Source organism: Ferrimonas sp. SCSIO 43195, from assembly GCF_023716685.1.
In the GTDB taxonomy this organism is placed as follows: domain Bacteria; phylum Pseudomonadota; class Gammaproteobacteria; order Enterobacterales; family Shewanellaceae; genus Ferrimonas; species Ferrimonas kyonanensis.
The window spans coordinates 2,283,107-2,513,792 of record NZ_CP072679.1; the positions used below are offsets into that span (position 1 = coordinate 2,283,107).

The 230,686-nt window shown below is 57.2% G+C and carries 196 protein-coding genes, 5 tRNA genes and 2 pseudogenes (1 of these 203 only partly in view); 122 read left to right on the top strand and 81 right to left on the bottom strand.

Annotated elements, in window-relative coordinates; translation table 11 throughout:
- Window positions 1-33: 33 nt before the first annotated feature.
- The gene (locus J8Z22_RS10835; protein ID WP_252010368.1) at window positions 34-540 is read right to left on the bottom strand and encodes a hypothetical protein; all 507 of its coding nucleotides are present in this window, start codon (window positions 538-540) and stop codon (window positions 34-36) included.
- A 197-nt stretch (window positions 541-737) separates the two neighbouring features.
- Here J8Z22_RS10835 and J8Z22_RS10840 point away from each other — a divergent pair, with 197 nt between their 5' ends.
- On the top strand, window positions 738-1,106 hold the full coding sequence (locus J8Z22_RS10840) for a hypothetical protein (RefSeq protein WP_028112728.1): 369 nt from the start codon (window positions 738-740) through the stop codon (window positions 1,104-1,106).
- Here the strand turns inward: J8Z22_RS10840 and yfaE are convergent.
- The 5 genes from yfaE to ubiG all read right to left on the bottom strand — a co-directional run bounded on the left by yfaE (window position 1,093) and on the right by ubiG (window position 6,569).
- Window positions 1,093-1,347 carry a class I ribonucleotide reductase maintenance protein YfaE gene (yfaE, locus tag J8Z22_RS10845; protein WP_252010369.1) on the bottom strand — a complete coding sequence of 85 codons (255 nt, stop codon included), beginning with the start codon at window positions 1,345-1,347 and terminating at the stop codon, window positions 1,093-1,095. The genes J8Z22_RS10840 and yfaE overlap by 14 nt on opposite strands.
- Before the next feature lie 12 nt (window positions 1,348-1,359).
- A complete protein-coding gene (gene nrdB, locus J8Z22_RS10850; RefSeq protein ID WP_028112730.1) occupies window positions 1,360-2,496 on the bottom strand; it encodes a class Ia ribonucleoside-diphosphate reductase subunit beta in 1,137 nt (378 codons plus the stop codon).
- Window positions 2,497-2,545: 49 nt separating this feature from the next.
- Complete coding sequence (gene nrdA, locus J8Z22_RS10855; protein WP_252010370.1) at window positions 2,546-4,822, bottom strand: class 1a ribonucleoside-diphosphate reductase subunit alpha; 2,277 nt, start codon at window positions 4,820-4,822, stop codon at window positions 2,546-2,548.
- Window positions 4,823-5,185: 363 nt separating this feature from the next.
- Window positions 5,186-5,866 carry an HAD family hydrolase gene (locus J8Z22_RS10860; RefSeq protein WP_028112732.1) on the bottom strand — a complete coding sequence of 227 codons (681 nt, stop codon included), beginning with the start codon at window positions 5,864-5,866 and terminating at the stop codon, window positions 5,186-5,188.
- Window positions 5,832-6,569, bottom strand: a complete 738-nt coding sequence (gene ubiG, locus J8Z22_RS10865) for a bifunctional 2-polyprenyl-6-hydroxyphenol methylase/3-demethylubiquinol 3-O-methyltransferase UbiG (protein WP_252010371.1) — start codon at window positions 6,567-6,569, stop codon at window positions 5,832-5,834. Before ubiG ends, J8Z22_RS10860 begins: the two co-directional genes overlap by 35 nt.
- 357 nt (window positions 6,570-6,926) lie before the next feature.
- On the opposite strand from ubiG, the gene gyrA reads away from it, so the two are divergent.
- The 14 genes from gyrA (at window position 6,927) to J8Z22_RS10935 (ending at window position 25,038) form a co-directional block, all read left to right on the top strand.
- Complete coding sequence (gyrA, locus tag J8Z22_RS10870) at window positions 6,927-9,575, top strand: DNA gyrase subunit A (protein ID WP_252010372.1); 2,649 nt, start codon at window positions 6,927-6,929, stop codon at window positions 9,573-9,575.
- A gap of 176 nt (window positions 9,576-9,751) precedes the next feature.
- Window positions 9,752-10,816, top strand: coding sequence for a 3-phosphoserine/phosphohydroxythreonine transaminase (gene serC, locus J8Z22_RS10875; protein ID WP_252010373.1), 1,065 nt, complete (start codon window positions 9,752-9,754; stop codon window positions 10,814-10,816).
- 38 nt (window positions 10,817-10,854) lie between these two features.
- Window positions 10,855-11,931: a histidinol-phosphate transaminase gene (gene hisC / locus J8Z22_RS10880; RefSeq protein WP_211227281.1), complete on the top strand. Its 1,077-nt coding sequence runs from the start codon at window positions 10,855-10,857 to the stop codon at window positions 11,929-11,931.
- A 61-nt stretch (window positions 11,932-11,992) separates the two neighbouring features.
- Window positions 11,993-13,273 (top strand): 3-phosphoshikimate 1-carboxyvinyltransferase, encoded by a 1,281-nt coding sequence (aroA, locus tag J8Z22_RS10885; RefSeq protein ID WP_252010374.1) that lies wholly within the window; start codon window positions 11,993-11,995, stop codon window positions 13,271-13,273.
- A gap of 248 nt (window positions 13,274-13,521) precedes the next feature.
- Window positions 13,522-14,205, top strand: a complete 684-nt coding sequence (gene cmk, locus J8Z22_RS10890; protein ID WP_028112738.1) for a (d)CMP kinase — start codon at window positions 13,522-13,524, stop codon at window positions 14,203-14,205.
- Between the two features lie 120 nt (window positions 14,206-14,325).
- On the top strand, window positions 14,326-15,993 hold the full coding sequence (gene rpsA / locus J8Z22_RS10895; RefSeq protein ID WP_035415754.1) for a 30S ribosomal protein S1: 1,668 nt from the start codon (window positions 14,326-14,328) through the stop codon (window positions 15,991-15,993).
- A 66-nt stretch (window positions 15,994-16,059) separates the two neighbouring features.
- The gene (ihfB, locus tag J8Z22_RS10900) at window positions 16,060-16,347 is read left to right on the top strand and encodes an integration host factor subunit beta (protein WP_028112740.1); all 288 of its coding nucleotides are present in this window, start codon (window positions 16,060-16,062) and stop codon (window positions 16,345-16,347) included.
- 142 nt (window positions 16,348-16,489) lie between these two features.
- On the top strand, window positions 16,490-16,777 hold the full coding sequence (locus tag J8Z22_RS10905; RefSeq protein WP_028112741.1) for a LapA family protein: 288 nt from the start codon (window positions 16,490-16,492) through the stop codon (window positions 16,775-16,777).
- Window positions 16,770-17,927, top strand: a complete 1,158-nt coding sequence (gene lapB, locus J8Z22_RS10910) for a lipopolysaccharide assembly protein LapB (RefSeq protein WP_028112742.1) — start codon at window positions 16,770-16,772, stop codon at window positions 17,925-17,927. Before J8Z22_RS10905 ends, lapB begins: the two co-directional genes overlap by 8 nt.
- 532 nt (window positions 17,928-18,459) lie before the next feature.
- Complete coding sequence (pyrF, locus tag J8Z22_RS10915) at window positions 18,460-19,158, top strand: orotidine-5'-phosphate decarboxylase (protein WP_028112743.1); 699 nt, start codon at window positions 18,460-18,462, stop codon at window positions 19,156-19,158.
- A 241-nt stretch (window positions 19,159-19,399) separates the two neighbouring features.
- A complete protein-coding gene (locus J8Z22_RS10920) occupies window positions 19,400-20,254 on the top strand; it encodes a 3-keto-5-aminohexanoate cleavage protein (RefSeq protein ID WP_252010375.1) in 855 nt (284 codons plus the stop codon).
- 231 nt (window positions 20,255-20,485) lie between these two features.
- Window positions 20,486-22,048: a long-chain-fatty-acid--CoA ligase gene (locus J8Z22_RS10925; protein ID WP_252010376.1), complete on the top strand. Its 1,563-nt coding sequence runs from the start codon at window positions 20,486-20,488 to the stop codon at window positions 22,046-22,048.
- 322 nt (window positions 22,049-22,370) lie between these two features.
- A complete protein-coding gene (locus tag J8Z22_RS10930) occupies window positions 22,371-24,182 on the top strand; it encodes a long-chain fatty acid--CoA ligase (RefSeq protein WP_252010377.1) in 1,812 nt (603 codons plus the stop codon).
- Window positions 24,183-24,351: 169 nt separating this feature from the next.
- The gene (locus J8Z22_RS10935) at window positions 24,352-25,038 is read left to right on the top strand and encodes a hypothetical protein (protein WP_252010378.1); all 687 of its coding nucleotides are present in this window, start codon (window positions 24,352-24,354) and stop codon (window positions 25,036-25,038) included.
- Here J8Z22_RS10935 and metG read toward each other — a convergent pair.
- A complete protein-coding gene (gene metG / locus J8Z22_RS10940; RefSeq protein WP_028112747.1) occupies window positions 25,031-27,085 on the bottom strand; it encodes a methionine--tRNA ligase in 2,055 nt (684 codons plus the stop codon). The two genes, J8Z22_RS10935 and metG, sit on opposite strands and share 8 nt — an antisense overlap.
- Before the next feature lie 157 nt (window positions 27,086-27,242).
- Between metG and apbC the strand changes: the two genes are divergently transcribed.
- From apbC to J8Z22_RS10985, 9 genes are all read left to right on the top strand, one after another.
- On the top strand, window positions 27,243-28,355 hold the full coding sequence (gene apbC, locus J8Z22_RS10945; protein ID WP_028112748.1) for an iron-sulfur cluster carrier protein ApbC: 1,113 nt from the start codon (window positions 27,243-27,245) through the stop codon (window positions 28,353-28,355).
- Window positions 28,356-28,419: 64 nt separating this feature from the next.
- Window positions 28,420-29,058 carry a uridine kinase gene (gene udk / locus J8Z22_RS10950; protein WP_028112749.1) on the top strand — a complete coding sequence of 213 codons (639 nt, stop codon included), beginning with the start codon at window positions 28,420-28,422 and terminating at the stop codon, window positions 29,056-29,058.
- Between the two features lie 52 nt (window positions 29,059-29,110).
- Window positions 29,111-29,695 (top strand): dCTP deaminase, encoded by a 585-nt coding sequence (gene dcd / locus J8Z22_RS10955; RefSeq protein ID WP_028112750.1) that lies wholly within the window; start codon window positions 29,111-29,113, stop codon window positions 29,693-29,695.
- Complete coding sequence (gene pabC, locus J8Z22_RS10960) at window positions 29,695-30,507, top strand: aminodeoxychorismate lyase (RefSeq protein ID WP_252010380.1); 813 nt, start codon at window positions 29,695-29,697, stop codon at window positions 30,505-30,507. Before dcd ends, pabC begins: the two co-directional genes overlap by 1 nt.
- Window positions 30,501-31,511: an endolytic transglycosylase MltG gene (gene mltG, locus J8Z22_RS10965; protein ID WP_252010381.1), complete on the top strand. Its 1,011-nt coding sequence runs from the start codon at window positions 30,501-30,503 to the stop codon at window positions 31,509-31,511. The genes pabC and mltG overlap by 7 nt, the downstream gene beginning before the upstream one ends.
- Window positions 31,511-32,143, top strand: a complete 633-nt coding sequence (tmk, locus tag J8Z22_RS10970; RefSeq protein WP_028112752.1) for a dTMP kinase — start codon at window positions 31,511-31,513, stop codon at window positions 32,141-32,143. The genes mltG and tmk overlap by 1 nt, the downstream gene beginning before the upstream one ends.
- Complete coding sequence (gene holB, locus J8Z22_RS10975) at window positions 32,140-33,045, top strand: DNA polymerase III subunit delta' (protein ID WP_252010382.1); 906 nt, start codon at window positions 32,140-32,142, stop codon at window positions 33,043-33,045. Before tmk ends, holB begins: the two co-directional genes overlap by 4 nt.
- 21 nt (window positions 33,046-33,066) lie before the next feature.
- Window positions 33,067-33,390, top strand: a complete 324-nt coding sequence (locus tag J8Z22_RS10980; protein WP_028112753.1) for a PilZ domain-containing protein — start codon at window positions 33,067-33,069, stop codon at window positions 33,388-33,390.
- A 42-nt stretch (window positions 33,391-33,432) separates the two neighbouring features.
- The gene (locus tag J8Z22_RS10985) at window positions 33,433-34,197 is read left to right on the top strand and encodes a TatD family hydrolase (protein ID WP_252010383.1); all 765 of its coding nucleotides are present in this window, start codon (window positions 33,433-33,435) and stop codon (window positions 34,195-34,197) included.
- Window positions 34,198-34,465: 268 nt separating this feature from the next.
- On the opposite strand, the gene rsmF is transcribed toward J8Z22_RS10985, so the two are convergent.
- Window positions 34,466-35,881: a 16S rRNA (cytosine(1407)-C(5))-methyltransferase RsmF gene (gene rsmF, locus J8Z22_RS10990; RefSeq protein WP_252010384.1), complete on the bottom strand. Its 1,416-nt coding sequence runs from the start codon at window positions 35,879-35,881 to the stop codon at window positions 34,466-34,468.
- A gap of 69 nt (window positions 35,882-35,950) precedes the next feature.
- Here rsmF and J8Z22_RS10995 point away from each other — a divergent pair, with 69 nt between their 5' ends.
- On the top strand, window positions 35,951-37,180 hold the full coding sequence (locus J8Z22_RS10995; RefSeq protein WP_028112756.1) for a spore maturation protein: 1,230 nt from the start codon (window positions 35,951-35,953) through the stop codon (window positions 37,178-37,180).
- 45 nt (window positions 37,181-37,225) lie between these two features.
- Here the strand turns inward: J8Z22_RS10995 and J8Z22_RS11000 are convergent, their stop codons facing one another.
- The 3 genes from J8Z22_RS11000 to J8Z22_RS11010 are packed head-to-tail and all read right to left on the bottom strand — an operon-like array spanning window position 37,226 to window position 40,953.
- The gene (locus J8Z22_RS11000) at window positions 37,226-39,820 is read right to left on the bottom strand and encodes an MlaD family protein (protein WP_252010385.1); all 2,595 of its coding nucleotides are present in this window, start codon (window positions 39,818-39,820) and stop codon (window positions 37,226-37,228) included.
- Window positions 39,810-40,433 carry a paraquat-inducible protein A gene (locus J8Z22_RS11005; protein ID WP_252010386.1) on the bottom strand — a complete coding sequence of 208 codons (624 nt, stop codon included), beginning with the start codon at window positions 40,431-40,433 and terminating at the stop codon, window positions 39,810-39,812. The genes J8Z22_RS11000 and J8Z22_RS11005 overlap by 11 nt, the downstream gene beginning before the upstream one ends.
- Window positions 40,411-40,953 (bottom strand): paraquat-inducible protein A, encoded by a 543-nt coding sequence (locus J8Z22_RS11010; RefSeq protein WP_245595580.1) that lies wholly within the window; start codon window positions 40,951-40,953, stop codon window positions 40,411-40,413. Before J8Z22_RS11010 ends, J8Z22_RS11005 begins: the two co-directional genes overlap by 23 nt.
- Window positions 40,954-41,188: 235 nt before the next feature.
- Between J8Z22_RS11010 and J8Z22_RS11015 the strand changes: the two genes are divergently transcribed.
- The 20 genes from J8Z22_RS11015 to J8Z22_RS11110 all read left to right on the top strand — a co-directional run bounded on the left by J8Z22_RS11015 (window position 41,189) and on the right by J8Z22_RS11110 (window position 71,051).
- Window positions 41,189-41,674, top strand: coding sequence for a GAF domain-containing protein (locus tag J8Z22_RS11015; protein ID WP_371878122.1), 486 nt, complete (start codon window positions 41,189-41,191; stop codon window positions 41,672-41,674).
- On the top strand, window positions 41,675-41,974 hold the full coding sequence (locus J8Z22_RS11020; RefSeq protein WP_051252621.1) for a hypothetical protein: 300 nt from the start codon (window positions 41,675-41,677) through the stop codon (window positions 41,972-41,974). It begins immediately after the preceding gene.
- The gene (proQ, locus tag J8Z22_RS11025; RefSeq protein WP_028112761.1) at window positions 41,964-42,608 is read left to right on the top strand and encodes an RNA chaperone ProQ; all 645 of its coding nucleotides are present in this window, start codon (window positions 41,964-41,966) and stop codon (window positions 42,606-42,608) included. The genes J8Z22_RS11020 and proQ overlap by 11 nt, the downstream gene beginning before the upstream one ends.
- Before the next feature lie 51 nt (window positions 42,609-42,659).
- Window positions 42,660-44,717, top strand: a complete 2,058-nt coding sequence (gene prc / locus J8Z22_RS11030) for a carboxy terminal-processing peptidase (RefSeq protein WP_252010387.1) — start codon at window positions 42,660-42,662, stop codon at window positions 44,715-44,717.
- A 361-nt stretch (window positions 44,718-45,078) separates the two neighbouring features.
- Window positions 45,079-46,446 carry a sodium-dependent transporter gene (locus J8Z22_RS11035; RefSeq protein WP_252010388.1) on the top strand — a complete coding sequence of 456 codons (1,368 nt, stop codon included), beginning with the start codon at window positions 45,079-45,081 and terminating at the stop codon, window positions 46,444-46,446.
- A gap of 247 nt (window positions 46,447-46,693) precedes the next feature.
- Window positions 46,694-49,291, top strand: coding sequence for an aminopeptidase N (gene pepN / locus J8Z22_RS11040; RefSeq protein WP_252010389.1), 2,598 nt, complete (start codon window positions 46,694-46,696; stop codon window positions 49,289-49,291).
- A 36-nt stretch (window positions 49,292-49,327) separates the two neighbouring features.
- Complete coding sequence (locus tag J8Z22_RS11045; RefSeq protein ID WP_028112765.1) at window positions 49,328-49,549, top strand: DUF2835 family protein; 222 nt, start codon at window positions 49,328-49,330, stop codon at window positions 49,547-49,549.
- A gap of 309 nt (window positions 49,550-49,858) precedes the next feature.
- Window positions 49,859-51,934: a DUF1302 domain-containing protein gene (locus J8Z22_RS11050; RefSeq protein ID WP_252010390.1), complete on the top strand. Its 2,076-nt coding sequence runs from the start codon at window positions 49,859-49,861 to the stop codon at window positions 51,932-51,934.
- A gap of 15 nt (window positions 51,935-51,949) precedes the next feature.
- A complete protein-coding gene (locus J8Z22_RS11055; RefSeq protein ID WP_252010391.1) occupies window positions 51,950-53,314 on the top strand; it encodes a DUF1329 domain-containing protein in 1,365 nt (454 codons plus the stop codon).
- Between the two features lie 67 nt (window positions 53,315-53,381).
- Window positions 53,382-54,392: a YCF48-related protein gene (locus J8Z22_RS11060; protein ID WP_252010392.1), complete on the top strand. Its 1,011-nt coding sequence runs from the start codon at window positions 53,382-53,384 to the stop codon at window positions 54,390-54,392.
- Window positions 54,393-54,401: 9 nt separating this feature from the next.
- Complete coding sequence (locus J8Z22_RS11065) at window positions 54,402-56,765, top strand: RND family transporter (protein WP_028112769.1); 2,364 nt, start codon at window positions 54,402-54,404, stop codon at window positions 56,763-56,765.
- A gap of 255 nt (window positions 56,766-57,020) precedes the next feature.
- Window positions 57,021-61,847, top strand: a complete 4,827-nt coding sequence (locus J8Z22_RS11070; protein WP_252010393.1) for an NAD-glutamate dehydrogenase — start codon at window positions 57,021-57,023, stop codon at window positions 61,845-61,847.
- A gap of 59 nt (window positions 61,848-61,906) precedes the next feature.
- The gene (pyrD, locus tag J8Z22_RS11075) at window positions 61,907-62,929 is read left to right on the top strand and encodes a quinone-dependent dihydroorotate dehydrogenase (protein ID WP_252010394.1); all 1,023 of its coding nucleotides are present in this window, start codon (window positions 61,907-61,909) and stop codon (window positions 62,927-62,929) included.
- Window positions 62,930-63,131: 202 nt separating this feature from the next.
- A complete protein-coding gene (locus J8Z22_RS11080; RefSeq protein ID WP_028112772.1) occupies window positions 63,132-63,671 on the top strand; it encodes a cell division protein ZapC in 540 nt (179 codons plus the stop codon).
- Between the two features lie 166 nt (window positions 63,672-63,837).
- Window positions 63,838-65,958 carry a bifunctional 23S rRNA (guanine(2069)-N(7))-methyltransferase RlmK/23S rRNA (guanine(2445)-N(2))-methyltransferase RlmL gene (gene rlmKL, locus J8Z22_RS11085; protein ID WP_252010395.1) on the top strand — a complete coding sequence of 707 codons (2,121 nt, stop codon included), beginning with the start codon at window positions 63,838-63,840 and terminating at the stop codon, window positions 65,956-65,958.
- Entirely contained in the window at window positions 65,951-66,184 is a 234-nt protein-coding gene (locus J8Z22_RS11090) for a glutaredoxin family protein (protein WP_252010396.1), read from the top strand. The genes rlmKL and J8Z22_RS11090 overlap by 8 nt, the downstream gene beginning before the upstream one ends.
- Window positions 66,181-68,094 carry an ABC transporter ATP-binding protein gene (locus J8Z22_RS11095; RefSeq protein WP_252010397.1) on the top strand — a complete coding sequence of 638 codons (1,914 nt, stop codon included), beginning with the start codon at window positions 66,181-66,183 and terminating at the stop codon, window positions 68,092-68,094. Before J8Z22_RS11090 ends, J8Z22_RS11095 begins: the two co-directional genes overlap by 4 nt.
- A gap of 9 nt (window positions 68,095-68,103) precedes the next feature.
- A complete protein-coding gene (locus tag J8Z22_RS11100) occupies window positions 68,104-70,038 on the top strand; it encodes a DUF3466 family protein (protein WP_252010398.1) in 1,935 nt (644 codons plus the stop codon).
- 206 nt (window positions 70,039-70,244) lie between these two features.
- The gene (rmf, locus tag J8Z22_RS11105) at window positions 70,245-70,421 is read left to right on the top strand and encodes a ribosome modulation factor (protein ID WP_084144401.1); all 177 of its coding nucleotides are present in this window, start codon (window positions 70,245-70,247) and stop codon (window positions 70,419-70,421) included.
- A 147-nt stretch (window positions 70,422-70,568) separates the two neighbouring features.
- Window positions 70,569-71,051, top strand: coding sequence for a glutathione peroxidase (locus tag J8Z22_RS11110; protein WP_028112777.1), 483 nt, complete (start codon window positions 70,569-70,571; stop codon window positions 71,049-71,051).
- Here the strand turns inward: J8Z22_RS11110 and fabA are convergent.
- Both fabA and J8Z22_RS11120 read right to left on the bottom strand, forming a co-directional pair.
- Complete coding sequence (gene fabA / locus J8Z22_RS11115; RefSeq protein ID WP_028112778.1) at window positions 71,048-71,587, bottom strand: bifunctional 3-hydroxydecanoyl-ACP dehydratase/trans-2-decenoyl-ACP isomerase; 540 nt, start codon at window positions 71,585-71,587, stop codon at window positions 71,048-71,050. The two genes, J8Z22_RS11110 and fabA, sit on opposite strands and share 4 nt — an antisense overlap.
- A gap of 65 nt (window positions 71,588-71,652) precedes the next feature.
- The gene (locus J8Z22_RS11120; protein ID WP_252010399.1) at window positions 71,653-73,350 is read right to left on the bottom strand and encodes a S16 family serine protease; all 1,698 of its coding nucleotides are present in this window, start codon (window positions 73,348-73,350) and stop codon (window positions 71,653-71,655) included.
- Between the two features lie 128 nt (window positions 73,351-73,478).
- Here J8Z22_RS11120 and J8Z22_RS11125 point away from each other — a divergent pair, with 128 nt between their 5' ends.
- Window positions 73,479-74,750, top strand: a complete 1,272-nt coding sequence (locus tag J8Z22_RS11125; RefSeq protein WP_252010473.1) for a site-specific integrase — start codon at window positions 73,479-73,481, stop codon at window positions 74,748-74,750.
- A 246-nt stretch (window positions 74,751-74,996) separates the two neighbouring features.
- On the opposite strand, the gene J8Z22_RS11130 is transcribed toward J8Z22_RS11125, so the two are convergent.
- The 7 genes from J8Z22_RS11130 to J8Z22_RS11160 all read right to left on the bottom strand — a co-directional run bounded on the left by J8Z22_RS11130 (window position 74,997) and on the right by J8Z22_RS11160 (window position 80,122).
- On the bottom strand, window positions 74,997-75,302 hold the full coding sequence (locus J8Z22_RS11130) for a hypothetical protein (protein WP_252010400.1): 306 nt from the start codon (window positions 75,300-75,302) through the stop codon (window positions 74,997-74,999).
- Between the two features lie 337 nt (window positions 75,303-75,639).
- A complete protein-coding gene (locus J8Z22_RS11135; protein ID WP_252010401.1) occupies window positions 75,640-76,032 on the bottom strand; it encodes a hypothetical protein in 393 nt (130 codons plus the stop codon).
- A gap of 74 nt (window positions 76,033-76,106) precedes the next feature.
- Window positions 76,107-76,655 (bottom strand): hypothetical protein, encoded by a 549-nt coding sequence (locus tag J8Z22_RS11140; protein WP_252010402.1) that lies wholly within the window; start codon window positions 76,653-76,655, stop codon window positions 76,107-76,109.
- A 711-nt stretch (window positions 76,656-77,366) separates the two neighbouring features.
- On the bottom strand, window positions 77,367-78,410 hold the full coding sequence (locus tag J8Z22_RS11145; protein WP_252010403.1) for a hypothetical protein: 1,044 nt from the start codon (window positions 78,408-78,410) through the stop codon (window positions 77,367-77,369).
- Between the two features lie 398 nt (window positions 78,411-78,808).
- On the bottom strand, window positions 78,809-79,294 hold the full coding sequence (locus J8Z22_RS11150) for a hypothetical protein (RefSeq protein WP_252010404.1): 486 nt from the start codon (window positions 79,292-79,294) through the stop codon (window positions 78,809-78,811).
- An 89-nt stretch (window positions 79,295-79,383) separates the two neighbouring features.
- Complete coding sequence (locus tag J8Z22_RS11155) at window positions 79,384-79,746, bottom strand: hypothetical protein (RefSeq protein WP_252010405.1); 363 nt, start codon at window positions 79,744-79,746, stop codon at window positions 79,384-79,386.
- A gap of 163 nt (window positions 79,747-79,909) precedes the next feature.
- Window positions 79,910-80,122 carry a hypothetical protein gene (locus tag J8Z22_RS11160; protein ID WP_252010406.1) on the bottom strand — a complete coding sequence of 71 codons (213 nt, stop codon included), beginning with the start codon at window positions 80,120-80,122 and terminating at the stop codon, window positions 79,910-79,912.
- 189 nt (window positions 80,123-80,311) lie between these two features.
- Between J8Z22_RS11160 and J8Z22_RS11165 the strand changes: the two genes are divergently transcribed.
- Window positions 80,312-81,292 (top strand): transposase, encoded by a 981-nt coding sequence (locus J8Z22_RS11165; protein WP_252010407.1) that lies wholly within the window; start codon window positions 80,312-80,314, stop codon window positions 81,290-81,292.
- A 189-nt stretch (window positions 81,293-81,481) separates the two neighbouring features.
- Complete coding sequence (locus J8Z22_RS11170; protein WP_252010408.1) at window positions 81,482-81,787, top strand: hypothetical protein; 306 nt, start codon at window positions 81,482-81,484, stop codon at window positions 81,785-81,787.
- Window positions 81,788-82,163: 376 nt separating this feature from the next.
- Here the strand turns inward: J8Z22_RS11170 and J8Z22_RS11175 are convergent.
- The 3 genes from J8Z22_RS11175 to J8Z22_RS11185 all read right to left on the bottom strand — a co-directional run bounded on the left by J8Z22_RS11175 (window position 82,164) and on the right by J8Z22_RS11185 (window position 84,440).
- A protein-coding gene (locus J8Z22_RS11175) for an IS3 family transposase (protein WP_252010409.1) occupies window positions 82,164-83,338 on the bottom strand; the annotation gives its coding sequence in 2 pieces (ribosomal slippage) (window positions 82,164-83,059 and window positions 83,059-83,338; 1,176 coding nt in all).
- Window positions 83,339-83,418: 80 nt separating this feature from the next.
- Window positions 83,419-83,850, bottom strand: coding sequence for a hypothetical protein (locus tag J8Z22_RS11180; RefSeq protein WP_252010410.1), 432 nt, complete (start codon window positions 83,848-83,850; stop codon window positions 83,419-83,421).
- Window positions 83,851-84,008: 158 nt separating this feature from the next.
- Window positions 84,009-84,440, bottom strand: a complete 432-nt coding sequence (locus tag J8Z22_RS11185) for a hypothetical protein (RefSeq protein ID WP_252010411.1) — start codon at window positions 84,438-84,440, stop codon at window positions 84,009-84,011.
- Window positions 84,441-84,947: 507 nt separating this feature from the next.
- On the opposite strand from J8Z22_RS11185, the gene J8Z22_RS11190 reads away from it, so the two are divergent.
- On the top strand, window positions 84,948-85,484 hold the full coding sequence (locus J8Z22_RS11190; RefSeq protein WP_028112955.1) for a mechanosensitive ion channel domain-containing protein: 537 nt from the start codon (window positions 84,948-84,950) through the stop codon (window positions 85,482-85,484).
- Here the strand turns inward: J8Z22_RS11190 and J8Z22_RS11195 are convergent.
- The 5 genes from J8Z22_RS11195 to J8Z22_RS11215 form a co-directional block, all read right to left on the bottom strand.
- Entirely contained in the window at window positions 85,481-87,529 is a 2,049-nt protein-coding gene (locus tag J8Z22_RS11195; protein ID WP_252010412.1) for an OPT family oligopeptide transporter, read from the bottom strand. The two genes, J8Z22_RS11190 and J8Z22_RS11195, sit on opposite strands and share 4 nt — an antisense overlap.
- A gap of 57 nt (window positions 87,530-87,586) precedes the next feature.
- Entirely contained in the window at window positions 87,587-88,789 is a 1,203-nt protein-coding gene (locus J8Z22_RS11200; RefSeq protein ID WP_252010413.1) for a sodium:proton antiporter, read from the bottom strand.
- Window positions 88,790-88,961: 172 nt separating this feature from the next.
- A complete protein-coding gene (locus J8Z22_RS11205) occupies window positions 88,962-90,164 on the bottom strand; it encodes a DEAD/DEAH box helicase (protein ID WP_252010414.1) in 1,203 nt (400 codons plus the stop codon).
- A gap of 115 nt (window positions 90,165-90,279) precedes the next feature.
- Window positions 90,280-91,260 (bottom strand): DUF2955 domain-containing protein, encoded by a 981-nt coding sequence (locus J8Z22_RS11210; RefSeq protein WP_252010415.1) that lies wholly within the window; start codon window positions 91,258-91,260, stop codon window positions 90,280-90,282.
- Window positions 91,261-91,288: 28 nt separating this feature from the next.
- The gene (locus tag J8Z22_RS11215; RefSeq protein WP_252010416.1) at window positions 91,289-92,443 is read right to left on the bottom strand and encodes an HlyD family secretion protein; all 1,155 of its coding nucleotides are present in this window, start codon (window positions 92,441-92,443) and stop codon (window positions 91,289-91,291) included.
- A 226-nt stretch (window positions 92,444-92,669) separates the two neighbouring features.
- Between J8Z22_RS11215 and J8Z22_RS11220 the strand changes: the two genes are divergently transcribed.
- Together J8Z22_RS11220 and J8Z22_RS11225 are read left to right on the top strand one after the other, a co-directional pair.
- Window positions 92,670-92,957 carry a hypothetical protein gene (locus J8Z22_RS11220; protein WP_051252653.1) on the top strand — a complete coding sequence of 96 codons (288 nt, stop codon included), beginning with the start codon at window positions 92,670-92,672 and terminating at the stop codon, window positions 92,955-92,957.
- A 75-nt stretch (window positions 92,958-93,032) separates the two neighbouring features.
- Window positions 93,033-94,037: an AraC family transcriptional regulator gene (locus tag J8Z22_RS11225; RefSeq protein WP_252010417.1), complete on the top strand. Its 1,005-nt coding sequence runs from the start codon at window positions 93,033-93,035 to the stop codon at window positions 94,035-94,037.
- Between the two features lie 58 nt (window positions 94,038-94,095).
- On the opposite strand, the gene J8Z22_RS11230 is transcribed toward J8Z22_RS11225, so the two are convergent.
- The gene (locus J8Z22_RS11230) at window positions 94,096-95,370 is read right to left on the bottom strand and encodes an amidohydrolase family protein (protein WP_252010418.1); all 1,275 of its coding nucleotides are present in this window, start codon (window positions 95,368-95,370) and stop codon (window positions 94,096-94,098) included.
- Complete coding sequence (locus J8Z22_RS11235) at window positions 95,354-96,838, bottom strand: pyridoxal-dependent decarboxylase (protein WP_252010419.1); 1,485 nt, start codon at window positions 96,836-96,838, stop codon at window positions 95,354-95,356. Before J8Z22_RS11235 ends, J8Z22_RS11230 begins: the two co-directional genes overlap by 17 nt.
- 273 nt (window positions 96,839-97,111) lie before the next feature.
- On the opposite strand from J8Z22_RS11235, the gene J8Z22_RS11240 reads away from it, so the two are divergent.
- The gene (locus J8Z22_RS11240; RefSeq protein ID WP_252010420.1) at window positions 97,112-97,744 is read left to right on the top strand and encodes a trimeric intracellular cation channel family protein; all 633 of its coding nucleotides are present in this window, start codon (window positions 97,112-97,114) and stop codon (window positions 97,742-97,744) included.
- Between the two features lie 68 nt (window positions 97,745-97,812).
- Window positions 97,813-98,436, top strand: a complete 624-nt coding sequence (locus tag J8Z22_RS11245; protein ID WP_252010421.1) for a hypothetical protein — start codon at window positions 97,813-97,815, stop codon at window positions 98,434-98,436.
- A gap of 5 nt (window positions 98,437-98,441) precedes the next feature.
- Here J8Z22_RS11245 and J8Z22_RS11250 read toward each other — a convergent pair whose 3' ends face one another.
- The gene (locus J8Z22_RS11250) at window positions 98,442-99,494 is read right to left on the bottom strand and encodes a ChaN family lipoprotein (protein ID WP_252010422.1); all 1,053 of its coding nucleotides are present in this window, start codon (window positions 99,492-99,494) and stop codon (window positions 98,442-98,444) included.
- Window positions 99,495-99,610: 116 nt separating this feature from the next.
- Complete coding sequence (gene trpB, locus J8Z22_RS11255; protein ID WP_035415794.1) at window positions 99,611-100,807, bottom strand: tryptophan synthase subunit beta; 1,197 nt, start codon at window positions 100,805-100,807, stop codon at window positions 99,611-99,613.
- A gap of 368 nt (window positions 100,808-101,175) precedes the next feature.
- Between trpB and J8Z22_RS11260 the strand changes: the two genes are divergently transcribed.
- The 5 genes from J8Z22_RS11260 to J8Z22_RS11280 all read left to right on the top strand — a co-directional run bounded on the left by J8Z22_RS11260 (window position 101,176) and on the right by J8Z22_RS11280 (window position 105,571).
- Window positions 101,176-102,099: a triacylglycerol lipase gene (locus tag J8Z22_RS11260; RefSeq protein WP_252010423.1), complete on the top strand. Its 924-nt coding sequence runs from the start codon at window positions 101,176-101,178 to the stop codon at window positions 102,097-102,099.
- A 3-nt stretch (window positions 102,100-102,102) separates the two neighbouring features.
- The gene (locus J8Z22_RS11265) at window positions 102,103-102,960 is read left to right on the top strand and encodes a lipase chaperone (RefSeq protein ID WP_252010424.1); all 858 of its coding nucleotides are present in this window, start codon (window positions 102,103-102,105) and stop codon (window positions 102,958-102,960) included.
- 164 nt (window positions 102,961-103,124) lie between these two features.
- Entirely contained in the window at window positions 103,125-103,844 is a 720-nt protein-coding gene (locus J8Z22_RS11270) for a YebC/PmpR family DNA-binding transcriptional regulator (protein ID WP_028112942.1), read from the top strand.
- Window positions 103,845-103,973: 129 nt separating this feature from the next.
- Window positions 103,974-104,948, top strand: a complete 975-nt coding sequence (locus tag J8Z22_RS11275) for an ecdysteroid 22-kinase family protein (RefSeq protein WP_252010425.1) — start codon at window positions 103,974-103,976, stop codon at window positions 104,946-104,948.
- 101 nt (window positions 104,949-105,049) lie between these two features.
- Window positions 105,050-105,571, top strand: coding sequence for a cysteine hydrolase family protein (locus tag J8Z22_RS11280; protein WP_252010426.1), 522 nt, complete (start codon window positions 105,050-105,052; stop codon window positions 105,569-105,571).
- A gap of 40 nt (window positions 105,572-105,611) precedes the next feature.
- Here the strand turns inward: J8Z22_RS11280 and J8Z22_RS11285 are convergent, their stop codons facing one another.
- Together J8Z22_RS11285 and J8Z22_RS11290 are read right to left on the bottom strand one after the other, a co-directional pair.
- Window positions 105,612-107,483, bottom strand: coding sequence for a methyl-accepting chemotaxis protein (locus J8Z22_RS11285; protein WP_028112939.1), 1,872 nt, complete (start codon window positions 107,481-107,483; stop codon window positions 105,612-105,614).
- 433 nt (window positions 107,484-107,916) lie between these two features.
- The gene (locus J8Z22_RS11290) at window positions 107,917-109,788 is read right to left on the bottom strand and encodes a methyl-accepting chemotaxis protein (protein WP_252010427.1); all 1,872 of its coding nucleotides are present in this window, start codon (window positions 109,786-109,788) and stop codon (window positions 107,917-107,919) included.
- Between the two features lie 603 nt (window positions 109,789-110,391).
- Between J8Z22_RS11290 and J8Z22_RS11295 the strand changes: the two genes are divergently transcribed.
- Window positions 110,392-111,012 carry a hypothetical protein gene (locus J8Z22_RS11295; protein WP_252010428.1) on the top strand — a complete coding sequence of 207 codons (621 nt, stop codon included), beginning with the start codon at window positions 110,392-110,394 and terminating at the stop codon, window positions 111,010-111,012.
- A gap of 7 nt (window positions 111,013-111,019) precedes the next feature.
- On the opposite strand, the gene J8Z22_RS11300 is transcribed toward J8Z22_RS11295, so the two are convergent.
- Complete coding sequence (locus J8Z22_RS11300) at window positions 111,020-111,997, bottom strand: tyrosine-type recombinase/integrase (protein WP_252010429.1); 978 nt, start codon at window positions 111,995-111,997, stop codon at window positions 111,020-111,022.
- Between the two features lie 208 nt (window positions 111,998-112,205).
- Window positions 112,206-112,622, bottom strand: a complete 417-nt coding sequence (locus tag J8Z22_RS11305; protein WP_252010430.1) for a hypothetical protein — start codon at window positions 112,620-112,622, stop codon at window positions 112,206-112,208.
- A gap of 249 nt (window positions 112,623-112,871) precedes the next feature.
- Here J8Z22_RS11305 and ccoN point away from each other — a divergent pair, with 249 nt between their 5' ends.
- The 12 genes from ccoN to ttcA all read left to right on the top strand — a co-directional run bounded on the left by ccoN (window position 112,872) and on the right by ttcA (window position 124,139).
- Window positions 112,872-114,329: a cytochrome-c oxidase, cbb3-type subunit I gene (gene ccoN, locus J8Z22_RS11310; RefSeq protein ID WP_028112934.1), complete on the top strand. Its 1,458-nt coding sequence runs from the start codon at window positions 112,872-112,874 to the stop codon at window positions 114,327-114,329.
- 11 nt (window positions 114,330-114,340) lie between these two features.
- Window positions 114,341-114,952 carry a cytochrome-c oxidase, cbb3-type subunit II gene (gene ccoO / locus J8Z22_RS11315; protein WP_028112933.1) on the top strand — a complete coding sequence of 204 codons (612 nt, stop codon included), beginning with the start codon at window positions 114,341-114,343 and terminating at the stop codon, window positions 114,950-114,952.
- A 10-nt stretch (window positions 114,953-114,962) separates the two neighbouring features.
- A complete protein-coding gene (locus tag J8Z22_RS11320; protein ID WP_028112932.1) occupies window positions 114,963-115,124 on the top strand; it encodes a CcoQ/FixQ family Cbb3-type cytochrome c oxidase assembly chaperone in 162 nt (53 codons plus the stop codon).
- A 6-nt stretch (window positions 115,125-115,130) separates the two neighbouring features.
- Window positions 115,131-116,093 carry a cytochrome-c oxidase, cbb3-type subunit III gene (ccoP, locus tag J8Z22_RS11325; protein ID WP_028112931.1) on the top strand — a complete coding sequence of 321 codons (963 nt, stop codon included), beginning with the start codon at window positions 115,131-115,133 and terminating at the stop codon, window positions 116,091-116,093.
- Between the two features lie 164 nt (window positions 116,094-116,257).
- Window positions 116,258-116,734 carry a FixH family protein gene (locus tag J8Z22_RS11330; protein WP_028112930.1) on the top strand — a complete coding sequence of 159 codons (477 nt, stop codon included), beginning with the start codon at window positions 116,258-116,260 and terminating at the stop codon, window positions 116,732-116,734.
- A gap of 11 nt (window positions 116,735-116,745) precedes the next feature.
- On the top strand, window positions 116,746-119,112 hold the full coding sequence (locus tag J8Z22_RS11335) for a heavy metal translocating P-type ATPase (protein ID WP_252006458.1): 2,367 nt from the start codon (window positions 116,746-116,748) through the stop codon (window positions 119,110-119,112).
- Window positions 119,109-119,267, top strand: a complete 159-nt coding sequence (ccoS, locus tag J8Z22_RS11340) for a cbb3-type cytochrome oxidase assembly protein CcoS (RefSeq protein WP_028112928.1) — start codon at window positions 119,109-119,111, stop codon at window positions 119,265-119,267. The genes J8Z22_RS11335 and ccoS overlap by 4 nt, the downstream gene beginning before the upstream one ends.
- Window positions 119,260-119,949, top strand: a complete 690-nt coding sequence (locus J8Z22_RS11345) for a sulfite exporter TauE/SafE family protein (protein WP_252006460.1) — start codon at window positions 119,260-119,262, stop codon at window positions 119,947-119,949. The genes ccoS and J8Z22_RS11345 overlap by 8 nt, the downstream gene beginning before the upstream one ends.
- A gap of 61 nt (window positions 119,950-120,010) precedes the next feature.
- Window positions 120,011-120,757 carry an electron transport transcriptional regulator EtrA gene (gene etrA / locus J8Z22_RS11350; RefSeq protein WP_176819262.1) on the top strand — a complete coding sequence of 249 codons (747 nt, stop codon included), beginning with the start codon at window positions 120,011-120,013 and terminating at the stop codon, window positions 120,755-120,757.
- A gap of 156 nt (window positions 120,758-120,913) precedes the next feature.
- Entirely contained in the window at window positions 120,914-121,837 is a 924-nt protein-coding gene (uspE, locus tag J8Z22_RS11355) for a universal stress protein UspE (protein WP_252006463.1), read from the top strand.
- Between the two features lie 299 nt (window positions 121,838-122,136).
- A complete protein-coding gene (gene uspE, locus J8Z22_RS11360; protein WP_028112924.1) occupies window positions 122,137-123,066 on the top strand; it encodes a universal stress protein UspE in 930 nt (309 codons plus the stop codon).
- Between the two features lie 146 nt (window positions 123,067-123,212).
- On the top strand, window positions 123,213-124,139 hold the full coding sequence (ttcA, locus tag J8Z22_RS11365) for a tRNA 2-thiocytidine(32) synthetase TtcA (protein ID WP_252006464.1): 927 nt from the start codon (window positions 123,213-123,215) through the stop codon (window positions 124,137-124,139).
- 63 nt (window positions 124,140-124,202) lie between these two features.
- Here the strand turns inward: ttcA and J8Z22_RS11370 are convergent, their stop codons facing one another.
- Entirely contained in the window at window positions 124,203-124,958 is a 756-nt protein-coding gene (locus J8Z22_RS11370) for a Nif3-like dinuclear metal center hexameric protein (RefSeq protein ID WP_252006466.1), read from the bottom strand.
- A gap of 297 nt (window positions 124,959-125,255) precedes the next feature.
- Here J8Z22_RS11370 and J8Z22_RS11375 point away from each other — a divergent pair, with 297 nt between their 5' ends.
- Entirely contained in the window at window positions 125,256-125,615 is a 360-nt protein-coding gene (locus tag J8Z22_RS11375; RefSeq protein WP_028112921.1) for a hypothetical protein, read from the top strand.
- A gap of 126 nt (window positions 125,616-125,741) precedes the next feature.
- On the opposite strand, the gene rplT is transcribed toward J8Z22_RS11375, so the two are convergent.
- The 4 genes from rplT to thrS form a co-directional block, all read right to left on the bottom strand.
- Entirely contained in the window at window positions 125,742-126,101 is a 360-nt protein-coding gene (rplT, locus tag J8Z22_RS11380; RefSeq protein WP_028108504.1) for a 50S ribosomal protein L20, read from the bottom strand.
- Between the two features lie 20 nt (window positions 126,102-126,121).
- On the bottom strand, window positions 126,122-126,319 hold the full coding sequence (rpmI, locus tag J8Z22_RS11385) for a 50S ribosomal protein L35 (protein ID WP_028112920.1): 198 nt from the start codon (window positions 126,317-126,319) through the stop codon (window positions 126,122-126,124).
- Window positions 126,320-126,412: 93 nt separating this feature from the next.
- Entirely contained in the window at window positions 126,413-126,955 is a 543-nt protein-coding gene (infC, locus tag J8Z22_RS11390; RefSeq protein WP_084144414.1) for a translation initiation factor IF-3, read from the bottom strand.
- 3 nt (window positions 126,956-126,958) lie between these two features.
- Entirely contained in the window at window positions 126,959-128,887 is a 1,929-nt protein-coding gene (gene thrS / locus J8Z22_RS11395; RefSeq protein WP_252006469.1) for a threonine--tRNA ligase, read from the bottom strand.
- A gap of 322 nt (window positions 128,888-129,209) precedes the next feature.
- On the opposite strand from thrS, the gene J8Z22_RS11400 reads away from it, so the two are divergent.
- Window positions 129,210-129,416: a CPXCG motif-containing cysteine-rich protein gene (locus J8Z22_RS11400; RefSeq protein ID WP_028112917.1), complete on the top strand. Its 207-nt coding sequence runs from the start codon at window positions 129,210-129,212 to the stop codon at window positions 129,414-129,416.
- 6 nt (window positions 129,417-129,422) lie between these two features.
- On the opposite strand, the gene J8Z22_RS11405 is transcribed toward J8Z22_RS11400, so the two are convergent.
- Window positions 129,423-130,037 (bottom strand): riboflavin synthase, encoded by a 615-nt coding sequence (locus J8Z22_RS11405; protein WP_028112916.1) that lies wholly within the window; start codon window positions 130,035-130,037, stop codon window positions 129,423-129,425.
- Between the two features lie 37 nt (window positions 130,038-130,074).
- Here J8Z22_RS11405 and J8Z22_RS11410 point away from each other — a divergent pair, with 37 nt between their 5' ends.
- From J8Z22_RS11410 to J8Z22_RS11420, 3 genes are all read left to right on the top strand, one after another.
- Window positions 130,075-131,439, top strand: coding sequence for an MATE family efflux transporter (locus J8Z22_RS11410; RefSeq protein WP_028112915.1), 1,365 nt, complete (start codon window positions 130,075-130,077; stop codon window positions 131,437-131,439).
- 112 nt (window positions 131,440-131,551) lie between these two features.
- A tRNA-Val gene (locus tag J8Z22_RS11415) sits at window positions 131,552-131,628 on the top strand.
- 5 nt (window positions 131,629-131,633) lie between these two features.
- Window positions 131,634-131,710, top strand: a tRNA-Val gene (locus J8Z22_RS11420).
- Window positions 131,711-131,756: 46 nt separating this feature from the next.
- Here the strand turns inward: J8Z22_RS11420 and ccoG are convergent.
- Entirely contained in the window at window positions 131,757-133,118 is a 1,362-nt protein-coding gene (gene ccoG, locus J8Z22_RS11425) for a cytochrome c oxidase accessory protein CcoG (RefSeq protein ID WP_252006483.1), read from the bottom strand.
- Window positions 133,119-133,231: 113 nt separating this feature from the next.
- Between ccoG and J8Z22_RS11430 the strand changes: the two genes are divergently transcribed.
- The 4 genes from J8Z22_RS11430 (at window position 133,232) to J8Z22_RS11445 (ending at window position 137,234) form a co-directional block, all read left to right on the top strand.
- Window positions 133,232-134,641, top strand: coding sequence for a PLP-dependent aminotransferase family protein (locus J8Z22_RS11430; RefSeq protein ID WP_252006484.1), 1,410 nt, complete (start codon window positions 133,232-133,234; stop codon window positions 134,639-134,641).
- A 150-nt stretch (window positions 134,642-134,791) separates the two neighbouring features.
- Complete coding sequence (locus J8Z22_RS11435; protein ID WP_252006490.1) at window positions 134,792-135,208, top strand: Hsp20/alpha crystallin family protein; 417 nt, start codon at window positions 134,792-134,794, stop codon at window positions 135,206-135,208.
- A gap of 146 nt (window positions 135,209-135,354) precedes the next feature.
- Window positions 135,355-135,909, top strand: a complete 555-nt coding sequence (locus tag J8Z22_RS22145) for a prepilin-type N-terminal cleavage/methylation domain-containing protein (RefSeq protein WP_305881797.1) — start codon at window positions 135,355-135,357, stop codon at window positions 135,907-135,909.
- An 80-nt stretch (window positions 135,910-135,989) separates the two neighbouring features.
- Window positions 135,990-137,234, top strand: a complete 1,245-nt coding sequence (locus J8Z22_RS11445) for a multiheme c-type cytochrome (protein ID WP_252006492.1) — start codon at window positions 135,990-135,992, stop codon at window positions 137,232-137,234.
- Window positions 137,235-137,288: 54 nt separating this feature from the next.
- On the opposite strand, the gene J8Z22_RS11450 is transcribed toward J8Z22_RS11445, so the two are convergent.
- Complete coding sequence (locus J8Z22_RS11450) at window positions 137,289-138,788, bottom strand: NAD(P)/FAD-dependent oxidoreductase (protein ID WP_252006493.1); 1,500 nt, start codon at window positions 138,786-138,788, stop codon at window positions 137,289-137,291.
- A gap of 145 nt (window positions 138,789-138,933) precedes the next feature.
- Between J8Z22_RS11450 and J8Z22_RS11455 the strand changes: the two genes are divergently transcribed.
- Entirely contained in the window at window positions 138,934-139,950 is a 1,017-nt protein-coding gene (locus tag J8Z22_RS11455) for an AraC family transcriptional regulator (RefSeq protein ID WP_028112909.1), read from the top strand.
- A 97-nt stretch (window positions 139,951-140,047) separates the two neighbouring features.
- On the opposite strand, the gene J8Z22_RS11460 is transcribed toward J8Z22_RS11455, so the two are convergent.
- Entirely contained in the window at window positions 140,048-141,046 is a 999-nt protein-coding gene (locus J8Z22_RS11460; protein WP_252006494.1) for a 2-hydroxyacid dehydrogenase, read from the bottom strand.
- 170 nt (window positions 141,047-141,216) lie between these two features.
- Here J8Z22_RS11460 and J8Z22_RS11465 point away from each other — a divergent pair.
- From J8Z22_RS11465 to J8Z22_RS11500, 8 genes are all read left to right on the top strand, one after another.
- Window positions 141,217-141,293, top strand: a tRNA-Val gene (locus tag J8Z22_RS11465).
- A 5-nt stretch (window positions 141,294-141,298) separates the two neighbouring features.
- Window positions 141,299-141,375 (top strand) — tRNA-Val (locus J8Z22_RS11470).
- Window positions 141,376-141,571: 196 nt separating this feature from the next.
- Window positions 141,572-143,677, top strand: a complete 2,106-nt coding sequence (gene ovoA / locus J8Z22_RS11475) for a 5-histidylcysteine sulfoxide synthase (RefSeq protein ID WP_371877963.1) — start codon at window positions 141,572-141,574, stop codon at window positions 143,675-143,677.
- Window positions 143,678-143,771: 94 nt separating this feature from the next.
- Window positions 143,772-145,850 carry a UvrD-helicase domain-containing protein gene (locus J8Z22_RS11480; protein WP_252006496.1) on the top strand — a complete coding sequence of 693 codons (2,079 nt, stop codon included), beginning with the start codon at window positions 143,772-143,774 and terminating at the stop codon, window positions 145,848-145,850.
- Window positions 145,851-145,920: 70 nt separating this feature from the next.
- Window positions 145,921-146,595 carry an allophanate hydrolase subunit 1 gene (locus tag J8Z22_RS11485; RefSeq protein ID WP_252006497.1) on the top strand — a complete coding sequence of 225 codons (675 nt, stop codon included), beginning with the start codon at window positions 145,921-145,923 and terminating at the stop codon, window positions 146,593-146,595.
- Entirely contained in the window at window positions 146,588-147,508 is a 921-nt protein-coding gene (locus tag J8Z22_RS11490; protein ID WP_252006499.1) for a biotin-dependent carboxyltransferase family protein, read from the top strand. The genes J8Z22_RS11485 and J8Z22_RS11490 overlap by 8 nt, the downstream gene beginning before the upstream one ends.
- A complete protein-coding gene (gene pxpA / locus J8Z22_RS11495; RefSeq protein ID WP_252006500.1) occupies window positions 147,498-148,235 on the top strand; it encodes a 5-oxoprolinase subunit PxpA in 738 nt (245 codons plus the stop codon). The genes J8Z22_RS11490 and pxpA overlap by 11 nt, the downstream gene beginning before the upstream one ends.
- A 60-nt stretch (window positions 148,236-148,295) precedes the next feature.
- Complete coding sequence (locus tag J8Z22_RS11500; protein WP_035415788.1) at window positions 148,296-149,156, top strand: WYL domain-containing protein; 861 nt, start codon at window positions 148,296-148,298, stop codon at window positions 149,154-149,156.
- A gap of 1 nt (window position 149,157) precedes the next feature.
- Here the strand turns inward: J8Z22_RS11500 and dauA are convergent, their stop codons facing one another.
- The 3 genes from dauA to J8Z22_RS11515 form a co-directional block, all read right to left on the bottom strand.
- Window positions 149,158-150,879, bottom strand: a complete 1,722-nt coding sequence (gene dauA / locus J8Z22_RS11505) for a C4-dicarboxylic acid transporter DauA (protein WP_252006502.1) — start codon at window positions 150,877-150,879, stop codon at window positions 149,158-149,160.
- 230 nt (window positions 150,880-151,109) lie between these two features.
- Entirely contained in the window at window positions 151,110-154,448 is a 3,339-nt protein-coding gene (locus tag J8Z22_RS11510) for an EAL domain-containing protein (protein ID WP_252006503.1), read from the bottom strand.
- A gap of 205 nt (window positions 154,449-154,653) precedes the next feature.
- Window positions 154,654-155,049 (bottom strand): SWIM zinc finger domain-containing protein, encoded by a 396-nt coding sequence (locus J8Z22_RS11515; protein WP_252006505.1) that lies wholly within the window; start codon window positions 155,047-155,049, stop codon window positions 154,654-154,656.
- A 297-nt stretch (window positions 155,050-155,346) separates the two neighbouring features.
- Here J8Z22_RS11515 and J8Z22_RS11520 point away from each other — a divergent pair, with 297 nt between their 5' ends.
- The 5 genes from J8Z22_RS11520 (at window position 155,347) to J8Z22_RS11540 (ending at window position 161,874) form a co-directional block, all read left to right on the top strand.
- Window positions 155,347-156,948, top strand: coding sequence for an AAA family ATPase (locus J8Z22_RS11520; protein WP_252006507.1), 1,602 nt, complete (start codon window positions 155,347-155,349; stop codon window positions 156,946-156,948).
- A 1-nt stretch (window position 156,949) separates the two neighbouring features.
- Window positions 156,950-158,434 carry a VWA domain-containing protein gene (locus J8Z22_RS11525; protein WP_051252643.1) on the top strand — a complete coding sequence of 495 codons (1,485 nt, stop codon included), beginning with the start codon at window positions 156,950-156,952 and terminating at the stop codon, window positions 158,432-158,434.
- 343 nt (window positions 158,435-158,777) lie between these two features.
- Complete coding sequence (locus J8Z22_RS11530) at window positions 158,778-161,012, top strand: ammonia-forming cytochrome c nitrite reductase subunit c552 (protein WP_252006509.1); 2,235 nt, start codon at window positions 158,778-158,780, stop codon at window positions 161,010-161,012.
- A gap of 116 nt (window positions 161,013-161,128) precedes the next feature.
- Window positions 161,129-161,515 (top strand): DUF3069 domain-containing protein, encoded by a 387-nt coding sequence (locus J8Z22_RS11535; RefSeq protein WP_035415784.1) that lies wholly within the window; start codon window positions 161,129-161,131, stop codon window positions 161,513-161,515.
- A gap of 8 nt (window positions 161,516-161,523) precedes the next feature.
- The gene (locus J8Z22_RS11540) at window positions 161,524-161,874 is read left to right on the top strand and encodes a DUF2750 domain-containing protein (protein WP_051252642.1); all 351 of its coding nucleotides are present in this window, start codon (window positions 161,524-161,526) and stop codon (window positions 161,872-161,874) included.
- Between the two features lie 48 nt (window positions 161,875-161,922).
- On the opposite strand, the gene J8Z22_RS11545 is transcribed toward J8Z22_RS11540, so the two are convergent.
- Complete coding sequence (locus tag J8Z22_RS11545) at window positions 161,923-162,903, bottom strand: cytochrome-c peroxidase (protein ID WP_028112899.1); 981 nt, start codon at window positions 162,901-162,903, stop codon at window positions 161,923-161,925.
- A gap of 525 nt (window positions 162,904-163,428) precedes the next feature.
- Between J8Z22_RS11545 and J8Z22_RS11550 the strand changes: the two genes are divergently transcribed.
- The 5 genes from J8Z22_RS11550 (at window position 163,429) to J8Z22_RS11570 (ending at window position 170,472) form a co-directional block, all read left to right on the top strand.
- Window positions 163,429-165,330: a methyl-accepting chemotaxis protein gene (locus J8Z22_RS11550; RefSeq protein ID WP_252006510.1), complete on the top strand. Its 1,902-nt coding sequence runs from the start codon at window positions 163,429-163,431 to the stop codon at window positions 165,328-165,330.
- 365 nt (window positions 165,331-165,695) lie between these two features.
- Window positions 165,696-167,330: a phosphoethanolamine transferase gene (locus tag J8Z22_RS11555; protein WP_252006511.1), complete on the top strand. Its 1,635-nt coding sequence runs from the start codon at window positions 165,696-165,698 to the stop codon at window positions 167,328-167,330.
- A 119-nt stretch (window positions 167,331-167,449) separates the two neighbouring features.
- Window positions 167,450-168,061, top strand: a complete 612-nt coding sequence (locus tag J8Z22_RS11560; protein WP_028112896.1) for a LysE family translocator — start codon at window positions 167,450-167,452, stop codon at window positions 168,059-168,061.
- A 266-nt stretch (window positions 168,062-168,327) separates the two neighbouring features.
- The gene (locus J8Z22_RS11565) at window positions 168,328-169,176 is read left to right on the top strand and encodes a hypothetical protein (RefSeq protein ID WP_028112895.1); all 849 of its coding nucleotides are present in this window, start codon (window positions 168,328-168,330) and stop codon (window positions 169,174-169,176) included.
- A 9-nt stretch (window positions 169,177-169,185) separates the two neighbouring features.
- Entirely contained in the window at window positions 169,186-170,472 is a 1,287-nt protein-coding gene (locus tag J8Z22_RS11570) for a DUF4785 domain-containing protein (protein WP_252006512.1), read from the top strand.
- A 30-nt stretch (window positions 170,473-170,502) separates the two neighbouring features.
- Here the strand turns inward: J8Z22_RS11570 and J8Z22_RS11575 are convergent, their stop codons facing one another.
- The 4 genes and pseudogenes from J8Z22_RS11575 to J8Z22_RS22205 form a co-directional block, all read right to left on the bottom strand.
- Window positions 170,503-171,165, bottom strand: coding sequence for a LysE family translocator (locus tag J8Z22_RS11575; protein WP_252006513.1), 663 nt, complete (start codon window positions 171,163-171,165; stop codon window positions 170,503-170,505).
- Window positions 171,166-171,204: 39 nt separating this feature from the next.
- Window positions 171,205-172,002 (bottom strand): AraC family transcriptional regulator, encoded by a 798-nt coding sequence (locus J8Z22_RS11580; RefSeq protein WP_252006514.1) that lies wholly within the window; start codon window positions 172,000-172,002, stop codon window positions 171,205-171,207.
- A gap of 88 nt (window positions 172,003-172,090) precedes the next feature.
- Window positions 172,091-172,204 (bottom strand): annotated as a pseudogene (locus J8Z22_RS22200) (sugar O-acetyltransferase); the annotation flags it as partial.
- A gap of 333 nt (window positions 172,205-172,537) precedes the next feature.
- Window positions 172,538-172,627, bottom strand: a pseudogene (locus J8Z22_RS22205) (maltose acetyltransferase domain-containing protein); the annotation flags it as partial.
- Between the two features lie 462 nt (window positions 172,628-173,089).
- Between J8Z22_RS22205 and J8Z22_RS11595 the strand changes: the two are divergent.
- The 5 genes from J8Z22_RS11595 to J8Z22_RS11615 all read left to right on the top strand — a co-directional run bounded on the left by J8Z22_RS11595 (window position 173,090) and on the right by J8Z22_RS11615 (window position 179,943).
- Window positions 173,090-174,022, top strand: coding sequence for a DmsE family decaheme c-type cytochrome (locus J8Z22_RS11595; protein ID WP_252006515.1), 933 nt, complete (start codon window positions 173,090-173,092; stop codon window positions 174,020-174,022).
- A gap of 12 nt (window positions 174,023-174,034) precedes the next feature.
- Window positions 174,035-176,032, top strand: a complete 1,998-nt coding sequence (locus J8Z22_RS11600; RefSeq protein ID WP_252006516.1) for an MtrB/PioB family decaheme-associated outer membrane protein — start codon at window positions 174,035-174,037, stop codon at window positions 176,030-176,032.
- A 56-nt stretch (window positions 176,033-176,088) separates the two neighbouring features.
- Window positions 176,089-178,575, top strand: coding sequence for a DMSO/selenate family reductase complex A subunit (locus J8Z22_RS11605; protein WP_252006517.1), 2,487 nt, complete (start codon window positions 176,089-176,091; stop codon window positions 178,573-178,575).
- Window positions 178,576-178,587: 12 nt separating this feature from the next.
- Window positions 178,588-179,223, top strand: a complete 636-nt coding sequence (locus tag J8Z22_RS11610) for a DMSO/selenate family reductase complex B subunit (RefSeq protein ID WP_028114819.1) — start codon at window positions 178,588-178,590, stop codon at window positions 179,221-179,223.
- A gap of 69 nt (window positions 179,224-179,292) precedes the next feature.
- Entirely contained in the window at window positions 179,293-179,943 is a 651-nt protein-coding gene (locus J8Z22_RS11615; protein ID WP_252010475.1) for a molecular chaperone, read from the top strand.
- A 72-nt stretch (window positions 179,944-180,015) separates the two neighbouring features.
- On the opposite strand, the gene torS is transcribed toward J8Z22_RS11615, so the two are convergent.
- On the bottom strand, window positions 180,016-182,832 hold the full coding sequence (gene torS / locus J8Z22_RS11620; protein WP_252006518.1) for a TMAO reductase system sensor histidine kinase/response regulator TorS: 2,817 nt from the start codon (window positions 182,830-182,832) through the stop codon (window positions 180,016-180,018).
- 77 nt (window positions 182,833-182,909) lie between these two features.
- Here torS and torT point away from each other — a divergent pair, with 77 nt between their 5' ends.
- Window positions 182,910-183,884 (top strand): TMAO reductase system periplasmic protein TorT, encoded by a 975-nt coding sequence (gene torT, locus J8Z22_RS11625; protein WP_252006519.1) that lies wholly within the window; start codon window positions 182,910-182,912, stop codon window positions 183,882-183,884.
- On the opposite strand, the gene torR is transcribed toward torT, so the two are convergent.
- The 3 genes from torR to J8Z22_RS11640 form a co-directional block, all read right to left on the bottom strand.
- Window positions 183,854-184,582, bottom strand: a complete 729-nt coding sequence (gene torR / locus J8Z22_RS11630) for a two-component system response regulator TorR (RefSeq protein ID WP_252006520.1) — start codon at window positions 184,580-184,582, stop codon at window positions 183,854-183,856. The two genes, torT and torR, sit on opposite strands and share 31 nt — an antisense overlap.
- A gap of 159 nt (window positions 184,583-184,741) precedes the next feature.
- Complete coding sequence (locus tag J8Z22_RS11635; protein WP_252006521.1) at window positions 184,742-185,242, bottom strand: hypothetical protein; 501 nt, start codon at window positions 185,240-185,242, stop codon at window positions 184,742-184,744.
- Window positions 185,243-185,271: 29 nt separating this feature from the next.
- A complete protein-coding gene (locus J8Z22_RS11640) occupies window positions 185,272-186,069 on the bottom strand; it encodes a cytochrome c family protein (protein WP_245595635.1) in 798 nt (265 codons plus the stop codon).
- Window positions 186,070-186,497: 428 nt separating this feature from the next.
- Here J8Z22_RS11640 and J8Z22_RS11645 point away from each other — a divergent pair, with 428 nt between their 5' ends.
- Complete coding sequence (locus J8Z22_RS11645; protein WP_028114824.1) at window positions 186,498-187,253, top strand: helix-turn-helix domain-containing protein; 756 nt, start codon at window positions 186,498-186,500, stop codon at window positions 187,251-187,253.
- A complete protein-coding gene (locus J8Z22_RS11650; RefSeq protein WP_028114825.1) occupies window positions 187,246-187,761 on the top strand; it encodes a hypothetical protein in 516 nt (171 codons plus the stop codon). The genes J8Z22_RS11645 and J8Z22_RS11650 overlap by 8 nt, the downstream gene beginning before the upstream one ends.
- A 914-nt stretch (window positions 187,762-188,675) precedes the next feature.
- Here J8Z22_RS11650 and J8Z22_RS11655 read toward each other — a convergent pair.
- A tRNA-Cys gene (locus J8Z22_RS11655) sits at window positions 188,676-188,749 on the bottom strand.
- A 150-nt stretch (window positions 188,750-188,899) separates the two neighbouring features.
- On the opposite strand from J8Z22_RS11655, the gene yvcK reads away from it, so the two are divergent.
- Window positions 188,900-189,757, top strand: a complete 858-nt coding sequence (yvcK, locus tag J8Z22_RS11660) for a uridine diphosphate-N-acetylglucosamine-binding protein YvcK (RefSeq protein ID WP_252006522.1) — start codon at window positions 188,900-188,902, stop codon at window positions 189,755-189,757.
- A gap of 1 nt (window position 189,758) precedes the next feature.
- Here yvcK and J8Z22_RS11665 read toward each other — a convergent pair whose 3' ends face one another.
- On the bottom strand, window positions 189,759-190,097 hold the full coding sequence (locus J8Z22_RS11665; protein ID WP_028114827.1) for an Hpt domain-containing protein: 339 nt from the start codon (window positions 190,095-190,097) through the stop codon (window positions 189,759-189,761).
- A gap of 116 nt (window positions 190,098-190,213) precedes the next feature.
- Here J8Z22_RS11665 and J8Z22_RS11670 point away from each other — a divergent pair, with 116 nt between their 5' ends.
- Window positions 190,214-191,272, top strand: a complete 1,059-nt coding sequence (locus tag J8Z22_RS11670) for a glycosyltransferase family 4 protein (RefSeq protein WP_252006523.1) — start codon at window positions 190,214-190,216, stop codon at window positions 191,270-191,272.
- Here J8Z22_RS11670 and J8Z22_RS11675 read toward each other — a convergent pair.
- The 15 genes from J8Z22_RS11675 to J8Z22_RS11745 all read right to left on the bottom strand — a co-directional run bounded on the left by J8Z22_RS11675 (window position 191,223) and on the right by J8Z22_RS11745 (window position 208,564).
- Window positions 191,223-192,647, bottom strand: coding sequence for a sigma-54 dependent transcriptional regulator (locus tag J8Z22_RS11675; RefSeq protein WP_252006524.1), 1,425 nt, complete (start codon window positions 192,645-192,647; stop codon window positions 191,223-191,225). The genes J8Z22_RS11670 and J8Z22_RS11675 overlap by 50 nt on opposite strands.
- Window positions 192,613-194,127, bottom strand: coding sequence for a SpoIIE family protein phosphatase (locus tag J8Z22_RS11680; protein ID WP_252006525.1), 1,515 nt, complete (start codon window positions 194,125-194,127; stop codon window positions 192,613-192,615). Before J8Z22_RS11680 ends, J8Z22_RS11675 begins: the two co-directional genes overlap by 35 nt.
- Window positions 194,124-194,783: a hypothetical protein gene (locus J8Z22_RS11685; protein ID WP_252006526.1), complete on the bottom strand. Its 660-nt coding sequence runs from the start codon at window positions 194,781-194,783 to the stop codon at window positions 194,124-194,126. Before J8Z22_RS11685 ends, J8Z22_RS11680 begins: the two co-directional genes overlap by 4 nt.
- Window positions 194,780-196,876: an SLBB domain-containing protein gene (locus J8Z22_RS11690; RefSeq protein WP_252006527.1), complete on the bottom strand. Its 2,097-nt coding sequence runs from the start codon at window positions 196,874-196,876 to the stop codon at window positions 194,780-194,782. The genes J8Z22_RS11685 and J8Z22_RS11690 overlap by 4 nt, the downstream gene beginning before the upstream one ends.
- Window positions 196,876-197,721: an OmpA family protein gene (locus J8Z22_RS11695; RefSeq protein ID WP_252006528.1), complete on the bottom strand. Its 846-nt coding sequence runs from the start codon at window positions 197,719-197,721 to the stop codon at window positions 196,876-196,878. Before J8Z22_RS11695 ends, J8Z22_RS11690 begins: the two co-directional genes overlap by 1 nt.
- Entirely contained in the window at window positions 197,718-198,032 is a 315-nt protein-coding gene (locus tag J8Z22_RS11700; RefSeq protein WP_051252936.1) for an STAS domain-containing protein, read from the bottom strand. Before J8Z22_RS11700 ends, J8Z22_RS11695 begins: the two co-directional genes overlap by 4 nt.
- A gap of 174 nt (window positions 198,033-198,206) precedes the next feature.
- Window positions 198,207-199,973, bottom strand: coding sequence for a sugar transferase (locus J8Z22_RS11705; protein WP_252006529.1), 1,767 nt, complete (start codon window positions 199,971-199,973; stop codon window positions 198,207-198,209).
- Window positions 199,964-201,055 carry a glycosyltransferase gene (locus J8Z22_RS11710; RefSeq protein ID WP_252006530.1) on the bottom strand — a complete coding sequence of 364 codons (1,092 nt, stop codon included), beginning with the start codon at window positions 201,053-201,055 and terminating at the stop codon, window positions 199,964-199,966. Before J8Z22_RS11710 ends, J8Z22_RS11705 begins: the two co-directional genes overlap by 10 nt.
- A complete protein-coding gene (locus J8Z22_RS11715) occupies window positions 201,052-202,494 on the bottom strand; it encodes a hypothetical protein (RefSeq protein ID WP_252006531.1) in 1,443 nt (480 codons plus the stop codon). The genes J8Z22_RS11710 and J8Z22_RS11715 overlap by 4 nt, the downstream gene beginning before the upstream one ends.
- On the bottom strand, window positions 202,484-202,864 hold the full coding sequence (locus tag J8Z22_RS11720; RefSeq protein ID WP_156897143.1) for a hypothetical protein: 381 nt from the start codon (window positions 202,862-202,864) through the stop codon (window positions 202,484-202,486). The genes J8Z22_RS11715 and J8Z22_RS11720 overlap by 11 nt, the downstream gene beginning before the upstream one ends.
- Before the next feature lie 104 nt (window positions 202,865-202,968).
- Complete coding sequence (locus tag J8Z22_RS11725) at window positions 202,969-204,084, bottom strand: glycosyltransferase (protein WP_252006532.1); 1,116 nt, start codon at window positions 204,082-204,084, stop codon at window positions 202,969-202,971.
- Window positions 204,074-204,745, bottom strand: a complete 672-nt coding sequence (locus J8Z22_RS11730) for an acyltransferase (protein ID WP_252006533.1) — start codon at window positions 204,743-204,745, stop codon at window positions 204,074-204,076. The genes J8Z22_RS11725 and J8Z22_RS11730 overlap by 11 nt, the downstream gene beginning before the upstream one ends.
- Window positions 204,742-206,070: an O-antigen ligase gene (locus J8Z22_RS11735; RefSeq protein WP_252010476.1), complete on the bottom strand. Its 1,329-nt coding sequence runs from the start codon at window positions 206,068-206,070 to the stop codon at window positions 204,742-204,744. Before J8Z22_RS11735 ends, J8Z22_RS11730 begins: the two co-directional genes overlap by 4 nt.
- Entirely contained in the window at window positions 206,067-207,422 is a 1,356-nt protein-coding gene (locus J8Z22_RS11740; RefSeq protein WP_252006534.1) for an oligosaccharide flippase family protein, read from the bottom strand. Before J8Z22_RS11740 ends, J8Z22_RS11735 begins: the two co-directional genes overlap by 4 nt.
- On the bottom strand, window positions 207,419-208,564 hold the full coding sequence (locus tag J8Z22_RS11745; RefSeq protein WP_252006535.1) for a glycosyltransferase family 4 protein: 1,146 nt from the start codon (window positions 208,562-208,564) through the stop codon (window positions 207,419-207,421). Before J8Z22_RS11745 ends, J8Z22_RS11740 begins: the two co-directional genes overlap by 4 nt.
- A gap of 253 nt (window positions 208,565-208,817) precedes the next feature.
- On the opposite strand from J8Z22_RS11745, the gene J8Z22_RS11750 reads away from it, so the two are divergent.
- Window positions 208,818-209,738, top strand: a complete 921-nt coding sequence (locus J8Z22_RS11750) for a glycosyltransferase family A protein (protein WP_252006536.1) — start codon at window positions 208,818-208,820, stop codon at window positions 209,736-209,738.
- 17 nt (window positions 209,739-209,755) lie between these two features.
- On the opposite strand, the gene J8Z22_RS11755 is transcribed toward J8Z22_RS11750, so the two are convergent.
- Complete coding sequence (locus J8Z22_RS11755; RefSeq protein WP_252006537.1) at window positions 209,756-210,946, bottom strand: amino acid aminotransferase; 1,191 nt, start codon at window positions 210,944-210,946, stop codon at window positions 209,756-209,758.
- 178 nt (window positions 210,947-211,124) lie between these two features.
- Window positions 211,125-212,465 (bottom strand): CDP-diacylglycerol--serine O-phosphatidyltransferase, encoded by a 1,341-nt coding sequence (gene pssA, locus J8Z22_RS11760; protein WP_028114844.1) that lies wholly within the window; start codon window positions 212,463-212,465, stop codon window positions 211,125-211,127.
- A gap of 521 nt (window positions 212,466-212,986) precedes the next feature.
- Here pssA and J8Z22_RS11765 point away from each other — a divergent pair.
- Entirely contained in the window at window positions 212,987-214,285 is a 1,299-nt protein-coding gene (locus tag J8Z22_RS11765; protein WP_252006538.1) for a hypothetical protein, read from the top strand.
- 36 nt (window positions 214,286-214,321) lie between these two features.
- The gene (locus J8Z22_RS11770; RefSeq protein ID WP_028114846.1) at window positions 214,322-214,630 is read left to right on the top strand and encodes a hypothetical protein; all 309 of its coding nucleotides are present in this window, start codon (window positions 214,322-214,324) and stop codon (window positions 214,628-214,630) included.
- 58 nt (window positions 214,631-214,688) lie between these two features.
- Here J8Z22_RS11770 and J8Z22_RS11775 read toward each other — a convergent pair whose 3' ends face one another.
- Both J8Z22_RS11775 and J8Z22_RS11780 read right to left on the bottom strand, forming a co-directional pair.
- Window positions 214,689-216,452, bottom strand: a complete 1,764-nt coding sequence (locus J8Z22_RS11775) for an acyl-CoA dehydrogenase C-terminal domain-containing protein (protein WP_252006539.1) — start codon at window positions 216,450-216,452, stop codon at window positions 214,689-214,691.
- A 164-nt stretch (window positions 216,453-216,616) separates the two neighbouring features.
- A complete protein-coding gene (locus J8Z22_RS11780; protein ID WP_035416425.1) occupies window positions 216,617-217,225 on the bottom strand; it encodes a TetR/AcrR family transcriptional regulator in 609 nt (202 codons plus the stop codon).
- Window positions 217,226-217,428: 203 nt separating this feature from the next.
- Here J8Z22_RS11780 and J8Z22_RS11785 point away from each other — a divergent pair, with 203 nt between their 5' ends.
- Genes J8Z22_RS11785 through J8Z22_RS11815 form a run of 7 tightly spaced genes read left to right on the top strand, consistent with a single transcriptional unit; the run spans window position 217,429 to window position 225,846 of the window.
- Complete coding sequence (locus tag J8Z22_RS11785) at window positions 217,429-218,304, top strand: SDR family oxidoreductase (RefSeq protein WP_028114849.1); 876 nt, start codon at window positions 217,429-217,431, stop codon at window positions 218,302-218,304.
- 2 nt (window positions 218,305-218,306) lie between these two features.
- The gene (locus J8Z22_RS11790; RefSeq protein ID WP_252006540.1) at window positions 218,307-219,908 is read left to right on the top strand and encodes an acyl-CoA carboxylase subunit beta; all 1,602 of its coding nucleotides are present in this window, start codon (window positions 218,307-218,309) and stop codon (window positions 219,906-219,908) included.
- A 14-nt stretch (window positions 219,909-219,922) separates the two neighbouring features.
- Entirely contained in the window at window positions 219,923-221,077 is a 1,155-nt protein-coding gene (locus tag J8Z22_RS11795; RefSeq protein ID WP_252010477.1) for an acyl-CoA dehydrogenase family protein, read from the top strand.
- A gap of 7 nt (window positions 221,078-221,084) precedes the next feature.
- A complete protein-coding gene (locus J8Z22_RS11800) occupies window positions 221,085-221,906 on the top strand; it encodes an enoyl-CoA hydratase/isomerase family protein (RefSeq protein WP_252006541.1) in 822 nt (273 codons plus the stop codon).
- Window positions 221,906-223,858, top strand: coding sequence for an acetyl-CoA carboxylase biotin carboxylase subunit (locus J8Z22_RS11805; RefSeq protein WP_305881799.1), 1,953 nt, complete (start codon window positions 221,906-221,908; stop codon window positions 223,856-223,858). Before J8Z22_RS11800 ends, J8Z22_RS11805 begins: the two co-directional genes overlap by 1 nt.
- Before the next feature lie 9 nt (window positions 223,859-223,867).
- Window positions 223,868-224,698: an NAD(P)-dependent oxidoreductase gene (locus J8Z22_RS11810; RefSeq protein WP_252006543.1), complete on the top strand. Its 831-nt coding sequence runs from the start codon at window positions 223,868-223,870 to the stop codon at window positions 224,696-224,698.
- A gap of 2 nt (window positions 224,699-224,700) precedes the next feature.
- Entirely contained in the window at window positions 224,701-225,846 is a 1,146-nt protein-coding gene (locus tag J8Z22_RS11815) for an acyl-CoA dehydrogenase family protein (RefSeq protein WP_252006544.1), read from the top strand.
- A gap of 62 nt (window positions 225,847-225,908) precedes the next feature.
- Here J8Z22_RS11815 and J8Z22_RS11820 read toward each other — a convergent pair whose 3' ends face one another.
- Genes J8Z22_RS11820 through J8Z22_RS11830 form a run of 3 tightly spaced genes read right to left on the bottom strand, consistent with a single transcriptional unit; the run spans window position 225,909 to window position 228,139 of the window.
- Window positions 225,909-226,547, bottom strand: a complete 639-nt coding sequence (locus J8Z22_RS11820) for a DUF2987 domain-containing protein (protein ID WP_252006545.1) — start codon at window positions 226,545-226,547, stop codon at window positions 225,909-225,911.
- Window positions 226,548-227,330, bottom strand: coding sequence for a glucosaminidase domain-containing protein (locus tag J8Z22_RS11825; protein WP_035416426.1), 783 nt, complete (start codon window positions 227,328-227,330; stop codon window positions 226,548-226,550).
- A 17-nt stretch (window positions 227,331-227,347) separates the two neighbouring features.
- Window positions 227,348-228,139: a hypothetical protein gene (locus J8Z22_RS11830; RefSeq protein WP_156897145.1), complete on the bottom strand. Its 792-nt coding sequence runs from the start codon at window positions 228,137-228,139 to the stop codon at window positions 227,348-227,350.
- 361 nt (window positions 228,140-228,500) lie between these two features.
- Between J8Z22_RS11830 and potA the strand changes: the two genes are divergently transcribed.
- The 3 genes in view from potA to potC are tightly spaced (each overlapping or abutting the next) and all read left to right on the top strand, a layout consistent with a single transcriptional unit that may run on beyond the window.
- Window positions 228,501-229,610 (top strand): spermidine/putrescine ABC transporter ATP-binding protein PotA, encoded by a 1,110-nt coding sequence (gene potA, locus J8Z22_RS11835; protein ID WP_028114859.1) that lies wholly within the window; start codon window positions 228,501-228,503, stop codon window positions 229,608-229,610.
- Complete coding sequence (gene potB, locus J8Z22_RS11840; protein ID WP_028114860.1) at window positions 229,597-230,457, top strand: spermidine/putrescine ABC transporter permease PotB; 861 nt, start codon at window positions 229,597-229,599, stop codon at window positions 230,455-230,457. Before potA ends, potB begins: the two co-directional genes overlap by 14 nt.
- A protein-coding gene (gene potC / locus J8Z22_RS11845) for a spermidine/putrescine ABC transporter permease PotC (RefSeq protein ID WP_028114861.1) crosses the window boundary here: on the top strand, window positions 230,450-230,686 show its 5' portion. It continues 534 nt past the right edge of the window; 237 of the gene's 771 nt are visible here — the first part of the coding sequence; it begins with the start codon at window positions 230,450-230,452; its stop codon lies off the right edge, out of view. The genes potB and potC overlap by 8 nt, the downstream gene beginning before the upstream one ends.

The window sequence follows — 230,686 nt, forward strand, 5'->3', positions numbered from 1 at the left end:
CAGGGGGCCCGTTTTACGTGCGCCTGGGCGGGCTTACAGGGCCGCCAGTTCCCGCTGCTGCACCAGCTGCAAAAACTCACCCATCTCAATCTTATACAGCTCGGACAACTGGCCGATGAACTCTTGATGGCTCCAGTCGTGGCTGCGCTGATCCGCCACCGCGTCCATCAGAACCTGGGTGTTGTCGGCGTGCAGGGCCACCTCGGTGGTCTCCAGCAGGGTACCGTTCTCGGCATCGAACACCTGCAGGGTCAGCGGCAACTGGCCGTCGTCATTCAGTGTCGGGGCAACGAAGTGCTCACCCAGTCCCTTGGCTTCAAAGGGGCAATCCATCACCAGGCCGTTGCCGAAGTCAAAGGAGAGCAGGATGGCGGGGGCACGATAGACCACACCGGCCTTGATGCGGTGTTGGCCTTTGCCCAGTACCTGCTCCACCTCGGGGTGACTCGGTGCTGGAATGGCGATCATAATGCGGTTGATGTCACCGTTGAACAGCTCGGCGGAAGCGCCTTCGGGTGGAATCTTGTTTGGCTCGGTCATTATCGGTCTCGTTGCCCGGTTATCAATGCCGCAAGTGTACCAAAGCCTGAATCCGATAACAGGGAAAATGGTGGCCGGGCGGTGAAGGTTTCTGCTTCTGGATCAACGAATGTGTGATCCCGGCGAAGAAATGACCGCCTCGACGCCCATCTTGAGTGAGTGGACTATGCTTAGTGCTATTCGACGGAGGGCAGGTCATGCATCAACCTATGAAGTGGTTAAAGGTACTGGTGGTGATGGGGTCGGTCGGATGGCTTAGTGGCTGCAGTGAAGCCAATCAGGAGAGGGTAGACAGAGCCATGGACAACGCTCAGGCGGCGGCTCGGGTCATTCTGGACAGCACCATCGAGGTGGCGCAGGTTTTGTGGCTGGAAGCGCAGCACCTGGGAGAGGATTCGTTGCAGCAGAGCCAGGCGATGACCGGTGAAGCGCAGTTGGCTCTGGAGCGGTGGCGGCCGCCACAGTCGCCGGTGGACAAATACGCCGAGCGGGAAGTGGCGATGGCCAAGGCCCGGCCGGCGACGCCGTTAACCGGGGAAGCCGAGCCTGACGCTAGCCAAGATTAAGCTCGAGATCCGTTTCCGGGGCACAGCAGCAGGGCAGAATCTCACCGGGTTTGAGGAAGGCCATGGGGGTGGTCAGGTAGCGGACGCTGCCGCTCACCAATGTGGCCTTGCAGGCGCCGCAGTAGCCACTGCGGCACTCACTGTAGTGGCCGACGGATTCCAGGGCCTGAAGCAGGGTGGTGTGGTGACCGCCATGCTCCAGTTCCCGGCCGCCATTGAGGCGGATTTTCCACAGTTTCAATCGTTGCAACCGTTACAGTTCGAACGAGGAGAACTCGTCCTGGTGGACTTCGTTCTTAATCTGGTTGGTTAGGTAGCTGCTGACCTCGACCTCCTGCGGCGCCACCTGAACGGCGTCACTCTCCAGCCACTTGCTCATCCACGGCAGCGGGTTGGAGCGCTTGTCAAAGATCGGGGCAAGCCCCAGAGCGCTCATGCGCTGGTTGGTGATGAATTCGACGTAATCTTCGATGATCTTCTTATTCAGGCCCAGCATCGAGCCGTCTTTAAACAGGTAGGAGGCCCAGTCTTTCTCCTGCTCGGCGGCACGGCGGAAGATCTCCACCGCTTCGCTGTGACACTCGATGGCGATTTCGGCCATCTCGTTGTCGTCCTGGTTGGTGGCCATCAGGTTGAGCATGTGTTGGGTGCCCACCAGGTGCAACTGTTCATCACGGGCGATAAAGCGAATGATCTTGGCATTGCCCTCCATCACTTCCCGCTCGGCAAAGGCAAAGGAGCAGGCGAAGCTGACGTAGAAGCGCACCGCTTCCAGGACGTTGATGGACATCAGGCACAGGTACAGCTTCTTCTTCAACTCGCGACGACTGAGGGTGAACTGCTCGCTGCCCACCTGATGCTGGCCTTCGCCAAACTGCTGATAGCGCTGGGTGTAGTCGATCAGGGCATCGTAGTACTTGGAGATGTCGTTGGCGCGTTTCTGAATTTCGCTGTTGGCGACGATGTCGTCGAACACCACCCCGGGATCATTGACGATGTTGCGAATGATGTGGGTGTAAGAGCGCGAGTGGATGGTCTCATAGAAAGACCAGGTCTCAATCCAGGTTTCCAACTCCGGCAGTGATACCAGCGGCAGCAGTGCCACGTTTGGGCTGCGGCCCTGAATGGAGTCCAGCAGGGTCTGGTATTTCAGGTTCGACAGGAAGATGTGCTTTTCGTGTTCCGGCAGATCATTGAAGTCGATGCGATCCTGAGTGACGTCTACCTCTTCCGGGCGCCAGAAGAACGACAGCTGCTTTTCGATCAGCTCTTCGAAGATCGGGTGTTTCTGTTGGTCGTAGCGGGCCACGTTCACCGGGTTGCCGAGGAACATCGGCTCTTTCAGGGCGTTGTTGGCTTCCCGTGAAAATGTGCTGTATCTGTGGGTCATAATCTTGTCCTATCCGTGGCAGCGCCCCGCCTGAGCGGGGCCCTGGCGGTTAAATCTTACAGGCGCCACCGGCGCAATCGTCGTCGCTGTCCGCTTTGCTCTGGGCGTCGGACTGGCCGTCACGGGTGTTCTGGTAGTACAGCGTCTTCAAGCCGTACTTGTACGCCAGCATCAGATCCTTGAGCAGCATGCCCATGGGCATCTTATTGTCCTCATAGCGGGACGGATCGTAGTTGGTGTTGGCAGAGATGGCCTGGTCGACGAACTTCTGCATGATCCCCACCAGTTGCAGGTAACCGGTGTTGCTGGGAATGTCCCACAGCAGCTCGTAGTTGCTCTTGAGGGTGTCGATGCCCGGCACCACCTGCTTCATGATGCCATCTTTGGAGCCTTTGACACTCACCAGTCCCCGAGGGGGCTCGATGCCGTTGGTGGCATTGGAGATCTGCGAGCTGGTCTCCGACGGCATCAGCGCCGACAGGGTGGAGTTGCGCAGGCCGTGCTCGACGATGCTGGCGCGCAGGCCGTCCCAATCCAGATGCAGTGGCTCGTCGCAGATCTCATCGATGGCGTCTTTGTAGCTGTCGATGGGCAGGATTCCCTGCGAGTAGGTGGTCTCATTGAACCCCGGGCAGGCCCCTTGCTCGATGGCCAGCTCGTTGGAGGCCTTGAGCAGGTAGTACTGAATCGCTTCAAAGGTTTTGTGGGTCAGGTTGTTGCCGCTGCCATCGGAGTAGCGGGCGCCATTTTTGGCCAGGTAGTAGGCGTAGTTGATGACGCCAATCCCCAGGGTGCGGCGCTTCATGGAGCCAAGCTCGGCCGCCGGTACCGGGTAGTCCTGATAGTCCAGCAGGCTGTCCAGTGCCCGCACCGCCAGGGCCGCCAGCTCTTCGAGTTCGTCGAGGCTGTCGATGGCACCCAGGTTGAACGCCGACAGGGTGCACAGGGCAATCTCACCGTCGGTGTCGTTGAGGTGCTTGAGTGGCTTGGTGGGCAGGGCGATCTCCAGGCACAGGTTGGATTGCTTCACCGGGGCCACTTTCGGGTCGAACGGGCTGTGGGTGTTGCAGTGATCCACGTGCTGAATGTAGATGCGGCCGGTGGAGGCACGTTCCTGCATCAGCAGGCTGAACAGGGCCACCGCCTTAACGGTCTTACGGCGAATGCTGCTGTCGGCTTCGTACTGGCAGTACAGGCGCTCAAACTCTTGCTGGTCGGCAAAGAAGGCGTCGTACAGGCCGGGCACGTCCGAAGGGGAAAACAGGCTGATGTCGCCGCCGTCCAGCAGGCGCTGATACAGGGTGCGGTTGATCTGTACCCCGTAATCCAGGTGACGGATGCGGTTGGCGTCGGTGCCGCGGTTGTTCTTCAGTACCAGCAGCTCTTCCGCTTCCAGGTGCCACAAGGGGTAGAACAGGGTCGCCGCGCCGCCGCGAACGCCGCCTTGAGAGCAGGATTTGACCGCGGTCTGGAAATGCTTATAGAACGGCAGGCAGCCGGTGTGGAAGGCTTCGCCGCCGCGAATCGGGCTGCCCAGGGCGCGAATGTTGCCGCCGTTGATGCCAATGCCGGCCCGCTGGCTGACATAATTGACGATGGCCGCCGAGGTGGCGTTGATGGAGTCGAGGCTGTCGCCACACTCGATCAGCACACAGGAGCTGAACTGCCGGGTCGGGGTGCGCACACCGGACATGATCGGCGTGGGCAGCGAGATCTTGAACTTGGAGGTGGCGTCGTAGAACCGCTTGACGTAGTCCAGGCGGTTGGCCTTCGGGTAGTTGGCAAACAGACAGGCGGCCACCAGCATGTACAGGAACTGGGCGCTCTCGAACACTTCGCCGGTGACCCGGTTCTGCACCAGGTATTTGCCTTCCAGTTGCTTGACCGCCGCGTAGGAGAAGTCCATGTCGCGCCAGTGATCGATGTGCTCGTTCAGCTCATTGAGTTCGTCGCGGCTGTAATCCTGAAGAATGTGCTGGTCGTAACGGCCCAGCTCCACCATCTTACTGACGTGGTCGTACAGGTGCGGCGGCTCGAATTGACCGTAGGCCTTCTTACGCAGGTGGAACACCGCCAGGCGCGCGGCCAGGTACTGGTAGTCCGGGGTCTCTTCACTGATGAGGTCGGCAGCGGCTTTGATGATGGTTTCGTGAATCGCTTCGGTCTCGATGCCATCGAAGAAGTGGATGTGGCTGGCCAGCTCTACCTGAGAGACCGAGACGTTATCCAGATCCTGGGCTGCCCAATAGATCACCCGATGGATCTTATCGAGATCGAGGGGCTCCTTTTTGCCGCTGCGTTTGGTAATGAGCAGATTTTTATTCATCGTTGAGTATCGACGTGCGGACAACACAGTCGCAATGGACTGAAGGCACGTCTCATGTCCTTAATGTAAGTACTTGAGATGATAATCACCGGTCAGACCGGCGATCCCCGACGTTAGTGTTCTTTTTTATTATCGGACACTACATGTAGTAGCGCCAATGGGATGTTCTACAAGATAAGCCGGTTTTGGGGATTGCGCAAGGCCCTCGAATGTGAGCAAATTGTGGGTAACTGTGTGAATAAGCGTACCCGAAAAAAGGTCAGCTTCGTGGAACCTGCACCAGCATTGCGCTGACAGAAAAGCAACCCCTTTTTCGACAAAAAAAAGGCACCGGAAAAAAATTTCCAGCGCCGGTTTGTGTGGCTATTTTTGAGCCAGATCACGGACCAGATCAAACAGATCGTCGGGTCGATCGCAACGATGGCTGGCGGGCCATTCGTGGGCCCGGTCTTCGGGACTGATGTAGCCCCACAGGGCGGCGACGCTGATCATGCCGGCGTGGTTGGCGGCCACCATGTCCCGTTCGGCGTCGCCCACATACAGGATCTGCTCCGGGGCTACCCCCATCTCGTCCGCCGCCTTCAGCAGCGGCGCCGGGTGCGGCTTGGATACCGGCAGGGTGTCACCGCCCACCAGGCTGACGCTGGCGGCCATGCTCGGCTGCTGTTGCAGCAACTGCCTGGCCAGGCCTTCCGGCTTGTTGGTGACAATGCCCCAGGGCAACTGCAACTGCGCCAGCAGACTCAGCATCCGTTCGATGCCGTCGTAGGGGCGAGTGTGCTCGCTGATGTTGTCGGCGTAGGCGGCCAGCAAGACCTCACGCAACGGCGTGATATCGGTGCGCTCGAAGGTGTCCTCTCCCAAGGCTGCCTTCAGCAGCCCGCGGCTGCCATGGCTGGTGTACAGGTAGGCCTGCTCCCGGCTGAGGCCGGGGTAACCAAACTGGGCCAGGGCCACATTGGCGGCCTGGCCAAGATCCAAAGCGGTATCCAGCAGGGTGCCGTCGAGATCAAAGAGTAGGGCTTTCACTTCCTTGGTTTTCATCTGGTTTCACCGCGTGAATCATGTAGTTGATGTCCATCCGGTTGGACAATTTAAAGGTTTCGGTCAGGGGGTTGTAGAGCACGCCGTCGGCGTGAGTGACCCGCAGTCCCGCTTGTTCGCACCAGCGGATCAGCTGTGACGGTCGCAGGAACTTTTTATAATCGTGGGTGCCCTTGGGCAGGATCTTAACGATGTGCTCGGCGCCAACGATGGTGGTCAGGTAAGCCAGTGGTGTCTTGTTGATGGTGGACAGATACAGGTGGCCGCCGGGTTTGACCATGGCGGCACAGGCGCGAATCACCGACTCCGGATCAGGAACGTGTTCCAGCATCTCCATGCAGGTCACCACCTCGTAGTGACCGGCTTTATGCTCGGCATGGGCTTCGGCGGTGCATAACTGGTAGTTGATATCCAGTTCGCTTTCCAGCGCGTGCAGGCGCGCCACCTCTACCGGCTCCTCACCCATGTCCAAACCGGTGGCCTGGGCACCGGCCTTGGCCATGGCCTCGGTCAGCAGACCGCCACCACAGCCCACATCCAGCACCTGTTTGCCGTACAAGCCGTCGGCGTGTCGCTCGATGTAACCGGCGCGCAGGGGGTTGAGTTGATGCAGGGGTTTGGAATGACCTTGCGGATCCCACCAGGTGGTCGCCAGTTTTTCAAATTTGCCGACTTCAACGGGATCAACGTTCGACTGCTGCATTCTCTGTCCTTTTTATCTTGCCTGCAGGGGTTCTGGTGAGATTGTGTGCCGAAGCACCTCGCTGCTACCACAGAACCGATTGAGTGGGTCCAGTATACGCCGACAGGGGTTGAAGAGAAAACCACTAAAGCGGCCAGAAAATGTCAAAACTCCTGGTTAAAATTGCGTCATTCACTCTTTGGAGACCGCCAGTTTGAGTGAAAAATGGCCACTTATAAGTTGTTGTTTATCAGGATAAGAAACGCCACTTTCCAATCGCTTTGACTGTGTTAAAATGTTCAATCACCGTTTTTACCGGCTTGGCCGGGGCGACTGGAACCGAGGTTTCAGGGCGCTATTTAGGGACAACATCTGTCTATGACTGATCTGGCTAACGAAATCACGCCGATTAATATCGAAGAGGAACTGAAAAGCTCCTACCTCGATTATGCCATGAGCGTGATCGTCGGGCGTGCCTTGCCCGACGTCCGGGATGGTCTTAAGCCTGTACACCGTCGCACCCTGTTTGCGATGAACGGTTTGAGCAACGACTGGAACAAACCCTATAAAAAATCCGCCCGTATCGTGGGCGACGTGATCGGTAAGTACCACCCTCATGGTGACAGTGCCGTGTACGACACCATCGTACGTATGGCGCAACCGTTCTCGTTACGTTATACCCTTGTCGATGGTCAGGGTAACTTCGGTTCCGTCGATGGCGACTCCGCCGCGGCGATGCGTTATACCGAAATCCGCATGGCCAAAGTGGCCCATGAACTGCTGGCGGACCTGGATAAGGAAACCGTCGACTACGTGCCTAACTACGATGGCACCGAGCAGATTCCTGAAGTGATGCCGACCCGGGTGCCGAACCTGCTGGTTAACGGCTCCAGTGGTATTGCCGTGGGCATGGCCACCAACATTCCGCCTCACAACCTGACCGAAGTGATCAACGGCTGTCTGGCGTACATCGACAACAGCGATGTCACCTTTGAAGAGTTGCTGGAGTTGATTCCCGGTCCGGATTTCCCCACCGGCGGCATCATTAACGGTCGTAAGGGCATCATCGATGCTTATAAGACCGGTCGCGGTAAGATCTACGTTCGTGCCAAGACCAATGTCGAGACCAGCAGCACCGGTAAAGAGTCCATCATCGTCGATGAACTGCCGTACCAGGTGAACAAAGCGCGGTTGATCGAGAAGATCGCCGAGCTGGTGAAAGATAAGAAGCTGGAAGGGATCAGCGGCCTGCGTGATGAGTCCGATAAAGACGGCATGCGGGTGGTGATCGAGCTGAAGCGCGGTGAAGTACCGGAAGTGGTGCTGAACAACCTGTACGCTCAGACTCAGATGCAGACGGTGTTCGGCATCAACATGGTGGCACTGGGCAACAACCAGCCTAAGGTGTTCAACCTGAAAGAGACGCTGGAAGCCTTCGTGACTCACCGTCGCGAAGTGGTGACCCGTCGCACCGTGTTCGAACTGCGCAAAGCTCGCGAGCGGGCCCACATCCTCGAAGGCCTGGCCATCTCTCTGGCCAACATCGATCCGGTCATCGAACTGATTCGTAACTCGCCGACACCGGCAGAAGCTCGCGAAGCATTGCTGTCCCGCGGTTGGGATCTCGGTAACGTGGCGTCGATGCTGGAGAAGGCCGGCGATGACGCCGCCCGTCCGGATTGGCTGACCCCCGAGTTTGGTATCCGCGATGGCCAGTACTACCTGACCGAGCAGCAGGCGAGGGCGATTCTGGATCTGCGTCTGCAGAAGCTGACCGGCCTGGAGCACGAGAACATTCTCGACGAGTACCGCCAGCTGCTGGAAGAGATTGCCGAGCTGATGCTGATCCTGGCCAGCCCAGAGCGTCTGATGGAAGTGATTCGTGAAGAGCTGGAGGCGATCAAGGCCGAGTACGGCGACGAGCGTCGCACCGAGATCTCCGCCGCTTCTGCCGACATCTCTCTGGAAGACCTGATCACCGAAGAAGACGTGGTGGTGACCCTGTCTCACGCCGGTTACGTTAAGTACCAGCCGCTGAGCGAATACGAAGCCCAGCGTCGTGGCGGTAAAGGCAAGGCGGCGGCGAAGATGAAGGATGAAGACTTCATCGAGCGTCTGCTGGTAGCCAACACGCACGACACCATCTTGTGCTTCTCCAACGCCGGTAAGGTGTACTGGATGCGGGTGTTCCAGTTGCCGCTGGCCAGCCGCACCGCCCGTGGCAAGCCGATCGTCAACCTGCTGCCGCTGGATGACGGCGAAGTGATTCAGGCGATTCTGCCGGTTCGTGAATACGATCCGACCAAGTTCATCGCCTTTGCCACCGCCAAGGGCATCATCAAGAAGACCGCCCTGGACGCCTACAGCCGTCCGCTGTCTTCCGGTATTCGTGCCATCAACCTCAACGACGGCGACGAGCTGATTGGCGTTGATATCACTAACGGTGACGACGAGATCATGCTGTTCTCCGACGCCGGTAAGGTGGTGCGTTTCAATGAGACCAACGTGCGTTCTGTCGGTCGCAACTCCATCGGGGTTCGGGGCATCAGCCTGGATGACGTCGATCGGGTGGTGTCGATGATCGTGCCTCGTGGCGACGGTGCCATCCTGACCGTGACTCAGAACGGCTACGGTAAGCGTACCGACGAAGTCGAGTATCCGGTTAAGGGCCGCGCCACCAAGGGCGTGATCTCCATTAAGGTCAGTGAGCGCAACGGCCCGGTAGTGGGCGCGGTTCAGGTGACTGAAAACGACGAGATCATGCTGATCACCGACGGTGGCACCCTGGTGCGCACCCGGGTGCATGAGGTGTCTCAGGTTGGCCGCAACACCCAAGGCGTGACCATTATCCGCACCCAGGAGGGAGAGCAGGTAGTGGGTCTGCAGCGCATCGACGAGATCGAAGAAGAAGAGACTCTGGTCGACGACACCGCCGTCGAAGGCGAGGGCGCCGAGGTGGCTGCCGACGCCGAGGCCCAGCCTCAGGCTGACGCCGGTGAAGCGGACGAGGACGCCGGCGAGGAGTAACTTCCTGCTGGGGTTTTCGACCTGATAACGGACGCTTCGGCGTCCGTTTTTTTATGCCCGCGGCACCCAAAAGGTGGCGCTGTGGCTGGCGGTTATGGGGTTATCGATTATTTTTCATCGCGCTGGCGTCCATGTTGGTGTTAAATGGCTGTTTTAGCAGTTAGGGATTGAGAACAATGACCGTATACAACTTCTGCGCCGGTCCGGCGATGTTACCCACTGATGTGATGGCCAAGGCTCAGGCCGAGTTGCTGGATTTTCAGGGGTTGGGGGTATCGGTTATGGAGCTCAGTCACCGTTCGTCCTCCTTTATGGCGGTGGCCGAAGCCGCCGAGGCCAACCTGCGCCAGTTGATGAACATCGGCGACGACTACGCGGTGTTGTTTACCCATGGCGGTGCCCGGGCTCATTTCTCTGCCATTCCCCAGAACCTGGTGGCTGCCGGTGCCAAGGTGGATTACCTCATCAGTGGCCAGTGGTCTGCCGGGGCGGCCAAAGAAGCGGCCAAGTACGCCAGCGTCAACGCCATTGACCTGCGCGACGGCACTGGCCTGGATCTGAGCCGTCTCAGCCAGGCCGGCGAGGGCGAGTACCTGCATTATTGCCCCAATGAAACCGTAGACGGGGTGGCGATGTTCGAAGAGCCGGTCACCGATAAGCCGCTGATCGCCGATTACTCCTCCTGCATTCTCGGGCGCCACATCGACGTCAATAAATACGGCCTGATCTACGCCGGCGCCCAGAAAAACATCGGTCCGGCGGGGCTGGCGATCGTGATCGTGCGCCGGGACTTGCTCGGTGAGGGGCAGCCGCAGTTGCCGTCGATCCTCAACTACCGGTTGCTGGATAACAACGGTTCTATGTACAACACCCCGCCAACGTTTGCCTGGTACCTGGCCGGAGAGGTGTTCAAGTGGCTGCAGCACCAGGGCGGTGTCGACGCCATGGCCGAGGTGAACCGGGCCAAGGCAGCCCTGCTGTATGATTTTATTGACAGCAGCGGCTTCTACCAAAACCGGGTTCAGCCGAGCCATCGCAGTGAGATGAATGTACCTTTCCAATTGACCGATGCCAGCCTGGACGGCGCGTTTCTTGCCCAGGCGGAGCAGGCCGGATTGATGGCGTTGAAAGGGCACCGCAGTGTGGGCGGTATGCGGGCCAGCATCTACAATGCCATGCCACTGGAGGGCGTCCAGGCCCTGGTCGACTTTATGAAGCAGTTTGAAAGCGACAACCGATAACTACAAGGGAGAACGTTTTGTCACTTGATCTATTATCTATGGCCAACCCCGGTGTGGATGGCCTGATGCCCTATCAGCCAGGCAAGCCCACCGAGGAGCTGGAGCGGGAACTGGGGATTGGCGACATCGTCAAGCTGGCGTCCAATGAGAACCCGTTGGGCCTGAGCCCCAAGGCGCGTCAGGCCATCGAGGCCGCCACCGCCGAGTTGTGCCGTTACCCGGATGCCAATGGGTTCTACCTGAAACAGAAGCTGGCGCAAAAACTTCACTGCAGCAGTGACCAGATCACCCTGGGCAACGGTTCCAATGAGGTGCTGGAGATTCTGTTCCGCACCTTCGTCGGCGCCGAAGATGAGGTGATCTTCGATGCCCATGCCTTTATCGTCTATCAGTTGCTGACCCAGTCCTGCGGCGCCACCGCCGTCAAGACCGCGGCCAAAGAGTGGGGCCACGATCTGGAGGCGATGCTGGCGGCGATTACCGAGCGCACCAAGCTGATTTGCATCGCCAACCCCAACAATCCGACCGGGACCTTCCTGGCGCCGCAGCAGCTGGCTGAGTTTATGGCCCGAGTGCCGGAGCGGGTGCTGGTGGTGTTGGATGAGGCCTATTACGAGTATCTGAAGGCCGACCAGCGCGCCGACAGCATCGGTTGGCTGGCCCAGTATCCTAACCTGATGGTCAGTCGTACCTTCTCTAAGGCCTACGGTCTGGCCGGACTGCGGGTCGGCTACCTGGTGGCGTCCAGCGCCATCACCGATCTGTTGAACCGGGTGCGGGAGCCGTTCAATAACAACTCGCTGGCCCTGGCGGCGGCCGAGGCGGTGCTGGATGACGGCGAATACCTGGCCGCAGGCATCGCCCTCAATGAGCGTGAGATGGCTCGGTTGCAAGGTTATTTTGACCAGCGCGGCATTCGTTACATTCCCAGTGTCGCCAACTTCATTACCATCGAAGTGGGCGCCGCCGGCGAGATTTATGAGGCTCTGCTGAAAAAAGGGGTGATAGTGCGCCCCATTGCGGGGTATGGTATGCCTTCTCACCTGCGTGTCAGCATCGGTCTGGAGTCTGAAAACTCCCGATTTATGGACGCGTTGGATGAGATACTGGCCTAAATGAATTGAACGTTTGAAAAGGGGCCGCTGCGGCCCCTTTTTATTGTGGGGAAGAAGAGTCATGGAGCAGTTACGCCTAGAGCCAATTTCACGTGTCGGGGGAGTGATTCAGCTGCCCGGGTCCAAGAGCATTTCAAACCGCGCCTTGCTGTTGGCCACCATTGCCAGCGGCCGCACCCGGTTAACCAACCTGCTGGACTCCGACGATATCCGTCATATGTTGACCGCCCTGGATCAACTGGGCGTGAGCTATGACTATTGCAAACAGCAGGCCACCATCGAAGTCGAGGGCCTGGGAGGCCGATTGGCACGGGGACAGGTGGCGGAGCTGTATCTGGGTAACGCCGGTACCGCCATGAGGCCGTTGGCGGCGGCGCTGGCCATCGGCAGCGGCGAATTCGTGCTGACCGGCGAACCGCGGATGAAGGAGCGGCCCATCGGTCACCTGATTGAGGCGCTGCAGCCCCTGGGCGCCAACATCGAGTACCTGGAAAACCCCGGCTATCCACCGCTGAAGATCAGCGCCGGCGACCTGAGCGGTGGCCGGGTTAGCATCGATGGCTCCATCTCGTCGCAGTTTTTAACCGCGCTGTTGATGGTGGCTCCGCTGCTCGGCAGTGATCTGACCATCGAGGTTAAGGGCGAGCTGGTGTCTAAGCCCTACATCGACATCACCCTGGGGATGATGGCCCGCTTTGGGGTGACGGTGGAAAACCGTGACTATCGTGAGTTTGTGATCGCCGCCGACCAGCACTACGTCAGTCCGGGGGATTACCTGGTCGAAGGCGATGCCAGCTCGGCATCCTACTTCCTGGCAGCGGCGGCCATCGGCGGCGGCAGCATCGAGGTGCGAGGCGTCGGTACCGACAGCCTGCAGGGGGACAAGCATTTTGCCGACGTACTGAAAGCCATGGGCGCCAGGGTGGAGTGGGGTAAGGATTTCATTCGTTGTAGCAAGGGCGACCTCAACGGCGTGGACATGGACATGAACGCCATCCCGGATGCGGCCATGACCATCGCCACCACGGCCCTGTTTGCCAACGGCCCCACCACCATCCGCAACATCTACAACTGGCGGGTCAAGGAGACCGACCGCCTGACCGCCATGGCCACCGAGCTGCGCAAAGTGGGCGCGGTGGTGGAGGAGGGCGAAGACTACATTCGCATCGAGCCGGCGGCCGAATTGCGTCACGCCGACATCGAGACCTACAACGACCATCGCATCGCCATGTGCTTCTCGATGTTGGCGGTGGGGGGGCAGAGCGTGACCATTCTGGATCCCGGCTGTACTGCCAAGACCTTCCCCGATTACTTCGAACGCCTGGCGTCGGTGAGCCAGTAGTTACCTCCAATTAGGGAGCCGCAGTCGCCGGCTCCCTTGACTACACTCTATTACCTGCCGTGGCTGCCGGGCAGCGGTGGCGCTTTAAGGCAACGCCAGCCTGGATCACTGTTCTGGTATTGCTGTGGCAGCGGCCCGGATCCCGTTTCTATAAAGGCTTACTTTAGCTGGGGAATCTGTATAATAGGCGCGCTTTCGCGGAGCCGGTTTCGTGAAGCGACCGAATAGAACGACAATTGGAGAGTACCATGCCTGGACAGGCCCCTGTGATTACCATTGATGGACCAAGCGGCGTAGGCAAAGGCACGGTGTGCCATCTGCTGGCAGAGAAACTGGGCTGGCACTTGCTGGACTCCGGCGCCATCTATCGGGTGTTGGCGCTGGCCGCACTGCATCACAATATTGAACTCGACAATGAAGAGGGCCTGGCCCTGACTGCGGCGCACCTGGATGTGGTGTTCAGCCCGGACGACAACGGTGGCATCAAGGTGGTGCTGGAAGGCGAGGTCGTCAGCCGCGAGATCCGCACTCAGGAGTGCGCCAATGCCGCGTCAAAAGTGGCCGCGTTTCCTCGGGTACGGGAGGCGTTATTGCGTCGCCAGCGCGCGTTTCGGGTGGCCCCAGGGCTGATTGCCGATGGCCGCGACATGGGAACAGTGGTGTTCCCCGATGCAGACGCTAAGCTTTATATGACTGCCAGTGCCGAAGAGCGTGCGCGCCGTAGGTACTTACAGTTGAAGGAGAAAGGCTTAGGTGGTAGTATTGACCGCCTTTTGGCGGAGATACGTGAGCGCGATGAGCGCGATGCCAACCGTAAGGTGGCTCCCATGAAGCCCGCCGAAGATGCGTTACTTATTGACACGACAGAGCTGACTATTGATCAAGTTGTTGATCATGCATTACGCTTTGTCGTTGAAAAACTTGGCCAATAATGGCTTTGAAAAACTTAGCTAATTCTGGCTAAGAGGTGCCAGCTTCACGGATGAGGCAGGCTTTAGACAACTACCCCATGTCCAGGATGGCCATGGATGACTAATGAAATTAACTTAAACATGACTGAATCTTTTGCTCAACTGTTTGAAGAATCCCTAAAGGATCTGGAAACTCGTCCTGGTGCCATCGTTAAAGGTACCGTTGTTGCTATCGAGAACGGCATCGTTCTGGTTGACGCTGGCCTGAAATCTGAGTCCGCTATCCCAGCCGAGCAGTTCAAGAACGCCAAAGGCGAGCTGGAAATCAGCGTTGGCGAATCTGTTGACGTAGCTCTGGATGCCGTAGAAGACGGCTTCGGTGAAACTCAACTGTCTCGTGAGAAAGCGAAGCGTCACGAAGCTTGGCTGCGTCTTGAGAAGGCTTACGAAGACGAAGAAACTGTTACCGGTATCATTAACGGTAAAGTTAAAGGCGGCTTCACTGTTGAACTGGAAGGCATCCGTGCGTTCCTGCCAGGTTCTCTGGTTGACGTACGTCCAGTACGTGACACCACTCACCTGGAAGGCAAAGAGCTGGAATTCAAGGTAATCAAGCTGGACCAGAAGCGCAACAACGTTGTTGTTTCCCGTCGTGCGGTTATCGAATCTGAAAACAGCGTTGAGCGTGAACAGCTTCTGGCTAACCTGCAGGAAGGTCAAGAAGTTAAAGGTATCGTTAAGAACCTGACCGACTACGGCGCGTTCGTAGATCTGGGCGGCGTTGACGGCCTGCTGCACATCACCGATATGGCTTGGAAGCGCGTTAAGCACCCAAGTGAAATCGTAAACGTTGGTGACGAAATCAACGTTAAGGTTCTGAAGTTCGATCGTGAGCGTACTCGCGTATCTCTGGGCCTGAAGCAGCTGGGTGAAGATCCATGGGTTGCTATCGCTGGTCGCTACCCAGAAGGCACTAAGCTGACTGGTCGCGTAACCAACCTGACTGACTACGGTTGCTTCGTTGAAATCGAAGAAGGCGTTGAAGGTCTGGTACACGTTTCTGAAATGGATTGGACCAACAAGAACATCCACCCATCCAAGGTTGTTAGCCTGGGTGACAACGTGGAAGTTATGGTTCTGGACATCGACGAAGAGCGTCGCCGCATCTCCCTGGGTCTGAAGCAGTGTAAAGCTAACCCATGGGATGAGTTCGCAGCCAACTTCAACAAGAACGACAAAGTTACCGGTAAGATTAAGTCTATCACTGACTTCGGTATCTTCATCGGTCTGGAAGGCGGCATCGACGGTCTGGTTCACCTGTCCGACATCTCCTGGAACGTAGCTGGTGAAGAAGCTGTTCGCGACTACAAGAAAGGCGAAGAGATCTCTGCAGTTGTACTGTCTGTTGATCCTGAGCGCGAGCGTATCAGCCTGGGCGTTAAGCAGATCGAAGAAGATCCGTTTAACAAGTACCTGTCTGATAACAAAAAAGGTGCTATTGTTACTGGTACCATCACTGCAGTTGACGCCAAAGGCGCAACCGTAGAGCTGGGTGAGAGCGTTGAAGGTTACATCCGTGTAGCTGATATCTCTCGCGATCGCATCGAAGACGCATCTACCGTGCTGAATGCCGGTGAAGAAGTTGAAGCCAAGTTCATGGGCGTTGACCGCAAGAACCGTACCGTTAGCCTGTCTATCCGCGCGAAAGACGAAGCTGACGAGAAGGAAGCGATTGACACTCTGAACCAGCGTGAAGAAGCTACCTTCTCCAGCGCTATGGCAGAAGCGTTCAAAGCTGCTAAACAATAATCGCCTGTTGTATGGGGAGCGCGTCTCCCCATTAGGCGACTGTAATTGGCTTGTAGGAGAGCGAGGATGACGAAATCCGAACTTATCGAAAGATTGGCCAGTAAACAGTCGCACCTATCCGGAAAAGAAGTGGAAGGTGCAATTAAAGAGATGCTGGAGCAGATGGCAACCACCCTGGAGCAAGGCGATCGCATTGAGATTCGCGGCTTCGGGAGCTTTTCTCTCCATTATCGGGCTCCACGGACTGGCCGTAACCCCAAAACTGGGGATGCGGTTGAGCTGACTGGCAAGTACGTACCTCATTTCAAACCGGGTAAGGAGTTACGCGAACGCGTAAACAGTAACCTAGGTTGATTGATTGAAAGCCCTCGCATCTGCGAGGGCTTTTTGTATCTGCCGTAATCGTCCCTGCCGGGGCGAGACCAGATCGTGCTGGTCATATATTTCTTTTTATTAGATAATCTTTCTAATTCCATGACGCTCTAAAGGAGCCATTGTGAAAGCCTTGCTTATCACTGCCTTGGTGGCTGTTTTTTTTCTGGTTGCTATGGCCTTTGGCGCCCGTAACGATCAGCTGGTGACACTGAACTACTTCATTGCCCGCGGTGAGTTTTCTCTGCCGATGGTTATGGCGGTGACCTTCTTCGGTGGCTTTTTGGTCAGTTGGCTGATCACCATGTTGCTGATGGTGCGGCAGCGTTTCAAGCTCAACCGAATGACCGCCAAGAACCAACAGCTGGAAAAGCGCCTTGCTGAGCTAGAGTCTATCGATACTGATGCTTGAACTGGTATTTCTTCTGTTGCCCATTGCCGCCGCGTATGGCTGGTACATGGGCCAGCGCAGTGCTGGTCAGTCAGAGCGTAAGAAAGCTCAGGTATTTTCCAAAAACTATTTCGAAGGCCTGAACTTCCTGTTGTCGGATCAACCGGACAAGGCGGTGGATCTGTTCATCGAGCTGTTGCAGGTGGACGAAGAGACCTTTGAAACCCACCTGTCCCTCGGCAACCTGTTCCGCAAACGCGGTGAGGTCGACCGCTCCATCCGCATTCATCAAAACCTCATCGCCCGGCCGCACCTATTGCCGGAGCAGCGTGACGCCGCCATGATGGAGTTGGGTAAAGACTACCTGGCCGCCGGACTGTACGACCGCGCCGAGGACCTGTTCCTGAAGCTGATCAAAGAGCCGGATCACAGCGAAGACGCCGAGCGTCAGTTGCTGCACATCTACCAGGCCACCAAGGAGTGGTGGAAGGCGATCAAGGTGGCCCGCAAGTTTGGCCGGGTCAGCCGCAAGGAGCTCAAGCCCATCGTTGCCCACTACTACTGCGAATTGGCCCAGCTGGCCAGCGATACTGCTGAGCAGTGTAAGTTGCTGGACAAGGCGCTGTCGACGGACAGCCACTGTGTGCGGGCGATGATTGCCAAGGTGCCGCTGCTTAAGGAGCAGGATACCGCCGGGGCGCTGAAAGTAGTGAACCAGATTGCCGCTACCGCGCCGGAGATGATGCCGGAAGTGCTGGACCAGGCGGAGGCGATCTACGCCGCCCTTGATTTGGACGATCAATTTATGACGTTGCTGCACTCCATTTTGGAGCGCGATGGTAACGTCAGTTGCCTGCTGAAGTTGGTGGATCGCACCGCCGAAAACGTCGGCCCGCAGGAGGCGGAGGCGTTGCTGCTGGATCAACTGAAGCGCCAGCCCACCATGCGAGGTTTTCATCACCTGATGAAGCTGCAACTGGACCAGCTGCAACTGGGCCAGGGGCGGGAGCGGGTAGACCTGCTGTCGAAGCTGGTGGAAGCCCAGATTAAACTGCGCCCCATCTACCGCTGTCACCGCTGCGGCTTTCCTTCACACAGCCTGTACTGGCACTGTCCCTCCTGCAAAAGCTGGGGCGAAGGCAAGCGCATTCGCGGTTTGGACGGCGAATGAACGGGGCGTGTTAAACTTTGCTGATTATTATTGCGCAGCATCTGACCATTGTTGTATCAGGATGTTGGGTGTTCGCTCTAAATGAGCTAGAAATTTAGCTGATATGAGCGCCCTACGGGGCCGGACTGACGACAACCACTCGACGTCGTTCGATTTTGACGTAGAACCACTATGCCTACAATCGAACTTCTTGATTGGTTGCCGTCATCCTTGGCCAAATTCTAAACACCAAAGATAAACACGCCCCAGGGCCTGTTGAACGTTACTGAATATTTTTGCGCCAAGGTTTGCGTGCTGCAAAACCTAGGCGCTCAGAGATTGCTTAAGGTGAGAGTGTGTTAGAAGAGTTTCGTCGCGCCCTACGGGGCCGGCCTGACGACAGCCAATCTGCGTTATTCGATCTTGACGTAGAACCACTATGCCTACGATCGAACGCCTTAATTGGCTGCCGTCATACTCGGCCAAATTCTCATCAGCAAAGCTCAACAGCCCCTAATACCAATAACTATTACCCTACAACCTGGAGACATTGATGCAAGTGAACCCTAAGGTACTCGTTGCTCTGGATTTTAATAACATCGACGACGCATTGGCGTTTGTAGACAGCATTGACGCCGAACAGTGCCGGCTAAAAGTGGGTAAAGAGCTGTTTACCTCCTTTGGTCCGCAGTTTGTCAGCCAGTTGGTTGAGCGCGGCTTCGACGTATTTCTGGACCTTAAGTTTCACGACATTCCCAATACGGTGGCCAAAGCGGTGACCGCCGCCGCCGAGCTGGGGGTGTGGATGGTGAATGTGCATGCCGCCGGAGGCAGCCGCATGATGCGTGCCGCCGCCGAGGCACTGGCCCCCTATGGCGATAAAGCACCGCTGCTGATTGCCGTGACCATGCTGACCAGCATGGAGGAGTCTGAACTGGCTGAACTGGGGGTCAACCGCAGCGCCGAGGAGCATGTGCTGGCGCTGGCTAAACTGGCCAAAGCCAGTGGCCTGGATGGCGTCGTGTGCTCGGCTCAGGAAGCGACGCGCCTGAAGGCGGAGCTGGGGCAGGCGTTTTGCTTGGTGACCCCGGGCATTCGCCCCGAGGGCAGCGACAAAGGGGATCAAAAACGGGTGATGACGCCGGCTAAAGCGGTTGCCGCCGGCAGTGATTACCTGGTGATTGGTCGTCCCATTACCCAGTCTGCGGATCCCGGCCAGGCCCTGTTGGCGATTAATGCCAGCTTGAACTGAGGGTAGCGAACCCCGAAAGAGGGAGCCTAAGGGCTCCCTTTTTTTGTGCCGGTTTAGTGCGACCAGCCCGCTTCGCGGTTCCAAACCGGTGGTAACCCTTGCCGATGAGATGTCCGGTCATCACTAAGGCGGCCACCACTGACAGGGAGGATGAGGCCGTTGACGCTTCGATGGGTGAACAGCACTTGCGCTCCCAAGCAAGCGCTTGGTATCTTGGGGGCAATTAACAAGGAGACGTGTCATGTCCGACAAGGTAGTGATTACCTGCGCCCTCACCGGGGTGCTGACCGATCCCGGCCAGCACCCGGTGCCGGTGACGGTGAATGAGATGGCCGAGGAAGCCCGCCAGGCGTTTGAAGCGGGGGCCAGTGTTATGCACATCCATTTTCGGCGCCAGGAGCCGGGAAAAGGTCACCTGCCAAGCTGGGAACCCGAGGTGGCCTGTGCCATCGCCGACGCCATTCGCCAGGCCTGTCCAGGGGTGATTCTGAACTTCTCCACCGGTACCATCAGCCGCGATCAGCGGGGGCCTTTGGCGTGCATCCGTGCCGGCCGGCCTGAGATCGCCGCTTGTAACGCCGGTAGCCTCAACTACCTCAAAACCCGTCGTGATGGCCGCTGGGCCTGGGCGCCGATGGTGTTTGAAAACCCGGTGGAAAAGATCGAGGAACTGCTCGAGGTGTGTCAGCAGCATCAGGTTCGGCCCGAGTTCGAGTGTTTCGATCTGGGCATTGTCCGCTCGGTGGGGATGTTTGAAGACGTGGGCATGATCGATAGCGCCAACTACAATCTGGTGCTGGGGGTGGCGTCGGGAATGCCCGCCGATGCCGAATTGTTGCCACTGCTGCATAAGTACATGAAACCCGGTGCCTTGTGGCAGTCGACGGTGATTGGTCGCCAGGAGATCTGGGACGTTCACCGCGCCACGGCAGAGATGGGCGGACAGCTTCGAACCGGTCTGGAGGATACCTTCTATCTGCCCAGTGGCGAACGGGCCAGGGGCAATGGCGATTTGATTGCCGCCATGGCCGGGCTCGCGGAGCAGGCGGGGCGGCAGGTGGCGTCGCCGGACGAGGCTCGGGCGCTGTTCCTGTGAGTAGGGGCCCAGCCACAGCATCGACGGGTACACAGTGCAGAACGCGAGGCGCTGGCAAGGTAGGCGCCGTTTAGGAGTCAAGGTAACCGCCGGGGCAATGGGGCGCCGTTTTACCCCGCCTCGGGCCGATCATGGCAATAGCAAATGGACATCGACCTCGGAGGGGAATAGGCCGACTTTAGCCGTAGCGGTTACGTTTCCGTCCCGTGGCATTCGACTATGGAGACAAGGATGCAATTAACCCAGATGATCAAGCGAGCGGCGCAGATTCAGCCGAATGGGACGGCGACAATTTGCGGTGATCGTCACCACAGTTGGCAGCAGTTGCAGCAACGGGTGGCCCGCCTGGCGGCGGTGCTGCAGGCCAGCGGCGTGTCAGAAGGCGACCGGGTGGCGGTACTGGCGCTGAACAGCGATCGCTATTACGAGTATTTCTTTGCCGTCGCCTGGGCGGGGGCGGTGTTGGTACCGCTTAACATTCGCTGGTCGATAAAGGAGAACGTCTATTCGCTGCAAGACTCCGGCGCCGCCGTGCTGGTGGTGGACGATACCTTTGCCGCTGCGGCAGAGCAGGTCCGCCATCAGGTGGACGCTCTGCATACCTGCCTGTACATCGGTGACAAGGCTACACCGGCGGGAATGATCAACAGCGAACAGGCCCTGGCAACCACATCGGCCATCGACGACCAGTGCCAAGGCAAAGAGCAGTTGGCGGGGATCTATTACACCGGTGGCACCACCGGTTTCCCCAAGGGGGTGATGCTGTCGCACAATAACCTGTGGGTTTCGAGCGTGTCTGCGGCGCTGGGATTGGAGATGAATCAACCCGGAATGAGGTACCTGCATGCGGCGCCGATGTTTCATGCCGCCGACATCGCCATGTCCTATGCCAGCACCATCTGCGGTGCCACCCAGGTGTTCATTCCGGCCTTTGCCTGCCAGCCGCTGGTGGCGGCCATCGCCGCACACCAAATCACCCACACCCTGTTGGTGCCAACCATGATCACCATGTTGCTGAGCAGTGGCGAGTTGCAGGGTGCCGACATCAGCAGCCTGCAATCGGTCGTCTATGGCGCCTCACCCATGCCGGAAGGCACCCTGCGCCAGGCGATGGCGCAGATGCCCAAGGTGGCCTTTATGCAGGCCTACGGCCAGACTGAACTGGCGCCCATCGCCACCATTTTGCCTTCGGAGTACCACGTACTGGAGGGCCCAAAGGCGGGTAAAATCCGCTCCGCCGGACGGGCCGGTGTCTGTGTCGAGGTGGAGGTGGTGGATCCGCTGCATCGCCCTTGCGCGGTGGGGACGGTGGGTGAGGTGCGGGTTCGCGGTGGCAACACCATGATGGGCTACTGGAATAAGCCCACAGAGAGCGAGGCGGTGATGATCGACGGCTGGATTCTTACCGGGGACGCCGGATACCTGGATCAAGACGGCTTCCTGTTCCTGGTGGATAGGGTTAAAGATATGATTGTCACCGGCGGGGAAAACGTCTATTCGGCGGAGGTGGAGAGTGCCTTGTCCCGCCACGACGCCGTCAGCGAAGTGGTGGTGATAGGCATTCCCAGTGAGCAGTGGGGGGAACAGGTTCACGCCATCGTTCGGCTGCAGGACGGCCAGACGGTGTCGGAAGCGGCGCTGATCGCCTTCTGTCAGCAGCAGATTGCGCACTATAAGTCGCCCCGCTCGGTGGAGTTTCGAAGCGATCCCTTTCCCATGACCGGTGCCGGCAAATTGCGAAAAGCGGATCTGCGTGCACCGTACTGGCAGGGGCATCGACGCCGAGTGAACTGAGCCTGGCCCGGGCGCGGCTGTGATGCCGTCGGTGATGATCCTGAGGGCAGGGTTGTGTCGGCGCCTCGACCAGGTTGGCTTGCCGCCGCAGACCGCGCCGAACCGGCCTCGATTGCCGTGTTTGGACCGCGCTGGCCAGAGGTTCTGTGTTGGTCAGCGCTTATGCCGATTGCGCAGCGACGCCGCCGATGGCGGCCATATTGTGTGCGATGGCAGCAATTGACCGGCTCGAATGTGATCTGGATCGGTTCTCGGTCCAGATGGGGTGGGCTTCGGCGCCGACATTACTTAGCATTCCTGTACTCACCAAATGGGACAGATTATGCCTACTTCATTGAATCCTTTTCACTTATCCCGCCTGATCCAGAAACAGATTGCCGAGCGACCCAACGAGCCGGTACTGCAATATCAGCATCAGGCCCAGTGGCGGACCCTGACCTGGTCCGAGCTGGCCAAACAGGTCAATCAACTGGCGTGTTCTCTGCTGGAACTGGGGGTGGGGATTCAGGATCGCATCGGCATCTTCAGTGCCAACAGTCTGGCCTGGGTGCAAACGGATCTGGCGCTGCTGCAACTGCGGGCCGTCAGCGTGCCGATCTACTCCACCAACACCGAAGAGCAGACCGGCTACATCGTCAACGATGCCGGCATCAGCATTTTGTTTGTGGGGGATCAGGAGCAGTACCACAAAGCCCTGGCGGTGGCGGCCGATTGCCCAACCCTGACCACGGTTGTGGCCATGAGCGACGCCATCGAGGTGGATCCCGCCGCCACTTCGCTCAAGGTCCTGACTCTGTCCGAGCTGTTTACCGATGCCCATCTGCAGCACCTCAATACCCTGCGTACCCTGCAGCAGAACCCGGAGTTGGAGGAGCTGTTTACCCTGATCTATACCTCAGGCACCACTGGCGAACCGAAAGGGGTAATGCTCAATCACCGCAACTTTGCCGCGCTGGTGCAGCAGCACCAGCTGGTGGTGCCGGTGAAGCCCGGTACCCTGTCGCTGTCGTTCCTGCCTCTGTCCCACGTCTATGAGCGAGGCTGGAGCCTGTACATTCTGTGCTGCGGTGGCTGTAATGCCTACCTCAACGACCCGGCGGCGGTACAGCAGGCGCTGGTGGAGGTCAAACCCGAAGTGATGTGCGCAGTACCGCGCCTGTTTGAAAAGGTGCACGGTGCGGTAATGGGGAAGGTGCAGAGTGCACCTTGGCACAAACGGTTGATCTTCGCCTGGTCGCTGCGCCAGGGCCGACGTCAGTTCCAGGCCGATCAGGCCGGACGCAAGCGCGCCAGCATCTCAGCCTGGTACCTGCGCCTGGCTGATAAGTTGGTGCTGAGCAAACTGCGCGAGGCTCTGGGGGGCAACCTGAAGTTTATGTCGGCCGGCGGGGCGCGGTTGGATGATAAGGTCAACGCCTTCTTCCAGCACATCGGCATTCCGGTACTGGCCGGTTACGGCGCCACCGAAACCACCGCCACCGCCACCTGCAACCGCCTGGATCGCATCGCCACCTCCGGGGTGGGGCTGCCACTGCCGGATCTGCAGCTGCGCATCGGTGAGAACGATGAGGTGCTGGTAAAAGCCGACACCGTGATGGCGGGCTATTACAATCGCCCAGAGGACACCAAGGCGGCGTTTGTGGATGGCTGGTACAAGACCGGCGATGCCGGCTACCTCGACAACGACGGCTTCTTGCACATTACCGATCGCATCAAAGAGCTGATGAAAACGTCCAACGGCAAGTACATTGCGCCGCAGCGGGTCGAGGGCGTGGTGACCCTGGAACCCATGGTGGAGCAGGTGGCGATCATTGCCGACAGCCGCAACTTCGTGTCGGCGCTGATTGTGCCTAACTTCGAGCTGCTCACCGAGTGGGCCACCGCCCAGGGGCTGTCTTTTGGCAGCGATCATGAACTGGTGAGCCTGCCCGAGGCGCAAGCGGAGATCCAGCAGCGCATCGACGCCCTGCAGACCGATCTGGCCCGCTACGAGCGGGTTAAACAGATCTGCCTGTTGCCGCGGCCGTTCAGCATGGATAAGGGCGAGCTGACGCCTACCCTGAAGCTGCGCCGTAAGGTGATTAGCGAGGTGTTTGCCAAAGAGATCGAGGCGATGTACCACCGTAAGCATTGATCACGGCTTGAGACAACGCCCCCGCCGGTGACAACCGGCGGGGGCTTTTTTTTACTTTGAATTGGCGAAACCCCGAAGCTGCGGACATACTCAAGGCGTCATTTTGGGAACGTCGTTTCAAACTGTTAAGGCCGGGATGCCGCACTGCTTGAGTTGTGGATGAGTGACCATGCCCCCAAAACAGATTCTCTCGCTGCTGCTGCGCCGTGATCGAGCGTTGTCTTGCCTGTTGTACGCCTGTGTTCCTGCTCTGCTGTTTTATGCCTTGTCGCTGATGACCCTGTCCGCGTCCGGATTTGAACTGATGCAGATACTGCGGGATCCGGCTCAGCAGAGCGGTCAGTCCAGTTTCCTGGGCTTTTTATCTAACATCGGTACCTGGGTCTGGGTATCGGCCACCGCCATCACCCTGTTTGCCCTGTGGTGTGGCCAGGGGCGTCGCTACACTGAATTGTTGCTGTTGATGGCGGCGTTGTCATCGATGTTGGCCATCGACGATTTCTTTATGATTCACGACCGCTACATCAATCAGAAGATCTGCTATCTGGCCTACGCCCTGTTTGCGTTGGCGTTGGTGGCGCGTCACTTTCGCACCATCGTGTCCAGTCAGGGCTTTGCCTTTGTGCTGGCCGGTGGTCTGCTGGCGCTGTCCATCGTCACCGATCTGATTCAGCATCGGCTGCCAATGGCTTATGACCATGTGCAGGTGGTGGAGGAGGGGTTCAAGTTCATTGGGGCGGTCACCTGGCTCTATTTCAGTGCCAGAATGGCGGCCATGGCGCTGCAACCGGCCGAGGCGAGTGCCATTAAAAAGCCCCGCACGGTGGCGGGGCTTGAGGAGACTCGGCTTACTTGATGCGCATGCCGGGCTTGGCACCGGAGTCCGGCGACAGGATGTAGAGTTCATCCTTACCCGGGCCGGCGGCCAGGACCATGCCTTCGGAAACGCCGAACTTCATTTCGCGGGGCGCCAGGTTGGCCACCATTACCGTCAGTCGACCTTCGAGATCTTCCGGAGCGTAGGCTGACTTGATGCCGGCAAATACCTGCTTGGTTTCTCCGCCCAGATCCAGCTGCAGTTTCAGCAGTTTCTTGGCTTTCTCGACGTGTTCGGCTTTGGCGATGCGGGCGACCCGCAGATCCACCTTCATGAAATCGTCAAAGCTGACGGTGTCGGCGATGGGATCTTTGGCCAGCTCGTCGTTGTCACCCTCGGCTTCGGCGGCTTGTGCCTTGGGCGCTTCCACCACCAGGTTCTCTTTAGAGGCATCGACCATGGCCGCCACTTTGTCGCTCTCTACACGCTGAATCAGCGGCTTAAACTTGTTAATGCCGTGACCGGTGAGGGTGGTGGTGATGCCATCCCAGGTCAGCTCGCTGCCGAGGAAGGCCTCGACGTCGCTGGCCATCTGCGGCAATACCGGCTTGAGGTAGGTCATCAGAATGCGGAACAGGTGAATGCCCATGGAGCAGACTTGATGCGCCTTGTCTTCCTGGCCGTCCTGTTTCACCAGCTGCCACGGTGCCATGTCGGCGATGTAGCCGTTGGCCTTGTCTGCCAGCGCCATGATTTCGCGCATGGCGCGGCTGAACTCGCGGCCTTCGTAGCAGTCGGCGATGCTGTCCTGGGCGGCCTGGAACTCGGCCAGCAGCTCAGGGGCATCGATCTGTTCGGACAGCTTGCCGTCGAAGCGTTTGCTGATGAAGCCGGCGGTACGGGAGGCGATGTTCACCAGCTTGCCGACCACGTCGGAGTTCACTCGCTGGGTGAAGTCGTCCAAGTTCAGATCCAGGTCATCGATGCGGTTGTTGAGCTTGGCGGCGTAGTAGTAACGCAGGTACTCGGGGTTGAGGTGATCCAGGTAGGTGCGGGCCTTGATGAAGGTGCCGCGGGACTTGGACATCTTGGCACCGTTAACGGTGACGTAGCCGTGGGCGTAAACGCTGGTGGGTTTACGGAATCCGGCGCCGTCCAGCATCGCAGGCCAGAACAGGCTGTGGAAGTAGATGATGTCTTTACCGATGAAGTGGTACAGCTCGGCGTCGGAGTCGGCCTTGAAGTAGTCATCGAAATTCAGGTCATCGCGCTGGTCACACAGGTTCTTGAACGAGCCCATGTAGCCGATGGGGGCATCCAGCCAGACGTAGAAGAACTTCTCGCCGTTGGTGCCCGGAATGTCAAAGCCGAAGTAGGGCTTGTCGCGGCTGATGTCCCATTTCTGCAGACCCTGCTCAAACCACTCCTGCAGCTTGTTGGCCATCTCTTCCTGCAGCGAACCGGAACGGGTCCAGGCCTGCAGCATCTCTTTGAAGGCCGGCAGGTCGAAGAAGAAGTGTTCGGAATCACGCAGTACCGGGGTGGCACCGGAGACCACGGATTTGGGGTTTTTCAGATCCGTCGGGCTGTAGGTGGCACCGCAGTTGTCGCAGTTGTCACCGTTCTGGTCGTCGCTGTCGCACTTAGGGCAGGTGCCCTTGACGAAACGATCCGGCAGGAACATCTCTTTTTCAGGGTCATACAACTGGCTGATGGTGTTGGTTTTGATGTAGCCGGCGTCGTTCAGTCTGGTGTAGATCAGGCTGGCAAATTCGCGGTTCTCTTCACTGTGCGTGGAGTGGTAGTTGTCGAAGCCAATCTGAAACTCGGCGAAATCCGCCTGATGCTCCTTGGCCACCTCGGCGATCATCTGTTCCGGGGTCATCCCCAGTTGTTGGGCTTTCAACATGATCGGGGTGCCGTGGGCATCGTCGGCACAGACGTAGGTACAGTGGTGCCCTCTGAGTTTCTGGAAACGAGACCAGATGTCGGTTTGGATGTACTCCAACATGTGTCCCAGGTGAATCGGACCGTTGGCGTAGGGGAGGGCGCTGGTGACCAGAATCTTTCTTTGTGGAGATGCCATTTTATCTCTTGCATGCAGTGAATTACGGAAGAACGGCAAGTTTAACCGATAGACGGCGCATTTTCATCCATCCAGTGTGTTGTTGCTTGCATATTGCACACGCGAAAGAGGAGAGTTCTGGTACACTTGGCGCAATCTCTCAGTACGGAGCATGAGCGTGAATCCGAATCCCATTAACGATCAGCTGCCCGAGGCCCTGTCTGCCAAGGTCTTGTCCATCCTTTCCACCCAAATCGATCCTTTCCTGAATCAGAACCTGGTTGAAGCCGGTCTGGTGCGCAGCCTCGACCTCGACGGTCGCTGCCTGAAGCTGGGATTGGTGTACCCCTATCCCTGTCAGAGTAAGTACCGCCAGCGGGTAATGGCCCTGACCAATGCCCTGGCCAAACTCGACGAGATCGACGAGGTGGAGTGCGAGATCGGTCTGAGCGTGCCTCAGGTGCAAGCCGAGGGGCAGGCCGAAGCCGTTAAGGGAGTGAAGAACATCGTGGCGGTGTCGTCCGGTAAGGGCGGCGTCGGTAAGTCCACCACCGCTGTCAACCTGGCCCTGGCTCTGGCCAGTGAAGGGGCCCGAGTGGGACTGCTGGATGCCGACATCTACGGCCCGTCCGTGCCGATCATGTTAGGCGTGAACGACTTCCAACCGGTCAGCACCGATGGCAAGACCATGGAGCCGGCCTTTGCCCATGGCCTGGCAGCCATGTCCATTGGCTTTATGGTCACCGAAGATCAGGCCACCGTTTGGCGTGGACCGATGGCGGCCGGGGCGCTGGTGCAACTGTTGAACGAAACCAATTGGCCGGATCTGGATTACCTGGTCATCGATATGCCACCGGGCACCGGTGACATTCAGCTGACCCTGTCTCAGCAAGTGCCGGTGGCCGGCGCGGTGGTGGTGACCACGCCGCAGGACATTGCCACCGCCGATGCCCGTAAGGGGATCACCATGTTCAACAAGGTCAACATTCCGGTGTTGGGCATTGTCGAGAACATGAGCTACCACATCTGTGGTCAGTGTGGCAGCAAGGAGCACCCGTTTGGCACCGGCGGCGGTCAGGCTACCGCGGATCGCTACGACGTACCGCTGTTGGGCGAACTGCCGCTGAATGTGGCGATTCGTGAAGCGGTGGACGGCGGCAACCCCACCGTGGTGGCCGATCCCGACGGCGACATCAGTGCCCAGTACAAGGCGATCGCCCATAAGACCGCCGCGGCCCTGGTGAACTTGTCGGAGCCAACGGCGCTGGAAATCGAGATTTGCGACGAGTAGGCGCCTTGAGCGCCTATGGTTCACACTAGTATTATTTCTTTCACTTTTATCTGAAGTACACATCATGGTTAATGAACAACAATGCGTTATCATCGGCATCGCCGGTGCCTCAGCTTCTGGCAAGAGCCTCATCGCCAGAACCATTTGCGACGATCTGCGCCAGGATCTGGGCACCGATCAGATCGCCATGATTACCGAGGATTGTTATTACAAGGATCAGAGTCACCTGTCCATGGAGGAGCGGGTCAAAACCAACTATGACCACCCCAACGCCCTCGACCATGAGTTGCTGTGTCAGCACCTGGCGGCACTGCGTAACGGCGAGTCGGTGCAGGTACCGAACTACTCCTACACCGAACACACCCGAATGCAGGACAGCACCCAGGTCACCCCTAAGAAGGTGATCATCCTGGAAGGAATTCTGCTGCTGACCGACCCGAACCTGCGCCAGCACATGCACGCGTCCATCTTCATGGACACGCCGCTGGACATCTGTCTGCTGCGCCGGGTGCGTCGCGACGTTGAGGAACGGGGCCGGACCATGGATTCGGTGCTGGAGCAGTACCAGCGCACCGTACGGCCGATGTTCATGCAGTTTATCGAGCCCTCTAAGCAACATGCGGACATCATTGTGCCTCGCGGTGGTAAAAACCGCATCGCCATTGATTTCCTCAAAGCCAAAATCCGCCAGCTGGCCAGTTAACGGTCACGGCAATAATAATAAAAGTGTACCCAAAGGTTTAAGGGATAGAACTATGCGTCTTACCGACATTGAGATTGAACAGCACCTGGACGACGGCCTGGTGGTGATCGAGCCGCGGCCGACTCAGGACAAAATTTCCGGAGTCAGCGTGGATGTGACCCTGGGCGATAAGTTTCGGGTGTTTAAAGACCACACCTGCGCCTCCATCGACCTGTCTGGTCCCAGAGACGAGGTTCAGCGGGCGCTGAACAGCGTCATGAGCGACGAGATTGCCATCGGCGAAGAGGAAGCTTTCTACCTGCACCCGGGCGAACTGGCCCTGGGCGCGACCCTGGAATCCCTGACTCTGCCGGCGGACATCGTCGGCTGGCTCGATGGCCGCTCGTCATTGGCGCGGCTCGGCCTGATGGTGCACGTGACCGCGCACCGCATCGATCCCGGCTGGTCTGGTCAGATTGTGCTGGAGTTCTACAACAGCGGCAAACTGCCGCTGGCGCTGCGCCCGGGCATGACCATCGGAGCCCTCAATTTTGAAAAGCTGAACATGGCGTGTGCCCGACCGTACAATAAGCGCAGCAACGCCAAGTACCGGGATCAGCAAGGTGCCGTGGCCAGCCGGATCACCCAGGACAGCTGATGCCGACCTGGGTCGATGGCCAGCGCACGGACGAGCTGGCAGCCGCAGATCGAGGCCTGAATCTCGGTGATGGCCACTTCAGCACCCTGAGGGTCAGCGGTGGCCGCATTGTGGCCTGGCCGCTGCACCGGCAGCGGTTGCAACACGCCTGCGGGCGGCTGTCCATGGGACAGCCCGACTGGACGGCGCTTCAGCACACCCTGGATCAGGCTCTGAGCCATTGTGATCCCGCCGAGGCGGTGATCAAGGTGGTGATCACCCGAGGCTGTCAGGGTCGCGGTTACGATCCGATTCTGGACCGACCACCGACGGTGATTGTCTCCACCTTTGATTACCCCAAGCACTACCTGAACTGGCAACAGCATGGGGTAACGCTGGTCACCGCTCGACTGCGCCTAGGGGCGCAACCGGCGTTGGCGGCCATGAAGACCCTGGGGCGGTTGGAGCAGGTGCTACTGCGCCGCGAACTGTCTCAGTACAGCGCCGACGACTTGCTGGTGTTGGATAACGATGGCCGGGTGATTGAAGCCAGTGCCGCCAATCTGTTTCTGATTCGAGGACAGCGCCTGATCACGCCGTCGCTGGCCCGTTGCGGCGTGGCCGGGGTCATGCGCCATCAGTTGCTTCGCAGTGCTGCCGATCACGACTGGACCCTTGAGGTCCGGGATGTGGCCCGGGATGAACTGCAACACTGCGACGCCGCCTTTATGACCAACGCCCTGATGGGCGCGGTGCCGGTGATCCGCATCGATGACCGCCCTGTGCCCATTTCACCCTCCATTTCTGACATTCAGCGTCTATTACTATGTTGAAATCCCTCGCCGCTAAGGTGGTGCTTTCTCTGTTCAGCCTGATGCTGGCTACCGTCATCGGGGCCGCCTACCTGGTGCATCAGCTGGACGCCAAATTGAATCAGCCGCTGCAATTGAGTGAGGTCACCGAGTGGCGATTGCCCGAGGGTTACAGCGTAAACCGGGTCGCCAATAACTGGTCCGGTCGCGGCTGGGTGGAGACCTCATTCTGGATAAAGCTGGCGGTGAAGCTGGACCCGACTCTGGCCCACATCAAAGCCGGCACCTATGACCTGGACCCGTCGCAATCGCTGAAACAGACACTGGCGATGCTGGTCAGCGGCGACCAGAAGACGTTTCGCATCACCCTGGTGGAGGGAGAGACCGTCGCCCAGGTGCTTGAGCGGATCGAGGCCCACCCACAGTTGCAACGGACGGTGACGTCGCCGCAGCAACTGGCGGCACTGATCGGCTTCGACGGTGCCAACCCGGAGGGGATGATCTTCCCGGATACCTACCAGTTTCATGCCGGCGACAGCGACCGTAGCCTGCTGAAGCGTGCCGCCGAGCGTTTGACTCAGGAGTTGGACCGCGCCTGGGGCGCCCGCCAGTCGGCGTTGCCTATCGACTCGGCCTATGAGATGTTGATCCTGGCGTCGATCATCGAGAAGGAAACCGGACTGGGCAGCGAACGGCCGCTGATCGGCTCGGTGTTTGTCAACCGCCTCAATAAGCGGATGCGGCTGCAGACCGACCCGACGGTAATCTACGGCATGGGTGACGCCTATCAGGGCAACATTCGCAAGCAGGATCTGAGACAGAAGACGCCCTATAACACCTACCGCATCGATGGTCTGCCACCGACGCCCATTGCCATCGTCGGTCGCGAAGCGCTGATGGCAGCGGCTCAGCCGGCCAGCAGTCACTACTACTATTTCGTCGCCCGGGGAGACGGCAGCCATCAGTTTTCTGAAACGCTGCAGCAACACAACCGGGCCGTCAACCGATACATAAGAAAGCGATAATGAATCAACCGAAAATTCCCTCATTTGTGGTTATCGAAGGCCTGGAAGGTGCCGGCAAGAGCTCGGCCATCGAGCGCGTTAACCAGTGGTTTGCACGCCACTTTCCCGATCTGGAGCGGGTCAACACCCGCGAGCCGGGGGGCACGCCGCTGGCGGAAGAGATTCGAGAAATCTGGAAACGGCCCCGGGAAGAGGCGATGGCGCCGCTGACGGAGTTGTTGATGGTGTACGCCTGCCGGGCGCAACTGGTGGAGTCGGTGATCAAACCGGCCATCGCTGCCGGTAAGGTGGTCATCGGCGACCGCCACAACCTGTCGTCGGTGGCCTACCAGGGCGGTGGCCGAGGCCTGGAGCAGGAGGTGGCCGGGCTGTCGACCATCACCCTGGGGGCGTTCAAACCCTGCCTGACCCTGTATCTGGACATCGACCCCAAGCTGGGCCTGGAGCGGGCTCGCGGCCGCGGCGAACTGGATCGCATCGAGCTGGAGAGCCTGGATTTCTTTGAGCGGGCCCGCCGCTGCTATCTGGACCACGCCGCCTCGGATCCCAATACCGTCAGCATCGATGCCTCTCAGCCCATCGATCAGGTGCAGGCCGACATCGAAGCCGCCCTGGCCAAGGCGCTGCTGTGAATACCCTGCCGCAATCATTGGCGGCCATGCCCTGGCTGGAGCCAAGCTGGCAGCTGTGGCAACAGGCTCGCGCCGGTCACCGTCTCAGCCACGGTTGGCTGCTGTGCGGTGGCGAGGGGATAGGCAAACACCGTCTGGCGCTGGCACTGGCACACAGTCTGTTGTGTGAACAGGGCAAAGATTGCGGCCTGTGCCGCGGCTGCCAGTTGCTGGCCGCCGGCAATCATCCGGATTTCATCGAGCTTAAGCCTGACGGCAAGGTGATCAAAGTGGAGCAGATCCGCGCCTTGCTGCAGGAGCTGTCCCACACCGCGCACCAGGGGGGAGCCCGGGTGGTGGTGGTGCATCAGGCCGATGCCATGAATGGCGCTTCCGCCAACGCGCTGCTTAAGACCCTGGAAGAACCGGCGCCCGGGGTGCACATCTTATTGGTCAGCGATCACGTTAACCGCTTGCTGCCCACCATAGCCAGCCGCTGTCAGCGGTTGCTGGTGGCGACGCCAACCCTGAGCCAGAGCCAGGCTTACCTTGGTCAGCCGTCGCTGCCGACGGAAAAGCTGTGCCGCTATTTGAAGTTGCTGGGGGGGCCGCTGGCACTGCATCAGGCGATGGAGCAACAACGACTGGAGCGCATCGATGCCTGGCAACTGGCCTGGCAGCGTAGCCTGGCCGACGGGCTACTGGATGACACCCTGATAAAACTGGATGCCGATGACGCGGCACTGGCGCTGAAACTGCTCTATATTGAATTGGTAGCGGATCAAAAAAGCTATATCAATCAGGTATACAGCCGATTGCCACTGGCTCGGGCCGTGGCTGACGCCTACCAAACCTTTCAGTTACAGTCGGGGTTGAATCATGTGGCGGTGTTCCAGCACCTGCTGAGCCACGCTTCGCCCTGATTCGGCACTACAGGAGCGTGAATGGAGCGATTGCAATGCCAGTTCGCCAACGCCAACCAGCTGTATCTGGCGTACATGGGGTTTCTGTCTGAAGGCGGGCTGTTCTTTGCTTCGCTGTCACCCTGGCAACTGGGCCAGAGCGTCAGTGTCAGTTATCGCCTGCCCAATGACCCGCTGGAGTATCGCTTCGAAGGGGTGGTGGTGTGGGTCAATCCGGTGGCCGATAAAGAGCGGGCTCAGGGGGTCGGCGTGCGTTTTGGCGCCGATCACAGCAGTCACCGCCACCGCATCGAGCAGGTATTGGCCGATCAGTTATCCTCTTCTCAATTGACCTCAACCCTATAAGCCCTTAAGCTCTGTCGCCTTATTTTATTCCGGAGTAACCCCGTGCTGATAGATTCCCATTGCCACCTGGACAGACTGGCCGAACAACCCACCCCAGAGTCATTGGCACCGGTGGTGCAGCGGGCCAGGGACGCCGGTGTGCAGCTGATGTTGTGCGTTTCCGTCAGCCAGGCCGGGTATCAGCAGATGAAGACCATGGTGGCGCCGTACCAGGATGTGCTGCTGTCCTGCGGTGTGCACCCGCTGGACATCAAAGAGGGGTTTTGTCGCGATTGGCTGCAGCAGGAAGCGGCAGATCCTCGGGTGGTGGCCATCGGTGAGACCGGGCTGGATTACTACTACAGCAAAGACAACATCGCCGATCAGCAGCAGGCGTTTGCCGAGCACATCGAGGTGGCCAACCAGCTTAACAAGCCAGTGATCGTCCACACCCGTGATGCTCGAGAGGACACCATTGCGATTCTCAAGCAGGGGCAGGGCGTTCAAGGGGTGCTGCACTGTTTCACCGAGAATTGGGCCATGGCAAAAGCGGCGCTGGATCTTGGGTTGTACATCTCCATTTCCGGTATCGTCACCTTTCGCAATGCCGAGCAACTGCGGGACGTGGTGCGCAAGCTGCCGCTGGATCGGTTGCTGGTGGAGACCGACTCTCCCTACCTGGCGCCGATGCCGTACCGGGGTAAACAAAATCAACCGGCCTATGTTAAAGAGGTGGCCCAGTTTGTGGCGGATCTCAAGCATCTGTCCTACGATGCCCTGTGCCAGCAGACCGGAGAGAATTTCCACGCCCTGTTCGGTCGTCGTTGATCGGACAGTCGCGCTAATGGCGATGGTGATTGAGCCGTGGCCATTAGCGCTGGCACAGCGCAGAGGTGCGGCGGGCCAAATTGCAGGCAAAAAAAAGCCCATAACCACTCCAAGTTGTCACAGGCTTAGGGGAACTGTTCGGGCACGCCGCAGCGCACCGGTATAAAATCTCATCTAAAGGTAGCTGAAAAAAGCAGCTTTGACCAATCAATGAATCATATTTATTTACCCTGATTCAGTGTCGGTTTAGCTGCTGCCTTTTGCGGCGTTACTTCAGTGCCACCTTATCCCTGACCAGTTCCCGCGGTAGCGAGTTTTTCAGCTTGTTATTCACCCATTTGGCCAGGCCCAAGGGAAATCCTCGGTAACTGACGATCACCTCTCCCTTACGTTTGTCCGGATTGTCCATGGCCAGGTCCCGCCCTTGCAGGTACTGCACCGCCTGGTCGTCAGTCAGTGCCATCGCCGACGGACTGTCCTGTCCCAGCAGCATCACCAGCTGATGGCTGATTTTGATGCCGTGTTTGTGGCACTCCGCCGCCTTGAGTCCCAGACGCTGCATGCGAATCTTATCGATAAAGGCGTCGCTGCCGCTTGGGAACAACCACAGTTCATTGTCCCGGCTCATCAGGGTATGGCTGTCCGGCAGTGCCAGACCAAACTGGCTGTGCAGGTGTGCCTCCAGCTCTGCGGTTTGTTTGCGGTTGGCAAAGCCGAACGGGAACCGGCCCAGGCGGGGCTTGCGGTAGTCGCTGTCCACCGACTGGGTCTTGCGAATGGCGGCAATAAAGAAGCCCTCGCTGTCAAACACCTGTGGCCAGATGTGAAGAAAGCCCTCCGGGGTGATCGCCTTGTGGGCGTCGTCGAACAGGGTGGACAGATCTTCAAAGCTCACCGCATCCGGGAAGCGCTGGCTCAGGTGATGGCAAACATCCTGGTTTTCCCTGTGGTTCAGGGTGCAGGTGGAGTACACCAACACACCGCCGGGCTTGAGGGCCACAAACGCCGACTCAATCAGGTCTCGCTGCATGGCGGCGATGGACTCGGTGGAGGCCAGCGACCAGTTGTTGAGAGAGTCGGGGTCTTTTCTCAGGGTGCCTTCGCCGGAGCAGGGGGCGTCCAGCAGCACCGCATCGAAGCACTCCGGCAGCGTCGGGCCAAACACCCGGCCGTCGAAATGGGTCAGGTTGACGTTGCCGATCCCCAGTCGCTGCAGGTTGGCGTGCAGTCCTTTGAGCCGAGAGGCTGAGTACTCATTGGCGATCAGCACCCCGTCATTGCCCATCCAGGCCGCCAGCTGGGTGGTTTTGGAGCCGGGCGCCGACGCCACATCCAGTACCGCTCCAGGGGCCGTCACCAGGCTGGCCATGGCGGTGGGCGGCATCATCGACGACGCCTCCTGAATGTAGAACAGTCCGGCCAGGTGCTCGATGGTGTTACCCAGCATGGTGGATTCGTCGTCACGGGTGAGCCAGTAGCCGCAGTCGCACCAGGGAACCGGCTCAAACTGCCAGCCTTTGGGCTGCATCATGGCAATGAACGACGGGCAATCGATTTTCAGGGTATTGATGCGTATGGAGCGGCGCAGTGGCATCTGGCTGTAACGGACAAAGTCGTCCATGTTAAGGTGTTCTGGTAGGATCTCGCTGATGGAATTGAGGAAATCCTGTCTTATGTGCGCCATGGTCTGTACCAATATCGTGAAAAAACGGCGCCAAATATAGCATAAAGCGGTTTTGAAAAGGGGATCCGGGTGTTAAATCGATTGTGGTTGGGGCTGTTTGTTTTGGGAACGGCATCCGGGATCTGGCAGTGGCTGATGCACGACCAGGCGCTGATCTTCACCGAGATGACCAACTCGCTGTTTGAGATGGCCAGGTTGACGGTGGAGATCGCCATCGGTTTGCTCGGGGTGTTGGCGCTGTGGCTGGGGTTGATGCGCATCGGCGAACAGTGTGGCCTGATGGAGTGGCTGGCCGCTCGCTTGTCACCGCTGTTTGCGCGGCTAATGCCGGAGGTGCCGGCGGGGCACCCGGCACTGGCCTCGGTGACCATGAATCTGGCGGCCAACGCCCTCGGACTGGACAACGCCGCCACCCCCATGGGGCTGAAGGCGATGCGGGATCTGCAAAGCCTCAACCCCACCCCCCATGTGGCCACCAACGCCCAGATCCTGTTTCTGGTGCTGAACACCTCATCGGTGACCCTATTGCCGGTGACGGTGTTTATGTACCGGGCCCAGCAGGGCGCGGCCAATCCCACCGATGTGTTCATTCCTATCTTATTGGCCACCCTGGCGTCGACCTTGGCGGGTCTGATTGCGGTGGCCAGCATCCAGCGCATTCGATTGCTGGATCGGGTGGTGGTGCTGTGGGGCGGCGTCGCTCTGGCGGCGCTGCTGGCCTCCATCAGTTACCTGATGACGTTGTCGGCGCAGGCGTTGGAGCAGGTGTCGTCGCAGATCAGTGGCCTGGTTCTGGCCGGGGTGGTGATGGCGTTCCTGGGGCTGGCGAGTCGGCGCAAGGTCAACGCCTACGATGCGTTTGTTGGCGGCGCCAAAGAGGGAGTGTCGGTGGTGTTGACCCTGTTACCCTATCTGTTGGCGATGCTGGTGGCCATCGGTTGGTTTCGGGCCTCCGGTGCACTGGATACGGTGCTGTCGGCTTGTGCCGCCTTGTTTCATGGGCTGGGGATGGACACCCGTTTCGTGGATGCGCTGCCCACCGCCATCATGAAGCCACTGAGCGGCTCCGGGGCCCGGGCAATGATGGTGGAAACCATGGCGGTGCATGGGGCGGATTCTTTCGCCGGGCGCCTGGCGGCGATGTTCCAGGGTTCGACGGAAACCACCTTCTACGTGTTGGCGGTGTATTTCGGCTCGGTAGGGATTCGCAACGGCCGCCATGCGGTATTTTGTGGCCTGACCGCCGATTTTGCCGGTATCTCCGCCGCCATTGCTGTGGCCTACCTGTTTTACGGCTGAGCGGCAGGACATCAAAAAAGGCGCCGATGGGCGCCTTTTTTGAGTTTAGAAGCTGGGCTGCCAGTTGAGCCACTGTTTCTCGGCTTGTTCATACAGGGCGAACCGGGTCAGAGGCTTGACCTGGTTGCTGTCGTTGGTGCTGGATTCGGTTGCAAAGGCGATGCCGCCCATCAACAGCGTGTCGAGAGATTCGGTGTGGATCTCGGCGCCGCTGAACAGCCCCACCTTGACCGACAGACCGCTGGCATTCCAGAAGCGGCTGCTGGTGTTGACCAGGTGGCGATACTGAGGCTTGAGTTCAATGGTGATCTCCACTCGGCTGGCGTCACTGGCCAGGCCATGGCGCACCACTTCGCCGACGGTGATCTGGCGATACAGTACCGGACTGCCGATTTTGACTGAGCCCAGTTGCGACTGGGTCAGTACCAGCCGCAGTGACTGCTCATGTTCATCGGGAACCGGCGCTTCGGTCAGTGCCTGGAACTCCCGTTGACGTGGGCCGCCGTCGGTGCCGGGCAGGGCGGACAAGTGGTTGCCCAGCACCAGGTTGGCAACGTTCTTGGTGCCGGTCAGGCCCAGTTGGGCTTCGGCGACATAGAAGCGGGCGCCCTCCACTAGGAATCGCTGTTGCCACTGAGGATCCAGGGTCAGGGTGGCTTTGAGCCGTTTCAGATCCGGGGTCAATTGCAGTCGCTCCACCTGGCCCAGTTGCTGCTGGTGGTATTTCACCGGTGCCCCTTGTTGAATGTCGGCATCGGCATCCAGGTAGACGGTGGCGCGTACCTTGGGACTCAAGGCGTCGTTGCGGTTGAGGTACAGCCACTTGTCCCGCTCGCCGCTGCCGTCGCCATCGAGGTTGTCGAAGGCGATGCCACCACGCAGCAAGGCCATGGCGGCGGCGGTGTCGATCTCAAATTGAGTCAGGGAGCCGCTGATGCGAACGCCACTGTATTTCCAGAAGCGGGTCTTGTCGGAGATCAGGTGTTGGTACCGTCCCTCCAGCGCCAGTTTGATCTCAAATTGGTCCCCCTTGAGCTGCAGGTCGCGGACGTTGCCCACCTCCATCTGTCGGTAATAGACCGGCGCACCGATGGCCAGACCATCGGCCTTGTCGGTGTTGAGCCTAACCCAGAACGGTTTGGGCGCCTGACTCTGTTCGAAATCATCCAACAGCGGGTAGCGGGCACTGGCCGTGGCCTTGGCCGCGGATGCGCGGGAGAAACTGATGCCACCGTTAAGCAGTTGACCGAATGGCGCCGAGGAGACCGACAGGGCTTTCAGGTCGGCGCTGATGTCCAATCCCTGTGCCAGCCAGAAGTGGCTGTCGCCGCCCACCAACTGGTGATACGGGGCGTTAATCCAGACCTCGATGCCGATGCTGCCTTCCGACTCCAGGTCGATGCCGATGACTTCCCCTACGGGCAGTTGTTTGAAGCGCACCGGCGATCCCACATCCAGGCCGGCGGCATCATCGCGGTACAGGGTCAGGGCAATGCCGTCGCGGCTGCTGTCCGGCGCTTCACTGCCAAGTTCGAAGCGATACTGAGGATCGCCGCTGCCGGGCTCGACGCTGATGAAGTCCCCCAGCAGCAGGTTGCCGATGTGCTTGGCGCCGGTAAACGAGAGTTGCCCTTTTACTTGCCAGAACTCGCTGCCGCTGACCAGCAGGTGGCGGTAGTTGTCGCGAATGGCGGCGTTGAGGCGCACGCCATCCTCGCTGGCGCTGACGTCGGTGAGTTCGCCGATGTCGACGCCGCGCAGGCGAATCTTGCTGCCGGGCTTGAGTCCTTCGGCGCTGTCGGCACTGAAACTGATAAAGTGATCCTGGGTGGCGGCTTTGCGATCCGGGTACAGCTTAAACCGGGCGCCGCTGACTGCCGCTTCACCCACTTCCGGGGAGTCGAAGGCGATGCCGCCGGTCAGCAGTGACGCCAGACTCTCCAGCTCCACTTTCACTCCGGACAGGGAGGCGTCGGCTTTGAGGCCGCTGACGTTCCAGAAGTGGGAGTTTTCCTTGACCAGCGGCGCGTAACTGCGGTCAATCTGAGCGGTTACCTGAACCTTCTTGGTGTCGGGATCCAGCACCGACTGCAGAATGTCGCCTACCTTCATTTGTTGATAGTAGACGCTGGAACCGGCATCCAGTGAGCCGCCTTTGTCGGCCTCGAGGTGGATGATGGTGGCGCCGTCGACGGAGGCCGGTGCCATGGTGTCGGCATTGAATCGCACTCGTCGTTTGCCTTCGCCGGGCTTCATGGCGATGTAATTACCGGAGAACAGCGCATCCAGACCTTCGACCCCGGTAATGGACGCCTTGGGGCTGACCAGCCAGAAGCGAGTGTCCTGACGCAGCAGGTCGTCGACGGTGTGATCCATCTTGATCAGCACATTCACCGAGGAGCGGTCGCCACTGAGGTCGACCTCCCGCACCATCCCTACCACCAGGCCCTGGTACTTAACCAGAGTCTTGCGGGCTTCAATGCCGTTGGCATTGGGGAACTGAATGCGGATCTCGGTGCCTTGCTCCTTGATGTAGGTAAACAGCAGCCAGGCTCCGAGGATCACCGCCAGAATCGGCAGAATCCAGATGGGAGAGAGTAGCTTCTTGCGCCTCACACGAGGGGACTGGTTAGTGTTCATGTTCGTCTTCAAGATCCCAAAGTAAACGAGTATCGATGGATTTTGCCGCAAACTGGGTGAACAGAATCACCATGGCAAAAAAGGTGGCGGCGGGGGCAGGTTTGGCGTCCAGCAGTTGCCCCATGTTAATCAGGCTGGCGACGATGCCGATCACAAACAGATCCAGCATCGACCAGCGGCCGATGAATTCGATGACGTGATAGAAAAACATCAGCCGTTTACGGCCGACTCGCCATTTCAGAGTAATGGTCAGCAATATCACCGTCAGGCCGACAACCTTCAGTACCGGTACCGCGATGCTGGCCACAAAAACGATGATGGCGATCCCCAGCATGCCGGAATTGACCAGCGACACGATGCCGGTGTAGATGGTGTCCAGCACCATCACCCCTTGATTGGTGGTTTGAGTGATGGGGTAGAAGTTGGCGGGTCCCAGCATCACCATGGCGGTGATCAGCAGCGCCCAGGCATGCTGCAAGCTGTCGGGTTTGCGCCTGTGCACCGGGGTGTGGCAGCGCGGGCAGTGGCTGAGCTCGGCCACCACATTGTGGCAACCGCGGCACAGCTTCCACTGGCGGTCGATGCCGCGCTCACTGTCGATAGGTTTGGTCATAGCGTTGCCACATCAGGTCACGGTTGTATTCATATTGCACGTAAAAGGTAATCACAAACAGCAACATAAAGCAGAAGGTGCCGGCGCCGTAGTGCAGGTCGGCAAAATCGCCGAGCTTGAATGCCGCCACCAGAAAACTGATCAGGTACACCTCCAGCATGGCGATCTGATCCAGCATCGGGTGCCACTTGATCAACTGCCGGGCCAGCGACTTGCCGATCTTGAGTTTAAGCAGGACCAGTTGGCCCAGGATCGACAGTAGCACCAACAGCGGTGCCAGCACGCCGGCAGTAAAGATGGCGATACCCACCAGCCAGAACCCCTGCTCAAAGGTGATGACGGCACCAAAAGCGATGGTGGCCTGGCGCACGCTGCCCAGCAAGTTAACTTCAAGAATGGGCAACAGGTTGGCGGGGATAAACAGAATCAGCGCGGTCAGGGTCAGCGCCGCCAGGGCGCTGTGGTCGCAGTAGGGTGAATCGGCCAGTCGACTTTGGCAGCGAGGACAGAAAAGCCGCATCCCTTTGGGGAGTGCCCGGCGACGAACAATCTGGTCGCAATGAGGGCAGAGGAGGGAGCAATTCGACAAAGTTTACCGCCACTTAGATGAAGTATTAGCACCTATGATAGCGAAACCCGTAGGAAATTCGCCATTTTTTGCTCGGAAAGCCATTTAAATTGGTCTAACCAGCCCTGCGGACTTGACTGGGCTTTGAGAAATTGGGTTAATGGCAACCTTATGTGACTTAACCACTATGATGATGTCGACCCCTATTAACAATTCCTATTCAACTTTGGTCAAACAGGGCCGCGCCCTGATCGAAGATGAGCCCAATCTTATCGCCAATCTGGCCAATCTTTCCGCCCTTATCTATAACTCGGTCCCGGATCTGAACTGGGCCGGATTCTATATGGTGGACAGTGATACGACATTGGTATTGGGACCGTTTCAGGGGCAGGTTGCCTGTGTCCGCATCGAGATTGGCAAAGGGGTGTGTGGCACCGCGGTGGCCACCGACAGCACCCAGAGAATCGATGATGTGCACGCCTTTGCCGGCCACATCGCCTGCGATGCAGCCAGTAACTCTGAACTGGTGGTTCCGATCCATTACCAAGGCAAAGTGATTGCGGTCCTCGATCTGGACAGCCCGTTGATTGGGCGATTCCAGCAACAGGAACAGATCGGCTTTGAAGCCTTGATTACCGAGTTAGAAGCGCATCTAGAAAAGGTGGGTTTGTAAGTGAAAGAACTGGTCACAATCCACAGTTACCTAGTCGATGCCGAAGGCATTGGCGACTGGGAAGGTGAAGAGGAGATTGCTGCAGATAACCTCAATCGCCTCTATCATGCAGTTTATGACGCGGCCGATGACGACATGGAGCCCGCTTCCCTGGAAGCCATGTTGGATGCCATCTGGCCGTATTGGCAACACAATCCCGAATTAGTCGAGTTGGACGAGGATATGATGGCAGGGTTCGTTGAATCCCTGTTTGAGCATTTCGCCAACCAATCGGGACAGGAAGAGTTTAATGACTACTGAGAACCAAACCAAGCTTTCCGACACCAAGGCGGTAATCGCCTTTCTGTGTGAGAAGTTTCCAAACTGTTTTAGCCTTGAGGGCGACGCCAAACCATTAAAAGTTGGCTTGTTCCAGGACCTGGCTGAAGCCCTGGCCGATGACGAAACTGTGAGTAAAACCCAGTTGCGTCAGGCGCTGCGTCGCTACACCAACAGCTGGCGTTACCTGCGTTGCGTTAAAGCGGGCACTCAGCGTGTTGATCTGCAAGGTGAAGCTTGTGGCGAAATCGACGCACAGCACGTTGAGCATGCTCAACAGGCGCTGAAAGAGAGTCAGGAAAAAGCCAAGGCTCGTAAAATTGAGCAGGGCAAGCAAAACAAAGGAAACCCTGAGGCAAAGAAACGGTCTAAGCTGAAGAGTAAACCCGTTTCTGCCCCTCGCGCCAAGGCTGCTGAAGCCAAGCGTGAAGAGAAGCCTCGTCCTGAACTGAAGACGGTTGAAGCCGCGGCTTTGAGCGTTGACCAGAAGGTTAAAGTTCAGTTGGGCCGAGCGCCGGCCAGCGGTGTTGTTGTTGATATCAACAAAGATGACGTTCAGGTCCGTCTGGATTCAGGCATGACGGTTAAAGTGAAGGCCTCACACATTCGCATCTGAACCACAGTGGTCTAAAGGAGTAAAGTATTGATGGTGAAAACGAGTCCTAAAATGACCCGATTGGCAACCTGGTTTGCTGGTGCGCTGTTTAGCGTCCAAGCGCTGGCACTGAGCCCGGTAATCACTCAAGATGAGATTCCCGTACTGGCACAGGAAGCCCAGCACAAGGTAGCAAGCAAGCGGGTTACGAACCTTTTTTCTCGTTCTCACTATCGAAAGTTTGCGATGGACACCGAGTTCTCCCAGCAGATCTTTGATCGCTACCTGGAGCAGCTCGATTTCAACAAGAGCATCTTTACTCAGTCCGAGGTGGATGGCTTTAACCGCTATCGTGATGGTTTTGCGGCGGCGATTCAAAAAGGCGACATGAAGGATGCCTACAGCATCTATCAGGTGGCCCTGGAGAAGCGTTATACCCGCTTCAGCTACGCGCTTAGCCTGCTGGACAAGCCGTTTAACTTCGATCAGGCCGGCGACAAGTATTACTTCGACCGCGAAGACGCCCAGTGGGCCAAGTCAGAATCTGAGTTGGATGAACTGTGGCGTCAGCGGGTCAAGAACGATGCCCTCAATCTGAAACTGACCGGTAAAGAGTGGCCTGAGATCAAGGAGATGCTGGGTAAGCGATACAACAATGCCCTCAAGCGCCTGAGTCAGACCCACTCCGAAGACGTGTTTCAGAACGTGATGGGCGCCTTCGCTTACAGCATTGAGCCTCACACCAGCTACCTGTCTCCCCGCAACGCCGATCGGTTCCAAACCGAGATGAACCTGTCTCTGGAAGGAATTGGTGCGGTGCTGCAGGTACGCGACGATTACACCACCATTCGTTCTCTGGTTCCTGGTGGGCCGGCAGACAGCAATGGTGGCATCAAGCCGGAAGACCGCATCACCGGTGTGGGTCAGGAAGGGGAAGAGATCGTCGATGTCATTGGCTGGCGTCTGGATGATGTGGTCGAGTTGATTAAAGGGCCGAAAGGCTCGAAGGTGACCCTGGAAATTCTTCCTAAGAAGGGCGGCAGCAATGCCAAACCGAAAACCGTTGTCATCGTTCGTGACAAGGTGAAACTGGAAGACCGGGCGGTAAAATCGGAAGTCTATGTGCCCAGTGACGGTCCCTATCAGGGGCGTCGCCTCGGTGTTATCGAAATCCCGAGTTTCTATGTCAACATCTCTCAGGATGTGGCCAAAGAGTTGGAAAAGCTGGAAGCGGAAAACGTTGAAGCCATCAGCATTGACTTGCGCAACAACGGCGGTGGCTCGCTCAGCGAGGCAACCCTGTTAACCGGCCTGTTTATCTCGCAGGGACCCGTGGTTCAGATCCGTGATCAGCGGGGCCGCATCAACATCAATCGCGACAGCGACGGTCGCATCAGCTACGCCGGTCCGATGACCGTGCTGGTTAACCGTTACAGCGCCTCGGCATCGGAGATCTTCGCCGCCGCCATGCAGGACTACGGTCGTGCCATGGTGATTGGTGAGCCGACCTTTGGTAAGGGCACGGTGCAGCAGCACCGCAGCCTGGGCAAAGCTTACGATCTGTTTGAGAAGCCCATGGGGCACGTTCAGTACACCATCGCCCGGTTCTATCGAATCAACGGTGGCAGTACTCAGTTGAAGGGGGTAACCCCGGACATCGAGTACCCGAGCTTCTTCGTGCCCGGAGAGTACGGTGAATCCCAGGAAGACAATGCGTTGCCTTGGGACACGGTGCCAAAGGCCCATTACGATACTGTCAATGAAGTGCCTAAGACCATGGTCAGTACCCTGACGGCCAACTACCTGAAGCGTACCGACACCAATCCGGAGTTTGGTTACCTGAAGGAAGACATTCGTGAGTATCGCGCCGAGAAAGACAAAGGCTATGTCAGCCTGGTGGAATCTGAGCGCGAGGCCAAACGGGAAGCGGACGATGCCACCGAGCTCAAGCGCACCAACGAGCGTCGTCAGCGTCAGGGGCTGGAGCCACTGAAGCAGTTGGAAGACGCCGGCGATGACGATGAGTTGGTGGTGGATGACAGCGACGAGGACAACGACTACCTGCTGGCTGAGTCGGCCAACATCACCTTTGATATGGTGGACTGGAGCCGTCTGGCCAAGCAGAAGTAACCCTGATCTTTGATTAGAAAAACCGCCTTCGGGCGGTTTTTTTGTGTCTGAAATTCCCGCCATCGGCCAAATCGCGGCTGGCCGTGGCTGAACTAACGCGATCAATGGCTGCCATTGCTGGCCACTTTGGCGCGTCATTCAGGTGCAGGGAGGTCGACTGGTTCGAATTCAGGTCAGCGGCGCCCTTTAGCGTGGATTGTGCTGCTGACAGCGGCCCGTCCCGCGTCGTCGGGACTGGGCATCCGCTGGTGATTGTGCTAAATCTAGAGGTTGAGCAACAATATATTAACAATAACAGAGCTCTAGGGGGGACCTAACCCTCAAATACAGAGCCATTGCATCGGCTTAGGGAGTAGCAAGGATGTCACAAAATCATGGACAGTGGACCAACAGATTCAGTTACGTACTGGCGGCCACCGGCGCCGCAGTGGGATTGGGTAACATCTGGAAATTTCCCTATATCATGGGAGAAAACGGTGGCGGCGCCTTCGTGTTGGTGTACCTGGTGTGCATCGCCCTGATCGGCATTCCGGTCATGATGGCCGAGGTGATGATCGGCAAGTTTGGTCGTCAGACTCCGGCTAAATCGGCGGTATTGATGGCCAAGGCCTCCGGGCGTTCCTCCGCTTGGAAGGTGACCGGTTGGGGCGGAGTATTGGCCGGGTTTTTGATCCTCTCTTTTTACGTGGTGATCGCCGGTTGGGCGGTCGCCTACACCTGGTACGGGTTCAACGGCAGTTTTGAAAACCAGAATGCCGAACAAATCGGCATCCTGTTCTCCGAACTGAATGCCGGCCCCTGGGCGCTGATGGGCTGGAGCGGCTTCATCGTGCTTGGCACCGTGCTGGTGGTGGGCAAGGGGGTTCAAAAGGGGTTGGAAAAAGCGGTGAACTACATGATGCCGGTGCTGTTTGTGCTGCTGGCGATCATGGTGGGTTACGCCGCCACCACCGGCAACTTCAGTGAAGCGGTGCAGTTTATGTTTGCCGCAGATTTCTCCAAACTCAGCTGGAATGGCGTGCTGATCGCCCTGGGCCACAGCTTCTTCACCCTGTCGCTGGCCTCCGGCATTATGATCATGTACGGCGCCTACCTGCCGGACAACACCTCACTGGTTAAAACCTCGGTGTACATCGCCATTATGGACACCCTGGTGGCACTGATGGCGGGCCTGGCCATCTTCCCCATCGTGTTTGCCAATGGCTTGCCGGCCGGCGCCGGCCCCGGTCTGATCTTCCAGAGCCTGCCGATCGCCTTCGGCCAGATGCCTCTGGGTCAGTTGTTTGGTGGCAGTTTCTTCCTGATGGTGGTGGTGGCGGCGTTTACCTCTTCCATCGCCCTGATCGAGTCCAGCGTGGCCTGGTTGGTAGAAAACCGCGGCTTCAGTCGCTGGCAGGCGGCGTTCAGTGCCGGTTTTGCCATCTGGCTGGTGAGCCTGTTGACGGTGTTCTCCCTGACCGGCGCCGAGTGGAGTGTGGTGTCTCTGTGGGGGGACATTCGCATCAGCTTCTTTGATCTGCTGGATTACATTACCGCCAACATCATGTTGCCGTTGGGCGGGCTGATCATTGCGGTATTCGCCAGTTGGGCGGTGTCTGAGGAGATCAGTCGCCGCACGCTGGACACAACGCCAGCCCTGTACCGGCTGTGGCAACTGTCGCTGCGCTTCGTGGCTCCGGTGGCCATTGTGGCGGTGTTCCTCAACCTCATTGGTGTGCTGGATCTCTGAGTTCCGGCCAGCCAACCAGCAAAGCGCCGCCCGTCGGCGCTTTTTTGTGGCCGGGTAAAACTGCTTAATTGTCCAGCGGTTGAGGGCTGTGGCACTGGCAGCGGCCAATTTCTTGGTATACTGACCGCCATTATTCAGACCGGCACCGGCCGTTTCCCGCTCTGAGGACAGGGAGGGAACCGGTCCCATAGAGTGCGGGTTCGGTTATCGCCGCGAAGGCACAGACTCACGCAAGGAGAAACGCAGCATGTCTCAACCGACAGCGCGCCATCGACTGGATTACGCCCCCAGTGACTTTACCATCGACACCCTCAAGCTGGACGTTCGTCTGGACGATCACCAAACCCGGATTGTCGCCAGCAGCCGCGTGCGTCGTCAGAATGACGCCGCCACCACCTTGGTGCTGACCGGTGAGTCGATGAAACTGTTGTCGGTGTCCATCGATGGTCAGCCCTTGCCTCAGAGTGGCTATCAGTTGCAGGACGATCAGCTGAGCATCGCCGCGGATCTGGCGGAGTTTGAGCTGGTGATTGAAACCGAGATCGATCCCGCCAATAACACCGCCCTGGAAGGACTGTACAAATCTCAGGGGGTGTTCTGCACTCAGTGCGAAGCAGAGGGCTTTCGCCGCATCACCTATTTCCTCGATCGTCCCGATGTGCTGGCCCGCTACACCACCCGCATTGAGGCGCCCAAAGCCGATTACCCCTACCTGTTGGGCAATGGCAACAAAGTCGACAGCGGTGACCTGGACGATGGTTGGCACTTCGCCACCTGGGAAGACCCGTTCCCGAAACCCAGCTACCTGTTTGCCTTGGTGGCCGGTGACTTCGACCGCCTCGATGACCAGTTCGTGACTCGCAGTGGCCGCACGGTGGCGTTGCAGTTGTTTGTCGACAAAGGCCAGGAGCATCGAGGCCACCATGCCATCGCCAGCCTCAAGGCGGCGATGAAATGGGACGAGGAGCGGTTCGGTCTGGAGTATGACCTGGACATCTACATGGTGGTGGCCGTGGACTTCTTCAACATGGGTGCCATGGAGAACAAGGGCCTGAACGTGTTTAACTCCAAATGCGTGCTGGCCGATGGCGACAGCGCCACCGATGCCGAGTTCGACCGCATTGAGTCCATCATCGGCCATGAGTACTTTCACAACTGGACCGGAAACCGCATCACCTGCCGCGACTGGTTTCAGTTGAGCCTCAAAGAGGGGCTGACGGTATTCCGGGACCAGGAGTTTTCTTCGGATCTGGGTTCTCGGGCGGTTAACCGCATCGCCGCGGTGAAGACCATCCGTGGGGTGCAGTTTGCCGAAGACGCCGGGCCGATGGCGCATCCGATCCGCCCGGAGAAGGTGATCGAGATGAATAACTTCTACACCGTCACCGTCTACGACAAGGGGGCGGAGATCATCCGCATGATGCACACCCTGCTGGGCGAGGCCGGGTTCCAGAAAGGGATGCAGTGCTACGTCGAGCGTCACGACGGTCAGGCGGTGACCTGTGACGATTTTGTTCAGGCGATGGAAGACGCCAGTGGTGTGGATCTGACCCTGTTCCGCCGTTGGTACAGCCAGTCTGGCACTCCGCACCTGAGCGTGACCGACCACTATGACCCGGCCAAGGCCCAGTACACCTTAATGTTTCGTCAGCACACACCAGCGACGGCGGATCAGCAAGATAAGCTGCCGCTGCACATTCCGGTGAAGCTGGAGCTGTTGGACAGTCTGGGCAATACCATCGCCGCCCGCGTCAACGGCCAGCCGTTTGACGGCCTCTACAGCCTGATGGACGAGCAGGGCACCCTGGTGCTCGAAGGGGTCGAGGAGCTGCCGGTTGCGTCGTTGCTGCAGGAGTTCTCGGCGCCGGTGAAACTGGAGTTTGCCCAGGATGAACAGGCGTTGTGTCTGTTGATGGCCCACGCCAACAATGCCGTTGCCCGTTGGGATGCCGCGCAGAGCTTACTCAGCGGTGCCATCTACAGCGCCTTTGATAACCTTGATGCGCCGTTGTCGCCGTCGCTGATCCGTGCCTTTGAATTGGTGTTGGCCAACGACCAGGTCGATGCGGCGCTGGTGGCAGAACTGTTGAATCTGCCGTCGGTGGCGACCTTGCTGGACGGTCGCCCGGGTAGTGATGTGGTGAAGCTGTACCAGGCTCGGGTTCAGGTTCAGCGTCAGTTGGTCAACGCCCTGAAGACGGTGATCACCCATCGCTACGACTCCTGCCAACGTCAGCAGCAACAGGGGCAGGCGAATGCCGCCCTGCGCAGCCTGAAAAACACCCTGCTGGAGCTGTTGGCCCTGGATGGCGACGACGAGCGGGTCAGTCGCCAGTTTGCCGAGGCCGACAACATGACCGACAGCCTGGGGGCGTTGACCGCCGCCAACCGCGCGCTGCTGCCAAGCCGAGAAGCGATGATGAGCCGTTTTGAGGCGCGCTGGCACGACGACGTGCTGGTGATGGACAAGTGGTTTACCCAGACCGCGCTGGCGCCGCAAGGGGTGGACGATGCACTCAAGGCCATCGAGGCCGCCATGAGTCATCCTCGCTTTGATATGGCCAACCCTAACCGGGTGCGGGCGCTGATTGCTGCCTTTGCCGAGGCCAACCCGAAGGCGTTTCATGATGCCAGCGGTAAAGGCTATGCCTTTTTGGTGCGCCAGTTGAAAACCCTCAACGGCATCAACCCTCAGTGTGCCGCCCGTATCATCACGCCGCTGATTGGCTTTAAGCGTCACGATGATGTTCGCCAGCAGGCGATGAAGGCCGGCCTGACCGAGTTGATGGCCATGAGCGATCTGTCCCGGGACCTGTATGAGAAGGTGTCCAAGAGTCTGAGTTAAGGAAGTGGCGGCGGCCTCGGCCGCCGCCGGTGTTTTATGAGCCAATACATCTTCGATCTCTCTGTCACTGCCAGCCAGATGCAGCGCTACTATCAGGGCCAGGCCCAGGTGGTGGTGGTGCGTAGCCTGCAGGGCAAAGTGATTCACCTGCACCCCCGTTTCTTACGCCCCTTCGTTTCCGCCACCGGCATTCATGGCCGTTTCAGATTGACTCTGGACGCAAGTGGTCAATTTAACGAGTTGATAAAAATCGGCTAACTTTCTGCTGCCGCCAGCCTAGAGTTATTACTTCAAACGCGTGTTGCATTTTTGGCGCATTTTGATTGATGTCGCAAAAAACCATAAATTCAAGAGCTTACGCACCGCAGACCGGGGCCGCGTGCCTCAGAATCAAATTGAGACTCCCGCTGTGGCAGTAAAGTTGAGTTAACTCCCTAAAAATTAACCTGTTTCTCTCCCTTAAAAAGGTTGCGGCCCTGTGGGCGTTGTTGTAACAATGGGGTTAATGTGTCGTTACTTGGCGATGCATGCCAAAACAACAAATTCAGGGAAGGGAGAACCGCGATAATGAGACAAGGCGCATTGGTTTTTCGCCGCTCAGCGTTGGCTGCCAGTATCGGATTGATATTGTCAGGCCCGGCTGCAGCCGTCACTTTCAATTGGGGAGAGATAGAGGGGAGTTTCGATTCAACCTGGACAGTGGGTGCTGCGTGGCGGGTAGAAGACCGCAACTACAGCAACATTGCCAAGTCCAGCCAGCCTGGCCTGGACTGGACCGGTTACGGATTCGATTTTGCCAACGGTCGCTTTAACGAGATCTACGGCGGTGACCAGTTGTTTGCCATGCCGGGTTCCTACTCGGCCAACGGCGACCTGGCAAACGTTCTGTACGATCAGGGCGATACCTTCTCTGAAATCTTCAAAGGTCTGCACGAACTCGAGTTGGTGTACGACAACATGGGGATCTTCGTCCGGGGCATGTACTTCTATGACAAGCGCATGGAAGACTCCGACTTTGATTACCGCAACCCGGTATCCGGCGCCGAATACGACGTCTGTGCCGATGATAAGGCGTCCGAATACGCCTGTTCCGACATTCGGTTGCTCGATGCCTACTTCTTTGCCGACTGGGACATCGGTGACATGCCGCTGTCGGTTCGCATCGGTGAGCAGGTGGTCAGCTGGGGTGAAAGCACCCTGATTGCCCACGGCATCAACAACATCAACCCGGTGGATCTGGCGCGTTTGCAGGCGCCGGGTTCGGAGCTGAAGGAAGCCTTTATTCCGGTTGGGATGGTGTGGGCGTCGCTGGGGATCACCGAGAACCTCAACTTCGAAGCCTTCTACCAGTATCGCTGGGAGCAGACTCGTCTGCCGGTGACCGGCACCTACTTCTCCAGCAATGACTTCGCCGGCGCCGGCGGCTATGTCAATAACGCCCAGCTGGGTTTCACCTCCAACCCGGACAACACCCTGGACTGGCTGCTGCAGCAATACAGCCAGCTGAGCATGGTCGCCGGACAGGCTGCGGAAGCGGGCGGGGCGGCTGGCCTGGCGCAGTTGGCGCCGTTTGCGCTGGCTTACCCCACCAAAGCCACGCTCATCGGCCATGAAAACGAGCCCGATGATCAGGGCCAGTTCGGTTTGAAACTGGGCTATTTTGCGCCGCAGTGGAACGACACCGAATTTGGCTTCTACTTCATGAACTACCACAGCCGTCGTCCGCTGATCAGCGGTCAGACCGCCAATTTCGGTGCCGACGCCGTGGCCGCGGATCTGGCGACTCTGGCTGCACTGAATGGCGACGTCAGCCGTCAGGATCTGCTGGATCTGCAGACTTTCTCCAAGGCCGAGCTGGAGTACCCGGAAGACATCAAACTGTACGGCGTGTCCTTTAACACCACCATTGGTGATACCTCGGTGGCCGGTGAAGTGGCTTACCGTCAGGATGAACCGCTGCAGATTGATGACGTAGAACTGCTGTTTGCCGCCATGCCCGAGCAGCTGTACAACGCCGATCCGGTCACCTACGCCATCTTTAAGGACCTGTCGCAGTACACGCTGCCCGACGGCTCTAAAGCCGGACCCGGTGAGAGCGCTCCGGGCTACGTCTTGACCGACAGCACCCAGGTGCAGATGACCCTGACCCACATCTTCGGCCCCACCATGGGCGCGGACAATTTCCTGATGCTGGCTGAAGTGGGCGGCGTGTGGTTGCACGACATGCCTGACGAAGCGGTATTGCGGATGAATGGTCCGGGCACCGAGCGTGCCGGCTCTGCCGGACGGGAAGATAACCTGGCGGTGCTGGACATTCTCCACAACGGCCCGGAAGAAGACGATTTCCCAACCGATTCCGCCTGGGGCTACCGTCTGGTGGCTAAGTGGGATTATTCCAACGTCGCCTTTGGCTGGAACATGTCGCCACGAGTGGTGTTCTCTCACGACGTCAGTGGTACCACGCCGGATCCACTGTTCCTGTTTGTCGAAGAGCGCAAGTCGGCCTCGGCCACCCTGAGCTTCGACTACCAGAGCCGCTGGTCCGCGGATCTCAGCTACAACGCTTTCTGGGACGGAAAGGGTTCTACTAACTCCATGGAAGACAAAGACTTTGTCTCCTTTAACCTTAAGTTCTCTATCTAACGGGGGAGAGGGGAAATGAAAAATTTCAGTATTATTGCCGCAGCACTCGCCGTATCGTGCAGCTTTGGGGTCGCCGCCAAGGTGACGCCGGAGCAGGCCAAGGCTTTGGGTTCCACGCTGACGCCGGTGGGTGCAGAGAAAGCGGGTAACGCCGATGGTTCCATTCCGGCCTGGGATGGCGGCATCACTCAGGCGCCTGCAGGCTATCAGCCTGGCCAATTCCACACCGATCCTTACGCCGGCGATGCGATGTTGTACTCCATTACCGCCGCCAACGTGGATCAGTATAAGGCGCTGCTGACACCCGGTGTCATCAAGATGTTCGAGATGTACCCGGACACGTTCAAGATGGATGTGTTTCCGACCCATCGTAGCGCCTCTTACCCTCAGTTCATCTACGACGCGTCGGTGGCCAACGCCACCACCGCTGAACTGGTGGCCGGGGGCAACGGCCTGAAGAACGCCGCCATCGGAGTGCCATTCCCAATGCCGGCTAACGGTTTGGAAGCGATCTGGAACCACATCCTGCGTTATCGCGGTACCGACGCCCACATTCTTCGGGGGCAGGCGGCACCAACTGCCGGCGGCAGCTACACCCTGGTGAAGACCGACGAGAAGATTAAGTTCCTCTACTCGCGTCCGGACGCCAACGCCGCCGCGCTGGAAAAAGACAACCTGCTGTTCTACTTCAAGCAGGTGGTGACCTCTCCGGCTCGCCTGGCGGGAACCGCGCTGCTGGTGCATGAGACCATGGACCAGGAGAAAGAACCGCGTAAGGCCTGGACTTACAACACCGGACAACGCCGGGTTCGCCGGGCCCCTAATGTGGCCTTCGATACTCCGGGCACCGCCTCCGATGGCATGCGTACCACCGACGATTTCGACATGTACAATGGCTCGCCGTCCCGCTACAACTGGACCCTCAAGGGTAAGAAGGAGTTGTTGATTCCTTACAACAACTACAAGTTGCACGGTGCCGACATCAAGTACAAAGAGATCCTCAAGCCGGGCCACATCAACATGGATCTGGTGCGCTGGGAAAAACACCGGGTATGGGAGGTGGAAGCCACACTGAAAGATGGCATCAGCCACTTGTACAAGACCCGTACCTTCTATCTGGATGAGGACAGCTGGCAGGTGAGCATGGTCGACCTGTACGACAAGCGTGATGAGCTGTATCGCGTCGGCATGGCGCACGCGGTCAACTACTACGACCTGCCGACGGTCTGGACCACCCTGGAAGTGTTCTACGATCTGAGTTCTCGTCGTTACCTGGCCATGGGGCTGGATAACGAAGACGGTGTCGCCAGCTTCGATGAGGAGTTCAGCGTCAAGAAGGAGTTTACTACCAACTCACTGCGTCGCAGCGGACGTCGCTAATCACATCACAATAAGAATAGGGGGCACCCCGGTGCCCCCGCTATGGAATATAACTATGCGGTATACAATGTTATTTCCGCTTGTGCTGATCGGAACGCCCGTCCTGGCGGATGTCCCCACTCCATTGCCCAATCCGGCAATTCATGCCACCAAAGCAAGCGTCAGTCCGATGATGAGCCTGGCTCAGACTTCGGCTGGGATGATTGCGGTGGGCAACCGGGGTCACGTTCTGTATTCGTCAAGCGTTAAGGGAGAGTGGCAACAGGCCAAGGTGCCGGTCAGTACCATGCTGACCCGGGTAGTGATGGTGAACGACAACCAGGGCTGGGCTCTGGGCCATGACGCCACCATACTGCGCACCGACGACGGCGGTGCCAGCTGGCAGTTGCAGCAGTGGTTGCCTGAGGTTGAGATTCCCCTGCTCGATGCCCATTTCTTCGATGTCGACAACGGCATCGCCGTGGGCGCCTACGGCCAGCTGTTTCGCACCGCCGATGGCGGTAAACACTGGCAGTTCGAGTTTCTCGACTCACTGCTCATCGAAGACGATCGACTCTATCTGGAGGAGATTCGCGCCGAGAGTGAGGAGGACTACCTGGCCGAGCGGGCGGCGATGCTGCCTCACATCAACGGCATCACCCAACTCAAAGACGGCTCACTGTTTATCGTCGGTGAGATGGGGCTGATGGCCCGCTCCAGCGATCAGGGCAGGACCTGGACCCGTCTGCCGGAGATCTACTTTGGTTCTCTGTTGGACATGGTGGAGACTCAGGGAGGCGACTGGGTGGCCTTCGGTCTGCGCGGCAACGTGTTCCAAAGTACCGATCAGGGTCAAAGCTGGTACCCGCTGGAGGTCGACACCCTGTCCACCTTCAACGGCGGCCGGGTCATGAGCGACGGCAGCGTTATTCTGGTTGCCAACGGCGGCATTCTGGCCCGCCGTGAAAAAGACAGCGACGATTTTGTCGTCCACCAGGTGGCCAAAGGTCAGGATCTGGTGGATGTGGTGGAAGGCCAGCCCGGACAGTACTGGGTTGTCGGTTCCCACGGTGTTCAAGACATCACCTTAAAGCAGTAAGGAGCAGTTATGACCACAAGGATGGTGAATTGGATTGAACAGCTGTTGTTCCGGCACCGGAAATTGGTGATGGCGGTGTTTGCCCTTGCCACGGTGGCGTTGGCCTTCAGTGCCAGTCAGCTAAAGATGGATGCGGCCTTTACCAAGAACATACCGCTCAATCATCCCTACATGGCTACCTACCTCAAGCACCAGGAGCAGTTTGGCGGCGCCAACAGCATCATGGTGGCGGTCGAGGACAGCAGTGGCAACATCTTCAACCCCAAGTTTTTTGATGTGCTGCGGGAGATTCACGATCAGCTGTTCTTCGTGCCCGGGGTTAATCGTAGCCTGGTGAAATCCTTGTATTCCCCTTCAACCCGGTTTACCGAGGTGGTGGAAGACGGTTTTCAGGGGGGGCCGGTGATCCCCGCCGACTTCAGGCCGACCGAGGAAGGGCTGGCGGTGGTCAAGGGCAACATCGAAAAGGCCGGCGCCGTAGGACGGCTGGTGGCCGATGATTTCAGTGCTGCTATGGTCAGCGCGCAACTGTTGGACCGCATCGCCCTCAATGAGCAGGAGCGAGCCGAAGCCCAGGCCCTAGGGCTGACGGACATGACCAAGCCCATGGACGTGCTGGCACTGGCCGAGACTCTGGAGCAGGAGCTGCGGGTCAAGTATCAGGATGACCAGATAAAGATTCACATCATCGGTTTCGCCAAGATGGCCGGGGATGTGGCCGAAGGTGCGGCCGGTGTGGTGGCGTTTTTTGTTATTGCCCTGTTCATCACCGCGCTGATGGTGTGGTACTTCTGCCGCAGCATCAAGCTGACCCTGTTGCCGCTGCTGTGTTCGCTGATCGCGGTGGTGTGGCAGCTGGGGGGCCTGACGGTGCTGGGCTTTGGCCTGGATCCCATGTCGATTCTGGTGCCGTTTCTGGTATTCGCCATCGGCGTCAGTCACGGGGTGCAGATGATCAATGCCGTCGGCCATAAGGTAGCCGAAGGCCATAATGCCAAGGCGGCGGCGCAGCTGGCGTTTCGCAGCCTGTTGATCCCCGGTGGCGTGGCACTGCTGTCGGACACCATCGGCTTTCTGACCCTGCTGTCCATCGACATCGGCATCATTCGCGAATTGGCCATCACCGCGTCACTGGGTGTGGCGGTGATCATCCTTACCAACCTGGTGCTGCTGCCGGTGCTGCTGTCGTTTGTTACCTTCAGTGAACGTTACCTGGCCAAGATGCGGGTTGCCCATGCTTCGGTATCGCCGGTCTGGAAGGCAATTTCGGTGTTTGCCTCCAAACGCTGGGCGGTGATCATCGTGTCGGCGGCGGTGGTGCTCTATGGCGCCGGCTACCTTAAATCGCAGCAGATGAAGATTGGCGATCTGCATGCCGGGGCGCCGGCCTTGAAGGCCGACAGTCGCTATAACCTGGACACGGCCTTCATTACCGACAAGTTCTCCATTACCACCGACGTACTGACGGTGATCGTAGAGGGCTTCCCGGAAGCCTGTACCTATCACCATGTGCTGGAACGCATCGACAGGTTCCAGTGGCAGATGGAAAATGTGCCGGGGGTGGAGTCTGCGGCCAGTCTGGGCTCGGTGGCGCGAGTGGTCAACGGCGGCTTTAACGAGGGCAACCCGCGCTGGCGGGTGCTGCCTAGAACCACCGCGACTCTGGTGCAGTCGGTGGCGCAGATCCCCACCTCTACCGGCCTGCTTAACAACGACTGCAGCGTGATGCCGGTGTACCTGTTCCTGAAAGATCACAAGGCGGTGACCATCGACACCGTGGTGGCAGAAGTCAAGAAGCTGACGTCAGAGTATGACACCGACGAGCTGAAGTTCCGCCTGGCCTCCGGTCCGGTGGGGGTGATGGCGGCCACCAACGAAGCGGTAGAAGCGGCGCAGACGCCGATGATGCTGTACGTCTACGGGGCGGTATTCCTGTTGTGTCTGGTTAGCTTCCGCTCCATCCGTGCCACCATTGCGGTGATTGTGCCACTGTACCTGGTGTCGACCCTGGCACAGGCATTGATGAGCATGCTGGAGATTGGCCTGACGGTCTCGACCCTGCCGGTGATCGCCCTGGGGGTGGGCATCGGGGTCGACTATGGCATCTACATCCTGTCGAGCATGTCGATTCTGTTGCGTGAGGGCATGCCGGTGCAGCAGGCTTACCTCAAAGCGCTGTGCGATCGGGGTAACGCGGTGGTGTTCACCGGCATCACCCTGGCGGTGGGGGTCAGCACCTGGGTATTCTCGGCGCTGAAGTTCCAGATGGACATGGGCATAATGTTGACGTTTATGTTCCTAGTGAACATGTTAGCCGCGATTATTCTCCTGCCAGCAATGGTTAAGTTGTTGTGGTTTAATCGAAAAGCCTGATTGCCTAAATAGGCACCATGAATAAAAAGGCCGCATTTGCGGCCTTTGTTGCATAGAAAGCGTGCATTATTGACGCTTTTTTCAGATCTTCCTGTTTAACCGCCTATAACCGCTATTTTCGAAAGTGGATTGTGCTCACAGTTCCCAAAAAATGGTGATACACTTCGCTTCAAGTCGCGGGGCCGAAGGGGCCGCTGCGGCTGGAAAAAACCATAATAAAATACTGGTGCCATTGCAGCAGAGGGAATAAGCAACATGGCTAATAACGATTCCATCCCTTCCGTACTTCTAGACAACGTTGTGGCCCTCATCCACAACAACATGCCGAAAAAAGAAGCCGCGCTTCTGGAAAGTTTCGCGCACTCTCTCTACGGGACCTTGTCCCGCGACGATCTCTACGCCCGTAGCGACAGCGACCTTTACGGCGCCATCCTCAGCCTTTGGAACAGCCTCAATACCGTGACCGCAGGCGCGGCCTTTAACCGAGTGTTCAATCCGGCTCAAAGCACCCACGGCTGGCAGTCCAACCACACCGTAGTGGAGATGATTCAGCCGGACATGCCGTTTTTAGTGGACTCGGTGTCCATGGCCCTGAACCGCATCGGGGTAACGTCGCACCTGTTGATCCATGTGCCGTTGGCCATCAGCCGCGACAAGCAGGGACGGATTACTGCGCTGCGTTCGCTGGCGGATGCCAAACCCAAGGATGAACGTACCGCGGTGTTCTTGATTGAGGTGGACAACCTCACCACCCAGGAAGAGATCTCCGGGCTGGAGAATGAACTCAACTCGGTGGTGGCCGATGTCGAGTCCTCGGTCAACGACTGGGAGGCGATGCGGGCCCAGATGGGCGAGACCGTCAAAGAGATGATCGCCTCCGACAGCGACGGTAAGCACAAGGAAAGCTCGCAGTTTATGCAGTTCCTGCTTGACCATCACTTCACCTTGTTGGGCTTCCGCCGCTACGACCTCAAAGCGGTGTCCGGCGACATCGAGTTGGTGCCGCTGATGGAAACCGGCTTGGGGATGATGCGGTCCAAGGAGAACGGTCGTGAAAACCTGCTGCTGTCGACCCTGCCTGAAGCCGCCCGGCGCGAAGCCCTGAGCGAGCATCCGCTGGTATTGACCAAAACCAACTCCAAGAGTCGGGTACACCGGCCGGCCTACATCGATTACATCGGTGTGAAGCGATTTGACGACAACGGCAAGGTGATCGGTGAAGACCGCTTCATCGGTCTGTACGCGTCCACCGTTTACAACCGCAGCCCTCGCGGCATTCCGCTGCTGTCCGGCAAGCTGGACCGAGTGATGCAACGCTCCAAGCTGGCGCCGAAGTCCCACGATTACAAAGCGCTGATGAACGTGCTGGAGACCTACCCTCGGGACGAACTGATTCAGGCCACCGAGCAGGAACTGCTGGAGTTTGGCCTTGGCGTGCTGCAGATGCAGGACCGCGACAAGGTGCGGTTGTTCCTGCGCAAGGATCTGTTTGGCCGCTTTATCTCGGCCATGGTGTACGTATCTAAAGACCGTTACAACACCCAACTGCGGGTCAACACTCAGCAGTTGCTGGCGGAGCATTTCCGGACTCAGGAAGACGTAGAGTTCACCACTTTCTTCTCCGAGTCGACCCTGGCCCGAACCCATTACCTGGTAAAAGTCGAAGATAACGATATGGATATTGATGTCACTGAGTTGGAAACCAACTTGGTTGAGCTGACCCGCTCCTGGGAAGATAAAGTCGACAGCGCCCTGCGCAAAACCTTTGGCCAGGCCAAGGGTAAGGCGATTGCCAATAACTACATTCCTGGCTTCCCTCGCAGTTACAAAGAGGACGTGTTGCCGTCGGCGGCGGTGGTGGACGTGGCCAAGCTGGCCAAGCTCGGCGACGATCACAACCTGGGCATGCTGTTCTACCAGCCGCAGGAAGCGGTATTGGACAGCAACCACGTTCGGCTGAAGCTGTTCCATAAGGATGAGCCCATCCACCTGTCGGACGTGCTGCCGATGCTGGAGAACTTCGGCCTGCGGGTGATCGGCGAGCGTCCGTACTGCATCAACACCAGCGATGGTCAGGTGTACTGGGTGCTGGACTTCAACATGACCCTGTCCGGCAACATCGACGCCGACATCAACGCCTCACAGCAGCGATTCCAGGATGCCTTTGCCAAGGTGTGGTCCGGGGCGCTGGAAGACGATGGTTTTAACCGCCTGATCCTGTCCGCCGGGCTGACCGGCCGTGAAGCCAGTGTGCTGCGTTCCTACGCCAAGTACATGCGTCAAATCGACGGTACTTTCTCGCAAAGCTACATTGAAGAGACGCTGAGCCACTACCCGCACATCGCCACCTTGCTGGTGAAGATGTTCGATCGTAAGTTCAACCCGGGCGCCAAAACCAAACGGGATCTGGACAAGCAGGTGGAACTGGCCAACACCTATCTGGACGACGTCAGTAACCTCGACGACGACCGCATCATTCGTCGCTTCATCGAACTGATGCAGGCGACCCTGAGAACCAATTTCTATCAGCGCGGCGACAACGGCGCAGAGAAGAGCTACATCTCCTACAAATTCTCGCCGATGATGATTCCGGAGATGCCGCTGCCGCTGCCGAAGTTTGAGATCTTCGTCTACTCGCCTCGCGTGGAAGGGGTGCACCTGCGGGGCGCCAAAGTGGCTCGCGGTGGCTTGCGCTGGTCCGATCGCCGTGAAGATTTCCGGACCGAAGTTCTGGGGCTGGTGAAGGCGCAGCAGGTTAAGAACACCGTCATCGTGCCGTCCGGTGCCAAGGGCGGCTTCGTCTGTAAGAACCTGCCGTCGGAGCGCGAAGCCATGCTGGCGGAAGGTAAGGCCTGCTACCAGATTTTCATCAGCGCGCTGCTGGACATCACCGACAACATCGTTGCCGGCGAATTGACCCCACCGCAACAGGTGGTCCGCCACGATGAAGACGACCCCTACCTGGTGGTCGCGGCGGACAAGGGCACTGCCACCTTCTCGGACATCGCCAACGCCATCTCTGAAAGCTACGATTTCTGGCTCGGCGATGCCTTCGCCTCCGGTGGTCAGTTTGGTTACGACCATAAGAAGATGGGCATCACCGCCCGCGGCGCCTGGGAGTCGGTGAAGCGCCACTTCCGTGAACTGGGGGTGAACTGCCAGACCACCGACTTTACCTGTCTGGGTATCGGCGACATGGCCGGCGACGTGTTTGGTAACGGCATGCTGTTGTCCCGCCACATTCGCCTGCAGGCGGCCTTTAACCATCAGCACATCTTCATTGACCCGGCGCCCAACGCCGAGGCCAGCTACGTCGAGCGGGAGCGCCTGTTCAACCTGCCTCGCTCCAGCTGGGAAGATTACGACATCACCCTGATCTCTGCCGGTGGTGGCATCTTTAGCCGCAGCGCCAAGTCCATCAAATTGACGCCGCAGATCAAATCGATGATTGGCACCACCAAGAACCAACTGCCGCCCAACGAACTGATCCGTCATCTGCTGAAGATGGAGGTGGATCTGATGTGGAATGGCGGCATCGGCACCTATGTGAAGGCCAAGAGTGAAACCGACGCCGATGTGGGCGACCGCGCCAACGACGTACTGCGCATCAATGGCGGCGACCTTAAGGCCAAGGTGGTGGGCGAGGGCGGTAACCTGGGACTGACCCAGCTGGGCCGTATCGAATACGCCATCAGCGGCGGTCGCATCAACACCGACTTTATTGACAACGTCGGTGGGGTGGATTGTTCCGATAACGAGGTCAACATCAAGATCCTGCTGAATCAGTTGGTGGCAGAAGGCGACCTGACCGTGAAGCAGCGCAACCTGTTGCTGGAAAAGATGACCGATGAGGTGGCCGAAATCGTGCTGCGGGATTGCCGCGACCAGGCCCAGAGCATCTCGGTCACTCAGGTGGACAACGCCGATCAGCTCAAAGAGCAGATTCGCTTTATGCAGCATCTGGAGAAGTTGGGCAAGCTGGACCGATCGCTGGAGTTCCTGCCCAACGAAGATGAACTGAATGAGCGCCTGGTTGCCGGTGTTGGCATGACCCGTCCGGAGTTGTCGGTGTTGGTGGCGTACGCCAAGATGGTGCTCAAGGAGCAGCTGGTGTCGCCGGAGATCACCGACAACGAGTTCCTGGCCCGCCGTTTGGTGAACTACTTCCCACAGGAGCTGCAGCAACGCTTCGCCGAGCAGATGGGCAAGCACCCGCTGCGCGGTGAGATCATCGCCACCGACCTGGCCAACGACATCATCAACGACATGGGGCTTAATTTCATCCAGCGTATGCAGGATGAGACTGGTGCCGCAGTGGAAGAGGTCGCGATATGTTACTCTATCGCCTGTCAGGTATTTGATCTCGAAGATCTTAAGCAGCAGATCAACGCTCAGGACGACGTGGATGCACACCGTCAGAGCGAACTGCTGTCGCAGGTGCGCCGCACTATTCGCCGAGTGACCCGCTGGTTCCTGCGTCACCGTAATCGCAGCCTGAGCATCGAAGCGGTATCGAGTTTCTACCGAGGTGTGGTGGAAGAGTTGGATGCCGGATTCGATCGCTTCCTGGTTGAAGATGAAGTGGCGCAACTGGCCAAGGACGAAGACGCACTGGTTGAACAGGGCGTGTCGGTTGAGTTGGCACGACGCATGTCGCATCTGAGCACGCTGTTCTCGGCGCTGGACATAGCCGAAGTGGCCAAGTCGGAGCAGAAGCCGGTTGCCCTGGTGGCCGAGACCTACTTCAAGCTCGGCGCCGGCATCGAACTGCACTGGTTCCTGAACCAGATCAGCGAGCAGCCGGTCAGCAACCATTGGCAGGCACTGGCGCGGGCCGCCTTCCGGGAAGACCTGGACTGGCAGCAGCGACTGTTGACCTCGGTGGTACTGCGTAACTGCGAAGGCGAATGCCAGGCCGACAACATCATCAACCTCTGGGTTGAGGCAAACGAACAAACCTTGGATAGATGGCTACACATGATGGCAGAGTTCCACAGCTCCAAAACACATGAATTTGCAAAATTCTCTGTTGCCCTACGGGAGCTCAATCTGTTGATCATGCGTTGTGATACCAATGGTTAATCATTAGCGAATCAAGCCTCGGTTTTTACCGGGGCTTTTTTTAGGAAGGAGAAAAAAAATTGTTTTATAAGATTGCGCAGAAGTTTCTATTTCAGACCAGTCCTGAGTTTGCTCATAACTTTGCAATCACCTCCCTGCGTCATACCGCTAATACCCCGCTGTCTGTGTTCTACAGCCAGAACGTCCCTTCAGCACCGGTAGAGTGTATGGGCATCACCTTTCCTAACCCGGTTGGCCTGGCGGCCGGCATGGACAAAGACGGTGAAAGCATCGATGGCTTTGCGGCCATGGGGTTCGGTCACATCGAGGTCGGTACCGTTACGCCGCGGCCACAACCGGGTAACGATAAGCCTCGAGCATTCCGGTTAAAGCCGGCGCGGGCCATCATCAACCGCATGGGGTTTAACAATAAGGGCGTCGATAACCTGGTTAAGAACATTAAAGCCAGTAATTCCGGCAAGGCCATTATTGGTGTCAATATCGGTAAAAATAAAACCACGCCTTTGGAAGAGGGCAAGAACGATTACCTGTATTGCATGGATAAAGTGTACGACGTTGCCGGCTACATTGCGGTTAATATCTCATCACCTAATACTCCTGGCCTGCGGACTCTGCAATTTGGCGAAATGCTGGATGATCTTCTCGGTAGCTTAAAAGATCGCCAGACCGAGTTAGCCAAACAGTACGATAAGTATGTCCCCATCGCATTGAAGATCGCCCCGGATCTGAGCGATGAGGAATTAAAGCAGGTGTGTGATGCCCTGCTAAAATATAAATTCGATGGCGTGATTGCCACCAACACCACCCTCGACCGCGACCCGGTTAAGCACCTTCCCGAGCACAGCGAAGCGGGTGGCCTCAGCGGCGCGCCCCTGACCCAGCGCTCTACCGAGGTGATTCGCAAGGCTGCCGAGTACCTCGACGGCCGATTGCCGATTATCGGAGTAGGGGGGATCGACAGTGCCCAGGACGGGATGGATAAGATCGATGCGGGCGCAAAAATTGTACAGCTGTATACCGGCTTTATTTATAATGGGCCGTGCTTAATTAAATCGATCACTGAGGCATTTCTTAAAAGATAACCCTAATTGATCAAATAATGGTCAGGCCGCAATATTGCGGCCTTTCTTTTTTATATCGATCGCGATCGACGATCCAAAAAGGATCGAATTCGAGATCCCCTTGGTATATAATTGATCGTTTAAAATAATTTATTTTATTTCTTGCCCAAACCTGAATATTTATATTAGTATAATTTTCATCCAGTAAATAAGGATGCCACTCATGTTGCTTATGCCTACGGTCAATTGGCGCTGGTTCTTCGAGCCGCAACACTCCAGGTTAGCACTCGACCTGGGGGATGAGATGGTGTTTGTCACTCCCTACGACGCCAGTCAGATTATTCCCGATGCTCTTCAGGGCATGGTTTTCAGTGCCGAGCACGCCGACTGTTACACCCAGCTGTTGTCCGACATTGGCAACCAGTTGACCCTGTCGGAGCCACAGCAGGTGCAGATTGCCATCAATGCCACCGCACTGGCGTTCTTTGCCCTGCCGAGAATGCCCAAGAGTTGGTACTTCCACCACAGCAACAGCATCGTCTACAGCCGGGTGGGTAAGCTGTGCCAGCTGGACACGGATCACGGCAGTGGTTTGTTTGTGGTGGTGCAATCGGAAGAGCGCAGTTCGCTGGTGATGCTGCTGTCCGAGGCTTTGCCGCTGTCTGCCAGCAAATCGCTGCCATGTTTCCAGCCCATCAAAGTGATGAACGATAGGCTGGTGCCAGCGCAGCAGGCCAAGCGACGGGCTCACTCTGCCGCCTGATCCTCGATTAGCGTCTACACAGCCGATCCGTTCCCGCTTTTTCGTCAGTCAGTTAGCTTCCTTGGCGCAACTGGTGCATTTTGCAGCACTATCCAGGTAATTGAGCGGTACGAACGCCCGCCATCAAGGTATAATGGGTGTTTTGTATCTTAATTGCCGGAATGCCATGAAGCGCTTTTACGCCGCCGTACCCAAGGGTCTAGAGTACCTGTTGGTCGATGAACTTAACCAGCTGGGAGCCGAAGAGGTCCACGAGGGCCTGGCGGTTGTCCATTTCCAGGCGGATCTTGCCACCGCATACCGCATCTGTCTGTGGTCCCGCCTTGCCAGCCGGGTAGTGATGGTGATCAGTGATTTCGAAATCACCGATGCCGACGACATGTACCATAAGGTCAAAGAGATCCACTGGCCGTCGCTGTTCTCCAGCTTGCGCGGTTTTATGGTGGATTTTCATGGCACCAACCGGGAAGTGCGTAACAGCCAGTTTGGCGCCCTCAAGATTAAAGACGCCGTTGTCGATTGCTTCAGCGAAGACAGTGGCCAGCGCCCCGGCATCACCAAGACCGATCCGGACATCAAGATCGATTGTGTCCTCAAGGGCGGTCGCCTTTCCGTAGGACTGAACTTCTCCGGCGCGCCGCTGCACCAGCGCGGCTATCGCCTGGATCACGGTCAGGCACCACTGCGAGAAAATCTGGCGGCGGCGATGCTGATCCGCAGCGGCTGGACCAAACATCAGGACCAGGCGTTGGTGGACCCGTTTTGTGGTTCCGGCACCCTGCTGATCGAAGCGGCGCTGATGGCGGCGGACAAGGCCCCAGGACTGCTGCGCGAACACTGGGGTTTCTACGCCTGGAAGGGCCACGACGATGCCCTGTGGGACGAGCTGTCCAACGAAGCCCAGGTTCGAGGCGATCGCGGCGCCCGTAGCTGCAAGACGCGCTTCATCGGTTCCGACCTGGACAGCCGGGTGGTGGGCATTGCCAAGCAGAACGCCGCCCGTGCCGGCGTCGATAAGCTGATTAAGCTCAGCCAGCAGGACGCCCTCAAGGCCCGGCCTGAGGTCAAAGAGCCCGGCTTCATCGTCACCAACCCCCCTTATGGCGAACGCCTGGGCAACCTGTCCGGGATGATCGGCCTCTATTCCGATCTTGGTCGCGCGTTGCGGGGTCATTGGGGCGACTGGAAGCTGAGCCTGCTGTGCAGCGACGACATGCTGTTCAACGCCCTGCGGATGCGCAGCGACAAAGAATACAAGCTGTTTAACTCCAACCTGGAAGTGAAGCTGGCCAACTACCAGATTCGCGCTCGCCAGGAGCAGGAGTCCAATGAACCGGCTCAGCCGCGGGGTGGAGAAGAGTTTGGTAACCGCCTCAAGAAAAACCTCAAACAACGGACTAAGTGGCTCAAGGGCGAGGAGATCGACAGCTTCCGCCTGTACGACGCGGATCTGCCCGATTACAACGTCGCCGTAGACCGCTATCAGGACTGGGTGGTGGTGCAGGAGTACGCGCCGCCAAAGACCGTGGATGAAGCCAAGGCCAAATCCCGGCTGGTGGACATCATGTGGCAGATCCCTCAGGTGCTGGATGTGCATCCGGATAAGATCGTGCTTAAGACCCGACAGCGTCAGAAGGGCAAGAGCCAGTATCAGAAGCAGAAATCCCGTTCCATCGATCTGAACGTGATGGAGTACGGCGCCTGTTTCAAGGTCAACCTGACCGAGTACCTGGATACCGGCCTGTTCCTGGATCATCGCCTGGCCCGTCGTCACATTCAGCAGCACAGTAAAGGCAAGGACTTCCTGAATCTGTTCGCCTACACCGGTTCGGCCTCGGTGCACGCCGCCCTCGGTGGCGCCCGCAGTACCACCACGGTGGACATGTCCAAGACCTATCTGGCCTGGGCCGAAGAGAACTTTGAGCTGAATCGGATCAAGGGGCGCCAGCACCAGTTTGTGCAGGCCGACTGCCTGGCCTGGCTGGAGCGCTGTAATCAGAAATACGACTTTATCTTTATCGATCCGCCGACGTTCTCCAACTCCAAGCGGATGGCCACCACTTTCGACATTCAGCGGGATCACCTGCGGCTGATGACCGACCTCAAGCGCCTGCTGCGTCCGGGCGGGACCATCTTGTTCTCCAACAACAAGCGCAACTTTAAGATGGATCTCGACGGCTTGGCGGAACTGGGCCTGGCGGCGCAGAACATCAGCGATAAGACCATGTCGCCGGACTTCGCCCGCAACAAGCACATTCACAACGCCTGGCTGGTGAAGCATGCCTGAGTACACCCTGTTTCATACCGACGGTTGCCACCTGTGCGAACTGGCACAGGCGCTGGTGAAAGAGGCCGGGCTTGAGGTACACCGCCAGGACATCATCGATTCTCCCGAATGGGTGGCGGCGTATGGCGAACGGATTCCGGTGCTGCGCCACAGCAGCGGCCGCGAACTGGGCTGGCCTTTTGACGCCCTGACCTTGACGCAGTTTACAGACGACCAAACATCATGAGCCTAATCAGAATTAACAATGGCCAACTGGCCTTCGGACATACGCCGCTGCTGGATCACGCCCAGTTTATTCTTGAGCCCCACGAGCGGGTGTGTCTGGTGGGCCGTAACGGTGCCGGCAAATCCAGCCTGCTGAAAGTCCTGGCGGGGCTGCAGGAGATGGACGACGGCACCAAGGGCATCGACACCGGCATCAAGATCGCCTATCTGCCCCAGGATCCACCGCGGCAGCAACAGGGCAGCGTCTATCACTACGTGGCTCAGGGCCTGGCGGAGGTGGGTGAACTGCTGGAACGCTATCAGAGTCTGAGTTTGCTGGTGGCCGACGACCCCAGCGATAAGAACCTGTCGAAACTGCACCGGTTGCAGGAGCAGATGGAGGAGCACGGAGCCTGGGGCGCCGAGCAACAGATCAGCCAGACCCTGAGCCGCCTGAACCTCAATGGCGATACCGCCATGGGCGATCTCAGCGGCGGCTGGCAGCGCCGGGCCGCCCTGGCACGGGCACTGGTGCGCCAACCGGACGTGCTGTTGCTGGATGAGCCGACTAACCACCTGGACATCGATGCCATCGAGTGGCTGGAAGAGATGCTGAAAGGCTTTGCCGGCAGCATCGTGTTTGTCAGCCACGATCGCGGCTTCATTCGCCGCACCGCCACTCGAATTGTGGATCTGGACCGCGGCAAGCTCAGCAGCTTCCCCGGCGATTACGCCCATTACCTGGTCGCCAAAGAGGAAGCACTGCGGGTTGAAGAGGAGCAGGCGGCGGAGTTTGATCGCAAACTTGCCCTGGAAGAGACCTGGATTCGTCAGGGAATTAAGGCCCGCCGGACCCGCAACGAAGGCCGGGTACGGGCACTGAAAGCGATGCGACAGGAGCGGGCCGAACGCCTGAGCCGTCAGGGAAATGCCAACATGAAGATGGAGAGCAGCAGCCTGTCCGGTAAGCTGGTGTTCGACATCAAAGGCCTGGGGTTCTCCTGGCCGGATAAAACCATCGTCGCGCCGATGGATCGCATCGTGACCCGCGGCGATCGCATCGCCATGATCGGTCCCAATGGTTGTGGTAAATCGACCCTGATTAAGTTGCTGCTGGGCGAACTGGCCCCGCAGCAGGGTGAGGTGAAGCAGGGCACTAAGCTGGAAGTGGCCTATTTTGACCAACACCGCACCGACCTGGATCTGGACAAATCGGTACAGGATAACGTGGCCGAAGGTAAGCAGACGGTGACCATCAACGGTAAAGATCGCCACGTTCTGGGTTACCTGCAGGACTTCCTGTTTGCACCCGCTCGGGCCCGCAGTCCGGTTCGCAGCCTCTCCGGAGGGGAGAAAAACCGGCTGTTACTGGCGAAACTGTTCCTGAAACCGGCAAATTTGTTGGTTATGGATGAACCCACCAACGATCTGGATGTCGAAACTCTGGAATTGCTGGAAGCCAAACTGGCCGAGTACAACGGCACCTTGCTGCTGGTGTCTCACGATCGTGAGTTCATCGACAACACGGTGACCAGCACCTGGTGGTTTGGTGGCAATGGCTTGTGGCACGAATACGTGGGTGGTTACAGCGACGCCCATCGACTCGGCGCTCGGTTCTTTGGCGAAGAACTTCAGCAGAAAACGGCTGAAGTGGCTGATAAACCGGCGAAAGAGGAGAAAAAATCGGAGCCGGTTAAAGCTAAGAAGCTTTCCTACAAATTACAACGTGAACTTGACGCGCTTCCTGCTAAGATGGAGGCCCTCGAGGAGGCCATTGAGGCCTTGCAACAACAGATTGCGGCTCCCGGGTTCTTTGATCAGGACTCGAACGAGACCAACCGCATCCTGGCAAAACTGGCTCAGGATGAACAAGAATTGGAACTGTGTTTCAGCCGATGGGAAGAGCTGGAAACAATGCAAAATTCAGGCTAAGGGGAAAGAATGAGCCTAGTGAAGTGTAACTATAAGAAAACCACCTTGGCGATAGCCCTGCTGACGGCATGGGGCGCGCAGGCGGCTCCGCGTCAATGGGACGCCTATGAGATCGTCAACTTGGATGAGATGTTTTCTTTGGCATCCAGTCAGCTGCCCGCCACTCGTAACGGCTATGGTGGCGACATCAACAACCAGGGTGTGGTACTGGGCATTGCTCAGGGCGTCAACAACACCAGCGGTCTGGAAGACGACGGCATCATCGGCGAAGTGGAAGACGTCATTTTCCCCACCGTCGATGCGCTGAGCCCGGACATCAGTCGTGCCTTTCAGGGCAACAACTTTGCCTATGAGATTGATGAAGGCAATGGCTGGACCGCGGTCCACAGCCCCATCAACAACCAAAGTGCCCCGGATGATACCGACAATGATGCCACCTCTGATGCGTTCTACTTCGGCATTAAGGCCGACGGTGACGTACGGGTAGGGCGCACCTCCGGCACTCAATCCAAGGTGGCCGATCCCACTCCGGATGAAGGTGACGAGGATCCGTTCTTCTACGTTCGCGACTTCGATGCTCGCGGGGTGGTGCAGTCCGGTGGCAATGAGACCTTCCTGGTTCCCCCATACACCGAATACACCTCAGAGGTGTCCGGCTCATCCACTGTGGACATTGGTGGCTACTCGGTCGCCGCCGCCGTCAACACCCTGGATCAGATCACCGGTTACGTCGGTACCGCGCTGGCCAGTGGCTCCGAGGATGTGATCGACAGTTGCTGGAACGTGTACCTGGAAAACCCGACCACCGCCAATCCGATGGACGTGTGCATTCAGGCGCAGCAGAACAGTGGCACCATTCAATACCAGGTGCGGCCTGCCATATGGCAGTTGGACCCGGCCAGCGGCGCCGCTACCTTGACCAAGACTCTGGATCTGCCGTTTACGCCACTGGATAGCGATACCACGGTGTACACCGCCATGGGCCTGGGCATCAACGCCAGTGGCGTGGTGGTGGGTGAGTCCAACCAGCGTAACGACAGCAACAACCTGATGTCGTACCGCTGGGCTCAGATCTGGAAGCCTGACGGCACCATTCTCAGCCCCAGCAAGCTGAACGTTGAAGGCCTGCGCGGCTCTACCGCGACCGCCATTAACGATGGCGGCATCGCGGTCGGTACGGTACAGCGCTACATCAGCGGCTACCCAAGAACCAAGTTCTGGGTTTATGACGTCAATTCCGGCGAAGAGTACTACCGAGAGCCAAGCGACTTTAACCCCGGTGGCCAGACAGACCTGTCGTCGCTGGCCAAAGACATCAGCAATAACGGTCTGGTGGTGGGTAACATCGAAGTCGACGTGCAAGCGCAGCTGCCGCGTCGCCGCAACGCCTTCGTGTATGACTACGTGGCCGATGAGGCTGGCGACAGCAACACCTTCGTGAACCTCAACAACCTGCTGACCTGTAAATCGCGCGGCTTCGTGGCCGATGACAACGGCAGTGTGGTGGACGATGAGGGCAAGCGCTGGTCCAAGTTCATGATCACCGACGACACCACCTTCGCTCAGAGCATTACCTACGAAGCGGATTTCACCATTGTTGAAGCCAACGGCGTCAACGACAACGGTGAGATCGTTGGTACCGCGCTGGTGCAACTGCCGCGAGTCAAAGTGGAAAATGGCAAGGTAGTGACCGAAGAGGTGACCGATCCGGAAAGCGGCGAGACCGTGACTAAAATCGTCATCGAGACCGATGGTTTCGGTAAGCCGATTACCGATCAGTTGCCGCGTCCTGTGGTGCTGCGTGCCAACGCCGGCGAGAGCAGCTGTACCATCCCGCTGGAAACCGATGGTGACTCCACTCCGAACGAGCGTTCTGGTGCCTCGCTGCCACTGACCTGGGTACTGGCTCTGCTGCCACTGGCCTGGTTCCGTCGCCGCCGCTAAATCGCTTAATCAAGCTAGGATAAAAGAGGAGCCGGGCTCCTCTTTTTTTTTGTATAAAATAGTGCGTTTCTTCTCAGTAATTTAACTGAAATTCCTTTCTGTTGTCATAATTGGGGCTTGAACCCGGGCAAAAAATCGCCAATAGTGGTGACTGAGGCGACAGCCTCCTCAACCTGTAGACGGCAAAAAAGAAGGATGAGCGTTAAATGAAAAGACAAAAACGGGATCGTTTGGAAAGAGCACAAGCACGTGGATTTCAAGCAGGTTTGTCAGGGCGTTCAAAGGAGAATTGTCCCTATCAGTCGATGGACGCCAAAATGATGTGGCTGGGAGGATGGCGCGACGCCATTGACAGTCGGGTATCCGGAATGTTTAACAAGTAGAATTCGCAGTTCGTCTTACATGAGCCTCCGTTTACGGGGGCTTTTTTGTGGCTCAGGTTTATGGCGCGGCTGTGGGTCTGGATTGCCGCGAGAATCGGAGTACACTCAGAGCATTAGACATTTTATTCATCACAGCAGGGAAGGGCTATGAGCGACTCCAGCGTGTATCAGTTCAGTGCACAATCCAATCGACACGACACCATCGAATTTGAGCAATATCGCGGCCAGGTGCTGCTGGTGGTGAATACCGCCAGTGCCTGCGGGTTTACGCCTCAGTATGAGGGGCTGGAGAAACTGCAGCAGAAGTACAGTGATAAGGGCTTTAGCGTGTTGGCGTTCCCGTGCAACCAGTTTGGCAGTCAGGAGTCTGGCGATGACGAGGCGATACGGTCGTTTTGCGATCTGCAGTTCAATATCAGCTTTCCGTTGTTTGCCAAGATTGAGGTCAACGGCCGCCGGGCGCACCCGCTGTACGTGTGGCTGAAAAAGCAGAAAGGGGGCTTGCTGGGAGATGGGATCAAATGGAACTTTACCAAGTTCCTGATCGACCAACAGGGCAAGGTGGTGAAGCGCTATGCGCCCACCACCAAGCCGGAACAGATCGACAAGGACATTGCCGCGCTGCTTTAGAAGGTGCTGGTGTCCTGGAACACACCCACTTTCAGGTCGGTCGCCTGGTAGATCAGGCGGCCATCAACCATCAGGTCGGCGTCGGCCATGCCCATGATCAACTTGCGGTTGATGGTGCGCTTCAGGTGAATGTGGTAGGTCACCTTTTTCGACGTTGGCAGGATCTGACCGGTGAACTTCACTTCACCCACACCCAGAGCACGGCCTTTACCTTTGCCGCCTTGCCAGGCCAGGAAGAAGCCCACCAGCTGCCACATGGCATCCAGGCCCAGGCAGCCAGGCATTACCGGATCGGACTCGAAGTGGCAATCGAAGAACCACAGATCCGGATTGATATCCAGTTCGGCGATCAATTCACCTTTACCAAACTTACCGCCGGTATCGCTGATGCGGATGATGCGGTCCAGCATCAACATGTTGTCTTTCGGCAGACGGGGCGCGTCTGTACCAAACAGGGCACCATGGCCGCTGGCGATCAGTTCTTCTTTGCTAAATTGGTCGACCTTCTCAACGGGCAACTCGGCAGTAGCTTGCATAGCACGACATCCTCTAATTAAGATGCCACCAGATTAGCGAACGCGTGTTCACTAAACAACTCCGATCAGCTGAGTCTCAGTCGCTCTTTGATGCGATCCAGCAGTGTCAGTGGCTCGTCACCTGCACCGACCAGTTGAGCCAAGCGTAATTGCACCTTGCCATACAGGCTCTCTTCCGGGTACTGGTTGTCCTTATCGGCTTCGGCCAGGGGAATGTCGCTGACCAACTCCAACGCCTGTTCCACCTTATCGACCTGATACAGGTGGAAGCGCTTTTCAAGCACAGCTTGAATAACCTCATCACTGAGATTCAGCTGACGCATGTTAGCTGAAGGCAGGATGACCCCCTGGTCGCCGGTCAGGCCACGACTGTTGCAAACTCGAAAGAAGCCTTCAATTTTCTGGTTGATACCGCCAATTGCCTGCACGTTGCCGAACTGATCCACCGCGCCGGTCATGGCCATATTCTGAGCAATGGGGGCATCGGCGATGGCGGAGATCAGGCTGCAGTATTCTGCCAATGAGGCGCTGTCGCCATCGATGGTCTGGTAGGACTGTTCAAACACGATATTGGCATTGAGGTGCAGTGGCGCATCGCGGCCAAACAGTCGGTACAGGCAGGCGGACAAAATCATCATTCCCTTGGCGTGGATGTTGCCGCCGAGATCGGATTTGCGTTCGACGTCGGCCACTTCGCCGTCACCATAATGCACCGTGGTGGTGATTCGCGCCGGCTCACCGTAGCTGTGGCCACAATAATCCACCACCGTCAGGCCGTTGATCTGGCCCACCGCTTGTCCCTGGGTTTGAACCAGCACCATCTGCTCACGAATCGATTCATGGGACGACTCTTCCAGCGCGTTATGCATCTGGCTCTGCAGAGCGAGGGCAGCGTTGATCTCTTGCTCACTGACTTCGTCGCTGGTGCCACCATCCAGCAGCTTGAATAGCTTGTTGATCTCTGACCAGGACAGGCTCAGCTTCTCCTGGTGTTCCACCAGGCGGCTGGCATGGCGGGCCAATCGTGTGGCGGCGGCCGTGGACAACTCGCGCTGGCACAGGCGTCGACATTCGCCGTTGGCGGCGGTCATCCACTGGCTCTGCTGGTCGGCGTTTACCGCTTCCATCTCTGGCTGGCATTCGCCGTAGAGGTTGATGATGTCTGAAAAGTTGCTGTCAAAGCCGTTGAGGTTATCGTAATCCGCCGCACTGCCGATGATCACCACCTGGCATTGAACCGGTAGTTGGCGATCGCCCACAGAATAGTGACCGGTTTCCAGCGCCTGCTTGAGTGGCCACCACACCGATGGTCTATCCAGCAGATATTCCACCGGAATTGCCAACAGTCGAGTCTGGCCCAGCAACCCGGGGCTGGTAGCGCCATCGGTGCGAGTGTGGCCATAGAGCGCCTGGCGGGACAGGATTCGGTCTACCACCAACGAGTCACAGACCGAGTCGTTACTGGCTTGGCGACCCGAAACGCTGCCCAAAGTGGCAGAGTCGGTCAGGCGGTTAAGATCAGCCAGCACGGCCGGGCCGCTTAAGCCAACGGTGGTGCTCAAATACAGATGATTGGCGCTTTGAGCCACCAGCGCCTGCCAGCAGGCGATGAGCCGGCTCTGGCCCAGCAACAGGGCAGGGTACTCAGGGGCGGCATTGGGGGTGGCGGACTCAGAAAATTGTGGAAAAAGCTGGGTCTCTAGTAAGCGATAACTTTGGCGGTTGACCAACTGGCCGTACTCCATCAGCGGAAAAGCCGCCAATATACCACACTTCAGCGACCAAAATGCCAGCCAAGGGCAGGGGGCTGATCTCGGTTTTTTAATATGATACTGTATATTTATACAGTTATCGGTAAAAGGCGCACTTTGTGAACCAGCAAGCACCGGCCATGGCGTTGTTTGATACTTTGAAATATTTCGACCACCCCAATGATTATGTCAATAAATACATGGCATTACAGATTGAAGGCGGGGTGTCTGATGCCGGGTTAACCTACGAGTTGGCCTACGACTGGCTACTGGAACAAAAAGCCATTGAGAACAACTTCAAAAGCCATCGCAGTGAATTAACGACGTTTTTCCATTGGTTGTGGCAGGTGGAGCAATGTTCGATTTTGCAGGTGGACCGGCGCAGCTTGGCGCGTTACCTGGAGTTCTGCCAGCAACCCCCGGCAGAGCTTATCGGCTTTTGCAATGTACCGCAGTTTCAGCTTAAAGACGGTGAACGGCGGCCAAACCCAAAATGGCGGCCGTTTCTCGGCAAGAAAGACCTGGGTCAGGAGTTGGCGTACCAGCTGTCTCATTCGGCCATTCGCACCAAGTTGGCGCTGTTATCGGCATTCTTTTCCTATCTGATTGATGTGGACTTTGGCGACCGCAATCCGGCCGCCATTTTGTTGCGGGCCGGACGTTACAAGAACAATCAGCAACACCTGACCGCCCGTGAAGACGATGAAAACTTAAAGGCGTTCAGCGAACTGCAATGGTCTTATGTGATGGCATGCGTAGACAGGCTGGCCGAACAGAATCCGGACGAGCACCAGCGCAGCCGGTTTTTGATCAGTTTGATGTACAGCTGCTATCTGCGAATCTCTGAAGTGGCCGCCAGGCCGGGATTTTCGCCGGTGATGGGCCAGTTTCGACGGGATAAGAAAACCGGTGTCTGGGGCTTCTTTGTGCCGTTGAGTAAGTCCGGCAAATCTGGCACCGTGGCAGTGTCTGATGCGTTGCTGGATGCACTGAAACAGTATCGCGGCTATCTGGGATTGCCAGAACTGCCGGCACCGGACGAACAGACACCGTTATTTGTGCGGCATAAGGCATCGGCTCATGGTCGCGATGCCGGCGTGCGTCATGCCAATCTGGGCATTCGCCAGATTCGGGAAGTGATTGACGGCATCATTGCCAGTGCCGCCGATGATGCCGAGGCCGATGGACTGAACCAGGACGCCGCAGAGATGCGCACCATGACCACACACAGTTTGCGCCATACCGGCATCAGCCACGACATCAACATTCATCAGCGGCCGTTGTCCCATGTGCAGGCCGACGCCAGACACGACAGCATCGACACCACGTCGCGGTATCTGCACACCAGTCGGGTTGAACGTCATCAAAGCGCCGCGCGTAAGCCCATGGATGGCCTGGCGAATCAGGGGTAATGCCGATAACGCTATTTATCGGCTTCAAATGCGGGGCCTGTGTTCTAGGTCTCGTGTTCGATACGCAATTGCGCACAATGTATATTATGGTAAATTGAGTATAAATAGGATTGAAGCCCTATGGGCTCTGTCCCACTTGTTACCTGCAGCGTCATGTCGGCCTCGACCGTTCGCCATGGCGCTGTCCGCGTTATTCGTGTTCATCGCTCGTTTGTAGTCGGTACTGCTGTGATTACTCACGCCTAGTTACGAGTAAAACAACTGCTCCTGGCTAACGCCGTTGTTACTAAAGCGAATCAAGCCGGCGCCAATGACCTCTCCAATCTGCCTTTTACACCATGCCTTGTCGCCATCGACCATTACATCAGAGATTTGCATCTCATCGCCATGCTTTCTCAGTTCAGCAATGTACTGAGGCAGAGCATTTCTCTCTACCACTGCGCCGTTTTTGTCGAGAAGCCGATAACCGGCCGTCACATTATCCGCTATGACGTGAGGGTCTAAACTGCCAAAACCACTGGCATAGCCAGCTAACTTATCTTGTGCTGACATGGCTCTGTCCTTTATCGGTAACGCTGACACACCTTCGCAGTATAGTACTTGTCTGTAATGGTGATGATGGTGGAAGCTAATCCGAAACCATTCCGTGGAATTGCCGTCCGTAGGCTCCGGGCCAGACATCGCTGAATGGTTCGTGAAACATGCTGTGGTCGAATCCACAGCAAAGCCTAAATCGTTGAATGAGTTGTTAATTGGTAACAAGAAAGTGCTTAAGCGCGGTCTACATCGGCTCGGTCATAGCGACATTGCTGGCGTGATGTTGCACGGAAAACTCAGCCAACTGCCCTACTCTTTTTTGCGTCAGCAAGGCTGTACCTATCAGTAAACCTTAGGACTCCCAGGCTTTAAAGCGTTCCTGGTAGCTGAACACTTCAAAAGCGGGGACCTGGCCATTGAGTAGCACCGGAACATTGATGGTGCTTCGATCGCTACCGTCGCACTCTGGCGGCCATACGACCCAATCAATATCGTAGTACCACCACCCACTTTGGGATTCGCTGGATCGTTTCAATGCACAAGAATCGAACTGAGGGTCGGCCTGGGGATAGGCTTTTAGCATTGTCGCCACCACGACTCGAGAGGCTTTAATAGCGTCTCGCGGCGATAACGGGGGAAACGCTTCGTCGTCTAACCAGCGAGGATAATCCGCGCCGTTTTCCTCTCCAAAAGCAAATTTGAACAGCAACTCTTCAAAATAATACGAGTAGATCTTTACCATCATCGATTCCTGGTGGAATGCACAGTTAAGGAGAGGAACATCAGCAATACTGCTGACGGCGTATCTCTTATGGCGCGTTAGGCCATTAACGCTTCCGATGCTTGATGGAAATTCACCCGCTTAGCAAAGACTTTGAACTCAGCCACGTTGTCGTAGCTTACTCTGACAACCGAGGTGGCCGTCTTCAGCAGAATATGAAGCTTCCTTTTATGCCGATAGTAATCAATGACATCCAGTCTTAACGTTGCGACCACGTCTTTCAGAAGCTGAGTGGCGTTAACCTCATGGTCAACATGTACAATGATTCCATCACAGGCTTTAGACTCAACCTGCCCCCACGGGCAGGCCGATTGTTCTTGAGTATTTAACTGGATGATATCCTGCTCATGAGCGTAGATTTTCCCGACTCGTGCTGAGGCATTGAGCTGGTACACAACATCGTTGTTTTTCTCATCCCAAAATATCCCCTGAACAATGCCCTGTTCGGTAAAGACCTGTTTTATCCAATTGGCTTGATCGCGATGGCAGTGATGAAACGACAGTCTTTGACCAAGGGTAAACTTAGCCCGAGAGGCGGTGCGTTCCAAAGGTACAAAACCATTCAAACTTGCTGTTTTTATCTTCATTTCTGGTTCAAATTTTAAGGATACATCCAAGGGAACAACAGTTTAGATGAAAGAAAGCAAAGAAGAAATCAGCAGGTCTTAGTGAGGTCACGGTCACCTAAGCCCCCTACCCGTTCAATCTCTAGCTTCAGCCTGCCCACGCCTTGGGTTAATAAATAGTCAGCAACACCGTCGTTGCCAGCGACTGAGAGTCTCGTATAAGAAAGCTTCTATGGGTTTTTGCGGCAAGCGCTCTTTATGCTTTTTTGAGCGCTTGTTATTTACATTCAACTAGTGGTACAGCCCAAGTTTGCCAACCCGCCACAGTTACTAAACTAATTAGCCCCAAGCTGCACAGCACTAACCAATCTGAGCTTAGGTAATTCCAGAATAACAGTGCAAAAGGGATTACGATAACTAGCGACCAATAAGGAACGGAAAGAGCCCTATGGCAATGCTGACAATTCGCACTATTAATCGGACCTAAAAACAATTTTCTACGCTTTGAAAATGCAATTTTCTGACAGTGTGGGCAAACCAGATTTTTCACTGAACCTCCCTATGTATATAACGGTTCATTTGTTAGCTGTAACTTGGCTGACTGTGCGTCTCGAAGCACGACCGCAACCATCCTGATTGACATGGGGAATCATATCAACGCCAATTTCAGCAACGCGCAAGCAGGCGCGTCGGGTGGAGGGGCAACGCCCCGGAACGAACTGGAAATTTTTGTTATGCCTTGGGCACTCCCTTATCGGCTAATCTTTTTCTTATGAATTCGGAAAATTCGTAGGGAAGCTGGAACACAGTCTGCCGAAACCTATGACTGGAGTTGAAATGATTATTTATCTCAGATGCTCTAACTGCTTTTCTTTGCCAGTCAGGCTGTTCAATATCTACTAGATACTCAAAATCAATCGGAATGTAATATTCTTCACCAGAATCACCGTTTATATCCTTTTTTACATAGTCTGTTTTTGATTTACCAATGCCGATAACTCCAGTTCCGACATGGTATAAGCAGACAGGGCTGCCGGCTGATATATTTTGAATCGAGTATTTCTTTTCGTAATATGCTGAACCCTTTTTTTCTTTGACCATTTCCGTATAAACATTAGGCATATATGTTTTATTCGTATTCACAACATATAAACCGCTTTCTTGCTGTTTTGGAGCATCAGGTATTGGGCCAAATGGATCAAAATCAATATAGGCATCGTCTTTTATTTTAAATGTGCGGTAGACCTGAGCAATAATATCAATACCTTTAGCTTTCCAGTATGCAATAGCATCCCAAGTGTCATAGTCTAGTCCATGAGTTACAACTACAAAACGCTGCTTAGCATTAAATTTATCTTTATTTAAACTGTCTTCTAAGTCAAAAAAATCTTTATGCGCTTCTTGAAGGCTTATTTCTCCATGCTTCCCCCGCCTATATGACTGATAAAACCAATTCAACTTCTCATAGTCATATCTTCCGAATTTTTGCCCATATCTTAAAACTTGAAGAATATTTTCACTTCTACCTTCCCATCGCTTAAGTTCAAAAATGTGAATAGTACCTTCTTGATCTATTGCAATAATATCAGGCTCTTCTTGACGTTGCCGTTCTTGCATCAAAATCATTAATTGATCTGTGCGAACTAAATCATCAATTCTCTTTGCTATTATATTTTCTAAATCTTTCTCTTTTAAGTTTGAAGATGAAAGGCTTATTTCTTTGACTTTATCAATATCGGAATCGTTCTGACCTGGGTTTTTCCATTTATAAAGCATTTTTTTACTCTCATTTCTTTCTCAGAGGCATAACGCCTACCACAGCGGCTGGCAAAGCTGGCGCGTAATTACGCAGCAATTTGAAGGACGACTGCACAGCCTGCAGCACTGCCGACAAACCGATGGTATGCACCGAATTCGTGGCTCAGGAAACGCCAAACGCTTGCTTGGTGCTTAACAGGGTCGCATTTCACTATCTCATTTAACGAATCTTGCCTTCCAAGAGGCTCACTGCTGTCCGCTTCCTGGAAATTTTCTTATTGAATGCTCCAAGGCCCGCCTTTTGGAGAATTGGCACTGGGTTTCATCGAGGTCTCATTGACTAAGCGAGTACTGCAGGCATTGGCGCTTAGTGAGGGATCTTAAAATGGGTGTCTAGCTTACTCTATGTTAGGCCTTTAGAATGTAACGTAAAGCCCATTTTCAACAGCCTTTATAGCTGCCGTAAATTCGTTAATTGAAGAGAGAGATAATGTGCTCAGTGCCTTGTAAGTTTTTGTCAGATCCTCAGGCATTTGAAAGTACGAACCGCAACAGCCAGGGTCGAAGTTAGCTATGGGAAAACCAAGTAAGTGTTCTTTTGCTTCGCTAGGGAGGCGTTCTTGTAAAGGCAACCATAATTCCGCCAAACCAAAATCGTCCAGAACGTTATAGTATTTTGTAAGTGCAAAATCACCTAACTCTTGAATAGAGCCTGTCTCTAGTAGAGTCTTCCAATCGAGCTTTAATTTATTTCCCTCGTAAGGGTCTGTCAGTTCAGAGACATTTTCGTTTATAAACACAATTAAAGCAACTGTGCTTTCATCCGATAAAGATCTTTCTAGCACAGGCATTAATTCTTGTGAAAATGCATGCCAATCGAAGTCGTATACCTTATGTTCCATGAATACCTTAGAATTAGCCTAACGCCCGCATATTAGACAGCTGAAACGCAGTGGAAGCTGTCCTAAAATGGTGCGTTTGTTAGTTTTAACTATTTAATTATATTGTTATCAACTGATTGATAAGATCCCCAACCACCTTTGACGACTTTTTCTAGCTTACCTGAAACAATATTGAACGATACAATATACCTATCATACGAATACTCAGAATATTCATCGGAATGGAGTGATTCCTTATCTATAAAGCTAAGTAGAATATAACTCTTGAGTAGTTCTTTACTTTTTGCTTCCACATCAATATCTACAAATACTAATTTATCAGACTTTGTATTTGGATATGTTTTTGTGATTTCGATTATTGAGCCACTTTTAAGCTTGTTAATATCAATACCTTCGCTTGCTTGTGAGGTAAGCGGTAACAAAATACTGAAAATCATTGCAATAAATCTCATTAATACCTCGTGTAAAAACTAACGCCGAGTTAAGGGATGAACAACGCGGCCACCTTGCCTAAACCATTGTTCAGCAAACACTAAACCAGACTGGAACTGAAATCGCCAAGCGTTGTGAATCCGCCTAAAAAGCCTTGTTATGTTTCTTATTTTACAGATGTCTCTACTCTATACCTATTTGCTTAGTCCAATCCTTGAAGCCTAATTTTTTTGAAATAGAAATTAATGCAGCTTTCTCTTCATCTGTTGCGCTCTGTAGCAGGCTAGCCACCTCCTCTATTTGTTTTAGGTCATCTTCCTCAGTATATTCATCGTCATTACGCTCACTAGCTAAGTACTGCACTAAGTAAATTAATGACTTAAAAGTAGACTCCATAATACTCTCCTTATCAATTTAACCGACTTAGCGGTGAAGCAATCGGAAACATAACGCTGCACTTAGCGGGAGCCGGCCTGGCTGGAATGATCCTGACCCGATAAAATCAAGTTTAATCAGACACCCATACTAAGATAGCTCTGAAGCCATCACCTATACTGTGATTTTGTTAGTTTCAAGGATGAGACTATGCCCACAGCCAGAAGCCAACAGGTATCGTTGCAAGATACCCCGTTCTATCACTGCGTCAGTCGTTGTGTTCGCCGCAGTTTCCTTTGCGGCATCGATACGTACACCGGCATCAGTTACGAACACCGCCGCGACTGGGTTGAAAAACGGTTACTCGAATTAAGTCAGGCGTTTGCCATCGAAGTCTGTGCCTATGCGGTGATGAGTAACCATACCCATGTGGTACTGCATGTCGATGCCCAGCAGGCCAACGACTGGAGCACGTTGGAGGTACTTAATCGCTGGCACCGACTGTTTGCCGGAACTGAAGTTACTCGCCGTTATTGTGATGACGAGCAGCGTGACAATCTAGCCAGTGTTGAGCGCCACCAGGTTGAATGCAAAGCGGAGCTCTACCGTACTCGCCTGGTCGATTTAAGTTGGTTTATGCGCTCCCTCAACGAGTACATTGCTCGCGAAGCCAACAAAGAGGATGAGTGCACCGGGCGGTTCTGGGAGGGCCGTTTCAAATCTCAGGCCTTGCTCGATGAGCAGGCTCTGCTGGCGTGTATGGCTTACGTCGACCTCAACCCTATTCGTGCAGGCATCGCCAAAACCCCGGAGCAATCGGACTTTACCAGCATTCAGATGCGCATCCGCGCAGCCCTCCAAGGCAAACAGCCAGAGCCGCTAAAACCGTTTGATGCCAACAATTTGGGCCTGCATGCATTGCCGTGTCATCTCAATGATTATCTGGAACTGGTGGAGTTTACTGGTCGCGCCATCAGGGACGACAAAACCGGAGCCATCCCAGCCATCTGCGGCACGCTGCTACAACGACTCGATATCAACTTAGACAGCTGGATGGAGCTCACCGAAGGCTTTGAGTACCAGTTCTGCCACCTGGCAGGACGACTGCACAGTCTGCAGCACTGCCGACAAACCGATGGTATGCACCGAATTCGGGGCTCAGGAAACGCTAAGCGCCTGCTTGGTGCCTAACAGGGTCGCATTTCACTATCTCATTTAACGAATCTTGCCTTCCAAGAGGCTCACTGTTGTCCGTTTCCTGGAATTTTTCTTATTGAATGCTCCAAGGCCCGCCTTTTGGGGAACTGGCACTGAATCTCATCGAGGCCTCATTGCTCAAACTATGAGTGTGGCCACTGGCGCTTAGTGAAGGATTTTAAAATGGATGTCTATTTTATTCGGGGCCTGCATGCATTGCCGTGTCATCTCAATGATTATCTGGAACTGGTGGAGTTTACCGGTCGTGCCATCAGGGGCGACAAAACCGGGGCCATCCCAGCCTCCTGCGGCACGCTGTTGCAACGACTCGATATTGATTTAGACAGCTGGATGGAGCTCACCGAGGGCTTTGAGTACCAGTTCTGCCACTTGGCAGGGCGACTGCACAGCCTGCAGCACTGCCGGCAAACCGATGGCATGCACCGAATTCGAGGCTCAGGAAACGCTAAGCGTTTGCTTGGTGCTTAGTCGGTACGCACTCCACTATCTCATTTAACGAATCTTGCCTTCCAAGAGGCTCACTGTTGTCCGCTTTTTGGGAATTTTTTTATTGAATGCTCCAGGACCCGTCTTTTGGGGAATTGGCACTGGATTTCATCGAGCCCACATTGCTTAAACCAAAAGTGCGGGCACTAGCGGTTAGTGAAGAATTTTAAAATGGGTGTCTAATTTACTAGCTGTATCGTATAGGGATATATTCATTGGCAACTAACGCCGCATTAAGGGGTGAACAACGCCACCACTAAACCTAAAGCTTTCTATCGTAAACACTAAATTAGAAGTAGAACAAAAAATGCCAAGAGTTGTGAATTGATCCTGACCCGATAAAGTGGACACGGATTTGTTATGCTACGACTCTCTCATATTGCTGCGGACTTTGATAGCCCAGGCTTGAGTGCAATCGACGACGGTTATAGAACTGGTCAATGTAGTTAGCCAGTTCGTCTTTCAATTTCCATTGATCTCGAAACCGTGCTCCTTGGAACATTTCCCCCTTCAACGTATGGAAAAATGACTCCACTTCGGCATTGTCGGTGCAACACCCTGCACGGTTCAAACTGTGCTTAATGCCGTAACGTTTGTAGTAGCCCTGAAGGTTCTCATTCAGGTACTCAATGCCACGATCTGAGTGGAACAAGAGCCCCTCTTTCGGTCGTCTTGTGCGTACAGCTTTTACTAGCGCTCCCTCGGTCAATTTTGACGTCCGATTATCACTGAAAGACCAGCCCACGACCTTTCTCGAAAACAGGTCGATGATGACCGCCAGGTAATACCATTTCCGCCCCAGCTTCAAGTAAGTCACGTCACCAGACCACTGCTCATTAACGGTACTTGGGGCCTCGCATTTCAATCTCAGGTTCTCCGTTGCCTTCAGGGTCTGCCGTCGTTTGTTCATTTGCCGGTAAACCCGAACTGAGCGGGCTTTAAGGCCAAGTTCGCGCATTAACCTTGCCACCCGCTTCCGTGCTACACAAATGCCTTGCAGCTTAAGTTGAGCATGAATTCTGGGACTGCCATAGCGCTCTTTAGACAACCGGAAAAGACGTTGAATTTCTTGGCTCAACGTTTTGTCGCTTTGTGCCCGTTGACTTGGTTGACGCTTCTTCCAAGCATAAAAGCCTGATCGTGACACACCTACAAACTGGCACAGCCGCGACAATCGAATTTTCCCCTGATAGCGCGCTATGAACCGGAAGGATTCCTCCTTTCCTCGGCTTGAAACCGTTGCCACTTTTTTAGGAGGTCATTCTCCAGTTCCAGTTCTGCGAGTCGCCTTTTTAGCTGGTTGATCTCATCGCTCTTTGAGAGCGGCTCTGATTGATTTTTGTTCTTTTTGGACATGCCCCATTTGCCATCTCGATACTCTTTGCGCCAACGAGACAACATGAACGGATGAATGTCCAGTGCTTGAGCTACTTCCTTCACTGACCGGTGAGGAAGATGTGACCAGGTTACTGCTTTAACCTTGAACTCAACGCTGTACTGCTGGGTTCGTTTTCCTGTCTTGTAGGCAGGCATTTTGACACCTTAATCTAACGATTTTGGTGTCCACTAAAGCGGGTCAACTTCAAATCACTCTTAAATGCTTTGTTAGGTTTTTACTCAAATAGTTCGTTAAACTTCTCTGAATCCCACACAGAAACAATTGGTGAGTCTGATACCACTGCTTTACTAAAGCCATACTTTTCACTTTGAGTAACGAAAGCTATAGGAGCACTTTTATATAATAGGGCTACAGAGTTACCATCAGCGGACCATAAGAAGCTAAAATCTTGCTCTGCTGTTTTTGCAATAACTGCTACTTCAGAAGCTAGACCTTCATGTAATTGTGGTGGTTCTCCTGCCCTCATTTTCTGTTTCCAAGTTTCCTCAGAAACAGGATCGTACTGTATGTATGCGACAGCGTCTCGTTCTGGTTTTTGAGTCTCTGGCTTAGTTAAGTAAAGCACTCCAGACTGGTCAAACTCATCGAGAATTGCATAACGATCAGAGACTTTATTATATGAGCTTAAAAACAAATCCTCGGACATTACTACTCCTGACATCAAAGTACACAAGATAAATATTATTTGCTTCATGTTACTCCGAAAACCTAACGCGCCTGTTTAGCGGCGCAATTGGGCTTGCTAAAATCTTGTGAGGGACGAGCAACAGCAAGCCATGTATTGCGTCCGGCTACAACGTCTTGTTATAATTCTTTTTCATCCAAATATATAGATATGTATTCACCGTGAATATGTGCATTTTTAGCACCTGTATCTTTTAGAGCTTTCTGTAGCTGCGGGCTAAGATGTTCTGAGAGCTTGAAACTAGTAAACACGTTTCTCCCGCACTTATTTAAAACCTTATTCACTCTATTTTTCCACGTTAAATATTCAGCCTCATTGCCATTGAAGATGACGACATACTTTAGACTCGGAGCGAATGGGATATCTGAACTTGTTTCATGCAACGTTATGTCCTCATCCAGAAGCGAAGAAAAATCTTCGACACATTCAGACTGAATAATCAAAGGTGTTATCAACTTCTCACTATTAGCAGACTTCGGAAGCCAATAGCCTAGCCCTATACCGATGACTAAAGCTACAAGAGTAGATATCGAATACCTGATAAAATTCATGCTTCCTCGATTGAATTATAACAGCTTATTATGCGGCGATTCGCCGCCTTTCCTACCCAAGAATTGTGCCGCCTATCATTCCTGGGGATCTTGTATGGTTTTCGAATATAACTCTGTTTCTCTGAGCTTTCTTCCATACTTGGCTCTTGCTGTGAAGCATGCAAGGCGGATGTTGCTGGAGCAAAAGCGGCGACTGCGTTCGAACTGTATAAATAAACAGTGTTGTAAGCAATCTCAACGTGAGCAACCACAAACCACTAACGTATTGAAAATAAACGGTAATGATGTTTAGAAAATCAAAATCTGGCCGAGCTCCGCCATAGGATGAGTCGCGGTGCTCACCATTTAGGCTACACATTCACTTATGTGGCTGATTTTTATGGCTGTTTACGCTACACCCTTCCACGTGTGATTTGAAGGGATAAACTCACAGTTTGAGGTCTGATTGGACAAAATTACTACTTCAAATTAGCTTGTTAGTTAACAGCACTTTGAGGGAAAACGACGATGCAATGGATTCTGGTTGCTCTGCTGGTGGGGCTGTATCTGTTCTTGGGGCAGTTTATCGCCGGTGCCATTGAGCGTTATGGCAATAAAAAATCGGTGGCTGTGTACCGCATTAGTTACCTAATCAAAACGGTACGCATGTTGCTCTCCATTGGCTTGCTGCTGGCTGTATTTGTGGTGCTTGGGGTGGAATACAAAGAGTTGGCGGTGCTGGCCTCATCCATTTTCGCCGTGGTGGGCGTGGCACTGTTTGCCCAGTGGTCGATTCTGAGCAACATCACCGCCAGCTTTGTGATTTTCTTTGCCTTTCCCTATCGGGTGGGTGACTACATCAAGGTGGTGGATAAAGACGACGACATCTCCGGCGTCGTCGAAGAGATTGCCCTGTTTCATGTGCTGATACGTCAAGGCGACAAGTTGTTCACCTACCCCAACTCGCTGATCCTGCAAAAATCGGTCATTAAACTGCCCCACCCGGCTAACACTGACGCTCAGCATAGTAATAATGCGCAGCCCATAGACAACCAGCCTGGTTAACGTTGATGGTTATCGGCGCGCGTGGTCTGTTTCAATAGATAGGCACAGATCACAACGATGGCGGCAACCCCCAACTCCCCGCCTAAACGCCAGGTTGGCAGCGGCTCACCGATGAACGCGATATAAAGCGCAATGGCGACGCCCATCAATGCCTCTCCGGTGATCAGCCCGGAGGCCAACAGCACACCGCGGTTATCGTTGTTGTGGCTGCCATCGGTTTGCTTTCGGGCTTTGTGTCTTGCAACCAAAGCCGCTAACACGCCGCCGACGAAGATGGGCACCGACAGACCCAGTGGCAAGTAGATGCCCACCGCCACTGCCAGCACCGGGAATCGGAACGACGCGTTGCGCCGCTGCTGATAGCTGTCCAGGGCAATCAATACTGCCGCCAGCACGAAGCCCATGTAGATAAAGTTCCACTCGATCCCCTGACCGAAAATCCCCTGTGCCAGAGCCATCATCAGCCCGGCCTGGGGGGCGGCCAGTACGCGGCTGGGATCACCACCCTCAAGGGGGCGACCGATGCCGTAGCCCGCATCCAGCACACTGAGGATCAGCGGGATAACCAACGCCGCCGAGAGTACGCCGACTACCTGAAACAGTTGCTGTCGCCACGGGGTGGCACCCACCAGATGGCCACACTTGAGATCCTGCATGTTGTCGCCGGCAATGGCGGCGGCGGAGCAGATAAGTGCGGCCAGATAGATCACCGCGATCGGCCCGAGTACGGCGCCGGGCCCGTCCCGGCCCATGATGTTGACCAGGATTAATGCCGAGGTGATCACCGTGGCGATGGTAACGCCGGAGATGGGGTTGTTGGAACTGCCCACCAGGCCCGCCATGTAACCGGCCACCGAGGCGAACAGGAAACCCAGCACCAGCATCAGTACGGTCATCAGCGCCGCAACCATCAACTTGTATTCATAGTCGGCCATGGCGACGTAGAAGATGGCATACAGCGGAATGATGGCGAAGGCCGCCACCAGCAGGACGATGGAAAACGGCGTATCGGCTTCGGTTCGGGGCAAGGCAGCGTCAAGGCCACTGCGGTGGCTGCGATAGGCTTTTAACGAGGCTCGCACGCCTTTGCTGAGCGGCCCAGCCAGAGATACCAAAGACCAGAGCCCGCCTACCATCATGGCGCCGACGCCGATGTAGCGACACTTCTGCCAGGCTGCGGTGGCGATGCTGCCCCACTGCTGAGTGCCGATCTGATCCATTGCCATCCCCGGGCTCAGTCCCGCCGCTAGCAGTATCGCTTCCCTGTTGAGCAACCAATTGAGCGGTACGCCAATAAGGGTACCGATGACGCCGCCGAGAAACACCAGCACCGCGATGTTGATGCCAACGATGTAACCCACGCCGATCAGCGCCGGACTCAAGGTGATGCCACCGCTGAACAGATAGCTGCCGCCGAACCAGTTGCGGACGGTGCCAATGCCGCCGGCAACCAGTCCCAGGCCGGACTCCATCAATTTGTAGAGTGCCCCCAGTACACTTGCCTGGGCCAACAATCCGATGTTTGCATTCGGCGCTGCGGTGTCTTGTTGATCCGGGCTGTCCTTGTTGGTTTCAATGCCGCCGGTTTTTAGCACCTCTGCAGTAGCCAGGCCTTCGGGGTAAGTGAGCCTGGCTTCTACGATCAGCGCTCGCCTTAAAGGAATGGTAAAGGCGACGCCCAGTATGCCGCCGACCACGGCGATGGAAACCATGGGCCAGTAATGGTAGCCCTGCCAGGCCTGCATCATCACCAGCGCCGGAATGGTAAAGATGATCCCCGCCACCAGCGACTCTCCGGCGGAAGCGGAGGTCTGCACCATGTTGTTTTCCAGGATGTTCGAACGGCGAAACAGTCGCAGTATTCCCAGGGAAGCGGCGGCGGCGGGAATCGAGGCAGAAACCGTCATTCCCACCAGCAAGCCGATGTAGGCGTTGGCGGCGGCCAGCAGTACCGACAGCATCATGCCCAGGATCAGCGCCTTAAGCGTGATCTCATTCAGTTGTTGTTGGGGGCCGACAACGGGTGGCGGAAGCGGTTGATTCATCGGTGTTCATCCAAGCACTGCGCTAGTTTTAAGCTAGCAGACTGTGGTCAAAACGCACTATGGCTGCTTGAGCTTGCGCAGCAGCAGGCCATTAGTGGTGCCCTGTACCAGCAGGCTGAACAGTACCACCCCGAACACCATGGACTGTATGGTCCACCAATACGGCAACTCGGTCGGCAGCGACAACACCAGGGCAATGGCGATGGCCCCTCTGAGCCCGCCCCATACCAGCAACCCTTGCCAGGCCAGACTCAGCGGCATCACCGGTTTGAGCAACAGGGCGCAACCGCCGACCGCCAGCAGGCGTCCGGCTAAGGCCGCGAGAATGGCCACGACCATCGCCAGCCAGCGCTCGGTGAACATCTCCAGGGTGATCACCAGCCCCATGATCACGAACAGCACGCTGGTAAAAGTCAGCCCCAGCCAGGCCCAGCCGTGGTTGAGTGATTCCAGGCTCAATGGGGGTGTTCGCTCAAGTTGCCACCTGAGCACCATGGTGCTGGCCATTACCGCCAGGATGCCAGACAGGTGCAGCCAGTGTTCGGCCAGATAGAAACTGGCAAAGGCCAGGGTCACCATGGCCATCATGGTGACGTCGCTACGGTTGAGGAAACGGCAGGCGATGGCGGTGAGCCAACCCAGCAGTGCCCCCAAGCCTAAGCCGCCAAAAAACACCTTTAGAAAGTCGAGCAGATCGGCGCCACCAACACTGCCGCCTTGGCGCAGGGCAAAGCCCAGAAACAGGCTAAATAGCACTACTGCGCTGGCGTCATTAAACAGGCTCTCGCCTTCGAACAGGGTGGTCAGTTCTTCCGGGGCCTGTTGACGCCTTAACTGGCTGATGACCGCAACCGGGTCGGTGGCCGCCAGAATGGCGCCGGTAAGCAGCGCCGCCAGCCAGGGAAAGCCTTGAGGATGGCCCAGCCCCCAGTACGTCAGCGCGCCAATGACCAGCAGGTTGATCAGCACGCCCAGGGTGGCCAGGGTGAGAATGGGCGTCAGCCAGCGTCGCAAGGACTCGGGTTTCAGGTGCCAGGCGGCCTCGAAAATCAGCACCGGCAACACGATAAAGAACACCAAATCCTTGAGATTGTGGGCCCTTATTCCGGTATCGAAGGAGAAAATGCCCACACTTTGGCCGGCGACAAAGCCCACGAGCAGGCACGCCAGGGTAGACTCCAGCCGCCAGGCCTTGGCGATGATCAATCCGATCAGAGCCAGGGTGACCAGCAGTAACACCTGCCCTAAGGTGGTCAGCATAAGTCTCTCTCGCCGAGTTGGGTCTTCCTCTTAAGTTAGACCACCTCAGCGAAATGCCTAGGGCCACCTGTGATATCAGGGCAGGATGACGGCACCGGCGCCGTGGAATCGGTGTCAGCCCCGGGTTTGTCGACCAACAGTCTGCGAGGCAGCCCTGCCCCTCAATCCAGGGTCAGCGCTGGGGTTTGCCGGCGTCACGTTTGGCCTTAGGAACGTAATTAAGGATCGACACCGGCACCGCTTTTCTGGGGGCAAAGCCGTCTACTTCCCGGCGTTCAATCAGGTGGTTGAGACGGCTTTCAATCATGCACAGGTTCTTAAAGTCGTCCTTGGATACCAACGAGACCGCTTCACCGCTGGCGCCGGCGCGGCCGGTTCGACCAATGCGATGCACGTATTCATCGGCCGGGAACGGCAGGTCATAGTTGACCACTCGCTCCAGGCTGTCGATGTCGATGCCACGGGCGGCGACGCCGGTGGCTACCAGGTAGCGAATCTTACCGGCTTTGAAGTCCGCCAAAATCTGCTCTCGTACTGCCTGGGTGCGGCTACTGTGGATGCACTCGGCGTCAATGCCGCGCTTGGCCAATTGGCTCACCAGTTTGGCGGCGCCGTGCTTGGTTTCGATAAAGATCAGAGCCTGGTTCCAGGGCGTGGTCTGTATCAGGTGGCTGAGCAGCGCCGATTTTTTGTCCTTGTCCACCGTGGTCAGCCATTGGCTGATGCTGGCTTTGCTGGCCTGACTGGCGGCGATGCTGATCTCCACCGCATCGACGACGGCGCTTTTTGCCAGCGCCCGTACCTTGTTAGACAGGGTGGCGGAAAACAGCAGCGATTGTCGCTGGGGCGGCAGCTTGGTAACAATGTCGTTGATGTCATCGATAAAGCCCATGTCGAGCATCTTGTCGGCTTCATCCAGTACCAGCACTTCCACTTCATCGAAATGAATGGCGCGGCGGCTGTACATGTCTAGCAGCCGCCCCGGGGTGGCCACCAGCACGTCGACGCCGTCCAGCAGGGCTTGACGCTGCGGCTGAATGTCGACACCGCCGTACATGGCCATGCAGGTTAGCGGCAGATGAGCAGCGTAGCGTTCAACACTCTCGGCCACCTGAACCACCAACTCGCGGGTCGGTGCGATGATCAGCGCCCGTACCCGCTTCTTGCGTCCCCGACTGCCCTGGCTCAGCTGCTGCAGAATCGGTAGCACGAAACTGGCGGTTTTGCCGGTGCCGGTTTGCGCGGCGGCAATCAGGTTATCGCCCCGCAGCACCACGGGAATCGCTTTTTGCTGAATCGAGGTGGGTTGCTGGTAGCCGGCATCGGTGACGGCGTTCACAAGGGGGACGGATAATCCTAGGCGGGAGAATGACATCGGTGGTCTCGGTTATCAAAGAAACGGTTCGGTCGAGCGCTTGACGATAGCGGCGACGTTATTGGCCGGGAAGTATACCAGAGGCCGCGATGGCAACAAGCCGGAGTCCATCCCGCTATTTGGCTTCGGCTGTGGACTTACCCTGTTGGTGGCTGTCGATCAGGCGGGCTGCCACTATCAGGTACAGTCCGGCCAGGCCAATCTGACCGATTCTGGCATAAAAACTGACGCTCAGCGTTTTATCACCACTGGCAAGCACCGAGCCCAGGACTACCAGCAGCGCGGAAAATACCGCGGCATAGAGCGGCGCCTTTGTCGGATTTGAATAAATGTACTGAAAAAACACGGACGCCAACAGCGCCAGCACTGCCAGCATCAACGGAAACCACGGCGCGGTCACCAGCAGTTCGTACACCAACACCGCTAGCAGACCCCCTACTAGGTTGGTGATCAGTAAAAACTGGCTTAACTTGACGCTGCCCGCTTTAGTCAGTTGCAGCGACAGTATGCCGATGAAAGCCATGGTCAACAGTGCGCCACTGACCTGGAAGTAGTAGAAGTAAGCAATGACCGGAAGGCTGACGAACAGGGCCTTGCTGGCATTGGCACTTCGAACCTCGCGGGATGCCACCTCAGGGCTTGCCTCCGATTGCGGTTGGCATGCAGGAAACAACTGATACATCAGCCAATAGAGAGTCACAGCGCCGACACCGGATAGCATCAACCCCTTTGCTAACACCAGCGGCAGGGCCGAGTCTATCAGCCCGACGTAGGGGATCAGCAAGATGGCTACCATCAGGATCAAGGCAAAGAAGTTACAATCCGGGCTCTGAAACAGGTAGTAGGCCCAAAACATCACCAGGGCGATCAGCACTAGCAGGATCAGCGGATAATGGGTTAGGCCCCGGGTGACCGCCAGCGCCACCAATACCGTGGCGGTCATGGCCCAGAACAGCTGTTTGATTGTGTCTCGGCCGGGATTAGGCCGGTCGGCAAAAAACTTGGCCAGGAACACCGGCAGGGTGTAGGCCAGCGGCCAGTTCAGTCCATAGCCGATGGCGATGGCCAGCGTCAGCCCCAGGGTATACCTGAGCACCGGATCCTGTCGCCGGACTGGAGTGCAGTTAGCGAGCATAGGACAACCAGCTCAGCAGTCGAATCCAGAACTGGCCCCAGACGTTCATCAGCGAGTCATCGTCGGTGTAGACCATCACATCGGCCTGGCCTCCTACCCTCAGCAGCCCGGGGGGCAACGGTTGGTCGAAACGAATCATCACCGGAAATCGCTGGCTTTGCCTCAGCCAACCGCTTTGATTATCGACGGTAGCCAGTTGGCCACTCGGCTGAGCGCCCTGCCAGTTGACGCCGTAATCGATGCTGGCAACCCGGCCCCGAAACACGCGGCCCGGGGCGTTATCCAGGGCGATCTCAACCGAGTCATTTGCGCGAATATTGCCGAGGCTGTTCTCGCGAAAATAGGCTTCTACCCAGCTGTCTTCGCCGGAGACAAAGGTCATCAGCGGCTGCCCCTTGTTTGCGTAAACGCCGGCGTCCAGACGAAAATTAGAGACGCCGCCCATCGCCGGAGCTCGCAACACCGTGCGGCTCAGATCCAGCTGCGCTTGTTGCAGTTGCAGTAGCGCCGATTGAATCTCGCTATTCTGCTGGCCACGCTTTCCCAGTTGTTTGCGGGCTTGTTCCAGCCCGGAGCGGGCCGTCTGCACCCGTGCGTTGGCATGCGCAATGGCGGCGCGGGTCTTATCGGCGTCGGCCAGAGTTACGATGCCCTGCTCTGCCATGGCCAATACTCGGCGAGCCTGGCGGTCGATGTTGTCCTGATTGATCAGCGCATCCGTCAGCGCCACCTGCGCCGCTTGTACCGACGCGGTGTGAATGCCAACCTGCTTGCCGGCTTGTTCCAGCCCTTGCTCGGCTTGTTTCACCGCGATTTGGTAGTCGGTGGGGTCGATACGGACCAGGGGGGCTCCCTGCTCTACCCGGTCATTGGGGTGCACGTTAACCTCCACCACCGGCCCGGAAACCAGAGGGGTGATGGGAATGACGTTGCCTCTTACTCGCGCCATGTCGGTGCTGGGGATGATCCGATCGGCTATCAGTAACAACATCAACAGGCCAAGACATAGGCAGAGCAGCTTGCGGGTAACGGTGGAGGCAGAGGTCGCGTCATCGGTCACCGGCGCCTTGTCAGCGGCCAGCGGCTCCACGGTCGCGCCAGAGTCCCTGTGCACGTTGCTTAACTCAGGCTTGTTGTTGCTCATTGCCACCTCGCTGGCTGTTAGTTCACCTCTTTATCGAGGCCAAAATAGCCGAGGAGTGTAGCCTGGACACACAGAGAAAATTTACCATTTTGCGCCACCGGCGGCCAAAGCGTTCCACACCGTCATGGGCTGGGTAACTGCCGGTGATGGCGTTAAATGGTAAATTCGAGCTGATGCTTTTTCGTACATTACTGGCCTCACACATCGAGATTACAGAGAGGTCTTAATGAAAGTTGCCTGGGCAAAAATCAAACAGTTTCTACTGACTCCGTATGGAAAGGCGTACTTGGTATTCATCACTCTGACCAAGTTGTACCTGGTCTACCGCTGGGCGATGGATTACGTAAAACGCTGGGGCAGCGACCTGTTTGAGATGATCGGCGCCCCCGCTTCACTGGGCGAAGAGGTGAGCGCCCTGAGTTTCACCGCCCTGTGCCTGTACTACACCGTCAAGGCCATCATCGGCATCTTTCGAGGCCCGGCCAAACCGGTTGAGCAGCCTATCCAGGCTTAACCGCAAATACTGCAGGGACGCAGTCCTCCTTTGGTTATACTGTCTTAAGTTAGCCCTGCCTACGGAGCCTAAGGCATGCCCCACGGCCAATTGGTCCCCCTGATTAAAACCGTCCACGCCGAAACCCTGGTTGAATTGCTTAAGCACTTTGAGGGCGACATCTACCCGTTGCTTGCAGCCGCCGGGTTGCCGGAAGATCTGCTTAACAGTGGCCACGAATACGTTCCCGAGGGGCCAGTACGCAACCTGCTTGCCATGATGGCCGAGCGGGCCGAACCCGAGTATTACGGCAGTCTGTTGCGTTCCACCATTCGAGAGTATTTTATCCCCAGGCTGCTGAGGTACCTGAATGCGCCCGCCAACGTTGGAGAGGCGCTGCGGCAGTTACAGACTGCGGTATTGCATGATTCCTCGGTCGCCAAGGTCAGCATCCTTTACTTCAACCACACGCCATGGTGCTGCCGCTACAAGGCCGGCGAGTTGACCTCCAGCTTCTTGTGGGGCGAGATCTTTGCCATCCTGTTTATCATCGAATTTGTTCGAGTCATCGCCGATCGTCACTGGCATCCGGGCTGCGTCACCCTCCAGTCACCCAATGCCGACAAATTGGTGGCGCTGTTGGAAGACCCGACTGTGGTGGTGTATACCCGTCGCCAACAAGCTGGCGTTGAGTTGTCCGAGTCTCTTATGACCCTGCCGGTACGCTTGCCTTCGCGACTGATGGTAGTTGGCCAGCAGCCACAGCAGCCTGGTCAACGGAGCTTTGTGGAAACCCTGTATCTTGCACTGGCGCCCTACCTGTCGACTCAGAGTCTGTCGATAGAGCGCGCCGCCGAGTTGCTGGGAACCAGCCCTCGAACCCTGCAGCGTCGGTTGGCCGCCGAGGACACCAGTTTTCGCTGTGTTCGAGAAAACCTGATGCTGGCCACCGCCTGCCAGTTGATGGAAAGCAAGAGTTACTCGTTAACCGATGTTGCCACCGAACTGGGTTATTCCGACCTCGCCCATTTTTCCCGTGCCTTTAAGAAGCTCACCGGCTTTCCGCCCCGCGATTACCGGCGTCGTTTCCTGCAGTCGTAACTAACCGAAGATAAAAAAACCGCCCGGAATGGGCGGTTTGTCGCAATGAAACCGGGCTTTATCTTTGGCGGTTGTCCTTGACGACCTCGCCGCCTTTCATGACCAGTTTAATGTTGTCTGGGTTAGCAAGGATGTCGAGGTCGTGCAGCGGGTTGCCCTCGACGAACAGCAGATCGGCCCAGGCGCCTCGACGCAGGACGCCGATGTCGCCCTCCGGGTAAGGGTCCAGCAGTCCGGAGAGTTTCAGCAGTTCGCCGGCATCGGAAGTGGCTTGCTTTAAGCCGCGGAAGGAGCCGAAATATTTTTTACGGGCTGCCAGTTCCAGGTTCTGTTTGGCGTGCACCTCGGGTGTGCCAACCAGGTCGGTGCCAAAGGCGCACTTCAAGCCGTATTTCTCCACCAACTCGGCCTGTTGCAGCAGCCCTTTGCCGACCCGCTCGGTTTTCTGGTACAGAATTTCGCTGCCCAGGGGGATCTGACGGTTGGCAATCAACTCGGCGGTGGCGTATTGAGGCACCACCCAGACCTGGTTATCCAGGCATTGCCGGGCGATGTCGTCGTCCATGAAGGTGGCGTGTTCCAGGCATTGAATTCCCTCCTCGATGGCAATCTTCATGGCCGGAGCGGCGTGAATATGACTGCAGACGTAGGAGCCGTAGTTGGCCACGGTCTCAACGATGGCCCGAAGCTCCTCCCGGGTGTACTGGATGGTGTCGAGGGGATCGAACAAGGATGACGCGCCGCCGCCGCCAAACACCTTAATCTGAGACGCGCCCATGAAGATTTGATCCCGGGTACGCTTCAGGCACTGGGGCACGCCGTCGGCCAAAATCAGGTGGCCCTGGCGCATGAAGCTTGAGTCTTCAATGCCCTGGGAGAAATCCGATCGTTGTGCCCGGTTTTGGCGGTAGTCCGCATGACCGCAGGTTTGGGAAATGGCGCCGTAACTGGCGTAGATTCGAGGGCCGGGCACGTAACCATTATCGATGCTTTGCTTTAAGCCATAACAGTTACTGCCAACATCCCGAACCGTGGTGAAGCCCCGCTCGAGCATCTGGCGGGCAATCACCGTGGATCGGACCGCTAACTCCTCGGCGGTCATGCGGTCCATGGCGTCGAAACTGTCGGAAAACGCGATATGAGTGTGGGCATCTATCAGCCCGGGGATCACGGTATAGCCGCTGGCATCGATGATGCCATCGGCCTCGTTAACGGCAGCGGCCCCGTCGCTCACCGAGGTGATCACGCCCTGCTCGACCATAAGCATTTGGTTCGGACGGATGGAATCCTTGATGCCATCAAATAAAGACGCGTTTTTAATCAGTAATTTCATCGTTAGTCTCCTGTCGACAAGGGGCCGCAGTTTCACCGTGCAAATGAGTCAGTTCTGTTTCAAAGGCTCGAAGGATTGCGGCTGCGGTGGCGTCAATGTCGTCTGCGCTGGTGTGGCAACTAAGCACGGAGAACAACATGGTCTTCAGGCCTTTGTAACCGGATGTCGACGGGTAGCAGAACCCCTCCTGCTGAAGGCGATGCACCACCCGTTCGGTGAGGCGATTACGATAGGCGTCATCCCCGGTGCCGAACTGGGCCGAGAACCGGTTGCTGACGACGTCGTTGAGGATGGTGATGCCTTCGACCTGGGACAGGGTGCCGGCCAGCCGTTGCGCCAAGGCGCAGCAGTGGTCGAGGTGATCTTCAATCCCTTTTTTGCCCAAGGCCTTGATGGCGGCATAGACAGGCACACCTCGAGCGCGCCGTGAAGCCGAAATGCCAAAGTTGATGGCATTCCGGTCCGGCTTGGCGATGGCGTCGCTGAGGTAATCGCCCATGCTGTTGCCGCCCATGGCCTTGGCCAGCAACCGGGCGTCACGGACGATAACCATGCCGCTGTCATAAGGCATGTTGAACCACTTGTGACCATCGGTATCCCAGGAGTCCGCCAGTTCAATGCCCTTGAGCAGATGGCGCTGACGATCGCTGACGGCAGACCACAGGCCAATGGCGCCGTCCACATGCAACCAGGCGTTGGGGTGTTGCTTCACCTGTAACGCCAACTCTTCGAAGGGATCAAAGGCACCGGAGTCGATGCACCCCGCCTGGGCGCACACTAAGGTCGGGCCCTCGCACTGTGACAGGACCTCGGCGATGCCGTCGGAAATAATGCGAAGGTTTGAGTCGGTTGGCAGGGTTTTAATCTGCTCAATCCCTACCCCGATCATCGACAGCGCCCGTTTGATGGTGGAGTGAATCTGATCACTGGCCACGACGTTGATTCTAGGGGCGTTGTACAGGCCTCGTGTCGCGACGTCCCAACCGGCATTGCTCAGCAGGCTGTTGCGGGCGGTTATGAGCGCGGTATAGATCGCTTCCTGAGCACCGGAGACAAAGCCGACGCCGGCGGATTTCGGTAACCCTAGCAACTCCAGCATCCACTCGGCGGCGGTTTCTTCAACCACCGAGGTACCGGGACTGGCAACGTAATAGGGAACATTCTGGTCCCAGGCACTCACCAGCCAGTCGGCGGCCAATGCGACCGGGAATGCCCCGCCGATGGCATAGCCAAAAAAGCGTGGCCCGCCGGAGCCGATAAGGCCGGGTTCGACGTTGCTAACCAACTCCTGCAGCACCTGGTCGGGATCGCTGGGTTGTTGTGGCAAGTTGCCACCGATGCGAAGCCGCAAGGCGTCGGCACTGATCTGCGTATCGACGGGCCGATCCGGTAGGGATTCCAGGTAGGCGGCCGCATGGGTGAGCGACTGGTTCAATAGCGGGCGGTAATGGCTGAACTTGTGTGACATGGTGTCCTCTTCTGGGTAATGGCATCTGCTGCCATAAAGTAGAGATCTCCCTGCTAAAAAGTTGCCATTTCACGCCAGGGCGGTACATCGACAGGTCGAAGGGAGGGATGGCAGCCGTGGCGGCAACGCTCTCGGCTACGGATGGATAGATTTCCCCTGAAACCCCATTTTGCATGAGCTGAATTAATCCGAGCCTCGCGAAGTTTCAGTGTCTTAAGCCGGGTCGGTTTGCCACAATTCTGGCCCTGACTTTCTGACCTCGGCGGCTTTGACATGACTGAGATGCAACTGATTTCTGCCCTGTGGCTGGTGGGCGTATTAACCGAAGCCATTACCGGTGCACTGGCGGCCGGACGCCGTCGCATGGACCTGTTCGGTGTGGTGATGGTGGGCTGTGCCACCGCCATTGGCGGCGGCACGGTGCGAGATGTGTTGCTGGGCAGTTATCCGCTGATCTGGGTGGAGCATGTGGAGTACCTGGTGGCCATTGCCGCCACGTCGCTGCTGACGGTCGCATTTGCTCCCATCATGCGCTATCTGACCAAGTTGTTTCTGACCCTGGACGCCATTGGCCTGACGGTGTTTTCCGTCATCGGCGCCCAGAAAGCACTGACACTGGGTTTTAACCCGCTGATCGCCGTGGTGGCGGGCGTGGTCACCGGGGTGTTTGGCGGCATCATCCGCGACCTGTTTTGCCAGCAGATTCCGCTGGTGTTCAGGAAGGAGTTGTATGCGGTCGTGTCGATCATCACCGCCGGTCTGTATGTGGTGTTGACCCTGGCCGAGGTTCAACCCGGATTGGTTCTGGCGCTGTGCCTGCCGTTTGGTTTTGGCTTACGGTTGTTGGCGCTCAAATTCAACTGGTCAATGCCGACGTTTGACTATCAGGAACAATCCATTCACTGATTCTTTCCGTTTCCCCAAGGCCGGCACATTCCGGGCCGGCCTGTTTAACAAAAGCGAACTCTCTGCCAATGAAAAAGACTCTGGCTTCCGCTCTGGTGCTGGCCCTGTCCGGCTGTGCCTCCTCGACCCTCACCTACACCCAGCCCGAATTGGCGCCGGTTACCAACCAGGTCGTCATCGATCAACCGTTTGATCAGGTCTGGGATCGGTTGGTGCGCAATCTGGCATCGGACTTTTTTGTCATCAACAACATCGAGAAGAGTTCACGCATCATCAATGTGTCGTTTTCCACCGCCTCGCCAACCGATTACGTCAGTTGTGGTCATTCGTTACGGCAACTGAATAACGCACAGGGCACACAACTCTTTGAGTACGATCCGGCCGCTTCGACGGCGTTTCCGTTTACCAATGATCATGGGCTATTGTTTCACGCCCAGCGGGCGACCCGACTGGAGGGACGTACCAACATCTATCTGGCGCCAGAAGGCACAGGCACCCTGCTCAGCGTTAACACCAAGTACGTGGTTAAGGTCAATATCGATTACAGCAACAGCAGCAAGCAGTTCCTGCGTCGCGATGACCTGACGTTTGATTTCTCTACCCGGTCGCCGTACCGCGAAGGGGGAGTCAATGGTCTGCAGTGCGCGGCCAACGGCGCGCTGGAGCAACGGGTGATGGATTACGCCCGTTAACCCCGTCAGCCTTGCCCGGCATCGTCTTCGTCGACGGCAACGCTGTGGTTGCGAAACACGTCACAAGGGTCGTAGAGGGCATCGTGATATCGGCCTTCGGTGACCCAATAGAGACTGTGGGCGGGGTCAAACTGGACGCCGCCCCGACGGGGACCCGCTTCGGGGCTAAAATCCAGTTGCCCCGGGGTCTGACCCTCGGCCAGGCCGATGTTCAGTTGTCGTAACTCGGGCTGGCGCTGCGCCACCCGCTCTACCACGCCCATATTGAACTCGGTATGGCCCTTGCCCAGAATCATCACCACCGGCTGGGCTTCTGTCAGATCGGCTCGCATGGCGACAATGGCATCGGCCATGGCCTCGTTGCGAACTAACCAGGTGGTGTACAAACGCTGCAAGCTGTCGTGGTCGGCATGATGACAATGGGCCTGATCCAGTTGTTCCAGCATCAGTTGCCGGTAGGCCTCGGAGTCCAAATCACTTTTCGGTAATAATCGCCGTTCCAGCGTCGTGAGTTGGTCGACGTCGGTGCGGCTCAGACGCAGGCGCAGACCAACATCCAGATCGGCACCAAACACCGGCAGTTGGTACTGGCGTGCCAGCCGCAGCAACGGCGCGTAATACTGCCATTGGGCTTTATGAGTCCAACCGAGGCGCCGCCTCAGTGCCGACTCTTCCCCGCCGTCGTTGTGGCCGACCAATGCAGACTCCTCCTGACCGAGGCTAAAGTCCATGAGCCAACCGGTTTGTTGCTGAAAGAAGAATTCAAATCCCAGGGCCGGCCGAATTCCGGCGTCCAGCAACTGGGTCAGCGCCTGAAGCTGCATCTGATGGTGATGGGGGTTGTCGTGGGTTTCACCCAGGTAGATCACATCGCTGTGGCGCATCTTCTGCAGCAACTGCTGTGGGGTCAGGGGCTGCCCCTGCTGGGTCAGCAGCCGATTGGCGGATGGAGCCGGATTTTCGGGGGCAAAAAAGTCGGCGTCAGTGCCGTTACCACAGCCACTGAGCAGCGGTACCAGCGCCGCCGCGGCCGTCGCACACATCATCCACTTGATCATGGCACCGCCCCTGCCTTGGAGTTGTCTGATTCAGTGTAGGCGATACGCCCCGGCGACGACGGCGGATCAGAAAGGCCGCTGTGAACAGCGGCCTAATCTCGGCGAGGAACAGCGGCTTACAGCCCCAATTTTTCCGCCACGTAATCGGCGTCTTTGTCGCCTCGACCAGACAGGTTGACCAGGATGGTTTGCTCTGGCGACAGCGACTTGGCTTTCTTCATCGCCCAGGCCACGGCGTGGGCGCTTTCCAGGGCGGGAATGATCCCCTCTACCCGCGACAGGGTCATAAAGGCATCCAGGCACTCGTCGTCGGTGACCGACTCGTACTGAACCCGCTCGATGTCTTTCAGGTAGCAGTGCTGTGGCCCAACTCCGGGGTAATCCAGGCCGGAGGCGATCGAGTGAACCGGCAACGGTTCGCCGGCGCTGTCCTGCAGCACGTAACACTTAAAGCCATGCAGCTCTCCCGGTGTGCCCAGGGTCAGGGTAGCGGAGTGCTGATCGGTGTCCAGGCCTTTACCGGCAGGCTCGACCCCAACGATGTTGACGCTGTCGTCCCCCAGGAAGGCAGTAAACAGTCCCATGGCGTTAGAACCACCGCCGACACAGGCGGTAATGAAGTCCGGCAGGCACTGGTGTCGCTCGGTAAACTGCTGGCGTGCTTCGCGGCCGATGATGCTTTGAAAGTCGCGGACCATTTTCGGGAACGGATGCGGACCCACCACTGAGCCAATGGCATAGATGGTGTTCTGAGGATCTTTCAGGTATTCCTCGAAGGCGCTGTCTACGGCGTCTTTCAGGGTGGCGGTACCCCGGGTTACCGGCACCAGGTTGCAGCCCAGAATTTTCATCTTGGTGACATTGGGGTGCTCTTTCTCGATGTCCACCTGACCCATGTGAATTTCACAGGGAATGCCGACCAGGGCGCAGGCGGTTGCCAGCGCCACCCCGTGCTGACCGGCGCCAGTTTCGGCAATCACCTTTTTCTTGCCCATGAATTTGGCCAGCAAGGCTTCACCCAGGCAGTGGTTAATCTTGTGGGCACCGGTGTGATTGAGATCTTCGCGCTTCAAATAGATCTGGGCACCGCCCAGTTGCTCGCTCAGGCGGCTGGCGTGGTAAATGGGGCTGGGGCGGCCGACGTAATCCTGAAACAGCTGCATCAATTGGTTTTGGAAGGCGTCGGTTTGACGAATCTCTTCGTAGGCGAGATCGATCTCCTGCATGACCTGTTGCAGCTCCGGTGGCACGATCTGGCCGCCGTACTCGCCAAAAAAACCGGCCTTATCGGGCATGGGGGCAAATGTGGTCATTGAACTGATCTCCTGTCTACTGCGTTGGGCGTGCGGTTGTCGTCAAGGCATCATCCTGCCTGTTTGAATACAGGCAATATACTGCTGTAACTCAATCTTTCCAATCAAATTGTTGAATTCTGGGACTAAAGTAGCGATTTAACGGGTGTGCATACCCCCCAAAGTCTTCGCTGTAACGAATTCGGTACAGTAAGAGGCGGCGCGGCAACCTATGTGTGCAGTATTGAAAGCGCGCAACGACCTGGAGTAAATGTTCTAGATGGCGTCATTGGCAACATTTTCTGTTGCCTTCTCGGGTTTGATGGTTGATTACACTCATCGGAGCTGTTACAAAAAGAGTTCCACTGACTGAGGTTCAAGGATGATCCATGGTGAACTTACCCCGTTTTTTGACGCTGATCGTTGCGTTTTCCCTGTCTTTTCCTGCTTTAAGCGGCGATCGCAGTAACACCCGCTACCCCATTATGATGGTGCACGGCATCTTTGGCTTCGATTCGCTGCTGGGGGTGGATTACTTCTATGGTGTGCCGGAGTTTTTGTCTGAGGACGGTGCCACCGTGTTCTTAACCGCGGTGTCGGCGGCCAACGCCACCGAAGTGCGGGGGGAACAACTGATTGCCGAAGTCGAAGCGGTCTTGGCCCTGACCGGAGCCGATAAGGTCAACCTGATCGGCCACAGCCACGGTGGCCCAACGGTCCGTTACGTTGCCTCGGTCGCCCCTCACCTGGTGGCCTCGGTAACCTCGGTGGGCGGGGTTAACTGGGGATCGCCCGTGGCCGATGCACTGCGGGATGCCATTGAGCCTGGCTCGGTTACCGAGTCAGTGGCGGCTGCCGCGGCCAACGCCCTGGCCAACCTGATTGAGCTACTGTCCGGCAGCAGTCACAGACCAACGGACGCTTTGGCGGCCACCGAGTCGCTCACCACTGCGGGCACCCTGGCGTTTAACCAGCGTTACCCCGAAGGCGTGCCCCAGCATTACTGTGGCGACGGCGAGCCGGTCGCCGCCAATGGCGTGCATTACTTTTCCTGGAGCGGCGACGTCAGTTACACCAACGTGTTTGATCCGGTGGACCCGTTCCTGGCTGTCACCAGCCTGATCATCGACGATGCCAATGACGGCTTGGTGTCCGCCTGCAGTTCGCACCTGGGTCTGGTGTTGAATGACAGCTATCGCATGAACCATCTGGATGAGATCAATCAGAGCTTTGGCCTGACACACTTCTGGGAAACAGATCCTAAGCGGGTCTACCGCGACCACGCCCGCCGATTAAAGTCATTAGGGTTGTAACGGATGCCGTGGTGGCGAATCAGCGGGCTACTGGCGATGTCGGTGGCACTGGCGTCAACGACCTGGCTAGGTGACAATCCGGCCAGTGCCAAGGTTGGCTCCCCTACCCCGGCTGCAGCCTTGGCGCCAATGGCGATGGACAGGGCCACTGGATTCAGTGACAGGACGGTGCTGGCGCGATTTGATGACCTGATGCACCAGTGGCACGGGCTCGATCAGGCCGAGCTACTGCAGCAGTTGCAATTGCAATTGGCGGCCTTACCCGTGGCATCGCGCCAGGCTGTGCTGGCGCTGTTCCAACGCTACCTGGCCTACAAACAAGCGCTGGCCAGCATCGAAGCCACCACCTTTGACACCGGCCTCGACCCCGAGAGCCTGGCTCGGCAACTGGATGAGATCGAGGCATTGCAGCTGGCGTTTTTCAGTGCCGATGAAGTGGCGCGGTTGTTTGATGAGCAGCGCCAGCGCGACCAGGCGGCGTTGGCGCGGTTAAGGTTACGGCAGGATGATCAGCTCACCGAGGTCGAGCGGCAGCGGTTATTGGCTGAGAACCTGGCGTCACAGCCCGAGGCGGTGCGCCGCGCCTTGGCGCCAACCCTGTCGCTACGGCAGCTTCAATCCGGCCAAGGCATCGAGTCGCTGCCAGCGGCGGTTCAGCAGCGATTGAGCCAACAGCGGCTACAGCAACAACACTGGCGTCAACGCGCCAGTACCACCCTGGCACAGTTGCGCGCCATTAGCGCCGATGCCAACTTGAGTCCCCAGCAGCAGCAACAGGCCAGCGACGCGGTGCTGGCCCAATACAGCCCTGACGAGCGCAAACGGCTGTCGGTCTACCTTCGCCACGGCCTGAATCAATGAAAAATTTCATAGAATCAACACCCTTGTGGTTAATTAGCCGACAATCCCGCCGCTATTTCCAGCGGTTCGCCGCAAAATCCCCATTCGTCGTTTGAGCCCTTGGCGTAAGCTGTTAGAATCATCGGTTATTCATTTCTTTTGACTGATAAACAGAGCTGATCCTCATGGGAAGAAGTTTCGAAGTCCGCAAATTATCTATGGCCAAAACGGCTGCGGCAAAGACCAAGGTGTACTCCAAGTACGGTAAAGAGATCTACGTGTGTGCTAAAAACGGCAGCCCGGATCCGGAAACCAACCTGTCTCTGCGTCGCCTGATCGAAAAAGCGAAGAAAGATCAGGTTCCTGCTCACGTTATTGACAAGGCCATCGACAAAGCCAAAGGCGGCGCCGGTGAAGATTACTCCCCTGCCCGCTACGAAGGTTTCGGCCCTGGCGGTTGCATGGTGATCGTTGACTGTCTGACCGACAACGGCAACCGGACCTTCACCGAGGTGCGTCAGTGCTTCGTGAAAACCGACTCCAAGCTGGGTGCGCCGGGTGCGGTTGCCCACATGTTCGATCACCAGGCTGTGTTTGCTTTCGCCGGCGACGACGAAGACGCGGTATTGGAAGTGCTGATGATGGCGGATATCGACGTCACCGACGTCGAGTGTGAAGACGGCGTCATCACCGTGTTTGCGCCTCACACCGAGTTCTTCAAGGTCAAGACCGCCCTCAACGAAGCCTACCCTGATGTGAGCTTCAGCGCCGAAGAGATCACCTTCATTCCACAGACTTACGTCAATGTGGAAGGTGACGACGTGGCAACCTTTGAGAAGTTCATGGCAATGCTGGAAGACTGCGATGACGTTCAGGAAGTCTACCACAACGTGGAAAACCTCTGATTAGACGCTGTCATCAAATGAAACCCGGCCCATTGGTCGGGTTTTTTATTGCCCATGACAGCCGTGGCCGCGGCTTTACAGCCCGGTCTAAACACGTATGCTGTATCCTTTTTGCTGTTTGAGGCTGTTATGGACCTCTCCTGTTTTGTCTGCGAGCTGACTCAGGCGCGCGCCGTCAGCCACACTCAGTTGCTGCAGAAGCTGTGGAGTGATTACGGCGGACTCTATCGCCTGCATCTGCAAGCCGGTAGCGCCACCTCGGTGATCGCCAAGTGCATCGACCTGCGCCCGCCAACGACCCACCCCAGAGGATGGCAAGGCCAGGTGGGCCATCAACGAAAGCAGCGCTCCTATCAAGTGGAGCTGAACTGGTATCGTGATTATGCCAGTGTCACATCGTCACGGTGTCGGGTGCCGGCCTATCTCGGCCATCACCGCAATGGCGAACAACTGATTGTGGTCATGGAGGATCTGCAAGCGGCTGGCTTTGAACCACTGGAGCCGCAAGTCACCGACGCGCATCTGCAGACAACGGTGCGTTGGCTGGCGGAGTTTCACGCCCGCTTTATGGCCGATCCTGGCGCTGGTCTGTGGTCCAGTGGCTGTTACTGGCACCTGGCAACCCGTCAGCAGGAGTTGGCCGCCATGGCCGACGGTCCGCTTAAGCGCGCCGCCTCGGCGCTGGATGACGCACTGGAGCACTGCCGTTATCAGACCCTGGTGCATGGCGATGCCAAGACCGCCAACTTCCTGGTACACCCCAGCACAGGCACCATTGCGGCGGTGGACTTTCAATACGTGGGCAAAGGCGTCGGGGTCAGAGATCTGGCCTACCTGCTGGGCAGCGCTCTGGATGATCAGGCGTTACTCGCCAGCGGTGACCGCTGGCTACGGCACTATTTGGACTGCCTCAGCACTGCCCTGCAACAGCGTCACCAATGGTCGGCCACGGCCACAACAGATCTGTGCCGCCAGTGGCAGCAACTGTACCCCCTGGCCTGGGCCGATTTTGAACGGTTTTTGCAGGGCTGGAGTCCTGGTCACTGGAAGTTGGGCCGTTACAGTGCCCGCCAAACCGAACGGGCGCTGTCGCAATTGGGCTAAAATGTCGGTTTTGGCGCGAATAATGTCAGAAATGACTCCTGAGGTCGGCAACGATAGCGGCGATACTGGCTGTCAATGGCACAACAATCAGGACAATTCCCATGACCCATACCGCTCTCATCGTTATCGACCTTCAAAACGACTACTTTGCCGGCGGCGCCTATCCGCAATGGCAGGCGCAACCGGTAACCGAGCGCATCCTCGGCGTCATCGAACAGGCCAGACAGCGGCAGATGCCGGTGTTTCTGGTGCAGCACCTTGCCGACGTGTCGGCAAGCAAAGCGCCGTTTTTCAACCCCGGCAGCCAGGGGGCACAGATTCACCCCTCGGTGTTGCAGGCCGCTGCGGGGGCCGAAGTGGTGGTAAAAGGCTTTGCCGATTGCTTTGAAGGCACCAACCTGGATGCACTGCTGCAACGCGCCGGGGTAGACCGTATCCTGCTGTGCGGAATGATGACCCACAACTGCGTCACCTACACCGCCCTGTCCAAGGCGGCGGAGCGCTACCAGCCGGTGGTGTTGGCCGACTGCACCAGTTCGGTGGATGAGATGATTCAACAGATTGCCCTGCATGCCTTGTCTTCACGGGTGCCGGTACTCAGTGCCGAGCAGGCGCTGGCATAAAAAAAGGAGCCCATGGGCTCCTTTTTTACGGTTGTTAAGGCTACACCTTAAACTGATTCAACAACTGATCTTGTTGATTCACCGTTTCTAACTGCTCGGTCATCGCCATGCTGGCGTCCTGGGCGGCTTCCGATACCTGCTGAGACAACTCTTTGATGTTGAGAGTGCTCTTGTTGATGTCTTCCGCCACCAGGCTTTGCTCCTCGGCGGCAGAGGCGATCTGCAGGTTCATGTCGGTGATGCGTTTGATGGCATCACGAATGCGTTGCAGCGCCTGGCTGGAAGTTTCGGAGATCTCCACCGTGGTGGCGGCCACCTCTTTGCTCTGCCCCATTACCGCCACCGCCGAGCGCGAACCGGCGGCAAGCTGGTCGATCATCTCGCGAATCTCCGAAGTCGACTGCTGGGTGCGACTGGCCAGGGTGCGCACTTCGTCGGCCACCACCGCGAAACCACGGCCCTGTTCGCCGGCCCGGGCCGCTTCGATGGCGGCGTTCAGCGCCAGCAGGTTGGTTTGATCGGCGATGTCGTTGATCACCGCCAGGATCGACTCGATGTTGCTGGTGGCGTTGGACACTTCCCGAACGACTTCGACGGCATGATCGATCTGGCCGCTCAACTCTTCAATGGCCGAAGCGGTGCGGTCAACGGTGGTGACCCCCTCCTCCACCGAGGTGTCGGCTTCCTGCACCGCTGCGGATGCGCCTTGAGCATTACGGGCCACCTCCATGGAGGTCGAGGCCATCTCGTTCATGGCGGTCGCCAGTTGTTCCAACTCTTCCAACTGCTTGGCCATGGCCTGAGTGCTTTGCTGGGACCCTTCGGCGGTAAGGCGAGTGCCCTCGGAGATGGTTTCGGCCAGCAATTTTACCTTGGAAATCATTGCCCGCAGTTTGCTGCTGAAACCATTGAAACTCCCGGCCAGCGACGCGAACTCGGCGTCGGTGTTGGTGTCCATGGTCTGGGTCAGGTCGCCATCACCACTGGCGATGTCTTCCATGGCGTCATTAATGGCTTGCAGCGGTGTCATCAGGCGGCTGATGAGCACAGTTAACGCCACAATGGCGATGGCCAATGCGATCAGCGAATACAGCAAGGCGTCGTTGCGCAGCGCCGTTTCGGTGGCATGAATGGTTTCTGAGTCCAGGGCCACCCCCAGGGTCCAGCCGATCTGCGGCAACGGCAGGAAGCTCAAGTATTGCTCCCGGCCATCCACCATGGTGGTCTGGCCCTTGCCGCTGAAGCCTATGTCGCTGCCAAACAGCGACTGCGCCGGTTTGCCATGCAGGGCCTTATCCGGGTGGGTAATAAACTGGTTATCCGGGGTCAGCAAAAACGCGTAACCGGCATTAAACAGGTTGACCTTGTTGATGGTTTCGCCCAGTTGCTTCAGGCTGACATCGAGGAACATGGCGCCGACAAAGCGGCCATTTTCCTTCATGGGAATGCCGATGGACACCAGAATCTCCTGGGTCACCGAATCCGGATAGGGGGCAGTAAAAATCACCTTGTCCTGGCGCTTGGCTTCTTGATACCAGGGGCGAGTGCGGGCGTCGTAATCGGCGCTGGCCTGCCAGGCGTCGTCGTTGTCGATGAGGCGACCATCGGACTCGAAGCCCACCCCGGCCAACAGGAAATGCTGCTTAACCACGGACTTGGTAAACACTCGAGTGATGTTGGCATCACTGATGTCATCCTCGATGAGGCTCATGACGTAACGGCCGATGTCGGCCTTATTGGCCATGTTATTTTCGACGGTATCGGCGATGCCGGTGGAGATCTCGGACACGCTGCTCTCTGTCAGGGCAAAGATGCTGTGCTTGGTGGTGAGGTACTGATTGATAGACAGTGCAGACAAAGCTAACAGCAGAATTATGCACGAAGCAAAGACGATTTTTGTCTTAAATTTCATGATTCAGGTTGTCCTTCTGGTATTCCACGGGTAATAAAATGTCACTTTGATTACTCGAGTAGCATGATCTAAAGCAGCCAATACACTGCTCAAATGGGTGCTGCCAACGCTGAACGCCAATGCGAACATCGTTATATTACAATTTGATTTATATATAATTTATTTGGTGCATTCCGATGGTCACACAAGGATTTATGGCGTTCAACCACGGAATATCTCATTTATCGGCATTGCTGGCGGGCACTTTAATGGCAGGATTTTTAGATGGTCAATCAGTCTTTGTAATTTACTGATATATTAAGGTTTAATTTTTTACCTTAATAGTTATTAGATTTTCTTTTTTCAAAATTAAGCCGCACATAATTTAGTGCGGCTTGATTTAATTATTCACTCACTCGCCGTGGCAGAATCGCGGCAGTGAGTCAGATTACCCTTAAACCTGGAATTGGCCCAACAGTTGATCCTGTTGACGGGCGTCGTGCAATTGCCGATTGGACGCCTGCTCCTGAGACTCGGCGAGCTCGGAGATCTGGTTGGACAAATCTTTAATATTCAATGTACTACGGTTAATGTCTTCCGCCACTAGGCTCTGCTCTTCCGCCGCGGAGGCAATCTGCAGGTTCATGTCGGTGATGCGCTTGATGGCGTCGCGAATTCGGCTCAGGGCGTCATTGGACTGGGTAGAGGTCTGCACCGTGGCCTGGGCTACCTGCTTACTCTGCTCCATCACCTCCACCGCCGAGGTCGCCCCCTCCTGCAACTGATCGATCATGGTTCTAATCTCGGAGGTGGATTGCTGGGTGCGACTGGCCAGGGTGCGAACTTCGTCGGCCACCACCGCAAAACCCCGGCCCTGCTCGCCGGCCCGGGCCGCTTCGATGGCGGCATTGAGCGCCAACAGGTTGGTTTGATCGGCTATGCCGTTGATGACCGCCAGTATCGACTCGATGTTGGCGGTGGCTTCGGACACCTGGCCGACCACCTGCACCGCCTGTTCAATCTGCTCTGACAGGTTATCGATGGCGTTGGCGGTATCGGCCACGGTGTCGACGCCCTGCACTACGGACTGGTCGGCGTCCTGAACGGCGGCAGCGGCCTCCTGGGCGTGATTGGCCACTTCCATGGAGGTGGATGCCATCTCATTCATCGCCGTGGCCAACTGCTCCAACTCCCGCAACTGAGTGTCGATGGCGGTCTTGCTCTGACGGGCCTCGTCGGCGTTTTCGGTGGCGGTGTCGGTCAAGCCGTTGGCCAGGGTTTTGACTTCGGAGATCAACCGGCACAGTTTTTCGCTGAAACCGTTGAAATAGCCGGCAACGTCGGCGAACTCCGGTTCCGAATCGGTGGCCAGACGCTGGGTCAGGTCGCCTTCACCGGTGGCGATCTCGGCCATGGCGTCGTTCAGGCGGTCCAGGGGTTTCATCAACAGGTTCATCAGCATGGTCAGGGCGACCACCGCGACGACCAGCGCCATCAACGAATACAGGATGGCATCGGATTTTACCTTGGTTTCTGCGGCCTCAATCACTTCGGCGTCCAGATCCACGCCCAGGGTCCAGCCCAGCGTCGGCATATCGATGAATCTCAGCAGGTGAGTCTTGCCGTCGATGTCGACGCTCTGCTCGGTTTGTGAGAAATCGATTTGTCGGCCAAAGCGTTCGCTGGCGGCGGTGCCGTTGAGGCTCTCATCCGGATGGGAGATAAACACTTTCTCTCGGTTGAGCAGAAACAGGTAACCGGCATCGAACAGGTTAATGTTGTTAATGGCTGCGCTGAGCTTAGACAGGCTCAAATCCAGAAACATCACCCCGGAAAAGCGTCCCTGTTGCTGCATCGGCACGGTGATGGACACCAGGGTCTCGTTGGTCATGGTGTCCTGGTAGGGCTGGGTAAACGTCAGGCGGTTATTGGCCTTGGTTTCCCGGTACCAAGGGCGTTTTCGGGCGTCATAATCCGCCGGTACCACCCAGTTGGGGTCGTTATCCAGTAGGCTGCCATCGCGCTCAAAACCGATGCCGGCCAACAGAAAGCCGTCTTTAATTGCGGCCTTGGTGAATATTCGATTGATGGATGCCTCGCTGGGGTCGTCTTCGATCAAGCTCATCATATAGCGAGCCGTTTCCCCTTTTAGTACCATCTCTTTTTCAATGGCACTGGCGACATTTCGGCACAGTTCATCGACACTATTGGCAGTCAGCGAGTTGATGGTATTTTTAACCGTTATATATTGTTGTAAGGACAGCGTGGACAATGCCAACATCATGATCACGCAGGATGCCAGCACTATCTTAGTTTTAAATTTCATGAATGTTTGGCCTCATGAATAATAAAGGAAAGCCTCCCGCCACAGTCAATGGCGATTGCTAATAGGGTCTCAGCATTTCCCCGCTTCCACAGTGATAGTTATCACAGATGATTTTTGACAGTTCGATTAAGTTGTTGAAAATGCGAAGTTAAATTTTGAAGTTCACAATTTGCAAATTGCGGTTGGCGCAAGTTACGACTTGGCTCAAGCACAGGCGGTTAAAGAGGGTGCGATGGTTCAAAAGTGAAGCGTTAGGTTAACATCGACTTATTTTAAAAAAACCAATAGTTAATTACCGACGAAGTTTAATATTATCGATGTCATTCTGTTTTAAATAAATATATTTAATGGATTGCTTACACTAGCGCCTATAAATGATGGAACGCCGATACCGGAGTTTATCATTCATGGTTGATGCGAATGCGCTAGAAACGGTGCAATAAAGCCGCTATGATGGATTTAGAATGTTTGACTTGCTACAAGGAAAGTAACATGAAAGCAATCTTTATATTAGCCGGACTATTGGTATCGATAAACTCTGCCTATGCCGACAGTTTTGGCCGATATTTAGTGCAAAGTGATTTTCGTTACTTTGAACACTCCATGCAATGCACCAATCTGAGTGAAGATCAGTTTTACACCATCTACGACGACTGCCTGATGCAGGTCGACCCGGATGGAGGCCACACCTCCGCCGCCCAGGCTGAAAAGATGATCGCATCGCTGCAGTCCTGCCTGATTGAAAACGGCATCAGCCGTCAGAGTCAACAGGCCTGCATCGCCCTGAGCCGTGACCAACAACAACATGCCCGCAGCGCCAGCATGGATACCCTGCAGGCGTTTGCCCAAACTCGTGGCACCGATGCGATTACCTTGCCGTTGCCACCCAATGCCAAATTGGTGAATCACATGTTTCCAGAGGACATGGGCGGCAATCTCGGCGCCGTGCCCTTGACGCTGTCGGCGGCGGTTTTCACCACCTCGATGACCATTAATGATGTGGCCGAATACTACCGGGTGCAGGTGGGCAACTTCTATGAATATCGCCATGACAATGGCGACGTTAGCTTCATCCAGGGCGTGGGAGACGAGGTGAGCGATCCGGCGACCCTGCTGAAAGCACAGTTGACCCGGCCCAATGTTCAGATCCTTCAGGCCATCGACCCCCTCAGCGGCGAACCCCTCAGCGGTGCCCAGGTGATGCTGTTCTACCAACGCCTGTAGCCAGTGGCTATTCCAGCAACGATACCGCCTGGCGCATCACCTCTTCACCGCGCATGTCGTATTGACGGGTGGTGTCGATGCTGGCGTGGCCCATCAGTTTTTGCACCGTGTGCAGATCGACGCCATTGCACAGCAGCTGTGTGGCGAAAGTGCGGCGGCCGTCGTGGGGGCTGAAGCTGGCCACCCTGGCCTGGCGGTTTCGAGCGTCGATGATCACCTTTACCGCCTGGGGCGTCATTCGCCGCGCCAGCAGATTCCCCAGCTTGGTTATCGGTTGAAACAACGGTCCTTGGTCCTCGCCTCTGAGGGTGTCGATGTATTCGGTCAGTGCCGTCAGTGTGGGTTGATTCAGGTACAACAGCCGCTCTTTGTTGCCTTTACCGATGACGCGAATCGTAGCTTGGTGGCGATCCAGGTGGGCCAGATCTATGCCCACCAGCTCGGCGCGGCGCACACCGGTACCAAACAGCAGGCTCAACAGGGCCAGATCCCGGCACCCTTTCGGACCGCAGTCGTGGCGACATTGCCGCAGTAAACTCTGAATCTCCGACTTGGTCACCTCCCGCCCCTTGTTCACCCGGCTGCCTCGCAAACGACGAATCGATTGAATCTGGCTGTAGTGGCGATGTTCGTACAGCCCCATCTCGTACGCCCGCCGGGCGACCCCTTTGATCAATGCCAGGTACAGATTGACGGTATTGGGACTGCGCCCCTGGGCCGTGGGCCGACGCATCAACGCGCCTCGACGCAGTTGGTCAAGCAGATACAGCACCTGCGGCTTGCCGATGGCCGCCCAGTCTATCTGCCGGTAATGGTCCAGATTCAACAGCCGGGCGATCACATTCAGGTAGCTGATCATCTTCTGCCGCGACAGATCCGAGCCCAGCTCCTGCAGATAGATCAGCGCCGGAGAAAATGCGGCGCAATCAGAGTCGTTGTTGGCTGCTAGCAACTGGGTCGGGGCTAGCGGGGTTAATTCAGTCAATCTGGGGGTCTCGTGGTCTGGGATCGCTGGCGGATCATACCGGATCGCCATTAGTAATGAAAATAACTGTTTTCGAAACCAACGTTTATAAAACACCTCAATCAAGGACACAGGTAGCAATGAGAAAGGCAGATGGCGGCGCGAATGTGGGTGGGTCGGGGCAAAAGTTGCCGGCCGCTGTTACCCCGGCCGACAGGTGCAGGCTCGATCAGTGATCGGCCAACCAGTTGAAGTCGACGCGCTGCTCGGTACCGTCGGCATCGGTGAACTGAAGTTGCAGTTGCCACACCATGTAGCCGGAGGCGCAGCTGCCGTACATCAGTTCGCCCTGACCGTCGGCATCAAAGTTAACCGGAATTCGGCCCATGAACATATCCCGTCCTTCCACCAGTGCGGAATTAAGGCTCCAGCCTTCCGGTGCCGCCAGGGATAATGCCAATGGTTGTTCACTGGGAGCATTGGCCGGAGTCATGGTTAACGACAAAGTTTCACCGGAAATAGCAAACTGGCATGGGCCAGTTTCAAACTGGCATAAGCTGGGATCGGTCACCTGTTCGTTATTATCCGAACAGCCCGTCAGGATCAACAATCCACTGACGAGTGCGCCTACAGTTCGAAACATCATTCAATACCGCCTTGAATTAACAGGATTTTATTAACAATAATTACACATCGTTTCTTGATCAGGATCAAATTAACAGCGGGTGTTTGTGCTAGGTTTTTTGACCGACCTCAAGTATCATGAGCTTGCCTTGATGCATATCACGCTAGAAGTGGTCAAATGTTATTCGTTTGCGAAAATTTGCATCGAAATGTGCGTTACTCCAACTTCATCCGTGGAAGTTAACATGCAATTGCAGTGGAAGCTAAAAATATGAACCTGACTAATGCCAGCACTGATTACAACTATACAGTTGTCCGTCAGTTCGCTGTAGTAACCGTCATTTGGGGGATCGTTGGAATGCTGGTTGGCGTGTTTATCGCCGCGCAGCTGATCTGGCCAGCTCTCAATTTTGATACCCCCTGGCTGACTTACAGCCGCCTTCGCCCGTTACACACCAACGCGGTAATTTTCGCCTTTGGCACCAGCGCTCTTTTCGCCACCTCGTACTACGTGGTGCAGCGTACCTGTCAAGCTCGGCTGTTCGCGCCCAAGCTCGCATCCTTCACCTTCTGGGGTTGGCAAGCGATCATCCTGGCCGCAGCCATCACCTTGCCTCTGGGCTACACCACCTCTAAGGAATACGCGGAGTTAGAATGGCCGATTGATATCGCCATCGCCGTCGTATGGGTGTCCTATGCCATTGTGTTCTTTGGCACAATCATGAAGCGTAAGGTTCAGCACATCTATGTGGCCAACTGGTTCTTCGGCGCCTTTATCATCACCGTGGCGGTGTTGCACATCGTTAACTCACTGGCGGTGCCGGTGGTGGATGTGGAGTCTGGCCTGTGGACCATGAAATCCTATTCGGTGTACGCCGGAGCCGTGGATGCCATGGTGCAGTGGTGGTACGGGCACAACGCCGTTGGCTTCCTGCTGACCGCCGGTTTCCTGGGCATGATGTACTATTTCGTGCCTAAGCAAGCGGGTCGTCCGGTTTACTCCTACCGCCTTTCCATCGTTCACTTCTGGGCGTTGATTGCGCTGTACATCTGGGCTGGCCCACACCACCTGCACTACACCGCCCTGCCCGACTGGACTCAGTCTCTGGGTATGGTGATGTCCCTGATTCTGTTCGCCCCCTCCTGGGGTGGCATGATCAACGGCATCATGACCCTGTCCGGTGCCTGGCATAAACTGCGTACCGATCCGGTACTGCGATTCCTGGTGGTGTCCCTGTCCTTCTACGGTATGTCGACCTTTGAAGGTCCGATGATGTCCATTAAGACCGTTAACGCCCTGTCGCATTACACCGACTGGACCGTCGGCCACGTACACTCCGGTGCACTGGGCTGGGTTGCCATGGTATCCATCGGTTCGCTTTACCACCTGATCCCGAACCTGTTCGCCCAGGGCCGCATGTACTCCATCAAACTGGTGAACGTACACTTCTGGCTGGCAACCATCGGCACCGTGTTGTACATCGTGTCCATGTGGATCAGTGGCGTTATGCAAGGTCTGATGTGGCGCGCGGTGAATGCCGACGGCACCCTGACCTACAGCTTCGTTGAGTCTCTTGAGGCCTCGTACCCGTTCTATTTCGTTCGCTTCATTGGTGGCGTGTTCTTCGTTACCGGTATGTTGCTGATGGCGTACAACGTGTACCGCACCATCAAGGCGCCTGATGGCTCACTGCAGGGCGAGGCAGAACTTCAGCCTCAGTCTGCTTAAGGAGAAGCGCAATGAAATTCAAGCACGAAATAATTGAAAAGAACATCGGCCTGTTGGCGATCTTCACCATCATTGCCATCAGTTTTGGTGGTCTGGTACAGATCACGCCGTTGCTTTTCCAGAACGAAACCACCACGCCGGTGAAGGGCCTGACCCCTTACACCGCGCTGCAGATGGAAGGCCGTGACGTGTACATCCGTGAAGGGTGCAACAACTGTCACAGTCAGATGATCCGTCCGTTCCGCAGTGAAACCGAGCGCTACGGTCACTACTCGGTCGCCGGTGAGCACGTGTGGGAACACCCGTTCCTGTGGGGGTCTAAGCGTACTGGTCCGGATCTGGCCCGGGTTGGCGGTCGCTACTCCGACGACTGGCATCGCGTCCACCTGCGTGATCCACGCATCGTGGTACCCGAGTCCAACATGCCCGGTTTCCCCTGGCTGGACGAGAATACCCTGGACGGTGAGTCGACTCTGAAAAAACTACAGATCTTCCGCGACAACTTCGGCGTACCTTATGGTAGCGACGAGGAACTGCAGAAGGACGTTGAGTCCATTAAGGGTAAAACCGAAATGGACGCCTTGGTTGCTTACCTGCAATCTCTGGGCACAGCTCTGAAATAAGGAGGCTTTGATGGACTACGGAACGTTTCAAGGCATTGTTACCCTCGTTTTATTGCTGATTTTTTTGGCCATCATCGGTTGGGCGTACAGCGCCAAGCGCAAGCCCGCGTTCGATGAGGCGGCCAACCTCGTCTTTGATGACGAGAACACGCCTAAGGGATCTAAGGAGTAATCTAAGATGACCAGCTTTTGGAGTACATTTATTACCGTTATCACCCTCGGGGTGATCTTCGGTTGCCTTGCCATCCTCATCTGGTGCATTAAGGACAAGATGGGCGTGGAGGAAGGCGAAGGGATGGGTCACACCTTCGACGGCATTGAGGAGGTCAATAACCCTCTGCCGAAGTGGTGGTCCTACATGTTCGTGTTTACCATCGTGTTTGGCCTGGGTTACCTGGCCGCGTATCCGGGTCTGGGTAACTGGAAGGGCTTTTTAGGTTGGACCTCGTCCAACCAAAGCGTGCTGTCATTGGAAGACTCCAAAGTGGCCGCGGACACCGCCCGCACCAGCCTCAACCAGGGTTACGTGCAGTACGACCGGGAAGTGGTTCAGGCCGATGCGCAGTATGGCCCGATCTTTAAGGGCTTTGCCGAGCAGCCAATCGAAGCATTGGCCAGCAACGACGACGCCCTCAAGATTGGCCAGCGTCTGTTCCTGCAAAACTGTTCTCAGTGTCACGGCTCCGATGCCAAGGGTGGCCCCGGCTTCCCGAATCTGACCGACGGCGCCTGGTTGTGGGGTGGCGATCCGGCCACCATCAAGCTGACCATCATGAACGGTCGTCGCGGCATGATGATGCCTAAGGGTGGCTTGCCGGTCACAGACGAAGAGATTCCGGCCATTGCCGAGTACGTGTATGGACTCAACGGTCGCAAACACGACGCCGAACTGGCCGCTAAGGGTCAAGCCGGCTTCATGAAGGGCTGTTTCGCCTGTCACGGTATGGACGGCACCGGCAATCCGATGCTGGGTGCGCCTAACCTGACCGACAACAATTGGCTCTACGGTGGCAGCCGTAAGGTGATTGAAGACACCATCCGTAACGGTCGTACCGGTGTGATGCCTGCTTGGAAAGACGTGTTGGGTGAGGATAAGGTTCACCTTATTACCGCTTACGTCTATAGCCTGAGCCAGGGCTAACCCCTACCCAGCCCCGTCTTTTGGCGGGGCTTTTTTTCCCCTGTTAAGACTCCGATTCGGCCTCGTGACGCCGCTTGCGCTGACCACGGATGTCATCACCAACGATTGGTTTCCCAGCCTGGAAATGCGTAAAATGGGGGCCAGTCCATTGGAAGGTAAAGTAGATGAAAGCAACTCCTTGGTACAAGCAGTTCTGGCCATGGTTTTTGATCCTGTTACCGGGATCCGTTGTGATAGCGGCCTTGATGACCATCAAGGTTGCGGTAGACAATCCGGTTGCCCTGGTGGCTGAGGATTACTACAAAAAAGGAAAAGGGATTAACCAGGATCTTTCCCGCATCACTCAAGCCCGCAATCTGGGGGTGGTGTTTGAACTGACCCAGCAGGATTCCAACCTGTACCTGATTCAACATGGCGGCCCCAGTGACGGCGCGGCCATCGAAGTGGAATTCCACCACACCACCCTGCCCCAGCACGATCGCATCATGATGCTGACCCAGGACGCCAGTGGCCGTTACCCGGTGCCGGCGCAGGAACTGGTCAACGGCAACTGGCAAGTGATGATTGATGCCTTTGACCAAAGCTGGCGCCTGCAACAGCGCATCGCCCTGCCGGTAGAGCAGTCGGTCTGGTTTCGATAACGGGAGTCTGCGTGGATAAAGGGTGTTTCCACTGTGGGCAGCAGGTTCCGCTGTCCACCGATTACAGCGTTACCATCGATGAACAGTCTCATCCCATGTGCTGCCCGGGCTGCGCAGCCGTCGCCCAAACCATCTGCGATGCCGGCCTGGGCGATTATTACCGCTATCGCACCGAAACCGGCAGTAAGCAAAACCTGGACGCCATCATGGCCCAGCTCGATGCCTACGATCTGGATGAGGTACAACGGGACTTTGTCGCCAGTGACGGCAAACTCAACTCGGTGGTGTTGTCGGTAGAAGGAATCAGTTGCGCCGCCTGTGCCTGGTTGATCGAACGGCACCTGAGAAAATGCGACGGCATCGCCCGCATTACCGTCAATACCACCACCCTGCGAGCCACCGTCAGTTGGGATCCGGCCAAGATCAAGCTGTCGGAAATTCTCAACCAGATGGCACTGGTGGGGTATCCCTCGACGCCGTTCCAGCCGGACAGCAAAGAGCAGACCTACGCCAAAAGCTCGCAGCAATTTCTGTTTCGCCTTGGGCTGGCCGGCATGGCCACCATGCAGGTGATGATGCTGGCCGTGGCCCTGTACATGGGTTACTTCACCGACCTGGATGAGGTGTACCGGGACTACTTCCGCTGGGTGTCGCTGCTGTTTGCCACTCCGGTTGCCCTGTATTCGGCCCAGCCGTTCTACTTCAGTGCCCTGCGCTCGTTAATGTCGCTCAGGGTCAATATGGACGTGCCGGTGTCCATCGCCATTCTCGGGGCCTTCAGCGCCAGTTGCGTCGCCACCTTCAAGGGCACCGGCGAGGTATACTTCGAATCGGTGTCGATGTTCACCTTTTTCCTACTGTTGGGGCGATTTTTGGAACAGCGGGCCCGACGCAAAGCGGCCGAGTCCAGCTCCAATCTGCATCGGTTGGTGCCATTGACCGCCGAGTTATGCCATGCCGGCGGTCACTCTCAGGTCGCTGCCAAGACCCTGAAAATTGGCGACCGCTGCCTGGTACGACCGGGAGAGCCGATTCCTGCAGACGCCAAGGTAGTCTCCGGACAGACCTCGGTGAATGAATCCATGCTCACCGGTGAACAACAACCGGTGAAAAAGACTCAAGGCGACCCGGTTTACGGTGGCAGCGTCAACTTCGATCAGAGCATTGAGGTGGAGGTGGTCCAGGTCGGCAGCAACCAACTGCTGCACACCATCGTTCGGCTGCAGGAACAGGCTGCCGAAGAAAAGCCAGACATAGCCCGCCTGGCCGACACCGTTGCTCGCTACTTCGTCCCGGCGGTGCTGATCATCGCCGCGTTGACCTACCTGGTGTGGCAGTTTATCGATCCTGACCAGGCATTCTGGATCACCCTGTCGGTGCTGGTCGCCACCTGTCCCTGTGCCCTGTCACTGGCCACCCCGGCAGCGTTGACCTGCGGCGGCAACGCGCTGCGTCACCATGGCCTGTTAACCCGCAGTTCCCGGGTGCTGGAAGCCTTGCCAAAAGTGGACACGCTGTTGTTCGATAAAACCGGCACGCTGACGTTCGGCCACTGGCAATTGGATGACCACCGCTGTGTTACCGGCAGAGAATCCGACCTCGACCCCCTGGTGATCGCCGCGGCCTTGGAACGGCGCAGCAGCCATCCGCTGGCATCGGTGTTTAAACCCTATGAGCGTGACGCCGTCAGCGCCAAGGACGTTGAACACGTTGCCGGCAGTGGCATCACCGGCCGAATCAACGGGGTTCGCTATCGCATTGGTCATGGTGAATTCGCCGGCCCCGGTGTCAGCGACAATAAGATCTGGCTGGCCGATGAACAGGGCCCGTTGGCCTGGTTCTCTCTGGCCGACCGCCTGAGACCGGACGCGGTGGCAACCATCGCCACGCTTAAGTCCATGGGCCTGCGCTGCGAGATGCTGTCCGGAGACCCCAGCCCCAATGCCGAGGTCGTCGCCCGCGAGCTGGACCTGGACCACTGCACCCACGGGGTAACGCCAGAGCAGAAACACCGCTACCTGAAACAAAAGCAGGCTCAAGGCCAACGGGTAGCGATGTTTGGCGATGGCGTCAACGACGCGCCGGTATTGGCCGGTGCCGACATCTCCATCGCCATGGGGGCCGGTACCGAACTGGCCAAGAGCAGCGCCGATCTGGTGCTTCTCGGCGACAGCCTGGCGCCCATTATCGATGGCATTGCGATTTCGAAAAAGACCGTTCGTGTCATCCGTCAAAATTTGCTGTGGGCACTGGGGTACAATCTGTCCATCATGCCTCTGGCCGTCATCGGCTGGGTTCCCCCCTACGTGGCCGCCATCGGCATGTCAGCAAGCTCCCTCATCGTGGTGGGCAACAGTGTGAGACTATTGAAATTATGAGCATCATCTTTACCCTGATCCCGGTCGCCATCCTGTTTGTGATCATCGCCGTGGTGATCTTCTTCTGGGCGGTAAAGTCAGACCAATTCGAAGATCTGGATCGTCAGGCCTCCAACATTCTGTTTGACGAAGACCGCAAAGACCGCCATGAATGAGCTCGATTTCTGGGCGGCAGTCACCATAGGACTGCTGGGGTCGGCCCATTGTGCGGGGATGTGTGGCGGCATCATGGCGGCGCTGTCCCACGGCCTACCCAGCCATCAGCAAGCCAATCTGGGCAAACGCTTTGCCCTGCTCGGCGCCTACAACGGCGGGCGCATCATCAGCTATGTGATGGCCGGAGCGATTCTGGCCTCGCTGGCCACCGGCATGAGCAGTCTGTTTCATGTCGATCACTGGCTGGCGGGGTTGCGGTTGTTGGCCGGGGTGTTGTTGATCATGATGGGGCTGTACCTGGCGAACCTCAACCGGGGGTTGCTGTGGGTTGAAAAGCTGGGCAAGCCGGTGTGGAACCGGTTGGCGCCTCTGGCCCGGCGGCAGTTGCCGATCACCCACCCCTCTAAGGCTGTTTTTGCTGGTTTGTTATGGGGTTGGCTGCCCTGTGGCCTGGTGTACTCCACTTTGATCTGGGCCCTGTCACTGGGCAGCATCAGAAACACCATGGTGGCGATGCTGGCCTTTGGCCTGGGTACCCTGCCCAGCATGTTCCTGGTGGGGGCCGCGGCAGACGCCTTTAAAAAACTCCTTGTGCATAAGGGGTTTAAACTTATCAGTTCAGTATTGCTAATCGCCTACGGAGTTCACACTCTTTTTATTGCTCTAGGTCAAATTTTGTAGCTAAAAAGGCCTGAGTTGGTTTACCATACCCTAGGAAGAAGCCAATCAGGTGTACAGAACCTTGGATAACAATCGAGCAAAACGGACGGCGTTCGGTGGATGTGCCATCCACTGTCATGATTGCAGCATGTCGGAACTCTGCATTCCTTTCACTCTTAATGCCAATGAGTTGGATAAACTCGACGCCATTATTGAGCGGAAAAAGCCGATACAAAAAGGTGAAATCCTCATTCAATCCGGTGAACCACTGAAAAGTTTGTTCGCCATTCGCTCCGGCACAATCAAATCCTATACCATCACCGAAAACGGCGACGAGCAGATCACCGGCTTTCATCTGGCTGGCGATGTTATCGGATTTGATGGCATCCATTCGGAACAACATCAGAGTTTCGCCCAGGCACTGGAAACCGCCATGGTCTGTGAGATCCCCTATGAGACTCTGGATCAACTCAGCGGCGTTATGCCCAGGCTGCGACAGCAGATCATGCGCCTGATGAGCAATGAGATCATGGGTGACCAGGAGATGATTCTGTTGCTGTCCAAGAAGAACGCCGAAGAGCGATTGGCGGCCTTCATCAGCAACCTGGCCAAACGCTTCGGCAATCGCGGTTTCTCCAGCCGGGAGTTCCGCCTGACTATGACCCGTGGCGACATCGGCAACTACCTCGGCTTGACCGTAGAGACCATCAGTCGGTTGTTGGGGCGGTTCCAAAAGTCAGGGTTGATTGAAGTGAAGGGCAAGTACATCACCATTGTCGATCTCGAGCGACTCTCTGATCTGGCAGGCAATGCCAGAATCGCCCGCTAAGCTCCTGTTTAAGCGCCCACCTTTCGGTGGGCGTTGTCGTTAATTTCTCCCCTCCCCCTGCATCTCCATTAGCGAAAGCGTCAATTTTGTTCTAGAACAAAGGGTGGTTATTCCCATTTGGCGGCAGTGCCCCGGGCCTGTCCGGAGGAGAACGCTATGAGCAGTGAGCGACTTCTGGTCGTTATAGACCCCTCTAGAGAACAACAACCCGCCGTGGACCGCGCCGCCCACTTGGCGCGAAAGACTGGCGCGCCGATGACCCTGTTTCTGACCATATTCAACTTCTCCTACGAAAAACGGGCTCTGCTGTCCGAGGAGGAGCGGGAGTTGTTGCGGGCGGCGCTATTGGAGAAGCACGAAGGCCACCTGAAGCGATTGGTGGCCCCGCTGCAGCAAGAGGGGTTGATTGTCGACTATGAGATCGACTGGAACGTGCGGGTTTTTGAAAGCATCATTCGCTATGTGCTCGACCATGACGTTTCCTACATCGTCAAGAGTACCCAGGCCCACGATACTCTCAAGTCGGTGATCTTCACGCCCACCGACTGGCACCTTATCCGCAAAGCACCTGTCCCGGTACTATTGGTTAAAGAGCACGACTGGCCACCCAAAGGGGTGATCATCGCCGCAGTGGATGTGGACTCACGAGACCCGCTGCATCAGGAACTCAATACCCGCATCGTCAATACCGCTAAAAATCTGGCCGCGCTTATCGATGGGGTGGTCCACCTGGTCAATGGCTATCCAGGCTTGCCGGAAAACATGTTTATCGAGCAGCCGTCGCTGGATTCCTCCCGCTTCAATAAGTCGGTGCACCAACACCATAAGGAGCACGTGGAGGCCCTGGGGGCCAAGTTCGACATCAGTCCGGAATGCTGCCACGTTAAAGAGGGATTGCCGGAGGATGTGATCTCCGGCCAGGCAAAACTGCTGGACGCGGAGTTGGTGATTATCGGCACCATCGGTGAGCAGGGAATCACCGCCACCCTGCTGGGCACCACCGCCGAGCAGGTCATCGACAACCTGCAATGCGACCTGCTGGCGTTAAAGCCGGACCAGTTCCGGTCGCCACTAGCCTGATCGACATGTGAAACGGGGCCATCCTAGACGGCGGTCGACGACCAGGCCGCCTTCTTGGATAGCTGACTTAATAACTCTTTGAATTTCAGCTACAAGTGGTACTCTAATTATTGACCACCCCAGTTCAGCTGAAAGGCGTCTCCCTTCAGTGAAACGGATTTTCGGCGTCTGCCCGTGGCAGGCACCCATCAAGGGTTCGCCGCTGCACAGGACCGCAACGGCGCTATTTTTGATCTAAACAAAGGAATGTTCCTCACCCCCGTGCCACGATGACGGTGAGGGAGTTCAGTTAGGAGAGTATTATGAGCAGCGACAAACTTCTTGTGGTAATCGATCCCAGCCGCGATGAGCAACCGGCCCTGGCTCGAGCCGCACATCTGGCGCGCTGCGCCGGTACCCGTTTGACCCTGTTTCTCAGTATTTTTGACTTCTCTTATGAGATGACCTCCATGTTGTCCCAGGAAGAGCGGGATGCGATGCGTAACGGCGTCGTGTTGCAGCGGCAAAAATGGCTGGAACAGTTGGCAGAGCCTCTCAAAGCCGAGGGGATTGATGTGGACTTTGAAGTGGTCTGGCACAACCGGCCGTTTGAAAGCATCATCAACCACGTCCTCAACAACGACGTTGCCTACATCATCAAGAGTACCCACGCCCACGACAAACTGAAATCGGTGATCTTCACGCCCACCGACTGGCACCTGCTGCGTAAGGCACCGGTGCCGGTATTGCTGGTCAAAGAGAACGACTGGCCGGCGAAAGGCAACATTCTGGCCGCCGTCAATGTGGCTGCCGATGATGAAGACCACAAGGAGCTCAATGAGCGCATCGTCAGCAAGGCGGTCACCCTGGCCGGCATCATCGATGCTCAGGTGCACCTGGTCAACGGCTACCCGGGGACGCCGGTGAACATTGCCATCGAACTGCCCGACTTCGATGCCCACGCTTACAATCAGTCCATCAAACAGCATCATCAGGCCCGGATTGCCGAGCTGGCTGCCAAGTACGACATCGATGACAGCCACTGCCATGTGCTCGAGGGGCTGCCGGAAGATGTGATTCCCGACCTGGCCCGGGAGCTGAATGCCGAATTGGTGATGCTGGGCACCGTAGGCCGCAGCGGTTTGTCTGCCGCGCTGATCGGCAATACCGCCGAACACGTGATTGACAGCCTGGAGTGCGATCTGGTGGCCTTCAAACCGGCCAATTTTGTTTGCCCCCTGGCCGACTGAGCCGGTTGTTCACCTCAACCGCTGGGTAATCCGTTCAAACCCGGTAACGACGCGGCCTCGGCCGCGTTTTTTTGTGCCCGGGTCTTTACCACGTTTACCGATGCTGGAATAATGCCAGCCCCATTTGTGGCATTTCGAGGTATTGAGTGGAACTGAGTCAGAAACAGAAAACCCGTCTGAATAAATTGCAGAAGCGTCTGCGACGCGAAGTGGGCTCTGCAATTGAAGATTACAAGATGATCGAAGACGGCGATGTTGTCATGGTGTGTTTGTCCGGAGGCAAGGACAGCTACACCATGCTGGACATTCTGTTGAATCTGCAGCACCGAGCGCCAGTGGATTTTAAACTGGTGGCGGTCAACCTGGACCAAAAGCAACCAGGGTTCCCCGAAGAGATCCTTCCTGCTTACCTCGATAGCCTGGGTGTGGCTTACCATATCCTGGAGAAGGACACCTATTCCATCGTTAAAGATAAGATTCCGGAAGGTAAAACCACCTGCTCCCTGTGCTCTCGCCTGCGCCGCGGCACCCTGTATGGGTTTGCGCAACGTATTGGGGCCACTAAGATTGCCCTGGGTCACCACCGCGATGACATGGTGGAAACCCTGTTCCTGAATATGTTCTTTGGCGGTAAGCTCAAGTCGATGCCGCCAAAACTGCGCTCCGACGATGGCGCCAACGTGGTGATTCGGCCACTGGCTTACGCTCGAGAGAAGGACATCGCCGAATACGCCAGCATGAAAGCGTTTCCGATCATTCCCTGTAACCTGTGCGGCTCTCAGGAGAACCTCAAGCGCAAGCAGGTTAAAGAGATGCTCAATCTGTGGGACAAACAATTCCCCGGCCGGATTGAGACCATCTTTACCGCCATGCAGAACGTGGCCCCGTCGCAACTGGTCGACCGGCAGCTCTTTGATTTTCAAAGTCTGAGCGCCGATCCAAACGCCAAGCCCAGCGGTGAAGTGGCCGAAGCGGATCTGCCGGCGTTCGATTTCTTTGACAGTGCCAACAGCGGCCACATCGATCTCGATGAAGCCAGCCGCATCGATGTGGTCAACGTGTATCAGCCCTGATCACGGCCGAGAACACACCAAGGGCGCCTCAAGGCGCCCTTTTTTAATGTGCTGCTGGTGCCGTTAGACCGGATTATCGGTGTCAACAAAGCTGATCTGAAGATTAAACTCGTTCGCCAGGTGGCTGCCCAGTGCCTGAATGCCGCCTCGCTCGGTCGCATGGTGCCCGGCAGCAAAGTAATCGATGCCTTGCTCGGTAGCGCTGTAATAGGTTCGCTCAGAGACCTCGCCGGACAGGTACCCATCCAGGCCACGGGCCGCGGCCAGGTCGATGTAATCCTGAGCGCCGCCGCTGCAAATACCCAGGCTGCTGATGAGCCGATCGTGGCCCTTGATGTGCAGCGGCGCTCGCCCCAGAACGGCTTCGATGCGCTTGGCCAACTCCTGGCCACTGACGGGCGGGTCCAATTGAGCACAGACCGCCACCGAGTGCTCATTACCCGCTTCCATGGGGCCGGTGATGGTCAGGCCCAGGGCTTTAGCCAACTGGGCGTTATTACCCAGGGTCGGGTGAATATCCAATGGCAAGTGGTAGCCCACCAGGTTGATGTCGTTCACCAACAGTGCCCGCAGGCGCTTGTGTTTCATGCCGGTGATCTCCGGTGCCTCCCCCTTCCAGAAATAGCCATGGTGCACCAGTACCATGTCGGCGTTTAGCGCCACCGCCCGGTCAATGACCGACTGACTGGCGGTCACCGCCGTCACGATGTGCTGAATCTCCTCGCGCCCTTCGACCTGCAGGCCGTTGGGGGCGTAATCTTTCACGTTCCAGGGTTGGAGTAAGCCTTCCAGGTGGGCCAGCAGTTGAGTGCGTTTCATGGGATCTCTCGTTGAGTGTACGGCAGGCATACAGTGTAACCGGACTGAAAGGGATTGCCACTGTTTAGGCGCTGTGGAATTAGAATTGAGCCCGGTTGCAGAATAAGTGAAATTGAGCTCGATCCTTTAGTTTTAAAGGCATCAGCCGCTCTTTTAACCAACTTAGGTAATAACCCGTTTCGCTCTCAGTTTTGATGCGTTTTTACTGCAAAAATTAGACAAATAGCTGCAGAATCGGTATAAAGACTAGCTTTAATACCGGCCCGAGTCGGCTTAATGACAAAGGTTTAATAATACATGTCCAAATTAAACAAGGAAGAGGTACTGCAGCAATTTAACGATGCGTACCTTAAGAAACATGGCAAAGCCGCTACCATCGAGCAGAAAGGCAGCTGGTTCAAAGTTGATGGTGGCAAGTCACTGCGACTGGGCGACCTGGCTGATCTGGCTCAGGAACTGAGCTCCGGCGCGGCAGAAGCTGAAGTGGCAGCGCCTGCAGAGAAAGCGCCAGCCAAGAAGACTGTGGCTAAGAAAGCCGCACCAAAAGCCAAACCCCAGGCGGTTAAAAGTGGCAACGGCGGTTTGTCTCCCAAGCAACTTTGGGCACAAAAGCTGGCTTCAAATAAGGGCAATGCCCTGCCCCGCGGCCAACGCTAAAATAGCGATTTGGTAAATAAAAAGGCCAGCTTATGCTGGCCTTTTTATTTGGCGGCGTATGACGATTTTCTGCCGCCAATAAAAAAGGGACCCTAGGGTCCCTTTTTCCTGACAGGTAAGCAGTGCTTACTTAGCCAGAGCCTCTTTCGCTTTTTCGACCAGGGCAGTAAATACTACCTTGTCGAATACTGCGATATCGGCCAGGATCTTACGATCGATCTCAACAGACGCCTTCTTCAGACCGTTAATGAAACGGCTGTAAGACATGCCGTTCTGACGAGCAGCAGCGTTGATACGGGCGATCCACAGCTGACGGAACTGACGCTTTTTCTGGCGACGGTCACGGTAAGCGTATTGACCAGCCTTGGTAACAGCTTGAACTGCTACGCGATAGACACGACTGCGGGCACCGTAGTAGCCTTTAGCCTGCTTGAGTACTTTCTTGTGACGAGCACGAGCGGTAACACCGCGTTTTACACGAGCCATTTTTTAACTCTCCTTCCCAATTAAGCGTACGGCAGCATGGTTTTGATCTGAGCAACGTCAGACTTAGCAACCATCTGTTTGGAGCGCAAATGACGCTTACGCTTAGTAGACTTCTTGGTCAGGATGTGACGCAGGTGTGACTGCTTGCGCTTGAAACCGCCGGAGGCAGTTTTCTTAAAACGCTTAGCGGCACCCTTATTGGATTTCAGCTTAGGCATTTGAAACTCCGCATTGTTAATAAAAAAATAGAACTGCAAGGCGAACAAAATCAGCCCGGTCAGCGACCGAGCTGATTTAATTACTTGGAAGCCTTACTGTTTCTTCTTTGGTGCGAGGACCATCACCGCTTGGCGACCTTCCACTTTAGGGAAAGCCTCGACCACTGCAATCTCTGCCAAATCGTCTTTAATACGATTCAACAGTTTGATGCCGAGATCCTGGTGGGCCATTTCGCGACCACGGAAACGCAGCGTAACTTTCGCTTTGTCTCCATCTTCCAAGAAGCGAGTCAGGTTGCGTAGTTTTACCTGATAATCGCCATCATCGGTTCCAGGACGGAATTTAACTTCCTTAACCTGAATCCGCTTGGTCTTTTTACGCTGTTCCTTTTGGTTTTTAGCCTGTTCGTAAAGGAACTTACCGTAGTCCATAATCCGGCAAACCGGTGGCTCCGCATTTGGACTGATCTCTACCAGATCCAAACCGGCTTCTTGAGCAAGTTCCGCGGCCTCACGACCTGAAACGATACCTGCTTGCTCACCATCAACACCAATCAGACGAACTTCACGAGCGCGAATTTCACCATTGATTCGAGTTTGGTCCTTGGCCGGACCTTGCTTCTTTCCGCCTTTTATAGCTTATTCCTCCAGCAATTGCAGACTACGGTCACTGACTTCATCTGTGATGCGGGCAATCAAGTCATCGACTTTAAATTTACCCAAGTCAGCGCCATCGCGTGTACGCACTGCCACTTCGCCGTTTTCGACTTCTTTGTCACCAACGACCAATAAATAAGGCGTGCGCTTTAAAGTATGTTCGCGAATTTTAAAGCCAATCTTCTCGTTTCTCAAGTCCGCTTTCACTCTAATTCCAGCATTTTTGAGAGCTTCTGCGACTTTTTGAACATATTCTGATTGTTTGTCAGTAATGTTCATGACGACGGCTTGTGTCGGAGCCAGCCAAGTCGGGAATCGACCGGCGTACTCTTCAATCAAAATTCCGATAAAACGTTCCAGAGAGCCCAGAATGGCGCGGTGAATCATCACCGGCGTTTTACGGCTGTTATCTTCAGCAACGTAGCTGGCACCCAAACGCTCAGGAAGAGCGAAGTCTAACTGAATGGTGCCGCACTGCCAAGCTCTATCCAGACAATCGTGCAAAGTAAATTCAATCTTTGGACCATAGAACGCCCCTTCGCCCGGCTGCAGCTCGTAGGCGATGTCATTGGCTTTCAGAGCATCCATCAGGCCTTGTTCGGCCCGATCCCACATCTCGTCGGTTCCTACCCGCTGTTCCGGGCGGGTCGACAGCTTAACGGCGATGCTGGCAAAACCAAAGGTTTCGTAGGTGTCGTACACCATGCGGATGCAATCGGTCACCTCAGCTTGCACCTGTTCTTCGGTACAGAAGATGTGAGCGTCATCCTGGGTAAATCCACGAACCCGCATCAGGCCGTGCAGCGCGCCAGATGGCTCGTTGCGGTGGCAGCAACCAAATTCGGCCATTCGCAGCGGCAGGTCGCGATAGGATTTCAGACCCTGGTTGAAGATCTGCACGTGACCGGGGCAGTTCATCGGTTTGATGGCGTATTCGCGCTTCTCAGACTCGGTGGTGAACATGTTGTCGGCGTACTTGTCCCAGTGGCCGGACTTCTCCCACAGCACCCGGTCCATCATCAGCGGGCCTTTGACCTCCTGATAGGTGAACTCGGACAGTTTGCTACGGACAAACTTTTCCAGTTCCAGGTAGACGTTCCAGCCATCGTTGTGCCAGAACACCATGCCCGGCGCTTCTTCCTGCCAGTGGAACAGATCCAGCGCCTTACCGATTTTACGGTGGTCGCGCTTGGCGGCTTCTTCCAGGCGGTTCAGGTGCGCTTTAAGCTGCTTCTTATCGGCCCAGGCGGTACCGTAGATGCGTTGCAGCATCTTGTTGTCGGAGTTACCGCGCCAGTAGGCACCGGCAACATTCATCAGCTTAAAGTGGTGACAGTGCTTCATGTTCGGCACGTGAGGGCCGCGGCACATGTCGATGTACTCTTCGTGATGGTAGAGCCCTGGCTTGTCATCGCGGCTGACGTTTTCATCGAGAATCTCGATTTTGTAGGTCTCGCCGCGCGCTTCAAAGGTATCGCGCGCTTCCTGCCAGCTGACTTTCTTCTTAATGACGTCGTAGTTGGTCTTGGCCAGAGTCTGCATCCGCTTTTCCAGCGCATCCAGATCTTCCTGGGTCAACTTCTGCTCCAGATCGATGTCGTAGTAAAAGCCATTGTCGATGGTCGGACCGATGGCCATCTTGGCTTCGGGCCACATCTGCTTAATGGCGTGACCCAGCAGGTGAGCACAGGAGTGACGAATGATTTCCAGACCATCTTCATCCTTGGCGGTGATGATGGACAGCTCGCTGTCTTCGGTCATCACTTCACAGGCATCGACACGCTCGCCATTGATGCGACCGGCCACACAGGCTTTCGCCAGGCCAGGACCAATGTCCAGGGCCACATCCATGACAGAAACAGGGTTGTCGAATTGACGTTGACTACCGTCAGGCAGGGTAATTACAGGCATAGGACTCTCCACAGTGGTGATCCACACAAAAGATCACATGTTTGAATAGTAAAATAAGGCGGCAATTCCGTGAGTTATCCGATGCGTCTGGTATCTACCTTACGGGGTAAACAGAGCAGCGCAGTGCAACCCAGGGTGCCGGCGAAAGCGTAGTATAGGAATCTGAAGGTGGGTTTACAAACCCTTTAGCTTGCCAAACCTTGATTTACCGGCAGTTTCGTCCTCCGCCAGTGCGAAAGTACGCCACAAAGCGTCGATTGTGCGGTGGAGGTGGCGGCTATGGCTTACACTTGCGAAAGGAGCCACAGACGGGAGTACGGCCATGCGAACCGATGCCTTCTACAAAAGCATTCAGTGTCCGCACTGCGGATCTCAGACCTCGGTGTCGGTGGACGCCAGTGGTGGCGATCAGGAGTATTACGAAGATTGTCAGGCCTGCTGCAATGCCATCCACTTGCAGTTGTGGATCGACGAGCAAAAACAGTCACTAAAGCTGTTCGTCGACGGTGACGACGAACAGCTGTATTAACTCGGTTCAGCTCAGGCCGCGCTGGGACAGCACCCGCTCAACGGTGTCGACGATCGCCTGTGTCTGGCTGTCGATTTCAATATTGAGTTCATCGCCGACTCGGCGCTCACCCAGGGTAGTCACCGCCAGGGTCTCGGGAATCAGGTGAATGTCAAAGCCATCCTCTTTGGTGTTGCCGACCGTCAGGCTGCAGCCATCGATGGCGACAAAGCCTTTATGCAGAATGTACTTCATCCAGCTCGAATCCACTGCCAGGCTGAAGGTGCAGTTGGTGTCGGTCTTGTCGATGGCGGTGATGCGGGCCAGGGTGTGAACGTGACCGGACACCACATGGCCGCCGACCTCCTTTCCGAATACCAGGGAACGCTCGATATTGACGTGGTCGCCGGCGCCGAGATCCTTAAGATTGGTGACCCTAAGTGTCTCTTCCATTACATCAAAAAAGACTTTATCATCATCCAGTTCAGTAACGGTCAAACACACACCGTTGTGGGCCACGCTGGCGCCCACCACCAATTCCTTTCTGAAGGCCTCAGGTATCTGTACTGCAAAAGTACGTAGTCTATCCTTCTCAGTAATGGCCGCTACTCGCGCTTTGGTCTGAACAATTCCAGTAAACATATAACTCCAATAATTCAGTCGTACCGGACCGTACAATATGCACAGTCGCCTCTATCAGGTAAAAAGCCTTATACGCCTAGCTCTACCCGTTCTCGCCGCTCAACTGGCTCAGACCATGATGGGTTTTATCGATACCGTCATGGCTGGCCGGGTCAGTGCCTCCGACATGGCCGCGGTGGCCATCGGCACCAGCATCTGGCTACCGACCATCTTATTCTTCGCCGGCATATTAATGGCGTTGACCCCTATGGTGGCGCATCTGCATGGCGCCAAGCAAGAACAGAAAATTCGTCCGCTGGTCCACCAGGGAATCTACATGGCCCTGCTGTGCGGTGTGATCGCTATGGGGGTTTTCAGCCAGGCTAACTGGGTTTTAGCACAGATGGATCTGGAACCGCAGCTGTTTGCGCTCAGTCAGGGCTACATTGAAGCGGTTTTGTGGGGTGCCCCGCCCTTTTTGCTGTTTCAGGTGTTAAGAAATTTCAGTGAAGGCCTGTCCTGGACCCTGCCATCGATGATCATCGGTTTCATCGGCCTGGCGGTGAACATTCCTGCCAACTACGTCATGATCTACGGTCACCTGGGCTTTCCCGCCATGGGCGGCGCTGGCTGTGGCGTGGCCACGGCCATTGTGTTCTGGGCGATGTTCCTGTCGATGGCCGCCTATGTGGCCTGGGCCAAGAAATTCCGTCACATGAAGATGTTCAGCCAATGGGGCAAGGTGGACGGTGACACTCAAAAAGCGATTTTTGGTCTGGGCTTGCCCATTGCCCTGGCGTTGTTCTTCGAGGTAACGCTGTTTGCCATTGTCGCCGTGGCCATCGCGCCGCTGGGGGCGATCACCGTTGCCGGCCACCAGGTCGCCGCCAACTTCTCCGGGTTGGTGTTCATGCTGCCGCTGGCCCTGGGGATGGCGGTCACCATTCGTGTCGGTTACTACCTAGGCCAGGATAAGCCCGAGACCGCGGCGTTAGTGGCGCGGCTTGGCCTGCAGGTCGGCCTGGTCATCGCCTTGATCACCGCCAGTTTCACCGTCCTCGCCCGGGATGCGATTGCGCAGCTGTACAGCTCGGATCCGGCGGTATTGCTGTTGGCCGGTCAGCTGATGTTCCTGTGTGCCATCTATCAGTTCTCCGATACGGTACAGGTAGTGGCTGCGGCCAGTTTACGAGGCTATAAAGACACCACCGCCCTGTTGTGGATCTCACTGTTTTCCTACTGGGGCGTGGGGTTGTCCACCGGCCTGGTTCTGGGACTGACCGACTGGCTGGTCGCCCCCATGGGCGCCGCCGGATTCTGGATCGGATTCATCAGTGGCCTGTCTACCGCCGCCCTGTTATTGAAATGGCGCTTGGTGGTGATTCAACGGCGGCTGCGGTTGGCGGCCGAGTTAGCACACTGATGCAAATTCGACCTTTCGAGGACAATGTTTAGTCAAACAGACACTTAACCTGAACATTGGGGTTGTCAATGACCGCGTCTACCCCTAGTATCTAGCCATCGCTTAGCGAGATGCGTCTGTAACTCAGCTGGTTAGAGTGTCACCTTGACATGGTGGAAGTCGGTGGTTCGAGTCCACTCAGACGCACCAGCGATACAACCGTAGCTCAGTTGGTTAGAGCACTACCTTGACATGGTAGGGGTCGGTGGTTCAAATCCACTCGGTTGTACCACATTCCGAAAGCCCGCACAGAGATGTGCGGGCTTTTTTGTTGCCGGTTAGCCGGCATAGAAGCTGGATTTGCGGAACAGGTGCTCGCCGGTTTTGACATCCACGACCACGAATCGAATTGGAGTTTGCCCCTTTTGGGCGTCTTCCGTCAGCGCCACGGTCAGCACGTGGGTCTGGTGTTGCCCCGGGGCCACCGTCATGTAGGCCTCCCCTTCGATGCTCAGTCCGTAGACGCCCTGAACGATGATGCCGTAGGTTCGCGGCTGCTGAGTTTTGTTAAGCGCCTTAAATTTGTAGGTATTCTCAGCAAAGCCCTGATTGTTGATCCGGTAAAGGGCCTGACGATCACGAATCACATTGACCTCAAAACTGGTTCGGGCGTTGGCCCAGGCCATGATGGCCAGCACCGTCAGCAAGACCCCGACTCCGTAGCCCAGATAGCCGCTAACGGAACGCCCGCCCTTGCGCGACGAGGTGAATCGAATCAGGCCTTTGGCATAGTTAAAGCGCGCCATGGTCTGATCACAGGCGTCGATGCACAGGCCACAACTGATGCAGGGATACTGTAGCCCGTCTCGAATGTCGATGCCCACCGGGCATACCTGAACGCACAGATCACAGTCGACGCAATCCCCCTGGGCCGCAGACGGTTTCTGGCCCCGCTTCCTCGGACCTCGAGACTCTCCACGGTCGGCGTCGTAGCTGAGCAAACGGGTATTGTCATCGAACATCGCCGATTGAAATCTCGCGTAAGGGCAAATGTGCTGACACACCTTATCCCGCAACCACCCGGCGTTGACATAGGTGCACAGTGTGAAAAACCCTACCCACGCCTGCACGGTTAACGAAGCATCCAATCCGAAAAATGCCGGATACAACTCAGACACCGGCACGAAATAGGACACAAAGGTCAGGCCGGAAGCCAGTGACAATGCCAGCCACAAAGCGTGCTTAATCCCCTTCTTAGCAAGCTTTTGGCCACTCCAGGGCTGAGCGTCCAAGGCTCGGCTGTGGCTGTGAGAACCTTCGACTCGACGTTCGAGCCAGTTAAACATCAGGGTCCACACCGTTTGTGGGCAACTGAACCCGCACCAGATGCGACCGTACAACTTGGTGGCAGTAAACAGCAAGAACGCGGCCAGAATGAACAGCAACGCCACAATCATGAGATCCTGAGGGAACAGAGACAGCGAAAACAGATCCAATCGCTGCTGAGCCAGATCGATCAGTATCGCCTGATGGCCCTGATACTGCAGCAGCGGCAGCAGCATAAACAGACCGATGAGCCCGACATTCAGGCCCCGGCGTATCCGTTGCAGCCTGCCCTGCTGCTCTCTGATGTAGATTTTGCCCTCGGAGACACCGCTCCTGAAAATAATCCTTTGATTTGACGTGGGTAAGGGTTTCACAGTGACTCCAGAAAGTGCTGAACCTGGCGAGAGTGTACTGACCCTATTTGTCATTCATAGATACAACAAAATAAAATATAATAGGTACAGATTGAACGCCTCAAGGCATCAGCATGTCCAAGTTTCTGTACCAACAACTGGCCAGCTCACTGAGTGAACGCATCCACTCTGCAGAGTGGTTGCCCGGCGACCGGCTGCCGTCGATTCGACAGCTTAGCCAGCAGCATCGAGTTGCCAAAATTTCGGTTCAAAAGGCGCTGCACGCCCTGGAAGCGGCCGGCCTGGTGGAGGCCAGGCCCCGCAGCGGCTATTTTGTCGCCCAGCGTCAACACGTCACCGTGGCAACTCACGCCCACTTTGTGCAAAAACCACCGCAGTTGATCCAGGTGCCCGAGATCTTCCACGAGATCATGGCTCGCAGCGCCGCGTTTGATCTGTGCCCCTGGGCGCCATTACCGGAACCTCAACCCAGCCTGGAGCGTCTCAATCGCCACCTTGGACGCGCCATGCGTCAGCAGCCCAAGCAAAAAGCGTTCTACTACACTGGACCGGAAGGAAACCTGGCACTGAGGCAACAGATACACAGCCATTACCGCAGCCGCCAGTGTGCCCTTGACGTCAATGAAATCTGCATCACCTCTGGCTGTCAAAACAGCTTGTTTCTGGCATTGATGAGTTGCTGTGAGCCCGGGGACGTGGTGGCCGTGGAGAGTCCGGCGTTTTATGGGGTGCTGCAACTGCTGCAGCAATTAAAACTCAAAGTGGTTGAGGTGCCCGCGTCCCCTACCCTGGGACTCAGTGCCGATGCCCTGCAACCGGTGTTGCAACAATGGGACGTTAAAGCCTGCGTGGTTACCCCCAATTACGCCACGCCGACCGGGGCCTGCATGCCTGCAGCGGAAAAGCGCCGGCTGGTTGAGTTGACGCTGAGTCACGACTTTACCCTGATCGAAGACGACATCTACGGTGACCTTGGCTTTCATTTCCAACCAGAACCGCTGAAACGATTTGACACTCACGGCCGCGTCATTCTGTGCAGCTCATTTTCAAAGTCGCTGTCACGGGATTTGCGCATTGGTTGGATCAGCGGCGGCCGCCACCATGATCGCATCGTGCACCTGAAACTGATCAATCAGCTGGCCAGTGGCCAGGCGTTGCAGGAGGGGCTGGCCAGTTTTATGGCTGAGGGGCATTTTAAGCGCCACCTGGTTCACCAGCGGCAACAGCTAAAGCACAACCGGGATCGCCTGTTGGCGGTATTGAACCAGCAGTGGCAGGTGCCGTTTCGCTGCACCCAACCTGAAGGCGGCATGTCGCTGTGGATCGAACTGGCACCAGAACAAGACACCAAAGCCCACTACCAGAGCCTGCTCAGAAACAACATCGTCATTACACCCGGCGCCCTGTTTTCTGCCAATGGTCAATATGCTCACTATCTCAGGCTGAGTTTTGCCCACTCGCCGCAAGGGCCCCGTTACGATGCGCTGATGCAACTGAACCGGGCGTTTTCGAATCCCGGCTGACTCGACAACTCCGTGATCTTGATCACGATCAATGCGACGCGGAGTTTTACCCGCGGGGCGAAACCGCGAGCGTAAAATAACCAATGAGGAATCACAGCGGTGATAGCCGGCGCTTTGCTGGCATCGCCCATGGACTGACAGGAGGAGAATATGAATCTGTTTCCCCGTGACTCTTTGTTTGACTTCTGGCCACTGATGGAACGCCGACGCGAACACAGTGATGAGGCCGTTAATTCCCTTGGGATGCCCCGTATCGACATTGTCGAACAACAAGGCCACTACCTGCTCAGCGCCGACTTACCCGGCGTGAAAAAAGAAGACGTGGCCATCACCCTGGCCGATGGCGTACTGCGCATCGAGGCTCGTCGTCGTCAGCAACATCAAGTCGAAGACAAACATTTTATTCGAAAAGAACGTCATGAAGGGGTGTTTATCCGCAACATCGAGGTGGGTGATGGCCTCACTGTTGCCGACATCGACGCTCATTTCGATAACGGCGTGCTGTCGCTGACCCTGCCAAAACTGGAACCCAAGCAAACGGTACCGGATCGGGTTGAAGTGCACTAGTGACAGTCAACTGAAAAAGGCTGCTCCAGCAGCCTTTTTTTCTTTAAGGCGTTTAAAAAACAGTGTTCTGCATGGGTGACAGTGGCTACGAACAGGTCTAAAATTCGAGCCCTTACTCTAAAGTCAGATTTCTGTTCGAGGCGCCAATGTTAGTCCGCCGTCCTAGCCGCGGTTTTACCCTGATTGAACTGGTGGCAGTGATCATCGTTCTGGCCATTTTGGCCGTGACTGCCCTTCCCCGTCTCACCAGCCTGACTCCGGAAGCTCACCAGGCGGTGTATCAAACCGCCTTTTCCGACTTCAGGGCTGCCGTGAAGCTGTATCACAGTGGCTGGCTGACCAACGGCACCCAGGCCGCCGTTACCGATCTTGCCAGTTTTGGTGACGGCAATGTCGACAGTAACGAGCAAGGCTTTCCCGCCGGCACCAATTACAACGGCACCCTGACCGGCACCAACTGCGGCGAGCTGTGGTCCGGTTTGCTGAACTCCGACCTGGAGACCCGAACCGCCTCCAACGGCAGTTTCGATGGCGACACCAGCACTCCGATAAAATACTGGTATCGCTCAGGCCCCTCTGCCTGTTACTACATTTACGTGGGTGAAAAAAACACCACCGGTGTTGACCTGCCGACACTGACCTACACCCTTGAGACGGGTGAGACCGAGATTGGAATGTCATCGTACAGCAACGGCAGTTAGGGCGATAAAATACCCGCACTTTTATCAGGGTCAACTAAGCTGATTAGGGTTTAGTTGGCCCTTTTGCTTTGGAGGCGGGTATGCGCATCCTATTTGCCCTTGTGTGTTCGCTATTGACCGGCCTGGTACTGGCACAGGAGAGTTGTGAGTCTTGCCATGCCAAGGTAACACCACTGATCGTCGAGGACTGGAAGAACAGCCGACACTTTGACAATGAAATCGGCTGCGATCTGTGTCACGAAGGCGATCACAGCAGTGCCGATGACGTCGGTAACCTCAGTACCATTACCGCCGATACCTGTGGCGCATGCCATGGCGAACGGTTAGAGCAGTTTTCCAAAGGCAAGCACGCCCTCTCCTGGGCGTCTGTCAATGCCATGCCCACCACCCACGCGCTTCCGATGGCCCTGAATCAGGGCATGAAAGGCTGCACCGGCTGTCACAAACTGGGGCTGAAGAGCGACGAAGAGATCGCGGCCCTGAAGCAGGCTGGCAGCCAGTTTGGCCACGCATCCTGCGATGCCTGCCACACCCGTCACACCTTTTCGGTGAAAGAAGCGCAGCAACCTCAGGCCTGCCAAACCTGCCACATGGGGTTTGATCATCCACAGTGGGAGATGTGGTCGTCGTCCAAGCACGGGGTCCGCTACCTGCTGAAACAAAACGGCACCCTGCCGGAATCTACCCCCGCGCCAACCTGTCAGACCTGCCATATGGTCGATGGTGACCACGAAGTCCGCACCGCCTGGGGTTTCCTGGCCGTTCGCCTGCCATTGTCCGACGACCCCCAGTGGCAAGCCGATCAGATCACCATTTTGCAGGCATTGGGAGTGCTGGATAGCAAAGGCGAGCCGACACCACGTCTGGAGGTGGTTAAGGCCGCCGATGTGGCCAGGTTGACCAAGGAAGACTTCGATCGCGAACGCAACAAGATGCTCAAGGTGTGCGGTGACTGCCACTCCGCTAATTTTGCCAAAGCTGAGCTGGATAAGGCCGACGCCCTGATTCGGGATCTGGACCACCTGCTGGCCGAGGGGATTCGGGAAATTGCCGCCCTGTACCAGGAAGGGGTATTGACCAAGCCCGAGTCTTACGCCGAGGCGTTCCCGGATCTGCTGACCTTCCATGATGCCCCCACCAGTATCGAACAAACGCTGTTTGAGATGCACCTGAAACATCGAATGCGCGGTTTCCAGGGGGCCTTCCATGCCAACCCGGACTACGCATTGTGGTATGGCTGGAGCGAGATGGTCAGGGATCTGCAGGAGATCAGGGAGAAAGCCGAAGAGATGCGCCGCAGCCACGGACAGGCCAAGGCCCAGTAATCACTGGCATGCCCGGCGACCGCTCACCGATGCGGTCGCCGGGCACCGGTAAGGCTAGCCGTTACCGTACCGGTGCAACCGCAGGTGATCCATCTGCGGCGCAGCCATCTCATCGACCCAGCGTTGCCAACTGAACGGCCACATGGCCGGATCACCGTCCTTATCCAGATACCAGCTCTGACACCCTCCTAACCAGACGGTGCCTTTCATGCCGGCTTTTAGGCTTTGGTTAAACGCCTCCATGGCGCTGGTGCGGGCGCTGACGGCATCAAACCGGCGTTGTTGCCATTGTTGAATCAACTGCAGCAGGTAGTTCACCTGGACTTCACTCATGGCGATGACGGAGAAGTTGCCTATGGGCGTGTTGGGCCCCAGCATCAAGAACAGATTGGGAAAACCGGGGATCAACAGCGAGCGGTAGGCCTGAACTTTATGGCGCCATTGCTGTTCTATGGTCACGCCCCCCTCGCCGATGACCACCATGGGTCGCATAAATTCAAAGGGGCGAAAACCGGTGGCCAGTATCAAGGTATCCAGTCGGTGCAATTTGCCGTCGTCGGTGACCACCCCCTTGGGCACCACTTTGCGGATGGCGGCGGTTTCCAGGCTCACCGTATCGCGCTGCACGGCGCGATAGAACTCGGAATTAATGATCAACCGTTTGCAACCGACGGTGTAATCCGGGGTCAATTTTCGCCGCAATACGGGGTCTCGCACACTGAATTTCAGGTTAAGCTTACACAGGGTCGATATGATCCAGTGGGGAACCTTGCGACCAATAACCGCCTTTGAAAACAGGTGACTCAGCAGCAACTGGTGGCTCCAGCGTACCAGGCGTTGCAGCGATGGCAGCCGCCGCAGCGCCAGTCTCGTTGTCGGGCCAAAACCCGGGTTACTCAGCCTCATGATCCATTGCGGCGTACGCTGAAACACGCTGATGTGCTGAGACCGGTCGGCCAGCGCCGGAATCAGCTGACAGGCGGTGGAGCCGGTACCGATCACTCCGACCCGGGTGCCGTCCACCGGTGCCGATTGTGGCCAACGGGCAGTATGAAAGCAGGCGCCCTCAAAAGAATCCAGTCCGCGTATATTGGGGTAGCAGGGATGATGAAGAATACCGGTGGCACAGACAAAAAAGTCGGCCTGGTAGGTGTGACCGCAGTCGGTTTTTAAGTGCCAGCGACCGCGGCGGTATTCACTGTGAACCAGTTGCTGGTTAAACCGGGTTACCGTTCCCAGACCATAGGTGTGAAACACTCGCTCAAAATACGCCTGAATCTCTTCACCGCTGGCAAAACGGCGCTGCCAATCCGGGTTCGGTGCAAAGGAGTAACTGTAGAAGTGCGACGGCACATCACAGGCCACACCAGGATAGCGATTTTCACGCCAGGTACCGCCCAGGCTCGAGCGCTTTTCCAGAATCAGCAGATCGCGGATTCCCGCCTGCCGAAGCGTGATGGCGGTCAGAATGCCGGTCATGCCCGCCCCGGCAATGACCACCCGAGGCTGCCTCTGTTCACCAGTAGTGTGCGGTTTGGTGCCACCTTGAGTCATGATTGTCCCTTTTGGCCAGAGCCGGTTTCAGTTCACAAACGGGTACCAAAGCTAACCGGTGGTCGCCGGGATTGGAATGGTCACTGCGGTCGGCCATTGTGATTATCGGCCAAAGCAACTAGGGTAATGGAGTCAAGGAGGACACATGGACAGTGTTAAAGCGATTCGAAACGCCATCGACGCGGTTGCGCCCCTGGGGCTGAATATTGACCTGATGCTGCGCAACGTCGGTCTGACGGCCCAAGATCTTGAGAATGAGACTACCCCTATCTCGCGGTGGCAACACGTGGATTTCTACCGTCAACTGGCTGAGAAGTCACACGATCCGGGCATCGGCCTCAAACTGGGACAGGGGTTTCGTATCGAGAGTTACGGGGTGCTCGGCTATGCCATCTTGGCGGCACCGGATTTTCGTGCCGCTCTCAATGTGGTCTGCAAATACGCCAACCTTACTTTTACCTTGTTTGATTTCGATTTTCTCAGCGATGACCAGGCGATAAAGTTGCGCCTTCACGGCCAGCCGCTGAATGAACAGCGATTGCATCAAATTTTCTCCGATCGGGATCTGGCGGCCATCAAGCAGGTGGCGGATGGGCTGTTCGGGCCTGACTTTGCCCCAATCGCGGTAAAACTCAATCACCGCGGCAGCGAGGACACTGTCGACTACCAGGCTCATTTTGGCTGCCCGGTGTCCTTTGATCACCACTGCAACGAGATGTGGTTTAGCCTGGCATGGCTGGATCGGCCCATGCCGGATCGGGATCAAGTGGCCTTTGCCGATTGCCTGGCCCGGTGCCAGGCCCAAAGCCTGACGCTGGCCAACAATGATCTGGCCGCTCGAATCGACGCTCACCTGAAGCGGCAGCCGTTTCAAATGCCAACAGCGTCGCAGATGGCGTCGATGTTGGGCATTGCCGAGCGCACCATGCGGCGACGATTGGCACAACATAAGCTCAGCTACCGCCAACTGCTGAATCGGCACCGCGTCGAACAGGCGCGTGAGATGTTAAGACAAGGAGAGCGAGTCGACGACATCGCCGACCGCCTCGGCTACAGCGAAACGGCCAATTTTTCCAACGCCTTTAAGCGCTATAGCGGCGAAAGCCCGACCCATTACCGCCAGCGTCATTCCCCGACCCGGCTGCGCCGAACTGAGCCATAGGCCGTGCACGCTTTCAGGTAGCCGATAACCGTCGCAACCATAAAAAGCAAACAAAAAAGCGAGGCGCCAGGCCTCGCTCGTGGTCGGTGTTACCGGGTTAGAACACCTCGTTGCCGGTGGTCTCGCCCTTCATGTACGCCTTGATGTTGCCCAGGGTGGTCTCGGCAATCTGATCCAGCGCCAGGTCGGTGAAATAGCCCTGGTGACCGGTAACCAGCACGTTCGGGTAGCTCAGCAACAGCCCAAACACATCGTCGTGAATGACCTGACCGGACAGGTCACGGAAGAACAGATCCCCTTCCAGCTCGTACACATCCAGGCCCAGATAGCCCAACTTACCGCTTTTGAGCGCCTCAATGGCGTCAGAAGCATTCACCAACGCTCCCCTGGAGGTGTTGATCAACATAACGCCTGGCTTCATCTTGGCGAAGGCGTCGCGATTGATCATATGATTGCTCTCCGGCGTCAGCGGACAGTGGAGACTGATGACGTCGGATTCCTCATACAAAGTATCCAGATCCACATAGGTGGCTCCGAGTTCGGTAACCACATCAGTTGGATAGGGGTCGTGACACAGGATCTTACAGCCAAACCCACTCAAGGCTCGAATGGTAGCCTGGCCAATTTTACCGGTACCGATGATGCCGACGGTTTTGCTGGACAGGTTGAACCCCAGCAATCCCTCCAGGTTAAAGTTGTGTTCACGGATTCGAGAGTACGCTTTGTGCAGTTTACGGTTGAGGCACAGCAACATGGCCACCGCATGTTCGGCTACGGATTCCGGCGAATAGCCTGGTACCCGGCTGACCACAAAGCCGCGACGCTTGGCTTCTTCCAGATCGATGTTGTTGAAGCCAGCGCAGCGCAGCGCGATCATCTTGATGTTGGCTTTGTCCAGCTGTGACAGCACATCAACATCAACCATGTCATTCACGAAACAGGAGATCGCATCGTAGCCCTCCACCAATTTTGCAGTATTGGCGGTCAACTGGGTTTTGTAAAAGTCCAGCTCGAAGCCATAGTTGCTGTTGGCGGCGTTCATGGAATCCTTGTCATAGGATTTACTGCTGAACACGGCAATACGGGCTTTGGTCATTTTGGGGTCCTCGGGTGCAATGGAATACGCTTATTATGGCCCATATCACACCGTCGCAGTGCGCAGGGATTAAGCGGTCAGCCATTTCAGTTTTAATTTTACTTGCCATGCTACCCTGCTCTCATTAGTATTACGACCCGTTCGGTACTGCTTGGTCAGTATTTGACTATACACCTGTAGCTCAGCTGGTTAGAGCACCACCTTGACATGGTGGGGGTCGGTGGTTCGAGTCCACTCAGGTGTACCAAATTCGCGTCTGTAACTCAGCTGGTTAGAGTGTCACCTTGACATGGTGGAAGTCGGTGGTTCGAGTCCACTCAGACGCACCAAATTGCAAAAAGCCCGTCCTTGAGACGGGCTTTTTGCGTCTATAGCCTCACTTTTCTGATCCCCAAGCCGTTTCTTCCGTAGTCTGCTACTTGGCCACTGTCATGGCACTGTCTCATCGGTGCGTCATCCTCTGCCCCGGGGCCAGCCTCGACTTTGGCTACACTGTATTGACTACAAAAGAAAAACGGACTGCTAATGATGAAACGGAATGCTCAGACCCTGTCCCTTTCCGGAACCGACACCAACTCAAAACGCCAGGAGCTCAGTGACTATTTCCGCACCACCTGGGCGTTGTACGAATCCCTGTTTGAAGTCATCAACAACGATGACGCGTTTTACCTCAAGCCAGAGCCACTAAGACACCCATTGGTGTTTTACTTCGGCCATACCGCCACCTTCTTTATCAACAAATTGACCCTGGCAAAATGGCTGCCGCAGCGGATTAACCCAAAGTTTGAGTCGATGTTTGCCGTTGGCGTAGACGAGATGTCCTGGGACGATCTGGACGAGCGCCACTATCAGTGGCCGCGGGTACAAGAGGTTCGCCGTTACCGAGAGCAGGTAAAAGACACCCTGCTGCATTTCATCGACACCATGCCCTTGACCCTGCCCATCACTCCGGACTCTCCGGCCTGGGTGATTCTGATGGGCATCGAACACGAGCGCATTCACCTGGAAACCTCATCGGTGATCATCCGGCAGTTGTCGCTCGAACACATCAGCCCTCACCCTCAGTGGCCGGCCTGCCCGTTGACCGGCATCGCCCCGGACAATCCGATGATCAGAGTCGAGGGCGGTCCCCTGACACAGGGCCGGGGCCCCCACCGCGACAGCTATGGCTGGGACAACGAGTATGGTTGTCAGCAAGTGCAACTGGAGTCGTTCCAGGTGTCCCGTTTTCTGGTTTCCAACCAGGAGTTTCTGGAATTCGTCCAGTCAGATGGTTACCTGCAACAGCAACACTGGTGCGACGAAGGCCAGGCCTGGCTGAAATTCACCGCCGCGCGCCATCCCAGGTTCTGGCAGCGCCAGGGAGAGCAATGGCTGCAACGCAACCTCACCGAGCTGGTGCCCTTGCCGATGAACTGGCCGGTTGAGGTGAATCAGCTCGAAGCCAAGGCGTTTTGTAACTGGAAGGCGGCCCAGCTGAAGCAACCTCTGCGTCTGCCCACCGAGGCGGAATGGCAGAAGCTGCGACAGGGCCAGGAAGACAACAACCCCAACTGGTCGACGATTCCCGGTAACCTGTTGCTGGATAAGTGGGCCTCCTCCTGCCCGGTGGACCTGTTCGACCACAATGGCATTTTCGATGTGGTGGGGAACGTCTGGCAGTGGACCGAAACCGCCATCGACGGGTTCAGTGGCTTTGAAGTTCACCCTCTTTACGACGACTTTTCCACCCCAACGTTCGACGGCAAACATACCCTGATGAAAGGCGGCTCCTGGATCTCCACCGGCAACGAAGCCCTGGCCGATTCCCGTTACGCCTTTCGTCGTCACTTCTATCAACATGCGGGGTTTCGCTACGTGATCTCTCATCAGCCAGTGTCTGACACTCAGTACACCAACACCTATGAAACCGACGCCCTCATCGCCCAGTATCTGGAGTTTCATTACGGCCCCACCTACTTCGATGTGGCAAACTTCCCCCAGACCGTCGTCAATCTGATCACTCCCCATATTCGACAACAGCGCAGAGCGCTGGACATCGGCTGCTCCGTTGGTCGAGCCAGCCTGGAGTTGTCCCGTCGCTTCGAGCACGTCGATGGCATCGACTTCTCGGCTCGGTTCATTCAGCAAGCCTATGAGTTACTGCAGCGGGGTGAGAAACGCTACACCGTTGCCTGCGAGGGGGATCTGGTGGACTACAAGCAGGTCACCCTGAGTCAACTGGACTTCGCCGAGGCACCGGCCAATGTCCGCTTTGTTCAAGGCGACGCCTGCAACCTCAAACCCCAGTTTGATGGCTATGATCTGGTGTTGGCGTCAAACCTAATCGATCGTCTGGCCAATCCGAGGCAGTTTCTCAATGCCATTCCGGCCCGCATCAATGACGACGGCCTGTTGGTGATCGTCAGCCCTTACACCTGGCTGGAGGAGTTTACCCCCAGGGAACAGTGGTTAGGTGGGCTCAAGGTGGATGGCGAAAATTACACCACCGACCAGGCATTGCAGGAGATTCTTGGTCATCGGTTTGAGTTGTTGCAACAACACCAGGTGCCGTTCGTCATTCGGGAAACGGCACGAAAATTCCAGCACACCCTGGCTCAAATGAGCATCTGGCGAAAAATTAGCAACTAACTGGGGAGTTAGTCGGCAGTCACCCGGTCAGGCATTGCACCCTGGCCGGGGTTAGGGTGTAATTCCCGCCCCTGTTCGTGACCGCCTGACTGCCATGTTGCCCCTCAAACGTACACTTTTAGGACGCCTGCTGTCGCTGTCGTCACTGGAGATCCACGCCGATACGGCAGGGTTAACTCTGGTTCAGGGCAAACGTCGCCAGCAACTGCAATGGCAACAGATAACCCGCCCTGTACAACTGGACAGTGGCCTGCTTTTTACCAGTGCACGGATTGAGGCGGATAACGCCGAACAGCGCCATTTTTGGCTGTCGAAACGTCAGGCTCAGGCCTGGTTGACTGCCACCAACGCCCTGTGGTTGTCGGCCCGGGCACCATTGCTAAAACGCCAGGCTGCCTCTCTGACCGCCTGTCTGCAATCGGGGTACATGCCCTGCTCCCGCTGGCAGCAACTGGTTGCCGACGCCGCCGAGATGCGAGCGATGTGGCCGGACAGCCTCAGCAAGGACGATCTGGCATTGGAATACCACGGCGACCTTGGCCTGATCCAGCAGTTGTCAGACGCCAGTCCGGCTACGTTACGGGCGCTGCGCCAACACAGTGTCGACACCGAATGCCGTCGTTACCAGGCGCTGTTTGATACCATCGAATCCAGCCCGCTGACCCCCAAACAGCGCATCGCCTGCGTGACCCACAATGATCATAACCTGGTGATTGCCGGTGCCGGTAGCGGCAAGACCTCAACCCTGATCGGTCGCGTCGCCTACCTGCTGGAAAGCGGCCAGGCCCGGGCCGAAGAGATCGTGATCCTGGCCTACGGCAAACAAGCGGCGCAGGAGCTGTCCGAGCGGCTGGCCAAGCGACTTGGGCAACGGGCCAAGGCCGTGACCTGCACCACTTTTCATGCCTTGGGGCTGGCCATTATTCGCCAGACCAGCGAGGCCCCCCCGACGCTGTCGCCACTGGCCGGCAGCGCCTCTTTACGACAGTCCTTTGTGTCCGAGCAGATCAGTACTCGCCTGAAACAGGTCGAGTTCAAACGCGCGACGGTAAAAGTACTGGAGTCGGATCCCAGTCTGCACCCAAATGCCGGCGTATTGCCGCTTTACCGGCAGCTGAAAAACCGCGGTTTGGATCTCAACGCCCGCTTGTTATTTTGGCAGCAGCAGGGCGCGGTCAAACGGTTGCTGACTCTGTTGGCCGATCTGCTGCTGGAGTTCAAGGGGCATCGTGGCCGGTTGGGCTCGGTGAGCCGGCGGGAACTCGACCTGTTGACCCCCTTGCTTATTCCACTGCTGGAGGCCTACAACCGCCAACTTCGGCTCAATAATGAGATCGATTACATCGACATGATCGATCAGGCCCATCGGGCCGTTCGCAGTGGCCGATTTACCAGTGAGTGGCGTCATCTGCTGGTGGATGAGTTTCAGGACATCTCCCGTGCTCGGGCCATGTTGCTACGCAGCCTCAGCCGTAACGCCCGCAGCCTGTTTGCTGTCGGCGACGACTGGCAGTCCATCTATCGATTCAGCGGCAGTGACGTCAGCCTGATGACGGGCTTCAGTGACTTTTTCGGCCCCACCTCCACCACCTTGTTGGATAAAACGTTTCGCTTTGACGATCACCTCAACCGGCTGGCGAGCGCCTTCATCAGTAAAAATCCGGCCCAGTTGCCAAAAACCATGACGACCCACAAGCGAGCGACCGCCCCGTCGCTGACCTTGGTGTCAAATCAACAACCGCTGACCGAGCTGGTTCAGGCCATCGCTTCGCGGGTGAAATCGGGCCAAAGTGTCTATTTCCTGGCCCGATTTAAATTTCAGCTGCCCGATACCAACAGCCTAGCAGCCCTGGCAAACCAGTTCCCACAACTGCATTTTCGTTGCGACAGCGTTCACGCCAGCAAAGGCCGCCAAGCCGACATTGTGGTGCTGTTGATTCCGGCGGGTGACCAACACGGTTTTCCGCCGAGCCGCCGTAGCCACCCCGCCAAAGAGGCGATGCTGGCAGCAGCAGAGTCCTACCCCCACGCCGAGGAGCGGCGCCTGTTCTACGTTGCCCTTACTCGAGCCAGCGACCACCTGTACCTGGTGACCGACCCCGTTAACCCCGGGCCCTTTGTGACGGAACTGCGGGAACTGATGGAAACTCCACCAAAACCAACGGCTAATTGATTGTAAATTAGACTTCTTACCTGTGCGTTGATAGGGTCATACTTAGGCCCTATCAATCGGACAGCTGCCCATGGAACGGTGTGACTACAGCCTGACAGTCGAGCCACTCAGTGAACTGCACCTGCTGATCCGCTGGGCACAGCCGGTGGTTCCGTCCCATCAGCGATGGTGTCAGTTGAGTCTCATCAGCCTGGCAGAGACGCTGCGGGCGCACCCCTGGGTTGCCGAGGCCGTCGCCGGCGACCAGAGCCTGGCCATCGAATGCACCCACCCCGGCTGCCAAAACCGTGTTGAGGACTTTCTTGCAGGCGAACTTGCCCTGTGTCCGTCGCCCTCCGCCTCGCACCGCTCCCACCTCATTGAAGTCCGTTACGGCGGCGAGTGGGGGCCGGATCTGGCCTGGGTAGCCCAGCAGTGCGGCTGTGATCAACAGACGCTGATCCGGCGTCACACCCAAGGCAAATACTGGGCCGCCTTCGTGGGCTTTCAACCCGGATTTGCCTACCTGGAGGGACTGGATCCCAAATTGCAACTGCCGAGGCGCTCGACCCCTAGGCTGCGGGTAGAACCCGGCAGTGTGGCCCTGGCCAGCCATTACTGCGCCGTCTACCCGGCGGCCTCCCCTGGTGGCTGGCACATCATCGGCCGAACCGATCTGACGCTGTTTTCTGCCTCACAGACGCCGCCGGCGCGGATTCAACCGGGCGATGAGGTGCGGTTCATACAGGCAAGCCATCATGATTAACATCCTCAGCGCCGGACCACTGGTTACCCTTCAGGACCGGGGGCGTCATGGTTTGCGTCATCTGGGCGTTACCACCGCCGGCGCCATGGACAGCATCGCCTTTGAAGCCGCCAATGCGGTCGCCGGAAACCGTCGTCCGCTCACCGCACTGGAGATTCCGCCGGTGTCGCTTGAGCTGGAGTCGGACTCCCCGTTGGCGATCGCCTACAGTGGACCGGCTCACACCCTGTGCTGCGACGCCGAAGGGCGTCGGCAGTCCTGGTATCCGAATTGGCGTTATTCACTCGAACCCGGACAGCGGCTTAGGCTTACACCTAGCGGTCAGGGCATGTACGGCTACCTGGCCGTCGCCGGCGGGGTCGAGGTGGCGCCGCAGCTTGGCAGTGTTGCCACCGACCTGCAAGCCGGGATCGGCGGGCTCAATGGCCGGGCGCTTCAGGACGGCGATCGATTGCCGGTTGGCCCATCGCCGACCCACCCGCCTCGCCACCGGGGCATTCGGGTTCCCGGCTATGACGCCACCTTAAGGTTTATCCCCTGCTCCAGGCTGGCGGAGAACACGCCGTCGCGCTTCGACTGCCGACTCTCCTCCAGCGTCAGCAGAATGGGAGTGCGGCTGCAATGCCAGAGTGGTTTGCCTTCGGGCTATGGCGATGCGTCGGTTGGGGTGTTTGCCGGGGCGATCCAACGGCCTTCAGACGACACCGCCATCATACTGACCGCAGACTGCCAGACTACCGGTGGCTACCCACTGCTCGGCTATTTGGCCAGGGCGGATCTGCCGAAGTTGGTGCAGTTGGTTCCCGGTCAAGCCTGTTGCCTCAGCGCCATTACCTCGGCGCAAGCGGCGGTGGCTCTGGCAAAACATCAGCACTGGCGTCATCAGCTACTATGGGGGTTGTATGCATCTTGATATCAATGTCGACATCGGTGAAGGCTTTCCTTTCGATGAATCGCTGCTGCCCTGGGTCAGTTCTGCCAGCATCGCCTGCGGAGGCCATGCCGGCAACCGAACGACCATGGAGGAAACCGTGCGTTTGTGTGTCAAACACCGAATCCGCATCGGCGCTCATCCGTCCTTTCCCGATCGGGCTAACTTTGGTCGCCAGCCGATGGCCATGGATGCCACCGAATTGCAGCTCAGCTTAGCGCAACAAATCGGTCATCTGGAGCAGATCTGCCGCAGCCATCAGGTGGCGCTGCACTACGTAAAGCCCCACGGTGCGCTGTACAACCTGGCGGCCTTTGACGATGAATTGGCCGGTGTATTATGCCGAGCGATTATTGCCGGCAAGCGGCCCCTGACCCTGATGGGCTTGTCTGGAAGCCGGTTGCTTACCGAGGCACAGCGCTTCGGACTGCCGACGCTGGCAGAGGCGTTTATTGATCGCCGCTATCAGGATGACGGCACCCTGGTGAGTCGTCACCAGGACAACGCCATCCTCACGGAGCCGAATGAGATTGTGACCCAACTGGAGCACCTGGCGGTAATGGGGCAGGTTCAATCTCAGTCGGGTCGACTGATTCCGCTGCGGGTGGACAGCCTGTGCCTGCACGGCGACGACCCGGAAGCATTGAACCGGGCGATGCTGGCGCATCAATATCTCACGAATTTGGGGTTTTCAATAGCTTGTGATTGATTTTCAGCATGTGTCGCCTTTATAGTCACATCTATGAACAGGCCTTATTGAATCAATACGATGGACCGACAACAAATCAAATGGGATCAGCAGCTGCGATTTCGCCACATCGAGATCATCGCCCTGTGGGAGGGCCGCCTGACCACCAAACACCTGTGCCAGAGTTTCGGCATGGGCCGGCAACAAGCCTCCAGAGACATTAACCGCTACCTGAGTCTGGCGCCGACGGCCTTGAAATACGATACTCGACTCAAAGGCTACAAGCCCAGCGCCTATTTCAAACCCAGGTTCAGTCAAGGCGAATTTGGTGAGTACCTGCAGTTGCTGGCGGAACAGCAACTGCTGCAGCGCAGTGGTTTCGAATTGTTGGCCCTGAACCGGGCCGCCACCGAGTTGGTGGCCATGCCCGAGCGCTATGTGGATCCTGCCGTAGTGCGGCTGTTGCTGACGGCGGCAAAGGGAGCAACCCGGGTTAAAGTCCAGTACGCCTCCATCGCCACCGGCCAGGTCAACGAACGCCTGTTCGTTCCGCACACCCTGGTGCACGACGGCTTTCGCTGGCATTTACGCGGCTATTGCGAACAGCACAAACGCTATCTGGATTTGGTACTGAGCCGAATTCGAGGCGTGCCCAAGCTGTTGTACCGAAGCGAGCAGGGGCAACAATGCGACGTAGAGTGGAATCAGTGGCTGACGCTGACCATCGAGCCCAACCCCATTTTCTCGGCGGCGCAGCAGGAGGTCATTGCCATCGATTACGGCATGGAAGCGGGCAGCTTAAGCATCACCTGTCGTAAAGCCCTGGCAGACTACCATCTGCGCCGGTTGCAGATCTCCACCCCGATTCAAGGTTTTGATCCCAACAGTCAGTTACTGGTCGTGAGTGACCGTCGGCCGGTGCCAGCACCGGCCGACTCCTGAATCAGCGCCGGGTTGCGCAAGCGGCATTTACCGCATCAGACAGCACCGGCATAAAGGTCAGTACGCCGTCGATGGGGCTGACCCCGGCCTTGGCCAATGCCTTCATCGGCTGAAACTGCAAGTCGGTAATCACCAGGCGGGTGCCGTTAAGGCGGCACTCCTCAACCAAGCGGTTCAATGCCGACAACCCACCGGCATCGAGGACCGATACCCCGTTCATAAACAAGATCACCCCGGTTTTGCCTCTGGATTGCAGTCGAATCTCAGCAAAGATGCGATCGGCGGCGGCAAAAAACAATGGCCCGTTGATCTTCAGAGCGATCCAATCCGCGGGTAAAGGTTGCTCCACGTAGCGGCGGTTGTCACTCAAGTCGTGCAACCGGGTCATCTCGGCAATCTCTTTCATAAACAGCAATGCCGCTAACACCATGCCGGCGCTGATGGCGACCACCATATCGAAGGCCACCGTCAGCAAGAAGCAGCACAACAGCACCAGCACATCGCTGCCGGGCGCCCGCCGCATCAGCGCCAGCGCTTTGGGCGCTTCACTCATGTTCCAGGCCACCACCAGCAGCAGCGCGGCCATCGCCGGCATCGGCAAATAAGACAGGGCTTTGGATAGCCCTAACAGTGCCAGCAGCACCAGCAGGCTGTGCACCACGGCCGACACCGGACTGATGGCGCCGGCTTTGACATTGGCCGCAGAGCGGGCGATGGCAGCGGTTGCCGGGATGCCGCCAAACAACGGCGCGATCAGGTTACCGATCCCCTGCCCCAGCAATTCGCTGTTGGCACTGTGGCGACTGTTGGTCATGCCGTCCACCACCACCGCACACAGCAGCGACTCGATGGCCCCCAACATGGCGATGGCCATGGCGGAGGGCAACAACGACTGAATCAGTGACCAACTGATGGCGGTTTCATCGCCGCCCCGGTGCCAGGGCCAGTCCAGCGTCGGAGGCACAGGGGGAATGCCCTGACCCAGACTGCCATCGGCATTCAGGTAGTGAAAGCGACTGCCGATGGTTTCAATGCCCATGCCGGCCTGATTCAACCACCAGCACACCAGGGTCGCCAGCAACACCGCTGGCAGATGCGCCGGAACCGGCAGTTTGAGTCTTGGCCACAGCAACATGACCACCAATGTCAGCGCGCCAACGGCCAGGCTTGGCAGGTGCAATTGAGGCAATGCCGTCGCCAACGACACCACTTTTTGACCGAAGCCATGGGGCAGTTCGCTCAGGTTAAGGCCAAAAAAGTCATTTAACTGCAAGGTGGCGATGACCACCGCAATGCCGGAAGTGAACCCCAGGGTGACAGATTCGGGTATGTACTGAATCAGTCGACCCAGCCGCAGCAGCGCCATGATGATCAGGATAAGGCCAGACATCATGGTGGCCACCAACAAGCCGGTGAGGCCGTACTGCTGCGAGATGGGAGCCAACAACACCACAAAGGCCGCCGTCGGCCCGCTGATGCTGTAGCGGCATCCCCCGGTCAGTGCAATGACGATGCCGGCAACGATGGCGGTGTACAAACCGTACTGCGGCGCCACCCCACTGGCGATGGCCAACGCCATGGACAGAGGAATCGCGATAATACCGACCGTGAGCCCAGCCAGCAGATCGCGGCTGACCTGACGGCGGCCATAGGGAGAAGAGACACAGGCATCCATAAACGCATGCCCCAGCCTGAGAGAGAACAGGTGAGTTCGATGTGACACAGTTGCTTCCAATGAGGAAACCCGTTACCCCTTGCGGCGCCGGTCATGACAGCGAGCAGGGCAAATAAACGGGCGAAGTACCAGAAAGGCCGATTAGTGTAATCCCTGCGACCCTACCCCATTGTGACACTCTGCACAGTTTTGCATGCCCCGTGCTCAGGCTCGGATTTATGCCGTTGATGTGATCCCGGTGTCGACGTCGATGACTTCAAGGCCGCCATCCGTGGTGGTTAGGTCAGCCCCTGCTCCAATGTCGCATCTCGTAACTTCAACTGATTGAGTGGCTTAGGCGTAGCAATACCGAACCCTTGCGCATAATTGACCCCAATGGCCTCCAGCAACGCCAGCGTCTGTGGATCTTCAACGCACTCGGCCACCGTGGCCATGCCCATGGAGTGACCGATGTTGTGAATCGCCTCGACGAACGCCCGGTCCTGGGCATCGGTGCCGATGTCACGGACAAAGTTGCCGTCGATTTTCAAGTAGTTCACCGGCAGCGCCTTGAGGTAACCAAAGGAGGACATGCCGGAGCCGAAATCATCCAGGGCAAAACTGACCCCTTTGGCCCGCAACGACTGAATGAACTCACTGGCCTTGGTCAGGTTGGCGACCGCGGCGGTTTCGGTGATCTCAAAACAGAGTTGCTGCGGTTTCACTGCTGAGCGGTTGAGGCGCTCACAGAGGAACTCGGTAAAAGCAGGATCGCTGATGGATTGTCCCGACAGGTTGATGGAACAGATGCCGACGCCCTCCAGTACTTTCGGTCGCTGTTCAAGGAAAGACAGGATCAGCTCAATCACGTGGCGATCCAGGGCGGTGGCCAGGTGGAAGCGTTCCGCCGCCGGCATAAAGGCGCCGGGCGGGACGGTTTGTTGCTGTTCATTCTTGAGTCGCAGTAACACCTCAAAGTTGGTCTTGCCGTTGGAGGGGCTCGACAAGGCGATCATCGGCTGCTGATACAACAGGAACCGGTCGTTCTCCAGGGCCGATTTGAGCTGGCTGGCCCAGGACATCTCCCCCTCTCGCTGACTGGTGGTGTGATCGGTATCGGTAAACAGGTGGATGCGATTGCGGCCGCTGTCCTTGGCGATGTAGCAGGCCAGATCGGCCCGCGCCAGGGTGGCGTCATAATCGCCGTTGCTTGCGCCAGTAGGAACCACACCGATGCTGCAACCGAGTTCAAACACCTTGTCATGGGATACGAATCGAAACTCCTTGACCGTAACCCGAATGGTCTCGGCCATGGTCATCGCCTGCGCCTCACTACAGTGGGTCAACAGCACCCCAAATTCGTCACCACCGAGCCGAGCCAGGGTGCCGTTGTCCGGCATTTTACTCTGCAGTATGCCCGACAACTGAATCAGCAGCTTATCGCCGGCCAGGTGGCCACAGGTGTCGTTGACCAGCTTGAACTGATCCAGATCCAGGTACAGCAGATAGTGAGTGCCCTGAGTCAAGGCCCGGGTGCAGCGCCGCTCAAACTCGGCGCGATTGATGAGGCCAGTCAGGCTATCGTGACAGACTTGGTATTCCAACTCTGACGCCAGTTCCGTCAACTGGGTGACGTCATGCATCACCACCACCACCCCTTCGGTGCGGCCGGACACCTCGATGCGACTGGCACTGCATTGCAGGTAATAGACCTTATTGCCCCGGGAAAGCGAACCATGCAGCAGGCCCGGATCGCCACCACCCAGGGTTTCGGTCATCATCTGAGTCAGACTGTCCGCCAGAGGCTGGGCCCCCTGACTGTCATTGGCTCGAGTCAGAATCTGCGCCAGAGGCTGGCCTTTGGACTCAGGGGTGGTCAACACCAAAAATCGTTCCGCGGTTCGATTCAGGCTCTGTACCCGCCCTTCCCTATCCAGGGTGATGACGCCGTCGGCGATGGAATTGAGAGTAATCTGCGAATACTCCTTTTCCCGGTACAGCGCCTCTTGGGCCAGGCTCAGATCGTCAAAACGCTCGGCCAGGCGCTGATTGGACCGTTGTAACACCCGAATGCCCGCAAACAGGCCACAACCGACGATGAAACACGCGATGACCATCAATAGAGTTTCCCGTTGCAGCCGGGCTTCGCTGGCAGCAACGTGCAGCCGGGTTCCATGGCCAGGTACCACTAACTCCCGCCCGACGCCTCGCTCCAGGTGCAGCTCACTGCCCTGGGAGGGAAAGCCAACGGAGATGGCGTAGTTTGATGCCAGCGACGCCGGCACCACCGCCTTGACCAGCCTCGATACGTCGTACACCGCCGCAAACAACCCCTGAAACTCGTTGCCGCGATAGATGGGGTACCAGGTTTCAAATGAGTACTTCCCCTGAATGTTCTTAAACAGCCGGGTGTGGGCGGGGCTGCGGGTGTCCCGGGCGGTCACCGCCGCCTCCAGCGGGGCATCCAGGCTGATGGCCAACCCCAAAATCTGATCATTGCCCTTATGGGGCGTCACCTCCTGAATCACCAGGTCGGCGCTGACCCAATTGATGTTCAGCAGCTCCGGGTGATCGGTAACAAAACGGCCACCGCGCTCAATAAACTCGTCGGTACTGAGCTGATTCTGGCGGTATTCCTGGCTGAGCAGGTACAGGTAATTCTGGTTGTCCTGAATACGTTGGTAGATCAGCCGACGAACGTGGTCCGCCACTCGAGCCGATTGCAGCAAGGTGTTGCGTTGCTCCATTTGGTGATAGGCGATGATGCCAGCAACGCTGATGCAGATCAGCGCCGACGCCAATGCCGCCGGCGTGTGCCAGCTGGTGGCCTGACGGCGCACCATCGCCACGGCGGTCAACAGCAACCCAAACAACAGCAACAGGCTGATGGCCCAGGTTTCCAGAGTACTGGCGGAGACCTGCTCCCTTGGCTTCAGGCTGATTTGCCACTGGGTATTGGCCAGCTTCAGGGTTCGCTTGAACGCCTGCGGCTCATCAAACAAATTGCGGTCGCCAAGCACCACCGCGTTCTGATCTTTGGCCAGGGAACGGATGGCGAACTGAAACTGGCTCTCCATCGCCTTGAGGCCAATCTGCTCCGCCATCTTGTCCCAGCTCATCACCACCACCGCCAGTCCCCATAGCTGGGTTTGAGCCGCATCCAGGTAGATAGGCTGACGCATGATGAAGCCGATGCCGCCCTGGCGCAGATGGTAAGGGCCAGCCAGGGTGGCGCGATTGCTTTCCAGTGCCCGTTGAGTCTGCTCACGACGATTGGGATCATCGAGCAGGTGATGACCGATGGTCGCTTCATTGCCGCTGAGAGGATAGGTATGGCTGATCACCAGGTCACGAGCCAACTGAATGGCGGTGAGATCGCCGTTGCCGGCAAACAGCTCCTGCGCGGCCTGATCAAACTGAGCCGGCGTCAGTTGTGGGTTGTTTCGAACCACCTGACTGATGGCATCGAGCAGATAACGCTTGTTATTCAGCCGGGCTTGCAGTTGCTCAGCCATGGCGACCATTTGCTGCTGCAAGGTCGAGGGGGCAGTTTGAGCCCGGGCAGCGGAGGTCAGTGCGACCACCAGCAGTAACACCATTGCCAGCGGCACCCACAGGGCGCGAAAGCGATGAGGCATGAACTCAGATCCCCAAAATTCAAGTCAGGAGTCAGACAGACTCATTTGTTATCCGTTTGTTGTGTGCGCAACACTACTAAACATGGGGTTCCAGCTCAATTGAATTAGCGAATTACCCAAACTTAACGGGTTAATGCACAGAAGATTAACCCTCTCTGCCTTGGGCCTTACTGGCCCAAAGGGCCCGGATTTGCCTGACAATGCCCTACTTTGGGGTATTGATCCGCTTTTCCCAGGCGCTAAGTTTGCGGCTATCGGCGGCAATCTCGTTGATCAGCGCCTCAATCAACTGCGCCTTTTTTAATCGCTTCAGATGTGCGACCAACCATGACGGTGCCTGTTGCTGCGCAGACAATGCCAGGGCCACGGCGACGCAATGCTTACAAAACTCACTGTGTTCCGACGCCGGACAGGAGCACTCGCCGTCGATGACTCCCTTCTCCAGGCTCAGCGTCACCGAGTAGCGCTCCCTTCCCTCAACCACACCGACCACCTGATCGCCAACGCGGGTAACCTGAGTCACCCGGCCCTCGTTAAAGTAGTTCTGACCCCGCACCGCACTGCGATGGCCGGCCAACTGCTCCAGAATCGTAAAGTCCATATTCCCTCCTCGTTCAGCTAATTAAACCAAAAATCACCCGGCAAGGCCCGCGTTTACTAAGCGCAAATCATACGGCTTGTCGACGGGCGATAACATTCCACCGGGTTGCCCTTTGGGGGCAAGGACTCAGGCGGGTTTTGCGCTTCACCCCTAACCGCACCCCCTGCCAGCAAGTTGAACCCCGCTCGGCAATTAGTGATGCGCTTCACAACAACCATGACCGAGACTAAGTTTACCCCTGGCCCGCGGGTATGATGATCCAATAACTACCATGGCGTTTAACCGGGAGTTCCCTCGATGCCAGAGCGTAAACGACAACGAATTCAATCACTCATCGATACTCTGAGTCAGGGCTTACAGGAAAGGGAACAGACGGTCGCCATCGCCCTGCTCGGCGCGCTGACCGGCCAGAACACCTTCCTGTACGGGCCTCCGGGCACCGCCAAAAGCCTGTTGGCCCGGCGCATCGCGTCGGCGTTCAATCACGACAGCTACTTCGAGTGTTTGATGAATCGCTTTTCCACTCCGGAAGAGGTGTTTGGGCCGGTGTCCATTCAGGCCCTGAAGCAGGATCAGTACCACCGCAAGACACAGGGCTACCTGCCGACGGTGGATTTTGCGTTCCTGGATGAGATTTGGAAGTCCAGCCCGGCCATCCTCAATACCCTGCTGACCCTGATTAACGAGCGCCTGTTCCGAAATGGCGATGACATTGAACCTGTGCCCCTGAAAGCCCTGATTGCCGCCTCCAACGAAGTTCCTGAGCCGGATCAGGGCCTGGACGCCTTGTACGACCGCTTCTTGATTCGACTCATGGCCCAGCCCACCAGTCAGTGGGACAACTTTGCTTCCCTGTTGCAAAGTCGACCGGTATCGGCCGAGGTAGACATCGCCCCGGAGCTCAAAATCAGCAATGGCGAATGGCTCGAGTGGCAACAGCAACTTCACCAGGTGCAGCTGTCCGACGACTGTCTGGGAGTGATCAAAATTCTCAAGCAGCAACTGCAGGAGCAAGCCGAAGCCCTGGGGCTGTATGTGTCGGATCGGCGCTGGCAACGGGCCGCCATGCTGCTCAAGGCATCGGCCTTCTTTAACGATAGAGACCACACCAACCTCAGTGATGCCCTGTTACTCAAGCACTGCCTGTGGGCTCAGGAGGAGGATCATCCCAAAGCGGTAAAACTGGTCCACGACGCCATCTTTGCCCTAGGCTGCCCGCAGGCGGCCGCCATCAGCGAGTTGTATCAGCAGATCGACGACTGGGAAACCGCGCTGCACACCCTGCTGTTCCATCAGGAGGATGTGTACGAAACCGTGGATTTCTATCCTCAACAGTACTTCTTTGGCGGCAGCGAGGAGCGGCAACGTAAGAATCAATCCAACTTCTTTTACGTCAAGGCGATGGCCACCTACCAACACGGATTGGCGCGTCGCGAACCGGTGTATCTGGATTTCTACGTCCATCAGGAACAGATGAAGTCGCCCCGGCCGTTCCACCCCATGGATACTCTGGGCAAGGCGATGGAAACCGTTCAGTGCCGATTCGATGAACACGGTGCCATGGACATTAAATACAACGACAGCGGCAATTTCGACAGCAACGCCTACGTGGTCAACCGCTTCAAACCGACGGTGAAGTTTCGTCAGGGCGAGCGCCGCGAAAAACGCGACGAGGCCGCCCTGAACCAGCTGCTGAGCGAACTGGACAACAGCCATCAATTGCTGACCCGTACCCTGGCCGAGGTCACCGAATTTCAACAGCACTATCAGCACAACCATGTGTCGCCATTTGTTACAGAAGCGGAGACCGACGTTGTACACTGCGGTCTGTTACAACAACTGGGGGATCTGGAGCTGAACATCATGAAATGCCAACAGCTGCAGGAACTGAGTCACTGATATGATCACCGAAGCGCTGCAACAGAGCATCGAGCACAGCTACGCCAGCATCCTGGCGGCGTCGCCGACCCTCAATGCCCAGTTGGCAGCCACGCTGGATAAACTGGAAGCCACCGCCCGGCAAACGCTGGAGGAGGAGTCCCCCTATGGCCCGTTCTATCAGCAACTGCTGCTGTCCGAACAGCAACTGGATGACAATGCCAACACCGTTGCCGCCTTGCAGCAGGACTGGCAGGCGTACCGCGACTGCCTCTCCAGCCTGAAACTGCCGGCCAACCCGGGGTTCTGGCAGGGGCAGATGCGCCGCGCCACGCAACACCCGGAATCCGCTACTTTGATCCGGCGGTTGTTGCTGCGGGATTGGCGAAAACAACTGGAGCGCAGCGAAGCCAAGTGGGAACTGGATCGACTGGCCCTGCTGCGTACGGAGATGCTGGCCCAGTTAAAGGCCTGGCTCGACACCCTGATTGAGTTAAGCCGCAATTTCGAGCGCCTCGGACTGGAACCCGGATTTCTGGTGGACTTCAGTGCCGGTCAATTGTGCCAGGATGACGTCGAGACGTTGAAACGTTGGTGCGACTACCTGGCCAACACCCCCGGGGTGCTGGACCTGTGCCATCGCATCGGCAAGCAAAGAAAACCCAGTTACTCTACCCACTACGAAACGGTCAGTGTGCGGCGCCTGCGAGAGGTTAATTGCCCCAATGCCCCCGCCAAAGAGGAGTTGGTGGGGCTTAGGTTAGACCAGCAGCTGAGCCAGACCCTGCCGTCGGAACTGGCCCTGTTGGGGGAGGAAGACACCGCATTGCTGTTTGACCTCAAATACCTGGAACGGCAACTTCAAACCTTTGAAATGCGCGGCTGGCAACCGGAACGAACCTGGGTCAATGTGGATGAACTGCGGCCAGTCTCCACCGAGGACAACCTTGGGCCCATGGTGATCTGCGTCGACAGCAGCCTGTCGATGCAAGGCCAGCCGGAAAAGGTGGCCAAGGCGCTGGCATTGTTTCTGGCCGCCACCGGTCGATCGGGTCAGCGCAAGTGCTTTCTGGTCAACTTCTCCACCGACATCGAGACCCTGAACCTGTCTGACGACCACGCCTTGCCGAAGCTGCTGGGATTCCTGACCCGCTCTTTCCACGGCGGCACCGACGTGGCACCGGCCATTGATGTGGCGCTGGAGGTGCTCAACCGGGATGACTACCGCAATGCCGATATGGTGGTGATCTCAGACTTCGTACTGGCGGAGTTACCGGCCGCCACCCTCACCGCCATGGGCGAACAACGCCGATGTGGCAACCGATTCTACTCGGTGGTGATCGGCGAACAACTGAACCAATCCCATTTTCAGACCCTGTTTGACTGCCAGTGGCAGTATTTGGCAGACCAGGGCGACATCATCGAACGGCTGCGGGATCACCGCGCCGACGCCGAACTGGATCACGACATCGCCATGGCCCTTACCACGATCCAAGGTTCCGCTTGAGCCAACCACTGGCAGCGGTTGCAATTGCCGCTGCTTGTCACCTTGATTACACCGGTTTAAGCGCAGCCCTTGCCAACCGGTTCGCCACAATTCAGCGCCCCTCTCGAAACCGCACTTATCCTGGCAGCTTGTGGAAGCTCGCTGAAATTTCTGTAATGATTATCTAGCTTGTCGGTTGTGTGAGTCAGGAAGTCATTCAACCAGGTCGTTAACACGACCGTCATTGTCAGTGCACCAATCCGGCGGCCGCACCGACAGTGACACGGAACCGGACATCAGGAGACCGCCGGGATAACAAGGTCCTATCCTTGGGATGTCATGGATGAATGTTCAAGGGAAGGTGATGATCAGACACGTTCGGACTCTGTACCTGCTGGGGCTGTTGCTGCCGTCGACGTCCTTGAGTGGCGCCGAGTTTGTCGGTTCGTCCTCGTGCCGGCAATGCCATGACACCGAATACCGGCAGTGGCTGGGGTCGGATCACGAGCAGGCCATGAACCACGCCACCGAAGACCGGGTGCTGGGGGATTTTGACGATGTCAGCATCGATTTTAAAGGAGAACAATACCGATTTTATACCGACAAAGGCCGCTACTTTGCCCGCCTTAAAGACGCCAGCGGCACCTTCAGGGACTATCAAGTCACCCACACCTTTGGCTTTGACCCACTGCAACAATACCTGGTGGAGCTGGAAGGCGGACGACTGCAGTTAATCCCTTTCGCCTGGGATAACCGAGAGCGCGGCGATGGTGGCCAGCGCTGGTATCACCTCTATCCAAACAGCGAACCCCATGATGAGTTTTACTGGACCAACCCCGGTCAGAATTGGAATTACATGTGCGCCGACTGCCACTCCACCAACCTGACCAAGGGCTATGACTTCGACACCAATCGCTACCAAAGCCGCTGGAGTGAAATCAATGTCGGCTGCGAAGCCTGCCATGGTCCCGGCAGTGATCACCTCAGTTGGGCCGCATCCGGGGCTGCCGATGTGGCGCACAAGGGGTTTGATCGGACGCTGAACAAAGCCGTACCCCATTGGCAAAGGTCGCCGAATCAGGCCACCGCCCAACCGGGTCATCAGGTAAACACCAGCCATCAGCTGGATACCTGTGCCCGCTGCCACAGTCGTCGCCTGCAACTCAGCGATGCACCACTTGCTCCGGAGCAACCGCTGGGCGATCGCTACGCCCTTAACCTGATTCACCCCAACCAGTACTACCCGGATGGTCAGATCGACGACGAAGTTTACGTCTATGGGTCGTTTCTGCAGTCCAAGATGCACGACGCTGGCGTCAGCTGCAGTCATTGCCACAACCCCCACTCGACCCGGACACTGCTGCAAGGAAATGCCCTGTGCGGCCAGTGTCACAACCCGGTTCAATTTGATACGCCGGCCCACCATCACCATGAACCGGATAACGCCGGGGCTGACTGTGTCGACTGCCATATGCCTCAAACCACCTACATGGGCATCGATCGACGCCGGGATCACGGCTTTAAGGTGCCCAGCCCTTGGCTCAGTACCCAGATCGGTGTGCCCAACGCCTGTAACAACTGCCATCAGGACCAGTCCCCCCAGTGGGCTGCAGACCATGCCCGGGACTGGTATCCGGGGTCCGACAACAGTGACAACCACCACACGGCCCTGGCGTTTGCCGCCGCCGAGGCCGGCGACACAGCAGCGGGCAATGCCCTGTCCTACATCGCACAAGACATTCACCGCACCGACCTCATTCGAGCAGCCGCACTGCAGCGTCTGCAGCAATTTCCTGGTCGCAACGGCCTGGTCGCACTCACGCGGGCGGTGAAAAACCACGATCCCTGGGTTCGATTGGGCGCCGTGTATGGCTCGGCGCCCTACTCGAGCCACGATCGCTGGCAGCTGATCGCACCGTTGCTGTCTGATCCGGTGTTGGTGGTCCGCATTGAAACCGCCGCCGCCCTGGCGGCGAACTGGCAGCGACTCGGCCCGAAACAGCAGCAGGCTCTGGCGGCGCCCCTGGCGGAGTATCGCGACAGCCAGCGCTTCAACGGCGATCGTGGGTTTGCTCGCACCAACCTGGCCAATCTCGCACTCTGGCAGGGACAGTGGCAACAGGCAGAAGCCCTGTACCTGGGCGCCATCAAAGTGGAGCCGCATTTTGCGCTGGCCTACGCCAACCTGGCCGATCTCTATCGCACTCAGGGAAAGGAGACCCTGGCGGCCGAAACGCTGAAACAGGGGATGGCAGCGCAACCGGATTCTGCCGCGCTTCCCTTTGCCCACGGCCTGGCGATGCTGCGTTCGGGACACTCAGCCCGGGCACTCTCTTCACTGCAGCGCGCAACCGAGCTGGAGCCCGATAACGCTCACTTTCATTACGTCTTCGGCCTGGCTCTGGCCCCGGTCAACCCCGCCGCGGCCCGTCAGGCGATGGCGGCAGCCTATGGCGTCAGTGGCAGACCGCAGCACCTGTTTGCGTTATGTGAACTGGAGGTCAAGCAGCAATCGGCGTCGGCCCGGGCCTGTTTACAGCGACTGCAAGCCGTAGCACCGCCAGAGGTGGTTGAGCAATTGAGCCAGCAATTGCCCTAGCCTTCGTCACGCTCAAAAACCGGCCTCGAGGCCGGTTTTCTTATGGTTAATAAGGGAATGCTGCTACAATTGGCGTTTTTTACCATCCGGCTTTCCCGGTACCTTAGGATATTCCCATGAGCGACACCCCAACCCTGGCCCCAGAGCTGCAGACCATTGCCGATTTCTACCAACTGGAACCAGAAGGTCATGCCGGCCTGGCGTCCATCCACGAAGCGATTGAAGCGCCTCTGAGGGAAGATTTCGAGCGCCTGCCCGCCAGTGCCCAGAATGTCATGGGCAGCTTCGAGCAGTTGCATGCCTCGGTCACCTATAACTTGCTGGGCGCCACCGCAGAAGCCCTGCGCATGACCCAGGACGCCGACATCACCGAAGAGCAGAAAGCCGGTCACCTGGAAAGTGTCTTGGGCCATGGCATCAAGCTGATGCTCAAGAATCTTAAAGCTGCGCGTCGCAACCCGGTGTTGAAACGTCAGCTCAATGCCCCATTTGCCAACTCATAGAGGCCAGCATGATTAACATGAATACCGTATCCGATACCGTAAAGCGTTTTGTGGATGCCACCTTTGAAGGCCGTGGGTTCTGGGGGCTAACCAAGGGCGAGGAGTGGGTCATCTGCGATTCTGCTCAGTTTGAGAATGCCGATGTATTGCCACTGTGGTCCAGTGAAAGTGCCGCCCGTGAACACTGCGTTGACGAGTGGGAAGAGTACGACGTGGCGATGATTCCACTGGAAGACTTTTTCGAGATTTGGCTCAATGAGCTGAATCAGGACGGTGTCCTCATCGGTTGCGACTGGCAGTTATCACTGGATGGCGAAGAGATCGACGCCATGGAACTGGCCAAGCTGTATCAGGCCTGATCCTAATCCGTGCAGATTAAGGGCGCCCGTTGGCGCCCTTTTTGGTGCTCAGTTAAACGGCGCCGGCTGAGGCGTGGCGCTGGTTGATGGCGGCAGGATTGGCAGAGTGATCCTAGGCTGCTCTCCGGTCAGAGTTTTCAAAAAGGCGGTAATGCTGGCGGCATCCTCATCGCTGAGCTCCCGCCCCAGTTGCACGCGCTGCATGGTCACTACCGCCTGTTGCAGATCGTAGGTGGAGCCGTCATGGAAATAGGGGTACGTCAGTTCGATATTTCTCAGTGTCGGCACCTTAAATACCATCCGATCCCCTTCCCGACCGGTCACATCCATTCGACCCTGAGCCGGATTGTCGGTGACAAAGGGCTGCATCAGGCCCATCTTCTGGTACATCGTTCCGCCGGCAGCCGGTCCATTGTGACAAGCCGCACAGCCGTTGGATTTAAACAAGGCATACCCCTGTTTCTCATCCTCAGACAACGCCTGCTTGTCCCCTTGCAGCCACAGATCAAAGCGACTGTTGGGGGTCACCAGCGTCTCTTCGAATGCCGCAATGGCATCGGTGACCCGCTCCAGGTTGATGCCTGACGAACCATACACGGCTTTAAACTCTGCCTGATACTCTGGAATCGACTCCAGTACCTCCAGGGCAATGGCGTGCTCCAGCGCCATCTCCTTGGGGTTGGCGATAGGACCGGCAGCCTGCTCTTGCAGGTTTGCGGCACGTCCATCCCAGAACTGGGCCAGCATGTACTTGGCATTCAGCACCGTCGGCGCATTGATCGGCCCCTGTTGCCAGTTATGGCCGATGGAGGTCGGCAATATGTCGACCCCACCCATGGCCAGGTTGTGACAACTGTTGCAGGACAAAAAACCCGACTTAGACAACCTGGGCTCAAAAAACAACCGCTCTCCCAGTGCCACCTTTTCCGGTTGGGTGATCACGGCAGGTTCTATGATTTGAATCGGTTCGGCGGCAAAGGCACAACCGGCAATCGAGGCAGTGGCTATCGCCAGGGCTAAGGGTTTCATGGGTGTCCTCTTTAAGTAGTGGCTGGTCATTGAGTTAAATACTACTTAGGAGGGACAACAGACAAAATCACAATAATGCGATTGGGGCCATCGTCCAACTGAGGCCATACATTTGATTTAAAACAAAGAAAAATGGCTAAACTTCAGGCAGTAATAACACCCTTCCTCTTTAAATCAGCGTCGGTCATCTGCCCGCTAATCGAACTGAACCCTCAATTCAGTATTACGCTGATCTAGCCCTAAATCGAAAAACAGGGATTTCCAATGGTTGTTACCCAACATAAAAATGCGAAGTTAACAAGGCTGCAGCTTTTGTGTTATATGCTGAATTTCATTCGGTTTTTACGGTGGCAACACCGACATCGACCAGGGAGTTGAGACGAGTCCGAAACGGCCCAAGGACGGCGCAGACAACAACAACTAACAACCACACAACGCGTTGAATTAGGGAACACCATGACCGCAACAACAAGTACCGGAGTGGCGGGATTCCGCCACTGGCGACTACAAGGAAAATTAGTAGCCATGTTTATGGCTATCGGGGTCATTCCGGCCCTGTTGATTACCTTGATATCGACCTTGAGTACTCGACAGACCATTGAAACCGCTGTGCTTCAGCAATTAGAGTCAGTCAATACAATCAAAAAACACCAGTTAGAGCGTTTCTTTGATGCCAGAAAATCTGAAATTGAATTGATGGCAGCCAGCTTGTCCAGCATCGATGCCGCACACAGGGATCGCTACTTTAAACAATTCATCAATGCCAACCACTACTACGATCTGTTTATCATCGATGCACAAGGCCAGATCATTTACAGCGTCGCCAAAGAAGCGGATTTCAATACCAACCTAATTGATGGCCCTTACGCCGACAGTAACCTCGGTAGCTTGTATCGACGCGTCGAAACCAGTGGCCGCACCCAGCTAAGCGACTACCGCCCCTATGCCCCCAGCAACAACGAACCCGCCGCCTTTATCGCCACACCGATTGCCGATAGCCAGAGAGTGCTGGCGTTGCAGTTATCACAGGCGGGCATTGCCGCCATCATGTCGGTTCGGGAAGGCATGGGGGACAGTGGCGAAAGCTATCTGGTCGGTGAAGATAAACGAATGCGATCCGACTCCTATCTGGACCCCCAAGGGCACTCTATTAGTGCCAGTTTTGCCGGTACAATCGCGGACAATGGCGTCGACACCGAACCCGTCGCCCGCGGGCTCAGCGGTGCCACCGGCGTGATGCAGACTCAGGACTACAATGGCAATCCGGTGCTATCGGCTTACAGCCATTTGGCCATCGATCAACACTCGTGGGTGGTCATCAGTGAGTTGGACGTCGCCGAGGCCTTCGCCCCCATCAATACCACCACTTACGCCAGCCTTGGGCTTATCGCAGCGGCCACGGTAGCCATTGCCTTTGTCGGCGCCCTGTTCGCCCGCGCCCTAGCCAAGCCCGTTGTGGCCGCTGCCGCTCTGGCCCAGCAGGTAGCAGAAGGCGATCTTACTCAAACGCTAATCCACACCCGCCACGACGAACTGGGTCAATTACAGCAAGCACTGAACCAGATGGTCACCAACCTGAAACAGATGGTGGGACAATTGACCGACGTCGCCATGGCCCAGGGTACCACCGCTGATGAACTCGCCGCGGTCACCGAACAAACCAGTACCGCTGTCGCCGATCAACAGGTGCAGTCCACTCAGGCGGTCACCGCCACAACCGAGATGAATGCCACCATCAATGAAGTGGCCGCCACCACCGCCAACGCCAGTTCAGTGTGTGAAGCTGTGTTGAGCAAAGCCACTGAAGGGGCCCAGCACATCGATCAGACTTATCAATCGCTGGTGAGTCTGGCGCAGACGACCGCTGGTACCGCCGAAGAGATGGTCACTCTGCGTCGCAACTCTGACAAAATTGCCAATGTATTGAACGTCATTAAGCAAATTTCAGAACAAACCAATCTGTTGTCGCTCAATGCGGCCATCGAAGCAGCCCGTGCCGGTGAGCACGGCCGGGGCTTCGCCGTCGTTGCCGACGAGGTTCGCAAACTGGCTCAATCTACTCAGGAATCTACCGCCGAAATTGAAGGAATCATCGACGCCATCGTTAGCAGCACCACCGAGGCTGCGGATAAGATGAACGCCAATGTAGAACAGGCCCGCCAAGTTCAGGACCTGGCCCAAAATGCCAACCAAATTAATAAATTGGTATCCCAAGAAGTCAGCGGCATCTTTGACATGGTTACCCAGATCGCCGCCGCCACCGAGCAGCAAACCACCACCATCGATGAGATAGCACGCAACATCGAGACCATCAACTCCGGCATCAGTGAAACCGAAGATGCTACCCGCACCATCGCCGATTCCAGCAGTGAACTGTCTCGTATGGCCCATGATCTAAATGGTCAGGCCGGTCGGTTTACCCTGTAACCTTTCAGGCGGTCAGGACGCCAAAACGAACCAGTCACTCCTGACCGCCTGCGCTTTTAAGCTGAGTCGCTTACCCAGCTCTCCCCCTGCTTACTCGCCGTTACATCGCCCCTCACTTTCCTTACACCAATGACCAGACCTTACGCGAGCTTACCCCACTGTTGGCAGCTCGCAGAGACAATGGTGACTCTCACTCACCAGAGCACGACGCCGCCGCCTTTCCCAGGCGCCGAGCCCGTCCAGGACAGGTCCATATTGATCATGACAGTCGCCACCCGCCCCAATCGCCACCGCTTCTCAGGCACAACTTTCGACTCGGTGCCGAGTTGGGGATCGCCCTCGACTCTGCCAGGAGGGAGCGCCCAATGAACGCTCGCTGGTTTCGCTCGCCGACATTGCACCCCTGTACCTTGGCCCTGGCGGTGTCTGCCTACATTGCCCTGGCTTTCAATCTGCCTTTTTATCTGGCGCTGGAGCGCATCTTTCAGCAACTGGAACACGTCGACTACGGCTTTGTCGCATCGATTCCCCTGTTTGTCATCGCCGTACTGAACCTGGTGCTGGCACTGTGCTGCTGGAAAGGGATCACCAAACCGTTGGTGATAATGTTGATCATCAGTTCGTCGCTGGTCAGTTACACCATGCTCACCTACGGCGTGGTGTTTGATTACGGCATGATTGAAAACCTGTTTGAAACCAATCCCGCCGAGGCCGGTTCCTACCTCAACCTCAATGTGGTGTTGTGGCTGACCATTACCGCCCTGCTGCCAACCCTGGTGGTGTGCCGAGTGCGCCTCTGCCAACGACAAACTCTGGCCGGAGAGCTGTTGCATAAAGCCGCCTCGGTAACACTGTCGGTGCTGTGCGTGTTGGCCATCGCCTTCTTCTACTACAAGGATTACTCCTCGGTAGGACGCAATAACAGCTATTTAAAGACCATGATTGTGCCGACCCATTTTATCTACAGCAGTGCCAAATACATCAACAACACCTTCCTCACCACCCCGGTGCCGTTTGAAACTCTGGGCCAGGACGCCAGCCAATCGCCGCTGGCCGCCGATGCCAAACCAACGCTGATGGTCATCGTTGTCGGGGAAACCGCTCGCAGCATGAACCTGGCGTATAACGGCTACTCCAGGCCCACCACCCCGTTTACACAGGATAAAAACCTGATCTCAATGAAGCGAGTCAGCTCCTGCGGCACCGCTACCGCGGTGTCGGTACCCTGCCTGTTCTCACCCCAGACGCGCAGCGGCTTTGATGGCAAGCGGGCTCGCAATCAGTCCAACTTGATGGACATCTTCGGCTACGCCGGCATCGACAGCGTTTGGAAAGACAACGACGGTGGCAGCAAAGGCGTCGCCAAACGAATGTCTTACTTACCGGTGGACCCCAGCGCCCACCCGCAGTTTTGTGAGGGCGGCGTTTGCGTAGATGAAGTACTGCTTGAGGACTTCGACACCCAGATAGACGCGATGCAAGGCAATCGAGTGGTGGTGCTACACCTGATCGGCAGCCACGGCCCCACCTACTACCAGCGGTACCCTCAATCCATGGCCGCTTTTACGCCGGCGTGCAACAGCAACAACATCGAGACCTGTACCGAACAGGAGTTGGTCAATGTCTACGACAACACCATTCGCTATACCGACTACGTGTTAAATCAAACCATCAAACGGCTCCAGGGAATGAGCGATCGGTACAAGACCGCACTGGTCTACCTGTCGGATCACGGCGAATCTCTCGGCGAGAACGGCCTGTACCTGCATGGATTCCCCTATGGACTGGCGCCAAAGCAGCAAACCACCGTGCCATGGCTGATGTGGTTTTCTGACGCTTTTAGCCGCGACAAGGGCATTGACCGACAGTGCCTGGTCAAAAAAGGCGAGCAGGCCGAACTGTCCCATGACAACTTTTTTCACAGCATGCTGGGAATCATGGATGTGCACACCAGCCTGTATCAACCGCAGCTGGATCTGTTCGCCGACTGTCGCCAATAGGCCATTGGGGGGCGATAACCTCGCCCCCTTGGTTACTGGCCCAGGGTTACTGGCCTTAAACCGGCGTTTAACGTACCCTTGTCCGCCTTCGATTCCACTGCGACTGTGCTGTTATTACCATGCCTGACTGGTCTACCTTGCTGATCTTCCTTCCCACCTTCTTTGCTGTCTCCATCACCCCGGGGCTGTGCATGCTGCTGGCCCTGAGTCTGGGCATGACCATCGGCCTGAAACGGACCCTGCCAATGATGGCCGGCGAGTTGCTTGGCGTCGCCATTGTGGCCACCTCCGCCCTGCTCGGAGTCTCGGCGCTGCTGCTGGCCCAACCGTCGCTGTTGTTGCTGCTGCAGGGGGTTGGTGGCGGCTACCTGATCTATCTGGGGTGGTGTGCCTGGCGCCGCAGCGGTCAACTGGACAGCGGCGATCGGGTAACCGATGTGTCACCGAGGCAGTTGTTTGTTCGCGGCCTGACCACTGCGCTGGCGAACCCTAAGGGCTGGGCCTTTATGGTATCGCTGCTGCCGCCCTTTATCGATCACCAACGCCCCTTGCTGCCTCAGTTGAGCCTGTTACTGGCGATCATTCTGCTGTGTGAGCTGGTGTGCATGACTTTGTACGCCACCGGAGGCAGTCGCCTTCGAGCACTGCTGCGCCAGGACAACGTCAAACGACTGCACCGCCTCTCCGGAACGGTGATGGTGGTACTGGGCGTATGGCTGTGGCTGTCCTGAGTGGCGTAGTTCAGTGTAAGCCATTGCCACTAACCCATAGCGACAATCTCTGAAGTCACCGAGACCCAGCGTCGTCTTGCCTCTCTGCACCCCTATCAGCGCCGGACAGAACCATCCCTGAGCGGCTTCTTAGGCGGTTGCCTTTCCCAACCCAGCTCTTCCAGGCCCCTTGATCCTGTGCCGACGCTGCCTTAGCTTCGGCAACAGGTCAGATCTGTGGCGTACTGGCTGAAACAGCAACAGATCATCTAACCGGAGAGCGTCAAATGACCTATCTCAACACCCTGGTGTGCCTGCTGGTGGCCAGTCCCGCCGTTGCCACCACCGGACTGGCTTTCGTCCATGGCACCGGCAAACAAACCAATGCACTGGATGATTACTGGACTACGGAGTTCGTTGACTCCGTTCGTCAGGGCATCGAAAATCCCGCCAACACCGTCGTCATCAATTGCGACTTCGATCAGTACATGTGGACCGAGGGCGCTGCCGGCTGTCTGGCGGCACAGCTGACCGACTTTATGGCCGAACGCAATGTCGACGATCTGATTTTGATCACCCATTCCAACGGCGGCAATGTGGTGCGATGGCTGTTGTCCAACCCCAGCTGGGATGGTCGCTACCCGGCCATCATCGACGCCACCTCGCGAGTGGTGGCATTGGCCCCCTCCAGTGCCGGAACCCCTCTGGCGGATGCCGTCACCAACGGCAATGTGTTTGAGTCCACCCTTGGCTGGCTACTGGGTTACGACAGCGATGCCGTTAAGATGCAGCAGGAAAGCTGGATGGCCAACTACAACGCCAGCTGGTTGTATGGCACCGCCGGGCGCCCCTCCTTGCCAAGTCTGTTTGAATCCGTGGTCGGCTCCGACGTGGACTCCGCCATCTGGGACAGCGACAGCTACTGCGGGGGCTATCAGTACCAGGTGGGCCTGGAAACCACCCAGAACTGGCTGGATGACTGCTCCGACGGTTTCCTGGAATGCAGCTCTCAACGCGCCGCCGGTCAGGAGTGGTTTACCGACACCGAACGAACCCGAGGCCGCGAGCCTCTCAGCCACCACCAGAGTCGCCGCGCCTGTTTTAACCTCGACAGCCTGCTTCGCAACCACCTTTAGGAGACCCCCATGATCCCCAATTCCTACCTTAGGTTAACTGCGGCCCTGCTGCTGTTGAGCGGATGTGGCGACAGCAACACTGCGGCAACTGATCCCCACAGCACCGACTCGGCCCCGACCACCGTCGTTCTGCCTACCACGGCACCGCCGCCGCAAAGCAGCGAGTTCACACCGGTCAACAGCAAGACTGAAACCGTCAGTTACATCAGCAACGCCGACGATGCCGATATTGCCGGGCCCAAAGGCCAGCAGAGTCGCAGCAGCGACGAATACTGGCACGAGGTCAGTGGCCGCCAGTTGAATCAAGGCATCGAACTGCTCCTCAGCCAACCCGGTGGGTTAGTGCGTCTGGCTCCCCGGGCCGATCTGCGCAGCGGCACCCTGATCCACGGCGATGCCATCGACCCCACCACCGTGGAACTGCGGCACTCACTGCAAAAGGCCAACCAGGCCCCCCGCCAAGACAGTGAACCTCTGATTCAATCCGCCACCAATGCCATGATCATGGCCAGTGCCGGCGTCGACGACGATTCCAGTGCCCTGTTGTTGTCCAGCAAGCTAAAGCCGGGATCGTACCGGCTTAGCGTCGGCCAGCCTCTGCTGGCGGATGCTCGCTATCTGGTGCACGTCAAGGAAAAAGGCAGTCCCCATCAGCTGGCCGTCTCGGCGCCCTCGTCTCTGCACCGCGATGACGCCGATCTGCAGCTGGCAATCGACTGGCCAGGCCAACTGACTGCCGACACCGATCTGACTGCCCTATTGGTGCTGGAAAACGGCCAACGACGCCCGGTCCCTCTCCATTCCAGCGACGGTCACTACGTTGCCCGCCTCGATCTCAATGATGAGCCCATCGTTGCCGCCGGTTTCAGTGAACTGATGATCCACAGCCTCAGCCGCGTCGATGGCATCGACATCAAGCGCAGCGTCAAAACGGCATTTAAACGGGTGGCACAAACCGCGTCGTTAACGGGCGTGGCCCGGGAACAGTGGCATCAGGGGCAACTGCAGGCGCTGGTCACCGACGTCAGCGTCGCCAAAGCCGGGCGCTATCAGTTGCGAGCGGTACTGGGGGGCCAGGATAACAGCGGCAAACTTCAGGCTGCGATGCGCAGTGACATCGCCTTGTGGTTGGAGCCGGGTCGCCATCAAGTGGCGATTCCGCTGGACCCGACTCGATTTGAGTCGCGAGCCGTGCGCCCCCCTTACGCGCTGATGGCCCTGACTCTCACCGATCAGGGGCAGATGGCCATACTCGATGCCCTTAAGGAGGCAGTGATGCTGAACCCGGCCCCTTAGGAACGACAGGCGCTGATCCGGTCATGTGGCCTAGGTCAGCGCCATCACCAGGCTTTGTATCACAATGCCCCCACCGAGCACCGTAAACAGCACTCCGCACACCGCATCAATCCCCAGCCGGGCTCGGTTGAGTCGTTGTTGCAATCGCTGACTGGTTAACAACCAGGCCAGGGAGGCAAACCAGCCAAAAGAGAGACTCCAGATGATCAGCAGCGCCATCATCTTGCCCTGGGTCGACATCGACACTGGCACCAACGACGACATCAAGCTGACGAAAAATACCAGCGCCTTGGGATTAAGGATGTTGGTGGTGAACCCCTTTATCAGCGCGCGGCGGGGGCTGGTACTGGCCGACGCAACCGCGGCTGGCGTCGCTCCCAGGCTGTGACGTTGACGCCAATGGCGAATCACGTACCTCAGGGCTCCGATACCCAACCACAATAGATAACTGCCCCCCGCCAGCTTGATGCACAGAAACCACAGCGGGTGCTGCTGAATCAGGAAACTGACCCCGGTCAAACTAAACAGCGCATGCAGCAAGATCCCCAACGACAGGCCCAGGGCAATAAATACGCCGGTACGACGGCCATGGCGACCAGCATTTTGCACCACCAGGGCAAAATCGGGCCCCGGGCTCATTAAGGCAACAAAGTGCACCGACGCCAGCGTCAGCAACACGGTAGTTTCGTTCATGGAGTTCCTCGGTCGATCTAACGGGCGATCGTCAAGCGATCAATGACAGGTGGCGAACAGCTGAGACGGAGCCACCAAAAACTGGCGCTTAAACGCCTTGGCAAAATGGGATTGATCATAGAAGCCGACTTGCAGCGCCACCTCGGCAATGGGCAGACCCAGACGCAACAGCGCCATCCCCTGCTCCAGTCGCAACCGAGCCAGCCAGGCGTAGGGTGTCATGCCGGTCAGGGTCTTAAACTGCCGCAGCAGTTGTGAAGGACTCAATTGGCACAGGTGGCTAAGGTCTTCGAGACGAATCCGCTGGTCAAGGTGAGCCATCAAATAGTCTCGAATCTCAGACAACTGCCGTCGTCCCAACGCCACTGAAGGGGTTACGCTGCCACCGCCATGGCGTTCAAGCAGCACATTGATGGCCTCTCGCGGCAGGCAATCCTGCGCCAGTTGGGGGAGTTCTGGCTGCCTGAGCCAATGGTGACACTGGCTCAACTGCGCGTACAAACCCGGGTCGGTGATCTGCTGACAAACCAGGGTGTGCCGATTGCCACTCTGGCTCTGATTGCGTACCCACTCCGCGCCCAGGGCAAAGACCTTAACCCGGTAGCCCTGCTCCGCCTGCGGTTGACCGTCGTGGGTCTCTCCCGGTGGCATGATCACCAGTTGACCCGGACCGGCGTGATGCCAACTGCCACGGCAATAGTACCGCTGCTCCCCTTCGGTGATCAGGCCCAAATGATAATCCAGGTGAAAATGACGCTCAAAGGCAAACCGGCGGTAATGGGCGTCAATCAGGCTGACGTCCTCAATACTGGTCTTATGATAACTGACTCGGTTCACTTCGGCTCCGACACTGCTCCTCGAATGACGGTCATTACAGCACAGCATTTGATGACTGGCTTGTAAAAAAATGACACCAAGGCGCTCAACCGATGACCCGCGCCGGATTGCCACCCACCTTAGTGCCGGCGGCGACGTCTTTGGTGACCACGGCACCGGCGCCCACGATCGCCTCGGCGCCGATGGTCACTCCGGGCAGAATGATGGCACCACCGCCAATCCAGGCTTTATCCTCGATCACCACCGGGGCGGCGGTTTCCTCTCCGGCGGCGCGGGCGTCGGCATCCAGATCGTGAGCCACCGTATAAATCTGCACCTTGGGGCCGATCATCACCTTGTTGCCGATTCGCACCCCACCGTGGTCCAGGATCACCGCGTCCCAGTTGATAAAACTGTGCTCACCAATCTCGATGTGACAACCGTAACAGGTGCGAAACGGTTGCTGAATGTGGGCGGTAGGGTGCATCTTGATCCCGAGTTGGACCAGGTATTCACGCCGAATCTCGGTATCCGGTTCATGATTGAATTGAAACACCAGCCGTTCCGCCTTTTTTCGAATCTCACCCAGTTGCGGATCAAACAGGTTGTAGGGCAGACCGGCTTTCATCTTCTCGAGTGACGTCATGGGAACTCCTGTAGGGCAGTACTGTTATTATTTGCTGCGCCATCTGGGGCACAGAGACCGGGATTTTACCCTAAGCGTCGCCCTCATCCATGATACACATCAGCCATTTACCCCTTCCGTTTAAAATGCCATCAGTGGGTTACCCTGCCCCCTATCGAGAATGACTCTCAATCACCGTGTCGGCTGCTCAAGGGCCGCAAAAAAAGTTCCGCTACCCCTATTGAGGTAGCTCACGATTTTTAACATTCCTCTCCCCATTCCCCCCTGATTTTGGCGGTAAAACTTTGGCGCCAATCACAGTATCGGCGCTGCTGTTCATATTTTTTCACAACTTCAGGCGGCCTGTTCATATCCCCACCCAACTTATTCATATCAACTTTTTATTCTGTCCACTCCTGAATAACTAAGGTCTTGTCCCATTTTGGGTTTGACCACCAATACGCTGACATGAGAGTGAACCAGATGAAAAATCGTCTGCTAGTCGCATTGCTGATCTCCGGCACCTCCCTGGGCACGAGTGCTGTGCCCTGGAGCACCCAGAGCCAACAGCAGATCATGGATACCCTGGTCAACAAGTTTGAACAGGGTAACTACTCCAAAAAAGGCGCCGACAGTTGCCTGATGTGCCACAAGAAAAATGACACCGTGATGGCACTGTTTGATGGTGTACACGGCTCTTTGCAAGGAAACAGCCCCATGGCCGGCCTACAGTGCGAAGCCTGTCATGGCCCTCAGGGCAAACACAATCGCGGTGGTAAAGAGCCAATGTTGGATTTTGGCCCCCAAGCCCTGGCCACCACCGAAGCTCAAAACAGCGTTTGCCTCAGCTGTCACCAGGACAGCCCGCGCATGAGCTGGCACGCCAGCAGTCATAACCTGGAACAGGTGGCCTGTGCCAGCTGTCACCAGGTTCATACCGGTCACGACCCAATCCTCGACAAACAACAGCAAAATGGCGTCTGCACCGACTGCCACAGTCAGCAGAAAGCCGAGATGCATCAGCGCTCCAGCCACCCAATGAAATGGGATCAGATGCAATGCAGTGACTGTCATAACCCCCACGGCAGTCAGAGTGACGCCGACCTGACTCAGGTCACGCTGAACGATACCTGCTACCAATGCCACGCCGAGAAGCGAGGACCGAAGTTGTGGGAACACGCTCCGGTGATGGACAACTGCGCCAACTGTCACAGCCCTCATGGCAGCGTCAACGACAACCTACTCAAGGCGCGGGCACCACTGCTGTGTCAGCAGTGCCACAGTGGCAATGTTCACGCCTCACGCCCTTATGCTCCTGACGGCGACAACGCCTTCAATGCGGGTGGCAGCTGCCTGAATTGTCATAGCCAAATCCACGGCTCGAATCACCCCCAAGGCAAGGCGCTGCAGCGCTAAGAGGAAAGGACGATGAAATACAACCTGATTACTCTGGCGATCATCGCCGCCAGCACACCGGCTCTGGCGGTGGACTTTGGCCTCGCCAACGCCAATACCGACCGAGTTAACACCAGCCAATGGCAGTGTAAGCGCTGCGTTTCACCGACGAAAAATCACGGTCAACTGAATCTGAGTGCCGGCTACGCCGACATCGATGACGCCCACGCACAAAATGCGCTGGGCAGTGATGACAATGGCGCCGTTGCCGCCGTCGGCGGCCGCGCCAGGCTGGCCAGTGATAATGGCTGGCGCCTCAGCGCCACCGCCCATGATCTTGGGTTAGAGCATGGCGACTTCGATGCCCGGTTAAGCAAAGACGACCGCTATCAATTGACCGTCAACTATCGTCAACTGGCGCAGGTCGACAGCGATCAGGCGATGAGTCAGTATCACTATGGTAACGATCAGTTGACCCCGGCAGCACAGCCATTTCCTACCACCCTGGGGATCAAACGGGAACAGATTGGCGTCGGCGTCTCCGCCAGCCAACCGCTGGCAGGATTGCCCATCAGCACCTATGTGAACTACCGAACCGAAGACAAAACCGGTCATCAGCGCAGCTCAGTGGTCACGCCAAGCCCGGTTAACCTGGCCAAGCGGGTCGACAGCACTACCGACACCTTTGCCGCCGGAGCACAGCTTCAAGGCGGTCACTGGCTGGCAGCACTGGATTATCAAGGCTCGGTGTACCGCAACCACCTCAATGAGATCTATCACCAGACCTTTGGCAGCCTGATGGCCATGGATCCGGACAATGAATCCCATCAGCTGACGCTCTCCGGCAATGCACGGTCGTCCTTGGGCCAGTTTGACGGTCGCATCAGCAGTGGCCGCCTGATTCAGGACGACGCCTTGGTCAACGCCGCTCAGAGCCCCATCCAAAGTTGGGACGGACAAATCGATACTCTGGATGCCAGTGGCCGCTACACCACCGTCGTTGGTGATGCCCTGAAACTGCAAGCCAGCGCCAAATACAGCGACCGCGATAACCAGAGTTCGGTGTTTGAGTTCGCCCAGTACGACTTCAACGCCGTGACCGGGATTGTGTCGGAGAATGTGCTGCTGGATCGCACCTCAAGCGACGCTAAACTGGCGGCGCAATATCGTGTCGCAAAAGGCTACCGATTCGACGCCGAGTACCGATATGACCGGGATGAGCGTTCTCACTCAGACCGGGAAACTACCGAGGAACACGGCATTCGCGCCGGCATCAAGGTCACCGCCCTGGAACACTGGCGCATCGAGTTTGAGAGCGGATTCAGCCAGCGCGACGGTAGCCGCTACCAGGCAAACTCCGTGACCTCAACGGAACAAAACGAGTTGATGCGCAAGTATTACCTGGCCGACCGGGATCGATTGGAAACCACCCTGAGCCTGCGCCACCAACCCAGCAGTGCCCTGTCGATGGTTCTGTCACTGCACTACGCCAACGACGATTACACCGACACCGAGATCGGCCTGACCGATGCAAAGAATTACGGTTACCAACTCAATGCCAGCTATCTGCTGCAACGTCACCTTTCCGTCTACGGCTTTGCCGGTCAGCAGTGGATCGACGCCAACCAATCCGGTTCACAGGCCGGCGGCTTGGCCGACTGGAGCGCACGCATCGAAGACCGTTTCATCACCCTTGGCAGCGGGTTTGAGTGGTCCGGTCTGATGCAGGACGCCCTGACTCTGGGAGGCGACTACCTGTTTGCCAACAGCGACAGCAATGCCCGTAACAGCGGCGCCGCCAGCACCGGCTTCGACGATTACTACAGCTACAGCCACTCGGTGGGCCTGTTTGCCCAGTATCGCCTGACGCCTCACAGCCACCTGAAGCTGGACTACCGCTACGAACGTTATTACGACACCGACTACACCGACGTGGCCGTCGATGCCGTGAATGGCCTGACCACCCTGGGTGATCTAAGCCATAACTACAACGCCCATCAGCTGATGCTGACCTATTCCATTTCTTTGTGAGCGACACAAGCCGGGCAGCCACCCTGCCCGGCCACCAATAAAAGAGGGTTTAACCTATGGAACGCCGCGAATTTCTAAAAATGAGCGCCGCTATGAGTGCCGCAGCCGCCGTGACCGGTTGCAGCTCCGAGTCTGCACAAACCACCCCGCCGGTAACGGTCCCGGTTGAGGAGAAGCTCAACTGGAGTGCCTGCCTGGTCAACTGCGGGTCGAACTGCCCGGTCAAAGTCTACAGCCGCGATGGGATCATTACTCGCATCGAAACCGATTACGCCGTCGAAGATGACTACGGCAACCACCAGGTCCGTGCCTGTCTGCGTGGACGCTCGCTGCGTAAACGCGTCTACGCACCGGATCGCCTTAAGTACCCCATGAAGCGAGTCGGCCCACGTGGCAGCGGCCAGTTTGAACGGATCAGCTGGGACGAGGCTCTGAATACCGTCGCCAGTGAACTGGGTCGGTTACGTGGTCAATATGGCCCGGAATGCACCCACTTTACCTACCATTCAGGTGCCTATTACAGCTTTGCCGGTTTTAACTGTCTGGCTCGACTGATGAACATCACCGGTGGTGCTCTGGGCGCCTACGGCGATTACTCCTGGGCGCAGTTGTACCAGGCGGCCAACTACACCTATGGTGACGCCAACCACGGCTGGCTGGGCTCCTCCAACGCCGAGATGCGTAAATCCGACCTGGTGCTGCTCATTGGCCATAACCCGGCCGAGATGCGCATGAGCGGCTCCGGTGAGTCGTACGATTACCTCAACATCATCCAGGACAAGCAGAAACAGCGCGCTCAGGATGGCACCCAGTTCAAAACCATCATCATCGATCCACGTTACACCGACTCCGCCCTGGGTAAAGAAGACCAGTGGATTCCGGTACGCCCTGGCACCGATGCCGCCCTGATGGAAGCATTGGCGTTTGAATTGATCACCAACAACTGGATCGATCAAAGCTTCCTTAACAGCCATTGTTTAGGGTTTGACGAGCACACCCTGCCAGCCGGCCAGGACTACGACGCCACCTACAAGAGCTACATCCTGGACAACACCCAGCCGGGCTCGTTGACCGCAGGCAGCAACGCCAAAACCCCAGAGTGGGCCTCGGCCATCTGTGGCGTGCCCGCCGACGACATTCGCCAGCTGGCCAAAGATCTGGCCGATGCCACCACGCCGTTTGTCCACATTGCCGCGTCACTGAACCGCCAGGCCGCCGGCGAAAACAACATTCGCGCCTGTTACATGCTGCCTATCCTGCTGGGCCAGGTCGGTCTGCCGGGTACCAACAACGGCGCCATGTGTTCCGGTGCGTCACTGCCGATCGCCACCATGCCGACCCGCGGCGACCTCAACACCGTTGATAAGTCCATCTCCTTCTTCACCTTCACTCAGGCCATTGAAGACGGTGAGAACATGACCGTTCTGCGAGACGGCGTTAAGCTGCCAGCCGATCAGCTGGACGCCAACGGCGACGGCAAGCTGGGCGTTAACATCAAGGCCATCGTCAACTACGCCGGCAACGCCTTGATCAACCAGCACGCCGATACCAAGAAAACCGAAGCGCTGCTCAAAGACGAGTCCAAGTGTGAGTTCATCGTAGTGATCGACAACTGGATGACGCCGTCTGCCGAGTTCGCCGATATTCTGCTGCCGGACATCAACTGGCTGGAAACCAAGGATGACCTGATCAACCAGAGCTACGCTGCCGGTGATACCGCCACCCTGGTTCAGATGAGCTCTTCACTGGAACCGATGTTTGAGTGCCGTGACGCCTATGACATCGCGCTGGGCATCGCCGAGATCTGGGGCGTTGCCGGCCAATTTACCGAAGGCAAGACCAAGCAGCAGTGGCGCGATGAACTGTACGCCGTGGCCAAGAACGCCACCCCGGAACTGCCTTCTAAGGAAGAGATGAAAACCCAGGGCATCTTCCGTAAGTACCTGCCCAACGGCAGCTACGTGGTGCTGGAAGATTTCCGCAAAGACCCAGTGGCCAACCCGCTGAAAACCCCGTCTGGCAAGATTGAGATCTACTCGGATCGCCTCGCCACACTGGGCTCGAAGTGGGAACTGAAAGAAGGCGACGTCATCTCTGCCCTGCCTAAATACGTGCCAACCTGGGACGGTTACGAGTCGCTGGACACTCCGGAAGAACGCGAGAAAGCCGCCAAATACCCGCTGCAGATGCACGGTTACCACACTAAGGGCCGGGCTCACTCCAGCTACCACAACGTACCCTGGTTGCGTGAAGCGGTGGAAGACGCCGTTTGGATGAACCCCATCGACGCCCAGGAGAGAGGCTTAAGCAGTGGCGACACGGTTCAGGTATTTAACGACCGCGGCACCATTGAGTTACCGGTTAAGGTGACCCCTCGCATCATGCCCGGCGTTACCGCATTGGGCCAGGGTGCCTGGTTTAAGGGCGCCGGTAAAACCATCGACAAAGGGGGCTGTCTGAACACCCTGACATCCCAGCGGCCGACCCCGATTTCCAAGGGCAATGGCCAGCACACCATCCGTGTTCAGATCAACAAGGCGTAACAGGAGTTAATCATGTCTGACAACAAACAATACGGCTTCTACGTCGATACCAGCAAATGCACCGGCTGCAAAACCTGTCAAATCAGCTGTAAGGATCGCTCGGATCTGCCGGTCGGAGTCAACTTCCGCCGCGTTTACGAGTTTGGCGGCGGCCAGTGGACCAGAAAAGAGGACGGCACTGCCACTCAGAACGTGTTCGCGTACTACGCGTCCATCAGCTGCAATCACTGCTCTGAGCCGGTCTGTACCAAGGCTTGCCCCACCGGCGCCATGCATAAGCGCCGCAGTGACGGCCTGGTCATGGTCGACCCGCAGGTGTGCATCGGCTGCGAGAGCTGTGCCCGCGCCTGTCCTTACGACGCGCCTCAAATTGATACCGCCAAAGGGGTGATGACCAAGTGTGACGGTTGCGTGGAGCGCATCGAGCTGGGTCGCAAACCGGTGTGTGTCGAATCCTGTCCGATGCGCGCCTTGGACTTTGGCACCATGGACGAGTTGCGCGCCCGTTATCCGGATGCCGTACAGCCGGACATCGCGCCGTTGCCTGGCAGCGGCATTACCCACCCTAACCTGTTGATCAAAGCCAACCGCCATGCCCGCCCTAGCGGCAGCCTGGACGGACAAGTGCTCAACTGGGCCGAGGTGTAAATCTCGCCAACCCTCACAGGGGAGCCTGGCTCCCCTGTTCCGGTAACCCCCATCTGGAGAGTGACTGTGATGCTCAATTCCGACCAACTGGCGTACTACCAGGCTCAGGCAAACGTGTTGTACCACGCGTTGTATTTCGAACCCAGTGAGTTTTTGCTGAATCAGTTCCGTGACAATCAGGTCTCGGACACCTGGCCAACCACAGGTGAAGCCCGCAGCCGTGGCGATGCGCTGGCCCTACTGAAACCGGCTTTATCGCAAGACAATGCCACCCTGGTCCCGGCCCTGAAGCGCGATTACACCCGCCTGTTCATCGGCCCGGGCGAGCTGGCAGCCATTCCGTGGGGCTCGCCCTACCTGCACGAAAAGCGACTGCTGTGTGGCCCCTCTACCGAAGCGCTGGCCGCCTTTTTACAGCATCATGGCATTCTGGTTTCCACCCAAAGCAGGGAGCCGGTGGATCACATCGGGCTGATGTTATCGGTGGTGGCCGGGTTACTGGGAGACGAGATAAAGCAACAGAACGGCATTGCCCTCAAGGTGCTGTCGGACTTTTTGGAGCAACATTTGCTGCCTTGGGGATTGCGCTTTTGCACCCTGATGTTTGAACAAGCCAGCAGTGACTACTATCAAGCCATCGCGTTGCTGACTGGCAGCCTGCTGGAAGGGTTACGTCAGGATCTGACGCTCACCCCATTGACCCTGCAACTGTTTCAATAATCCTCCCCCTTTTTGGCGGCGGAACGGCGACTTCATCATCATCGCCGCTCCGCCCGCCTTCCAATGCCTCGGTTAACCCTGCTGCTGCAACCACCCCTTTAAGGCGCCCAGACCGCTCTCAACCTGTTGACGCAATAGCGGCAACAATTGCTGTCGTTGGTTCGCGGCCTGCTCGTGACGGCCACACCAGCGAGACAGCGCCATCAGACCAAGTGAACCGGCGCCCCCCTTGAGGCGGTGCAACCCGGCGCTCCAGTCGCTATCCTGCCCAAGTTGCTGCAACAGTGCCTGAGTGTCTTCCTCAAACCGCACAATCATGGTGCTGATCACTTCCCTGCCCAGTACGCCCAGATCCTGCTGCAACTGGTGACTGTCAAGAATGCCGTTTGAGTCGGCCGTCTCCGCCACCGGTTGGTGCGTCGACACTGCCACATCGGCGCCATAACCAGCCAGAGTCTGGCTCAGCGCGGCAAGGCGTAACGGTTTGGCCAGGAAAGCATCAAACCCCGCCCCCAAGAAGCGATCCACTTGCTCACTGAATACATGGGCCGACATGGCGATGCAGGGTAACGCCTTGCCAAACTGGCGCTGATGAAGATCCCGCAAATGTTGCTGAAGTTCACTGCCATCCGTATCTGGCAGGTTGATGTCCACCAGGGCGACGTCAAAGGGCCCCTGTTGGCACAACTGCATCGCCTGCTTGCCGTCGTCGGCCATTCGATACACCAGCTTCAGCTTCTGCAGGTAGCCAGCAATGACCAACTGGTTGGTGGGGTTGTCTTCCACCACCAGCAGGGTCAACGGCGCCACGGGCACCGCTACCTGAGGGGCCGTCACCGGCGCACCACACCGTTGCAGGGTCAACTCAAAGATAAAGGTGCTGCCCTGTCCCGGTTCACTGACGACACTCAAGCGGCCGCGCATCAATTCGGCAATGCGCTTACTGATCGACAACCCCAACCCGGTTCCGCCCGGTGTGTGTTGATGACTGGCCTGTCGGAACGGTTGAAAGATGATCCCTTGACGATCGGCCTCAATGCCAATGCCGGTGTCAGCCACCGATAACCGCAATCGGTCGTTGCCCTGATCTCGTCCCAGTGTCTCCACCGTGACGGTGACCCGGCCCCGTTCGGTGAACTTAATCGCATTACTGATGAGATTAACCAGAATTTGCCGAAATTTACTTCGGTCGCACAGATAGCCTTCGGCCAATGAGCAGTCCAGTTGCAACTGCAACTCGATGCCCTTCTCTTCCGCGTTCATCGACAGGGTGGCAGCGACCTCCCGCACCAGTTCATCCAGAGCCATGGGCTTGATGCACAACTCCAGATGACCGGCTTCAATTTTGGAGTAGTCCAACACATCGTTGATCACCTCCAGCAGAGACTCGCCGGAGCGTCGAATGACGTCCAGTTGCCGCTGTTGCTCGGCGGTAAGATTATTTTGATCCAGCAGTTCGGCGGTGCCGAGGATGCCATTCATCGGGGTTCGAATTTCATGACTGATGGTGGCCAGGAACGTGGTTTTCGCCCGGCTGGCTTCCTCCGCCTGGCGGCGAGCCTTAGCAACCACCTTAAGCTGTTCACTGAGTTTCTGGTTCACCAGTGACAACTCCACGGTACGCTCGGACACCGTCTGCTCCAGCACTCGATGCTGCTGACGCAGCTCCTCTTCCGCTTTGCCTTTGGCCCTGGCCGTGTCTTTAAAGGTCTCGATGGCACCGGCCAGCCGACTCAGCTCATCCTGCCCCTGGCGACTCACCTGGATATCCAACTCACCCTGGCTCAGACGCAACAGTGCGTCGGTGTAATAGTTGATGCGGTAGACCACATCTTTGAGCACCACTTTCCACACCACCAGCAGCCCGATAAACAGCGCCATCAATCCGATCACCACCAGCATGATCCGTGACAATCGATAGGCGTCGTCGGCCTGGGATGAAGCGGTGTTGATGGCCAGGTTGGCACGATTGAGCAGTTGATCCATGCGGGTATTGAGCTGACTGAACTCATTCTCAATGTCGGCATTGAGCAATACCATACGATCTTCAAACAACAACTGCTGACGCCGCATACTGTACAGTTCCCGTCCGCTGGCCACCTGATCCAGCAAGGTGGTCATCTCTTGGCGACGCTCCGGATCCTGAACTTCCCCCACCATCAACGGCAGATAACTCAGCAACTCATTAAAGCGTCGCTCAATGCCATCCAACGCCATGGGATCGACGCTCTGTGGCAGCAACACCAGTTGTTGACGCAGCCGAACCAGATCGTACTTCAGCTCGTTCATTCGACGCAGTTGCAGCAGATCGACTTCCACCAGGTCATCCACCTCACGCGCCAGGTTGCCACGGGGCTGATATAACGCCAAACTGCGTGCCACGATGGCCGTTTGGGCATTGGCCAACTGCGAATCCACCAGGTTCGCCACATCCAGAGCCAGCTGATTCACCCGGGCAAATTCCCGTTGAAAGCGCCGGTTCAATTCGATGCGCTCCCCCACGACCTCCACCAACTGGTTGAGTATGCGCCGCACCTCATCGCCTCCCAGGAAGGCATTGCCATTGCCCGGCTCCCCTTTGAGGGCCTCCAGCTGGGTTAACTGACCGGCCAACGCCGTCAAATCACGATCCAGGGCCTGGCTTACTCGCTCCAGCTCTTTAACGGATTGCACCTGAGACAGAAACTGCCCGGACAGGACGATGCGTCCCCCCTGCTCAGCAATGCTGCGGGACAGATTCAAGACTGGCACCGCCCGTTGGGCAAGGCCATCATGGCGGTCTTTCAATTGCGACAGGCTCATCCAACCCACGAAGGCTGAAAACGCCGACAGCGATGCCACAAACAGAAACGCCACCAGCAGTTTGCTGGCCAGTGAGCTCTTTGGCAAAAATCGATGAGAGATCAAAGCTAACCACGGATATCTGATACACTCATTACAGTGTACTCGAATTTAGGTTACAGCCGGTGCAATCCCCTGTCCGAGCCTTGGCGTTGATCCCGTTTTTATTAATTTCCAGCGCGCTGGTGCAGGCCAAGCCGCTAAAAGTCTGTGCGCTATACCCTCATCTCAAAGACTCCTATTGGCTGAGCGTCAACCAGGGAATGGCGGAACAGGCAACACGGAAAGGGATCACACTGAAGGTGATGGAAGCTGGCGGTTACCGCAACCAGGGGGTGCAGGTGAGCCAGTATCGAAAGTGCCAACAATGGGGCGCCGACGTGATACTGCTGGGCAGTGTCAGTTACCGCCTCGACCCGGCGATTCGATCACAACTTCAGCAAACCCCGACCCTGGCGGTAGTCAATGCCGTCGAGCCCGACAGTGTCATCGCCACCATTGGTGTGTCCTGGTATGAAATGGGTCAAAACCTGGCTCGCTACATCAATGACCACCTTGCCTCGGACACTCCGGTCACCACCCTGCTGATGCCAGGTCCAGAAGGCCGTGGTGGTAACCAATTTCTGAAACAGGGGCTGCTGGATCATCTGCAACCGAACAAACTGGCGATCGTCGCGACCCTCTATGGCGGTAACAGTGTGGCGGTTCAACGGCAACTGCTGACCGATTACCTGGCCGACCACCCGGCGCCTCAGTTGATCATCGGCGGTGCGGTGTCGGCGGAGGTGGCCATCAATGAACTGCGAAGTGCCGGTCTTAGCGACACCACTCAGATCATCAGTTCCTATCTGACCCACGCGGTCTATCGCGGCCTGATTCGGCACAAGGTGTTGATGGCGAACAGCGATCAGATGCGACTGCAAGGCAGGATGGCAATCGATGCCGCGGTGGGCATTGCCGATAATCAGTCGCTGCCGCCCCTGTCTGGCCCGAAGATTTTGAGCCTAACCCGGGACAACGGTCAGGAACGGATAGACGACAGCCTGTCCGATCCCCAGTTCAGGGCCGTTTACGAGGTGACTGCAGAACCAAACAGATAGCCCTCTCCGTGCACCGTCACAAACAGGGTCGGGTAGCCATCCGGTTTCTCCATTTTTGCCCGAAGTCGCCGTACCAACACGTCCACAGTTCGGTCGTTGGGAGCATCCACCCGGTGAGAGATCAGAGCCAGCAGTCGCTCCCTGGCCAATACCTGTTGAGGGTGTTGAACAAAAGCCGCCAACAGCTCAAACTCGGCCCGGGTCAGCTTAACCTGATGCTCACCCCGCCATAGCTGGCGACTGGCTGGCTGAAACGACCAGCCGGCAAAGGACAGGGCGCCGGCCGGGGACACGTTGGCAACCGGCTCGCTGCGCTTCGCCGCCAAAGCGATACGCCACAACAGGTTTTTGACCCTTACCAACAGCTCTCGCATCTCTACCGGTTTGGTGACGTAATCATCGGCCCCCATCTCCAGACCAACAATTTTGTCTACCGAGTCACAGCGTCCGGTCACCAGAATGATACCGATGTCGGAATCACTACGAAGTTGCCGGGTCAGCATCATGCCGTCTTCATCGGGCAGATTGACGTCCAACAGGATGAGATCAAACGGTCTTTGCTGCATCTGATGTCGCATTTCGGCCGCCGTCGAGGCCACCTCCACCTCATAGCCCGCTTGCTGAAAATAGCCGCTATGGCGCAGTTGGGTTACCGGGTCGTCTTCCACTACCAGGATACGCTGGCCATTATGACCCATACTCGAGACCGCTTCTGTTAATGAACACCCCTCGATCTTGCTTAAAGCCGCGGGCCCTTGCAAGTGACCCAGGCCGTAAAACACAGAATTGGCCTTTTTCGTTACCGACACAAAAAAGCCGGCGCAAGCGCCGGCTAACGAGTCTAACAATGATGATTATTATTCAATCCACATTGGATCGTTATCTACCTTATCGGTACTGATGTGAATCAGCGCCTTATACCGGTCCGGGGAGCCGTCCCAGGAGAAACCGGTGGGAGTCAGGCTGTAGGAGCCTTCTTTCACTTCAACCACGGTGACATTGCAGCTATCGGCATCACAACTGAACTTGTGCGCTTCGTGTGCAGGCAACCCCATGGTGTCCGCCATGTGAGTCCAGTCCTTCTCCGGCATCAGGCCAACGTAGGCCATGGTAAAGGTATCCAGACCGGTAATGGCAACGCCTTCATCGGTCGCCAGGGTGAAGGTCATCTCACCGGTATCCCCTTCAAAGGACGGGGTACCGATGTTAATGCTTTCGGCTTCACCGATGGCGATGGTTTCGGTTACCGGCGGATCCACAGGATCAACAGGATCTACCGGGGTATTGTCGTTATCGTCGCTTCCACACCCTACCAGGGTGAGGTTTGCAAACAGCAATGCGATTACTGTCTTTTTCATAGGGATTCTCCTATCGCTATCGCCATCAATTACTTAGTGCCGTGACAGGTATCACATTCCATTCCGGCCATAACGGAGGTTGGCATGGTGGCACCCTTGGTGTGGCAGCTCAGACACTCGCTGGTTTCCTCAGTAAAGCCAGGTACAGTACCCAAATCTTCACCGTCAAACTCCATGTTAAGCAGCTCAACCACGCGATACGCGATGGTGGCGGACAACAACTGACAGCGCATTCCCTTCTTAGAGATTGGCAGGTTTGCCGCTTCAGACCAACGGGTCAGAGAAGCGTGGCACAGCAGGCTGCGGGCTTCGGTTTTTGCTTTAACATTGGTATCAAAATCGGCTTTAGTGACACCCAGTGCGGTCAGGAAAGCGTCATCGTCACGAGGCAGCGCCTCCTGCTCATAGTAAGAGGAGATTTTGCTCAGAGACGCGGGGGCGTTACCGTTGATGCTCAGGATGCCGTACAACATACCGGTGGCGTTGTTGTTGCCACAGATGGTGCCTTGGCCTTTCACACCGCCGCCGCCGTATACGGACAGCGCAGTCGGAATGGCAGCAAATTTGTCGGCATCGGCGCTGCTGGAGTTGGCCAGCGCTTCAACTACGGCATGGAATACCTGATACATACAGCCGTTGCTGCGTACGTCATCACGGTACGCAATTTTAGCCACTTCCATAGGATCCAGCTTGGCGTAGGCCAGTTTGTCACCCGGCATAATTACCGGAGCATCGGCGGCTTGAGCAGTAAAGGAAGGTACCAGGGTCGCGCCAGCGGCACAGGTGGTGATACCAATAATGTTTTTCAGTGCGTTTCTACGGTCCATACTCATCATCATTACCTCTTAGTAGGTTTAAATCGTGTGTAGCCCTCTCAGTGGCTTCGATATCAATGTTAGGTACCGCACCGCGCTGATAATGTGATCTGGATCTCGGTAATTTTTGGCATTTAGATAATGCTAATATTACAAATGCTAAATAAGAAATTAGTGGTCAAACGGAGTGATGGCCGCTTCCCAACGACTATGGCAGCCATTAATGCTGCATATTCCCCATTAATAGCGATTACCTCTGCGGTAATAATGGGAATCTGTGGGAGCGAGCTCACATTGGCAGGGAATTGGCCTTTGTTGACGCCGATAACAGTTCCGGCAACAGGCGAACTTTCTGAGGCAGAAGTTGGCACGGATCACTGTCCTTGCTACATTAAGTTTTTACAATGTCTTTGCCATTACAAGAGTAAAAGAAACCCTTTATGTTATTGGGACAATTCAAGTTTTTACCTGAATGCGGCTGTTTGCAGCATCAGGAGACCGGTGAGACAAAAACCCTGACCCGCAGTGAGCTGCTGGTACTTACGCAGTTGATAGAGCATCAAGGTGTCACCCTAAGCAAATATCGCTTGAGTTGTGGCGAAGAGGAAGCGCCGGTGATCAGCGAGTCGGCGGTGGTAAAGGCGATCTTTACTCTGAGGCACACCCTGGGAGAACCCGCCGCAAACTGCATCCACACAGTACCGAAGGAGGGCTACCAATTCGTCGCCAACTTGAACGACACCCCCCTGAACGTACCAAGCCAGAGTAAGTTATCCCCGAAAGTAGTCCGCACCATGCAGATCCTCAGCGTACTGGCGGTGGTGCTGGTGTCGGTACCCTTGATGCTGCAGTCGTTCAACCACAGCTATCAGGCCCCTCCCCTGTCCACCAAAGTGATTGAGGTCCGCAATGAGTTTGATCAGCAGATGGAGGTTGAAATTGTCACCAGCGCCCAATCCAACGTCAAAGCGATGCAGGTGTATGCCGATTATCTGACCCAGCATTTGAGCCACTGCATCTATTCTCCTTGGAAGAAAGTTAAACTGGCACTGTCACACGACCAGCAGATGCTGAACGTGACCCTGTTCGGGGATGGCGAGCACAGCGACATCCGCAACATGAAGATCAGTGATTTTCGTGCAGATCCGGAGTTCATCAATCCCCAATGGCTGAAGCAGGTATCCATTTGTGAATAAATTCTACTTTCGGATGATCAATCTGTTTGTGCTGCTACTGCTGGTGGCGGTGCTCGTCAGCAATCGCTACAGCGATACCATGGATGCGGACCTGACCCTGAGCTGTCGTAACGAACTCTATGACCGTAACGGCCCTCAAGACGCCAAGCATTATCTGATTGCCGACTTTGTTCTCAAGCAGGATCAAGCCAGCATCAGTTACCGCTATTTTGGCCACGACGGCAAAGCCCACTCCCGCATCTCCATGACCGGACAAATCGTGGATGGCTCCCTGAAGCAGAACATCTTTGAGATGGCCATCGATAAGGTCAACGCCGAGTACTACCAGGCCGACGCCGCACCGGTGCCCCACATGCAATACCTGAACTCCTTTGCCAAGAGCAACCTGGCCAACGTCGGCTCCCATAACCTGACCTTGCGTCTGTTGGAGCGAAACGATGAGGCGGGCTATGCGGCGGTGTTTTTCCAACCCTCTAACGCGGTCTGCGGTTGCCGATTGGTAGACTGAGTCATCGGACAGGCAAAAAAAAGTGGCCATCGCGGGCCACTCAATCTTGGTTGCTATGACCAGCCCTGCGAGGGCATCATCATCAGGAACAACAACAAGATTGCGAATGAGAACAGATAGAAACGAAAAAAGTGTATGGCTTTCATACCGGGCCTCCTTGCTAAACCTTGCCCGCCGATCCCGACCGGTGAATCGACGCCCCGCTTGCGACAGGGACTGGTAAGTGTAGACCCGAACTGGTCATTGGCCAGTTCTCGCGCCAACAAAATGTTCCCTTTTCACTTCAGAGTCTCCCGCCACCGTCCAGCTGACGTTGACAGTTTACGACGTCACTATAGGTCGACGTTAGCGTCCAGATTGCCCGTCTGATTCAGCCGAACTATGACCCCGAAACAGATTTAACTGAAAGACGCTGGGTACCCGCGTTCGCGGGCACGACGGAGGAGTTTTGGGGATTGCTTATACGAAAACGGCAACCCGATTAAGGTTGCCGTTTCTTCTTGAAGATGGAGGCGCGTTCTCGGAGTCGAGCGGTGCCATGATTGGGGTCCACGGATGGTTTCCTACATCAATACATCAGGCTCGCTGCCAGACCACAACAAAAAACGGCAACCCGATTAAGGTTGCCGTTTCTTCTTGAAGATGGAGGCGCGTCCCGGAGTCGAGCGGTGCCATGATTGGGGTCCACGGATGGTTTCCTACATCAATACGTCAGGCTCGCTACCAGACCACAACAAAAAACGGCAACCCCGATAAGGTTGCCGTTTCTCGTAAAATGTGGAGGCGCGTTCTCGGAGTCGAGCGGTGCCATGATTGGGGTCCACGGATGGTTTCCTACATCAATACGTCAGGCCCGCTACCAGACCACAATAAAAAACGGCAACCCGATTAAGGTTGCCGTTTCTTCTTGAAGATGGAGGCGCGTCCCGGAGTCGAACCGAGGTCCACGGATTTGCAATCCGCTGCATAGCCACTCTGCCAACGCGCCAGTGTTCAATGGTGTTTGAACGCAGCGCATTAAAGCAAATGCCGGTCGCGGGTTCAAGTGGCCACAGAGATTTTGACTCATTTATTTTGAAGTCACGCAATAATGAGTCATTATTCAACGGAATACGATGCACTAATAGACAGGGATTTCATGAAAATCGTCGCAATCGGAGGGGGACATGGCCTAAGCCGGGTTCTGCGGGCCATGGCCCCCTACCCCCATGACCTGACGGCCATCATCGCCACCACCGACAACGGCGGCTCAACCGGCAAACTGAGGCAAACCTTTGGCGGCATCGCCTATGGCGACATTCGCAACTGCCTCAGTAACCTGGTTGCCGATGATCACCTGGGTAAACTGCTGCTCGACTACCGCTTCGATCATGACTCGGATTTGGATGGCCACAACCTCGGCAACCTAATGTTGCTGGCTCTGGATAACCTCTGTGTTCGCCCCAGTGATGCCATTGAGGTGTTGTGTCGCCTGATGGACGTCAAACAGACGTTGTTGCCGATGTCCGATCACCCCACACAGCTGATGGCCCGGTTTGCCAACGGCCAACAGTTGATGGGCGAAACGACGGTCGACGACGCATCCAGCCTGCCAACGGCACTGAAGCTGCACCCCAGCGTCGAAGCGCCCTCGGCGGCGGTAGACGCACTGATGCAAGCGGAACGGATTCTGATAGGGCCCGGCAGCTTACTCACCAGCCTGGCGCCCCCTTGCCTGGTGCCCGAAATTCAGCGTGCCATCAATCGCAGCCAGGCTCGTACCATCCTCATCAGCAACCTGGCGGCCGAGAGCGGCTGTGTCGGCGACCTCTCTCCTGAGCGTCAGCAGCAGTTGTTTGAAACCCTGACCGGGGTGCAGATTGACCACCTGCTCAGCCACAGCAAAGACGCCTTCGACAAACCCAACCATTGGCACCGGCCGCTGCTGGCCGAGCAACAGCGCTATCACTGTCCCATTCGACTGGGAAAAGCGCTGCAGGAGCTGTGCCTACGTTGAACTAGCTGAGCTGGTCCAGGTAGCCCTGATATCGACTGCGGGTCTGGGCCAGACACTGCAATAGCGCCGGCATTCGTTCACTCACGTCGTTGTCGCCACCCTTGGCCCGGGATTCCACCTCTTTGGCCAGTTCAGCCAACGCCTCGGCACCGAAGGTCATGGCCGACCCCTTAATGCTGTGGGCCAAGTCCTGATACTGCTGCAACAGGCTCGCCTGCTGCACCTGCACCTCGCGGTGGGCCATCTCATCGATGAACACCGTAATCAACTCTTCCAGCAGATCGTAGCCGGCGTCACTGGCCAGGTTGTCGATGCAACGCTCATTAAGTATTTCCGCCATAACCTCTCCTTGTTAAATGTCACTGGCATTAACTTTGCAACCTCTGTGCCATGAGCCGCTTTCATCACGGCGGCAGATTGGCAATTCGACATAGCAGCAGCAACCGGGAGACCATTATGACCCCTGCCCCTAGCGTAAAACTGGTGATAGATGGCCGCCACTTCGGCGGCATCGAGGCTCACCTGTGCCAGCTCTTCATCAGGCTCAAGCAGCAAGGGGTGCCCTGCCAATTGGTGCTGCTGTCGGCGTATTCAGAGTCTAGTTTCAAAACGCAACTCAAGTTGCAAAAGATCCCTTTTACCGAGCTCTCTGGCAGTAGCCTGAGTAAGCTACGTCAATTGGCAGTCCTGTCTCACCAAGGGGTGCTACACAGTCACGGTTACAAAGCCAACCTAATGACCCGGCTCGCCTGCCGACTCAGCGGCACTCAACCGGTGACGACCTTTCATGCCGGAGAGCCTGGGCAGGGGCGCCTGGCCTGGTACAATCGCCTCGATAAAGGCAGCGCCCGATTCAGTCTCAATGTGGCGGTCTCCCGCGCCATTGCCAATCAGGTACCCGGCCCCTGTCCGGTGATTCGAAATTTCGTGTCGCTGAGCCCCGCTGAACCCCGAAGCGTGAGCCCCACCCTGAGGGTGGGCTTCATCGGCCGTTACTGCCGGGACAAGGGCTTCGATCGCTTCTGTCGCCTCAGTCGACAACTGCCCCAGTATCAGTGGCACAGTTTTGGCCAGGGGCCCCTGTCCGTGAACATCGATGCCAGTACCCTCAGCGACCACGGTCATGTCCACAATATCGGCCGGCACCTGGCCAATTTGGACCTGGTGATCATGCCGTCCCGGTTCGAAGGCCTGCCGCTGGCGGCGCTGGAAGCCATGGCCGCGCAACTGCCGATCATCGCCTACAACGTCGGCGACCTGGCACAACTGGTAGACCATCAGGTAGGCGCACTGATTGACGCCGGTGATCAGCCGGCGATGATCGACGCCATCCACCAATTTGCCCGTCTCAGCCCCCGGCAACGCAACCAACTGGGCCAGCAGGCTCGGGCTCGGGTGGAACGAGACTGGCATGGCAATGACACCCTGGCTCGCTACCTGTCGCTGTATCGTCAGGCGGCACAATCTATGCCTGCTGCCAGACCTGCATTTTTCGATAGATGGTTGAAGGGCTGACTTCCAACAAGCCGGCGGCCTGAGTGATGTTGCCCTCGCAGCGGGCTATGGCCTCTTCGATGGCCTGACGCTCGATGTCCGCCAGCGACTGCGGCGCACCCACGTCGGCGGGAGACGCTGCAACTGTCACGCTGGCGTCCTCCCCAGGCTGGCTCCACTGAAACTGGGCGGGCGTGTCTTGGGGGGGATCACACACCACCTGGTTCAGCGGTGCGGGCAAGTCTTCCTGGGCCACTTTACCGCCGGGGTGGATCACCGCCAGCTGGCGCATCACATTCTGCAATTGGCGCACATTGCCTGGCCAGCCAAATTTACTCAGGGTCCATTCCGCCTGGCGACTGAAGCCGACGAAGCGTTTGCCCTCCTCACCGCCATACTGTTGCAAGAAGCGTTTGGCCAGCAACAGCACATCGTCGCCCCGTCGCCGCAGCGGTGGCAAGGTGATGGGAACCACGTGCAGTCGATAATAGAGATCTTCCCGAAACCGACCCGCTTCCACCTCTTTCCAGGGATCGCGGTTGCTGGCACAGACGACCCGCACATCCACTTCAATCAGCGTATCGCTGCCTACGGGCTGAATCTTGCCGGATTGCAGAAAGCGCAACAACTTGGCTTGCAGATCCAGCTCCATTTCACAGATCTCATCCAGAAACAGGGTGCCTTTGTCGGCGGCCTGAACGCTGCCCTGACGATCTTTCTGGGCCCCGGTAAACGCGCCTTTGACATGACCAAACAACTCACTTTCCACCAACTCCTTGGGAATGGCGGCGCAGTTCAGCGGCACGAAAGGTTGACTCTGACGACTGCCGGCCTGGTGCAAGGCTTCGGCACACAGCTCTTTGCCGGTACCGCTCTCACCCAGCACAAACACCGTGGCACGGCTGTCGGCACTGCGTTCGATCATCTGGTACACCGCCTGCATCGGCGTGCTGGCGCCAACAAAACCGTGGAAACCGGCCCGGCTCTGCTGAGTCTCGTACTTATCCACCAGCCGGTTCAACGCATAGAAACTGAGGGCATTATTGACCGTAACCTGCAATCGCCGTGCTTCCACCGGCTTGCTGACGAAATCGTACGCCCCCAGTCGCATCGCTTCGACGGCGGTCTCTACCGAACCATGGGCGGTAATCACAATAACCGGAACGGTGCAACCGCTGTTGTGAAGCATGCGCAGAATCTCGATGCCGTCGTGATCTGGCAAATTCAGATCCAACAACACCAGCGACGGCAGTTGATTGGCCAGTTTGATCTTGGCATCGGCAAAGGTGGTCACGTGTTCCACCACCACTCCGCTGTCTCTCAGATAGGCTTTATACACCTTAGCCAGAGATTCGGTGTCTTCAATCAATAACACTCGTTGAATGGGGTTGGTCATCGCGAAGCTCCCTCTTTGCCAATCCGACCAGCAGTAATGTGGCATCGTCCATAAAGGCATCATTGCCCAGGTGCCATAACATTTCTATCATAGATTCAGGGTCTTCCTGAAATCCAATCTCAGGAAATGTCAAAAAACTCTCCTGCCAACCGTCAGTGTAGAAAAGCAAACGCGAATTGTCGTCCAGACTGTATGAAAATTCCTGATATTGCTGATTTTTTGCTAGTCCTAGCAGTGGTCCCTCCACCCTCAGGTCCTGATTGATGCCCCGGCCGAGCAGCCGTGGTGGCGGGTGACCCGCCGCTGCCAGAATCAAACCGCCATCGGCATCGACCAGGCAGGCCAACGCCGTTGCCGCCGCGTCCGGCACATGATCACAGCACTCTAACGCGTCGGACAGTCTTGCCAGCAACGGGCCGGGGCGCCAGGGCTGCTGAGACAAAATGGAGTGAATCAGGCCGCTGGTAGTATGGGCAATAAGCTTGGCGCTGACGCCATGGCCCTGGCTATCGACCAACAACAGCATTCGAGTGCCGTCTTGCTGGTAATGGTCGATCAGCAGGTCGCCGCCCCCCAGGCTCTTAGGTTGATGCCTAAGGCTAAACGACAGCCTGGCGGTATCTGGCGGGCAGCATGGGCTCAGGGGACGGGTCAGTTGTTGTTCGAGTTGCTGTTGATTGATTTGCTGCAGCTGGCGATGACGAATTAACGCCCGCTCAATGCTCTGTGTCAGGCGCGCGGCGGACAGGGGCTTGGTCAGGACCTCATCGATACCACACGCCGCCAACTCGGCCATGCGTTCGCCCTCGGCGTCACTGCTCATGGCCAGAAATGGCAATGCCGCCCGCTCCGGCTTGGCACACAACCAATGCCGCAAGGTAAGACCATCGCCACCGGGCATGTGCAGATCGCTCAGCAGCAAGTCCACCGGTTCCTGCTCCAGCCAACTCTGGGCCTGGGCGACGCTGCTGCAGCAGATGACTCGATAGCGAGGCGACAGCCAGGCGTTGATCACCGCCAACTGACTGCGGTCGTCATCGATGACCAGAATGGTGGCGTGCACCGGCCGACCGGAAAACGGCAGTTCAAACAGATTGGCCTGATGGTGCCAGCGGTAGTGGGCTCGGGGAACACAATGGCTGATCAATCCCAGGCCCATGGCCGACTCGGCGAACGTCAATGGCAGACGACGGGCGTCACTGAGGCGACGATTGAGGGACACGAACGGCGGGCCATTGTCCTCGATCTGCAGCAAGTATTGCGATCCCGGACGCCGGTACAGATTGATCTGTATGGCCTCGACTTGGTGACGGGAATGCTGGACCAGGTTATTGAGGTACTCGGACACCGCCGTCAGCACCGGCTCGGCCACCGAATCCACCACCCCGAGGCGACACAGCCCCTTGGTCAGCTCGATTCTAGCCTGGCGAACACCGGCACGGGTGCCAACCACCGGCAGGGTCAGCAGCAAGGCCTTCATCGCCATTCTCCGTTGCAGTAGGGGGTGTGTGACAACCACTGGACGATTCGGTCACACCATCCCGGCAACCGGTGCGCACGCGCCGAGATGGAGGCCGCCAACGACTTTCCCAGCCTGGGCATAGCCCCGTTGTCCATCACCACCGCCAGCACCGTCAAGCCATAATGGGATGCAGCCTGAGAAAACTCCTGCAACTCGGTATCTGTGGTGTGGCCAGCCGAGACCACCAGCACCACATGGCGACAGCCGACCTGAACACTGAGGGCGTCGGCTCCGGCATAGTGATCGCAGCTGAACACCACACAGCGGTAACTTTGCTGCCATCGAAGCAGCGCATCAACCACACTGCGCGCATGCAAACGCTGGCCTCCTTCCAGAGTCAGCGCCAGCTGGTCGAACACCTGGTCCTCCTCGATCAAGGTATGACAAGAGATGTCGTCCAGGCTTAAACAGGGGCTGGCAACAGACGATTGTTGAGACCCCATGTCCACCAGCAGGCTGTGGTGCTGGCAGCGGCTTAACTGCCGACACAACTCCGCGGCTGCGGTCTGAGTCGAGTGCGCCTGGCCGGCACACACGATGGCCAGTTGGTTGATGCCCTGGCAACTGACCATGGTGGCCAGAGACGAGAACGTCTGTTCCTGATTGTCGCTCATATTGCCGCTCCCAATGCAAACAATGCCACTATGCTCAGGGCGTCACGGACGCCGTCGATAAAGATGCGCCAATTAGACTGATCCTCATTGGGCACATAGACGGTGTCACCCGGCCTCACCAAAGGAATTCGAGCGTAATCCGGATCGGTTACGAAGGCCTGCAGATCAAACACTCGAGCCTGGGGATCGCAACAGCTGTGTTGAACCACGATGATCTTTTCGATGTAGGCGTTGTCGGACGGCCCCCCGGCCTCCGCCAGCAAATCCAGTAGATTCATGGAGTTGTCAAAACTGTAGCGGCCCGGCTTTCGTACCGCCCCCATCAGACGCACCACCTGCTCCGACGGCTTTTCCAGCCACTTTCGTTCCCGTTGGGGCAGGAAAATGGTGTCACCGGGGACCACCTGCGGCAGCACACTCTCATCACCGGTCTCAAAATAGCGGGCCAGATTCAGCTGGGTCACCCGGCTGGTGGCCCCATTGCGGTGGGTAATGCGAATCTGGCCGAGATCCGCCTCATCGGTGGGGCCATCGGCCGCCGCCAGGATATCCAGAAAGCCGAGCTGGTCGTTAAACGCGTACCGTCCCGGCGACTCCACCTGGCCGAACACGTAGATGGAGCTTTCCGGGCTCTGCCGTACCCAGGTCGACTTATTGTCGGTGGGGTCCCAGGGCAGCTCATTGACCACCACGGTATCGCCGGCCACCAGGGTGGGCAGGCTCGCATAATCCCCCCCTTGTTTAATGAACTTATCTAAATCAAACAGCCGTTTATTGCCATTTTCTTTAACGATCTCAATCTCCGCCAGGTTGGCATGCTGCAAGGGGCCACCGGCGTGGGCAAACAGGTCGAGAAACGACATGCCATCGTCCCATTCATAGCGTCCGGGTCGATTCATGGCACCGATGATCTTGATCGCCTTATCCGAGGGGATCTTCAGCCAGGACTTCTCGTTAACGTCGGTTTTTTCCGGCACAAAAATTACGTCACCGGGTTCGATGGCCGGCAACCGGCCGTTTGCCTGGTTCTCGGTGTAGGACAACAGGTTCACCTCCACCACCGACTGGTCCTGGCGCAACAAGCGAATGTTGCGAGTCTCAGCGAACCGGGTCGGGCCGCCGGCATTGGCCAACAGATCCAGGAAGGTCACGTTATCGCCGGTTTCATAGGCCCCCGGGGCCTGAACCTCGCCCATAACGTACACGGTACGCTGGGTGTTGGAGACCACATCCACCTGAATCGGGACGTAAATAAGGGTTCCAGCGCCGATGGGCGGCAACATCTCCGCCGTGCCCTCATCGAGGTAGGTTTTGAGATCAAACAGGTAAGGCTTGTTGCCGCTGATCACCCGAATGTGGCTGACGTCGGCATAGCGGGTAACCCCCTCGGCCCGCATCAGGGCATCGACGATGCTCATGGTGCCCTTTAACGCGAAACTGCCGGGATTACGCACCTCGCCAAACAGGGTGATGGAGTCGGCATCGCCACCGCCATCGCCACCGGCGATCAACGAGCGGGCATCGAAATTCACCTCGACGTTGCCGGTCAGCGGCGACGCCGGCACAAACAGCTCGTCTTCGGTCTGTAACTTGGGCAGCAGGGTCTCGTCGCCACTGTCCAGATAGGCCTTGTAGTCGAAACTCAGCCGCTGCTCTCCCCGACGCACCTGCAACTTATCCAGCTGGGCACCGGGACGTAATCCCCCGGCAGCCTGTATTGCCATCTGCACATTGCCATCGGCCGGCAACAGCACTTCCCCAGGGGCCTGGACGTAACCCAGTACTCGAATCAGCAACTGCCGCTGACTGAGCTCGACGTCAAATTGGTCCAGGTTAAGGTACACCGTCGACAGTGCCAGTTGGATGGCGCTGCGCGCCTGAGCCAGAGTCTTGCCTCTGAGGTTGACCTTGCCCACCTCCGGTAAGCGGATTTTTCCCAGTTTATCCAGGGTAAACGGCTGCTCGAAGTCAACCTCGCCTGGCATGATGATCACCACCGCATCGCCGGGTTGCAGCTCTCTGGCGCTGTCATCGGCGACGCTTAACGACGGCAGAGTCAGCAGGATTAGGACCATCAGCAGGCGCATCATCATTACTCCCTCCGAAACGACTCGGGCCACTGACTCAGTGTCAGGGCGGCCGAGGATGTCTCAGACATTACGGGCTGACTCATCAACTCAAAGCTAACCCGACGGTTTGCCAGACGGCCGCTGCGATCGCTGTTGGATGCCAATGGCATCGCGTCTGCCGCAGCCACCACCCGCAGTTGGCCAGCGGCAACGCCGTTGGCTTGCAACAGGCTCGCCACCGCGTTGGCACGTCGCAGTGCCAGGGCCTGATTGTGCTGGGGATCGCCCTGACTGTCGGTATGACCGGTGATCGTCAGTTGCCACTGAGGCTTGTCTCGCAACACCTGCGCCAGTTGCTGCAACCGCACCTGAAACTCGGGCAGCAACTCATCCCGGTCCAGGGCAAACTGCTCAGACTGCAGCAGGCCGGCGGCAATGGGATCAAAGGCCGCGCCAGTCGCAGCGGTGGCCGCCACCGACTGAGCACCACCACAGCCCATGTGCTGAGTGATGTAATTCAAGCGAACACCGAGGCGATGAATCTGATCTTCCAGAATCAGCAACTGTTCACTGGCATCGGCATACAGGCCCTCGGCCAACTCACCGCGAATCTGCCCCAGCCGCTGCTCGGCCTGGTATTGGCGTTCCGGCAAACAGGCCACGGCACCGCGAAGCCGCAACAGGTCCAGCCCGGTCTGCGCTTCCACCACACGCTGCCTCAGCGCCTGGTGCTCCTGTAAAAATGCCGGGGAAAGCAGATAACTGTCCCACGGGGTGCCCTCTGCGGCCATCTGGCCCTGGCCCTCTTCGGGCCATTGGGCGCAGCCAGCCAGCAGTAGCACCAAAGCGCAGCTCACTCGATTCATCATGACTGCTCCCCGGTAAACGCAATCGCCTTATCCACCTTCAGCATGGTCAATATCCGCTTTGGCTGACCATGAACGTCGGCCAGTTGCAGCACTCGCTGTTGCCGCTTCAGGCGCTTAAAAAGAAAGATGATGGCACCAATCCCGGAGGAATCGATGAACTCCGTGGCTTTCAGGTCGATAACCACCAACTGATTAGGCTCTTGCAACAACTCCTCGAACTGCTCCTTGATGCCAGCCACACTGTCGATATCAAACTGTGCCGGCGCCAATACCGTTTTCGGGTTCAGACTGTCATTAAGATGAATCGCCATAGTGCACTCCCGTTGCCTGGTTCAGTGGAGGGCTAATGCCGCTCCTCTGCCCCTGTTACTGCAACAGCAGTGCCAAGATTGAATATTCAATAAATACAGTGAGATAAACTTGATTGGTGAGCGAGGTTCCCATTCTGCAACGGCGATTTTGCAGAACGGGAACCGACGACAGGCTTAGTGGCCCTTGGCAGAAACCACCACCCACAGAGTCCGCATCAGGATCTGCGCTTCCATGGCCAGGTAGCTTTTGAAACCGCCAAGACTGGCGGCGTAGGCATGATCAAACAGCAGCTTGTTTTTCACATCATCGATGCTGGTGTCTCCAGACTGGTTGACCTGAGCCAAGCCGGTCAGACCCGGACGCAATTCATAGGTGCGCTCGAGATAGTAAGGCAATTGCTGGTCTAAAATGCCACAAAACTGCGGCCGCTCGGGCCGAGGCCCAACGATGGACATTTCGCCCTTGAGTACCTGAAACAGTTGCGGCAACTCATCCAGACGAGTCGCCCGCAACAGCCGCCCTACTCGGGTCACCCGAGCGTCGCCGGGCTTAGCCCAACGTGCGCCGGCTTGCTCGGCGTCGCTGGTCATGGATCGAAACTTGGTGACATAAAACAGCTCGGTACGATCGCTGTAACGGGCACCGACTCGCATCTGGCGGTAGAATACGCTGCCGGGGGAGTCCAGCTTGATCGCCAGGGCAATCAGCGGAAACAGCGGCAACACCAGCAACAACGCCAGCATCGATACCAACAGGTCGATGCCCCGTTTGATCCGCTTCACCCCCACGGGCTGAAAGTCCTGGTTGAGACTCTGGCGCCAGCCCACTCGAACGCCAACCAAGTGGCACCATGCTCCGGTGCAGGCTCCGGTCACTGCCCGAGCCAGATTGCCAACCCGGCTCTTGGGGCGCAAACCGGCATAGGCGGCCAACAGCACCGCAAACGAGGTTGCCAATGCCAACGCCCCTGGCCCATTTGGCAGCATCAGTGCCGCCCCCATGCCGCTAAGCACCCACAGGGGCAACATCAGCGGCAACAATGCCCGCAACCCTTTGCCGGAAATGGCCGCCACTTTAGCCGCTAACGACAGAGAAGGCAGGGTCGCCAGCAAGGACGGCAACTGCGCCAGGTTGCCGGCCGCAATCCTTGCCCGCTGGCCAAACAGGTTTTCATTGGCCCTGGGGGCGATGTCCACGGCCCGCAACTGTGGTGCAAAATCCGCCCGATAGCCGCACCTGAGAACCTGCATCACCAACTCAAAATCGTCATTCACACACCCCGATGGCAAGGGTTCGATAGGGGCCAGTCGCAGCGCCATCAGAGCACCGGTTGCCCCCATCACTGCGCCTAGCATTGCCTCCCCCTGCCGATTGCGGTTGAGCCGGGCCCAATGGCCGGCCAGGCGACTGTCGGTACCGTGGAGGTAACGGCCGCAGAGGGCGCCGAGGCGGTCATCGTCAAATGCCCGGCTTATCCGCGCCAGCGCATCATGAGCCAGTAGTGCCGAGCAATCGGACAACACCACCAATTGACGCTGCCGTTTCAGTCGCTGCAGGTGCTGATTCAGACGGTGAATCTTTCCGCGGTTGTGGTGGTGGTTATGCAGGGTAAATCCGATCCCCTGTTGCTGAAACCGGCGTTGGTACTCGGCCGCCACCTCGGCGCTGGCGTCGCGACAACCGTCGAGAATCAACTCAACCCGCCATCGCTGCACCGGATAGCGCTGCTGCAACAGGTTGTCCAGTTTGAATCCTAACTCACGGGCCTCGTTGAAACAGGGAATCACCACGGTCAGGTCCGCCTGGGTCGGATCCGTTCCACTCACAAACGGCCCGTCCTCCGTGGCCCGGCTGGCCAACCATCTCATCCAGAGTGGGTACACCAACAAGTGAACGGCCAACAGCAGCGTCAGCAGCAAAAACAGCGTCATCAGCAACATGGTAACTCCCGTTGAAACAGTGTGTGGTAGTGGTTGGCCATAACCCGATCACTGCCGGTCTGGCGGACAAACTGGCGCAACTTCGCCGGGTGCCGATCCCGGCGGCGCAACAACTGGTCAATGCCGTCAATGACCTCTGACTGGGCGCCCAAGGCAACCATGCGCCCCATATTGGTACACACCATATGGCGACAGTTACCTACGTCAGAGGCGATAACCGGGACTCCGCAGGCCTGCGCCTCCAGCAAGCTCATGGGGGCGCCCTCGTTGTCGCTGACCAACCCGAACAGGTTCAGTGCCCGGTAAAGGCGGTGCACATCATCCACCCGACCCAGAAAGTGACAACGCTGCTGCACCCCAAGCTGGCGCGCCAATTGCTCCAGGCTAACCCGCTCGCTGCCCTCACCCGCCACCACCAGGTGTACCCGTTCAGGCAAGGCCACCAGGGCCCGAATCAACCGGTCTACCCGTTTTATCTTTTCCAGCCGACACACGGTGCCCACCAAATCCACATCCAGGGGCAAACCAAAATGATGCCGTGCCCGCTGACTATTGCCCGGGGTAAAACGGCCCATGGCGATGCCGTTGTTGACCACGCAATCGATGCGACAGCCAGCCTGGCGAAACTGATCCGCCACCAGCGGTGCATCGGCGACACTGATGGGGGCAAACAGCCGCAGTGCCGAGCGGGTCATCATCTTGACCCTTGGCATCGCCAGGCTCCAACCATCGTGGTGAGTATGGACATGGCTTATCCCCAGTCCGACCGAGGCGGCGCCACCATAGAGCAACGGACCTACATGGTGGGTATGCAGATATTGAACCCGGTGTCGACGCAGCCACTGCCTCAATGCCACCACGGTGGAAACCGACACCCCCCGGGGCTTAGCCAGGGTTTCAAAGCGCTGTAACCGCCCCAATACTGGCCAATCTGCCACAAGTTGCTGTTTGTCCCCCTCCAACGACAGGTAGTGAACCTGATAATCTCGCTCCAGCTGATCACCCAGGGTCATCACCATGGCTTCGAGCCCGCCAACCACCATTTTCTGTACCAATTGGACTAACACCGGTTTCGACATCATGCTCCTCCTAAAGACGACTTCACCAACACCGGCCCCAACCCCAGCTGCAACACCTGCTGTTTGTGGTACACCCGTCGGTCCAGCAACATACTGGCCGTCACCATGGCCAGTCCGAATCCCACTCCGCCAAACAACCCCAGCAGTCCGTTCAGCCACCAGGGGCGATTAATGGACCGCTTGGGTAAGTTGGGTTGGTCGATCACCCGCACTTTATCCGGCGCCTCAAACCGACCCAACTGGCCGGTAACCTGCGCTTTCTCGTAGCGGGTCAGTAGCTCCTGGTACAGCAGGCGACGACCTTCTGCCAGTCGCTCCAGCTCCATCAGTTCCCGCTCGACATCGGCACTTTGGCCCATGCGGGCCAAAATGGACTGCTTGTGCTGCGTTACCACCTCCAGCTCGCCCTTGAGGGTGGCCACCTGATTGCTGGACTCCTGCAGTTGCTGCAACTGCGACACCAGCAACCTGGGTTCACCGCCGTCGGCCTGATCGGGCTCAAACGAGGTCGCCAGCTGCCACAGTTCGTCCAGGTGGCGCTCAGTATCCACCGACGATGCGGTCATCAGTTTTTGTTTTTCCTGCTGCAATTGATTGATGCGGGCCTGCACGCCCCGGACTTTAGAGTGTCGGGCGGTATAGCGGCTTTTAAGCATGGCCAGCTGTGCCCGAGTGCGAACGATCTGCTTTTCAATTTCACCGACGATGGGGTTGGCGGTGCTGAGCTGGGTTTTCAGGCCGGCCAGCCTGGCCTGGGCCCCTTCCAGCTCGATGCGCTTGGTGCGGATCTGAGTCTCCGCTTCCAGAAGCGCCATGTTGGTGGCCCCCAGAAGACCCGGCAGCAGGCTGGCGTGCTCCTGCTTAAATGCCGCCAGCTTGGTTTCCACCTCCGCCAACGCCTGCTCCTGGCGCTGCAACTGGGTCTTAAGGAAGATCTCGGAGTTGTCCACCGCCCGCTGGCCCGGTGCCATCAGGCGTTTTTGAAAACTCTCGCTGATGGCATTCAGCAGCAACCGGGCTTCGGCGGCATCCGGCCACACCAAGGACAGCTTTACCAGCGCATCGCCCACCAGCTCCATCTGCGTGGCCTGGGACAGCCGCTGCTGAATCATCTCCTGCTCTGCCGCTGGCGTGGCCTCAGTCACCAGTCCGGTCTCCTGCGCCACTTCGGCCATCACATAGCGGGAATGCAGCAGGGCATTAAGGCCGGCGATGCGCTCTTTGAGCTTGACCTCCACCGACAGATCCTTGAGGAACGGATTGGCCAGTGCCGACTCCTGCAACAACAACGAGGTCGAACTGCGATACTGGGTGCGGCTGAATACCGACAGCCCCGCCATGGCCACGGCCACCACCAACGCCGGAATCACAATCAAGTAACGCCAGTGCCAGCAGTGGCACAAGAACCGATACAGATAGAAGTACGCCCATTCAACCGCCATAGGCCATCCTCAGCACCACTTCACCGTCGCGGCTGTCGGGCAGATAGCGGCCCTGAACCTGGCCCTGATAACCCAGGGTCCGCAGCGATTCGATCACCAGCGCCAGTCGGTTCTGAGCCTGGTAGGCCGCCGCCCAGTCCGGGCCATCGTCGACCGACCCAACGTCTACCTTAATCGTGGGGGAGCGAAACAACGACGGCGTCATCTGCTGCTGCAACAGGGCCACCAGACCCGATTCGCCGCGCCACAGCACACGAATCACCTGGGGGTCCTGTTGTTGGGCCGTCGATAACATCTTCGATTTGGAGTTGGGGGTCGAACTGCAGCCCGCCAGTGCCAGCAGCAATGTCATTGCCAAAAACAGTCTCACGGCGCACCTCCTTTGAGTTTCGCGACTGCGGTGATTGACACCACCGCTTCGTCAATACAATGCAGGAGTCACGCCACAATTAAATTTCCACTAAAAACAAAGAATTAAGCAGTGAACCTGGTCGAAGCTTGCAGTCTGCAACGGCCGGATTGCAATTTGCCGCGAATCTGGTCGGCGCGATCGCCCCACCCTTGCCCCAGCACCTGCATGCGAATCTCAGCCACACTCGGCCGGGAGATCAGGCTCATCAGTACCATGGCGACAAACTCCTCCCGTGTCGTTGCCAACTGCACCCCACAGGCATAGTCGCGAGCGGCATCGAAATCGGTGCCCACCACGGGCACACCGGCAGCCAGGTATTCCCGCAACTTAAGGGGGTCACAGGCGGCGATCTGAGGGGTTTGCAGGAAAGGCAGCAGGGCCACATCGAAGTGCTGAGCATAGGCCGCCAGTTGATCGTGGGGCAGACGTCCCAGGTGATGGACATTGGGTTTGGCCAGCAGCGCTCCGGGGCAACTGTGGTTATCGCCAATCAATACCAGCTGACACTCAGGCAATACCGTGGTCAGCGTATCCAGCAACCCGTAGTCCAACCAGGGCGCCAGCGAGCCGTAGTAGCCCAGCACCGGTCCTTTCGGTAGCGCTTTGGGCCGAGGTCGGGAGTGGCTAAACAAACGCATGTCGACGCCATGACGCACGACGGATACCGCCGGATGGTCAAAGCGCCGAGCCAAGACCTCACTGGCGCAAAACACCCACTCGGCCCGTTGCAGCAACCGCTGCTCAGCCTGCAGCACCGGCCCATGATCCACACCACAGAGGCCGCCAAAGTCGTCACCGCAGTAGTAGATCACCCGAGCGCCGGGAAACAGATCCAGGTAGGCCTCGGCGCTGGGCAACGCACACCAGACAAAGTCCACCGGCCCAACGTCGGCCAATGCGCGCTGCATCTGGCGATGATTGAGGCGCTGCAACCAGGAAGACTGGGCCAAAGGCCAGACCCTGGGGGCAATCACCTCAAAAGGAGCCTGGCACCGCTTCGGTGCCCGTGCCACCCCTTTGCTGACCAAGCGGGCGGCATCCTGCCATCGGGGCTGACGCAGACCGATGGAGTTGATCCACACCACCTCAAAGTGCGCCGACAATTCCCGTATCAGATGTTGACTGCTTGAGGGGTGCCGACCCCAGTCCTCACCGAAGACCACCATTTTAGGTTTCATCACCCACCTCCAGGTTTCGCACGATTCGGGCCGGATTGCCCGCCACCACAACATTTGCCGGTACGTCGCGGCTGACCACTGAACCGGCGGCAACAATGCTGCCCCGTCCGACGGTGACCCCCGCCAGGATGATGGCACCGGTACCCACCCACACATCCTGCTCCAAGATGATTGCCCTGGCCTGGTGCGGCAACTCCGGCAACCCCTGTGCCCGAGCCCGGGCTTCCAGTGGGTGACCGGGGTAGCCGGCGAGAAACACCCTTCCGGCCAGCCTGACGTTATCGGCCAGGATCACGCGCGTGCCACAGGCGATGGTGTTCTGCCAGCCAATATCGATGTTGTCGCCCAGTTCCAGGCTGCTGCCGGGGCGACCGCAGATGGTGCTGACTCCGCTGATTCGACACCCCTGGCCCAGCGTCACCTCAACCGGGCCCAGCACCTGAGGCATGCCGTCGTACAGATACAACCCCTGCCCGCCCGACACCCGACTGCGAAACATCGGCGTCCAGATCAGCACGCGAAGCAGACCGGACCACAGCGTGCGCCCTCCCTGCAACATCCAGAATAACGGCCGGTACACCAGCGTTATCGGCGGAATCTGCCACTGGCGAATCACCAGATAGGCGGGCTTAAGCCATTGTTTGATTGCAAAAGCGGTCATGGTATTTGCCTCACAGGTTCAGATTCAATTCGACAGCTCGCCCACAGCAAGGCGGCCAGGATGTACAGAGGCCAGGTAAAAGCCTGAGTTAAGAAGGTGGCGCTGATCCCAAATCCCACCAGCCCTGAGTACAACGCCAGTGCCCAACAACTGGCCTCCCAGTGTTCCCGGACCCGTTGCAACAGCTGGCGAGAGCGGCGCAACAACGCCACATAGAAGGCGACAAACAGAACCAGCCCCACGATCCCTACCTCGGCCAGTACTTGAAACCAGGTACTGTGGACAGCATGACTTTTGCCATCCCAGTGGGGGGAATAGAAAAAATAGTTGGCAAGAAAGTTATCCAGACCAACCCCGAAAACCGGATGGGTCCAGGCCATGGACGCGGCCGCTTGCCAGGCGTAGAGGCGGCCCATGGCGGATTCATCGATGCCGGATTCGGCGGCACCGCCGGACTGACGTTGATCGATACCGGCCAGCATCAACAACACCATGATCAGCACCGGTGCCAGCAGCCACACCCAGCGCGGCAACCGGTATCGCCGCAACACCAGGCTGCCAGTAACGCCACAGATCCCCAGCAGGCCGCCACGGCTCTGAGTCGCGATGATCGCCATCACCAGCACCAGCATGATCCCCCCGGCGACCAGGGCGCCTTTGCCGCCGTACAGGGCTCGACTGAAGGCGAAGCTCAATGGCAACAGCAGCACCAGCGCCAGATCATTGGGGTCCCCGAGGGTGGAGCCCCAACTGCGGCCAATGGTGACCCGAGTGCCCTCCACCACCTCCAGGCCATGGGCACTGTTGTAGAGGGCACAGACGGCAACGACACTGCCCGCCACAATGATCAGCCAGGCCACGCACCGCAATTGGGCACGGCTCTGAATCAACCAGGAGACGGTAAAGCACATCAGCACTACCTTGACCCAGTTGCCACTCCAGTAGGCGGCCGCCAATGGCCGGTTGGTCGCCAGCACCATCCCGATGGTGCTCAACGCAAACAGCAGCAATAACACTCGGCCTTCGGGGTACAGATAGATGCGAGTCTGGCGCACCACCCCCACCTGCCAAAACAGCACCGCCAACGACCCCAACGCCAGCATTTGCGGAATCCTTAACCCCAATAGCGCCGGATTCAGTTCATGCAGACGAAACGCGGAAAACAACACAAACAACACGCACAGCATTACTGGCCAGCGCTGCGCCAGTATCAGCGCCGGCACCAACAGCCAGCCGGCCAGCAACAGCAGCGGACTCAGCCAAGCCCCCACCGCAATCAGGCTGGCGCTCAACAGGGCGATCCCCAATGGATAGGCGCCTATCATGATTGCCACTGCGCCGCCGCTACCGTTACGGTACCGGTTTTCAGCGTCCTGATGGCATACGCAGCCGCAACACTGGCCAGCGCCAGCAACAAAACCGGATGCCCGGCCCACAATGCCACCGCCGTTGCGATGCTCAGGCCCAGTAATCCCAGAGTCGAATACGGCAAACGCAGCTGACGTTGGCTAACCCAATAGAACAGCATGGCCCGAATGGCCATCAGCAGGGTCATGGCCTGAATCAGGCCGGTTAACCCCGCGACAATGATCGCCAACGGCAGCAGCACCAGCGCCGGCAGCATGATTGCTGCATTTAACACCAGTGCCAGATTGCCGGTGGCTCGGTGATAGACGCCGATGCTGAGCAAAGCCGGAATCTGCCTGAGCAGAGTGATCAGCAGCAGCGCCGGCAGCCACTGCAGGCCCTGCTGATAGGCAGCATCAAACAGCCAGGGAAACGCCAGCGGGATCGCCGTGGCGGCCAAGGCGATGGCGACCACCAACAGCGCTACCCCGGCGGCAGTCACCCGCGCCAGGATGACGGACTCGTTGCGATCCGCCAATCGATGCCGCAAAGGCCCCCACCACAGCATAAACGGCTCCATGGCATAGGCGGGTAGCAGGCTCAGTTGCCACACCAGAACGTAGGCCCCCAACACCTCCAGGCTAACGGCCTCTGCCAGCCAGGGCCGTTCGTAACCGTTGAGCACAAAGGTAATGCCGGTGGACAGGGCCAGTGGCAGTCCATAGCCCACGATGGGGCGCCAGGGACCGACCGGACTGCGGGCGGCACGCATCAACATCGGCCGGCCATCCCAGATCAGGATGGTGGCAGTGGCCACCGCCCCGCTGAGCATCACTGCGCCCACCCCCATGCCTGCCAGCAGCAACAACAGCGACAGGCCGGTCTGAAGGGCCGACATCGACACGATGACCCGGAAAAAGCGCTGCGGCCGGTTGTTGATTCTCAACGACACCAGTCGCAGCCCCAGCCAGCCCCCCATGGCCAGATTCGCCAGCAACAGCTGCAACCACAGCCAATGCAAATCACCGGGCAACAGCCGCGCCAGTCCCAACGCCAGCAGTGGCGACAGCAGCAACAGTGCACAGCCATAGCGCCAGCCAAATGCCTGAATGCGGCGCAACATGGCGGCATCCGAGGCATAGCGCTGACAACATTCGGTCAACCCCAGCGACGCCACCAGGCTACCGACATTCGCCACCGCCACCAGCAGACCCAACTGACCAAAGGCCGCCACCCCGAGCAGGGAGGCGGTCACCGGCAGCATCAGCAGGCCCAGCGCCTTCTGGGTCACGCCACCAACGGCGTAGTACACCACCGCTGACCGGCTCATATCAGCGACTCCATCCAACCAGACAGACGTTTGGCCTGCAGCTCGACATCAAACAAACGACGTGCCCGCCACTTGGCCTGCAACGCCATGCGTTGGTAGCGAGCGTCAGACAACGCGGTCAGTTTACGGATGGCACGACTGAGGGCGCCAGGGTTGTCTGGCGCCACCTGAAAACCGGTGCGGCAACTGACGATCTCTTTTAGCCCCATGATGTTGCTGGTGATCACCGGCAATCCCATGGCCATGGCTTCTTTGACCACCAGCGGACCAGTATCGCGATCGCCATTGCCGGCGATACGAAACGGCGCCACCAGCCCCAGATAGCGGTGGCCGTGCTGGGCCAGCCAATCCTGGTTGCGAACCCCCAGGAACCTTACCGACTTAAGCCCCAGCGCCTCAATTTGGGCCCGATAGGACGCCGCTAACGGGCCGTCACCGACGATGTCCAGCTGCAACTGCGGGTCATCGATGCGTGCCAACGCCTGCAGCAAGGTATCCAACCCCTTCTTCTCAACCAGGCGGCCGATGAACAACAGCCGTTTGCGCCTGCTCGGGGCATCGCCGGGGGTAAACAGTTGCGTATTGATGCCGCAGGGGATCAGCGCCGCCTGGCTGGCGCCCTGGTCCTCAAACAGCTGCCGCATCTCCCGGCACACCGCTACCGACAGATCCGCATTGCGCAGCTTGACCGGCAAATCATGGGGGTGGGCGTAGACATCGGCACCATGGCCAACAAAGGACACCGTGATGCCAAGAATGCGGGCGGCGACGATGGCGACTGCCGCCGTGTGTTGAGCAAAATGCGCATGCAGGTGATCACAGCCGCGGGCCTGAGCGGCAACCCGGGCCGCCATCAACAGCAGGCTGCGGCGGGGAAAGGCCTGTTGTTCCCGCAAAAACTGCCACACCGCCGGGGTCAGGACAGCCTGAGCCATCGCCAGCGCCACCTTGCTGCCCAGCGGTGCCGGTGGCACCACCCGGGTCATCCACGCCTGGTGCAACGCACTGTCGATGGCATCGGCAGACTCCAGCGCGATGGGCAGGATTCGATGCCCCAGCTTGGTCATGGCGTTCATTTCGTTGACCACGAAGGTCTCTGTCAGTACAGGAAAGCTGGGGATGACGTAGGCAATGGCTTTCATGAACGGCTCCGAATCAGGCAAGGTCTGACTCCCTTGATACAAAAACCACGCCAACAGGCTTACCTATTGAATAAAAAGGACTATTTCCTCGGTGGCGGGGTGGCCGTTGCAGTTTGCAACGGCCGCCAGAGCACTCAACGGCCAAATCATTGCAAATCGAGCAGCCCTTAAACAATTACCAATAAATCAATAAGATAACTTTGGCATCCTTCCTGCAGTTCCGATAACACTGTCGGTGAGTTCAGGAGTCACTATGGAACCAAGCATCTGCGTCATCATTCCCAGCTACAACTGCCTCGAGTACCTGCCCCAGGCGCTTGACAGCATCTGGGCCCAAAGCTTGAGAGTAAAGGAGGTGTGGGTGGTGGATGACGGCTCCAGCGACGGCACCGCCGAGTGGCTGCAGCAACAGCGCCCTCGCCACCCCGCCCTGCATTCGCTGCGGTTGGAAAATGTTGGTCCATCCGCCGCCAGGAATGCCGCCCTGCAGCTGTGTCAGAGTGACTGGGTGGCCTTTCTGGACGCCGATGACCTTTGGTACCCCGATAAGTTGGCTCGGCAATGGGCCGCCTTGTCAGCCAACCCGGATGCGACATTTTGCATCAGCAACTATCTGCACATCGATGAGCAGCGCCGGCCCATCATCGACTGCTTCAGTTACTGGCCCGAGTATGGCCGCCAGTCCTGGCATAGCCTCAGTGGCGATCAACTGTTTGCGGAAAATGTGGTGGGAACTTCAACGGTGTTGGCTCGCACTCAGGCCCTGCGCCAATGCGGTGGTTTCGATGAAACATTGCGATCCGCTTCAGACTGGGACCTGTGGTTGAAGCTGATCCGCACCGGAGAGTGCGTGGTGGAGCCCGAGTGTCAGATGGACTATCTGATGCGCGCCGGCTCCATAACCCGTGCCAGGCTCAAACGCCTGCAGGCCGTCGAGCGCATCATCGACCGACATCAGGCCCACCACAGCGACGACGCCGTCGACAGCGCCCGAGCCGGGTTGGCCCGCAACTACGCCGAGTATTATCAGGAACAGGGGATGTACGCCAAGGCGTGCGCCTATCAGTGGCAGGCACTGCGACTGAAGTTTCACTATCAGGGAGTGCGCCACCTGCTGGCAGCGCTAAAAGGCGGGATACTGGCGGTCGCCAAACCCGCCCGCTGGGCCCAATAGCCCAGCGGGGGCGTCGACTAGATGACGGAAGCGATGGCGCTGACCAGGTAAGGCAGATTTGCCTCGGTCATGCCCGCCACGTTAATGCGACCGGAGCGAACGATGTAGATGGCAAACTCCTCTTTCAGCGCCGCCACCTGATCCGGGTTGAGACCTGAGAAGCTGAACATGCCATTTTGCTGCTCGATGAAACTGAAATCGCCGGCCACACCGGCGGCCTTCAGTTGCGACACAAACTCCAGTCGCATGGTTTTGATCCGGGCCCGCATCTCAGCCAGCTCCTCGAGCCACATCGCTTTGAGCTCTGCATCGGCCAGGATGGTCGCCACCACCATGGCTCCGTGGGCCGGTGGGTTGGAGTAGTTGGCACGAATCACTTTCTTCACCTGGGAAAAGGCACTGTTGGCCGCTTCACTGGTTTGAGCCAGCAGGGTAAAGGCGCCTGTGCGCTCGTTGTACAGGCCAAAGTTCTTGGAGAAGGAGCTGGCAACCATCAGCTCTTCCATGGCATCGGCAAACAGACGCAAACCTGTCGCATCTTGTTCCACATCTACCGCAAAGCCTTGGTATGCAAAGTCAAACAGAGGTAGCCAACCTTTACTGCTGGCGATGGCAGCCAACTCGGACCACTGCTCCGCGGTCGGGTCGATGCCGCTGGGGTTATGGCAACAGCCATGCAGAATCACCACATCACCGGCTTCTACTTCCGCCAGATCCGCTTTCATCCCTTCAAAGTCCAGGCCCTTGGCGTCGGCATCGTAATAGCGGTATTGCGCCACCTCAAACCCCACCGCCTGGAAGATCTGCGCATGGTTGGCCCAGCTGGGGTTGCTGATCCAGACCTTACGGGTATCAAGATTGCTGAAGATAAAGTCCGCCGCCACTCGCAGTGCACCGGTACCACCCGGGGCCTGAGCGGTGCGGGCGCGCTGAGTGGCGATGATGTCACTGTCGGCACCAAACAACAGCGCCTGAACCGCCGCCGCGTATTCGGGCAGTCCGTCGATGGAGAGGTAACTCTTCGTCTTTTGCTGTTCCAGAATCTTGGCTTCCGCCAGCTTGACGCAGCGCAGTACCGGCGTGGTGCCCTGAGCGTCTTTGTATACGCCAACACCCAGATTCACTTTACTGGCACGGGGATCGGTTTTAAAAGCTTCATTGAGGCCAAGGATAGGGTCGGCGGGAGCCTGAGGAATAGATTCAAACATTGTGCTACTTCGAAGACGGAAAGGTGACTGTATTTATACCATCTTCATGACCACATTGGCAGACTGTGGCCGGTTTTATGCGGCAAAAAAATACCCCGGTCGCACCGACAACCGGGGTAATCACATTTGTGGTTATTACACCATAACCGGGCGTCAACCCGCTTCGGCAAAAACCAATTTACAGCAGCCGTTTTAGCAGCAAATCCGCGCGAACCCGCCGCAATCGTTTCAGCAACTTTTTCACCGGCTCCGGGTACTCATTCAGCGTCTGCAACTGCTCGAAACTGGCCACTCGCGTGGTATGAGTCAGGATCGTCTCCTGTTCGCGGGCGAACTTATCGGCCAGTTGCTGCTGCTGATCGTCGATCAACAGCCCGTTTTCCAGATCCAGCGCCCAGGCTCGTGGATTGAGGTTATTGCCGGTCAACAGGTAGTAGCGATCGTCAACCTGCATTCCCTTGAGGTGATAACTGTTGTCGTCGTGCCACCACAGATGCAGGTTCAGCAAACCATCGGCGATGGCTCGCTTATGACGTTTGGCAAACCGACGCAGATTCTGCTCATACAGGTAGGGCAACGCCCCAACCGGGCTGAATTCCTGCGACGGCGGAATGTAGAAATCGTTGGCGGTTTTGTCTCCCACCACCAACACCACTTCCACTCCCCGCTTCAGCAACTTGTTGACCGTGGCCATCAGTGGCTTGGGCAGGTTGAAATAGGGGGTGCAGATAAACACCTTTTTCTGCGCCGACGCCAGCAAACGCTCAATCGCCTTGTTCAGCTGGTTGTCGGTACGGCCCAGACCGGCCAGAGGGTAGACCATCAGCGGTCCGCGTTCGTCGTTCACCACCCGGTATTTTGCCCGCGACAAGCGTTGACGCAACTGGCGAACCGCCACCTTCAACTGCTTCATCGACGGAATGTCATTGCTGAGCAATGACGATACCGCGCTGTTGTCGATCAGGTTATCGCGCATGTAGTTGACCATGGCATCGGCCAGCTTGGCGCACTGAATCAAATGGTAGCGATCGTAACGATAACGGTCCAACTGGTGCAGATAGACGTTGTTAATGCTGGCGCCACTGTAGAACACGGTGTCATCGACGACGAAGCCCTTAAGATGGAGCACCCCCATCCACTCGCGGTTCTTGACCGGAACGCCGTGAATTTCGATGCCATGCTGATACTGGGCCGCGGTGTTGCGATAAAACTCATCGTTGCCCACCTGGGGGCCCTTACCGATGAGGCCACGCTGAGCCCGGTGAAAATCCACCAGCAGGTGGATGTCCAGTTCCGGATTGGCCTGTTTGGCCTGGAACAGGGCGTGCAGGATCTCCCTGCCGGCTTCATCATCCTGAAGGTACAGAGCCGCCAGGTAGATGCGCTTGCCGGCCCGCTTGATGGCCTCGAGCAGGCGCGCTTTAAAATCGGCGGTCTCCAGCAGGATCTCGACGTCCTCAGCCTTAAGCTGCGCGCCCGGCAGTTCACTGATCCAGCTTTGCACCGTAGAAGGCGTCATTTTCATAATAATGACGATACTCCAAATAGAAATGGCCACCGGCCGCCACCAGGGGCGTCCCGTGTGAATAGGCTAACGTTGGCCACCCCGGGGGGATCGGCGAACGGATTTAGCAAGCTAGTAAAGCAAACCCTTGATTGACGGGCAAGTGCTGAAGAAAAAGTTGGACGTTAAATGTTGAATAACTGAACAGTATGGCATCAGGGAGGGAGCCAGGTCACACGGAACACCGTATGACTGCACCTGGCAACGGCCATGGCGGGGTGAAAATTACACCACCTCGACGGTGTCCTCAGGCGTAGTTGATGGCGATCAGTCCCATCAACAGGATGCCGGACAAGATGGCGGCCGAACTGATCAGCGCCAATTTGAGATCGGATTTCATGCATGCTCCCTATTTTGCTGTTGAACCCAGATTCATTATTGGCAATGATTGAAGCTAGGATCAAGCCGTGCCCCTTCCCTAACCGGGCAACTTTAGACTAAAGTTTAACTATCAATGGCTTACAATGGAGGTGGTGATGGATAACCAACTTCTTCAGGACAAGGTCAAAGAGGCCGATGTGTGGCGGCGCATGGCCCAGCCCGCCAGTGGCACCGCGCTGGTGCATCAAATTGCCCATTGCCTGTACCGCCTTCAAGGCTGGCCCTGGGTGGCACTGGCCGAGGTCGACCATCATCAGGTTCACCTGCGAGTACTCAGTGAGGCGGGCAAACCCAAAGCGGTGTTTTCCTACCCGCTGGAGGAAAGCCCCTGCCGCCTGCTCTACCCCGATGGCCAGCAAGCGGACTTTCAGGTATTCAGCAACAACCTCAAGCGCTATCCCCATTGGCGACTGCTGCAACAACTGCCGGCCAGAACCTATTTTTCCCAGCGGCTGGGGGATGCCATCGACCATCGACAGTATCACCTCATTGCCCTGCACCACCTGTTGGTGGACGAATCCCGGTTGCCCAAAACCCTGATGTCGACCGCCATGCGGCAAGTGGCGCAGGATAAGCGTCACCACAGTCAATCCAGAGAGCTGTTGCAGCTGCAGCAGATCACCCAGCACCCCAGTGTGGCCATGGCCTACGTCGACAACCGCCAGCGTCTGGCCTGGGCGTCTCCGGGTTTATGTCAACTGCTCGGCAGTCCTCTCAATGCGCTGCTGCTGCAACCGGTGAGCACCCTATTCTCCAGCCTGGACGCCAGCCACCTGGCGGTTTGCCGGGAACAACCGTTGTCCCTGCGCCAGCACTGGAACAGTGCCGATGGTGGCCACAAACAGCTGACGCTGTCGCTGGCGTCGTTGGCCGATGGCGTTCTTATCCATGTGCACGATCCCCTTCATGGCGACGAGCCGGACAGCGACAACCCGCCAGAGCAACTGGCCCACCGACTCGAGCAGGAACTGGCGAGGTTACAGCGCAAACAGGAGGTGGCGGCGCTGCTGTTTATTGAATTTGGCCTCAGCGACACCTTGACTGACCCGGAACAGGCACTCGAACAGCTGCAGCAACTGACCCTGCCACTGGTGCAGTCGGTGGTTCGCAAGGAGGACTACGTGGCCCAACTGGGGCATCGGCTGGTGCTGTTGACGGCCTGCTTCGACAACCAGGGCGAGGTCCCCCGCAACCAGCTAACGGCCATTGCCGACAAGATAAACCGAAAACTGGCTCCGGCGTTACGACACGCTGACTTTTGTCGCAGTTACCAGATAAAAATTCGTCTTATCACCAGCTGGGACAGCGATATTGAGCAGGTACTGGACAGCGATAACGCCACGGTTTGGCTGTCAAATGGGGCAAATAATCAAGAAGTTGCTATAACTAATTAACCAGTATCAAAAATGGTCCAGCCAGGGGAGAGCCCTATGTCGATGAAGAGCGCCAAAGAGTTTGCAGTGTGGTTAAAGGATAGGTTCGGATTCCACCCTCAGGGGTTGTATCTGACCAAGGCCGACATTCGCGAGCTGTCGGGGCGGCAGACGTTCCGCCAGGACTTTATCGCCGATGTGCACTTTGAACTCTGTCGCCACGGCATGGGCTTTATTACCGACGCGCTCAAGGAAAACTACTTCCTCATCCATCTTCCCAAGACCTACTGGAAAGAGGTGTCGGATCGCTACGCCACCGAATCCAATGTCCACGCCATTCCGTTTTCGCAGCAGAAACAGCGCTGACCCAACGATGTCATAAAAAAACGGGGCCATCAGGCCCCGTTAATGTCTGTCACTGTCTTCAGAACCACTCGTTTGGCATCGACATGATGGCCGACGGATCCTGGTTGATGATCTGCAGGTGGTAGTGGGCCTTAGGCAGTTGCCGCTCGAAGAAGTACCGCGCCAGCATCGCCTTACGCTCCACAAACGCCGGCTCGTAGTCGCCCTGCTCCGCCGCAGACACCATTTTCAGCCACATCCAGCCATAGATGGCATGGCCGCAGGCGTGCAGATAATCGGTGGCGGCACTGTTGATGGCATCGGCCTTGGTGCTGCTGTTTGCCAGTTCCTGCGCCTTTTCCAGCAAGGCGTCAAACAGCGCCAGCAATTGCTGCAGCTGTGGCTGCCAGGCGGCACCGAGTTCGCTCAGCTCCTGCTCGATCTGCTGCTTCAGCGCCAGCAAGCCGGCGCCGCGATCCGCCACCACCTTACGGCCGACCAGCGTCAGGGCCTGAATGCCATTGGTGCCTTCGTAGATCTGGGCAATGCGAACGTCTCGAACCAGCTGCTCCACCCCCCACTCACGAATGTAGCCGTGACCGCCAAACACTTGCTGGGCATGAACCGTAGACTCCAGTCCTTTGTCGGTAAAGAAGGCCTTAACCAGGGGCGTCAACATCGCCACCTGGTCGGCGGCGCGCTTCTGCACCTCGCCGTCGCCGTGTTTGGCCAGATCCAATTGCATGCCGGTGTACACCGACAAAGCCCGGCCGGCTTCGGTCATCGCGGCAATCTCAAGCAGCATTCGACGAACGTCGCCGTGCACCACGATGGGATCGGCTTCGCCACCCAGACCACGGCCACTGCCCTTACCCTGCTTGCGCTCCTTGGCGTAATTGGCGGCCAACTGATAGGCCGCTTCCGAACAGCCCAGGCCTTGAATGCCGATGGACAATCGCTCGTAATTCATCATGGTAAACATCGCCACCAGGCCCCGGTTGACCTTGCCCACAAGGTAACCTTGAGCGTCATCGAAATTGATCACGCAGGTGGCCGAGGCTTTGATGCCCATCTTGTGCTCCACCGCCCCACAGGTCACGCCGTTGTTGTCGCCGACACTGCCATCGTCATTGACGCGATTTTTGGGCACCAGGAACAAGGAGATGCCTCGGCTGCCACCGGGCGCATCCGGCAACTTGGCCAGCACCAGGTGGACCACGTTATCGGTAAGGTCGTGATCGCCACCGGTGATGAAGATCTTAGAGCCGGTCAGGCGATAGCTGCCATCCTCCTGAGCCACGGCCTTGGTGCGCAGCTGACTCAGATCGGAACCGGATTGAGGCTCGGTCATGTCCATGGCCCCGCTCCACTCACCGCTGTACAGCTTGGGCAGGTAGGTCTGTTTTAACTCTTCACTGCCGTGGGCGGCGATGCACAGCGCCGCGCCAGCGGTCAGGGAACCATACAGGGCAAAGGCGTTGGACGCACTGTAGACCATCTCATCGAACAGCACCCCCAGCATCTTCGGCATCCCCATGCCGCCGTATTCCGGGTCACCGGACAGCCCGACCCAACCGGATTCTGCATAGGTGGTGTACGCCTGTTTGTACCCTTGGGGCGTGATCACCTGGCCCTGATCAAACCGCACCCCCTCCTCATCACCGCTGCGATTGAGCGGCGCAATCAGAGTCTGGGTGATCTTGGCACCCTCTTCCAGAATCGCGGCAGCGGTATCCATATCGATGGCCTCAGCCAGTGCTGGCACGGATTGCCACACCTCTGAAGCCCGAAACACATCCTTGAGCAAAAACTGCATCTCTGTAAGCGGGGCGTTATATTGCATGGTCACTTCCTGATGAAGAATCTAAACGTAAATTTAAAACACCCGTTTAGTTTCAGAGATTATGGGGAGGAATTCAAGGTGAATCGCTCTCAAGCGCATCGACGGCAATACGAAAACCCGCCCAGGCAGCCAGCGCGACGACCTGGGCAAACGGCGAGACCGTGTCAGGCTTTGATGGCCAGGTGCAGAATTTCGTCAGTCAACTGCTCGTAGGACAAGGGATCGCCGGCGCGAAACCATTTGTCAGTCCAGGTGATCGAACCGTACAGCAGTTTACGCAGAACCTGGGGCGGTGCCGAGATCAGGCTCTCGTTTTTTGCCTGCTCGAGGACATCGATCCACATCTTCTCGTAGGCCTCTCGCAGCGCCAGGATGTCAGCCTGACCAACGTCGGACAGAAAACGCCACTCGTTAATCACTACCGCCATGGCATCGCCCTTGTCGCCATTCATGGAATCGAGCTCGCAGGCGATCAGCGCCCGCAACTTATCGATGGTGGTCGGCGCCGCCGCCAGTTGGGTGCGCATCCGCCCCATGGAAAAATGAATGCCCTCCAGCATGACGGCCTTGAGGATGGCGTCTTTGTTCTTGTAGTGATGAAAAATGCTGCCGGACAGGATGCCGACCGCACTGGCGAGATCGCGCACCGTGGTGCTCTGATAGCCCTTTTCCCGGAACAGCCGGGCCGCCTGGCCCAGCAGCCGGCCACGGGGACTGCTGGGATCCGCGAGAATACCGTCATCGATTAGTTGTTGTTCTACTGTTTCAAGCAAAACGTTCTCCCGAGTTCTGATGCGCTTAAATCGTTGCCAGGCGCCGATGCTATCACTGTTTGCCCTTTTGCTGAATAGACGAGAAATGCCAACCTAAGGTTGCAAACCAAGCGCTTGCTAGGTTAGGTTAAATTTAACACAGTTTTCATGGGCAGACTACGGTTGACTCACCCCAGACCAACCGGACACAACAGGAGTGTGCAATGGCCTACCGTTCCGTGTTTACCGAAGGCCTGATGGCCAACAAAACCCTCATTGTCACCGGCGGCGGCAGTGGCATCGGTCGCTGCTGCGCCCACGAACTGGCAGCGCTGGGCGCTACCGTGGTATTGATCGGCCGCAAGATTGAAAAACTGCTGACGGTGCAGGAAGAGATCATCGAAGACGGCGGCCTGGCCGATGTGCTGGCGTTGGACATACGCGATGAAGCGGCGGTGATCGACGCCATCGGTTTGCTGGTCAGCAAGCACGGTCCAATCCACGGCCTGGTGAATAACGCCGGCGGCCAATACCCCGCCCCACTGGAACAGATCAACCAGAAAGGCTTCGAAACCGTGGTTCGCACCAACCTGGTTGGCGGGTTCCTGATGGCCAGGGAGGTGTTCAATCAATCGATGAAGGCCCACGGCGGCGCCATCGTCAACATCACCGCCGACAACTGGGGCGGGATGCCCGGCATGGGTCACTCCGGCGCCGCCCGGGCTGGGATGGATAACCTCACCAAAACCTCGGCCTGGGAATGGGGCCGCTACGGCGTGCGGGTTAATGCGGTGGCACCAGGCTGGGTCGCGTCCAGCGGCATGGACACCTACGACGAACCCATGCGATCGCTGATCCCCAAACTTAAACAAGCGGTGCCCCTGAAGCGGATGGCCACGGAATCTGAGATCAGTGCCGCTATCGTGTTCCTGCTCAGCGACGGCGCCGGGTTTATCTCCGGAGCCACCCTGCGAGTCGATGGCGCCGCCTCTCAAGGGGCGGCCACCTGGCCGATCCACCAGCAGAGTGCCAGCAACAGCACCAGCTATCAGGGCTTTCACCGGGCCACCCTGCCCGACGTGCTCAGTACCGGAGAGTAGCCATGGCCGTGATCGAATCCCAATTTGACCCTCACAGCGCCGAAGGCCTGCGCAACCGCGAGGCAATGCAATCGGCCATCGACCGGTTCCGTCAGGTGGAAGCCTTTGTCGAAGACACCGCCAACCGCGCCGCCGACACTTTTGCCCGACGGGGGCAGCTGCTGCCACGGCAGCGGCTGAGCCGACTGCTGGATCCGGGCGAGGCCTTTATTGAGCTGTCGAGCCTGGCCGGCTACCAGATGGACGACGACAAAGACGGCAGCGGTGCCGGGGGCGGCTGCATCGCTGGCCTGGGTTACGTCGCCGGTGTTCGCTGCCTGGTGGTGGTGGACAACTGCGCCATCAAAGGCGGCACCATTTCGCCCATGGGGCTGAAGAAAAAACTCAGGGTGCAGCAGATCGCCCTGGAAAATCGATTACCCATAGTCACCCTGGCCCAAAGCGGCGGCGCCAACCTTAATTACGCCGCCGAAACCTTCTGCGAAGGCGGTCGGGCTTTTGCCAACCAGGCCCGGCTGTCGGCGGCGGGCATCGTGCAGATCACCGTAGTGCACGGCAGCGCCACTGCCGGCGGTGCCTATCAGCCCGGACTGTCCGATTACGTCATCATGGTAAAACGCCAGGCCAGCATGTACCTGGCCGGCCCGCCCCTGCTCAAGGCGGCCACCGGCGAAATCGCCACCGATGAACAGCTTGGCGGGGCCGAGATGCACATCGAAGACGTCGGCAGTGGCGAGTACCTGGCGGACGACGACACCGACGCCATCGAACAGGCCCGGCAGCTGATGGCCCAGATTAGCCCGCCGACACCGACGCCCAATTCACAAGGGTTGCCTCCCCGCCACGACGTGGAGGAACTGCTGAACCTGGTGCCTGCCGACCCTAAGACCGGCTACGACGTGCGCGAACTGATCGCCCGCATCGCCGACGATTCACGGTTTGTTGATTTTAAAGCCAACTTCGACCGTCAAACCGTGTGCGGCCACCTCAGCATCAATGGCCACCGCTGTGGCCTGATTGGCAATAACGGCCCCATTACCCACAGAGGCGCCAACAAAGCCGCCCAGTTTATTCAACTGTGTGAACAGAGCGGCTTACCGCTGCTGTTTTTTCACAACACCACCGGCTTTATGGTGGGCACCGAATCGGAACGGGGCGGCATCATCAAACACGGTTCCAAGCTGATCCAGGCGGTGGCCAATGCCCGAGTGCCTAAGCTGAGCCTGCTGGTGGGCGGCTCCTATGGCGCCGGCAACTACGCCATGTGCGGCCGAGGCTTCGACCCTCGCTTCATTTTTGCCTGGCCCAACAGCCGCACCGCGGTGATGGGGCCTTCCCAGGCGGGTCAGGTGCTCAGGATCGTCGCCGAAGCCAAAATGCGTCGAACCGAACAGCTGGATGAAGCCCAGCTGGACGCGCTGCAACAGCGCACCGAGGCGATGATGGAAGCCACCTCGTCGCCGCTGGCCTGCACCGCCCGCTTGTGGGACGACGGCATGATCGACCCTCGCGACAGCCGCCGCTTACTGGCGCTGCTGCTGGACGTTTGCCTGCAGGCCGACCGCCCAGTTAAACCCGGCCATTTTGGTGTCAGCCGATTTTGATCCCCCAGGAGCTCATAATGTTTACCCAAGAACATCAACAACTTCGCCAGACAGTTCGCCAGTTCGTCGATACCGAAATCAACCCCTATGTGGATCAATGGGAACGACAAGGCCACTACCCCGCCAAGACCGTATTCAAAAAACTCGGCCAGTTGGGGCTGCTGGGGATCACCAAGCCGCAAGCCTTTGGCGGCCTGGGCCTGGATTACAGCTATCAAATTGCCTTCGCCGAGGAGATCGGCGCCGCCCATTGTGGTGGCGTGCCCCTGTCCATCGGCGTTCAGACCGACATGGCGACCCCGGCCCTGGCGCGCTTTGGCAGCGATGCCCTGCGGGATCAATTTCTGACCCCGGCCATCGCCGGCGAGATGGTGGCCGCCATTGGGGTCAGTGAACCCGGAGCCGGCTCCGACGTCGCCGCCATTAAGACTCAGGCGCGAAAGGACGGCGATGACTACGTCATCAATGGCAGCAAGATGTGGATCACCAACGCCACCCAGGCCGACTTCATCTGTCTGCTGGCCAACACCTCCGACGACGCCGTCCACAAAAACAAATCGCTGATCATCGTGCCCACCAACACCCCGGGGATCAGCTTTTCCGACAAGCTCGATAAACTGGGCATGCGCAGCTCCGACACCGCGCAGATCTTTTTTGATGACGTTCGCGTTCCTCAGGCCTACTGCATCGGCCAGGAGGGTGCCGGCTTCACCATGCAGATGCTGCAGTTTCAGGAGGAACGGCTGTTTGGCGCCGCCATGTGCATCAAGTCGCTGGAGAACTGCATCACTCAGACCATCGATTACACCCGCGAACGCAGCGCCTTCGGTCAATCGGTGCTGGACAACCAGGTGGTGCATTTCCGGCTGGCGGAACTTCAAACCGAACTGGAGTGCCTGCGGGCCCTGGTCTATCAGGCCACCAGCAGTTACATCCAGGGCGAGGACGTCACCACCCTGGCCTCCATGGCCAAGCTCAAAGGCGGCCGTTTGTGCCGGGAGATCACCGACAGCTGTCTGCAGTACTGGGGCGGCATGGGGTTCATGTGGGACAACCCGGTATCCCGAGCCTACCGGGACCAGCGCCTGTGCTCCATTGGCGGCGGCGCCGACGAAGTGGTGCTGGGGATCATCTGCAAGAAGATGGGCATCCTGCCCAAACGGGGGTAATTCGACCATGGCGAGTAACCAGCAAGCCGTTCGAACCCGCCTGGCGCAAGGGGTGCTGCAATTGACCCTGAATCGGCCGGAGTGCGGCAATGCCATGAACCTGGCCATGGTGAGCGAACTGCGCCAGGCGCTGCACTCGGTGCGGGATGACCGCCAGTGCCGTGCCATTGTGATTCAGGGCCAGGGCGATCATTTCTGCGCCGGCGGCGATCTGAAAGAGATGGCCGCGGCCGGCCAGCGTGGCGCCAATGGCGACGACCAAGCCACGTTTGAGCGCCTTAACCGCGCCTATGGACAGTTGCTGATGGAGCTCAACCAGGCACCGCAGTTTATTCTGGTGCTGACCCACGGCGGCGTGCTCGGTGGCGGACTCGGGCTGGTGTGCGTCAGCGATCTGACCATCGCCCATCAAAACAGCCGGCTGGGGATGCCAGAAACCAGCCTGGGAATCCCTCCGGCGCAGATTGCTCCCTTTGTGGTCGACCGCATCGGCCTGACCCGTGCCCGCCCCTTGGCGCTGTTGGCCCGGCGGATCGAGGCCTCGGCCGCCCTGGCAATGGGATTGGTGCAGCAGCTTGCCGTCGATGACGACGACCTTATCCAGCAACGCAACCACATACTGGCGGAACTAAACCGCTGCGCACCGGCTGCCAATGCCGTCACCAAGGCACTGCTGCTCAATGCCGACCAGTTACCCCGCAAACCACTGCTGGACCTCGGAGCTCGCCAGTTTGCCGCGGCGGTGTGTGGCCACGAAGGCCGGGAAGGCACCCAAGCCTTTACTCAGAAACGTCGGCCCCGCTGGGCCGACGAGCCGTTGGAGGTGTGATGAGTTTTCACAAAGTACTGATTGCCAACCGGGGCGAGATCGCAGTCCGTCTAATTCACGGCGCACGCCAGCAGGGTTACCAAACGGTGGCTGTCTATTCCGAATCCGATGCCCACGCCCCTCACGTGGCACTGGCAGACGAGGCGATCTGCATCGGCGCCGCCGACGTCCAAAGCAGCTACCTCAACCCCCAAGCCTTGCTGGATGCGGCCCGCCACAGTGGCGCCGACGCTGTCCACCCCGGCTACGGCTTCCTGTCTGAAAACGCCGATTTCGCCCGCCAGTGCGTTCAGCAGCAGCTGACGTTCATCGGCCCCGGCGCCGACGCCATCGAGATGATGGGCAACAAACGCCTGGCCAAGCTGGCGATGCTGGACGCGGGCGTACCCTGCATTCCCGGCTACCAGGGCCAGGATCAGAGTGACCAACGACTGATGGAAGAAGCCCGGCAGATTGGTCTGCCGGTGATGGTCAAAGCCGCCGCCGGTGGCGGCGGCCGCGGCATGCGACTGGTTCACCACGAGTCGGATCTGGCTCAGCAGATTGCCAGCGCCCGCTCCGAAGCCCTGCACGGCTTCGGCAGCGACGAACTGATACTGGAAAAGGCGCTGATCGCGCCCCGTCATATCGAGTTTCAGATTCTGGCCGACGCCGACGGCCACTGCATCCACCTGGCCGAGCGGGATTGTTCGGTGCAGCGTCGACACCAGAAGGTGCTGGAGGAAGCGCCCTCACCGGCGGTCTCACCTGAACTGCGCCGGCGCATGGGTCAGGCGGCGATCCTGGCCGCCCAAAGCTGTCAATACCAAGGCGCCGGCACGGTAGAGTTTCTGCTGGACCGCGACGACCATTTCTATTTTCTGGAGATGAACACTCGCCTGCAGGTGGAGCACCCGGTGACCGAGATGATCACCGGCCTCGATCTGGTGGAATGGCAACTTCGCATTGCCGCGGGCGAGCCGCTGGCGCTGACTCAGGATCAGGTTCGAATACAGGGTCACGCCATCGAAGCCCGCCTGTACGCCGAAGACCCATCCCAACAGTTCCGCCCCCAGACCGGCATCGTCAGGCTGTGGCAGCCCTGTCAGGCCGAGGGCATTCGCATTGACGCCGGCATCGACGAAGGCCAAACCATCGGCAGCCATTATGACCCGATGCTGGCGAAACTGATCGCCTGGGCACCGGATCGTGCCACCGCAGTGCGCCGATTGAATCGAGCCCTGCTGGACTCGCCCCTGCTGGGCGTGGCCAACAATCGCCAATTTTTGTCGGCGCTGCTGTGCCACCCAACCTTTAGCAGCGGCCAGGCCAACACCAGCTTTATCGCCGACCAGTTTAGCGACCACCCCAGCCTCAGGCCCGGCCCACCGCCCTCACGGCTGTGGGCCATTGCCGCCACCCTGCTGTGGAGCGCCAGCGACAACCGCCCGGCCCTTGCGCCACTTCGACACGGATCTTCGCCGGCGTCCCAGTACACCCTGACTGTGGCAGATCACCGCTGTACCCTGACCCTGAGCGCCGAAGCCGATGCCCTGCAGATAGCGTCTGAAGACTGGCAGCACCGCTGCCGGGTAGTTCGCCAACAGCACCACCGCACCCTGGTGGAGGTCGACGGCGTCGGCCTGTGGATTGTCGCCGTTTGCCAGAGCCATCAGCTGTGGCTGGATTTTCACGGCCAACAGGTTCATGTTGAATCCATCAGTCATCGGCGTCGTCGCAGCGGCCCGCAACAAGGCGACGGCGAAATACGAGCCCTGATGGATGGCTGCGTTCAGACTGTCCACGTCAACCTGGGCGATGAAGTCACCCAGGGGCAAACTCTGCTGATGATGGAAGCAATGAAAATGGAGATGCCCCTCAAGGCCGATCGCTGCGGCAGAGTCGCGCAGCTTCAGGTCAAGGAAGGGCAACAGGTAACCGCCCGGCAACTGCTGGTTGCCATAGCCGACTAAGGAGCAAGTATGAACAACCTACAGGGAAGAACCGCCGTCATTACCGGTGCCAGCCGAGGCATCGGCCGGGCCATGGCGTTAAAGCTGGCCAGTCACGGTGCCAACGTGGTCATCGCCGCCAAATCCGATACCGCCCACCCCAAACTGCCGGGCACCATCCACAGTGTCGCCGACGAGGTCGAAGCCTTAGGGGTTGAAGCGCTGCCAGTAAAGCTGGATGTGCGCGACCAGGCCTCGGTCACCGAGATGGCCAAAGCGGTAGAAGCGAAATTCGGCAAGCTGGACATACTGATCAACAACGCCGGCGCCATACGGCTCACCGGCGTCGAACACACCCCGGTTAAGCGCTACGACCTGATGTATCAGGTCAACAACCGGGCGGTGATGTTGTGCAGCCAGACCCTGCTGCCGCTGCTGTGCAAGTCCGACAACGCCCACATTCTCAACCTGTCACCGCCCCTCAACCTGGATCCCAAGTGGTTTAAGGATTATGGCCCCTACACCACCACCAAGTACGGCATGTCGATGCTGACTCTGGGAATGGCCGAGGAGTTTCGCGACCGCGGCATCGCCGTCAATTCACTGTGGCCGAAAACCACCATCGCTACCGATGCAGTCAAGTTTGAAGCCGGCGGTGAAAAACTGTTTCCGGTCAGCCGCACCACCGACATCATGGCCGACGCCGCCCACGCCATCGTCAGCCACACCGGTAACCAGCTCAGCGGCGAACTGCTTATCGATGAGCAGATTTTACGACGCATGGGCCAGACCCAGTTTGACCAGTACGCCTACGTACCAGGGACCACCCGCTTCTTTACCGATCTGTTCGTCGAGGAGTAATCATGGGTAGGTCTCCCTACTTTGATGAACTGTCGCAGATGATTCGACACACTGCGACCCGGTTTGTCGAGCAAGAGGTGGCGCCGAATATCGACCAGTGGGAACGCCAGCGCGGCTTTCCCCGCTCGCTGTACCGCAAAGCCGGCGCAGTCGGATTGCTGGGGCTGGATTACCCCGAGCAGTACGGCGGCACGCCCTGTGATCTGTTTGCCTTGATCGCCATGAGCGAAGCCCTGATGCGCTGCGGCTCTGGCGGCCTGTTTGCCAGCCTGTTGTCTCACAACATCGGCCTGCCGCCGGTGGTCAACTTCGGCTCGGACGCGCTCAAGCAACGGGTGATTCCAGCGGTTCTCTGCGGCGATAAAATCGCCGCCTTGGCGATCACCGAGCCCGAAGGCGGCAGTGACGTCGCTAACCTGCATACCACCGCGGTTCGCGACGGCGACCATTACCGCATCAACGGCAGCAAAACCTTCATTACCAGCGGCAGCCGCGCCGACCTGGTGACCGTGGCAGTGCGCACCGGCCCGGTCGGTCATCACGGCATCAGTCTGCTGCTGGTGGAGGCGGACAGCCCCGGCTTCGGCCGTGGCCACAAGCTGGACAAGATGGGCTGGCACGCCAGCGACACCGCCGAGCTGTTTTTTGACGACTGCCGGGTACCGGTGGCCAACCTGATTGGCCAGGAAAACCGCGGATTCCCCATCATCATGTCCAATTTCCAGAAGGAGCGTATGAGTCTGGCGGTGATGGCCAACGTCACCTCAGAGCTGGCGCTGGACGCCTGCCTGTCTTACGTGCGCCAACGGCACACCTTTGGCCAGCCGCTGGCGGGCCACCAGGTGATTCGCCATAAGCTGGCGGAGATGGCCACCCGCCTGGCCGCCAGCAGGCAGATGCTGTATCACACCGCGTCCAGGCTAAATCAGGGGGAATCGGTGGTCATGGAGATGTCGATGGCCAAAAATCTGGCCACCGATACCAGTGACTTCATTACCCACGAGGCGGTGCAGATCTTTGGCGGTATGGGTTACATGAGCGAGTCGTTGGTCGAGCGGCTGTACCGGGACAGTCGCATTCTGTCCATTGGCGGCGGTACTCGGGAGATCATGAATGAGATCATCGCCAAGAGCCTGTTGGCGTCATGACAAGGCGCCATCAAAAACGGGGCCTTACGGCCCCGTTTTTGATGCTGACAGCTCGACCCGAACTACATCATCGGCGAGATGCTGTGAGGAGCCTGGCTGAACACCAGCTCCGCCCCGGCAGGGAACTCATCCACCGTTAACGTTAACCGGCCCTTCTCATCCACCGGCAACGGCTGGCTGCCGGGGGTGGAAAACTGCGCCTTTGACGCCGGCGCCAGAGTGAAAGTGACCCCCTTCACCTCCGGCTGCAGCCAACCAAACCCAACACCGGCATACGCCCGCATCAAGGTGTTCATCTGCAACTGAATGTCCGCCACATCCTCGACCAGGTAACGGCGCTTATCCAACACCTCCGCCTGCAGCTGCATGGCAAAATCGCACTGGTTGTCGTTTTCCAGCTCCACCCGAATCACGGCACTGCTCTCGCGCAGGCTGCGGTCAAATGGCAACAGCAACTGCTGATCGTCACCGACCAGCAACGGCAGCCGTTTGCCATGGCTGAGAATGGCGCCATCGTCGATGCGGCAAGGGCGATGCTTCTGACGATGATTAAAATAGAACACCAGCTTCATGCGGTTGACGTCCGGCTCATACAACTTGTCCATTCGGTCGTAGAAGCCCTTGTAGTCCAGCGTCAGTGCCGAAGCAGAGAATGGCAACGCCAGTGACGCGGCCAACAACATCCCTGTGAGTGTTTTCATTTACATATACCGTTGGTTGGTTTCTAACATCTGCAACAGCTCATCGATGTAAGCTTCTTTGCGTTCGGAGTAGCGAATCAGCCCCGGAATCAGTGCCGCGGCGGTCACGTCCATCTGTTGCTGCCGGAGATCAAAGCGGATGTCCCTCAACTCCTGATAGGCGGGGTTGGAGTTAAGGTTCTTAACGTAGGACGCCACCGAGGCACCGACGCTGTCAAACTTGGCCACCTCGTGGTTGCGACCGCTGTCCCGGCTCAGAGGCACCAGGCCGCAGCCGGCCTTAAAGCACCACTGGCCAAAAAAGTTCAGGCCATCACGGGCAAAACGGGAACTGCCCCAACCGGTTTCGTTGGCGGCCTGGACCAGCACCATTTCCACCGGCAGAGTATCCACCCGCTTAAGCAGCGGCTCCAGGGTCTCCAAAGACAGTTGGCGCAGGTCGTAGCCGTACTCACGGGCAATTTGATCGGCCTGATTCATCTCGGCCCGGCCAACCGTGCGGCCCTGCTGCAGCTTACTCTGCAGTTGCAACAAAAATTGACGCTGGGACGCGATGCGTTGATTGACCTGCTCGATCTCAGGCCGTAAGTAACTGAAGAAGGCCTTCTTCTTCTCCTTCACATCGGCGATTTCGGCGAAATCCGGCAGTTGGTTCAACGACGCATTGGGCTGAATCGGCAAGCCGGACTGGCGGTGTGAAGGCTGGTCCAGCATCACCTGAACCAGCAACACGCCCGAGGCCACCAGCCCCAGGGCGATGATAATTCCTGCTAAGGGTCTCATGAGGATCCTCCTGATCATCAGGCTTCGAAACGGCCGTTGCCGGCGCCCGGTTCCGGTGGGCTGGCTTCGTCGCTGCTCAGGGTTTCCGGGGTCACAAACAGGTGCTTGTACACCACCCCTTTAAGCTGGAAAAAGAACGGAATGACCCAACACAGGGCGGCCAGAGTGACGGTGGCGGCAATCATCTCGGTGCTGCCATCCACAGGTTGCTTCTGGGCATGGCTGGCAATCACCATGGCCATGGGCCAGAACGCCAACATCAACCCGATGAGGCCAACCAGGTAGGCGCCACACAGAGGCAACAACTGTTTCACCATCACCTTGGCACTGTCGACGATGCTCTTAAGCGGGTTGGTGCGATGCACCAAAAAGTACAGGTTGGCCTGACTCAGGACTACCAGCAAGCCGACGCCCAACACGAACAGCAAGGCGAAGCCCAGCTGAGACACAAAACCGGTGATGAGGCTGATCAGCAGCAGCGGCGCCGTTAGTGGCACCACCTCCAACATGGTACGAGCGCTGACCGGACGATCCAGCGCCCGTTGCAGACCGATGTAGGCCAAGCCCGCTTCAATGGGCGCGGTCATGATCACCATCATCAACTGCAATACCATAAAGCCGTCGGAAGGCTCGCTGAGGCTAAAGGTCACCGGCATGCCCAACACGGTATCGATGACGGTGTAACACAGGAAGGTTGCTGCCGCCATGGCGATGCCACTGGCCAGGGTGGCAAACAACAACGGCTTCACGTCCTGACGGATCAATCGGAAGGTCTCGGTCAGAACGGCGATCAAATTCAATTTTTGCATGTAAAAACGGGCGTAGCTCGCTAAAAACATTAAAGTTAGCTGCCATTATACCCGGCTTTTCAGCTGGCCCCAAACTTGTGAACCAGGCCGCAAACCTGATTATCGGAAATGGCGGCGGTTGTTGACTAAAATTGCTGTTGGCTGTCGAGCCGATTGCACCGGATTTTCACCCCTTAGCACCCGAAACATCCCGCACCTGAGGCAAAACGTGATCCAGGCCACAGCTTGACTCACGTGCGATAGAATTACGGTTTTAGAATAGGCAGTTAATGCTTGGCGTTTTGCCTAACAAGCACTAGAATTCGCCGCCTGTTATTTAATGCCCGTAGCCCGAGCCCGCTGCCTTGAACTGGAACCGCCAATGAGTCACTCCACTCAAGAGACCATAGTCCGCCTCAATAACGTCACCAAAAGCTATGGTGATAAGACCGTTATCCAGAATCTGGATCTGAACATCAATGATGGCGAATTCGTCACCCTGCTCGGCCCGTCCGGCTGCGGTAAAACCACGGTGCTCAGGCTGATTGCCGGCCTTGAAGAGTGCAGCGCCGGTACCCTGTTCATCAATGGGCAGGACGTCACCCAGATTGGCGCCGAGCAGCGCCACGTTAATACCGTGTTCCAGAGTTACGCCCTGTTTCCGCATATGACGGTGTTCGATAACGTCGCCTTTGGGTTGCGGACCCAGAAAGTGCCGGAGCCCGAGATCAAGCAACGGGTGATCGAAGCGCTGAAAATGGTGCAGCTGGATGCCATGGCCAAGCGTAAGCCAGATCAACTCAGTGGCGGCCAACAACAACGGATCGCCATCGCCCGCGCGGTGGTCAACCGCCCCAAGGTATTGCTGCTGGACGAGAGCCTGTCGGCGCTGGATTACAAACTGCGCAAACAGATGCAGATCGAACTGAAACAGTTGCAGCGCAAGCTGGGCATCACCTTTATCTTCGTCACCCACGATCAGGAAGAGGCGCTGTCGATGTCCGACCGCATCAAGGTGATGCGCGACGGCAAGGTGGTGCAATCCGGCACCCCGAAAGAGATCTACGAAACCCCCAATAGCCGGTTTGTGGCGGAATTCATCGGCGAATCGAACCTGTTTGCCGCCAAGGTAATCGAAGCCATCGATGAGCGTCATTTCCTGTGCGACATCAGCGGAAAACGCTACCCGGTATACAGCACCGAGCCGCTGACACCCGCCACCATGATCAATGTGTTGCTGCGCCCGGAAGATCTGCGCCTGACCGAGATCGTTGCCAACCAGCCCAGCGATCTGCTCACCGGAACCGTTACCGAGCGTACCTATAAAGGCATGACCCTGGACTCGGTGATCACCCTGGATAATGGCCAACAGATCCAGGTGTCTGAGTTCTTCAACGAGGACGATCCGGACGTGGACCACAGCCTGGGCCAACGTGTGGAAGTGTCCTGGGTGCCGAGCTGGGAGGTGGTACTGCCCTATGAAGGCGACTAAAACCTTTCAGTGGTTCTCCATCGGACTCATCAGCCTGTGGCTGGTGACCTTCGTGCTGGTGCCCAACCTGATGGTGCTGATCAGCAGTTTCCTGGTGTCCGATGTCCACGATCTGGTGAAGTTTCAGTTCACCTTCGACAACTACGCCCAGCTGATCGACCCCATGTACGCCAAGGTGGTGGGCTACTCCGTCTACCTGGCCGCCATCACCACCCTGTTGTGTTTGCTGATCGGCTACCCCGCCGCCTGGTTTATCGCCCAGTTTCCGCCCAAGGTGCGGGGCGTGCTGCTGTTCCTGGTGATCGTGCCGTTCTGGACCAACTCACTGATCCGCACCTACGCCATCAAGATTATCCTCGGCACTCGCGGTGTGATGAACTGGGGCCTGATGGAGCTTGGCCTCATCGATACGCCCATCCGGCTGATGTACACCCAGAGTGCGGTGCTCATCGGCATGGTCTATATCCTGCTGCCGTTTATGATTCTGCCGCTGTTCTCCAGCATCGAGAAGCTGCCCACCTCCTACCTGGAAGCGGCCCGGGATCTCGGCGCCAGTAAACTGCGCACCTTCAGAACCATCGTACTGCCCCTGACCCTGCCGGGCATGATTGCCGGCAGCCTGATGGTGTTTCTGCCGGCCATGGGCATGTTCTACATTGCCGACCTGCTGGAAGGCGCCAAAAACCCATTGATCGGTAACCTGATCAAAGACCAGATTCTGGTGGCACAAAACTGGCCGTTCGGCGGCGCCCTGAGCGTGGCCCTGCTGATCATGATGGCGATGATGCTGTTCCTCTACCACCGGGTCAGCCAGATGCTGCGCCGTAAGGAGGAGTTCGATGTCTAAGTTTCTGAAATGGGGCTTTTTGGGGCTGCTGTTCAGCTACCTGTACCTGCCCATTGCGGTGCTGGTGGCCAACTCCTTCAATGCTCATAAATACGGCATCAAGTGGACCGGCTTCACCACCAAGTGGTACGACGCCCTGCTCAACAACGCCGGCCTGATGCAGGCTGCCTCGCACTCGCTGACCATAGCGGTGCTGTCGGCGTCCCTGGCCACCATCATCGGTACCCTG

Bases quoted from the DNA above. Each gene is read 5' to 3' on its own strand.
- J8Z22_RS10835 (WP_252010368.1), bottom strand. From the start codon at position 540: ATGACCGAGCCAAACAAGATTCCACCCGAAGGCGCTTCCGCCGAGCTG.
- J8Z22_RS10840 (WP_028112728.1), top strand. From the start codon at position 738: ATGCATCAACCTATGAAGTGGTTAAAGGTACTGGTGGTGATGGGGTCG.
- nrdB (WP_028112730.1), bottom strand. From the start codon at position 2,496: ATGACCCACAGATACAGCACATTTTCACGGGAAGCCAACAACGCCCTG.
- nrdA (WP_252010370.1), bottom strand. From the start codon at position 4,822: ATGAATAAAAATCTGCTCATTACCAAACGCAGCGGCAAAAAGGAGCCC.
- J8Z22_RS10860 (WP_028112732.1), bottom strand. From the start codon at position 5,866: ATGAAAACCAAGGAAGTGAAAGCCCTACTCTTTGATCTCGACGGCACC.
- ubiG (WP_252010371.1), bottom strand. From the start codon at position 6,569: ATGCAGCAGTCGAACGTTGATCCCGTTGAAGTCGGCAAATTTGAAAAA.
- gyrA (WP_252010372.1), top strand. From the start codon at position 6,927: ATGACTGATCTGGCTAACGAAATCACGCCGATTAATATCGAAGAGGAA.
- serC (WP_252010373.1), top strand. From the start codon at position 9,752: ATGACCGTATACAACTTCTGCGCCGGTCCGGCGATGTTACCCACTGAT.
- hisC (WP_211227281.1), top strand. From the start codon at position 10,855: ATGGCCAACCCCGGTGTGGATGGCCTGATGCCCTATCAGCCAGGCAAG.
- aroA (WP_252010374.1), top strand. From the start codon at position 11,993: ATGGAGCAGTTACGCCTAGAGCCAATTTCACGTGTCGGGGGAGTGATT.
- cmk (WP_028112738.1), top strand. From the start codon at position 13,522: ATGCCTGGACAGGCCCCTGTGATTACCATTGATGGACCAAGCGGCGTA.
- rpsA (WP_035415754.1), top strand. From the start codon at position 14,326: ATGACTGAATCTTTTGCTCAACTGTTTGAAGAATCCCTAAAGGATCTG.
- ihfB (WP_028112740.1), top strand. From the start codon at position 16,060: ATGACGAAATCCGAACTTATCGAAAGATTGGCCAGTAAACAGTCGCAC.
- lapB (WP_028112742.1), top strand. From the start codon at position 16,770: ATGCTTGAACTGGTATTTCTTCTGTTGCCCATTGCCGCCGCGTATGGC.
- pyrF (WP_028112743.1), top strand. From the start codon at position 18,460: ATGCAAGTGAACCCTAAGGTACTCGTTGCTCTGGATTTTAATAACATC.
- J8Z22_RS10920 (WP_252010375.1), top strand. From the start codon at position 19,400: ATGTCCGACAAGGTAGTGATTACCTGCGCCCTCACCGGGGTGCTGACC.
- J8Z22_RS10925 (WP_252010376.1), top strand. From the start codon at position 20,486: ATGCAATTAACCCAGATGATCAAGCGAGCGGCGCAGATTCAGCCGAAT.
- J8Z22_RS10930 (WP_252010377.1), top strand. From the start codon at position 22,371: ATGCCTACTTCATTGAATCCTTTTCACTTATCCCGCCTGATCCAGAAA.
- J8Z22_RS10935 (WP_252010378.1), top strand. From the start codon at position 24,352: ATGCCCCCAAAACAGATTCTCTCGCTGCTGCTGCGCCGTGATCGAGCG.
- metG (WP_028112747.1), bottom strand. From the start codon at position 27,085: ATGGCATCTCCACAAAGAAAGATTCTGGTCACCAGCGCCCTCCCCTAC.
- udk (WP_028112749.1), top strand. From the start codon at position 28,420: ATGGTTAATGAACAACAATGCGTTATCATCGGCATCGCCGGTGCCTCA.
- dcd (WP_028112750.1), top strand. From the start codon at position 29,111: ATGCGTCTTACCGACATTGAGATTGAACAGCACCTGGACGACGGCCTG.
- pabC (WP_252010380.1), top strand. From the start codon at position 29,695: ATGCCGACCTGGGTCGATGGCCAGCGCACGGACGAGCTGGCAGCCGCA.
- mltG (WP_252010381.1), top strand. From the start codon at position 30,501: ATGTTGAAATCCCTCGCCGCTAAGGTGGTGCTTTCTCTGTTCAGCCTG.
- tmk (WP_028112752.1), top strand. From the start codon at position 31,511: ATGAATCAACCGAAAATTCCCTCATTTGTGGTTATCGAAGGCCTGGAA.
- J8Z22_RS10980 (WP_028112753.1), top strand. From the start codon at position 33,067: ATGGAGCGATTGCAATGCCAGTTCGCCAACGCCAACCAGCTGTATCTG.
- rsmF (WP_252010384.1), bottom strand. From the start codon at position 35,881: ATGGCGCACATAAGACAGGATTTCCTCAATTCCATCAGCGAGATCCTA.
- J8Z22_RS11000 (WP_252010385.1), bottom strand. From the start codon at position 39,820: ATGAACACTAACCAGTCCCCTCGTGTGAGGCGCAAGAAGCTACTCTCT.
- J8Z22_RS11005 (WP_252010386.1), bottom strand. From the start codon at position 40,433: ATGACCAAACCTATCGACAGTGAGCGCGGCATCGACCGCCAGTGGAAG.
- J8Z22_RS11010 (WP_245595580.1), bottom strand. From the start codon at position 40,953: ATGCGGCTTTTCTGTCCTCGCTGCCAAAGTCGACTGGCCGATTCACCC.
- J8Z22_RS11015 (WP_371878122.1), top strand. From the start codon at position 41,189: ATGATGATGTCGACCCCTATTAACAATTCCTATTCAACTTTGGTCAAA.
- proQ (WP_028112761.1), top strand. From the start codon at position 41,964: ATGACTACTGAGAACCAAACCAAGCTTTCCGACACCAAGGCGGTAATC.
- prc (WP_252010387.1), top strand. From the start codon at position 42,660: ATGACCCGATTGGCAACCTGGTTTGCTGGTGCGCTGTTTAGCGTCCAA.
- J8Z22_RS11035 (WP_252010388.1), top strand. From the start codon at position 45,079: ATGTCACAAAATCATGGACAGTGGACCAACAGATTCAGTTACGTACTG.
- pepN (WP_252010389.1), top strand. From the start codon at position 46,694: ATGTCTCAACCGACAGCGCGCCATCGACTGGATTACGCCCCCAGTGAC.
- J8Z22_RS11045 (WP_028112765.1), top strand. From the start codon at position 49,328: ATGAGCCAATACATCTTCGATCTCTCTGTCACTGCCAGCCAGATGCAG.
- J8Z22_RS11050 (WP_252010390.1), top strand. From the start codon at position 49,859: ATGAGACAAGGCGCATTGGTTTTTCGCCGCTCAGCGTTGGCTGCCAGT.
- J8Z22_RS11055 (WP_252010391.1), top strand. From the start codon at position 51,950: ATGAAAAATTTCAGTATTATTGCCGCAGCACTCGCCGTATCGTGCAGC.
- J8Z22_RS11060 (WP_252010392.1), top strand. From the start codon at position 53,382: ATGTTATTTCCGCTTGTGCTGATCGGAACGCCCGTCCTGGCGGATGTC.
- J8Z22_RS11065 (WP_028112769.1), top strand. From the start codon at position 54,402: ATGACCACAAGGATGGTGAATTGGATTGAACAGCTGTTGTTCCGGCAC.
- J8Z22_RS11070 (WP_252010393.1), top strand. From the start codon at position 57,021: ATGGCTAATAACGATTCCATCCCTTCCGTACTTCTAGACAACGTTGTG.
- J8Z22_RS11080 (WP_028112772.1), top strand. From the start codon at position 63,132: ATGTTGCTTATGCCTACGGTCAATTGGCGCTGGTTCTTCGAGCCGCAA.
- rlmKL (WP_252010395.1), top strand. From the start codon at position 63,838: ATGAAGCGCTTTTACGCCGCCGTACCCAAGGGTCTAGAGTACCTGTTG.
- J8Z22_RS11090 (WP_252010396.1), top strand. From the start codon at position 65,951: ATGCCTGAGTACACCCTGTTTCATACCGACGGTTGCCACCTGTGCGAA.
- J8Z22_RS11095 (WP_252010397.1), top strand. From the start codon at position 66,181: ATGAGCCTAATCAGAATTAACAATGGCCAACTGGCCTTCGGACATACG.
- J8Z22_RS11100 (WP_252010398.1), top strand. From the start codon at position 68,104: ATGAGCCTAGTGAAGTGTAACTATAAGAAAACCACCTTGGCGATAGCC.
- rmf (WP_084144401.1), top strand. From the start codon at position 70,245: ATGAAAAGACAAAAACGGGATCGTTTGGAAAGAGCACAAGCACGTGGA.
- J8Z22_RS11110 (WP_028112777.1), top strand. From the start codon at position 70,569: ATGAGCGACTCCAGCGTGTATCAGTTCAGTGCACAATCCAATCGACAC.
- fabA (WP_028112778.1), bottom strand. From the start codon at position 71,587: ATGCAAGCTACTGCCGAGTTGCCCGTTGAGAAGGTCGACCAATTTAGC.
- J8Z22_RS11125 (WP_252010473.1), top strand. From the start codon at position 73,479: ATGGCGTTGTTTGATACTTTGAAATATTTCGACCACCCCAATGATTAT.
- J8Z22_RS11130 (WP_252010400.1), bottom strand. From the start codon at position 75,302: ATGTCAGCACAAGATAAGTTAGCTGGCTATGCCAGTGGTTTTGGCAGT.
- J8Z22_RS11135 (WP_252010401.1), bottom strand. From the start codon at position 76,032: ATGATGGTAAAGATCTACTCGTATTATTTTGAAGAGTTGCTGTTCAAA.
- J8Z22_RS11140 (WP_252010402.1), bottom strand. From the start codon at position 76,655: ATGAAGATAAAAACAGCAAGTTTGAATGGTTTTGTACCTTTGGAACGC.
- J8Z22_RS11145 (WP_252010403.1), bottom strand. From the start codon at position 78,410: ATGCTTTATAAATGGAAAAACCCAGGTCAGAACGATTCCGATATTGAT.
- J8Z22_RS11150 (WP_252010404.1), bottom strand. From the start codon at position 79,294: ATGGAACATAAGGTATACGACTTCGATTGGCATGCATTTTCACAAGAA.
- J8Z22_RS11155 (WP_252010405.1), bottom strand. From the start codon at position 79,746: ATGAGATTTATTGCAATGATTTTCAGTATTTTGTTACCGCTTACCTCA.
- J8Z22_RS11160 (WP_252010406.1), bottom strand. From the start codon at position 80,122: ATGGAGTCTACTTTTAAGTCATTAATTTACTTAGTGCAGTACTTAGCT.
- J8Z22_RS11165 (WP_252010407.1), top strand. From the start codon at position 80,312: ATGCCCACAGCCAGAAGCCAACAGGTATCGTTGCAAGATACCCCGTTC.
- J8Z22_RS11170 (WP_252010408.1), top strand. From the start codon at position 81,482: ATGGATGTCTATTTTATTCGGGGCCTGCATGCATTGCCGTGTCATCTC.
- J8Z22_RS11180 (WP_252010410.1), bottom strand. From the start codon at position 83,850: ATGTCCGAGGATTTGTTTTTAAGCTCATATAATAAAGTCTCTGATCGT.
- J8Z22_RS11185 (WP_252010411.1), bottom strand. From the start codon at position 84,440: ATGAATTTTATCAGGTATTCGATATCTACTCTTGTAGCTTTAGTCATC.
- J8Z22_RS11190 (WP_028112955.1), top strand. From the start codon at position 84,948: ATGCAATGGATTCTGGTTGCTCTGCTGGTGGGGCTGTATCTGTTCTTG.
- J8Z22_RS11195 (WP_252010412.1), bottom strand. From the start codon at position 87,529: ATGAATCAACCGCTTCCGCCACCCGTTGTCGGCCCCCAACAACAACTG.
- J8Z22_RS11200 (WP_252010413.1), bottom strand. From the start codon at position 88,789: ATGCTGACCACCTTAGGGCAGGTGTTACTGCTGGTCACCCTGGCTCTG.
- J8Z22_RS11205 (WP_252010414.1), bottom strand. From the start codon at position 90,164: ATGTCATTCTCCCGCCTAGGATTATCCGTCCCCCTTGTGAACGCCGTC.
- J8Z22_RS11215 (WP_252010416.1), bottom strand. From the start codon at position 92,443: ATGAGCAACAACAAGCCTGAGTTAAGCAACGTGCACAGGGACTCTGGC.
- J8Z22_RS11220 (WP_051252653.1), top strand. From the start codon at position 92,670: ATGAAAGTTGCCTGGGCAAAAATCAAACAGTTTCTACTGACTCCGTAT.
- J8Z22_RS11225 (WP_252010417.1), top strand. From the start codon at position 93,033: ATGCCCCACGGCCAATTGGTCCCCCTGATTAAAACCGTCCACGCCGAA.
- J8Z22_RS11230 (WP_252010418.1), bottom strand. From the start codon at position 95,370: ATGAAATTACTGATTAAAAACGCGTCTTTATTTGATGGCATCAAGGAT.
- J8Z22_RS11235 (WP_252010419.1), bottom strand. From the start codon at position 96,838: ATGTCACACAAGTTCAGCCATTACCGCCCGCTATTGAACCAGTCGCTC.
- J8Z22_RS11240 (WP_252010420.1), top strand. From the start codon at position 97,112: ATGACTGAGATGCAACTGATTTCTGCCCTGTGGCTGGTGGGCGTATTA.
- J8Z22_RS11245 (WP_252010421.1), top strand. From the start codon at position 97,813: ATGAAAAAGACTCTGGCTTCCGCTCTGGTGCTGGCCCTGTCCGGCTGT.
- J8Z22_RS11250 (WP_252010422.1), bottom strand. From the start codon at position 99,494: ATGATCAAGTGGATGATGTGTGCGACGGCCGCGGCGGCGCTGGTACCG.
- trpB (WP_035415794.1), bottom strand. From the start codon at position 100,807: ATGACCACATTTGCCCCCATGCCCGATAAGGCCGGTTTTTTTGGCGAG.
- J8Z22_RS11260 (WP_252010423.1), top strand. From the start codon at position 101,176: ATGGTGAACTTACCCCGTTTTTTGACGCTGATCGTTGCGTTTTCCCTG.
- J8Z22_RS11265 (WP_252010424.1), top strand. From the start codon at position 102,103: ATGCCGTGGTGGCGAATCAGCGGGCTACTGGCGATGTCGGTGGCACTG.
- J8Z22_RS11270 (WP_028112942.1), top strand. From the start codon at position 103,125: ATGGGAAGAAGTTTCGAAGTCCGCAAATTATCTATGGCCAAAACGGCT.
- J8Z22_RS11275 (WP_252010425.1), top strand. From the start codon at position 103,974: ATGGACCTCTCCTGTTTTGTCTGCGAGCTGACTCAGGCGCGCGCCGTC.
- J8Z22_RS11280 (WP_252010426.1), top strand. From the start codon at position 105,050: ATGACCCATACCGCTCTCATCGTTATCGACCTTCAAAACGACTACTTT.
- J8Z22_RS11285 (WP_028112939.1), bottom strand. From the start codon at position 107,483: ATGAAATTTAAGACAAAAATCGTCTTTGCTTCGTGCATAATTCTGCTG.
- J8Z22_RS11290 (WP_252010427.1), bottom strand. From the start codon at position 109,788: ATGAAATTTAAAACTAAGATAGTGCTGGCATCCTGCGTGATCATGATG.
- J8Z22_RS11295 (WP_252010428.1), top strand. From the start codon at position 110,392: ATGCAATGCACCAATCTGAGTGAAGATCAGTTTTACACCATCTACGAC.
- J8Z22_RS11305 (WP_252010430.1), bottom strand. From the start codon at position 112,622: ATGATGTTTCGAACTGTAGGCGCACTCGTCAGTGGATTGTTGATCCTG.
- ccoN (WP_028112934.1), top strand. From the start codon at position 112,872: ATGAACCTGACTAATGCCAGCACTGATTACAACTATACAGTTGTCCGT.
- ccoO (WP_028112933.1), top strand. From the start codon at position 114,341: ATGAAATTCAAGCACGAAATAATTGAAAAGAACATCGGCCTGTTGGCG.
- J8Z22_RS11320 (WP_028112932.1), top strand. From the start codon at position 114,963: ATGGACTACGGAACGTTTCAAGGCATTGTTACCCTCGTTTTATTGCTG.
- ccoP (WP_028112931.1), top strand. From the start codon at position 115,131: ATGACCAGCTTTTGGAGTACATTTATTACCGTTATCACCCTCGGGGTG.
- J8Z22_RS11330 (WP_028112930.1), top strand. From the start codon at position 116,258: ATGAAAGCAACTCCTTGGTACAAGCAGTTCTGGCCATGGTTTTTGATC.
- ccoS (WP_028112928.1), top strand. From the start codon at position 119,109: ATGAGCATCATCTTTACCCTGATCCCGGTCGCCATCCTGTTTGTGATC.
- J8Z22_RS11345 (WP_252006460.1), top strand. From the start codon at position 119,260: ATGAATGAGCTCGATTTCTGGGCGGCAGTCACCATAGGACTGCTGGGG.
- uspE (WP_252006463.1), top strand. From the start codon at position 120,914: ATGAGCAGTGAGCGACTTCTGGTCGTTATAGACCCCTCTAGAGAACAA.
- J8Z22_RS11370 (WP_252006466.1), bottom strand. From the start codon at position 124,958: ATGAAACGCACTCAACTGCTGGCCCACCTGGAAGGCTTACTCCAACCC.
- J8Z22_RS11375 (WP_028112921.1), top strand. From the start codon at position 125,256: ATGTCCAAATTAAACAAGGAAGAGGTACTGCAGCAATTTAACGATGCG.
- rplT (WP_028108504.1), bottom strand. From the start codon at position 126,101: ATGGCTCGTGTAAAACGCGGTGTTACCGCTCGTGCTCGTCACAAGAAA.
- rpmI (WP_028112920.1), bottom strand. From the start codon at position 126,319: ATGCCTAAGCTGAAATCCAATAAGGGTGCCGCTAAGCGTTTTAAGAAA.
- thrS (WP_252006469.1), bottom strand. From the start codon at position 128,887: ATGCCTGTAATTACCCTGCCTGACGGTAGTCAACGTCAATTCGACAAC.
- J8Z22_RS11400 (WP_028112917.1), top strand. From the start codon at position 129,210: ATGCGAACCGATGCCTTCTACAAAAGCATTCAGTGTCCGCACTGCGGA.
- J8Z22_RS11405 (WP_028112916.1), bottom strand. From the start codon at position 130,037: ATGTTTACTGGAATTGTTCAGACCAAAGCGCGAGTAGCGGCCATTACT.
- J8Z22_RS11410 (WP_028112915.1), top strand. From the start codon at position 130,075: ATGCACAGTCGCCTCTATCAGGTAAAAAGCCTTATACGCCTAGCTCTA.
- J8Z22_RS11430 (WP_252006484.1), top strand. From the start codon at position 133,232: ATGTCCAAGTTTCTGTACCAACAACTGGCCAGCTCACTGAGTGAACGC.
- J8Z22_RS11435 (WP_252006490.1), top strand. From the start codon at position 134,792: ATGAATCTGTTTCCCCGTGACTCTTTGTTTGACTTCTGGCCACTGATG.
- J8Z22_RS22145 (WP_305881797.1), top strand. From the start codon at position 135,355: ATGTTAGTCCGCCGTCCTAGCCGCGGTTTTACCCTGATTGAACTGGTG.
- J8Z22_RS11445 (WP_252006492.1), top strand. From the start codon at position 135,990: ATGCGCATCCTATTTGCCCTTGTGTGTTCGCTATTGACCGGCCTGGTA.
- J8Z22_RS11450 (WP_252006493.1), bottom strand. From the start codon at position 138,788: ATGACTCAAGGTGGCACCAAACCGCACACTACTGGTGAACAGAGGCAG.
- J8Z22_RS11455 (WP_028112909.1), top strand. From the start codon at position 138,934: ATGGACAGTGTTAAAGCGATTCGAAACGCCATCGACGCGGTTGCGCCC.
- J8Z22_RS11460 (WP_252006494.1), bottom strand. From the start codon at position 141,046: ATGACCAAAGCCCGTATTGCCGTGTTCAGCAGTAAATCCTATGACAAG.
- ovoA (WP_371877963.1), top strand. From the start codon at position 141,572: ATGATGAAACGGAATGCTCAGACCCTGTCCCTTTCCGGAACCGACACC.
- J8Z22_RS11480 (WP_252006496.1), top strand. From the start codon at position 143,772: ATGTTGCCCCTCAAACGTACACTTTTAGGACGCCTGCTGTCGCTGTCG.
- J8Z22_RS11485 (WP_252006497.1), top strand. From the start codon at position 145,921: ATGGAACGGTGTGACTACAGCCTGACAGTCGAGCCACTCAGTGAACTG.
- J8Z22_RS11490 (WP_252006499.1), top strand. From the start codon at position 146,588: ATGATTAACATCCTCAGCGCCGGACCACTGGTTACCCTTCAGGACCGG.
- pxpA (WP_252006500.1), top strand. From the start codon at position 147,498: ATGCATCTTGATATCAATGTCGACATCGGTGAAGGCTTTCCTTTCGAT.
- J8Z22_RS11500 (WP_035415788.1), top strand. From the start codon at position 148,296: ATGGACCGACAACAAATCAAATGGGATCAGCAGCTGCGATTTCGCCAC.
- J8Z22_RS11510 (WP_252006503.1), bottom strand. From the start codon at position 154,448: ATGCCTCATCGCTTTCGCGCCCTGTGGGTGCCGCTGGCAATGGTGTTA.
- J8Z22_RS11515 (WP_252006505.1), bottom strand. From the start codon at position 155,049: ATGGACTTTACGATTCTGGAGCAGTTGGCCGGCCATCGCAGTGCGGTG.
- J8Z22_RS11520 (WP_252006507.1), top strand. From the start codon at position 155,347: ATGCCAGAGCGTAAACGACAACGAATTCAATCACTCATCGATACTCTG.
- J8Z22_RS11525 (WP_051252643.1), top strand. From the start codon at position 156,950: ATGATCACCGAAGCGCTGCAACAGAGCATCGAGCACAGCTACGCCAGC.
- J8Z22_RS11530 (WP_252006509.1), top strand. From the start codon at position 158,778: ATGATCAGACACGTTCGGACTCTGTACCTGCTGGGGCTGTTGCTGCCG.
- J8Z22_RS11535 (WP_035415784.1), top strand. From the start codon at position 161,129: ATGAGCGACACCCCAACCCTGGCCCCAGAGCTGCAGACCATTGCCGAT.
- J8Z22_RS11540 (WP_051252642.1), top strand. From the start codon at position 161,524: ATGATTAACATGAATACCGTATCCGATACCGTAAAGCGTTTTGTGGAT.
- J8Z22_RS11545 (WP_028112899.1), bottom strand. From the start codon at position 162,903: ATGAAACCCTTAGCCCTGGCGATAGCCACTGCCTCGATTGCCGGTTGT.
- J8Z22_RS11550 (WP_252006510.1), top strand. From the start codon at position 163,429: ATGTTTATGGCTATCGGGGTCATTCCGGCCCTGTTGATTACCTTGATA.
- J8Z22_RS11555 (WP_252006511.1), top strand. From the start codon at position 165,696: ATGAACGCTCGCTGGTTTCGCTCGCCGACATTGCACCCCTGTACCTTG.
- J8Z22_RS11560 (WP_028112896.1), top strand. From the start codon at position 167,450: ATGCCTGACTGGTCTACCTTGCTGATCTTCCTTCCCACCTTCTTTGCT.
- J8Z22_RS11565 (WP_028112895.1), top strand. From the start codon at position 168,328: ATGACCTATCTCAACACCCTGGTGTGCCTGCTGGTGGCCAGTCCCGCC.
- J8Z22_RS11570 (WP_252006512.1), top strand. From the start codon at position 169,186: ATGATCCCCAATTCCTACCTTAGGTTAACTGCGGCCCTGCTGCTGTTG.
- J8Z22_RS11575 (WP_252006513.1), bottom strand. From the start codon at position 171,165: ATGAACGAAACTACCGTGTTGCTGACGCTGGCGTCGGTGCACTTTGTT.
- J8Z22_RS11595 (WP_252006515.1), top strand. From the start codon at position 173,090: ATGAAAAATCGTCTGCTAGTCGCATTGCTGATCTCCGGCACCTCCCTG.
- J8Z22_RS11600 (WP_252006516.1), top strand. From the start codon at position 174,035: ATGAAATACAACCTGATTACTCTGGCGATCATCGCCGCCAGCACACCG.
- J8Z22_RS11605 (WP_252006517.1), top strand. From the start codon at position 176,089: ATGGAACGCCGCGAATTTCTAAAAATGAGCGCCGCTATGAGTGCCGCA.
- J8Z22_RS11610 (WP_028114819.1), top strand. From the start codon at position 178,588: ATGTCTGACAACAAACAATACGGCTTCTACGTCGATACCAGCAAATGC.
- J8Z22_RS11615 (WP_252010475.1), top strand. From the start codon at position 179,293: ATGCTCAATTCCGACCAACTGGCGTACTACCAGGCTCAGGCAAACGTG.
- torR (WP_252006520.1), bottom strand. From the start codon at position 184,582: ATGGGTCATAATGGCCAGCGTATCCTGGTAGTGGAAGACGACCCGGTA.
- J8Z22_RS11635 (WP_252006521.1), bottom strand. From the start codon at position 185,242: ATGAAAAAGACAGTAATCGCATTGCTGTTTGCAAACCTCACCCTGGTA.
- J8Z22_RS11640 (WP_245595635.1), bottom strand. From the start codon at position 186,069: ATGGACCGTAGAAACGCACTGAAAAACATTATTGGTATCACCACCTGT.
- J8Z22_RS11645 (WP_028114824.1), top strand. From the start codon at position 186,498: ATGTTATTGGGACAATTCAAGTTTTTACCTGAATGCGGCTGTTTGCAG.
- yvcK (WP_252006522.1), top strand. From the start codon at position 188,900: ATGAAAATCGTCGCAATCGGAGGGGGACATGGCCTAAGCCGGGTTCTG.
- J8Z22_RS11665 (WP_028114827.1), bottom strand. From the start codon at position 190,097: ATGGCGGAAATACTTAATGAGCGTTGCATCGACAACCTGGCCAGTGAC.
- J8Z22_RS11670 (WP_252006523.1), top strand. From the start codon at position 190,214: ATGACCCCTGCCCCTAGCGTAAAACTGGTGATAGATGGCCGCCACTTC.
- J8Z22_RS11675 (WP_252006524.1), bottom strand. From the start codon at position 192,647: ATGACCAACCCCATTCAACGAGTGTTATTGATTGAAGACACCGAATCT.
- J8Z22_RS11680 (WP_252006525.1), bottom strand. From the start codon at position 194,127: ATGAAGGCCTTGCTGCTGACCCTGCCGGTGGTTGGCACCCGTGCCGGT.
- J8Z22_RS11685 (WP_252006526.1), bottom strand. From the start codon at position 194,783: ATGAGCGACAATCAGGAACAGACGTTCTCGTCTCTGGCCACCATGGTC.
- J8Z22_RS11690 (WP_252006527.1), bottom strand. From the start codon at position 196,876: ATGATGATGCGCCTGCTGATGGTCCTAATCCTGCTGACTCTGCCGTCG.
- J8Z22_RS11695 (WP_252006528.1), bottom strand. From the start codon at position 197,721: ATGATGAATCGAGTGAGCTGCGCTTTGGTGCTACTGCTGGCTGGCTGC.
- J8Z22_RS11700 (WP_051252936.1), bottom strand. From the start codon at position 198,032: ATGGCGATTCATCTTAATGACAGTCTGAACCCGAAAACGGTATTGGCG.
- J8Z22_RS11705 (WP_252006529.1), bottom strand. From the start codon at position 199,973: ATGTTGCTGATGACGCTGTTTTTGCTGCTGACGCTGCTGTTGGCCGTT.
- J8Z22_RS11710 (WP_252006530.1), bottom strand. From the start codon at position 201,055: ATGATGTCGAAACCGGTGTTAGTCCAATTGGTACAGAAAATGGTGGTT.
- J8Z22_RS11715 (WP_252006531.1), bottom strand. From the start codon at position 202,494: ATGGCGGTTGAATGGGCGTACTTCTATCTGTATCGGTTCTTGTGCCAC.
- J8Z22_RS11725 (WP_252006532.1), bottom strand. From the start codon at position 204,084: ATGAAACCTAAAATGGTGGTCTTCGGTGAGGACTGGGGTCGGCACCCC.
- J8Z22_RS11730 (WP_252006533.1), bottom strand. From the start codon at position 204,745: ATGACCGCTTTTGCAATCAAACAATGGCTTAAGCCCGCCTATCTGGTG.
- J8Z22_RS11735 (WP_252010476.1), bottom strand. From the start codon at position 206,070: ATGATAGGCGCCTATCCATTGGGGATCGCCCTGTTGAGCGCCAGCCTG.
- J8Z22_RS11740 (WP_252006534.1), bottom strand. From the start codon at position 207,422: ATGAGCCGGTCAGCGGTGGTGTACTACGCCGTTGGTGGCGTGACCCAG.
- J8Z22_RS11745 (WP_252006535.1), bottom strand. From the start codon at position 208,564: ATGAAAGCCATTGCCTACGTCATCCCCAGCTTTCCTGTACTGACAGAG.
- J8Z22_RS11750 (WP_252006536.1), top strand. From the start codon at position 208,818: ATGGAACCAAGCATCTGCGTCATCATTCCCAGCTACAACTGCCTCGAG.
- J8Z22_RS11755 (WP_252006537.1), bottom strand. From the start codon at position 210,946: ATGTTTGAATCTATTCCTCAGGCTCCCGCCGACCCTATCCTTGGCCTC.
- pssA (WP_028114844.1), bottom strand. From the start codon at position 212,465: ATGACGCCTTCTACGGTGCAAAGCTGGATCAGTGAACTGCCGGGCGCG.
- J8Z22_RS11765 (WP_252006538.1), top strand. From the start codon at position 212,987: ATGGATAACCAACTTCTTCAGGACAAGGTCAAAGAGGCCGATGTGTGG.
- J8Z22_RS11770 (WP_028114846.1), top strand. From the start codon at position 214,322: ATGTCGATGAAGAGCGCCAAAGAGTTTGCAGTGTGGTTAAAGGATAGG.
- J8Z22_RS11775 (WP_252006539.1), bottom strand. From the start codon at position 216,452: ATGCAATATAACGCCCCGCTTACAGAGATGCAGTTTTTGCTCAAGGAT.
- J8Z22_RS11785 (WP_028114849.1), top strand. From the start codon at position 217,429: ATGGCCTACCGTTCCGTGTTTACCGAAGGCCTGATGGCCAACAAAACC.
- J8Z22_RS11790 (WP_252006540.1), top strand. From the start codon at position 218,307: ATGGCCGTGATCGAATCCCAATTTGACCCTCACAGCGCCGAAGGCCTG.
- J8Z22_RS11800 (WP_252006541.1), top strand. From the start codon at position 221,085: ATGGCGAGTAACCAGCAAGCCGTTCGAACCCGCCTGGCGCAAGGGGTG.
- J8Z22_RS11805 (WP_305881799.1), top strand. From the start codon at position 221,906: ATGAGTTTTCACAAAGTACTGATTGCCAACCGGGGCGAGATCGCAGTC.
- J8Z22_RS11810 (WP_252006543.1), top strand. From the start codon at position 223,868: ATGAACAACCTACAGGGAAGAACCGCCGTCATTACCGGTGCCAGCCGA.
- J8Z22_RS11815 (WP_252006544.1), top strand. From the start codon at position 224,701: ATGGGTAGGTCTCCCTACTTTGATGAACTGTCGCAGATGATTCGACAC.
- J8Z22_RS11820 (WP_252006545.1), bottom strand. From the start codon at position 226,547: ATGAAAACACTCACAGGGATGTTGTTGGCCGCGTCACTGGCGTTGCCA.
- J8Z22_RS11825 (WP_035416426.1), bottom strand. From the start codon at position 227,330: ATGAGACCCTTAGCAGGAATTATCATCGCCCTGGGGCTGGTGGCCTCG.
- J8Z22_RS11830 (WP_156897145.1), bottom strand. From the start codon at position 228,139: ATGCAAAAATTGAATTTGATCGCCGTTCTGACCGAGACCTTCCGATTG.
- potA (WP_028114859.1), top strand. From the start codon at position 228,501: ATGAGTCACTCCACTCAAGAGACCATAGTCCGCCTCAATAACGTCACC.
- potB (WP_028114860.1), top strand. From the start codon at position 229,597: ATGAAGGCGACTAAAACCTTTCAGTGGTTCTCCATCGGACTCATCAGC.